Genomic DNA, 230,686 nt, shown 5'->3' with positions numbered 1-230,686 from the left:
CGCGCTCGGCAGCCCGGTCGGCCTCCGTCACCAGATCGTCGGGCGCCGACTTGGTATCTATCGCCCCCGGCCGCAGGTTACGGAAACGCGGCATGATCTCACGCCTTGCGGTGTCGCGCACCGCGTCGATCAAGCCATCAATGATGACTTGGGGAAGGAAAGCTTTCATGGTCGACGATCACCTGAACAGACGGATGGGCGTGTAATGATGCATGGTTTCGAAGTGGCAGAACTCGACTGGTCCGAGCTCGATCTCACCAAGCCGGTCACGGAATCGATTTGACAGTTCCATGCTGAAAGCCGTGATTTCGCTCGCAAGCGTTTCGGATACAAATTCGAGCTGATACGCATAGGAAATGTGGAAGACGTATTCGTCGAACCCCGCCTGCGGGATGCGGGCCGCATCGCGTATGGCCTTGCGAACCGACCGAAGCTTTTTTTCTTCGCCGTCGTCGGCCCCCGCGATGGTCAGGCTGCTACCCGCGAAAAGATCGATGAAACGGACACGAAACGACGATGGAAGCCTCAGATCGGCGGTGCGCTTAAGAAGCTCCGCACTGATGGTGTCTCGCGTCGCACCCGCAGACACGTCCTGCGGCCAGCCGTCTCCCTGCCTGCACGCCGCCGTGACTCCCTGCAATATCGTCATGTGGAAACTCGACGGTGGCAGGAAGGTGAAGAACCGATTGAACTCGCTGCGTTTGGCTGTTTCCTGCATCTCGCGAATTGCGGCAAATGCGTCAGACGCCGAATCGAGGTGGCAGATGAACGTGTTGCCGGGCCAAGTCTGGACCGTCCCATCCGACCAGAACTTGCCCGCAGTTCCCGGCAGGACGATTCCATTCGGTCGGGCGACGTTGTAGAGCATGCCGGTGAGATGGGCAACGGCGTCAGGTCGAAGTGATTGCATCAGGCGATTTCTCCAATCGGTTCATGATGGTGGAATGGCGTCGGCCTCAGTTCTCGAAGCGCCGACCTGTTTGACTGTCGAAGAGATGAAGATGCTGCGAAGGCAGTCTCAGGCGCAGTTCGGCTGCGGGTGCCACGGTGTTTGCCCCGAGCGACGTGGAAAACACCGCCTTCTGGCCAGACAGGAAGTTAACCGAGAAGACGGCATGCGACCCGAGATCCTCGTGATGACGAACGACGGCCGGTATGCCGTCATCGTCAGCGATTATCTTTTCCGGCCGTATGCCGACGACCACCTCGCCCTTGTGGCCATGTCGCGCGATCGCGGTTCCATCAAGCAACCGCAGCATCTGACCGTCGCCTGAGGCAGCGAACAGGTTCATTGCCGGCGATCCGATAAAGCCGGCGACGAACGTCGAGCAGGGCCGATTGTAAAGCTCATGCGGCGGCGCGAACTGCTCGATGCGACCGGCATTCAGCAGCATAACCCGGTCCGCGAGCGTCATCGCCTCGACTTGGTCATGGGTCACGAAGATGCTGGTCGCTCCGATCCGGCGATGCAATTGCGCCAGTTCCATGCGGGTGTCGTATCGCAGCTTCGCATCGAGGTTGGAAAGGGGCTCGTCGAACAGAAGCACCTTCGGCTCCCTGACAATGGCGCGGGCGATCGCGACGCGCTGCCTCTGGCCCCCGGAAAGTTCCGAGGGCCGTCGTTCGAGGAAGTCGCCGAGGTTGACCGTCCTCGCTGCGGCCTCGATGCGTTTTCGACGTTCGGGAACGGGCACGCCGGCCACCTTCAGCGCATAGCCGATGTTGTCCGCCACACTCATATGCGGATAGAGGGCATAGTTCTGAAACACCATGGCGCAACCGCGATCCTTCGGCTCCCTGTCCTGCACCTCTTGCCCATCGACCAGTATGCGGCCCCCGCTCAAGCGTTCGAGACCCGCGATCACGTTGAGCAGCGTCGATTTTCCGCACCCCGAGGAACCGAGGACCACGATGAACTCGCGCTCCGCGATCGAGGCTGACAGGTTGCGGATAACGTCCGTCGAGCCAAAGCGCTTGGAAAGTCCGTCGAGTACGATTGCATTCTTCGTCACGGTCATTTCTCCGAAAGATTCATGCCCCGGACGATTAGCCCTTGCAGCGCCGCGATCAGGACGACAGGCAGGAAAGATACGAAGAGCGCGCCTGCCATCAGCACAGGAACGTCCGGCGTCCTGTCGGGCTCGTAGGTCGAAAGCTTCGCCAGGCCGACGATTGCGGTCTGCGCGTCCGGGGTGGTAGCCGCGACAAGGGGCCAGAGATAGCTCGTCCAGGCGCCGATGAACCAGAACAGGAATGTCGCGACCAGTGGCGTACGCGAGAGCGGCAGCAGGATGTCTATCATAAAGCGGATCGGCCCGGCCCCGTCCATGGCGGCGGCGCGAGACAGATCCTTCGGCAAGGACAGGAAGAACTGCCGATAGACAAAGACGGAGGTACTCGCAGTTGCGATCGGCGCCGCAATCCCGACATAGCTGCCCAGCAGGTTCCACTCGATATAGGGCCGCGTGCCCGTCATGCGCTCGGCTACCCAGCCGAGCCCAGTCAGATCGAGAATCCAGTTCAGCGGCATCGCGATGTTAGAGACGATCTGGTAGGTGGTGATCACGATCAGCTCCAGCGGCAGCATCACCGTGGCGACGGTGAGCGCGAAGATCACCTTGTTCCACCGCGATTCGAAGAAAACCAGTGCAAAGGTCGCCGTGAAGGCGAACGAGCATTTGACGCCCGCCACGAGGATTGCGACGACGACAGAGTTCAGCAATTGCTGTGGTAGCCGGGTCTCGGTGACGATGTGGCCGAGGTTATTGATGAAGCTGCCGCCGATGGTGATGCTGATGCCACCATTGGCGATGAACTGCTCGAATGATTGCGTCGCCGTGACTATGGCGACGGCCACCGGTCCGAGGATGAACACGATCCCAAAGAGCAGAACGACTGTCGCCACACGGTTGATGCTTGATGTTCCATCGATCATGGCGCTACCGTTCGTATCTCACGCGCTTCTCAAGCCGGAACTGTAGAAGCACCATCGCGATCACGAAAATCATCAGGAGGACGGTCTGGGTCGCCGCGCCCGATAGGTCATAGGCCACGAACCCGTCTTTGTAGATCTTGTAGATCAGGAATGTGGTGGAGCCACCCGGACCGCCCTGCGTCATTGTGTCGATCAGCCCGAACACATCAACGAGCGTGCCGACGAATTCCAGCACGAAAGCGAGAAACAGCTGCGGCGTGATCAAGGGGATCTGGATGTCGAGAATGCGCCGCCATGGCCCGGCGCCATCGACCGCGGCCGCCTTGATTAGCGTGTCGGGCAGGGACTGCAGCCCGGCCAGAAGGATGATGAAATTAAACGGCAGTCCGTGCCAGACCTGCGCCACCACCAGCATCAGAAATGCCTGCGTTCCGTCCATTCGCGGGTTCCACACGCCTGGAAACAGAGTGCTCAGCGGCGCAAGAAGGCCGAGATGCGGATTGAAGATGAAGGTGAACACCACCCCGATCGATGCGCCGGCGATCGCCTTCGGCCAGAGGATGATGTTGCGCGCCGCGCCGCTGAGCCGCAGGTCTCGATCCGCCGCAAGCGCCAGTATCAGGGCAATGGCGACGCCGAAGCCGGCGGCCAGCAGCATGAAGATCCCCGAAAGGTGGAGCGCTGACCAGAATGTCGTGTCGCCGAGCAGTCGGGCGTAGTTGGCAAAGCCGATGAATTCCGATCCGCCTCCGAATGGCCGCTCGAGAAAGAACGACCAGAAGAAGGCGAGCCCGACCGGAACATAGAAGAAGAGGCCGATCAGGAAGATAATGGGGGACACAAGCAAGGCATAGTGCCACCCCGAGGTGTAATAGGTCTGTTTCATGGCAATTCGCTTGTTGAGACCTTCGGCAGCAAATGGCGAAGGGCTTTTCAGGGGAGCGTCACATTGCTGTAGGTCTTCTCAAAGCGACGCAGGAGCTCGTTGCCCCTGGCGACGGCAAGATCAAGAGCTTGCGACATCGACTGATCGCCGGCAAAGGCCTTTTGCGTTTCTTCCTGGAAGATCTCGCGGAACTGCATGTAGAAGCCGAGACGTATACCGCGGCTGTCGTCCGTGGATTCGGCGCTTAGCGACCGGACCCCCGCATCGACCGTGGCGAATTCGGTTTCCCTGGTCTTGTCGGATGATTGTAACAATTCGAGCGCGGACCGCGTTACCGGAAGATTGCCTGTGGCGCGGGTGAATTCGATCTGTTGATCGTCCCTGCGAATAAAGTCGAGGAACGCCCGGGCAGCTTCGATCCTGTCCTCGTCATGCCCCTTCATTAGCCAGATCGAGGCCCCGCCGATAAGCGTGTTGTAGCGTTTGTGTCCCTCGTACATCGGTGCTTGGGCAACCATGACCTTGTCGCCCAGCGCTTTGAAGGCATCGACATAGAGACCGCTGGACGCTTCCATAAGTGCGCACTCGCCGGAATTGAAGGCCGCTGTGTATTTGCCTGTCCGGGTATCCTGGTCTAGCTTGACGAGACCCTCCTGCCGCCATCTGAGCAGGTTTTCGAGGTGTTCGGCTATCAGACCTCTGTTGAACGTGTATTCGGCGTCGAGGCCGTCATATCCGTTGTGCCTGGATGCAATCGGCACGCTATGGCGCGCGGCGACCTGCTCCAAGACACGCCAGGGATGGCCGTCCGTCGTGATAGGGCATTCGACCCCGGCATCCTTAAGCTTGCGGGCAACGGCCGCAAGCTCCTCATAGGTCTCCGGTAGCTTGTCGATCCGAGCTTTTGCAAGAAGCTCGGCATTGCCGTAGAAGACCAGCGTCGTACCATTGTAGGGCTGGGAGTAGAGCTCCCCCTTGGAAGTCGCATAGAACGACCGGGCGCCAGCCAGGTAATCTTTCCAGTTCACTTCGGGCATGGCCTGCTCGACCGGCACGACCGCGTCCGACAGCATGAGATCGAGCGTGCCGGCGTCGAAGAACTGGATCAGCACCGGGTGCTTGCCAGATCTGTAGGCCGCGATTGCCTTCTGCATTGTAGGCTCGTAACCGCCCTGTCCGACGCAGGTAACGCTGTGCGCCTGCTGCGCGGCGTTGAAGGCGCCGCAGGCAGCCACGATGGCTTTTTCGGCGGTCCCGATGTTGCCATACCAGAACTCGATGTCGGCAGCAGAGGCTGCGCAGGGAGACACCAGCAAGGCCAGCATCGATATGGAGGCACGGAACGGCATTGTTATTCCCTCGCGTTACAATTTGACATTACGGGAATTATTACAACATCGTTGTGACATCTCCATGACGGTTAGATCGGATTTTGCAGGAAATTTTCGTGCGGTCGTTATAAAATGCGTTATATGGTCCTGCATTAAACAACCAGATTGTTGAAATCTCGATGATCCCGCAACGCCCTCTCAAGCCAATCATGCGGCGCTTCATGCGCCTCCACTCAGATGAGTCCATTGCCTCCGGCAACGAACGCCTGATCCTGCGTGAACTCTGGAAACAGCCTTTGATCTCCAGGGCCGAACTCGCCTCGCGCCTGCCCTACACACAGCAAGCGCTGCATAAGACGATCGATAATCTTTCCGCGCGCGGCATTGTCAGTCTAGGCCCGCCGAAGCCGGCGGCCGGCCGAGGGCAGCCCAGTCCCACCCTGTCGCTGAGCGAAGACTGGGCGTTTACGATCGGTATATCCGTCAATACGGACCAGATCGGCGTTACCGTCATGCGGCTTTCAGGCCGGCACGAAACAGCCGAGATAGACATCGTCGGCAAGACGCGCGACGCCTCGCTGGATCAGGTCTCGGCGCTTATTGAAAAGATGCTCCGGGAACACGGGCTCGATCGGGCCAATCTTCTGGGCGTGGGTTTTGCCATCGCCGGCTATCGTGTCGAGGGAACGGCATTCAACGCACCCATACCCCTGCAGGACTGGTCGCTGATCCAGCTCGAGCCGCTGCTGAGCAGCCGCCTGGATGCGCCTGTCTGGACGGAGAACGCTGCCAACACCGCAGCGATCTGCGAAGCCATGCTGGGCGTCGGGCGCCATGTGCCGGACTTCTGCTATCTGTCTTTCAACTATGGCTTCGGCGGCGCTTTGATCATCGCCGGCGAACTCGTCACAGGCTCGTTTGGAAATGCGGGCGAATTCAGCGGCATTTATGAGGAACACGAGGACAATCGCCGCCCCGCGCTGCAGAACCTAATCCGCCACCTGGCACAACACGGCATTCACCTGTCTTCCGTCGGACATCTGCGAAAGAGCTTCGATCCGTCCTGGGAAGGCGTTGCAGAATGGGTGGAGGATGTCCTTCCCGTCTACAACCGGATCATCAATGCGATTTGCTCTATTATTGATCCGCAAGCCATCGTTTTCGGCGGACAAATTCCGCCCAGGCTGGCGGAGATGTTCGTCACCGGGACAAAGATTGCGCACGTTCCCCGCTACGGGGTAAGCCGGCCGATCGCCAAGCTCATCGTCTCGGATCTTTCCGGCAATCCTTCGGCGATCGGCGCTGCTGCTCTGCCTTTCAAGGCGACTCTGCTTTAGAAGCAGGGGCGGGATAGGGCGCGCGCTTCAAATGGACAAAGTAACAATTGAACATCTGCACAATTACCCGAACATCCGAACTTTACACTTCCCTATATCCTGCAAAATCCAATTTCGCGCCAGCCCGATCCGGATACGAGCCTTGGCGTGTTGCGGCAATTTCGCGAGCCCGAGGTGGCGTCCAGTGAAGCGGAGACACGTCATCACCCATGTCACCTCTCTCGCAAAGGGGGCGCAGCTCCAGGCAACCGCACCAAGCCCTCATCCGGACCTCCCCGCTTCCTTGCGCTGCTTGCAAGGCAGCCAGAACTATAAGAAGGCGCCCCCCGCCCTGCCTGCCTGATGTTCCGTTCTTTCCTCCTCAACCGCATCCCCTTGTTCCCTAGTCTCTCTGCACTCTTTTCTCTCTCTCGATTATGGCGCACCCCGCTGAAGACGTTGATCCCCTTTCGGCTCTTTCCCATCAACCCGAGACTGTCCAACCCACCGGCTTCGGCGCGGCCTGGGCCAAGCAGTTGAGCTTCTGGCGGCAGCAACCTCAATTCCTCAAAGGGGTTTTCACCAGAAACTTCTTCCTCGAATGGTGGGAAGGAAGCAGTCTCAAGGAGGACATCTCCTCCTTCAACGATGACCACCTTTTTCAGGAAAGTGCTGAGGGACGTTTGGCCCTGACAAACAGTCTTGCTGCGGTTCGCAAGCCAACGGGCCGGAACGATCCATCTGTTGGAGAAGCTGATGGCAGGGTCATGCAGATCGTTGCCACCCTGCCCGAAGACATCAGGGACGCCTTGGACTGCCACGGCTCCAAGGCCGTCCACGAACTTCAAAGCTTCGAAAACGGCATCTCAATTCCCTTTCGCATCCTGGCATTTCTCATTCTCTTCACCTCTCTCGCCGCGCCCGTCATTCCCGGCGTCTTTCAGCAAGAATGGGTTTTTGTCGTCGGCGCCTTGACTGCGGTCCCTCGCTCGCTCTGCATGATAGTGCTCGCCGTAGTCTACGGCTCTGCCACGTGGGACCTCAACGTTCACGTCTGGAAGTTCAGGTTTCTTCAGAACCTGCCCCCTGGAATGGTTCTATGCCTGTTCTTCTCCGACGCGGTCCGCTCCCGGCGGCACGAGATCTGGCTACAATTTCTGCTGACGATGCTTTCCGCAACCATACTCTTCGGCGTGACAGGCGCGCCGCGCTACCTGAACCATCGCTCTCTCGCCCGCATCCTTGCGAAGTCGGTCGAGATCGATGATGCGCAAAAGGCTACCCTGCGCACTTACGGAGAGCGTATCAACCAAAACCTGGAGAACCTGCTGTTGCAGCGCGACGGGGTGAAATGCAGCGCGATGACAATGAGGAAATATGATCTGGTTGTCGAGCATCTCGGGTGCCTGCAACGGATTGTCGCACATTGCGCTCCCCCTCTCCCTGAACATGCTGCTCCGCAGGAGATGTACGCGCGAAGCAGCAAGCGTGTCTATCCGATCATCGTTTTCCTATTCATGCTTGCCCAGATTGGTTTCTTTCACAACCAGCTTGCGGTCATTATGGATCAGGTCAGCAAACTATCCTGGGTCATTTCCGAGCAGATGCGGGACGTTCGCAATGGCCTGATCTCGCCAAGGTCTCTAGCTTCGAAAACCTCCGTGCTCGTTATCGGTTCGATTCCGTCGTTTCTCGTCATGGGAATTTCCAATCTCGTGACGGAAGGACAGTTCCTCGAACCGATGGGAAACAGGGTTGCCGTGGGAGTGCCACTTGCGTTCATCAAGTCTGTGTTCTCGAACGACATCGTACCTGTGCTGGTCTGGCTTTACGAGGTGTCGGGCGCATCGCTGACGGTTTACATCATCTGGTTTCCATTTTTCTGGCTATGGTCGTGCGTGAAGCGATAGGTGTGCTATTCTTGATCTTCGTATGGATTGGTTGCGTGGGAATGGCTGAGCGCCTCTCAGGTTAGGGAGCGAGCTGAAGGTCTTGTGAGGATTGTGTTTGTCTTTTGCGAAAAAATCTCCACTCCATTGTACATTAGCGTGTTGTAGAAAAGGGGAGGCTCAAAACTTGAATAGATTTGGGTAGGCGAGAGCGCAGTTGGCGTGAGCCGAAAAAATCACTCGTCCCGAGGCATCCGTGACAGACAGTCGATTGGCCGTAGGATGAAGATGTATCTCCGCATATAGCCTGAGCGCCGCGGTGATGGTGCGGCGTGGAATGAGCCCGTGCTCCAATAGCCGTCAACCTAACGTGGCCAGTTGAAGCGCCAACCCTGCAGCCAAGGCCCCAACTATGCCGTGGCGCTCGTATCTGCAAGCCCTGTGTCATCCTTCGACACGTAAGCGCGCCGCCACCTGATGACGCAAGCCGATTTCGCAAGCGGCACAGCGCTTTGTTTTCAGGGTCAAACCGCATGCCCATCTTTTTCTGCTTCCCGACCCCTCCGTCCATTCCCTCCCTGATCGAGCCGTGCCGTCATCTATAAAACCCGCTTCCCTCGCGCCTGAACTCACCTTCTTCATCCTACCCTCTAGGATCAACAAAACATCTCTTTGTCCGGTCCAATGCACAAATGGCCCCGCCAGTCAAATCCACCGCCAAGGTTGACCCCATCAAGGGAAACGAAGGCCTGCTGAAGGCACTCCGTACCCAATCCGAACTCACGATCAACTTGAGGGATATTCATGTCCCGACGTTCCCCTTTCCATCTCCAGAGATCGAGGAGCGTTACAAGACATGGCGCGCGGTAAGATTGCCAGGCCAGATGTTCGTTTCAAGCTAACTGGCTACATAGGAGCTGGAAGCGAACCCGAACTGCATCCCAGTCTCAGAGAGCCGCTGGCGTCCCACCGACATCGAGTTGCAGGTCCCCAAGGGTTTAACGATCGCTGACATTTTTTCCGAACGCACCATCGGTGAGGGGCTGGACGCAATCACGGCTAAATCTCGGCCTCAATATGCAGCCCACCGCGGAGTTTACGAACCTGCCCTTCATCCCGAGAACACGACAGGAGCGTTCTTCATAGCCTTCCTGTTGAGCGCCCTGCTCGCCGAACCGGATGTCATGCAACTTTCCCGGCAGCATGGAGAGGCGACGACTTTTGTCCTCAGTCATGACGAGACCGCAGAGCGCACGATCGGACTGGCCAAGCGGTGGAGCGAGCTCACGCCGGAAGAGGTCATCGGTCGCCCGATCATCGTCAAGGAAATCGTAGATGGTGAATTCACCGACCGTTTTCACCTAACCGACGAATGGGTAGGCATGCGCTCCCCCCTCGGTATCCACGGAACTAACTGGTTTCACAGTTGCCCGACGTTTTCTGGATGATGGAAATGCTTCAGAATTCGTTCGCAGCCCTTCACAGACCAAAACTTCCAGCGTTCCTCCCAGACCTGAAAAATGATGATATCGCGCCATTCATCGCGCAGCTCAGCCATCGGCCTCACCTGTTGCCGCACACCATCGTGGAGTTTTACCCTTACACGATCCCAGACGCAGACGTTCTTTGGCGGAAAATTCAGGATGAGGATCCGTCCGACAACGTGAACGAGGTCAAGCTCCTACCTGTCGTGCGCGTCGGGCCGATCATCAAAAACGCTGCCAAGCGCGCCGAGAAGGAACGAGCCCCGCCAGTCACCAGAACCTATCACAACCTCGTCAAAAGCGGCATTGCCTGGGCAGACGGTTTCCTCGCTCATCCTTCTCTCACTACCTTCGCGCTTGGAATGCCCATCTACACAACCGGAATACGCTACGATCCCGCCAATGACACGGCGGTAGACGTGCAGGGGAAGCCGGTAGTGGACCCCGTCCTGCTGGGCGCCATGCGGGACGATGCCGCGACGATTGAAATCTTTCACGACCTCAGTCGTCGTAATCGGGGTATCGTGTTCAGAGGACTTATACGAGGGCCGGATGTCTGCGAGGGTGAAATATATTACAAGTTCAGGTTTGAGGGCAACGGTTTGGATCCATGGGGTAAACTCCGCGACCTGTGCAAGGATCAGGCCACCGTCGGCCAGCTTCAGCAAGAGGGCTTCGTGTTTCCCTTGGTCGTTGCGGACAGGTGCTGGGATGCGATCTCCTATGACGCTCACATCGACGAGAAGGGAAAGCCGACCTACAAAGTCATGACCCATGAATATCCCTTGAACGAGCTTCAGCCGCCCCATAAGGGGTAGTCGGGTGTGTTCATGGATTTGGCGGTAGACCTGCTGAGGAAGGCTGCATACGCGGGAGGAATTGAAACAGGGTTTTCTTTGTCGGGTTGCCTTTTTACCACATAAAAAACCGGTTACGGGTGGCGCCGTGACCGGACATGAAATCAATAGTCAGGGAACAGAAAATGGCCTGGTGCCCCAAAAAAATATAATACTTGCGGTTCCCGAAACATTGCTTTCCGTAAACATGTAATCCAGATAATCTGTCGTGAGGATGGTCACGGTATTTTAGAGTAGAACAAAGGATCATGGAAATTTCGGAGACGGTCTTAGGTACAATTGATAATCTAAATTCCTAAGCCTGTTGTTCAGGTTGTGCTTTGCCAAAGAGAAAAAAGAATAGTCCCCCGGCATCCTCCTCCGGGTAGCAAAGATCCTCGTCGTCGTCTCTGGTCACAGGCAGCCTCTGCCTGTCAGCGTCAGGTCGCGTTGTAGTGTTTGGCGGCCGATCTGCCCCATAAACAATGGTCGTGTTGTTGCCGTAAACCGCAATTTGGGCGTTCACTTGCTGCGCACGCGGATCCTGCTCGTCGGCTCTGGAAGGCGGCGGCGGATGACGAACCGTCAACCTTCGTGCGCATTGGCAGTATCCGAGGCCTCCGGCGGCGCAATAGGTGCATGTCGCCTCAGAAATTAGAGAACCTGCGGCAGGAAAACCCGTGTACATCGCATCGGGCCACTGATCGAGATAGTGATGATGACGAGTTTGTTGTCTAGCGTGCCATTCTCGATATGCTGCATGGTATGCGGACAGGGGCGGCCCGGTATAGCGAGGATGAAAGGGATTATTTTGATCGTCATTCTCCGTGAGGATGGAGGGCGTTGGCGACCTGGTCGGACTGTTGAGTTGGGATACAGTCTCTGCCGCATCCTCAGCGGAATTAACTTCAGTTGGAGAGTTTTCGATTGTGACAGGCGGATCACGCGGCCTGGAAGTATTGGCTTCGTAACGATCCACGGACATTGTGAAAGTTGATGAAACGATGCGATTTAGCTGGCAGAGATTTCGGCGAGACGAGGTGGAGGTATCCATTTAATAGTGGTGGCCGCCGATAAATCGCTCAGCTGACATAGCACGTCAGCTTACGGGCGCTAAGCTGTGCATCATGCGGCCTGGGAGTGAAACGTGTAGTCAAGCCAGGGGTTGCATGTCAGCTGCCGGATGATCTCGGGACATTTCCTCCGGCCTGAAGGACTGGCGGCGAATTCACACCCGATACGACCGCTGCGCTCATGCCTTCTTCTCAAGCATATGCATTGCAGCAATCGTCATCTTCTGGCTCTGACTTAACGAGTTCCGAACCTAAATTCAGCACCGATAAAGACGACTGTAGTTATCGAAAGCTTTTTCGGAAAGCCGTGTGCATGCACTCCCTCGAGCGAAGCGACGGGAAGGCGAAGCCGAAAAAGCTGGAAGATAACTACAGTCGTCTTTATCCTGCCATCGAAACGGATTTTCATGGCATCCGACGGCCAAGCCACTATTTGGGAGCAAGCCGCGGCAAGTGCTGTTGTTGTTTTTATGCCCGGGACCGAACGGCAATTGTCGCCCCAAGGGATCAGCATGTTCGCCTTGCATGATTATTTCCCCATGCTTGGCGCGTTCTTTCCAGAGCGCGACCGGCTTGGGAGGCTGGAGGGGCAATACGATCCCTTTGACGTGTCCATGACCCGGGAACCCGATTGTTCGGCCGGTAACGACGTGACAGCCACTTCGTGCCGTTGTAGGAGCACGACGTGAAGCGCGGGCGCCGACACGTGACATCAGGCGGCGACAAGTGAAGGTTACAACAGCCATGTCGTCGACGCAGCTGCGATATCAACATCACGCTGGCGACGGCGAGCGAGGCGGACAGGCTCGATGGGAGACGCTGATCCAGCGTTGCTCGCCTTCAGGCGCGGAGGGCCGCGGGTCGGCCCGATGCTGCCGGTGCCTACGCCTGATGAAGAAGATCTCCGCCGTATTGTCCTGGAGCGTAAGGTCTTGATGGAGGAGCGTATCCGGCAAGGCGCTGCTCCTTCTGGGGCATGAGATGCGTCTGCCCTGACGCAGGAGCTGGACACCTCGCGCGGCTTGGGCGTCGAGCGGGGAGGTGAAATGTTGCTCGGTTTGCCGAGGCTTTTCAGCGGAAGGCCGGGTGGCGCATAAAGGCCCTTTTCGTAGTCGATCTCGGCGGGCACCACGAGTTCGGTAGCGATCTCGTCGGGGATTGGGCGCAGTAAATGCCAGAGTTTGCTGTTTTCACCGCCCACTGAGCGAGAAGGAACTCCGGGATGTAGTGATGCTTTACCGGGGTAAATCCGTCGTCTAATAGCGAGATTTGCAAGCGCCTTTTGGGTGCAGAAGGCTGTTTGCCGAGAGCATGGTCGTCGACGCGGCCGACATGGGTTGCCGCATTATGGTGCTTCGCGGGACGGTCCTTCCAATGTATGTCTCGCACGCTCCGAGCAAACTCGTGGTGGAACGGTCTTAACGGAATGGACCAGCCTCGGTCACGGCAGGGACGCCTCTTCACGCCATAGGCGTTACGGAGCTCGAGAGTTAGATGGTGGCTGTCGCCCTGTTGAAGAGCTCACCGGAGCGCAGCATCGCATGCATGATGACGGCGAGTTTGCGGGCGACAGCGACCGCGGAGCGTTTGAAGCCAATCTTCTCGCGTAGTTTTATACCCCATCTACGCAGATCGCTGTCGGCCCGGCTGCGGGTCAGGATCACCACCGCCGCTTCGTAGAGAAGCGAACGCACATGAGTGTCACCGCGTCGGGAGATATGGCCGTCATAATCTACTTCGCCTGACTGATAGCGCCGCGTCGTCAGCCCCAGCCATGCGCCTACCGAGCGCGATCGCTTGAAGTTCGCGGGATCCTCGACGGCAGTTAGGTAGGCAGTAGCTGTGATCGCGCCAACGCCGGGGATCGACATCAGCAACTGACATTGCTGGTTTCTACGTGCTTCGGCGAGGAGCTGCTTCCCCAACCTAGCCACCTGGAGGCGCAGACTACGCCACGCTTCGACTAAGGGCAGGATTATCCTCGAAAGGCCGGCGTTGTCGGCCAGGAGGGAGCGAACATGCACCTCAGACTTGCCACCCATACTGCACGGAACGATAAGGCCGAACGTTTTCATCAATCCTCGAGCCGGTTCGCCAGATCCAGTGTCGTTCGCATGAGTTTCGTGCGAGCCGCGACCAATGTCCGAGAAAGCATGCTGTCGAAGGACTTTACTCGGACTTCGCGGAAGAAACCGACTCCGCTAGGTGCGCGAGCCCATCGGCGTCATTGGCATCGGTTTTGTTGGCGGCCATGTCGAGCGCCGCCTTGGCATGACGGGCACCGACGCAAATGGCCGGAGGAGGACGAGCCGTGGCAGATTATAGAGAAGCTTTTGTCGGAATCGATGTTGCCAAGCTGAAGAATGCAATTGCGATTGCTGAATCTGGCCGGAACGGAGAGATCCGTTATGTCGGCGAGGTTGAGGGATCGGATGCCAGCATGCGCCGCATTATCCAGCGTATAGCCGCAAAGTTTGATCACGTGCATTTCTGCTACGAGGCCAGCCCCACGGCTTACGGCCTCCACCGGCTCATCAAGTCGCTGGGCCATGACTGCATGGTTGTCGCTCCGTCGCTGATCCCGAGAAAGCCTGGTGACCGCGTCAAGACGACCGTCGAGATGCTCTTGTGCTCGAGCTGCTGCTGTTGAGACATTGCGGATTCACCGGCAACAAGTAAGCGCCTTCATGCTCAAGCATGGTCGCATATCCACGCAAGAAGGGCTGGACAATGCGATACCTGCGCTGGCTTCAGGAGCAGCAGTTCGATCATCCGGCACATCAGATAGCACTGCAGGAAATGGTCGAGGCGGTACGCGTCTCGAAAGAGCGCGTCGAACGATTGGAGAAGGTGATCGAGGAGTTCGTCCCGAACTGGTCTCTCGCCTCTGTTGTTCGAGCGCTCCAGACCCTGCGAGGTGTGGATCTGATTGTCGCCGTCACCTTCGCAGGGAAGTCGGTGACGTGACCCGATTTGAAAGCCCTCGCCAACTGATGGGGTATCTCGGTTTGGTTCCGGGTGAGCGATCCACGGGCGAGACGGTCAGACGGGGCGCAATCACCAAGGCTGATAACGGTCGAGTCCGGCACATGCTGGTCGAGAGCGCATGGACCTATAGGCATCCGCCGAGGGTCGGCACAAGGAAACTCTACCCCATGGAGCGGGGCTCCATCGAAAGTTCGAGAGATCGCATGGAAGGCTCAGAGTCGACTGACAGCTCGCTATCGCATGTTGGCTGGACGGGGGAAACTCGGGATTTTCGACATAGGCGTTCATCGCAGCCCAGCCTGCGGCCACATAAGGAAGGAGGCCGCCGAGTTCTTCTCCGACACGTAGCCGCACCGAGCCTGAGAGGTCCGTTCCGACATTGGCGGCGCCGAACGAATCCTCGTTCCATTCTCATAGTTGAGGTCTCCTTCGATGCCGACGATATAACCGCTGTCGACCTCGGCCTTCTTCACCTACTCATTAAGCGTATGCGCCGCGCAGCCGATCTTGGCGGCGATCGAGGAAACAGCAGCCCACGCGACGGCTACTCTGCTTCGTGTTCCGTCATCATTCGCACGGCACGGACTTCAGGGGGAGAATTTGTTCGACGTCTTGCTTCTCATAGACCCTCCTTCTCACGAGTTGGGTCTCCGGCAATCCCGGAGCGGTTCAGGTCCGCGTACGCGCAAGAGATGCAAAAGCCTCCGCAGCTTGGCGCGTCGTTCACACGCCGAGCCATTGAGGTCTGACATCTCCCGATAGACGAAGGTATTGCCTCTGATCTCTCCGAAGATCGTCGAGCGGTCCCGGTGTAGGGTGCGGGCGATCTCGGCCTGACTGATTCTCTTCTCATACATCCGCGCGATAACGCGCCGTTGGTACATACTCAACTGAATAGGTGCTAGAATTTGCGGGCGATGCCGATGTTGATGATGTCTTGTTCGAATTCGACGTCTACGCCGGCGAGATTGGCCGCTGAGTAATTGTTGTAGCGGTATTCCAGCCGGATAAATGTTGATTCCGTCGCTGCCCAGTCGATACCAGCGCCTACCGTCCAGCCGTTGGCGACGTCACTATCGTTGGGATTTTCGACATAGGCGTTCGTCGCAGCCCAGCCTGCGGCCACATAAGGAAGGAGGCCGCCGAGTTCTTCTCCGACACGCAGCCGCACTGAGCCTGAGAGGTCCGTTCCGACATTGGCGGCGCCGAACGAATCCTCGTTCCATTCATAGTTGAGGTCGCCTTCGATGCCGACGATAAAACCGCTGGAGTGCGTCCAGTTGTAGCCTACGAAGCCGCCCACCCGTCGACCATCGAAATCTCCGCATTCGCAGCCATTGATCGTCGCATGAGCCCAGCTGCCGCCGCCATGAAGGCCGATATAGGGTCCGGCCCAACGCAGCGTCGGCGTTTCTTCGATGAAAGGCGGAACGGAAGGAATGGCTGGCGGTCCGGGAAGGTCGGCGGCACCCGCCGCAGTGGCTGCCATTAGGACAAGCGTGGTGGTCGCATAAAACACAATATTCATTATTGCCTCTGCGAATATCGTTGATGTCAAGACGCCGACAATCACGCCAGATATGTTCAATTCGCAACCAAATATACATTTCAAATGAAACATGGATAAATATCATGTGGAAAATAGAATATTTACCTTATGCAAAATAATTATTTCGTTTGAAATTAAAATATATTTGAATTTCATAGAAGACACCCCATCCTAATGTTTTCAATTAAGTTGAAGGACTAGCGGTGGCAAACAACGATCAGGCAATCCCGGAAAAGAATAGCAAGTCTTCGCCACTGCAGCGCCTGCCGCGCGAACTCACGGCGGAAATCGCACTCTCTGTTGTCTCGGACGCCGCAAGAGAAGGCACCACCTGGCAAGCACAAGAAGCTCTCTTTGCTCTATCGCAGGTCAATAAATCCATGCTTGACGCAACTAGGGTCGGACGACTGAACTCTTTCAGGACGCATCTCAAGGGACATCGCGCCATATCCGATCGCGCGGTGGATAGGGCCTATCCCAACAAACAATTTTCCATGAAACATCCAGGACTTGCAGAAACAAGCGGCAAGCACTCGATTGTAGAACAACTCGACATCATGATGCCGGTTCTCGACGCCCGGTCGCCGAAGGAGCGGGCAGAGATACTCAGCAACATAATATCAATCCATACGCCGGCTATCCGAATGGCCGGCTATTCCAAAATTGCAGATCGGGACAAACTTTTCGACGAAAGACAATTACTTGTTATGGATGCGGATGCGGCATGCCAGTTCGGCCGGCCGGGAGATGGCGAGACAAGCACGAGCGATTTCGCAGCAATCGCTCTTGCTAAACGATGGCAAGACATGAGGTCGGAGGACAGAGCGTTTGCTCTGGGCGGTACAAACGTCAGCTCCGCTCTCGCACACTCTCTTTGCACTTCGATCTGCGATCACAACCCGTCTGCCGCTTCAAGCCGTGTCATTGCGGATCTGATGATAGATCATGCGGACGACATGGAGATCGACAATCAGGTAAAGATTATTCGCACGCTCTCCATAAACGCCGCATCGCTGATTGATGATCACAAATGGGTTACGGCCCAATTCGCAGCCATCATCCTTGAGGAAGATGTCACTCTGGATGTCCGGAAACAGGGCGCGCTTGCCTTGGCACGTCTCCACGAGAGCGCTCCTAAGGACATACAATCGGAGATCGAATCCATGCGAGGGCAAGCTTCCGAGCGTGGTCGGCTTGTGAACGAAGCCTTTAAAGAAATCGCCAACGAGAGAAAAACCGCCCCGCCATCGCACCAGATGGATGATATCACCCCGCCATCGCACCAGATGGATGATATCAAAAGCATTAAGGCAGCTTATTTCGACCGGCATACCGATTTCACCGAGGCTCAAAACGTACCGAACACCGAGGCTGATGCACCGAACAGCTATCTCGCCGCGATAAAAACGGCCAAGGTCACCCAATCGGCGGAGGAGATGATGCAGTCCTCCCGCGCGCACCTGCTCGGCCATAGTAGAGACCGAAGAACGGGACGTGGCGAGTGAAAACCAGCTCCGGACCTTTTGTTATTTCTTCAATGATTTAATCGTGTAAATACTCTAAAGGATTTTAAGCGTGCGGTTTTTTCGCAATTCAACTACGAGACTTCGAAAAAACACCGTCGAAATGGCCACCCAAGGGCTCATCTCATTGCACCGGCGTTTGGCTTCTACCCTAATATATCCGACGCGCAGATCCATCCCCTTTCATCCAGCATGACCGAGCAATATGGCAGCCTTCTGGATTATCACTACGACCGTCAGCTGAGTGCGACGATCGCTTCGCCCGAGGCGCGTAGGTCTGCCCGTCCCGGCTCGTCTAAACAGGTCACCGGACTGATACCAATCGGCATTGCTGCTGACTCTTGAGGGTTCACAAAGCGCGATGAATCTGAATCCATGGTGCAAACGGGAGGTTTGCCATGGGATCAGCACTTCGGCTTCGGACGGATTATGTTGGCGATGACCTGCGCAAGGCGGCGCGGCTGTCGAAGGATGCCGCCCAGACGCGGCGGCTTCTGGCTCTTGCGCGGATTTATGATGGCGCGACGCGCGGCGAGGCCGCCAGAGTCGGTGGCGTAAACCGTGCAGATCGTGCGGGACTGGGTCGAGCGCTTTAACGCGCAAGGCCCTGAGGGGCTTTTAAACGTGAAGGCTCCTGGCAAGCGTTCGAAACTCAACGACGATCAGCGCCAGGAGCTTGTCGTCTTGTGGAGACGGGGCCGATCCCGGCGATCCACGGCGTTGTGCGCTGGCGGTTGAAGGACCTTGCACGGTTGATATTCGAGGACTATCGGATATCGCTGGACGAAAGCACCGTGGGACGTGAGTTGAAGGCCATGGGCTTTGCCAAGCTGTCTGCCCGTCCGCGCCACTATGCCCAGAACGAATTGGCGGTGGAGGATTTAAAAAAGTTTCCCGGAAGAGATCAGCGCGATCAGCAAGACCCTCGCTCCAGGCACAGAATAGAGCTGTGGTGGCAAGATGAAGCCCGCATCGGGCAAAAGAACAAGATGACGCGGCGATGGGCACAACGGGGAACGCGTCCATCGGCCCCCCACGATCAGCGACCTTTGCCAAACACTCCAAATACCGCCGAGGCCTCGACGAGTAGAACTCGCCGAGAGCATCGATGTAGTCGGTATTGAGATCAGGGTTCGAAGCAGCCCGCTGCGAATAGCCCTTCCACGCAATGCAGAATTGCACCACCTCAGCCGGCGCGTGTGGAAGCAAGGCAGTGCTGTTACCAGGCCGAATAGAGGCAAAGCACTCTGCGAGAATTTTCAGTTCGGCAGCAGAGATTGCAGTCTTCTCCCGCGGGCGCACTGCTTCAACTGCTCCTGCAAAGGTCCTCTCCGACACCGTCATCCCCACCAGTAAAAGGAACACCGTTCTCAACTTGCACCGCATCCGCACACCTCACTGAAGCCGCGGGCAGTTTGCCAATAAAGAGTTTCCGAAGTGTGATGGTGCCACGGCATGCAGACCGTGGGCCTCGCCGGATGGGTACGGTTTGGTACCGGACGCCAGCATCGAAGTGTCGGTGGAACTGGCCAAGATGCGCTCGCCCCGCATACGCCTATTATTTCTTGTATTGCCGATTGGCGATGAGATCGTCGACTACGGCCGGATCGGCCAAGGTCGACGTATCGCCCAGCGCGCCGAAATCGTCCTCGGCGATCTTGCGCAGGATGCGGCGCATGATCTTGCCGGAGCGCGTCTTGGGCAGGCCCGGCGCGAACTGGATCTTGTCGGGCGAGGCGATCGGACCGATCTCGGTGCGGACATGCGATACAAGCGCCTTGCGCAACGCGTCGGAGCCCTCGACGCCACGCATCAGCGTCACATAGCAATAGATGCCCTGGCCCTTGATGTCGTGCGGATAGCCGACAACGGCCGCCTCCGAGACATCGGCGTGCGACACCAGCGCCGATTCGACCTCGGCGGTGCCGAGCCGGTGACCGGAGACGTTGAGCACGTCATCGACGCGGCCGGTGATCCAGTAATAGCCATCGGAATCGCGGCGGCAGCCGTCACCGGTGAAATACTTGCCCTTGTAGGTGGCGAAATAAGTCTGGACGAAGCGCTCGTGGTCGCCATAGACCGTGCGCATCTGGCCTGGCCATGAATCGGTGATGCAGAGATTGCCGTCCGTGGCGCCTTCGAGCACGTTGCCCTCGCCATCGACGAGTTCCGGCTTGACGCCGAAGAACGGCCGCGTCGCCGAGCCGGCCTTGAGGTCCGTCGCGCCCGGCAGCGGCGTGATCATGATACCGCCGGTCTCGGTCTGCCACCAGGTATCGACGATCGGGCAGCGGTCCTCGCCGACCACGTGATAATACCACTCCCAGGCCTCCGGATTGATCGGCTCGCCCACGGAGCCGAGGAGCCGGAGCGAGGATCGTGACGAGCGCTTGACGAAATCGTCGCCGGCACCCATCAGGGCGCGAATCGCCGTCGGCGCGGTGTAGAAAATGTTGACCTGGTGCTTGTCGATCACGTCCCAGAACCGGCCCTGGTCGGGATAGTTCGGCACGCCTTCGAACATCAGCGTCGTGGCGCGATTGGCGAGCGGCCCATAGACGATATAGCTGTGGCCGGTCACCCAGCCCACATCGGCCGTGCACCAATAGATATCTCCCTCGTGATAGTCGAAGACGTATTTATGCGTCATCGAGGCATAGACGAGGTAGCCGCCGGTCGTGTGCAGCACACCCTTCGGCTTGCCGGTTGAACCCGACGTGTAGAGAATGAAGAGCGGATCCTCCGCATTCATCGGCTCGGGCGCGCATTCGGCGCTCACCTTGGCGCATTCCTCATGGTACCAGGCATCGCGTCCCTGTGCCCATCCGGTCGGGTTGCCGGTGCGGCGCACGACCAGCACGTCCTTGACCATGACCAAGCCACGCGCGGCGATATCGATCGCCTTATCGACATTGTCCTTGAGCGGAACTGGCTTTCCGCCGCGCAGGCCCTCGTCGCAGGTGATCACGAATGTCGATTCGCAATCGACGATGCGGCCGCCAAGCGCGTCGGGCGAGAAGCCGCCAAACACAATCGAATGAATGGCGCCGATGCGGGCACAGGCCAGCATCGCATAGGCGGCTTCAGGCACCATCGGCATGTAGATGGTGACGCGATCGCCCTTCTTGACGTCGCGCGCCTTCAACACATTGGCGAGGCGGCAGACCTGCTCGTGCACCTCGCGATAGGTGATCTTCTTGCTGAGAGACGGATCGTCGCCTTCCCAGATGATTGCCACCTGGTCGCCATGCTCCGCAAGGTGCCGGTCGATGCAATTATAGGAGACATTGGTCTCGCCATCCTCGAACCATCTGATCGGGACATTGCCTTCGAAGGATGTGTTCTTTACCTTGGTGAAGGGCTTTGACCAATCGATCCGCTTGCCGTGCTCGGCCCAGAAGGCATCCGGGTTCTCGACGCTCTCCTTGTACCATTTCTGGTAGGTGGCGTTGTTGATGAGGGCTCGTCGCTTCGAGGGCTTGAGCACCGGGCGGGTCTTAACGGACATGGGAGACATTCTTGTTATTACCTTTATGAATTCGACCAAAGGTCACCTAGTTAGTTTATAGAAAATCTTAGGAAGCTGGATTGGTAGATGATCAACGCTTGACATCGTCGCCGTGCCGCGCTTCCCGAAGACACGGTCCGCGCAAGATCGGGCTGCACCGTCCAGCGCTACACAGAACGTATCGATGCCATGGCGATTGAGATGCTGGACGGCAACCCGCGCGTCTTCGACAAGATAGCGGTCATCATCCATATCTACGTCCGAGGGCTCTCCATCCGTTATCACCAGTAACAGCCGGCGATAGCTTTTCCGCTTGCGAAGATCCTCGCCGGCATGACGTATTGCGGCGCCGAGACGCGTCGACAACTTGCTTTCGAGGCCCGCCAAGCGCGATCTCGCGAGTTCGTCATAGGAGCGCTCGAAATCCTTGATCCGAAAGTATCGAATGTCGTCGCGCGTGTCCGAACAGAATGCTGCGACGGCGAAAGGATCGCCGACGACGGAAAGCGCCTTGGCCAGAAGGGCGGCGGACAGGCGTTGAACGTCAAGCACCGTCCCGGCTTGACCGCGCACAGGGTCGGCCGTAGACTGCGAGATATCGAGGAGAATGAGGACGGAAAGATCGCGGCCGCGACGTTCGTACCGCCCATGAACTCGAAATTTGCCGACATCGCCGATACGCCGCGAGATTGCGGCCTCGATGCAGGCATCGATATCCAGGAACTCCCCCTCGGCCTGTCGGCGAATCTTCTCGGCCCGACTGATCTTCGACGAGCGGAACAGCGTCGAAAGGCGCTCGGAAAGTTCACAACGCACCTCTTCAAACCGGCGGATCGGCTCAGTTCTGCCATAAGGAGCCGGATATTCTCGAACGGTGCACCATTGCGGCCTCTCTCTTCCCGTTACATAATCGTATTCGGAATAGCGCGCGGTCGTCGTCTCCGTATCGTCGGACGCGGTCAACGCAACATGGCTGACACGCTGGTCCGGATCGGGTTCGCTGTTTTGTTCATCGGGCTTGCCGTCGTCTCGCTTTTGTTGCTTGACGCCCACCCCTTCTACCATTTCCTCAAGGACGAGCTGCTCTTCTGGCGGCTGTTCGCTTAGGTCCCAAATTCCCAAGTTGTCGTCGCGATAGGCCGGCTGGACGACATAGGATCTGGAATCGAACTGTACCCGCATCTGACCAAGATCATTGCCGAGCAAACCGCCGATCCGACGGCTTAACGTCTGGTCGGTGAGATCGCTCTCGGCTGCATCCTCGAATAGTTTTTTCCCTTTCGTCACCCAGCCGTGCGGATCTTGATAATCCGGATAGATCAGCGCCCGTGAAAGCCGGCCGAGCAATGCCAGGGCTACCGGAGGGTCTTCGGGCTTCGCGACATGGAACGGCAGCCAGAGCCGACCCAATCCGGGCATCTCGCGCATGGCCAGACGTTCGACACGGGCATCCTCGACGAGTGAAATCACCGCAACCTGTAGCGGCTTCAACGAGCCCACGGGAAACTGCCGACGGGTAAATCGATGATGGGCACCGATATGCGCGAGGGCTGCTTGGTAGAGGCGATTGCTTTCCCCGGCGCTGGAACCCGAGAAAGCGGGCGGCACGCGTATGCCGCCGCCTCCGAAGCCGCATCGCCGGCGCATCGGTTCGGGCGCGTCGGGAGGCACCTCCCGAACCGGCGGCCGGATACCCCAGATCGCCGCCAGGTAATGCTTCATTTGTAGCTGGATGGTGTGGAACACTTCCACGCCAGATCCGCGCTGCAAATACTGCTGGGCCTCCGCGTCCTCAAGACTAAAAAAAGCGATCTGCCGTTCTGGATTACGTCGGGCGATGGCAATGCCCATGCGGACGAATGAACGGAAGCCCTCGATATCAAGAACGGCCAGCAGACAGCTACTCTTATCGAGCAGTCCCGCAACAGATTTCGGCGCGGACCTTGCCACGGCCTCGATCGTCGCCAGCCACTCTATCAGTGCTGCGCCGCCGCTCAGTTTCAGTTCTGCGGCCAGCGCCACGTCGGGGAGGAGCGCGGCCGTGCGCCTGTCGCAGCGGATTGCCACGTCGGAGACCGTGCGCCCAAGCTTCAATACCACTTCGCTGCCCGCGGCACGCGCGAGATCAGGGCCGATCCGACGATAGGCGGCCGCCACGGTTTCGCCATATCCCGCTTGATCGATACGCCGGTGGGCCGCTTTCCACCGCTCATCCCAATCGGATGGAAGCATGATCTCAGGTGCGTTCACCATTAGATGCAAGCCGAAATCGCTGCGGTCAGCGCAGCGCGCACGTCGGTATCGTCGGTGATCGGCAGCACGATGGCCATCTGGCAGGCGTCCTCGATGCTGATGCCCCTGCTCACCAGCATTGCCGCATGAACCAGCATGCGGGTGGACGCGCCCTCGTCGAGACCGTGGCCACGAAGATTTCTGGAACGCTGGCCGATCCGCACCAGCGTGTCCGCGACACGTCGGTCGACGCGTGCTTCGGTCGCGACGATCTCGGCTTCTATCGACGCTTCGGGATACGAAAAACCGATCGCCGCGAAGCGCTGCTTGGTGGATTCCTTGAGGTCCTTGAGAACACTCTGATAGCCCGGGTTATAGGAAATAACGACCCGGAAATCGGGGTGCGCTTTCAGCACCTCGTTCTTCTTCTCCAATGGAAGAATGCGCCGGTCATCCGTCAGCGAATGAATGACGACCGTAGTATCCTGCCGCGCCTCGACGATTTCATCGAGATAACAGATCGCACCGAGCCTAACGGCAAGGGTCAGCGGGCCGTCGTGCCACTGGGTGCCGTCGGCATCGAGCAGATATCTGCCGACGAGATCTGAGGCCGTCATATCCTCGTGGCACGAGACGGTGATCAGCGGCCGGCCGAGGCGTGATGCCATGTGCTCCACGAACCTTGTCTTGCCGCAACCGGTAGGCCCCTTCAGCATAATCGGGATACCGACTGCGTAGGCGGCCTCGAACAGCGCGATCTCTTGTCCGGAAGAGCGGTAGTAGGGCTCTTCGGTGATCATGAAATCTGCGACTGGATCAGCGGAGGGCGGGGATTTCGGCTTGGAAGTATCGGGCTGCATCATCTGTTGTCCATGGTCGAGCGATCTCGACCCGCGACGCGCCGCGGGTCGACGTACGGCATGTGTGCCATGGATCAGCGATGGACCGTCGCTGCGTTCGGAATACCGTCGATCGGGCATTCCTCGGTGCCGACCATCGGACGCGTCAGCGCTTCGACCATCTCGCGCGTTCCTTCTGGATCGTTCACCCACTGCGCATAGAAGTTGTACGGGCACGCCGCTTGTCCGCGATCGCCATCGCCGGAGTTGATCATTCCGGTATAGCCGCGATGCAGAAGCTTGAAGAGATGGTTCTGCGACTGGCCGTTGCGGCGCGCGTCTCTGATCGCCGATACGGAAAGCTGGGCATATTGGATGCCGTTTTCCTCCGTGCCGCATTCCCCAAGCGTGCGGCCGTCGAAGCCGATGATCGCAGAATGGCCGAAGTAGGAATAGACGCCGTCAAAGCCGGCAGCATTGGCAACCGCCACGTAGCAATTGTTCGCCCAAGCCATCGATTTTGAGATCTGCACCTGCTGTTCCTTGGCGGGGTACATGTAACCCTGGCAGCGGACGATCAGTTCGGCGCCCCGCATGGCGCAATCGCGCCATATTTCGGGATAATTGCCGTCATCGCAGATAATGAGACTGACTTTGAGGCCCTTCGGTCCTTCGGATACGTAGGTGCAATCACCTGGATACCAGCCCTCGATCGGCACCCAGGGCATGATTTTGCGATATTTCTGGACGATCTCGCCCTGATTGTTCATCAAGATCAACGTGTTGTAGGGCGCCTTGTTGGGATGGTCCTCGTGGCGTTCGCCGGTGAGCGAAAAGACGCCCCACACATTGGCCTTCCGGCAGGCATCCGCGAAGATTGCCGTCTCCTCGCCCGGAATTTGGGAGGCCGTTTCGTACATTTCCTTGGAATCATACATGATCCCGTGCGTCGAGTATTCTGGGAAAATGACCAGATCCATTCCCGGCAGACCAATCTTCATACCCTCGACCATCGAGGCGATGTTGCGCGCATTGGCAAGCACTTCGTCGCGCGTATGCAGACGCGGCATTTTGTAATTGACGACTGCGACGCCGACGGTGTCCTTGCTGCTGGTGATATCGCCGTGATGCATGATATTCCTCCTGTTTACAGTTCGTTTAGACAACGAGATGGTGGTGGATGACGTCGTCGGTCAGCTTGCCGATATCATCGGTTAGAGCGACGCTGCCGCGATTGAGTATTGCGAAGCGGCCCGATGCACGACGGGCGAACCTCAGGTTTTGCTCGACGAGCACGATAGTTAGCTGCTGCTTACGGTTCAGGTCGATTAGCACGTCTTCGATCTGCTCCACGACATTTGGCTGAATGCCTTCCGTGGGCTCGTCCAGAAGCAGGATTTTCGGCTCCGACAACAAGGCTCGGGCTATGGCGAGCTGCTGTTGCTGGCCGCCAGAAAGGTTGCCGCCTTTCCGGTTCAGGAATTCTTTTAGGATCGGGAACAGTTCGAGCACCCATTCTGCGATGCGGCCATTGTTCCCCTGGGTGGCGAACGTGCCGAGCAGAAGGTTTTCACGCACCGTGAAAGCCGGGAGAATTCCGCGTCCCTGGGGCACGTAGCCGAGCCCCGCGAGAGCACGCTCATAGGTCGGCAGCGTATTCAGTTCCACACCGTCGAGCCGGATGGATCCCGTCGTACGGCTCATGAGCCCGAGAACGGTTCGCAGTAGTGTTGTCTTGCCCACTCCGTTGCGCCCGAGAATACTTAGGAACTCTCCATTGCCGACCGACAGCGACACGGATTGCAACGCGCGGCTGCGGCCGTAGAAACCATCGACATTCTTGAGTTCAAGCATGGCCAATTCCTCCCGAGCCGAGATAAGCCTCTCGTACGTCCGAATCCTGCGAGATCTGTTCGATGGATCCTTCAGCCAGCAACCGGCCTTGATGCATGACGGAGATGGTCTCCGCGATGTCACGCACGAAGCCCATGTCGTGCTCGACCACGATGAGCGTGTGCCGGCCCTTCAGACGAATGAAGAGGTCTGCCGTCTTGTGGGTTTCCTGAGCCGTCATGCCCGCCGTCGGCTCGTCCATCAGAACCAGAGCGGGGTCTTGCGCAAGCACCAGCGCGATCTCCAGCCACTGGGTCTGACCGTGCGATAAATGTGCGGCAGGCGTATCGAGCGCATTCTGCAGGCTGACGAGTTCCGCCAGTTCCTCGCACCGCTCCATGTCATGCCCGGTGCCGAAGTGGAAAAGATTGGCGAGCACTCCAGGTTTTCGAGAGCTTCCGATTGCAAGATTTTCGCGCACCGACAGCTCGCGGAACACACTTGGTACCTGGAACTTTCGGCCGATCCCGGCTCGTGCAATCTGATATTCCTTCCGGCGCTGGATTGGCTCCCCGTTGAAAACGATGTCGCCGGAGGTGCTTTTGGTCTTGCCGCAGATAAGATCGAGTGTGGTTGTCTTGCCCGCGCCGTTCGGCCCGATCAAGCAGCGTAACTCACCCTGCCGAACCGTGAAATCCAGATCGGATACCGCCTTGAAGCCGCTGAAAGAAACACAGACTTGGGTCATTTCAAGTTGGTTGACGCTCATGACGCACGCTCCAGAGACGCCTTTATCTCTTGTTGGGATGTGATGGACCGGGAGCTGGCCTCCTTCGCAAAGAAGCGCGTTGCGAGCATTTCTGAGGCGCCGGCAAGCCCTTTCGGCATGACTAGAACGATAACGACGAACAGCCCGCCCATGATCAGTGTCCACGTATCAAGGAAGGCTTCCGACTCCGAGAGCGTGCCTTGCACCCCTGTGACCAGCAAGGCGCCCAGAACAGCCCCGAGTAGGCTTTGACGCCCGCCGACGGCGACCCAGATCACCACCGAAAGGCTAAGCGGAACGCTAAGGAAAGTGGGCGACGCGAACTCCATCACGACCGTGTAGAGCATTCCGGCAAGCCCAGCGATTGCTGCCGACACCATGAAAACGAAGGTCTTGTAGCGGGCAACGTCGTAGCCGAAGAACCGCACCCGATCCTCCTGATCCCGAATGGCCTGAAGGATGAGACCCGTTTTCGACCTAGTGATAGCCAAGGCTGCGAAAAGAGTCGCTGCCAGACAGATGGCCACCAGATAATAGGTTGAAGCCGAGTAGGCATCGAAGGTGATGCCGGCGATGTCGAACTGGGCGAGATCGGTGATGCCGTTGAAGCCCCCGGTATAGGCCTGCTGGTCGATGATCAGCAGATTGAGCACGACCATCGCGGCGAGCGTGATGATCGCTGCATACACTCCGGTGATGCGTCCGCCGAACATGAACCAGCCGAGGAAGCCGGCGAAGATGGCCGGCAGGAATATTCCGGCGAGCAAAGAAAACGTCATCGAGTGGAACGGCTGCCAGACGAAAGGCAGTTCGGTCACGTTGTTCCAGACCATGAAATCCGGTAGGCCGTCCGACCCCGTGTGAACGGGGATGGTTCGCAGTTTCAGCCCCATGGCCATGCAGTAGGACCCGATACCGAAGGTCGCCGCCTGGCCGAGATTCAGGATACCCGCATATCCCCAAGACAGGCTGAGCGAAATCGCCAGGATTGCGAAGACGAGATAACGCGAGAACTTGTTGAGAAGAAAGGCATCGTCCAGAAAGACGGGCACGATCAGGAGTGCCAAACAGACGATGGCGTAAATTATGATCTGTGTTGATATTTTGCCGAGCAAAGGTTTATTCCCTCTAGTCTGACTGGCCGTCACGAACGCATACGCGCGACGAACAGGCCTTGCGGACGGAAGCGGATGAGAATGACGATGGCGATCAGAACCACGGCCTTGGCGACCGTGTCGTTGCTGAAAAATGCCAGCAAGCCCGAGAGTTCACCAAGAATGGCTGAGCTCGCCATCGTGCCGAACAGGCTTTGCACGCCACCGAGCACGACAACCATGAAAGCATCGACGACGTAGGTCGTTCCCATCTCCGGTGAAACGCTCTTGAGCGGGGAGACCAGTGCTCCCGCCAGGCCGGCGACTCCTGCGCCATATGCGAAGGTCATACGATAGACGCGGCTGGAATTGACACCGAAACTCGAGGCTATGGCGCGGTTCTGCGTGATCGCCCTAAGCTTCAGACCGAATGTCGTCTTGCGATAGATATACCAAGTGGCGACGAAGAGCCCGAGCGCGATGAAAAGTACGAAAAGGCGGTAGGCCGATTCGGTCGCGCCAAGGATGTTGACGCTGCTAGAAAGCGATACGGGCATTTCGACGTAGCGCAGCTCGCCACCCGCCAGCAGCCGAACGACCTGTTGCGCCATCACGCCGATCCCCCATGTCGCAAGGATCGTATCGAGCGGGCGGTCATAGAGATGGCGAATGACGACGGCCTCGATGATCCAGCCGAACAGGCACAGGATGATGAAGATCGGTATTAGACTGACGATCAACCCCAGTCCCAACTGTGTCTGCAGCAGCCAGGCGCAATAGGCTCCAAGCATGACGAATTCGCCGTGAGCGAGATTGATGACCCCGGTTACGCCGTAAATGATGGCAAGCCCTAGCGCCACAAGCATCAAGATCGAAGAGATGCTGAGACCGGTTAGGAGCTGTGAGACGATAAGATCCATAGGAAAACCTCTTAGAAAAAAGAGGCGAGAGCTCTGACCTCTCGCCGAGCGGTCCTTGGGGAATTAGATCGTCTTGAGGCCTTCGGCCGTGCACTTCTGGTGGGGATATGCCTTGTAGGGATCGGGTTCGAGCGAGGCAGCCGACTGCCTGAGGATCTTGAACTGGCCGTCAGCCTGGCACTGACCTATTTTCGGCGTCAGCCAGCAATGCAGGTTTTCCGGCTCGACTTTGACGAGACCCTGCGGTGCCTGGACTTGCTCGCCTTTCACTGCCTCGCGGATCGTCTCCGGGTTGATGTCGCTGGCGGCGAGTTTCGCCACAGCCTGCTTGAACAGATGGACCTGGAAGTAAGCGGATTCGGACACGAAGTGCGTGACCTTATCGCCACCCCAACGCGATTTGTAGGCTTCGACGAACTTTTGGTTTTCCGGCGAATCCCAGACCATGAAATAGGGTGCGGAGGTAAAGTGGCCCGCTGCGGCGGCCCCGCCCATGGCGGCGACTTCATTTTCGGATGTCGTCAGGCTGGCCATTGGCATTGTTTCGGGATCAAGACCCGCGGCATGATACTGCCGATGCAGCGCGACCACGGAGTCTCCGACTACCGTTGAGAAGATGACATCCGGCTTTTCGGCCTTCAGCTTGTTGATGATCGAGGAGAACTCGGAATGGCCGAGCGGCACATATTCTTCCGCAACCACTTCCGCGCCAAGTTCGGCAAGGAGCTTTTTGCAGTAGTTGTTCTCTTCCTTCGGGTAGATGTAGTTTGAGCCGATAAGGTACCAGCGCTTGCCGAATTTTTCGACCAGCCAGGGAATGAATTCGTCCTGCTGCTGGTTCGGCACCGCGCCGGTGTAGATGACGTTTTTCGAGCACTCCCGGCCCTCATAAAGGGTCGGATACCAAAACAGGTGCTTTTGCTTCTCGAACACGGGCAGCACTGCCTTACGGCTTGCAGAAGTGTAGGAGCCGAAAACCGAAACGCACTTGTCGCTGAGCACCAGCTTGCGCGCCTTTTCAGCGAAGGTCGCCGGATCAGAAGCCGGGTCTTCGATCACCGGCACGATCTTCAGGCCATTGATGCCGCCTGCGGCATTGATCTCGTCAATGGCCATGATTGTCGCCTTGTTTAGCGACTCCTCGATGATAGCCGTCGTACCTGTAAGCGAGAAGAGTACGCCGACCTTGATCTCGCCGTCCGCTGCTCGCGCCAATCCGGAGTTCTTACTCCAGATATGAGGAAAGCCAGTTGCTGCGAACGCGCTGAGTGCGACGCCGCCTGTTAGAAATTGACGCCTATTGCTCTTCATTTTTTTATCCCTCTCCGGAAATGAAAAGGCCTCGGAGCGAGCTGCCTATGGCAGTCCGTTCCGAGGCCCTGTTGCCTTCATGTTTTCGCGGCTTCTTTGCCGCGCTCAAAGTCGTCACTGAGTAAAAGACGACAAAAAACCCCACATCCCGCGTCGGCGGAAATTGTGAGGTTACACTACCCTTATGTACGCGGCGTCGTTGCCACGATAAGCACCGCCACGTTAGCCCAGAAGTTCATGTGAGTCAATGATCGCATTCGCAACTGCCCCAATTGTGACGCGTCGCTCCATCGCTTGGTTTCTGAGATGATTGAAAGCCTCCTCTTCGCTTACACGCTTTACCTGCATCACTATCGACTTTGCGCGCTCGACCGTGCGGACTGTTCTGAGACTTTCATCCAGTTTCTCTATTCTCCCTCGCAAGCGCTGTTCGTAGAGAAAATGCTCACGCGCCATTGTGAGACTGCTGATCGTGGAGCGCGCCGTGGCCGGAAAGTGGATAAGGCCATGAGCAGCACAATTGTGTATGAGTTTGAGGTTGAGGGCGTCTCTACCCTTATCAACAAGTACAAGCGCTGTGGCGGGCTCTCCGGGAAGCCATGGAATGCGACGTGGAAGATCTTCTACAAGTGTACAGTACACGACATCAAAATTTTCCGGTATTTGCGCTGGTACAGGCCAGAAGTGTCGCACCGTATAGCGAAGTCGTTGCAACTCCCGCATAAGAAATGCGCCATCGGCGTCTAATTCTACAATCAACGCGATTTGAAGATCTGCGGCTACTCTATCGTGGCTGCGCGAATTAGTTGCTCCAGTCCGAGTTGCAGGTTGTTGAGGCCGTGTACGCCGTTCCTTCAGCACTTCCACGTTTGTCATCTTGTGTAACCCTGTCTTTAACAACACTTTAAGCTTGTGACGCTTGCCCGGCAGATCGCCCGTGGCCAATCAAAAAGGGGTCCGCCTTCACGGTCGATTTTGATTCGAGAAGGATGTCAAACTGGCCGTTTCTGTTAGCGCGCCCAATACGCGACCAAAGATCGGCATGTCCCCAAAAGGCGTTTATAGAAACATTACCTTGTGGCGCATCAAAATCTGAGCCCATAACCATGGACCGCAGCATAGGTGTTTCCAAGGAATTCGCCTGCTCCAAAGTTTGAGCAAAAACATTGACCTGAAAGTACGATGCCTCAAGACACATATTTGTTGGCGCGTGAGTGCCATACCTCTTTTGATATCGCACAACGAATGCCTCGTTCGAAGCATTGCCAATTCCCTGAAAGTACGGGGCCGCTGTCAGATGCCCTTCACCTACATCGTGGCCCATCGCAGAGATTTCGGCCTCGCAGGTTGTGAGGCTCGCGATCGGCATAACTTTGGGATCCAGCCCCATATCGGCATAAGCTTGATAAAGATATATAGTGCCGTCACCGACTACCGTGGAGAAGATTACGTCGGGTTTAAGTCGTTTGATTTCCTGCATGACTGGCGCGAACTCAAGTCGCGATGCCCCCAAACGAACATATCGCTCGCCTACAACGCTCCCACCCCTTTTAGCCACCATCTCCCGCATAATTCGATTTGATGAGCGCGGATAGATATAATCGGAACCGATAAAAAAGAAGCGTTTCCCGTAGAGTTTCATTAGAAAGCTGCAGAGTTGCGAGCTGTTCTGATTCGGAGTTGCACCGGAATAAATTACATTGGGCGAAAACTCGAACCCTTCGTACAACGTTGGATACCAGAGAAGGCCATTTAACCTTTCAACAACAGGCAAAACCGCCTTGCGACTTGACGATGTGTAACAGCCGAAGATGGTGCTGACGCCATCCTCTACCATCAGGCGCTTAGCTAGGTGCCCATAGGTGCGGGTATCTGACCCAGGATCGTAGATGATAGGCTCAATCGGGCGGCCATTAATTCCTCCACGCTCATTAATTTCGTCTATTGCAACGAGCGTACCGCGAAGCTGGGTTTCTTCGATCACTGACATAAAGCCTGTCCGAGAGAACAGCACGCCAACTCGCCAAGGCTCTGATGTTAGAGAGGATTTCGTCATCCAATTAATCCCGGTTTAGCTAATTCCCCAATGCAGCTTTGCGCTGTCTATTTTTCATCCGATGTGTAGTGAAACCACCTCAGAAACTGGTAGAAAATCAAAAAGCCCCCCTCGCCATCTATCTGAAGATGGAGCAGGGAGGCTTCTTCGCCTTCGAATTTGCATGGCGGCGCCATTGCCGCAAGGTATCACCCGAACCTAGAGATGAAGACATTCTTCGTCAATAGCGCGAGCGCAGTGCTCACGGCCCTGAACTCGGGTTAATGGAGATTTTGGAAAGCGTACGAGTCTGATTTGAGAGTGTCGATGATCTGGAGGCCGACGTGATTGAATCAGATCGCCTGCGGCTGCGGGTTTTGCTGGACCATTTTGGTCTGGTGGAGGATGAGCGGGAGCCATTGCGGGTGGCCCATCCTTTGCCGGAAGTGCTTCTGCTTGTGGTTTGCGGCACGATCCGCGCGTGTGACGATTTCGACGAGATCGTCGAATAGGGTGATGAGCATGCCAGTGTGGCGCGACGAGGCGATCTGCGGGCGCCCAAGGAGGACGCTATAGAGCAGCTCACTCAGCCGCCTGCCTTGTTCTGTCGGTTGGCGATCAGGTCATCAACAGCGGCCGGATCGGCGAGCATCGGCGTGTCGCCGAGTGATCCGAAGTCGTCCTCGGCGATCTTGCGCAGGATGCGGCGCACGATCTTGCCGGAGCAGGCCCGGTGAAAACTGGATCTTGTCCGGCGTTGCGATCGGCCGATTTCCTTGCGCACATGCTTGACGAGATCCTGGCGCAGCACATCGTTGCCCTCTTCAGCCGCCATCAGCGAGACATAGCAATAGATGCCCTGGCCCTTGAGGCTGTGCGGATAGCCGACAACGGCGGCTTCGGACACCAGATGGTGCGATACGAGCGCCGATTCGATTTCGGCGGTGCCGAGGCGATGGCCGGAAATGTTGAGTACGTCGTCGACGCGGCCAGTAATCCAGTAATAGCCGTCCTCGTCGCGTCGGCAGCCGTCACCGGTGAAATACTTGCCCTTGTAGGTCGAAAAATGGTTTCGACGAAGCGCCTGATCGCCATAGACCGTGCGCATCTGGCCCGGCCAGCTATCGGCGATGCAGAGATTACCGTCGGCCGCACCCTCCAGCACCTTCCCCTCATTATCGACCAGCTCCGGCTTGATGCCGAAGAACGGTCGCGTTGCAGACCCGGCTTCAGATCCGTTGCACCCGGTAGCGGCGTGATCAGGATGCCGCCGGTTTCCGTCTGCCACCAGGTATCGACGATCGGCGAGCGATCGTCGCCGGCGCCCATCAGGGCACGGAAGGCGGTGGGGGCGGTGTAGAAAATGTTGACCTTGTGCTTGTCGACCACCTCCCAGAAGCGGCCGGCATCTGGGAAGTCGGCACGCCCTCGAACATCAGCGTGATCGCGCGGTTCACGAGCGGCCCGTAGACGATGTAGGAATGGCCAGTGACCCAGCCGACATCGGCGGTGCACCAGTAGACGTCGCCGTCATGGTAGTCGAAGACATATTCATGCGTCATCGAGGCGTAGACGAGATATCCGCCCGTCGTGTGCAGCACGCCCTTCGGCTTGCCGGTCGAGCCTGAAGTATAGAGAATGAAGAGCGGATCTTCCGCTTTCATCTTCACCTGCGGGCACTCGGCTTTCACGGTTGCCGCTTCCTGGTGATACCAGAGGTCGCGACCCGGCGCCCAGCCGGTCTTGCCGCCGGTTCGGCGCACGACGAGGACCTTGCTGACCGTCACCTGTTGGCGGGCCGCGATGTGGATTGCGGTATCGGCGTTATCCTTTAGCGGGACCTGCTTGCCGCCGCGCACGCCCTCGTCGCTGGTGATGATGAACGTCGAACCACAGTCGACGATACGGCCGGCAAGCGCTTCCGGCGAGAAGCCGCCGAAGACGACAGAATGCACGGCGCCGATGCGGGCACAGGCGAGCATGGCATAGGCCGCTTCGGGGATCATCGGCATATAGATGGTGACACGGTCGCCCTTCTTGACCCCATGCTTCTTCAAGACGTTCGCCATGCGGCAGACACGTTGAATCCGCGACTAAATCAACAATATCGGCGCATTCTTGCCATCAATGTCGTAGCGGCATTTTTTGGAATGGCCAATCGAGCTTGGTCAATGTGCGAGGAAAACACCACCACTTACGATATAGGGATTGTCGCCTTCGAAGATGATGGCGACCTGATTGCGTGCGTCTTCAGATGACGGTCGATACAGTTGTAGGAGACGTTCGTCTGGCCGTCTTCGAACCACTTGATCGAGACCTTACCGGTAAAGGATGTGTTCTTGACCTTCGTATAGGGCTTGAACCAGTCAATCCGCTTGCCGTGCTTGCCCCAGAAACGCTCCGGGTTCTCGACGCTTTCGCGACACCAGTTCTGGTAGGTTTCGCTGTCGATCAGCGCTCGGTTTTTTGCGGATTTCAGGACTGGATAGGTCTTTGCGGACATGGAGGCCTCCTCGCCGCTCCGGAAGCGGCACTCGTTTGTTATCGGTTTCGCTCAGTGAGGTGCCCCACAGCAATTGCCCGCCAAGGCCCAGTGCTCGTCTCAACACTACGTCTGTTGGAACGCTTTCGCACGTACATACAAACAAACAAACATCTGAATTCACGCACGTGGCGGCGGTTCACGTGCCAGCAGTTTTTGGACGCCAATAGCGACGCGGTTAGGGTTCCACCTCTCTGCGGACAAACACATTTATGCACAAACATACGCTGCCTACATACATATATATCCTGCTAAAGAGGTTAGCGGCTCGGCAAATCCGCTCTAATCCCAAAAGGGAAAGGATGGATGCCAAGCCGCTATCATGAAAAATGGGGAAGGTTGGAAAGAGCAAAATTTCCTGGAAGGAAATGAAGAGAAAGGGGGGTGGGCGATGGCTCACCCCCATGAACGGACATCCACCGCAGGAGGGGGCAGTGCACGTTCTGCATGACGTCGCCAAGCCAATAGTGCGGTTTCATTTCGCGAAGGACCGGGGCTGATCCCAACAGGTGTGTGGGTCCATGACCAATTGGGTTCACCGAAATGCTGCTGCCTGGAGGGGCTGAGTACACCATTTCGTAAAGGAGGACACGGCCTGCTTGGCATGTGTCAGAATTATCGTGATCGTCCCGATGCCTGCCTTGCACTGCCCCTTTCAGCTCGGACTTCGGACATTGCAAGAGCCCGAAACTCCCAGCCCATCGTCTATAAAAGGAGCGCTGTCGCCCACTTCTTTTCCTTTCTTTCTCTTTCTCTTTCTCATCCTCATCACACTCGCACTTCGCAACATCACCTCACTTCCCAAACACACTTTTTGAAACTCAGTTTCCCCCAAGCACTTTTTCAACCTTCACCATGGCTACCGCCGATGATCAGTACTCTCAGGCCAGCGCCGACTTCCCTCTTATGCGCACCGACAAATGGACTGAAGCCTGCGGTGGTCCTGACGGCGCTCATGGAGCCTATCCCTTCGACACCCAGGTCCTCATCATCGGTGCCGGCTTCACTGGCGTGACTACTGGTGAGAAGGCTCTCAACTGCGGTGGCAATGTCACCATCCTTGAGGCCTCCTCCGAGGTCGGCGGTCGCCTCGCTTCCCAGACCCACGACAATGGCATGCCCACCCATCTCGCCGCCATGCGCTTCGGCAAAGGCATGAAGGAACTCCAGGACCTCGTCGCCCGGGACGGCTACACCCTGACCTCGACCCCGTTCATGAACACGGACGCGGTCCCCACCCTTCTCTACATTGACGGCCAGCTCCACTACATGGACGTCGAGAAGGACATCATCCCCGACATCATCAAGAAGCCTCGCGCCGCCTTTGCCGCCTACGACCAGGGTCCCCTCACTGTCAATGGCACCACCCTCGTGGCTCCGGCTGAACTTCGCACTCTGTTCCGTGAGAACGACAATCCTCTGGCTCTCCAGGCCCATCAGCAGCTGTGGGCCTATCAACAGGCCGGCCTCACCATTCACCAATGGTTCGTCAAGGTGTTCCACGAAAACAACACCCCGCCCGGTGGCATTCGCTTGACCAAGGACGAGTGTAATATCCTTAGCAAGCTCTACCCCACTGGCGACCACACCGTCTTCCACGACAACATCAGCGCTTTCGAGGATCAGAAGTGGAACACCAACGGCTCCACCGTGAACCAGGGCTACTTCTCGGTTCTGAAGGATGGCAAGCCGCTGCTCGGCGATGTGGGTGCCTATATCCGGGATCGCAGTGCCAAGTTGCAGGAGCGCGGCGTCCAGGTTCACTGCGGTCACACCGTGACCAAGATCGAGGAGATCGCTGCCAAGGACGGTCGTCGCCGCTACCGTGTTCGCGCTGGCACCAGCGAAGGCGAGAAGGTCTTCGAGGCGCACTATGTTTTCGCCACGCCCACTTTGCCCGCCATGGTCGACATGGGTCTGGCCGCCCCCGGACAGACGCTCATTCACCCCAAGGTCGCTGAGGCGCTCACCAAGGTCAGCACGACGCCTACCAGCAAGTACGAGTGGACGATCCCGGCAGACAGGGCTCAGAACTGGGTTGGCAAGGGGCTTGCGCGCAACATCCAGGGCAAGAGCCCGCTTTGCCCCTGCTACATCATGATCGAGGAGCAGCCTGACGGCTCCCAGAAGATCAAGGTGCACTTCTACGCCTGGAATACCGATGCCGAGCGTCTGGCTTCGATGGGTGGTGACGAGGTCGTGCGCAAGAACCTCATCAGGATGATGGCCAGCCTGCTTCGCGACTTCAAGGACCCTCTCGGCAACGACTATACCGGCTTCCACACGCTCCTGGTGTCCGACAGCAAGGTGTACTCCGCCGTTTGGCAGGACAAGAAGTACTTCGGAGGTGGATGGACCTTCCCCCAGGCCGGAGAGGAATATGCCGCCTACCTGATCCAGCGCAACCTTGAGCACGAGGAATACGGCGTCGGCTTGATCGGTTCAGCCGCCTCGGGTGCGGATGCCTGGATTTTGCGCGGCGTGCAGAATGCGAAGATGGCCATTGAGCGCTCCCTGCGCTTCACCGGCGGCAAGGTCAACCACCCCAACTTGGCCCCGATCGCGTTCATGGGTCCGCCCATCAAGTTCCCCATGGAGCTGATGAACATGAACTAAGCGGCTTTCGGACATGTCCCATGCCCGCGCCTCGCGACGGAATGGAAGGAGTGAGAGATAGTGGTTTTCTTCGAAACGCCCTGTGGCTTCTCGCTTATCGGGAAGCGTGTGGCGCACTCTTGTACCTAACTAGTGTGGCTCTAGCGCCTTGGCTGAAACCAGCCCCACATTAAATTGACTTGGTTCAGACCGATCCAGACGCTTTAAAATCAAGAAATTAGCAAAAAACTAGAAAATAAAAAATCGGCTCCGGCCGGCTGAGTATTTTTGCTCAGTCAACACATTTTCTGTCGCCCATTTTCTTGAGTGCAACCGAGAAGCATGCACACAACAATTTCCGAAACAAAAAAACCAGTTCTATTTCGGGGTATGTTACTGTAGAAGAGCTCCCGAACGGGGTCAGTGATCTGACGTCAGGGAGATGGGCTTTGCTTAAGAGCTAATCAAATAGACTGGCCGCCTTTATTCTGCATATCTCGCATAAGTGGCTGTCCTTTGCTTCGCCAGCGCATTTCATGCAATTTCCTCATTTCATGTAAAATTTTCAAAATTGTAATTAATCAATTCGAAACTCTCCTCTGATCGACTAATTTGGACACGCAACAGCTTATAAATCTTATTGAGAAACCATCCCCCCCGAGCAGGAGTGAACAGTCACCTTGATCCCCAGATCGGTACATCTTCTAATCACACTCAAGTCACACCGTATCTTTTGTGTGCCCGAATAATCCATATCAACTTTCATCTTCTCCATGATCTTCTTCTGCTGCGTCGTGAGATTATCAAGGGTGATTTCGAAAGCAATTGGCTTCCGGTCCTGCTCTCGCCCTATGACCTTCAATGCATCCACGAGCTTCTTCTGAGCGCCTTGCTCGTTGTCGTTGGTATCTTGGGCCGTCAAGTCGATGACCGGTGGCTTGATCCCGCTCTCGCCCCGCTTTCGTGGAGGAAGCGTAGACGCCGAGGATGGAGAATGAGTGGAGAAGGCTCCGAACTCCGGTTCCATGTCGGTAACGTGGTCGAAATCATGGACATAGCATGCCTTCTGGCCATGTGCGAGGCAGTAGTCACATTCATCTTGGCTCTCGGACCAGTCGTTTTCGGCGTCAGCGTATCTTTGCATGACGGGCAGTGGGGTGTGAGCGTGTAAAGTTGCGAATTTGATTGAAATGGTAGGTTGGCTATGATGTCAGGATGTTAAAAGTGAAGATGGATGGTGCTTGAAGGTGTTCGAAAGTCTTAGGAGCGTCAGGTAGATATTCTTGGATCGCTAAGAGGCAATTCCGGATGAGACGGCATCTTCAGGCAGATGCAGCTGATGTGCCAAGCCGACATACGTGTCATCTGCACTTGTGGTAGTTGCACCCGATCAACGCACCTATCAGAAAACGCCACGTTGCAGATTATCTTGGCATCAGGTCATGCGGCATTTTTTGCCATGGGACGTGTCAGCTCCAGAATGCCGATCCGGTCCTGCTGGAACTGCGTGCATATACGAGCTGTGATGGTTGCATGCCAAGTTCCCCACTTTTGTTCTTCACTAAGTCCTGCGCGAGAGCTTCACGTCTCCTGACACCAACCGTTTCCACTTCGTGAACCAAGCTCCTGATCCTCCATCAGTAAAATGAACATAGGGTTAGGGTTAGGGTTAGGGTTAGGGTTAGGAGATGTTTACATCGGTATATATCCTGCCAGCGAAATGCTCCCAGCGAAATGCTCAAGACCGATTACGATAGCGATGGTTTCGCCCTCGTAACCGGCAAGCCGGTTAATCCAGGAACGACAGGTCGATCGCCTCCGCCATGGCGCGGTAGCCGGCGTCGTTCGGGTGGATATGGTCGCCGCAGTCGTAGTCTGGTTTCAGCCGTGTCGGTCGGGCGGGATCGCGCATCAAGGCGTCGAAATCCATGGTGGCGTCGGCATCGGCGTCGTTGCGGATATAATGGTTGACCTGTTGGCGGATGCGCTCCTTGGCACTCGTGTAATAGCCGCCCTTCGGGAATTCCGGGTTCGTGCCCTCGAAGGGCAGGAGCGTGCAGAGCATCGTTTTCAGCCCCGAAAGCCGCGCGCGCGCAATCAGCTGCTGGTAGGCGGCGATCATCTCGCCGGCGCCGACGGCCTCGTTTCCGCCGGCAAGCACCGTGTTGGGCCAGACTATATCGTTGATGCCGATCAGGATGATGAGATGGCTGACCCCGGAGCCGAGCGCGCTTCCCGTCGCGCACCCTCCCAGGCGCGGCGGGAGCTTTCACATGAAGAGGCATGGAATGCACCATATTTCCCGCAATCACGCACGCATGTTCTACCAGCCCGTCGTCGGGTTCCTGGCGCTGGCCGCATTCGCGCTGCTCGGCTATGCGATCTGGCTCTGCCTGCACAATATTTCGCTGATGACCACGAAGGGTACGCAGTTCGTCGGCTTCCAGAATTTCGTGCGCCTCGCAACTGACTGGCGCGGTCTCCAGGCTCTTTGGCGCACGGTCCTGTTCGTCGTTCTCGCGACATCGTTCGAAGTCATTCTCGGCATCGCGATCGCGCTGTTTCTCGACCAAGAATTCCGAGGAAAGAAATTCGTCCGCGCCGTTATCCTCGTGCCGATGATCATGACGCCTGTCATCGCCGGCCTGACCTGGCGCTTCCTCTTCAATGCCCAGTCGGGCATGATCAACTACTGGCTGTCCACCATCGGCGTCGCGCCGGTCGACTGGCTCGGCAATCCGAACGTGGCGCTTTATGCCGTCCTCGTCGCCGACATCTGGCAGTGGACTCCCTTCGTCGTGCTGCTCGCCATGTCGACGCTCGAGACCATCCCGAAGGACCTGGTCGAGGCGGCGCGCATGGATGGCGCCAGCGAGGTGCGCATCATCTGGCACGTCATACTGCCGATGCTGCGCCGGACGCTCGCGGTCGCCGCGCTCATCCGTGCCATCGACAGCGTCAAGGCCTTCGACCTCTTCTACATCATGACCAAGGGCGGACCGGCGCTCTCCACCGAGACGCAGAACCTCTACGGCTACACTGTCGCCTTCACCAATTTCGACATTTCCTATGCGATGACGATCGCGCTCTTCCTCACCATCGTGACGAATATCGCGCTGATGCTGCTCAATCGTTTCGCCATGCCGAAGGGAGTGCGGTGATGTTGAAGAAGATCCTTTTCTACCTCATCCTCGCGCTGATCCTGTTCGTGACGCTGTTTCCGCTCTACTGGGTGGTCACGACCTCGCTGAAGACGCTGCGCGACGCCTTCGCCATGCCGCCGGTCTGGCTGTTTGCACCGACGCTGGAAAATTACGGCAAGGTGCTGACAAACCCCGCCTTCATTAAGGGCTTCGCCAATAGCATGATCATCTCTATCACGGCGAGCGTGCTGGCGATCGCGATCGCCGCCTTTGCGGCCTACGGGATCGTCCAGCAGGGGCCGGAACGCCGGCGCTCGCTTGAAGGCTTCGTCTTGTCGCTGCGCATCGCACCGGTGATCCTGTTCGTCATCCCGACCTACTATCTCTCGATGCGCCTGGGCTTGCTCAATTCCCATGGGCTACTGATCGCGATCTATGCGTTCATCAATATCCCCTTCGCCATCTCGCTGCTCGTCACCTTCTTCGAGGAGGTACCGAAGGAAATGCGCGAGGCGGGGCTGATGGATGGCGCAAGCGAGCTGCGGGTCTTCTGGCACATCGTCCTGCCGGTCGTGCGCGGCGGGCTGGTGGCGACCTTCATCCTGTGCGTGCTGTTCACCTGGAACGAGTTCTTCATCGCGCTCGTGCTCTCCGGCCGCAATACGCAGACGCTGCCCGTCACCATCACCTCCTTCCTCACTTTCCAAGGCATCGAGTGGGGCGCGCTGACGGCCGCCGCCACCCTCATCATGCTGCCGATGATCATCCTCGGCATGCTGGTCCAGGGCACGGTCGTGCGCGGCATGGCCGCCGGAAGCGTCAAGGGATAGCGAGTTTTCGGGGAAGCCTTCGGGCCCATGCGAGATGCCGCCCGGCGCGGCCCGCTGTCTCAGGTCACGGCACCCAGATGGCGGTCCTGCCGCTGGTGGCGGGGATCCACGAACGCACATTCTTACAAACCAAGTTTTGTACACACGCACGAACAGACACTTTTACGAACGCACTTTACAACGACCTATATCCTGCAAACCCTATTTCAGGCTAAACTCGATCCGGACAAAAACTCTCGGCGTCCAGAAAAGTCTTGGCGTATCACGATATTTTTCGGAGCCGCCGGTGGCGTCCAATCAAAAGCGCATGGGACTGCCGCTCTTTGCGAATACGAGCCTACCCCTCTTTCAGCCGCCCTTGGCGTCTCAGCATAAAGCGGGGCTTGGAGGCAATTGACGAATGATCGCGCGCAGGCATGGCCCAGACCGCCGATCCCAATTTCTCTTGTCGCAGAAACCTGCTCACGCGAAAGCCACGTCAGCAAGCTGGGCCACGTCATTGATATGAATTTGCGGACCATGTGCAACCCGCGCTTCAGCGCCCGGATTGGCATCGACAGTTGTCATGCCCTGATTGGTAGAGCGTGTAACACTTGCTTCCTCCCTCTCGGATATGACGGCATCCAGGCTCGCATCGTGGCCTGATTTTCGTAATCGTGACGCAAAACTGGATGGCCTGTTAGAAAACTGTGCCAGCGATGAAGGGAGTGGGCTAATTGCTATAAAGTGGTGCTCGCCGTGTATAAAATGGGTTCAAAAGCAGTTCAATCCGCGATCCATTACACCCTCATCCACTGGCAAATAAGAGTTTTCAGTCCAGCACATCTCATCGCATCACCCATCATGCCAGTCATCCCTATCAACGAAGGAAAATACAAGGCGGCGCTTGCGGAACTCGGCGTGGACGGCCTTTGGATCGAGACCATGCCACCTTCGCTCGCAAAAGCGTTCGCCGCAGCAACCTACCTTTTTCTCATGGCCGACTATCACAGGCCACTTCGAGAAGAAGACAAGCCACTGTACCGTCGTTCAAGGAGCTATTATCCCATCCAAAACGTCCCCAACTTCAGCATGGTATTTGTCGAGGCCTGTGACATTGTGGGGACGCCCCTAAACATCGTTGACGCAGACGCACCTCCCATTATCGGTTGCCATGAGATGCCAACGAACTGGTTTGAAGAGGGCAAACCGATCACCGGAAATAATCGCACAACGAAAGAAAAATGGGAGGAAGAGTGGAAGAACCGTGGCTTCACAAACGGTAGCACTGAACACTTGGTTGTTCTCCTGTGCTTCGAAGGTATCGATACCGCCTTGATCAACTCAGTCAAGGCTATGCAAGGAGTTGTGATCGTTGTGCAGGATGAGGCCGGAAAACCAAACGACCCCCTCATTGATCCGGGCAACTATGACCTGCTCGTAACCAGCGAGAGGCTGCCGGAGAACTTACTATCTTTGATGACATTGAGGTACTGGTATCACCAATGGTGGCCGGCATATGTCACAGACAACAAGGGAGCCATCACCGACTAACCGGTACAATGTACTAGGCAAAACGGCTATGGAGAGAGCCACGTTTGACAGGATTTATTTTTTTGGATTGTTCCAACGCCCGATCAACTCGGGACGTTGTTCTGTTATTGTTTTCACGAGCTGGATTTTGTTCATACCCTTCAACAGGGATTTTTGATTATTTGATTTCAAGAAAACCAACGTGCGTTTAGGATAGAATAAATACACGCGCTTCTATCACCTGTGTCATGTTGGCGAATTGCAGGAGCCAAATCTTCGCAGCCGCGATTGCGAAGAAATCCACTTATGCATAGTGCATAGTGTCCGCACGGGAGCCATCGTAGTGAGCGCGTTATTGTGACACTTCTGTGGTCGCACTAGGTACTCTCAGGGCACCAGTGATAAGATGATCATTCAAATATGGAACCGAAAACATTGAGACCCGTGTGTCCTTGGCAATCGCTGAATAACATCACTGTGTCCTGCGGTGGGTTCCCAATAGGGTTTTACTGGATAACTAACTTCTTCTTCTGTACTGAATTAAATACGCTCAACCATCTACCATAACGGAAGCGTTTAATACGCCTGAGACCTTTGAACCACGATTTCAAATGCTTCTATCCGAAAAGGCACGAGAATAGTCCCCCGGCATCCTCCTCCGGGTAGCAAAGATCCTCGTCGTCGTCTCTGGTCACAGGCAGCCTCTGCCTGTCAGCGTTAGGTCGCGTTGTAGTGTTTGGCGGCCGATCTGCCCCATAAACAATGGTCGTGTTGTTGCCGTAAACCGCAATTTGGGCGTTCACTTGCTGCGCACGCGGATCCTGCTCGTCGGCTCTGGAAGGCGGCGGCGGATGACGAACCGTCAACCTTCGTGCGAATTGGCAGTATCCGAGGCCTGCAGCCACGCAATAGGTGCATGGCGCCTCAGAAATTAGAGAACCTGCGGCAGGAAAACCCGTGTACATCGCATCGGGCCACTGATCGAGATAGTGATGATGACGAGTTTCTTGTCCAGCGTGCCATTCTCGATATGCTGCATGGGAGGCGGACAGGGGCGGCCCGGTATAGCGAGGATGAAAGGGATTATCTTGATCGTCATTCTCCGTGCGGATGGAGGGCGTTGGCGACCTGGTCGGACTGTTGAGTTGGGATACAGTCTCTGCCGCATCCTCAGCGGAATTAACTTCAGTTGGAGAGTTTTCGATTGTGACAGGCGGATCACGCGGCCTGGAAGTATTGGCTTCGTAACGATCCACGGACATTGTGAAAGTTGATGAAACGATGCGATGTACTGGCAAAGATTTCGGCGAGACGAGGCGGAGGTATCCATTTAATAGTGGTGGCCGCCGATAAATCGCTCAGCTGACATAGCACGTCAGCTTACGGGCGCTAAGCTGTGCATCATGCGGCCTGGGAGTGACCCGTGTAGTCAAGCCAGGGGTTGCATGTCAGCCGCGGCATGATCTCGGGACCATTCCTCCGGCCTGAAGGACTGGCGGCGAATTCACACCCGATACGACCGCTGCGCTCATGCCTTCTTCTCAAGCTTATGCATCGCAGCAATCGTTATCTTCTGGCTCTGACTTAACGAGTTCCGAACCTAATTCAGCACCGATAAAGACGACTGTAGTTATCGAAAGCTTTTTCGGAAAGCCGTGTGCCTGCACTCCCTCGAGCGAAGCGACGGGAAGGCGAAGCCGAAAAAGCTGGAAGATAACTACAGTCGTCTTTATCCTGCCATCGAAACGCCGAAGACCGGTTACGATAGCGATGGTTTCGCCCTCGTAACCGGCAAGCCGGTTAATCCAGGAACGACAGGTCGATCGCCTCCGCCATGGCGCGGTAGCCGGCGTCGTTCGGGTGGATATGGTCGCCGCAGTCGTAGTCTGGTTTCAGCCGTGTCGGTCGGGCGGGATCGCGCATCAAGGCGTCGAAATCCATGGTGGCGTCGGCATCGGCGTCGTTGCGGATATAATGGTTGACCTGTTGGCGGATGCGCTCCTTGGCACTCGTGTAATAGCCGCCCTTCGGGAATTCCGGGTTCGTGCCCTCGAAGGGCAGGAGCGTGCAGAGCATCGTTTTCAGCCCCGAAAGCCGCGCGCGCGCAATCAGCTGCTGGTAGGCGGCGATCATCTCGCCGGCGCCGACGGCCTCGTTTCCGCCGGCAAGCACCGTGTTGGGCCAGACTATATCGTTGATGCCGATCAGGATGATGAGATGGCTGACCCCAGCATAGCCGAGCACGTCGCGATCGAAGCGCCTGACCGCGCGGGAGCCGCGGCAGCTGTGCAGCAGCCGGTTGCCGCCGATGCCCTGGTTGATGACGGCGATCTCGCCGCCCCCGTCCAGTCCCGCAAGCCGCTCGGCGAAGACATCGGGCCAGCGCCGGTCCGTGTCGATCGTGGACCCGTAGCCGTCGATGATGGAATCACCGAAGCAGGCCACGGCCCGGGCATCGGCGCGCGCCTGAACGTGGATAGCCGACAGGAGGTAATGGCTGGTCGTCGTCTGCTGGACGATCATCTCGCCGGCCGCAGCGAAATCGCCGGGAACGGAGATGAAGGCCGTCTGCTGCGCCTCGAAATGGTGCGTCTCCACCGGCACGAGGCCTTCGCTGTAATAGCTGACGGCGAGCCGGGCGAAGGAGCGCACCTCCATGTCCACGGGATCGCTGATGACCGAGGCGCCGGGATGGATCACCGTGGCCCGGCTGCCGCCGAAGGTCAGCGGCCGGCTCGTCAGCGGCTGGATGCCGCCATGCTCCGCCGCGTGTGCAAGCGTCACCGCGTCGAGCCGGATCGGCGTCTTGCCATATTCGTTGGTCAGCCTTACGACGATCCCAGATCCGCCGATGCTCACGCGGGCCACTTCGCGCACCGTTTGCCCGTAGAAGCCGGAAAGCGGCGCATCGGGTCCCCAGGCGTTCATCGGAGCGGCACTCCACGATGCGATCCAGCGTGTATCCACGAATTATCCTCCCCAAAAGCCTCGAAAGCGCCTATGGGTAAGCTTGACCTTTCTCCCCGTCAATAAATAAAACAGTGTGAATTAAATATGCCCCCCTTCGACAGGAAGGCTGCCAGACATTGACCGGACATATCCCAGGAACAACCGTGCTTCGCGGCGTGCAGTTCACGGAAAGAAATCGCGCCGGCACGAATCACGTGGCGCTGCGCGCCGGTAACGAACGCCTCGTCCTGTCGCTCATCCGTACGCACGGCTCTTTGTCCAAGGCGCAGCTTGCGGAACTGTCGGGGCTCGCCGCCCAGACCGCCTCTGTCATTTCGCGCAGCCTGATCGACGCTGGCCTGCTTCTTGCCGGCACCCCGGTCAGGGGCAAGGTCGGCCAGCCCTATGTTCCGCTCAGCCTCAATCCCACCGGCGCATCGTTCCTCGGTGTTCATGTCGACAAGCACGAGATCCGCACGGCGCATGTCAATTTCATCGGCGAGGTCATGTCCGAAACTGTCCAGCAGGTGGACGACCCCGATCGCGAGCACGTCGCGAAATGCTTGCATGAAGCCGCAAGCCGTATCCGGGAGGAATGCGATCGCGATCAGCGCGCCCGCTTCCAGGCGATCGGCGTCTCCATCGCAAGCGGCAGCCTCAGCGGCGACAGATCAGCGGTGACGTGGGACGAAATAGAAACATGTTTTCAGGAAGTCGGACGCTCCCTGGACCTGCCAGTGAGCGTCTCCACGGATGCGCTTGCGGCCTGCAGCGCCGAGCTCATCTATGGCCTCGGACCGACCACGCCGGATTTCCTCTATGTGTTTCTCGCCGACACCGTCGGCGGCGGACTTGTGCAGGACAGGCGCATTCGCTTTTCCCGCGGCGATACCGGCCCGAACCTTGGCAAGCTGCTCGTCCCGAGCGGCAAGGCCCGACCGGCGTCCTTGAATAACTTGGCGCTTGGAAGCAGCGGCGACGCCAATTCGATCGGTCAGCTGGCCGAAGGCATCGCCTATGCCATCGCCAACTGCGCAGCGTTGATGCCCTGCCAGACGGTGATCGTGGATGGGCCCCTACCTGCACATACGCTGCGCCTGGTAATGGCCAAGCTGCGTTCAGCCATTGCCAAGCTGGACTTTCCTGGCGCCGCCGAGATTGTCGCACGCGAGGGATCGATGACCCGGAAATCCATTGCCATGGGCGCCGCCTGCCTGCCGCTGCTCGACCGGTACTATCCCGGCGAGTAGCGGTTCCGTCCGTTTCCCACCGCAGCGAGCGACGGAGAACGACGCTGCCTTGGCGATGATAAATTAATTCAGAGTGATTTACTTATTGACATTCCATTCCGAACCGGAACAAATAGCCGCGAGGATGGCCGGAGGAGAGTTGTTGTGAGCTTAGGGTGATCTGCCCGGCCAAAGCTCGGTCAAACGGAGGAGAAACAATGACAAGGACAGGCTCTGCATCAAGGAGCATTTGCATCGCCATGGCTGCGGCGTTCGCAACGGTCACCACCTGGGCGGATATCGCCGTCGGACAGGACAAGCCGTTTGCCGGCGCTCGGCTGTCGGTGCTCATGGTCGGTCACCCGACAACGGACGCCGTGCGCAAGGCGCTGCCCGATTTCACCGCGGCCACCGGCATCGATGTCGATCTCGAGGTCGTTCCCGAGGCCGATTCCGTGCCGAAGATGATGCTGGAATTCTCGGCCGGCTCCGGTCGCTACGATGTCGTTGAGGCAAGCTCGATCCACGTCAAGGGCTTCGTCGACGCCGATTACATCGTCCCGCTGGACGACCTCGCGACCAGATACGGCGAGTTCTACGACAAAGCCGACTTCGTTCCCGGCTACCTGACGCCCAATACAGTCGATGGCAAGCTCTACGGCCTGCCGCTGTTCGGCGAAAGCTCGTTCCTGATGTACCGCAAGGACTTGTTCGAGCAGTACGGCATTGCCGTTCCGAAGACGTTCGACGAGATTGAGGCCGCCGCGAAGACGGTCAAGGAGAAGTCGAACGGCCGGATCGTCGGCATCACCATGCGCGGCCAGCAGGGTATCCAGGGTGTCTATATCTGGGCGTCCTATCTCTGGGGCATGGGCGGCTCGTTCCTGACCGATGACGGAAAATCCGCGCTCGACACACCGGAAGCGGCGACCGCGCTGGACAAGTTCGCGCATGTTCTTCGCGAATACGGGCCCGTCGGCGTCGCCAACATGGGCTGGGAGGAAAACCGCCTCCTGTTCCAGCAGGGCAAGGCCGCGATGACGCTCGACGCGACCGTCAACGGCGCCTTCAACGAGGATCCCTCCGTCTCCACGGTCGTCGGCAAGGTCGGCTATGCGCCGGTTCCGGTGCAGACCGACAGTCCAAAGGGCGGCTCGTCCTCACTGGCAGTCTTCGGCCTCAATATCGCTTCCGCCTCGCAGCAGCAGGAGGCAGCCTGGCTCTTCATCTCATGGGCGACATCCAAGAAGCAGCAGATCAATTCCCTCGATACGGACCCGAATTCCGGCGTAACCTCGGTCGCCGCGATGAACAGCCCGGCTTTCGACAAGCGCTACGGCGCGTTCAAGAAAGCGATGCTCGCATCGCTCGCCGGGGGTAATCCGCAGTACATCCCGACGGTGCCCCGGGCCAACGAGATCGTGAACAATACCGGTATTGCCGTCTCCAAGGTGCTTGCAGGAACCGCATCGGCAGCCGATGCCCTCAAGGAAGCCAACGAGCTGAATAACGCCGCCCTGACGCGATAGGGGCGCGCGCTTCCCGTCGCGCACCCTCCCAGGCGCGGCGGGAGCTTTCACATGAAGAGGCATGGAATGCACCATATTTCCCGCAATCACGCACGCATGTTCTACCAGCCCGTCGTCGGGTTCCTGGCGCTGGCCGCATTCGCGCTGCTCGGCTATGCGATCTGGCTCTGCCTGCACAATATTTCGCTGATGACCACGAAGGGTACGCAGTTCGTCGGCTTCCAGAATTTCGTGCGCCTCGCAACTGACTGGCGCGGTCTCCAGGCTCTTTGGCGCACGGTCCTGTTCATCGTTCTCGCGACATCGTTCGAAGTCATTCTCGGCATCGCGATCGCGCTGTTTCTCGACCAAGAATTCCGAGGAAAGAAATTCGTCCGCGCCGTTATCCTCGTGCCGATGATCATGACGCCTGTCATCGCCGGCCTGACCTGGCGCTTCCTCTTCAATGCCCAGTCGGGCATGATCAACTACTGGCTGTCCACCATCGGCGTCGCGCCGGTCGACTGGCTCGGCAATCCGAACGTGGCGCTTTATGCCGTCCTCGTCGCCGACATCTGGCAGTGGACTCCCTTCGTCGTGCTGCTCGCCATGTCGACGCTCGAGACCATCCCGAAGGACCTGGTCGAGGCGGCGCGCATGGATGGCGCCAGCGAGGTGCGCATCATCTGGCACGTCATACTGCCGATGCTGCGCCGGACGCTCGCGGTCGCCGCGCTCATCCGTGCCATCGACAGCGTCAAGGCCTTCGACCTCTTCTACATCATGACCAAGGGCGGACCGGCGCTCTCCACCGAGACGCAGAACCTCTACGGCTACACTGTCGCCTTCACCAATTTCGACATTTCCTATGCGATGACGATCGCGCTCTTCCTCACCATCGTGACGAATATCGCGCTGATGCTGCTCAATCGTTTCGCCATGCCGAAGGGAGTGCGGTGATGTTGAAGAAGATCCTTTTCTACCTCATCCTCGCGCTGATCCTGTTCGTGACGCTGTTTCCGCTCTACTGGGTGGTCACGACCTCGCTGAAGACGCTGCGCGACGCCTTCGCCATGCCGCCGGTCTGGCTGTTTGCACCGACGCTGGAAAATTACGGCAAGGTGCTGACAAACCCCGCCTTCATTAAGGGCTTCGCCAATAGCATGATCATCTCTATCACGGCGAGCGTGCTGGCGATCGCGATCGCCGCCTTTGCGGCCTACGGGATCGTCCAGCAGGGGCCGGAACGCCGGCGCTCGCTTGAAGGCTTCGTCTTGTCGCTGCGCATCGCACCGGTGATCCTGTTCGTCATCCCGACCTACTATCTCTCGATGCGCCTGGGCTTGCTCAATTCCCATGGGCTACTGATCGCGATCTATGCGTTCATCAATATCCCCTTCGCCATCTCGCTGCTCGTCACCTTCTTCGAGGAGGTACCGAAGGAAATGCGCGAGGCGGGGCTGATGGATGGCGCAAGCGAGCTGCGGGTCTTCTGGCACATCGTCCTGCCGGTCGTGCGCGGCGGGCTGGTGGCGACCTTCATCCTGTGCGTGCTGTTCACCTGGAACGAGTTCTTCATCGCGCTCGTGCTCTCCGGCCGCAATACGCAGACGCTGCCCGTCACCATCACCTCCTTCCTCACTTTCCAAGGCATCGAGTGGGGCGCGCTGACGGCCGCCGCCACCCTCATCATGCTGCCGATGATCATCCTCGGCATGCTGGTCCAGGGCACGGTCGTGCGCGGCATGGCCGCCGGAAGCGTCAAGGGATAGCGAGTTTTCGGGGAAGCCTTCGGGCCCATGCGAGATGCCGCCCGGCGCGGCCCGCTGTCTCAGGTCACGGCACCCAGATGGCGGTCCTGCCGCTGGTGGCGGGGATCCACGAACGCACATTCTTACAAACCAAGTTTTGTACACACGCACGAACAGACACTTTTACGAACGCACTTTACAACGACCTATATCCTGCAAACCCTATTTCAGGCTAAACTCGATCCGGACAAAAACTCTCGGCGTCCAGAAAAGTCTTGGCGTATCACGATATTTTTCGGAGCCGCCGGTGGCGTCCAATCAAAAGCGCATGGGACTGCCGCTCTTTGCGAATACGAGCCTACCCCTCTTTCAGCCGCCCTTGGCGTCTCAGCATAAAGCGGGGCTTGGAGGCAATTGACGAATGATCGCGCGCAGGCATGGCCCAGACCGCCGATCCCAATTTCTCTTGTCGCAGAAACCTGCTCACGCGAAAGCCACGTCAGCAATCGAAAACACTTCATGACCAATCGAAGGCCGCCAGCCGCGCAGGACGAAAACGGTGACGCGTCAGCACGGACAGATTATCGCTTCCCATGCCCAAAAATCTCCGAAACCGGAGCGACAGCTTCGCATTGCAAAGGGCCGTAGAAGCATAAGTACCCAACCCTCCTCCCCTCTTCTTCCTCCCTCAACACACCAAGCTTTCTCGTTCACACAACTTTCAGGACCAGACAGTTTTCCGATATTCTTGACAGTTCAATTTGTTTCTACCGCAAGCATGGCCGACACGCGCCCGCTTCAGTCCGCCCAGTGCGTCGGCGAGATGATCCATGCGGGTGTCGATTTTTCAAAGCTCCGCGCCATGATCGAGAACATCGCGGCCGATCCCAAGGCCCTCATAACGTTCTGCGCCGAGCACGCTCCAGGTTCCGCTACGCTCGGCCTCATCGAAGCCAGCAATGTGGGGCTGAACCTCGCCGAGCGCTGTGGTAAGGCCATTGATGTCATGTTTGCTTCCGACAGGTACAAGGATATCACGGGTATCAAAATCGGGCTCAATCATACGCCCGCCATGGTCTTGACCGATACATTCAAGCAGCTATTGCTGAGTTCCCCGGTATTGACGCCCGCAGGTGTTGCTGCAGTTCGCGACAATGTCAAAGCCAAGGGCGGCTGTACCATTTCCGTCCTTTACCAGGCTCATCACCTGAAAGATGGATCTGTCGCCGGCTCCCATGTTGAAGTCATCGTTACACCTGACAACGAGGAGGATGGCCCCCCCTTAGCTTTGTCTCTTGTGCTCACCCTCCCCAACGACGAAAAATGGAAAAATGCCAGGGCGATCATCCAGCAACTCACGGGCTGCGACAACCTTGACCCTCCGGCTCCCGATAGCGATCTCTCGAAAGCCTTCTGCGGCCCGCCGGGAACCCGTGCACTCGGCCCGGACAATGTCATGCTGGTTCTGCCACGCGACAAATGGGCTGCCACCCTGGCGGAATACCTCGCGCGCAACAAGCTGGAAGCGGTGAACACCGAACCCGACTGCGAGATCGGTGTCCACACCCATCCTACGGAGGCCATTACGACGCACGAGGGCGATGTCTATGCCATGTCGGTCTTCAAGCAGCTTGAAACGCTTTCGAGAACGTCCATTGAAGGTGGAAATCTTCTCTCCTATGGCTCGCATCTGGGCATGCATTCGTGCGTTACCAATGCAGTCAGGTTGCTTGCCTGTGCACTGCCGGACAAGTTCAAGGCCCCTGAAAACCGCTTCGTTTCCGCCAAGAAATTGATCGACGTGCTCGTTGACAACGGCGACGGCTTCTACCTCGCCAAGAAGCGCAACGCGCGCATCAACGAGTATGATGACGCGGATGTGTTCGAGCAAGTCACCCCCAAGCTCGTTCGCGATCATATCACCAAAATCTGGGCGGATGAAAACCTGAACCGACAGCTTACCTCGGACTTGCCGAGCTGGGCGAACATGTACGATAACTTCACGACATCCCACCCCGACCCGGATGCTCGAGCCTTTTACGTACAGATCGCCTGGGCCGTTACCCACCACCTGGAGAACATGGCTGACGACCTGGAAACCGTGGAGGATATGATGGCTTCAGTTAGCATTCGGGACTTCGCGCCGCCTCTGAGCAGCCCCCGACAGGAAGCCCCGACCAAATCCTTCAAAATCGGCCGGCTTGCATCTCTACCGGATAGCGAAAAGCACGAGATCGCAGATTTGATCGACAATGCCCTGAGAGAGATGGAGAAGACGCCTCTGCTGACCGACGATGAAATACTCAAAGCCGGGGACGAGATTTTCCGCGCGTTGGATGAAGCTGTTACGCAGCAGGTCACTGAGACCTACGGAGAGGAAGCTGCCCGTGCCCTCGTTGCTCAGGCACAGCGATCGTCCCGGCAGTCGGGCGGCGAAGCTTTTGTCTCCAGGTTGGAAACGCTTGTGGAAATTGTTGAGCCAGGTTCGACGGAAAATCTTGATGACGTAGTCGAACCATCCCTCACCGGCTCACCTGAACAGCGAGCAGCCGCATACCGCGCCATGGGCATAGCTCTGCGCCTCTTTCCATCGCAGGCCAAGAAGATCAAGGCTCTGTGCTGGCTTTTGCTCAGCGATCCCCTCAGGATCGGATTGGGCCTCATGGTTTTCTGGCAGAGCATCCGCTACGCTCATTCGAACGATGGAGGCCGTACTGCCGATCTCGGACCTGAAATCGCCGGCGTGCTACTCTTCACCATGTGCATGCCCGCCCTTGATACGATCGTCGATCATCTGGCGATGACGTCTGGAGGACAACTTCAACGTGTCCGCCCGTTGCAATACCCATACCGATTTGCGCAACAGCTACCTCAGGCCGCCGTTGGAGGCCATATCATCGGCTACACAATGGGTTTGATCCCTGGCGTGTCATCTGACGCAAACGTGCCTACCAGACTATCATCGGAGCTGGCCCGCCTTGTTGTCGGTCTATGGAGCTCCGCAGCCCTGAGCTATTACACAGACAGGTATCTGTTCGGTCAGGAGTTCGACCATCTGGAGATGGAAGGCTCAGCCCGCAACACCGCATTGAAGGCCCTCAACCGCATGCGACAAGATCTTGGCACTGTGGAGCACTGGATGAGGGTGAGGATCCCTCTGGCAACGGCCCTGGGTCTTCACAGAGAAACGACACAATTTTGGTTCAGGGTCTATGATAGCAGCGACAGCGCCATCGTCCGCAACCTTGTCGGCGGCTCGCAGTTCGCGACTTTCTACGTCTCAGTCACTTTGTTCATGATGCTTGGCGGATTGCGCTACGACATCGAGGATCCAAGGGTGCTTCGGCTCGCTCCATGGCTGTTCAAGAACAAGATCCCCATCACAGATCCCGAGCATGAGGAGGCTTAGTTTTTTTATGTTCAAAGTCTTGTCTTGGCGGAGGAATTGCAACTGAGCTTTGTCTATCGTTTAGTTTTGCCGCATTCTCTAAAGAAGACCTGTGTTGAATGCACCGACTGGATCGAGACAGGGGATACAGGTGGCGGACGCGGAGGATTTCCTTTGTCGTTTTGATTTCGATCGCGCTCTTTAAACCGGTTACATCGCGCTGTAATCCATTGTTAGTTCGGGACAATCGTTTGCCCGCGTAGTCAACGAATAGACCTTGTTCCCGACGATATCCTTGCCTTTCCGTGACCAGTGAAAAGATGGCAGCCATTCCGGCCTCCACTGCCATGATAGCCTCCGCGTCAGGAAGGATCGCTCGGGATGGGCCTGAAGCATGCGTTTTCGGCAAACCGCCGGACGTCGTCGATCGATGCGGATCCTCAGCTGTGGTGTTCTGCACTTTATCTGACAGCCTGATCCACCATCCTGTTCTCATGACCGTCATGCCGCTCGTAACGCCCACAGCCCCTTATCCGGTGACCTTTCATAGGCCATAAGTGCTCGCCAAGACCAGCCAAGCCTCGTTTATGCAGGCGGGTGGATCAGCCACCGTTTCAGGCGGCGCGGCATTTCAGGCAGCAGCGCAAGAGGCCACGTCATCACGGACGCCGGCGACGGCCCGAAAGGTCTATATAAGCAGCCATTCATCCCTTACATTCCTCCCCTTTTTCCTCCCACACCTTTCCATAGCATTACCCCCCGAAATACCGGTTCACAATGTGCGGTAGGGGCTTCGCGGAGGACGGCAGCGTCTACCGTTCGCTGTTCTGTCTGCAGTGCGGGCCCTCAATTTTGGAAACCGACTTCAACGACAGCGACGCGGAGAGGGTCGTCCACGACATCGCGCTGCGTGCGCAGGAGCAAGCCCTTGGCCAGCTTTCGAAACTGAAACCTCCTCAGGAACACCTGCCGGCAGGAAAAAAGCGCAGACAGCACCGTTATATCTGCCGACGACGCATCACAAACACGGCAGCGTTCATTCGCAGAATAACAAAGGACGCGATCTGGGCCAAGGAGGCCAAAGTTGTGAAGCTTATCCGGTCGCCCGCTTGTCCTCCCCAGTTCGACTACCTTACCGACATGTATAACAACGGCCTGCGGACCCCTGGTTTCGATTTTATCCGGCTGCTGATGAGCCTGCCTGAAAACATTAGCGTTGATGACGGAGTGAGAGCATATCGGGAAGAGGGGTTACCTGAAGTAGATTGCGTTTAAGTTTGTGTTTCCAGTTAGCTGCAATGTCAACGAATAGACCCTGTTCTCGATATAAGCCAAGCCTTGCCGTGAACCAATATAGATGACTGTAGTCATCCATTCGCACAGGCTTCGCCAAGCCGAGCGAAGCGAGGTAAGCTTGGCGAAGTCAAGCAAATGGATGACTACAGTCATCTATATCCTGCCGTCGCCGTTGAATGGCCAGTGCCCAGCGCCTTCAGCATCGGATGCACGGAGACTGGCCACGGCTTGCTTTTTAAGTATGAGCGCGCTGGTAGCCGCCGGCCGCTCGATGACGTCAGGCCAGTCCCGCACCCCGCTGCGGGCAACGTCAGCAATCTGCGGGCAGCGCTTCAGGAAATCCCTGAGCTGACATCGATCCCCTTTCCGTTCGGGCGCAATTACCTGCCGGGATTTTCCTATCGCACTCCCTAGCGCTTAATCAGAAGTAAACTCCGTATTCGAATTCTGAATCCGAAACCCGAAATGAGAGACATCGGCGCTCACTTCTTCTCCCTAAAGTACGGATAGATGGGCCTCTCCAACTCACCCACAGGCACGAGCTAGCCGCGCCGCGAGCGCCTACAAAGCTCCACCCCCGTTGGGCTGCGATCGTCTTGGAAGTGTCGCGCAGATAGAGGGTGATCTCCATGCGCAGCGCCACGACGACGCGCGCTTCCTCCCGTATAGTATCGGCCGGGCGAAGATCTCGCCGACCGCCGCCCCAGCGGCGCGAGATAGAAGCCGAAGGCATATGCACCGTGCCGCAATCGTCGCGCAGGCAGAAGCGCTTGCCGTTCGGGCTGTCGCGTCTCAGGATCAGGCCGGCCTCCACCAACACCACCAGATAACGCCTGAGCGTTGTCGGCGACATACCGCGCGAGCGGACCGAAAGCTCGGCGTTGGAAAGACGAGATCGCCGCCCGCCCGTCGAGTTCCGGTTCCTATGGAAGCTCGCCAGCGCCTCCAGCGCGGTTATGGCGCGGTCGAAAGGCCGTAAGCGGCGCGCGAGTCGGTCAGCGCGCGCATCATCTGCCGCAAGCTACGGCTGACGCGTTCGATGGTGCGGCGTCGGGAAAATTATCGCGACTAGCAGGCTGTTGAAAAAGGCCCTGGCGCATAGGCTCTGGTCGTGGTTCACTCACTTATGGCGATTTGGAGCTGATGGATGCGCGGCGGCGATGTGAGGACAGGCGAACTCTTCGGCTATGTCGATCTAGAGGATCGTGTTCGAAAAGATCATCCTCTACGGGCCATCCGGCAGATCGTGAACGAAGCGCTCCACTGGAACGAGATTTTGCAGCGCTTTATTCACCGATCGGACGGCTGTCGATCGCGCCTGAAAAGCTTCTTCGTACCATGCTTTGCAAGCCTTCTATTCGATCCGTTCTGAACGACTTCTGACGGCTCGGACAATCCGCCATCGGATGGCGGCGGTCGCAACGCGGAGGCAGACTTCCATGGCGAAAAGCGTTCCAATGAGACCTATGCATCAACGACCGATCCGGATGCAAAGCTATATAGGAAGGGAAAAGACAAGGAGGCTAAGCTGTGCTTCATGGGCATGGGTTGATGGAAAACCTCCATGGTCTTCTGGTCAATGGTTATCTGACGGAGGCAACCGGATATGCCCGAAACGCATCGCAGCTCTTCACATGATCGAACCCTTCTGCGACCGGCCACAAGCGATCACCCTGGGTGCCGACAAGGCCTATGACACAAGGGACTTCGTCCAAGATTGCGGTCGATGAAGGTGACGCCCCATGTGGCGCAGAACATTAACGGTCGCCGCTCGGCCATTGACGGGCGGACGACGCCATTGCGGCTATCGGGTCAGCTTGCGCATCCGCAAGCGCATCGAGGAGGCATTTGGCTGGATCAAAACCGTCGCGGGGCAAGATAAGACGAAGTTCCGCGGGCGCGACCGCATCGGATGGGCTTTCACCTTCGCGGCCGCCGCCTACAATCTTGTGCGGCTGCCGAAGCTCATGACGGAGACAGGCTGATGGCAAGAGTTTCTCCCTTCGCCAAGGCCTTCGCCGGTCGTTGGCGCATCGTCGAGATGGACAACTGGGACAGCGAGGTCCTCGATCTCGTCGAAGAGGCACATCTGACATTCCAAGGCACGGCGGACGGCGAAATCGCCTTCGTCGCGCTCAAGGGCTTTCTCGATGTCCGCTACGGCGCACGTGACGGATCAGTCTGTGCGGAGTTCTCATGGGAGGGACACGACGAGAGCGACCCGGCCTGTGGCCGCGGATGGGCTGCTCTCGGCTCCGCCGGACGCCTTGTTGGGCACTTCTACGTCCACAACGGAGACGATTCAGGCTTCGTCTGCGAACGCGAATAACTTCTTCAACGGCCTGCTAGAGCAGATCCTGTTAAATCTGGGTAATATCCTGCGGCCCTGAAGTTTGCGCAATCTGCCGGCGTGAATCGGTTGATCAGGGCGCTGACCGCGTCGCATAAAGTATCGATCTTCCGCTCTGACCGGCGCCGTAACATGGCTTTCAATTTGGAGAATGCGTCGATGGGATTAGAATCCAGACTGTAGGCCGGCAGAAACATGAGCTTGGCGCCGGCGCGCTCTATGACATCGCGCACACCCGCAGTTTTCTGGGCGGGCAGATTATCCATGACGACAACGTCACGGATCTGAAGGGTCGGCAGCAACACCTGTTCAACATATGCCAGGAAGGCATTGCCGTTCATCGCTCCATTGTAAACAAACGGCGCGGTCATTCCCGTAAGGCGCAGCCCGCCGGTGAACGTTGGTGTTTCCAATGGCCGTGCGGCACGCCAGCTCGACACCGCTCGCTCGAATTGCACGTCCGCGCAGGCCTGCATCGAAGACCGCGGTCGATTCAGCATCGGCGAGGTCAGGACGCGCTCGCCGACAGCGAACGCATGAAGCCGACGATATGCGCCTGCGGCCCGTCGGCCGGCTCGAAGCGAGTGACTAGATAGCGTAGCAAATCGAAATTCAGCGTGCCGCCGGCATTGCGTACCACCAAGAGAAGATCCGCCGTCACGAACAGGAAACTGGTTCTTCGGGGCTATGTCCAGCATCTGCGAATGCACCGTGACGATCACCGACTTCGGAGCGCAGAGCGCCGACGGGGTGAGATAGCCAAGCTGCGGTGGGCAGGCGATCACCAGGATATCGTAATCGTCGACGACGGTGGAAGTGGATCGAGATCGATGGCGAGAATCCGGCGGCCGGACAAGGCCAAGTGCTGCGCAAGATGCACCGCGTAGGTTGTCTTGCCGGAGCCCTCGAAGCTGGCGACGGGAGATGACCGGCAGCCCGTTCCCCGCTTCCGGGTTGCGGCGCGGCAGCTAGCTGGGCTCGCCATACAAATTCGCAAAAGGAAATTACCGGCGGACGGGCGCCGGGAAAAGCGGCGGCGCGTAAAAAGAAAAGGCGCCAGCTTCACCGGCGCCCGTAAAGTATAGATCGTCGTGCCCATTATCCGCGACTGTCACGTTGACGCCCATCCTCCCGCCCAGGGAATCTATCCCTTGCAGCAGCGACGCCAGCTCCACTGAAAAGCGACGGAAGGCGTGCTGACTCTGGCGGCATGGTTGCAGCCGGCTCCGGCCGCATTCCTATTGTCTCCAACAAGTCGTTCATCGTTCTTTTGCCTTGTTGAGGTAAAAATGACGAGGGCTGTGAGTTCTGGATCGGCATCGTTCCACCAGTGGTCGATGTTCCTGAGCCCGTGACGCCGGACGCCTTAGACGCCTTATCTGTGATGGGAGCGGGCTTCTCCTGTGACAAGAGCCTTACGGGCGACTGCCCCGCCAAAGCCAGAAAGGTGCTGACATCCGGTTGTTCCATCTTCGGTTCGCCACGGCTTCTACCTTGTTCAGGTGCTTTCGGCAGAACTTTGGGCATCGATGGCAAGCTTTTTTCGCCTTCCTGTGAACGGCCGATTACGTCGAGCGCGGGAGGGTTGGGCAACGGCTTTTCCTCAAGCTGTCGCCGCTGCTGGTTTTCGCGCCACTTTTGCTGCTGTTCCTCGGTCAGCGCTCTTATTTCCACCCTCGGCTTGCCGAAACCCCGCCTCTCGATGCGCATATAACGACCACCACCAAGGATCTTGACCTTCCCGGGCAACTGGGATCCGCTGAAGATTCTCGGGCTGCCTTGCAAAGCCCCGCTGCCCTTGCCATCGAGCTTCTGGCGAGCAACTTCCACGCCCATGCTATCGAATTCGGACTGATATTTTTTTAGACGGCGGCCAAAATGTGGCTTGACGATTGTGGTCGCTGACTTACGGTCAGGCGACATGGTCGTCTGAATGTCGCTGCGGAGGCGATGTCCTGTGCTGGCAAGTTGCGTCATGGCGCCGGTCTCTTCATCGCGCTCGAATACATCCATCCTCTTTCCGCGCTGCACGACCAGTCGCCGCTTGCCATGCTCGTCGGCGTCGGAAAGCGTACGCGTTTCATATGGAGACCGGAACTCGGTTTGAATAAGCCGGCCTTTTGTGTCCCTTTGCCATACATCGAGATAGTGTAACCCGCGCTGCGTCGTTTTCTTGACGAGCTGTCCGCTTTCGTTGAACTCCCGGACAATAAGCCTATTGCCTCGCTGTTTGGTGAGGCGTGCGACATAGGACCTCGGCTTTTCCCCAGGTTCGGTCGGTGTTGTTAACTTGATACCCTTGTAGGTCCGTCCGTTGGGCCGTCTCTTTACACGAACCAGCATGTCCGGGTCGACTGCCGAACCATAGTGCTTCCGATTTCCCCAAAAGGTGCTAAAAAGCTCTTCCTTTCGCTCCTTTTCGGAAAGGCTGCGGAACATATTCATCTCCGCATCGTAGCTCTTCTGCTTTTTCTCCGAAGGTTGATAATGATCCAACACCTCCCGCTCCCGCAGCGTTTCCCGAAATGCGGCAATGGCAAGCCTAGCTTCATAACGGTTTGCCGCCTTCTTCCTAAAGTACGGCTTGATTGGCTTGTCGCGCATACCTGTTTTTTTCAGGGGCATGATGAGACCTTTTTGGTGTTCTTACGGTGCGGCTCGGGCGGCACGAAAAGGAACCGCATCGGGCTTTGCTGCAAATAACGAGCGGTTTTCAGGATATATCGTGGCCGCTATTGCGGCTGCCCGTGTCACGGCTGTCGTACACTCGTGGAGGGTTGGGCGTTGGCGCGGGTGTATTTTGTTGCAGTGGAAATGAATTCATCATGCCCGCCTGCTCAGGCGAAACGTCGGCGGCGTCCCCCATATCGATACTGCCGGCCGTCGAACCTCGTCTGTCGCGCGGACTGGGCGTTGCCTGCCGATTATTCTCTAAAGCTGCTTTGAAGCTCTCGATTCCCCTGCCAGCATTCCGGATGTGCCCCGGCATGGCGAGAGCGTGGAACGTCTCCGTCCGGGCAGGCGTTGCCCTGGTATGGTCACCGGTATAGAAAGCCCGAACGGCATCGAAGCCGGACTCGGGCATAGCCTCTTTGCCGCCATAAGAGGACATAACACGCTGTGATCCACCGATGCCGCCCTGTTTGCCAATAACGGTCAGGGTGATTGACGACAGAGGATAGGCTTTCATGCGTTCCTGCGGCGTCAGGTCCTTTGTCGCGTCGATCAGAGCCGGGTCGTCCAAGGGTACCATCGCCCCCGCGAACCAGGCACGCGCCGGCGGCTCGTGTCGATAGCGATCAAAACGCGCCGTGTTCTCTGCCTTCGTCAGCTGCAGCCGGTCTTTCTCACCCGCTTCCAGCGAGGCCCAGGAGCCGGTATACATGCCGTGGTTGCGTGCGATATCCTGCAGATAAGTCGGATATTGCGCATGAACCGTTTCGATAGGATCCCAGTTGTTGCCATGAACGTTACGGACATTGATCGGAATGTTCCTATAGGTCTCATCCGGTCCCGGTCCCGTTCGCAATTTTTCTGCTTCGAGAGAGCCTGGCATATGCTGAAGGACGAGGTCGGCGTCGAACTGTCGACCGTTTTTGAACGTGACGAGAACCTCCGGGATTCTGTCACTAACGGATTCGCTCGTTCGTCCCTTCAATCTTTTGTCTGCGACGCCCCATTCTTCTTTATGCAGATCAATAAACTCGCTGGAGTGGCTGACATTTGTGCTTGCGGTAACTGCAATACGCGGAACGCCGACGATATTCCCATCGTCGTCGCTCACCGCGTAAACTCGTTTGAGCGACTCGATGGTTACTCCATCGCCCTTTTTTCGCCAGAGATACACGACGCCATCGTCGTAGATTGCCTGAGCATCACCCTTAAAGGCGCCGGTCGCAATCTGGTTCTCATAAGCATGGCTCTGCAGGCGCTTGGTGCCATCGGGCATCAGCTGAAACTGTTCCTCCCCGCGCAATTGATAGCGATTTTTCTCCTTTCCGTCACTGTCCGAGAATTTCCCCTGCGCTACCCTCTTGGGCCATAAATCGACCGGAACGTTCTGCTCTCGGAGGATTTTCCTTGCCTCGTTGCTTGCATCCTTACCGCTCAGCTTAGCCGTACCGGCATCGTTCCAGATATGCTGGTCAAGCAGGGGCGCAGGAATCAGGTTGCCATGTTTATCCTGGAGCTCGATTTGCAGGTTCCGCGCCTGGTTCTTCGACACAGGGCCGAAGTCTTTCGGTCGCCGGCCGATATAGTCTTCTCCATCGACGGAGGGAATCGAGATGAAGACTTTCATGTGCCTTTCGTTGATCTGAACCGGCTGGTCATCCCTCCCAGTACCGCCTAGAGCCATCGATTTAAATCGCTCGCCAATTTCGTCTGTTGCATCCATTGAATAGAATCCTTTTAAATGTGTAAATCCATTATTTATTCATTATTTCTTGATATTGAGTTTTGACGAATTCCATCTCTTCTTGAGCAATATCATCGTAATCATAGTGATCTTCGAAATATTCTTCAGGGCTTACGGCTTCCTGTTTGTCGTCTTTTAAATCCCTAAGATTTTTAGTGATTGAAATTTTCTCTTTCATATTCAATTTATCTGTCCTTTTCTGTCAATTTGTTGTGGGATCCGGGTATTAATGCGTATTATATTTGGATCACCTTGCCAATATCAAGCATCGTACGCACCGCTGTTACAAATGAAGCTCTAATCTTAACAAGCGCTGCTGCTTGCGTTCGAAAGTCGCACACGCGAGGTCGCATGGACTCGTTTCAGCGCATCGGCGATAGCGCCGGCCAGGCGGCGCGAGTTGATCGGCCGTTTGAGAACGTGGTGGGCGCGCGATTTCGTAGAATCTGCCTCGATACTTGCCTTGCCTTCGCAAAGATAGAGAACCGGCAGATCACGGAAAAGTTGGGCCGTATTTCGGATCATCTCATCCTCGTCGCCGACCACGACGACGACGAGGTCCGGAACATCTCCGCTCGCCACAAGCTCCTGCATTTCGGCGACCGACGTGACGCCCAGAGGTTCATATCCGAGGGCAGCGAGCTTTTCCTCCCACATCTGCAGCGACTCGGCATCAGCGTCCACGATCGCCACCAGCTCGCCATTGCCTCGCGGGATCTCCGCAATCTTTTCCGGCACCTTCATCGGCACGACGACACTATCGACACGGGGGAAATACAATTCGAAACGCGTACCCCTGCCGACGATGCTGGCGACATGCATGGCGCCATGCAGCGACTGGACGGTGCCGAGGACGACGGAAAGGCCGAGCCCCGTGCCACCTTGGGCGCTCTTTGTCGTGAAAAACGGTTCGAAGATACGCTTCAGCTGGGCCGGCGCGATGCCCGGCCCGGTATCCGTTACACTGATGCGGACGTAGTGGCCGGGCTGCAGGTGGCCGTGGGACAGGGAATAGATTTCGCCGACGCCGATCTCATCGATCGCCAGCTTGATGCGGCCTTTCCCGGCAATTGCCTCGCTGGCATTCTTGCAGAGATTAACGATCACCTGCTGCAATTCGATCTCGCTGCCCGAGATGGCCAGACCCGCCGCGGGCAGAGCGGCTTCCAGTTTCACGGCGGGATTGACGCACATTTCGACGACCGGCAGCATCTCGCGCGCGGCGTGAACGGCGTCGAACGGCTGCGGCTGGTTGCGGCGCAGGCGACTGAAGGCCAGCATCTGATCGATCACCAGCTTGGCCCGCCGTCCCGATGTTATGATATGCTCGACATATAGCCGTGTCTGAAGGCCGGACTTCAGATTGTTGGCCGCCATCTCCGCATACCCCATAATTGCCATCAAAATATTGTTGAATTCGTGCGCGACCCCGCCGGCAAGCGTCCCCACGGCCTCCAGGCGCTGGGTTTCCTCAAGCCGACGGTCAAGCTCGTCGAGTTCGGCAAGCCGGTCGTGCTTCTCGATGGCGAGCGCCAGAAGGTCCGTTGTTATACGCAGAATCTGCGCGTCTGTCCTGGAGTTCCAGTTGGCCGGTTGACACTCCGCAACCAGCAAGATCGCACGCCGCGCGTGCAGGGTGACCATGGACGCGACGGCAAGCGGCCCCTGGCCGGAACGGCGCAACCTCGCAAGCCCCATTGCCGGCATGCTGCGCCGCCACATCACTAGATCGGCGGGCGTGGATGGATGCGTTCGGATATCGGCGATGAAGTCATCGAGAAGCGGATGTCGAACCTGTGAGATCGAATTGGCGCCGTAGACGCTATCAATGGACCAGGTGATCGGATCGAGACTGGCAAGGCACACCGCCCCGAACCCCAGAACTTCCGCCATGCGCATCAAGGCATCGTCCATCACCGCCGGAAATCGCTCCGGCTCGAGGGAGAGGCGGGTCATAGCGTCGTTCACCGTCTGCTCGACATGGAGGCGCCAGCGAAGATTGTCTGCGCTAATCTTGAGATGAATCGCGAGATAGATGGCATAGGCGCAGGAAGCGAGCGATATAAGCGCCAGCACCAGCCGGATGTCCGAGACCCAAGAATTGATCCTGCCGAACTGCGCGAGATATTCCCCGCGCAGCGCGTGAGTGCCGCCCAGTGCATTGGTAGCCTGCGTCCGCCCAACGATCTCATCGACGGTCGGCAGCAGCCTGAGAACGAGAAAGCCGTGGTCGAGCAGCGATTTCTTCAGGTCCTCGGCGCCGGGAGAGGGCACCGCGCGCAACGCCGTCAGCCTCTCGTGGATGACGAGCGCCAGACCTGTATCCTGGGAAATCTGGTACTGCCACATCTCCTGGCCGAGTTGCTGCATATCTGCCGACGGCGTGCGACCTGAAGTCTCCTCCCGCAGACGCATCTCCTTCAGCGCTTGAATGAAAATCCTCAGCGAATTCTGGATCAGCGCATTACTGGACTTGAATGTTTCCATCGTGGCTGCGTTTGTGTCGATCGCGTCGGCGACCGTGTCGAGCTTCCAGCGCAGGTCCGTCAAATTGCGCAGGGAGAACGATCTCGACAGCGAGTTTATATGCTGCAGCTCGTCGCGCATCTCGTTGATCGCGACACCGAGAGAATCATAGTTCTTCAAGAGCCCTGAGCGGGCCTGCAGCACATCGCGCTGCATCGCCGCGTACGCGATATCGATATTCCTGAGCGCGTCCAGAATGGCCCGATGGTTTTCCTCGTTCGGCCCCCGCCCAAGCGCCAGGATCATAGAGAGCAGGCCGGCGACCAGGAGAATGGCGATCCTCATCGGTCGCGACGTTTTGATCGTGGTTGAGGCACATTGGGCACGTTGCCGGTCAGGCTCTCCAGAAACGCCCTCAACGCGGCGATATCGCCCGGCGACAAGTAACGCCCAAGCTGCAGGAGACCCATCTGTGAGACCGCCTCGGTCAAATCCGGCGTGCGGCCGTCATGGAAATACGGCGCCGTTTTCGCGACGTTGCGCAGGCTCGGAACGCGAAAAGGCCTCCTTTCTTCATCCTGATCGGTAGCCACGTCCACCGGGCTCTCCCGAAAATCACGGTTGTTGTCGTTGAATATTCCCAACCTTTGAGACATGTTGCCTCCAATGTTCGAACCTTGGTGACAGGATGCGCAGCCGTAGTCCTTGAAGAGCCCGTAGCCCTCGATCTGCTGGGGCGTCAGGGCGGCCAAATCACCGCGCATGTACCGGTCGAATGGCGCACCCGGCGTACGCAGCGAAATCTCGTAGGCGCCAAGCGCATCAAGCACGGCTTCCCTCGTCGGCGGCGAACCATAAGCTTCCCGAAAAGCGTCCCCATAGCCTTTCGAGCCGTCCAGCTTTGATACCAAATCGTCCCATTGCGCGCCCATAAGGTTTGGATCAAGAAGGACCTTCTCGTTCTGCTCGACGAGGGACCTGAGCGAGCCGCGCCATCCAAACATGTGATTGTTGGCCACGTTGAAGATTGTCGGCACATTGAACAGGGGTTTGCCGTCCACCTTCCCAGTGGGCCGAGGCGTCCGCATCGTGCCACCAGCCGCCGGATCATGGCAGCTGGCGCATGACATTTGGTTGTCGGATGAGAGTATGGGGTCGAAGAACAGGCTCTGTCCAAGTGCCACTTTGCCCGCATCGAGACGATCGATTTCAGGCAACGGCGCAACGGGTTCGTTGCGATCAAAACCAAGCGAAGGTTCAGACAGAGCAAAACACAGTCCCATCGCCACAGCAAGGGAACGGCGGGACGGCTTCATTGTAGCCGCACCCGCGCCCCTTCGACATTGACATCGGCATCGAAAATATAACCGGCGCCGCGTTCCGTGCGAATGTATTTCGGGCTGGATACGCTCTGTTCCAGCTTGCGTCTCAACCGCAGGATCAACACATCGACGCTCCGATCATAGATCTCCTGGTCATAGATGCGCGTCGCCAGAAGCAGCTGCTCGCGCGAGAGGATCTGCCGCGGCGCGTTGAGGAATGCCATCAGCAGATTGAATTCGCCGGCCGTCAGCTTGATGTTTTCGCCGGACGGATCGGTCAGGCGACGATGCCGCGTGTTCACGCGCCAGCCGTCGAACGTGAAGATCTTGTTGGGTGCGGATCCCTTCCGCTCGGGCTTCTCGCGCATCGCGACCTTGACGCGAGCCAAAAACTCCGTAAGGCCGAAAGGCTTGGTGATGTAGTCGCTGGCACCGAGCTCGAAACCGATCACCTTGTCCGTTTCGTCAAGGCGATCGCCACTGATGATGATGATGGGGATATCCGATTTGCTGCTGAGGTTACGCACGATCTGCAGGCCGTCCTCCTGGCCAAGGTTCAGATCGACGATGACCAGATCGGCTTCTTCCGCCGACATCTGCCGCGTCAGCTGGCGGCTGTTTTCAACCGCTTTCGCTTGGAAAGCATTCTGCGAGAGATAGTCGACCAGCAAATTTCTCATCGAGCTGTCATCGTCAACAACAAGGATGTTCTTCATGGCTACTCCTTAAACATGCGCAGATTTGACTGCAGGGAGACAGCCGGGAGGTTATGGAGTGACCCGATGTGCGGCAACGTGCGCATGGCGCATGGCGCAATAACGTAAACGAATGGTCGCAACTCTCGCCAGGCGCTTCCGGCTGCCATTGCCAGCGCCGTTTGGGAGGTGATCGACGTGGCTGGTTCAACGGCGATGGCGCGGCCCGGGCAACCTAAACCGTGGACACGGCGCGATGAGATTTCAATTGTAAGAATGACGGCCTCGATCTTGCCGACTTTCCGCAGCCAAGCCAGTGGCAACTCCGACGAACGCCTGTGGTCACGCTCGCTAAAATACTGTTTTCACAACGATTTTTAAAACGCAGCTTCAGAGCGACCTCTTTGACGGCGCTTCCTTTGCGCGTCTCTATAATTACATCTGCAACCCAAGTAAAGTTGACAGAATATCGTTCTGGATGGCTTTTATCTAGTTACTGAAAATATTCATAGAACTTTATATTATGTATACATTGAAAGTATTTCAGGATTTATTTCATGTCCCGATTTTTTAGTAATGAAAATGCGCAAACATCATTTTTAAGCTGCGTATCAATTTTCGCATCTGCTTCCCTCATCTTTATTCAACCGGAGCCAGTGCGCGCGACGGTGTTCGAAGAACTCGCAAACGGTGAGGTCGTCAAAATGGATGACGGGGCATCCGCCGATGCCCCGTCATCATCAAATAGCAGGGCTGTTCAGCAGGAAGCCGCGCTCACGTCCACGCGCGCCCGGTCGGAGTGGTCCAGCTCCGTTCTTTTCGACACTAACCCAGCGACTTCACAGCGGCAGGATAAAGTCGGCCAATTCACGCGCCGACAGGCTTTCGCCGCAACCGCCCCGCGGCGCATGTCCATGAATTTCAACGCGCGCCAGCAGAATATGCGCCGGATGACCGTCGCGGTTGGCCTGAACTATTCGGGGGCGGGTAGCGTCAGACGCGCACAGATCGACAGGAAGCTGTTTGCGGCGCTGTTCACAGCGATGATTCACCGCGAAAGCAATTTCAATCCCAACGCCGTTTCGCCGGTTGGCGCCCAGGGATTGGGCCAGCTCATGCCGGGCACGGCGCGCGAACTGGGCGTCGAGAACGCTTTCTCCGCCAGTGAGAACCTAGATGGCGCCGCTCGCTATCTGACGTCCATGCTGGACAAGTTCGGCTCCGCCGAGCTTGCTCTTGCCGCCTACAATGCCGGCCCCGGCGCCGTACAGAAGTACGGCGGCGTCCCTCCATACCGGGAAACCCAGCAGTACATCGCCGACATTTTTCACGCCATCGGGCGCAAGCCAAGCTTTGCCGCCGATGCGCCATCGATGCCGGCAAGGAATATCGTGGCCACCCGAGCCAATGGTTCTCTGGAACTGGCCAGCTCCCGATAGCCTAACCTAGACCTGCCACCACCAAGAAGGAAACGGAAATGGCATCGATTCAAAAATACCTTCGCGAACTAGACTACGCAAAGCTGCTCTTCGCGGCCGTCATCTTCTCCATTGCCGCGGCGGAGCCGAGCTATGCACAAAACTTCTCCGGCATCCAAAGCTTCCTGACCAATATCGTCAATGCGATCACCGGACCCATCGGCATTGCGATTTCCTCCATCGCGGTGATGGCGGTCGGCTTCTCGTTCATGACGGGCCGAATGGACTGGACGTTCGCAGTCTCCATCATCCTCGGCATCGCCATCGTGTTCGGCGCCGCAACATTCACCTCCACTCTGACGACGCTTTAATCCTGTCATTCCATAATAGATCAGAAAGTCAAGAAAATGAGGACACCTCTTTTCATCGGCCTCACCCGAGAAGTCACCTTCGCCGGTCTTCCGGTCATGTATCTCATACTTTTGATGATGATCTCGATGCTGGGATTCATCCTGACCGGATCCCTCACCTATCTCATCGTTGCTTCCGGCGTCGGATACACGGCGCTGAGGACACTTGCAGCCTATGATCCCAAGCTCATCGGAGCCTATATCTGCGCCATGCAGCAGACGCGCATGAATCCCGGCATCCTGCGTGGTGAGGAGATGGTGTATCGTGCTTGAGGCGCCTGCGACACGCGCGACAAAAAGCGTCAGGGGCAAACGGCGGGATAACAGCGCGCTGCTCGTCGGCGGCTTGCCTTATCTCAGCATCATCGACGACAAGACGCTGCTGCTGCGCGACGGTGATCTGATGGCCTCATTCATCGTTGAGGGCATCAACGCAGACACGATCGACAACCGCCATACAATGGACCTGTCCAACACCGTGTCGCGCTTCATCGCGCAGCAGCGCGCCGACGTCGCCTACTATGTTCACCGCATCTCGGTTGAGACCCGCCCGAGCATGCCGCCGATCGCAACAGATCCGTTCAGCGCGGAAATCGACCGGCGCTGGCAGATCTATCTCCAGACGATCGGTCTTCGAAACCGCATCACCATGGTGACGCTTGTGGTCCGCCCTCCGCGCAAGATCAGCAAGTTCCTGTCGCTCGTTCGCGGCAAGGACGTCCACAGCCGTGAAGAACTTGCGCTGAGGGCTGCAAGGCTCGACCAGATGATCTCAGGCTTCATGGTAAGTCTGAGCGAGGCCAAGCCGACACGCCTGAAAATCTCTGATGGCAGTTGGCTCGGCCTTCTGAAGACACTCATTTCCGGAAGCGACGCGATTGTCGTTCCCGGGCGCAAATTCCTGCCGGTCGCGGATCTCCTCGCCTCCTCGAACGTCGGTTTCCAGGGTCGCGTATTCACATACGAGGGAACAGCCAGTGAAACCCGACGCTACGGCACGATCATTTCTGTCAAGGATTATCCAAGTGAAACATATCCGGGCATCTTCGATCGCCTGAACCTCCCCTACGATACGGTCATCAGCCAGAGCTTCACGCCGATTGACCCGATTGCCGCCCAAGGCAAGATCGCGCGCGTTCGCAAGCAGATGCGCGCCGCAGAGGATGCCGCAGTTTCGCTGATGGCACAGCTCGAGGAAGCCGAAGACGACGTAGCGTCCGGCCGAGTCACCTTCGGCGATCACCATTGCAGCATCGCCGTGTTTTGCCAAAGCATCGAGGAACTAGAGAACGCGATGAGCCAGGTCAACCGCGCAATGCAGGACGCGGGCGCCGCGATCGTGCGAGAGAATTTCGCGGCCCGCGCCGTCTTCTTCGCCCAGCACCCGGGCAATTTCGCCTATCGCACCCGTCCGGCGATGATCTCGTCGCAGAACTTTGCGCAGTTCTGCGCCATGCACGGCGTCTCTAAGGGAAACCCCGTCGAGAAAAGCCCGTGGGGCGATTCCGTGACGATCCTTCCGACGGCACGGGGCGAGACTTTCCGCTTCAACTTCCATCTCGCCGGCGGCCATGGCCAGAGAACGGTCGGCCATTCCCTCGTGCTTGGCCAGACGGGCTCCGGCAAGACGCTTGGTACGGCATTCCTGCTCAGCCAGGCGCAGCGCCTCAATGCACGCACCATCCTGTTCGACAAGGACAACGGCTTCGAGATGGCCGTGCGCGCCATGGGCGGCCACTATTCAGCGGTCCGGATGGGCGAGGACACGCACTTCAATCCGATGCGGGCCGAATCCGATGCGCGCGGGGTCGCTTGGCTGATCGACTGGCTTTCCGCGCTCGCGCAGAACGATGGCGCCAGGCTGACGCCGATCCAGCTGCAGGCGCTCAGCGATGCGGCCACGGCCAACGCCACGGCAGACCCACGCCTACAGAACTTCGAGGAATTCCGCAGCCAGCTGCGCGCCACCGATGACGACGGCGACCTTTACACGCGCCTCGGTCGCTGGGACGACACCGGCCAGTTCAGCTGGCTTTTCGGCGGAAAAAACAAGGACACGCTGGCCTTCAACAGCCACATCACCGCTTTCGATCTGTCCGAGATCTTCGACAACGACATCGTGCGCACTGCTTGGCTGAGCTACGTCTTCCGCCGCATCGAGCGGCTGGTCGAGGACGAACAACCGACGATCATCGTCCTCGACGAGGCGTGGAAGCTGCTGGACGATCCCTATTTCGAGTCCCGCCTCAAGGACTGGATGCTGACGATGCGAAAGAAGAATGTCGCGGTCATCCTGCTCACGCAGCGCGTCTCGCACATCAAGAATAGCCGTGCCGGCGACGCCATTCTCGAAAGCGCCGTCACCCGCCTCGTCTATCCGAGTTCCTTCAACACGGAAGCGGAGCTGGCGCCACTCAACCTTACGCCGTCCGAAAGCGCGTTCCTGCAGATCAGCAACGTCGACAACCACCTTGTTCTCTTAAAATCCGGCAGCGACAGCGTGGTGCTCGACTTCGACCTCGGGGCCCTGGGCAAGGGACTGGGCATTCTGGGCGGCGGCCGCGGCGAAAAGGCACCTGCCGGCTGGCGAGACCGACCCGATTTTCAGATGGAGATGCTGCAATGAACCTCAAGTGGATCGCGCTCGCGATGATGCTGACGGCCCTCGCCTCATGCCAGTCCGTGCCGGCCGAGCGAAACAACAACTGCGCCTGCCTGTGGCAAGAACCCGCATTCGTCAACGTACTGGAAGGAACCGCCGTATGACCCGCTTCTTGAAAATCGCCATGCTTTGCAGCGTAGCCTGCACGACTGCAGCCCTATGGACGGCTCGCCCCGCGAACGCCCAGAGCATTATCGATCCTCTGCTGGATCCGATCATCGGCGGAGTTCCGAACAAGCCGGACGAGGCGACGGAGTCCTACGACAAGGGTGCGATCACGCAGTTGATGAAGATCGTCGAGCTGACCAAGGTCCTGGGCGGAGGCATTACCCAGCTCGTCGAAACGGTCATGAAGCAGACGGTTGCTCTTGATAGTATTCGCGACGCTCACATCGGGCGACGGGATATTCCCCTCCACAACACCGAGGAGGACGTGTTGGCCCGTGAAGGCGGGACGGGTCTGCTGGAAATGGCGACAAGCGCGCTCGACGGCGCCGTCGATGCGCCTGAAGGCGTCAAGGCGGCGCTGACCGAGTTTAGGACAAACTACAAGCTCGATGACGTGTTCGAGTTAAAGGACGATAAAGCCGTGAGCCTCGGCTTTGCGGCACGCGCATCTGCCCACGGCGCGATCGCCGCTTCCACCGCCGAGGAAAGCTACAAGCGCGCTAACGAAAGCATGACGCGCATCAGCGGCTATCTCGAGACCCTCGAAAACAGCAACGACCTCAAGACCAGCGTCGATCTCAACACGCGCGTCATGATCGAAATGACGCAACAGCTGAATGAAAGCCTTCGCACACAAGCCGCGATCGCCTCGGTCGCCGGGACCTATTACATGATCCTCGGCGCCGAGGTAGGCGGCAAGGACGGTTGGTCTAACCTTGTCAATTTCAACAGGTGATCGTCATGGGCCTTATCGTAGACGTCATGACCCACATCGATGAGACGGTGATCGAGTACGCCGAAGATGTCTTCACGGCAGTCGCCGTCCCGATGCGAAGCCTGTTGCAGGCAATGGGCCTGGTCGGCCTGATTTTCATTGCCGCGAACACGCTTATACAATTCAGGCATATTAATTATTCAGAATACATGCAGTGGGCGCTCAGATTCACCTTGATATATACATTTGCTACGATATGGGCAAACTTCAAATTAATATATGACGCCCTTACAGGACTCCCAGATGATTATGTTGCAATAATACTAAGGTATTTTATTAGCGGAATAACAAGTCATAGGGCTGACATACTTGATCCAAGCCGCATAAGCGACATGTATACGGCGATGGATGAATTCACACATGCTCTGGTCTGGATTGCGTACGACTACATAAGAGACATTTCAATATTAGACATAGGAAAAACGATAAAGCACTTGCTGATTGGTGCGGCGATACTCGTGCTCGCAGCAATTTTCACTGCTCTTTCCGCGATACTGGTGGCATTCAGCAAAATCGGTTTTGCGGTGGCGGTCGGATTGGCCCCGCTCGCCATCGTTTTCCTCATGATGGATCAGACCAAAAGCTACTTCGAGACCTGGCTGCGGTTCGCCTGCGGCTTTCTTTGCATACCTCTGATAACCGGGATGTTGATGGCTCTCGTCTTATATATAGCAAGTGAAATGCTCACGCAGTCCAACGCGGGCAGCGAGAACAAGGCTGCTTACTTCTACTTCATTTTCATGATGGTCGCAGCGATCATCATGTTATCGCAGGTGCCGACGATGGCCGCCACCTTGGCAGGCGCTTCAGTTGCAACGGTCGGTGCGAGCCTGGCAAGTGGTCGTCAAGTCTACGAGGGCACTAAGGCAACACTGACGGGCAAATCCCGGCGTACGCGCCAACGCGATCGCGATCGTGACAACGGTCGTGGCATGCAGCAAAGCGCGCAGGAAAGAGCATCTCGCCGCCAGGCGGGGCCGTCCGATCCGTACGTTGGACATCGCAGCCCAGCGAAGAAGGGCGCAATGAATCCCCACAAGGCCGCCGCCGTCACCGACGGCGCGAAAAAACAAACTCAGTCCAACGACCCCTTGGCGAATACGCCCTTCTCAGCCATCCCGGCGACAAGTCCGGCCCCCGCCCAGGGCGGTGCGAGCCAACATGCCGACCCGTATGCTGGACATCGCAGCCCGGCGAAGGAGGGTGCAATGAATCCCCATAAGGCCGCCGCCGTCACCGACGGCGCGAAAATAGGAGTTAGGTCGGACGACGCCTTGGCAAAAACACCCTCTTCGGCCATCAAGGTGACAAATCTCGCGCCAGCAACAAATAGGCGAACCAGCGCCACCCCGGTCGACGACAGAGCGATAAGTGCCGCTTCGGCAGCAAAGTGGGTAATCCCGACTTCGGCGGTCAATGAACAGGCACGCTCCACGACAGAGCGCAAGGATGACGACGAATGAAGCCGCAATTTCTGGAAAGACTCTTTCCGCGGGTCCCAGTTGAAAGGCCTGCAGCCGAGACCGATGCTCACCACGCTTTCGAGGACGAACTTTTCTTCACCCTTCGGCAGCAACGTAACGACTGGGCAAAGGTCGCCGTAGGTTCGGCCTTCGCATGCCTGCTCGCCATAGGTTGCCTCGTCATGGTCCTGCCACTGAGGGAGACGGTCCCCTTCGTCGTCATGGTCGACAAGACGACAGGGGAGGCGGAAAAGCTCGCGCAGGTTCGCCCGGCGTCTCTGGACCAGCAGGACGCGGTGCGTCAGTCCGAGCTGGTGTCCTACGTTGTTGACCGGGAGACCTACGATCCGGCTGACAACCCCGTCCGTATCCCTGACGTCATGAGGCGCTCATCGGAAAACGCCGCTGAGACCCTCTCGCAGCTGTGGTCTTCGTCGTCACAACAATACCCGCCGACAATCTACGGCAACAACACGCGCGTTCGCGTCATCGTGAAGTCCATCTCGATCAATCCCGCAACCCAACGCGGCGCCAGCGATGTCGCCCGCGTACGGATCACCAAGTATCGCGAGGAAAAAGGCCGGCAAACCGCCGAGCGCAGCTTCGTCGTTACCGTCGGCTATCTCTTCCAGCCGAAGGAGGATGCGACGCTTGCGGACATCTGGAAAAATCCGCTCGGCTTCACGGTGACCTCCTACCGCATCGACGCGGAGACTTCCGGATAGAACTGATTGAAGGATGGCTTAGATGATTCGTAAAATTACTTTTTACTTTGTTTTCTGCATTTTTTCACTCCGGCCTTCGCCGGCAATATCCTCTCGGGAACCGGCGAACCGACGGTATCCTTTCTGGCCGTTTAGCCGAAGCCAGCTTCGGTTCCCGATTTGTACAAGCTGACGGTCCAGACCTCACGGTGGGACCGTGCCCTCGGCTTCCCGGTCGTTTCGGATCGCCTGGAGGCGTCCAGCAAACAATTGCGCACAAGGAACTTCTGAATGTTGAAAAGAACTATAACAATTCTCATGGCCTGCGTCGTCGTAGTTCCGGCCCTTGCCGCTGACGAGGTTTCGACGCCCGCGGCCGCTGCCTCTCGTTCGCCTGCCGCAGTCCCCGCCAAGACCACGCATGCCCCGGCCGCCGCCGCCGATCCACGGATCAGGACCTATGCCTATGACGACAAGAAAGTGTATCGGCTCGACCTTCACTTGAAGTCGGTCACTGCGTTGCAGTTCGCCAGCGGCGAGGAAGTCCAGTCGATCCTGATCGGCGACAGCTCCTCCTGGGAGGTGGTGAAGCTGAAGAGCGGCAATGTCGTCAGCATCAAGCCGATCATCCCGACCGCGACGACGAATATGACGATCTACACCGACAAGCGCGTCTACTCGTTCGACCTGCGCTCGCACGGAGCAGCCGCTTCTGGGAACGAGAGCGCGACGCTGTTCCGGACGGTGTTTACCTATCCCGACGAGAAGAAGCCGAAGCCTGTTCAGGCCGACCCGGACATCGCCCCAGTCAACACCGACTACCTGGTGTCGGGCGCGGCCAAATTTCGTCCCGGATGGGTTCAGGACAACGGCCGACAGACGACGTTCTTCCTGCCGCCGGGAGCACAGCGTCCGGCAATCTTCAAGGTCGGTGCCGACAAGAAGGAAGAGCTCGTCAATTCCCGTACACGCGGGAACCTGGTCATCGTCGACGGCACGAGCGATTTTTGGGTGATGCGTATCGGCGACCAGTTCGTCTGCATCGGCGCAAAGAGTGCCGTCAGGCAGAAACGCGGTTTCATGAGCCGCATGGAGATTGCCGATGCGCGATAACGAACAGAACGCAAAGTCCGATAATGTGATCAATTCCGAGCGGGAACAGCAGGTGGCTGTCAGGCGCGCACGCCAGCGCGGCAGCTCCAGGGCCGCGAACATGAAACTCATCGTGACCGGTGCTCTGCTACTCACTGGCGGCCTCCTTGTGGTCGCCATCGCCGGCCCATCCGCCGCCCTGCAAATCTTCGGCGTCACGCCGGTGGAGACGCAAAGGACGTCGCAGATCGACCTCAAGGTGGACAAGGAAGCGAACGAACCGGTGAAGCTCGATTTCGTTGTTCCGGCCGATCCAGTCATCGAGAAGCCGGAAGAGGACCCCAACCGTGCCCTGAACGAAAAACTAAGGGCGCTTCAGGAGCAGATCGCGCTCATGGAACGCAACCGCCAGCCTGGCGTCTCCAACGAGCAGATCAAGAAAATGCTGTCCGACTATAACGCCTCGGTCGCTCGGCAGCTGGAAACTCAGCGCAAGGAAATGGCGGAAGAGAACGCCCGTCTCAAGGCGGAAGCCGATCAGGCAAACGAATTGCGCAGGCGCGCGGAGGAGGTTGCGCGGCAGCAGGAGGAATCCCTGAAACAGATGAAGGACCTGGACCAGAAGCAGCGCGAATCCGATGCCGTCATCGTCGATGAAGGCGAAGATGACGTTCCGCTCGACGACGATCGTGAAACCGGCGATCTCAGCGAGGAGCTCGACAGAAATAAGCGCTTTCTGAAGGCCAATGCGGACAGTGTCGTCGAAACGTCCGTTTCGGAAGATCTGACCGAACCTTCGAGCATGGTTGTCCAGGGCACGATCATCTCGGCCGTCCTGGAAACCGCGATCGACACGAGCCTGCCCGGCAGTCTGCGCGCTCAGATAACGGAGCCGGTTTACTCGTTTGATGGTTCGCGGATCATGATGCCGGAAGGCACCATCCTGATCGGCGAGTTCAACAACGACGTGAAACTCGAGCAAAAGCGCGTGATGATCGCGTGGAACCGCGCCGTGACGCCGGAGGGCAAGTCGATCGCGCTCGGGTCGATCGGAACCGACCGGCTCGGCCGCTCCGGTACGCTCGGCAATGTCGATAACCGCTACTTCAAGAAATTCGGCGCAGCCGCCCTGATCAGCACGATCACCGCCGTCCCCACCCTGCTCGAGGCGAGCGGTGGTGATTCGGATTCCGAAAACGGTTCCGGCACGAACGTGACCATCAACCCGGGGGCCGAGGCAGCAGGCGAAATCGGCAATGGGATCGGAGGTCAGGCCAGCGAGGTGCTGGGCGAGTACCTGTCGCTGCCACCCATCATCCGCGTCCCTCAGGGCGAAGAAATTCGCATTTTCGTCAACCGGGATCTTTTGTTCACATGAGCCATCATCATCAGCACCATCACAACAACAACCATCATCATGACGAACACAAGAGCGGGGTGGGGGCCAGGCATCACGACCAGCCCCCCCGCCCGCGGGAGATTTCCTACGTCGAGCAATATCTGAGCCCGCTGAAGGATTACCTAACGAACGACAGGATCAACGAAGTCGTCATCAACCCAGACGGCTCGATCTTCGTTGAGACATCGGGCGCTTCCCATATGCACGAGATAGACGTGTCACTGTCCGCGCATGCGATCAAGCGCCTCGGCGCGCAGCTGGCCGGCGAGACGCGCAACACGCTCGGCGCGCTGAACCCGATCGTTTCCGGCCGGGTCAACGTCTGGGGCTCACCACAGCGGGTACAGGTCGTGGTGGAGCCCGCGGTCGAGCATGGCGTGTCGCTGTCGATCCGCAAGTACCTGACGCGGGCGCTCGACAGCCAGCAGATCAGCTTCGTCAGTGGCGGTCAGATCCGCATCGATGACGAGCGGCGCGAGCGCCACAGCAACATTCTTGCCCTGGCTGAAGCCGGAAACTTGCAGGAGCTCTTCCGCCGGGCGATTAACGAGAACTTCAACATCCTAATCGCCGGCGGCACCTCCTCCGGCAAGACCACCGTGGCACGGTCCCTGATCGAGATGATGGATGTCAACGAACGGCTGATCACCATCGAAGACGCACAGGAACTTTTTCCGCCACATCGAAACCAAGTTGGGCTGATCTCCGACCGCAAGGCGAACTCGCCACGTATGCCCTCAAAGCTTCTCGAAAGCTGCCTGCGCATGCGCCCGGACCGAATCATCCTCGGGGAAATCCGCGGCATCGAGGCCTACGACTTTTTGGAGGCGATCAACACAGGCCATCCCGGGGCAATCACGACCATCCATGCCGATAGCCCGGCGCTGGCCTTCGACCGACTGGCGCTGATGGTAATGCGCTCGGGTGTTAGGCTGTCGCATGGCGAAATCGTCTCCTACGCCAAACGAACGATCGACCTCGTCATCCAGGTCGGCCGCCGCAACGGCAAACGCGGCGTTCTGGAAATCTACCTGCCCTCGCAGGACGAGGATCATCCATAATGGCATCGGTACAGTAAAAAAGGTGAACCGCCATGGCTCGGGGAATCGACGGCCGGACAGGGCAGGAACTCGGCCTGAACGGCGAGTATGCCGACAGGCCCGCTTTCCAGATCGTCAACGACGCGCATCAATCGTTCCTTTTGCTGACAGGACGGCTGATCAGTCTCGAATACGGCTCGTTTGGAGAAGCCGTCAAGAACCATCCGGCTTGGCCTCAGATAAACGTGAAACGAACAGCTCTTGCGGAGAAACTCCTGACGCTCGGAGGCAACGCGGTCTACGCGGCCGCCCTATCGGAGGAAATCCGTCACTTGAATGAAGTCATCAGCAAACTTGCCGGGGAATGGAGAAATTGAACGAGATTTTCAAAAATTTTCAATCCAACGGTCCAATGGCATTGTCAAAGGACATGGCGATTTCGATCTACGAGAACAGGATTATCCCTGATCTCGGCGTCAAGGAGCAAACAGGACAAGCTTTGAAGCAACCAACCCACATCACGGTGGCCGGGGAGCCCGGCAGCGGTAAATCCACGGCAATCAAACAGGCCGAAATGGGATTGTCGGGACCAACGCAGAAATGCTGTGGTGATGACTTTGTTGCCTATGTCCCGGGTTACATCGAGCTTGCAGAAGTACTCCCCGATCAAGCACTGACTTGGGGCAGAGATGCAGATCCCGGTTTTGGACGCGAGCTGTTAAGTCGCGCTGCGCGCATGAGGGCGAATGTAATCTCGGAGCGGGCGGTGCCAGATTCAAGTGCAGCCTCCACTGACTACTGGAAAAAACAAGGCTATCGGACCGAATTGCATGTCATTGCGACGCCAAGCTACCAAAGCTGGACTGGTGTTGTGGCTCGGGCCGATGAGGCGCTGCGCAGAAATGGACATATCGGAACCAACGTTGTCATGTCTCGTGACATACACGCTGATTGCTATGGAGGTTGGGCTTACGCCGTTTTCGAAGCTGAACAGAAAAAGCAGTATGATCGCATCGTTATTACCCGACGGGACGGCATTATCATGTATGATAACGAACTCGTTCGGCAGCAAGACGGGAGTACACAGTGGAAAGAGGTCACACAAGGACTTGATACTCTTCTTCTCGAACGTCACCGAGAAATCGACGACACCGCCGCGAAGAAATCGATAGAATCGTGGAATAAATCCGCGACGAACAATCTTTTGAACAAGCACTTTGGATCCTACATCGACCTGAAGAGCGATCAACAAATGCACACCAGATACTTGGCGAACCCGGCCAGTCGCGTCGATATTTTTAACAAGGACAGAAAATATAGCAAAGACGTTCTGAATAGCTGGAAAAAGCGCATCGGTGGCGACCTGAATAGATACAGCGAGATCGCCAAGAGATTTGATTTGTCAAAGGAATTCGATGCGAAGCTTCGGCAATATCGTGACGCCACGTTTGGTATAGCCGATCAACGCCACGCTGGCACTGCAGGAATCGCATATCTTGGACAAGGTCCCCAAGCCGCAGCGACCGCCAAACGAAAACGCGATTTCGGTCAGTTGGCACAGGGAAGCATCGAAACGGGCCGAACGGGACCTTCGCTAAAAAGACTGAGACTACCGCCAGACGTTCGTAGTGGCATAGACCAACAGTCGGGTCCCGGTCAACGTCCAAACAACGATGCCACAATCACATATCCGGCGCAGAGCGTCATGCCAGCAGTCCCGCGGGCGGCACAGGGAAGTAAGCAAAGACCTGCGCTGAACGTTCGCAGTCGCGCCGAAGGCAATAATCGCTGATTTCTGTATCTTTGCGTCCATCTGGCGAATTGGCGAACACGTATGTCATGTCGAACAGCAGTGCGGGCGCCTCGGAAGTCTGGAAGTTGCCAGCCGTCACCTTTTACCGCCGCAAAGCCTCGGGCAGGCATGTCTGCTACCTGTCCCGGCTCGTGCGGTCTCTATCGCCCGTATGCGCGGCGACGAGATCTTGTTCGATATCCGAACGCGATCTCGGCGAGCGGGAAGGCGGGGAATAGGTTCTGGGCAGCAGAATATCGAGGCCGCGGTTCGCCGTTTCATCGGTCGGCGTCGGTGCGCGAGAGACGTCTTGTCGCAGCGGTTGTGTGCCTGTCGATGCAGCAGAGCGAGGAGACTGCGGCGCGCTTTCCGAACCGCTGACGGTAACTAGCTTTATCTCCTCTCTCGACGGCTTCCGTAATCTTACAATTTTCCTGCTATCAGCCTGCGCTTGCTCCTGCGAGGCTGGATCAAGATAAATCGGGATTTCGCCGAAGTAACCTTCTCCCGCGACCGCATCGGGCGTCTGCAGGCCGTCGATCGACGGGGACGTGCCCAGCGTCGAACCCGACAGGCTATCCGTTACGGGTGACAAAGTGGAGGACGAAGCACCCCATCGAGGCGAAACATCTCGATGTTCCGCAACCGACGACCTCCGTTTCAGAGGGTTTTCGTCTAGCCCGTCGAACATATCGTCGTGGGCAGTGGCAACATCCGACAACCCGGAATTGGTCGACCAGGCGGAAAACCGCGATGTCTCATTCCCAGCGGGTTGTTGAGCGGAAGCCGATTGACTGAAATCGCTGCTCCGGTCTGAACCGTGCGCCTCACGAAAACTTTCCACAATCGGTGAAACGCGCGACGGATCGTCCAACCCTCCGTGAAGCGGCCGCGGCAGATCGGACGCGTATGTCAGCGACGCCGGCGGGCTATTGATAGCGGCGGTCGGGAGCCTTGGAGGCGGTGTGCCATCGATCGGCCTGAGAAAGTCGGTGCGGCTGATCTCACCTTTTGGTGGTCCGATTTGATCAGGGGTAATCTCCTTCGCAGCAGGATGACGCTGACGAGGAGCAGTAGGCAGCGGCGGCAGAGGTCTGTCGCGTCCTGTTTCAGGCTTGTCCTTTCGATTGAAGACGTCCTTCACCTTCCTGAAAAAACGCCTCAAGCCATTTTGCTCTTCGGCCACCACAAAAGCTCCTCTCGCCGCTGTTCAAGCAGCTTGCCGACCTCTGCAGCGATCCAATTGCGGATATCTGAGCCATCAAGCCGCTTTTTCAAAGTTTCACCGTTATCGGCCGCTTTCGTCGTCAAGCTCGGCACGCTGCGCCAGCTCCTTTGCCTGTTCGAGCAACGATTGCCATTCTTCTTCCGTCACGCTCATCCGGTCAGACAGGAAGCAGCTACCTCGCGGAAGTTCGGGTGACCGCGTTTCAGCCGCCTGCGACGTCGCGGTCCGCGTCGATTTCCCATCGGTCATGACGTTTTCCTTTCGTCGATTTTCTGGATACTGACGGGCTCTTCCGCAGCCCGGGATCGGGGATGCGAGATCTCGACCTCGCCTCAACGGCAACGACTCGGTGGACGGAGATTCAGCCCGCGTGCCATTGCTGTCGCGTTCATCTGTTCTTGGAGCTCACCGCGGCTCGGGCGACTGCGTTCTTCGGATGACGCCGACGAGACGGGAGCGTTGGATTCTCTGGCAGGCGCGACGCCTCCATCATTTGCCTCCGTTGAAGGGTCTGCCATTCTCTGAACTCCTTCCCATACGCAGCTCCAGAAGCTGCGGTCGTCTGTTTCACCCAATAGTTATATGCGTCGCCAACCGGCGTTTAGCGTCCGGATTCTTCACTCCGCTTGCACAGAATACTACTTAACGATACCGAGGCGCGTAAAGTGTATTACAATTTCAGGTGTAATACGGTTGCCCTAAATGCGTCTCAGACCTCGTGAGAGATCGCAACTTCACGGGCCTGCAGGGAGATGATACGGTCGAGCAAAGCTTGCTGCGCGGCGAGAGCGCGAAGCTCTTCCTCGCTCGGGCCTGGGGGCTCCGGCTCGATGTAATGGGGCTCGGCGGGGGCAGGGCTGACTTGTTCCTCGCCATAGTTCCATCCTGCGCCACCGTCGCCCTCCCCTCCGGCCGGCGGGTCGTCCTGCGGCTGGCTTTGATACATCGGCAGATCGACCGCGGCCGGCATGCCGGACTGCACTGGCATTTTCGGCAATGGCAGAGGCTCCAAGGCGGGAGCCGGCTGCGAAGCGGGCTGCGGCGCGAACTGGCTGTGATCGATGGGAGCTGGCTCCGGCAGCGGTCCCTTCTGCGCCTCGAACAGCTTTTTTAGAATACGGTCGGAATAATACTTGACCTTGTGCAGCTTCACCGGCGGCTGACCCTTGATGAGGACGATCTCCGTAGCGTCATCGATGATGCGGACCTGCTCTGGTCGCAGCAGCTGCGCGCCCTGGTTCGAAATCGAAACATTGGTGTCAAACATGTTGCTCGTGCTGAAGGAAGTCGACCTCTCCTTGTAGGTATATTCACCGATCGATTTTGAAATATAGGTCGGCGTCTCGTCGTCGGCCGTCGCCATGAAGACCTGCAAGCCGGTGTTACTGAGAAAATTCTGCTTGCCGGATTCCTCGTAGGCGCCTGTCAGGGCCGACAGGCTTTGGATGATGAACATGAAGCGCCCCTTGTAACCGGCGATCGTGGTAATCGCAGTTTCGATCAGTTCCAGTTTGCCGAGATGCTTGAACTCGTCGAGCAGGAACAGGACCTCGAACGTTTCGTCCTTGCCTGGCATGGTGCGCTGCAGGATTGAGACGATCTGCTGGAAGAATAGTCGCACCAGCGGCGCGATGACCTCGAGATCGTTCGGGCTCACACACAGAAAGATCGACGTCGGATCGCGGCGCAAATCGTAGATCGAGAAATCCGAGGTGGTCGTCGCCGCCTTGATGAGCGGGTCGGCCCAAAGGTTGAGGCCGCCGTCGCCGAGGACCGAGGTGTAGGACGTAAGGATCTTGGTATCGTTGCCGGCCATGTTGTCGAAGATGCGCTGCGCCTCGACGGTCTTCGTCTCCTCGGCGAGCTGGGCAAACAGTTTGTACTTCTCGCCGGGCTGCGCGAACAGGTCGTAGACGGCGCCGATAGTCGGTGTGCCGCGCTCGATGCAGGCAAGGATACCCGCCACGAACAGATCACGCGCGCCATCGATGAAGCCTTCCGAGCCCTTGCCCTTGGCCTCGATCAAATTGTGGGCAAGGCGGCGGGTTTCGCTGAAGCGGCGATCCTCGGGCATATTGACGAGGTCGAGAACCGGGTTGTAGCTGTGCGTGCGCCCTTGCGGATCGAACGGAGAAAACTTGTAAACGCGGTCGCCGCGGGCAAGGCGAGAGCGCGAGGTCATCTCGAAGAGTTCGCCCTTCACATCAAGCGCCAGGATCGAACCGTCGAAAGTCAGCAAGGTTGGAATGACGACGCCGACGCCCTTGCCGGCGCGCGTCGGTGCGACCACCAGACTATGGGGCTGGTCGCCGTTGGTCAGATAGCGTCCGAAACCACGCGGTCCGGATGTTTTGCCGAATATCGGACCGTTGATGCGGCCATATTTCTTGATGTAGCCGCCCGGAACGAGCTCCCCGAACCGCGCCCAACGCGCCGTCCCGTGATGCTGACCATTCCGAAAGAGAAAGACCGCAAGCACCATCGGAACAAGGATAGCCGTGAAGCCGATGATCCATAGGCCGCGGATGAAAACCTGTGTAGGATAGCCCTTGTAGAGAGGCGTCTCCCACCAGTAAGCAAGCAGGTCGAAGTTCTCGATGACGGAAGCGTTGACGCCATTCTGGAAGCCGGCGTAGAGTGTTGCCAGGAACAAGCCGACAACGACGCCGAAGACCAGCCCGAAAAGAAGCGTCTGCAATTTTCCCTTCGTATCCATCTCTCAGATCCCTCTGTTATCATATCCCTTGGTTGCGGATCAACGCGTGCTGTCGTGATCGCGTTTTCGAGGGTTCTTGCGTTTCGTCGCATCATCGCCCGCGGTGCGCGCATCTCCCCCGCCGCCCTGGTTGCCCGACGCATTGGCCGGCGCCGGCGCCTGATTTGAAGCAGCGATCTCTTCCTGCCGCCGGCGGTGCTGGGCGCGGGTTACTGGCCCCTGTCGCTCTACATCCTCGATCGGCTCGCCCCCCTGCGGCGGGTTCACAGTAAAGGTGAACAGCAGCTGCTGTTGAGGTGGAAAGGCGCCTGTCGCGTTGGGGGGCCGAACGTTCGCCGCCTCCTGGGCAGCCTGGGCACGTGTCTTGACGACACGATCGATGTCGTCTCCCCGTCGGCGCGCCCGGGCCACCCTGCGCGCCTCCTCCCGCTCGGCATTCTCGCGGCGCGAGCGCTGGGCGCGGGTCTCGATGGCGCTGTGTGCCGCGAGCGTTGCGGGGTCCGTTTCAGCCTGACGCCGGCGCGCGCCACGAGCGGCGGCACGGGCGGTTTCGGCTTCGTTCCTGCGCCCGTCATCCACCTCCCTACGTCCGCCCCGTCCGCGGCGACGCTTTCGCCCATTGCCGTCGTTGTTGAGAACATCGGCCTCCCGCTGTCTCCGAGCATCGTCACGCTGACGCGCCTGCTGTTCGGCCACTTCACTGAGGATCGACTCGTTGAGCCGCGATTGTTCGGATTGTCCATGGCCTGGATTATCGACCCGCATGGCATCGCCGTGCGGCGGCGCTCCACTGGTGGCGGCCACAGGTACAGGTCCGGTTTGCGCCTGATCCGGCGGCCCGCCCGGCGCTGGCAAGACCGGTACGGAACCGATCGGGCGAATTGTGTCGCCCGGCGGCTGGCGCTCGGAGCCGCCGCCACTGCCCGATCCGCCTCCGGAGGTGGGCGCCTGCTGGGCGGCCCGCATCTGCTGCAACATGCGCTCCCTGGCCTCAATCGTCGCAGGACCGGGACCGCCCTCATCGGGGATACCGGCCTGCTGTTGCGCGAGATGATAGGCTCTCTGCAACTCCTGCGGAGATGTCGCGTCTTTCAATGTCGCCGCGTCGAATTGAGACTGGGCCGGCGCGTTGGACGCTTGCTGCCCCTGCGGTGCCATGCCGCCGCCCGTCGCCCCACCTGTCGTTTCTGCCTGCTTGCCGGCATTGATTGGTTCGCGTCGGCGGGCTCCCCTTGCCGCCTTGGAATTGGACCCGTTACCGCCCTTACCAGACGAGCTGTCGCTATCCGAGCTGTCGTCGCTGCTATCCGATCCGCTGTCATCGGAATCGTCGGGATTGAGGTAATTGGTGATTTCGTTCTCGGGCCAATGCTCGCGCAGAAGGATGTCTTCTCGCGCCCGGGCGTGCGTTTCCGCCTCCGTCAACGGACCTGCCTCCTCCGTTCCCGCCCATTCTGGCACCTGCGCCGTCGGATCGGCTGGCGGGAAGTAATTCCTGATATCCCTTTCCCGCGCACGTATGTAGGTCTGCGCGATCGACGTCGAGCGTCCCGGTAGACCACGGTTGGCGCGGGACGTGGCTTCAAGATCGATTCCATGATGACGGGCCACCGTGACGAGTTCTCTACGCATGAGGTCGTAGTTCATCAGCTCGTTGCCCGGGGCCACCCACAACAAAGGGTGCCCTCCCCGCGAACGGTCCTCGTCAAAGGCGCGGCGATTGACGATGACATGCAGATGCGGATGCTCACGGTCCGTGTGGAAAGCGGTGACGTAGTCAAACTCGAGGTGCTCGAGCGTTCCTGCCAGAGTGGTGCCGAACATCGAACGCGCCCATTCGCGACCGGCGCGACAGGCAGCGTCCTGATAGGCCTGCCTTCTGTTCTCCGGATCGTTTTCGACGTCATAGCCGGGCGGCGCGAAATCACGGAACCGGGGGAAGGACACCACGATGTGTGACGTCATGTCCTCGTCGCCATCGGAAACAAGCTGGCCGTCTATATAGTTGCCATGCTGGCCGGCCCATAGCCGCGCCCACTCTTCCAGCTCGCTGTAGGGCATGATCGCGTTGCCGTGGCGCGCGGAAAACTGAAGTCTTACGTGTCCACGGCGGGTCAGATATTTCCACTGCGAACAAATCCGCGAGACTGTGCGCGCGCCACCGCCACGCACCACATGAATGATCGCCTGGTGTGCCATGATATCACACCTTCCCGAAGGACCTGTCCGCTTCGGGCATCATGCTTTTCGCTGCGTCCGTGAGTTGAAGCCTGCCATCGAGGCGGCGACGCGCGACATTCAGCATCGACATCAGCGTCGCATCCAATCGCGCAAACTTGTAGCCGAAGGATGCGTGCAACGCCTCGAATTCCTTCATATCGACCTTGCCGCTCTTTGTGTAGGAATCGTTCAGGTCGGCGATCTTTCGGGAGATGTCACCGATCGTGCGGATCATTTCCTCAAGGCAATCCTGCGTACCGTCATTGACCTCGAGAAAGCCCCCGATCCTGCGGGCTGCGATACGCAGCGCCATGTTGTTGGTCAGGCCGAGCGTACTTGCCTGCTCGGAGAAAGCATCGAATTCCGCTTCCCGCAGTCGAACGCTGACTATCTTGTATCCGTGCAGATCCGACGGTTGCTTGCGTCCGCGGACAAGGGTGGTCGCCACCTCGTCGGGCAGCAGCATCGGTTCTTTGTATGACATCAGAGCATCCAATAAAATTTCGTGAAATCAGTCGATCAATAAAGTTTTCACCTCAATGGCAATGAAGGTGCAGGAAACATCTGCGTTGGGTCAACATCTAATTCAAGATCGCCAATCTTTCGAATTACAACTGAAACCAATTCCATCTCTATAGGCATGTTATCGCTATTGAATTGGCCTTATACGCTCTGTACGAATAAACAATATTACACGTTTACTTTTCTATTCTAGCGATCTGCAAAAATGCAGCGGGAAGGTTTTTGATGAAGCTGATCACGTGCTGCTCCTTCAAGGGAGGCGCCGGTAAGACCACCGCATTGATGGGGCTGTGCTCGGCCCTGGCGATGGAAGGCAAGACCATTGCTCTTTTCGAGGCCGACGAGAACCGCCCGCTGACGCGATGGAAGGAAAACGCGGTCACGCGCAATACCTGGGACAGCCGATGCGAGGTCTTTACCGCCGACGACCTTCCGCTGCTGGAAAAGGCCTATGACGAAGCCGAGGCGCGAAAATTCGACTATGCCCTCGCCGACACGCACGGTGGATCCAGCGAGCTCAACAACACGATTATCGCCAGCTCGAACTTTCTGCTTGTGCCGACAATGCTGACGCCGCTCGATGTCGACGAGGCGCTGGCCACCTACCGCTACATCATCGAGTTGCTGCTGAGTGAAAACCTGGTCATTCCAACGGCGATCCTGCAGCAACGCGTGCCGATCGGCCGGCTGACGACGTCGCAGCGCAAGGTGTCCGACATGCTGACCGCGCTGCCTTTGACCAAACAACCGATGTTTGAGCGCGACGCCTTTGCCGCGATGAAAGACCGGGGCATGCTGCATCTCAGCCTGCGCAACGCCCGCGTCGATCCCGGCATGCGGCTAATGCTGCGAAATCTCGATGCTGCCATGGAAGACCTGAGGCTTCTTTCCCGCTTCATGCACGAGGCACTGGGACAGTAGCATGGCGATCCGCAAGCCGGAGTTGACCGTGGCGGAGGCAAGACGCCTTGCCGCCATCCGAGCGACTGCCACTGAAAAAATGACAAAGTCCGGTGGAGACGGCGCTGCGGACAATTCCGTCACGTCGTTCGTAGTTCCGCCGCCTTCGACGAAGTTGAAGGCAGCCGCCGGCGACGAAGCAGCCCAGGCCCGCGAGCCGGTTGCGCCGCAGAGGCTGAGACAAGCAGAGAAGACCACGCCTGCGCCCGCCCCCGCAACGAGACGCAAGGAGGTAAAGAAAGTGCAGGTCTTCGTCTCGGCGCTCGTTCCAGCGCCGAAAACATCGTCCGTCTTCGACATCCTGATCAGGCAGTATTCGTCGCAGAAGGCGCTTCAGATGATACTGCGCAAGGCACTCGAGGACTACGAGGAAATGCTGAGCGATGGCACATTCCAGAAGCAACCGACGAACTATCAGAGCAGCGAAGCTGCAGACGCCCTCGTGCTGACGTCGCGCATGATGCCGACATCGTTGCTGACGATTGCGCGGGCGCATTTCGATCCCGTGGGCCTGGAGAGTCGACGGGCCTTCGGCTTCAAGCTGGCAACAGCCGCACTGGCAAGCTTTTTCGCACGGGAGCGGCGGTAGAGTCCCGTGCGGTCAAAGACGATCGGTCCAGGCGATAAAGCTGAAGATGCTGATGGACAACAAGCAAACATGCATGAGTTGGAGCCGAGACAGCTTCTTCGAAACTTCAAATGCCCTGCCGTCGAAGCACCGTGGATCTGGATGACGTTCTTTGCCAAGTCCACACCGATCATCGTATCCTTCGTTTTGCCGTCCTCTCCGCCTCGTAGAGCTTCTCAAGCGGATCACCCACCGCACTCAACCGGTCGTACCGCTCGATATTTGCTGAGGAGCTGTTTGACGCGGTATAATAGGCTGGGCGCAGAAAGATAAGAAATGCTTTCGTAGACCGACCACCTGCGGATCCGGGGGTGAGGTTCTGCCGGCGGCACCGAGCGGTAAAATGCTTCCAGTCAGCGGCATAGGCCTTGCGAGTATTGACGGAAATTGCCGCCCGCGACTTCACTGCTCACGCCGGTGTCTCCCACGGATTGATCACCGATGCGTCCGTGTCTTCGAAATCCTTGAAGTTGCCTGTGACCAGGATCAGGTCGTGGACGATCGCGATCGCGGCGATCAACCCGTCGATGTCACCACGCGGCCGGATCGTGGCGATGCGGCCCCATTCGACGGCGATGTGGTCGGTCACCGGCAGGATGCGGTCACCATGGTCGTGGCTAAGCTTGCGCAGCCATTCGGTGAGCTGAGCGGGCCTTCGGATCCAACTTCTGTTTCAGCGCAATGCCGCGCATGATTTCGCCGAGGGTCAGCGCGCTCAGATGGATGCTGAGCGGGTCGGCCGAACGCAGCCAGGCAAACCGCCTGTGGCGTGCCGTCGCGCGTCCGAAACGATTGGTGTCAACCAGATACATCAGAAGGCCATGCCGCGGCTCGTGGTCTTGGCGCGCGCCTCGACCGCATCGGCGAGTCGGCGAGCAGGCCCTTGTCGCTTTCAAGTACCTATTGCATCATACTGACGCGAAGGAGGTTTCCGTCTGGTATCGGGAAGATCATGTCCTTCTCGTAATCGGTGTCAGCCGCTCCGAGTTCGAGAGCGCTAAATCTGGACGGGGTACCTTTAGACTTGACGACGCCCCCCAATTGACGGAGCAGACGGTATTTTGCAATCCTTGGTACTGCTTCCGAATGGCCCAAAAGATCAAGGCTATCCTGCGCGAGACTCAAGTTGCAGATAATTCGGCATCTATGGACGATGACGAGTTGAACGTGCGGGCATTTCGATTGTGAACCGCCAATTTTCGGACGATTGGCAAAAGATCGACGTCTGGATTGATGTCTCCAGACAAGTGAACACGATCGCTGAATAACTCACCAACGAGGATTTGGCTTGTCGACTTGTGGAGAAATGTCGGCACGACAAGATAATTGCTACAATCGAGCCTTCGCAATGATCGTCGAGGCACATGCCAAATTGCCGATGGCGGCCGACCGCTTCAAGCGACGGCCAGTTCTTCCGCATCAGCGAAAAGGGGGAGGCAATGAAATCTGATCAAGGCGAAATATGGAAACGAGCCAGGCTTGAAAGCCTACAGCCATGTCTCGGACCAGTATGCGCCATTCTCCACACAAGTGATCCCGGCTACCGCAAGTGAAGCACCTTATATTTCCTATGGTCTCCTGATGAACGAGACTGGAAAATGTATACACGAGCAATATGCTGATACGGGCGGCTTTACGGATCACGTCTTTGCCGCCTGCTCGATCACTGGTTTTGCGTTTATCCCGCACATCAGGGATCTGCCGTCCAAACGGTTTTATGTTTTTGATCCGGGAAGTGCGCCAGCCAATCTGCGTCCATTGATCACCGACACGATAAAGGAACCTCTCATCGAGCGGAATTGGGCTGCCCGATATCGCGCGATCTGGAGACGATGATTTCCGATGCAGTCAAGAAACCATCTGTAAAGATTGATAGTCAGCGGATGCGCATGCTGGCCCCCGTCGTTCGTCGGTAAAGAGAATAACTACAACGATAGCCAACGGTTTTGGCTTGTTCCCGTTATATCTTCACGAGTGGAGAAGGCACATTGGTCGGAACGATGATTGCCAACGCTGCATGCGAAGGCACGGTGGAGTTTTCGCGAGCCAATCACCTAAGGTGAGGACCTCAAGCTAATCTCCGCGTGCGGCTGTCTGCGACCTGCCGGCCAGTTCAGCCCGCTTCTCGCTGGGCGAGGAGACCTCCTTCGTCCTTTCCGTCAGCAACGTCTCAGCCTGCCTGTAACTCATTGCATCCTCGAACTTCGCACCAATTTTCAGGGCCACATCCGAGATCGAGACAGGCAGCGGCGTCGATGACAGCTCTCGCACCATAAGCTTGTCGAAATCAGGCGCTTCCCCGTAACGCATCTCGACACTTTTGTTGAATTTGCACCAATCATATTTGAGAGACAGGTCCGACGCCGCCCTAGCGATTTTGTTGAGCGGGTTGGGTAATCGGTCAAGCTCATCTTCCGCCTTCGAAAGAATTTGATGCAGGTCCGATTCGGCGGCGCGCCGAACGGCAAGCTCCTGTCCATGCCTCTCGATATGACCACCCAAGTCTGCGTTGCCTATCGCATGATCTTTCAAAAGCAAGAAAGCCTTTGCAGACAAAAAGGCGCCGCTTCCTCCGCCTTTCAGGATGTTCACCGCGGCGTCGGCGATCGACTTGTGCTGCTGGGGATCGAACTGCGCAGCGTTGAGCGCGAACTGATGCAGCATCCTGCCTTTTTCCATACCATCGGGGGCCCGCAAGGCGGCACTCAGCAACGAGGCATTATACTCGCGACCGCTGAATTTCATTACCGCATAAATATCGTCCACATGATCGGCGAGATACTTCTTCGACCAGGTGGCCGGGTTGCCTTCGCCGTCCGAAGCCTCGTATTCTAGGAAACTACTTTTGTCATCGAGGCGACGTTTGACATGAGCGCTCTCGATGAACGTCTTCGTCAAGCTGACCGCGTGGAGGGTTGTTTCAATTTTCGCGAGGTACCGAGATTTGTCCACCACCTCGGAAAAGCCTTTCGACAACAAGCGATACTTCGTCAGGTTGCGCGTGCCATCCCCGAGATCTCCGAGCGCGGAATACGTCCCCATCAGTTCGAAGGTTTCGAGCGCTAGCGCGTTGATGCCAGCCCCGCTCAGCTTCTTCTCCGGTCGCGGAGCGATGTCCACAGCAGGACCATTTGCGGCACCATCGTCCATAACGGCGGCATCGGCGCTCGGCCTCGTCCTTTTCAGGCGATCCGTCTCCAGCCCCTTATACTCGACCGGCTCTCCGGCAAGGCGCAGCGATCGGCGTGGTTTACCAGGCCGGCTTTGCTCGACGCCTTCGTCAGAGCGCCTCCTCTTGCCTAAGTGAATCACGGATTTTTCCATATGAACACCTCGCTGACATCCGTTTATCGTTTCATCCTGACATAAAGCGAAGCGCTGATCGGCACTAAATCGGCTACGTTTGAAGGCAACCGCCAACGTTCTTGCGCTCCTGCGCTGCGGCCATCATCATCGACACAAGCGAAAACTCGCCACGGACGGCCTTACGCGTCAATGTCCTGAGATATCCGCCGGCCGAATTGATCTGGCCTGCCCGTTCGAGGATGCAGGCTATCACCGTCGCCGCGCGCTCCGGCCCCATGACCTCACAAGCTTCCTGATAGGCAGAGGGACTGACGCCCAGCATCGATCGGACCACGACGGCCGCCGCCATCAGTTCGCGCCAGTTGGAAACCTGGCCCCGCGGGCCATAGGCGACGATATCCGGGCAGTATCGCGTCACCATGCCGAGCGGTGGAACATTCGGCTCGTTCGCCACCGCTGGTGTTTCGGCAACCGGCATGTCGGGCAAGGCCGAACCGGTCTCCCCGTTGCCTGGCTTTCCTTCCAAAGCCCGTTCAAAATCATGAATGGATTCGGGTTTTTGATTCTGTATGTGGAAACGGCTTTCGTTGCCATTGGTGTCTGTTTTTTCTGTTTTCCAGTAATTTTCCAAGCGGTTGAGGATGTCCTGCTTCATGCGCGCGAATGCCTGCTCCGCCTCCGACAGAACCTTGGCACATCTGGCGCGGGACGCTGTTGCGATCAGAGCGCGGAAATCGGCCTCGATATCCGACCAGTCGATACCGGAAACTTCTTCCGACACCGCCGAGATCAGCTTGCGGACATCGCGCCGCAGCAGGGTGATGCGTTCGCGCAGGATACGCATCTGCCGGCGCTGCGCGACAACTGCCTGTGCCAGGACGGCAAACTCCGTGGCCCGGGCAAGGAGTGGCGCCAGGCTGAAGCCGTAGGCCGCCTCCAGCCGCCCGTCATCGCCCTTGCGAGCGTAGCGCTTGCCATTCGGACTATCGCGCCGATGGATGATCCCGGCCTTGACAAGCAAGTTGAGATTTTCGCGCAACGTCGTTCCCGCAATGCCGTTCGCACGCGCCGAAAGCTGTGCGTTGGACGGAAAGACGATCAGGTTTTGGTCCGCGGACAGCTCGATCGCCGGGTGAAAAGACAAAAGCGCGGTGAGAACGGCGATCGCGCGATCACGCAACCCGAGCTCCGCGCGCGCGTCGCAGAGATCGCGCAGCACCTTCCACTTATCGACTGGTTGGCGCGTAAGTGTGCTTCCTACCGCGATCTGTCCTTTCACCTGCGCAAGCGTCACCGCCCGCCGCCCGAAAGGCGTCGTCACATCTCCCGCTTCCATCTTTTCTCACCTTTCAAAAAGGCAAAAGAAATCGTTCACCCGGAGGCGTTCAAACCCTTGACTATGCTTGATGGAAGTGCGATTCTCATTTCCTGTTAGAGAATGAGATGAGGCTTCCATCGGTAAACGCTTGGGGGCCTTTTTTCTTTTGCGGATTAACGTCGTCTCAGCATCGAACAGTACCGTTGATGTGTTGCGGCAAGCCGGCTATCGAAAAAGATCCAGCGGGCTCGATGGCAGCGGCGCATCGCCGAGCGGGGCCGTTGCCTTCAGATCACATGGTTCCCTGCTTCCGAAAAGGCGTTTTTCGTAATGCTGTCCCCAGCCCTGCAGCGCGCGCAGGATGGGCTCGAGCGTCTGCCCGAAGGGCGACATCGAGTACTCGACACGCGCCGGCACCTGCGCATACAACTTGCGCACCACCAGACCGTCGCGCTCCAGATCGCGTAACTGGTTGGTCAACGTTCTCTGGGTGATTGCCGGTACGCGGCGTCGCAACTCGCTGAACCTGGCGGTTCCGTCCAGCAGATGGAAAAGGATGACGCCCTTCCACTTCCCCGCAAGCAGTCCGAGGGCCAGTTCGATCGGCGAGGCAGCTTCCCTTTCAGTGCGGCAATGTGGTTCTTCCAACATCTCGGTACCTTTCTTGTACTATGACGCGTTTTTGACTCCAGGCATCTTTCAGTACCGCGGACAGATTCACAAGCATGCAGGCAGCAATGCTTTCACCGAACGGCTACACCTGTAACAATCCAGTCGGGCCACAGTTTCCTTTTCATCTACGGCGGAGAAAAGCACTCGGACAAGGCAGGTGAGTAAGGTTTTTTCTTACCAATACTTCACTCATCCCGGCTCTATGATATCAGAGGCGATCATGCTGCGAACGCCGGCGTGGATACTGTTGCGATGCCATCTTTCATGCCAGATCATGGATATCTGATAGGGAGGCAACGCACCTTTTTTCGGAACGAACGTTGCTAGACCGTAGCGCGCGGCGAGAAACCTCGCAGACAAGTCGCGCGGCGGTATGGATATCCGGCACGGTCAGCGTCTCACAACCACGCGGGCGAAGCATTTCCAGTCCATCATAAGCTTCGCCGAAGCCGGTATTGTAGGTGCTGCGGATACGCAGCGAGAGAAAGCGTCCGAGATCGGCATAGGCGATCTTGCCGGTTATCGCCACATGCCCCTTGCGCGCCATGCAGACCGTTGCCACGGGCGGCAAGGCGTCACAGTAAAATCCGGGCGGCGTATCGTCGGTGATCCCGAGCGCCAAATCCACGCCGCCGTTTTCAAGCTGTGTGATGACGTTCGAAAGACCGATCATCGGCATGAAGACCGTGGTAGGCGACACTTCCCGGGCGTCTAGAGGTGTCCCACATTTCATCTTATTTGAAAAATCCCTATCTCAGCTATCATACGTTTAAACAGGAACTGCGAAATCGGTTATGGCGCGAGCACAACCTTGCCGGTGGCTTTTCCAATACAGGTCAAGATGTAGCCGTCATCGACGTCTCTTTGAGAAAGAACCGTCTGGTTGTCCATCTGCACCTCGCCCGAGACCTTTCGTATCTTACACGCGCCGCAAACGCCGGCACGGCAGGAATGGGTCAGGCTAACGCCTGCGGCATCCGCCGCCTCCAGGATCGTTTGTCCCGGCGCGATGCCGAACTTATCGGACGTACCCTCGATGGAGATCTCGGCCTTGGGCGCTGTTGCCGGCGCAATCAGCATGTGAGGAGTGGCGCGAGGCATCGTCAAGGCCTGTGAACTCGCAGGCGCCTTCGCTGCGGCATTCATTGCGGACGCCGTAGCATTGGGCGCTGTTGCCGGCGCAATCAGCGTGTGAGGAGTGGCGCGAGGTATCGTCAAGGCCTGTGAATTCGCAGGCGCCTTCGCTGCGGCATTCATTGCGGACGCCGCATTGGCAACAGCGCTTGACCGGGATGGCAAGAGCCCGCTGCCCGCCGCCTGTCGCGCCAGATCGACGGGGGCGGTCTCGGCGGGCTTACCCGGAACAGGACCAGCTTTCGGCGCCGGCGACGCGATCGCAGAAGCGGCTGGCAGGGCCTTGCGTGCAGCCGGCACTGGCGGAGCGGCCGGTAATCCGCCAAAGCTTTCATCGTGATATTTCTCCAAAGGTAATCCCATGTCGGCCAACAGGGACTTGGCAACCGCAATGTAGCCGGGTGGCCCGCAGACGAAGGCTTCCCGCTCCCTGAAGTCGGGTGCGTATGTCTTTACAAGCATCTCGTCGAGCTTGCCGATCGGCCCGTGCCACGGCCGTGCCGGCGATGCCGCCGCCGGGACTATCACCAATTTCAATTTGTCAGCCAGGCGAGTGCTCATATGCAGAAGCTCCTGGTGAAAAATGATGTCATCGGGCGTTCGCACATTGTTGATGAAAACGATATCGGCGTCGGACGCCGTGTCTGCCAGCCAGCGCAGCATGGACATGGTTGGAGTGATCCCGCTGCCTGCCGCCATGAAAAGCAGCTTACGCGAGGGATAATCGAAACAGGTAAACTTGCCCGCCGGACCGCTGATGGCGCATTCAAACCCCTCGACCATGTTGTCGAACAGCCAGTTAGACATCCAGCCCATCGGAACTTTCTTGACGGTGATCGACAGGGTGTAGGGTCGTGAAGGCGACGACGAGATCGTGTAGCTTCGCCGCAGGACTCCGTTCGGCAGGGAGATCTCGATGCCGACGAACTGCCCCGGCTTGTAATGAAACAACGTTGGAGGATCGGAAACGAAGCTGTAGGTTTTGGTATCGGCCGTTTCCCAGGTGACGGAAACGCAACGGACATTTGTCTTCCCCACCGACCAGACGCCTGTCTGCCCCGGGGACAACGCCGATGCCGGCCATACGCTGGCTGACAGCGCGGGAGAAGCGACCGACGCCGGAGGCGCCGGAGTGCGAGCCGTCGCCGGCGCGATCGGAGCTCCGGGACGCTGGTCAAGCATCTGGGCGATCTCTGGCCGGTAAGCCTTACCGAGGATCAACGTTAGTTCCTTGCGTGCCTGCGCCCGCAATTTCTGGTCGCCTTGGGCGACCTTGAAGCCAAAGGCACTATTTTCGAGCCGCTCCATGAACTTGCCCAGCGCCAGGCGGAGATTGCTGCCGCGCTCCGGGCCCAAGACCATCTCCGCCCGGTCGATGGCTTCGTTGATGGTCCGGCCATCGACCTTGAACACTTCGTCTTCATAGTCCCCCCAGAAGGATGAATACTTGTCCAGAAGTTCTATGAGCGCGTTGCGAAGATCCTTATTGTCGATCCAGCTGGTATCTCTGATCAAAACCTGGAACTTGCGCACTTCGAGCGCTGTGATGTTCTTTTCCACGTCCGACACATAAACAAACATGGAGAAAACGATTTTCGCAACCTCATGGTTAATATTTGGGACTTCTATTTTGCCCAATGTATTCATGACCTATAGTCCTCTATGATTCAAATTATAAACAGTATTTTGAAATACATTCCCAGAAAATACGATCAATGCTTGCGCGGCAATCGGTCATGTTGGTCCTGCGCTTTCCCGCTCATGCGGGCAAGTATGCTGGTCGTGTTCAAACCTTGCCTGGAAGCCGCTGCAATGATCTCCGGCGTCGGTGGCACCTGTAGGACTATCGCGAAGTCGCTTGTCACTTCTGGCACAAGCGGAGATTCCGGATCGGTAAGCTCCGCATTCACGAGGTCTCCCGTGCCGAATGCGATTTCCGGAACAAAATCCATGCGCCTGGGGTCAAAAAGCCTGATCTGCCCGCGTTGTATGAGGAAATGACAATACAGACCGGCTTTGGCCTCTAGTTTGCTGCTTTTGACGTGACGCTCGACATGAGATTGCAGAGCGATGCCGGCAAGATCCGCAAGCGGCAATTTGGCGAGATGCGCATTGCGCGTCAGCATCGCAAGACGCAGAACCGGATGAACGACGAGCGTATTGTCCGTACCGAAATTGTCTTCGCAATCAATCTCGATCTGAGGGGCTTCGTTGGTGGCACCACCAAATGTCACAATGCTCTTCTTTTTCAAAACAACGGACTCTTCGACAAGCTGCTTGCCGTTTATGTAGATCCTTCCCTCGTCGAGGCGAACCAAGCGAATCTCGCCATGCCGCAAGGTGATTGCGGCATGATAAGCCCATATGTCTGGATGAATGGGCGAAATGTCGTTGTCGAGCGACCGGCCGATCGTGATGCGACTTTTCGCCGACGTGAAAAGCTGGTCCCTTTGCCCGGCGACACGGATGGTTGCGTGCAGTGACATATTGTCCGCGGTCACATCCGATACGCCGGCCATTCCGGCCATGTATTCGAACGCGGCGACGAGCAGCGGATGCTCCCGGTTGGGTAGGCCATCAAGGATTTTCTCTGCTGCGTCCCGAGCGACTTTCTGATCGATGTAGCCGAAGACCATCAGGCCTATCGCCTTGATGACCGGATCTTTGAACTCCAGCATGTGCCGAAGGTTGCTGGCCGTATCGAGGCTTAAAAGAACGGCCTTTCGATGCGTCCAACGCTGCCCCGCGGATTGCGGCTTACCCGCCGGATCGGCTTTCGCTTCACCCGTGAGGATTGCGACGATCTTGGGGTCGAACGCCTCACGCCAGCGTTTACCAGGCTTGCCGGGAACGGACTGCCGCAAAACGAGGGCAAGCTCGTGACCACAAAGCGAGATTAGGTTTTCAGCATATTTGAGTTGGTCCGACTCGGCGCTGGAATTGCGCAGGATCGATAGTGCCTCGACCCTCATTTCCTGCTCATGCGCATCCATCGCATCATGCAGCAGATCAAGGAGCGTCGCTCCGAGAGGGTCGGAGATTATAGCCGATTCAATGCACAACCGCAGGGACTTCTGCCGGAGCAGGGACTCGAGGGTCTGGTCCAAGCTTCTAGAAACAACTGTGACCTGCGATGACAGGTCCTGGAGCGCACGCTCGTGGTCTTCGTCGTTTATCTGCAGGCTCTGACGCAGCACCTGCACCGTTGCCTGGAAGCTGGCGTCGGCGAAGACCTCCTGTAGGGAAGCTCCCTTTTCAAGCCGCGTCATCAGCGCACTGTTGAGAAGAATACGATAGTGACCCATCGATTCCTGCCGTTCCTCGTCGGTCATATAGGGGATGCCGGCCTCGGAAACATTTGAGCATCCGAGCTGTTCCAGTAGCGTTTCATGCTCTTCTTCGGAAATGTTCATCTGGGCGCGAAAATCTTGCAGAAGCTTCAGCGAACCAGCGCTTGCGGTTCTGCCGTTGACGACCGCTTCCTCAAGAATATTACGGTATGCGTCCAGCTTCTGCTGCTGCGAAAATCCGGGAAGAACTTTCGTCAAGAGGTAGACTTCCTCGGCCTTCAGGCTTTCAAGCTTGCGACCGTCGAGAAACTTGCTGACGTTCACCTTCATCTTCTTCAACTCGCCCAGAAGATTGGAAGCCATGCTTTCCTGCTGGTAGCGGGTCGGGCTCTGCTGCAGCGCCAGACGCAACCAGATCGTCGTGAGCGCAACGATCACCATATCGATGACGCGCCCGCTAAGATCCGGAAGCAAAAGGATGTTCGGGCGCCCGCCGAATAGATAGAAGGCGTTGATAGAAGCCCAAGCTGCGATGCAAAGGCAGTGATGGACGATCAATTTTTCAGAGATGTTTTCCTTCCTGCTGCAATAGCGCCGGTACAAAGCTTCCAGACCCCATCCAAGCAGAAGCGCCGTCCCGCAAAAGACGGCCAGAACAAGGGGTGCGGACACGAGCTTGGGGATGGGAACGGCCTGCCTGTTCAGGAAAAGGCCTGGTCCGAGAATTCTCTGCGCGGCGCCCTCCTCATGGGTCCAGATGCCCGAGAAATAGTAGTCCCAGTTTCCGGAATAGAGATAATAGAACCCGTAGAAGCCAAATATTAGTCCTAAGAACATGTAGTACACATTCCGGCGCTGAGGATCGAGAATTCCGTTCCAGTAAGATCTCTGAAGGTCGATGTCGCCGCAATTGGCGGTACATGCGACACAGGTGCTGACATCGCCTTTGGGGGTTGATTTGCGACACATGGATTGCGGAACCAAAGGGCGCGAGAAGTGCGGCGCGCTTTCCACGATGCCACCCGGCTCCGTGTATATCTTCTGGACGATGTTTGCCGGGCAGAAATAGTTGCACCACGTTTTGCCGCCCCAGAGTACGCCCGTCAGCATCGCCAGGCCGATGACCGTCAAAAGAGCGATGGCTAGCGCGGTTCGGTCTGTGTTGATGATAAGAAGACGCGCCGTGATGCCGGTAAACAGCATCCCGAACTGGATGTACCAGCTATTGCGCGCAATCCAGCCGTTGGGGGTGATCAACGGTATTTTGCGCGTTATGAGCCCGGTGCGGCGCTCGAGCTTGCTGCGAAATCGCCGTATGCCGAGATAGCCCGGGATCTGGGATGCGAGCGAAAGCGGGCATACCCTGCGCCAAGCCTCATGTCCAAAAACCATGAGAAATAGCGGAACGATCGGTACGAGCATTGTCCAAAAGACGCGCGTTCCCATGGCATAAGGCGTGGCGACCAGCTCCTCGTCCTGAATGTTGACGACATGATCGTCGACGCGAAACGGGCTGCCGAGTTTGTCGGGTTCTGTCAGGGTGATCGAGACAGGATCCCAGAACAGTGACGCAATCAATACAAGCCAGCCGGCAAGAAGCAAGCCGCGCACGCTGAGCATTTTCCGTTCCGAAACGCGTGAAAACATCCCGCTCCCCGTGATGCCTCTAAAGTCGCAGCTTGGCACCAGAAACCGCGCCGGAAAATCCCAGCATCCACGGCGTTCGCAGTTGAAACCAGGTCTGTTTTCAGAGCGCAACTTATTGTCCAAACTCCAGACTAATATTGATTCCGTCGTGGCAAACCGTCGTTTCGGCCATGGTGGAATAACAGTCACGCATGATTGCTTCCAACGCATGTCCTGCTTAACAATGCGGCGGGCATCAATATTACTTTCGATTGCAAAAACGATGAGGCGCGGCTCGTGACAAACAAAGACGAAGCAGAGTGCCCCGAAAAACGATTTCGTTTTGCCTTGCGCTCGGCCTGCGATTTTTGCAAACAGGGCATGCTTCGCTTGTTGTCCTCGCCCGACAAGGCCATCTTATGTCTCGCAGCAGGCATTGCCTTCACAGCGTTTGTCGCCGTGGCGAACGAGCTGTCGCCGCACGAGCCAATCACGCCGGTACCGCTCGAGACAAAGCTCGATCAGCACAAGGTCGCGCTAGGCGGAAAACTTTTCAATGACAGCAGGCTTTCGGCAGGAAACGGCCTCGCCTGTTCAAGCTGCCATCTGACACATCTTGGCATGGCTGACGGTTTGGCGCTGTCACGCGGCGTGCCGGGAAATCCAGGTGTACTGAACACGCCCACACTTTTTAATGTGGGCTTGAATTCTAAATATACATGGAGCGGCAGATTGTTATCCCTCGAACAGCAGGCCCATAGCGTTGTGGAAAGCAAAACCGCCATGGCCACACGATGGGAAGAGGTTCTCAACCGCCTGAAAAATGACTCAAGCCTTGTTGCGGAATTCGCCACGATCTACCCCGGAGGCATACAGCAGGACAGCGTTGTCGATGCTCTCGCGAACTTTCAGCGCTCACTGAATACGCCAAACGCCCCGTTTGATCGCTATCTACGAGGCGAAGCCGACGCGATCAGCCCGGAGGCGAAAGCTGGCTATAAGATGTTCAAGGATTTCGGCTGCATATCCTGCCACCAAGGCGTGAACATTGGCGGCAACATGCTGCAAATCTTCGGTATTTTCGGCAAGCCGACCTCGGCGGCACAGGGGGACTCTACTCCTGGTGCCGCTCCGGAATCCGGCATCTCTGACGACCGCCCCGTTTTCCGTGTTCCTTCGCTGAGAAACATCGCACATACCGCTCCTTACTTCCACGATGGTTCTGCTCAGACTTTGGAAGAGGCGATCGGCGTGATGGCCTCGCATCAGCTTGGCCGAACGTTGACGGCCGATGATACAGGCAAACTTGCAGAGTTCTTGAGAACGCTGACTGGAGAATATCAGGGCACGTCCCTTGACGACCGATGATTTCGGGAACAACCAAAGCAGCCAGCCAACAGGAAAGAAACAGATCTTGAAGACCTCCCCGATCAGAGACTTTGCTTCCTCCAAAGCTGCTTGGATCGCATGTCTCATCCTCATCCTTGTGCTGTCGGCGAGCCTTGGCGGCTTGATCTGGCTGTTGCGGACCCCAGACAACACGCTTCCCGCCTTCCGCAACGATTTCGAAACCATGCGTGGGCTAGAAGCGCAGTGGGACTCGGAAATCCTCTCGCTACAGCTCGGGGTAAGCCCTAATTACGACGCCGTCACCAATGCCGCGAACAAGCTGAAGCTCGGCCTTCGGGGGCTGCAGAACACAATAGCGGCGCAGCGAAGCCTCTCTCCGTTGGCCGCTGACTTCCAGGTCTATGTCAATACCGTGAACGAGAAGAGCAGGCTGTCCGAGCAGGTCAAGGCCAGCTACGCCATGCTCCGCAATTCCATGAGCGTTCTTCCGGATGCCATTGCGGATTCCTTCGCTGACCCCGATTCGTTGAAGATGGATGAGCCAACGAACAAGCGCATGGCGGACCTGGTGACTGAAGTCATTACCGGCCTGGTGAGCTTTTCCACGTCGCCGACACCACTGCTGCGCGAAACCGTGGCAACGCGTATCGAGGCTGCACGTAAAGCCAGTGGCAGCGTATCTCCGGACCTGCAGCGATCCCTGGAGCGATTTCTGTTGCAAGTCGAGGTGGCAACGAAGGAGAGGCAGCGCGGCAATGATTTGATCCTCTCACTGAGCTCGATTCCAACTGATACGGTAGCCGTTGAAGTGCAAAATCAAATCCAAATGGTCGAAGGAGAACAATCCAACCATTATACATTGCTGTGGTATGTATCTGGATTAGTATGTGTACTTTTAACTCTTTCAATCGTTTCACTTCTATTTGTTTTGAGGCAAAATTATATTAAGATTGACGAAGAAAACAAGGTGCTTCAACAGGTCAATCACGATGTGGAGGAAAGACTTTTACAGTCTGCAAAGCTGACGGCTCTGGGCCAAATGGTGGCGGGGATAACCCATGAGATCAATACACCGCTCGCATACGTAAAGGCAGTGTTCGAAGTGATCAAGGAACGGCTGACGTCAGATCCTGACCTTGCGGTCGCCCAGGTTGGCGAAGACGATGACGCCACGCGTGAGAAGCGTGAGGAAATGCAGCTTCTCCTGGAAGACGGCTTGCACGGGATCGAGGAAATAACGACGCTCGTCAAAACGATGAAGAACTTTAGCAGGCTGGACAAGGGCCATATCGAGAGCTTCTCGGTTGAGGAAGGGATAGAAAGCGCGCTAGTGATCGCACGGCCGCAGTTGAAGTATGTCGCCGACATTCGAAGAGAGTTTGATTCCGTGCCGCCTATGATGGGATCCCCGTCACAGCTCAGGCAAGTATTATTGAATCTGATCGTCAACGCCGCCGATGCGATGGGCGAGAGTGGGAAAAGAGGCACATTGACACTGCGGACACGCATCACGTCGTCCGACACCATTGAAATCGATGTCTGCGACGACGGTCCCGGAATGACGGAGGAACAGATCAGCAAGATATTCGATCCGTTCTACACGACCAAGGCCGTTGGCAAGGGAACGGGCATGGGATTGTCCATATGCTACCGGATCATCGAAAATCACGGCGGGACAATCACTGTGAATTCAAAACTTGGCAAGGGGGCAGTGTTTACCATAACGCTACCGCGACAGGACGAGAAATATTCGGATTTCATACCGCAAATGGAAGCAGACAGCTCAGATGAGAACATTTTGAAGCGTGCGTAAAAGAGTTTTTTCTTATCGATTTGGGGTGCCACGATCAATCTGAGGTTCAATAAAATGAGTGACAAACCCGTTCTGCTTTTCGTCGATGATGAAGAACGCATCGTGCGTCTCCTTAAGATGATCTTCCGCAGCGAATACGAGATCTACACGGCACTGAGCGCCCGCGAAGCTCTTGCCATTCTTGAAACAATTCCGGTCGATGTGATCGCCAGCGACCAGCGCATGCCGGAATGTACCGGTATTCAGTTGCTGTCACAGGTGCGCGAGCGGTGGCCGGAAACCATACGTATTCTTCTGACAGGTTATAGCGATCTTGTCGCGATCATCGGCGCCGTCAACGAGGGTGAAGTGTATCGCTTCATTAACAAGCCGTGGGACCAGACGGAACTTCGCGCAGTCATAGCCGATGCTGTCGAAACCGCCCGTAGCGCAAGGATGACGCGAAAGAACATCACGCCGATCTGGCAGGATGATAACGCAGAGCCGCAGTTCAGCATTGCGTCCCAGTTGCTTGCGATCGACGGCTGCGACAACGATCGTCAGGAAGTGGTCGAGATGTTCACGTATGATTACCGGGTACATGCCGCCTCCAGTGTCAAGGAAGCGATCAAATTCATCATCCAAGAGCAGATTGGGGTCATCGTTACCACGGCTGAGGTCGATGGGGTAGACATGACGGAAATGCTGTCGGAGGTCGCACGTATCGATCCGGCGATCACCGTCGTTGTAATGACATCTAAACCACAAAGCGACACCATCATCAAGCTCATTAACAGCGGCCGGATCTATCGCTTCGCCATCCAGCCGCTCAGCCCCAACCTCTTTCGACTGGCCGTAAACGCGGCGATGCGCGAACACCACCGCCGTCTTGCCGATCCCCGTGTCGTGCGCCTGCGCATGCAGCGCGAACTTAGCGGCGATTCCAGCAATAATATGGTGTATGACAGCTTCGTGGAAAGCCTTCGCCGCTTTACCGAGGTCAGTTGACACGGCAGCGCCGTCCTGAAGGGTCGTCCTTAGCGCAAAAGCGACCGGCTTGAGGAGTGCACGCGCCTCGGATGAGCCGACATCAACACTCGACCGGTCACGTATCCGACAAACGCCAGAGGCTCGCATCAGGAGGATAAGATAAACCTGATCCGTCCCGCGCCGTGGCCACAGATGATGAACGTCTGCGGATCATCCGCCACGCTCCCCTAGCAGGCTGTTGAAAAAGGCCCTGGCGTGAAGACTTTGGTCGTGATTCATTGGCTTTGTCGAGATTCGGAGTTGATTGATGCGCGGCGGCGATGTGAGAATGGGTCAACTCTTTCAGTTATGTCGATCTGGAGGATCGTGTTCGTCGTAATCATCCGCTGCGGGCAATCCGGCAGATTGTGAACGACGCGAGCCGGTTGTGGAGTAATCATCCGGTGAAGAGAAAGAGCTGCTTTTAAGCTAAACAATCAAACGGTGTCTTCCCTATGTGCAACGATGACAAGGAGCGTTCCATCTTGGCTTGATGACGGATGATCTCTTCGGCGAGCACAACCGCATAGAAATTATAAATTGGTAGAAATCCTGCTCGCCTAGGAACAACATCACCCAAGTTTCAAATGCAACCAAATATGCTCTAGTCAACCGGACAATTAGATGTAATTGGTGTTGGGCAGTACGTAAACACATTAACGATTTTTGATGGAATCGCTGATTCCGTTATGTCGAGTTTGTCGCAATAATGCGACTGTTCTTACAACTGCTTAATATGAAGGATCGATATTGAAGCTCAATTTATATTTACCGAAGCGGATAGTCGACGCGGGCCCGTTGCCGGTTCGTGTCCTTGACGCAGCCGTTTCAGCAAGACGGTATTACCCATGATTTCCACCAGCCCTCGGCCTCTCCCCGCAGCCGCGACCGCTGCAATCGCTTCCGGCGGCAACTTCGTAAAGACCGCACGAAAAGCACGAGAGTATAGCATTGAGGATCTGTCGGTCACATGCGGTTTGACGATCAAGGAAATCACTAGGATAGAAGGCGGCGACGATGCCGACCCTATCAAGCTGCGCCGCATTGCATCAGCGCTGCAACTCGGGGAAACCGTGCTTATAGATTCATAAGTGCGCGATCGTACAGCAATGCGCTCGTAACTCAATCGGATAGAGTTCCAGACTTGGTTTCTGGCCGTTGCAGGTTCGAACCCTGCCGGGCGCACCATCGCAACGCCCAACGCCGGGTGGACAAAATAGGACCATGCGTGACGCTGACAGATTTACCTATGCCACGCAGCCTCCAGACCAAGAATCCCTCGGCCAGCCCAGTCCTCAATTTTGCCAGAACCACGTCCAGGCGTTCTCGAATAGAGATGTGGCGCTCCACGGCTGCAACGTATCGACGTCATGCGTCGGCTGGTCTTCAACAAAGCAGCGGGGGGCGTTCAGTAATGAGTAAGCATTCGCCGAGGACCGCAGGGTCAGGTTTTTTTGCGCGATCGGCGCTTCCACTTTGCGGCTAGAGCCTCGACGTTTTTGCGGAGATTGGCGGCGTCGACGTCGCCAGGATCGTAGTGTGCGTCGCCCCACCATTCTACAAGTTCGTGGTGACGCTCATGGTTGGTGTCCGCAATTGCCTCGCGGAACTCTTCGTAGCCCCATGGGCCGCCGACATCCTCAGGTGGACATCGTCCGACAACCTCGAGAAGGAAGGGATCATCGAAGCCAGCGGTAGCCGGAAAGGTCTTTTCGATTTTCACGGTGTGCGTCCAGCCGTCGCCGAAGTCATAGAGATACTTGAATGATCTCGCGCCGATATCTTCGATAGCGGCAAGAAGAGTTTCCTTGCGAGCATCGATGGGGCCATCAAAGCCGCCATCAGGCACGCCGAACCCGATGTCACGGATCCTGAACTCATATAGATGGCAGTTGGTCCAGCCGAAGGCCTCCTGAAGAATCTCATGAAGCCGATCAAGCCGAATGCGGAATGGGACGACAACGCGCCGCATCACCAAGGGATCAACGTCATCGAGCGTGATCTTTAAGCGAACGAGAGGACCTGCCATCAGGCCGCCTGCCTCAGTGGCGATGTCGTGGTTTTCCGCCAATTCCAGGGGAGAAGCTCATCGATCCGGCTGGCTGGATGATCGGCGATGCGGGCGAGAACATCTGCAAGCCAGGCCTGTGGGTCAATGCGGTTCATTTTCGCGGTGACGATCAAGCTGTACATTGCCGCCGCCCTCTGGCCCCCTCGATCGGACCCGGCAAATAGCCAGGCCTTTCGTCCGAGCGCCATTGCCCGTTCATTCTGCCCATGTCGGTCAGGAATTGGAAGTTTATTATCGTTGGCATCCGTATTTTGGCCGCAAGGTCAACGTCCGGCGGGTAGAGCATCGAGCAACGGGCCAATTTCTCAAGGTGTTAGGTCCGTCAGGTGCCGTCGTTTCGATGGCTGCCTGGATGCTTGATCCGGTCGTTTGCGCCGGCATGACCTCGGGTGCGCCACAGGTCGATCTGCTGGCATTGTCCGAATTGAAGAGGCTGGTCACGGTCGTCGCTGCTCCGCCACACTCCAGACGCGATGATGGATTCGCACGGGAGAAAGTCGATGAAGCAGCACGCCGCGCCCGCGTTGAACTCGGGCAGACAGATGAACCTGATATTCGAACCCAGCCGGATAGACGGGATGAACGAAACGGAACGGATGAAAGTCGTTCTGACGCTTGCCCGGATTCTGATGCAGGCCGCTGGCATCAGCATAGAGGAGCTTGCCGATGACAAGCGCTGATCTCCCGGCGACCGTGCTTCAGCGCAAGGCGGTCGTATATGTACGCCAGTCCTCGCAATCCCAGGTCATGACCAATCTGGAAAGCCAGCGGCGCCAATATGATCTGGTCGACATCGCACGTAGCTACGGCTTTGTCGACATCGAGGTTATCGATGACGATCTCGGGCGATCGGCGAGTGGAACGGTAGCGCGGCCCGGCTTCGACCGTCTGGTCGCCTGGCTCTGCGCTGGCAAGGTCGGGGCTGTCCTGTGCTTCGATGCGTCGCGGCTCGCGCGCAACGGGCGCGACTGGCATCATTTGCTCGAACTGTGCGGACTTGTCGAAGCCCGTGTTATCGATCATGACGGGGTGTACAACGCTTGCCACCCCAACGATCGCCTACTCCTTGGCATGAAAGGCAGTATCAGCGAGTTCGAGTTGGGTGTGCTGCGGGCAAGGATGCTCGATGCCGCAAGGTCGAAGGCGCACCGCGGCGAACTGCGCTTGTCGGTTCCATTCGGCTATGTATGGCATCGCGAGGCAGGCCTGGGGCTTGATCCCGATATTCGTCTGCAAGAAGTGATCCGGCTTATCTACGCCCGCTTTCGCGAGCTCGGCAGCGCCCGTCAGGTGTTGTTGTCGATGCAGGCGGAGCAGATCCACTTCCCGCGGCCTGCCGACGAAGGCCGCATGACGAACTGCATCTGGCAGCCGATCCGCTACCGCAATGTGATCAGCGTTCTCAAAAATCCATTCTATGCAGGCGTTTATGTATATGGCAAAAGTGAGAAGCGCACCTCGATTGTTGAGGGGCGAGCGCGGCGGACCTACGGACATTACAAGCCGGCGGGCACTTGGGAGGTGATGATCAAGGATCATCACGAGGGTTACATCGGCTGGGATGAGTTTGAGCGCAATCAGAAGCAGTTGGCGCTCAACGCCTATGGTCGCCAGGATGGCGCAAAATCAGGCCGCGGGGGCAAGGCGCTCTTATCAAGCCTTCTGACGTGCGCCCGTTGCGGCCAACGTCTCAGTGTTTGCTATAGGGGCGGTCCGATCAGCCAGCCGGTCTACCGCTGTGATAGAGGTAACCTGGCTGGGCAGCCTCGTTGTATGACCTTCGGTGCTCCGAAGATCGACACGGCGGTGGCACGGGAGCTGTTGCGAGCGGTAGAACCCTTGGCGATCGAAGCTGCGATCGAGGCGGAGCGAATGCATCAGGAACGACAGGAAGATCGGCGCCAGATCCTCGACCTGGAACTTCAGCAGGCCCGCTACGAGGCTGGCCTTGCCGAACGGCGCTATGCTGCATGTGATCCCGACAACCGCCTGATTGCCGCTCAGTTGGAGAAGAACTGGGAGGCGGCATTGCGCCGCGTACGCGATCTGGAGATGCGCAAACCCGCGCACGACCCAACGACGATCGTCGTTGATCCCAATGCCTTTTCCAACCTCGCAGAGAACCTGTCGGCAGCCTGGAATGCTCCCGATGTAACCATGCGCGCACGCCAGCAGCTTCTCCGAACGTTGATCGCGGACATTATCGTCGATGTTGACGATGCTGTCCGTGACGTTGTCCTCACCATTCATTGGAAAGGTGGTCAGCATTCGGAGTTGCGTGTTCGTAAGCCACAGTCTGGCGAACACGGCAGCGCGACAGCCGAAGATGCACTGGAAGTCATACGCGGCATGGCTGGCCGCTGGTCAGACGAGCATATCGCCGCCACACTCAACCGAATGGGCTTTCCCACCGGCCAGGGAAAGACATGGACAGCCCATCGGGTCCGTTCTGTTCGTTACGTGCGTGGCATCGATGCCTACCGTTCAGCCGATAAAAATGGCGAATGGCTCACGCAAGCAGAGGTCGCCAAAGCGTTGGGCGTCTCAAGCTATCTGGTACGACGCCTTGTTTCCACAGGCGTTCTTCCTGCGGTCCAGGTTGTTCCGCGAGCGCCCTATCAAATCCGGGCCGCCGATTTGACGTCCGAGCCGGTCAAAGCGGCGATTGCCCGGAAAGGTCGCCCGTTGCGCGATGTGGACGCGGACACGCTTCCAATGTTTACATACACTTAACGAAGGGGTGCATAATGAAACACGTCTCGCCACACCGCGCAGCGATCGCTCCGCGCAATTGTTCGACAAGCAGATACGACCGTCGTCGAGGAAACGGGTGAAGGATTCCCAACGGTTCAGCATGTAGTCAAACGCCTTTGCCAAGTCATTGCCGCGCGACAACCTGGCGCGTTGTTCGCGTATCCATATTTCCATGTCGTCGATCTGCGGCTTTGATAACTGCTGGCGGATTGCCTTTCGTTCAACCGCAGTGCGGCCATTGATCTGGCGTTCGATTTCGAACAGCGCGTCGATCCGCTGCACCATGTTCAATGCGACTGGTGAGATTACGGCGGCACTTTTGCCTTGCGCCTTTCGGCGCGCATTGGTCTCCAGGTCAGCCTGCGCAAAAAACGGTCGTCGCGCGTGCGCCCAACACCCCGCTTCATAAATCGGACCCGGTCTTCGATCAGGAAGATAGAGCTGGCCATAGCCCGTATACGCATCCGCCTGAAGGATGCCGCTATAATTGGCCAGATGCGCCTGTGGATGTTCACCGGCCCGGTCACGGGAATAATAGAACATCGCCGACGGTGGCGCCGCTCCCCCAAACGGAGCATCGTCCCTGACATAGCTCCATATCCGACCGGTGACGGTCTTGCCGAGAGCGAGAACCGGCACGGTCGTGTCATCACCGTGGATCCGTTCAGACGCGAACGTATGGCTTTCAATCCGCCGCACCAGCGGGTCAAGGACCTGGCAGCACGCGCCAATCGCGTCTGCCGCTGTCGATAGACTGATTGGCACACCTTCCAGAGCGAAACGTTCGACCTGGCGATTGAGGGGAATGTGCTGGCCGAACTTGTCGCAGAGCATCATCGCCAAAAGGCTCGGACCAGCCCATCCTCTCGGGATGACATGGAAGGGTGCAGGTGCCTGACTGATCTTCTCGCAGTCACGGCAGGTGAACTTTTCCCGCACCGTCTGAATGACCTTCCAGCTACGCGGTACGCTCTCCATCGTTTCGGTGATGTCTTCGCCGAGCTTGCGAAGCCGTTCACCACCACAGCAGCTGCAGGCAACCGGACCAGGCACCACAACACGCTCACGCGGCAGATGTTCAGGGAAGGGCTTCTTGACAGGCCGCTTGCGCGTAAAGCCGGTGACCGCAATCGCCGCGGCTGCAGCAACGGCCATTTCGGCGGCAAGCTCATCTTCGGTCGCCGTCGCTTCGGCGTCCTCAAGCATCAGCTCCATCTGCGCAATCAGCCGCGCGGTCCGTTCCGACTTCTGACCGCGCAGTTCCCGTTGCAGCTTTTCGATGTAGACTTTCTGGCGAAGAATGATGGCCTGATCGTCGGCCTCCTTGGCCTTGGCAACAGCCAATTCGGCCAAAGCTGTAGCCCGTTCCGCCCGCGCTATCGCCAGCTCTGCTTCTAGGGCAGCAGCATGATCACGGTGATTTTCCGAGCCGGTTTCCATGCTCGATGTGAATCACAAAACCACTGATTTGCATAGCTTTTCTTGGTGTTTCAGGCGGCAAATCCCGCCCAAAATACACTATCCCGCGCTCGTCGGCCGCCATGTCTGCTGCGGGTTTCGCCAGTCAATTCCCTCAAGCAAATACGACATCTGGCCAGCCGTCAGCGCAATCGCTCCGCCCTCCGTCGCCGGCCAAATGAAACGGCCGCGCTCGAGCCGCTTTGCGTATAGAGATAGGCCAACTCCGTCATGCCAAATAGCCTTGATCAGCCGACCACTTTTCCCGCGGAAGACAAAAACGTCGCCCTTGAACGGATCACGACCGAGACCTTCCTGCACGATCAGAGCCAGGCCCTGCATCCCCTTGCGCATATCGCAATGGCCGCTCGCAATCCAAACACGCACGCTCGAACTGATCGGGATCATTTGAGCGCACGCATGACTGCCGCGGCAAGATCATAAGGTGCCGCGGAAGCAATCCTCACCTTCGTGCCGTTCGCAAAGTCCACAACGATGGTCGCCGCGCCACCATCGCTGCAGCCAGGGACGTCCAAGACAGTCGCCGGCACGAAAGCAGGTCCATCTTTCACCGACAGCGCTTGGCGGCGCCAGGTGTAGATCAGACCCGTCGAAACATCGTGAGCGCGACGAACAGCCCACGGCTTTCAGCGTTGACGGCATCGCAACAGCACCCTTTGTCAGAGCTTCTGCTTTGCCCGCTTCGGCATGAAGTAGGTGCGGATATTGACAAGTGCTTCGGCGACGTCCGCAGCATCCTGGCGGGTTGCTTTGTGTTTTGCGTCGCCGAGCTTGCGGATGGGCGCGATGATGTCGCCAGTGACGGCATGACCTCGAAGGACGGGCTGCCAAAGCCTCGGCGCGTATTGTGTTCCCAGCAGAAAGCAGAGGTCCCAATCGAATGGATCAAAGGTCTGGTCATCGATCCTGGTGAACCTGGGCCGGTGGTCTTTCGGCGTTTCGGCAAGGCTTGCGGAGATGCGGTTATACTCCGCAACGATCGTCTGCACGGCCCGATGTTCTGTTGTTTCCATCGGCAGGTTCAGGGCATCCGGGCCAGTCAGCTCCGGGATCCATTGACGCGGGTCGATGAACCTTGGGCCGATGATGAGGGCCGTAAGATAGCCATCGAGACCGCTCATTGACCAAATCGGCGATGCTGGACGACGTCCCCTGATAAACGCCTCGAACGCCTCATCATCAAGCTTCGGTCGTGCGGTCGTCATGCCCTGGCTGTTGTGCGTCATGCCGCCCGTCGCTCCTGCTCTGTCATCGCCTCGCGCTCAGCCTTCCAGTTCCACGGCAGGAGACTTTCCATCTCGCTGGCTTTCACTTTGCCCGCGACGATGCGTTCCAGCACATCGGCAAGCCAGACCTCGGGGTCCACACCATTCAGTTTACAGGTGTTGACGAGCGATGCCAGGACCGCGAAGGTCTTGCCACCCCGCTCGCTGCCCACAAACAACGAGTTCTTTCTCGTCAGGGCCACGGATTTCATCGAACGCTCGACCACGTTGGAGTCCACTTCGATCCGGCCATCCTCCAGGAAAGCTGCCAGTCCGCTCCAGTGGTTGAGCGTGTAGGTGACGGCCTTGCCAAGCGCCGATTTCGACGACACCTCGTCGCTCAATTCGGTGATCTGGGCCTTCAGTTCTCTCATGACAGGAGCTGCCTCGCGGCGCCTCACTACGAGCCGGGTATCGGCACTTTCGCCGCGCAGTCTCGCTTCGATGCGATAGATCTCGGCAATCCTGGCAAGGATCGACAGAGCCTCCGAGGAGCCGGTGAGCTTGACGACATCGACGAACTTGCGCCGGGCATGGGCAAGGCAGAAGGCCAGCCGCATGGGAGCGACATTGCTCTTCCCCCGGCGCTTGGCCATGGTTTTATAGGCTTGGTACCCATCAACTTGAAGCACGCCGGTAAACGACGACAATTGCCCCTCGACTTCGCGAGCGCCGCGGCTTTCGGCAAAGATATAGGCAACGGCCGGCGGCGCCGGACCATTCCACGGCCGGTCGTCGATTGCCTGGGCCCATAACTGGCACACCTTGGTTCGCTTGCGCCCCGGATCGAGCCGCGGAAGCGGCGTCTCGTCACAGAACACCCTCGGCTGGGAGCGGATGAAGGCGGTGAGCGCATCGTAGAGAAGTTCAAGCCACCAGGCGACCCGCGTGACCCAGGCGCCGAGGGTGCCGCGATCGATGATCACGCCGCAGGAGGCAAGCATCTGCGCTTGGCGATGGAGCGGCAGATGCCAGGCGAACTTCGAAACGGCGACATGAGCGGCAAAGGCGGTGGTCACCATGCCGCCATCCATCACGCGCGCCGGCGCGGGCGCTTGCACAATGACGCTCTCGCAGGCCCGGCATGCATAGCGCGGACGGATCGTCCGTTTGACCCGGACAACCGCGGGCACGATGTCGAGCGCCTCGCTGACATCCGTGCCGATGCAATGAAGCTCGAATGAGCAGCAGGGGCAGACTTTGCTCTCCGGTTCGATGATCTCGTCATAACGCGGAAGGTGTTTGGGCAAACGGCCGATATTGCGAGCTGGCGATCGCCGTGCCTGCGTCTTGTCCTCGGCGACGGGCGCGACATCGTCATTGGCAGCAACGGGAATGTCGCCGAGATCGCCAAGGTCGAGCATTGCCTGCGTCGGATCGATGATCGTCATCTTCTCCGATTTCGTCCCGAAGAGCTGGCGCTCAAGGAAGGCCACGCGCGCTTTGAGATCGGCATTCTCTTCATCGAGCGAGAGAATGATCCGGGTCAATTGCGCAGCATCCTGGGGCAAGGGATCGGGTCGAAGCGGCATGGCAGACCCTACCATATGAGCCTGAATCTTCAAGCAAAACCAATAGGATCAGCCTGCTTTCGTCGGCCTTTTTACCGGGTTTCGCTTGACCCGCGTCCAGTCAATTCCGGCCAGCAATAGCGAGAACTCTTGGCTACTCATCTGCATCGCGCCATCGCGGACCGGTGGCCAAACGAACTTCCCGCCTTCCAACCATTTCGTCGCCAGGATCATGCCTGATCCGTCCCAATAAATGCAGCGAAGTCGATCGCAACGCTTGGCGCGGAACACGAACACGTCGCCGCAGTAAGGATCGGCCGCAAGCGCTGACGCCACCAAGGCCACCAAGCCATTCATGCCGCGCCGGAAGTCGACAGGCTGCGTCGCCACCATGATCTTCACGCCATTTGGCGAAACTCCGATCACCGGCGCCCTCGCAACGCCGCTACTACCGCCTGCGCCAACTCGGGCGCCACTGCGCCGATAACGCTCAGCCGCGCCCCGGCAATCTCGATCTCAATCCGACCGGCGGCGACGTGGGCGACATCCGACGGCGATTCCTGGCGTGACGTTCGATCGCCAACCACCGTCACCGGCACGAACATCGCCTGCTGCGCGCAGGCCTTCGCGGTTCGTTGAGAGGTCAGCCCAGCGTCCCGACGCCAGACGTTCAGCAAGCCGCGATTGACGCCCCAGCGCCGGGCAACGGCCGAGATGTTCACGTCAGGTTCCGCGCTTTCCGCCAGGATCTGCGCCTTCTCCTCGTCAGTCCAATTCCGCCGCTGCCGCCGACCGGTGATCACCTCGATCCGACGATACTTTCCCTCATGCCTGGCTTCATGCATGCCTTCATCCATGACTTCAAGCATGGCATCAGCGCGATCTCCAACCATTCCATTCCGCTCCTATCGATGAAGGAGCTTATCTCGCGGGCTCTACCAACAAAGAAAAGGTGGGCTGTTCGTCGCGCTCACGAAACATCAAAGCGACGCGCCACCTCCGAGACATTTGCCCCCGGCGCAAATGCCGCCTCCAGAATTTCCAGCCGATCATCTGCCGACCAACGACGACGCCGTTCTTGACCCGTCAGCAAAATTGCCTGTGCCATCGTTCCTCAACGCGCTCTTAAGTCCACTCTCAAGAGCGCAAAATCACGATATCGCCAAAAACTCGCAAGGCGGTCCACGCCGGAGGGATACAGTAATGAGCATCTTCTGTGAGTTGCAGCTAGAAAGGTGGACCTCATCGTGTTGGGCTTACACCATGCGAGCTCGCAAGATGTATTCGTTGGTACAAAGGCAGAGCATATTGCTTGCAACAGCGTCGTTCCGGTTCTGGTGGTGAAAGACAAACTCGCGGGCTCCTACCATACCGTTGTGTCTGCCACCGAGTTCTCACCCTGTTCGGCGCGTGCGTTGCCCATGGGGCTTGAACTTGCAACTGACGCCGATTTTTTCCTACTGCATGTCTTTGAGACACCGTTTCCGGGTCGCATCAAATTGAACGCCGAGCAGTTGGCGGAATATGAGCGCCCCCTCGTCGAGGAATTCCAGCACGAAGCTCAGAAAGCCATGGACGCATTCTTAAAAGAACATGGGCATTGCGAGGCATCCGTAACCCCTAAACTGGAACGCAACGAGACCGAAAATGGCATTAGCAAGATTCTTCTCGAGCAGGATGCTCGATCTTCTCGTCCTTGGCATTCACTGGAAAAGTCGCATCGCTGCAAGCCTTATCGGTAGCTATGCTTTGGATTTTCTCAATGCTCCGCCTTGCGATGTACCGGTATCGCGGTAGAACCGTCAGAGCCTTGGACGTTTCTATTTGCCAGCGGCGCGCCACCGACAAGTAATCAGTATGAGGCCTTTCTTGCAGCGGCGACCAACGCTTGGCCGGCAGTAAACATCGGTGCTGATAGGGACCCAGAGGCAGATTTTCAGGCCGATTCCGTTATGGGCAAAAAACCACTCTGACGGACTAGCTCATATCTAACGGCAAAATGCGGAAGGGGTTCGCTCCTCGCGCACGAGGATCGTTCCGGTCCACGGGCCTTGGCAACGTGTCACCGTCGAGATTGCGGATTGCCTCAGAAAACGGCACTGGGTGTTTCCCGCATAGCAAGGTCATCACTGTGCGGCCCGGAAAGGAAAGGTGCTGCTGCCGTGCGGAAGAAGAGGAGACCGCGGGCTTCATGGCTGGCGCTTCAATGCTGGTCGGGTCTTGCGACGGTGCGATTTGCCGGCGCGTGGTCGGAGCGCCGTTCGCCGCGTCTTCGGCGGCAATCGGTTCGTCAACTGCTGCGCGGCCAGGGTGGCCGTCCCGGCGATGATCATGCCGGCGATGTTGATGAAAAGCTGGGTCAGTGCCGCCCAGGCTTCGGCCCAGGCGCTGACCGCGAGCGTCAGTCCGATCGTTCCGACGGCCGGCACGGTGGTGACCGAGATGAACACGCCAACCAGCGCGGAGGATTTTGAGGCGGTGAGCGAGAGCACGCCGGCACAGCCTGCGAGCAGTGCGATCACGAAAGACCACACGTCCGGCTTGATGATGAAATCCGTGGCAGCGCCGGTGGTGGCGGCAAACCGGTCAATGAGGCCGGTCTCATAGGCAACGGCCCAGACGACGCAGGCGATAGCCGTTGCGAGCGCGAAGCCGCTGAGCAAATTGGTCATTGCCGGTCGCAGCAGTGTCCAGCGACGTCGGACGATAGCCAGGCAGATAGCGGCTATCGGTGCGAATTCGGGGCCGACCACCATCGCGCCGATGATGAGGATCGGCTGGTCAAGATAACGCCCGACGCCGGCGATCAACGTAGCCAGCACGAGGAAGCTTAGGAACGACCAGGACAGCCTTGCGTCTTCCTCGGCCCGATCCTCGATCTCGTCCCAGATTACGGCGTCGGCGGGGTGGCCGTTCGCGGCCGCCTCGGCGGTCTCGGCCGCATTGGAGATAACCGTCACATGATCGAGCAGCGAGATCGATCCCGTCGCTTCGATCCCCAGCTCCCGCAGCATATCGACAATGCTATTCACATTTTCGCGGGCGACGTCAAACAGGAGCAGATCGCCGTGGCCGCCGAGCGCTACCCCGCGCATGATCGCCAGATTCGCAGTCGTCGGATCGGCCCTGATGGCCACGATTGCGTCATTACAAATTTGACGTGGGGCCAGGACGCGGACCTGAAGCATCGACAGTGCCCTTCGATGGACAACTCTTGAAGAGCCACCGAACCGAAAGGTTCGCTGCCCGGTGAAAATCGCTAGCCTGGCATTCACAGCGAATTAAAAAGTTGAAAAATCTCAGTATGTAACCACTAAATCAAGCGTCTAATTAGCATTCGGTATCGTTTGAAGTATCATAAGATTTTAAGGTGCGTATCATATATGTCGCATGCTGAAAATCGAACCCATTTGGAATCTCTTGGAATCAAGTTTCATTTGTAATTACTCAAAAGGTTCGCAGCAACCGGGCGCGATTCATTCGTCCGGATAATGATAATAAGAACGGGTGCGGCGTTCTCCTTCCAAGAGAAGATTGAAATTACTTGTGTAAAACATCCGAGTTGTAGTCGAAACCTCGCTGTAATACGGCCCGGATAGTGTTGAGGAGGGCGCCGCCGAGACCGTGCGTGTGGCGCTGCCTGGCTCGGAATTGCCGACAGGTTCGTTCACCCATGCGAAAGTGGGCGTCGTTCCCTGGTAATTTGAGACCAGCCGTCCTGCACGGCAGACCCGGTGAGGATCGCAGTGCTCTCGCAGGCCATTGGCTGGCCTCCCCTTCCTGAAAGCCTTTGTGCAAGGCGCTGTCCGTCCGCTCCAACAATCGGACGGACATTGCCTTCCGCGTCAATGTGTGTGGCCCACCGGGGATAGGATGTAGCGAACATCAGAGGGGCCGACCCACGCGTCGGCGACGGCCGTGAGCGGGAGCGTCGTGACGGGAGCGTCAAACCCTGCCTTGTTCGTTTCCGTCAGAAGCTCGCGGGCGCCGGCCAACAATTCCCGGATGGCGACGCTGCCGATGCCGCTGCCCATCAACTCGAGCCCCGAACCGCGGAAAGCATCGCCACGGAGCGAAATCTCGTCACCCGCAGCCGTGCCGAGCTGGACGTAACGCACCCTCGGTTCGCCCATTCTGGAACCGCGATTCTTCGTTGCGGCCGCGATCACCCGGCTGGCAGGCTCGCCCCAGATGAAGTCGAGCACGACATCGACACCGCGGTCGAACTCGGCGCGCAGCGCCCCGTCGGCGACGTCGTCGAGAGCAATTCGTGCTTCGACTTCGAGCCGGTCCAGCCGCTCGCGGCTGCGACCGACCGCGATAATCCTGCCCGCGCCGAAGTGCCGCGCGATCTGCACGGCCATCCCACCGGCAGCGCCGGTCGCGCCGTTGACGAGCACGGTAGAGCCGGGCTGGATCGGCGCTCGGCGCGTCAGGGCAACCCATGACGCCAGGCCGCCGGTCGCGACCGCCGCAGCGCGTACGTCGGAGATATCGCCAGGGATGGCGACGATCATTTCGTTCGAGACCAGCGCCAGTTCGCCCATCGAGCCGAAGGGGGCCTTGGGAAAAAGGAAATATACCCGCCGGCCATCGGGGTCGGTGCCGACGCCATCCACGCCAGGTACGAAGCCGGCCTGGGCGCCGCTCGTGTAATGCCTGCCCGACGCCAACGCCTTGACGATGGGGCTCAGCGGCGCAGCGTGAACCCGCACAATCGTTTCCCCTTCACCCGCGACAGGTTTCCGGAAATCGCCATAGGTGGGCGCATTGCCGAAATCTGTGACTACTGCAGCTTTCATCTGTTCTCTCCGTAAAGGCAATCGAACTGTCGATTTAGAGATGAAGATATCTGCGATCCGTGGTACGCGCTCTAGCTGGAAGTCTCAATTTTCTTCGCGATCGTGCCTTTCCCATGGACCCGCTTTCCGAAATTCTCTCGCTGCTGAAGCCGCGCAGCTACATCACCGCCGGTTTCGACGCCGGCGGCGACTGGTCGCTGCGACTCGACGATCTTGCCGGAAGGATCAAATGCTACGCCGTAATCCGCGGCAGTTGCTGGCTCATGCTCGATGACTCCGGCGAGCCAGTCCAAATCCTCGCCGGCGACTGCTTCGTGCTGCCAAGCGGACGCCCAGTGCGGATATCGAGCGACCCGGCGCTGGCCCCGACGCTCGCAAGCGAGGCCCTTGCGCCGGACCGGGATGGAGAGACTGTCACCTACAACGGCGGCGGAGACGTGCTTCTGGCCGGAAGCCGCTTCGAAGTTAGCGGTCGGCATGCCGACGTGCTGCTCCGGACGCTGCCGCCCGTCATCCACCTCAAGGCTGCCGGGGACCAGGAGGCGCTCCGCTGGTCGATCGAGTTGATGATGCGGGAACTCCGGGAAGTGAAGCCGGGCGCATCTCTCGTGGCGCAGCACCTTGCGCATATAATGCTGGCGCAGACGCTCCGCCTTTATCTGTCGCAGCAGTCCGGCGCGGAGATCGGCTGGTTCGCGGGCCTTGCCGACCCGCAGGTCGGTGCCGCCATCGGGGCAATCCATGCCGATCCGGGACATGGTTGGATGCTCGAAGAACTTGCGGCACATGCAGGAATGTCACGAACCGTTTTCGCACGACGTTTCCGAGAGAAGACGGGAGAGACGCCGGTCGCCTATCTCACGCGCTGGCGGATGATGCTGGCCGCCGAGCGACTGGTAACCGGCCGCGAAACGCTGGCGCGTATCGCGCGTGCTGTCGGCTACGAATCCGAGAACGCTTTCAACACGGCGTTTACGCGTGTCATGGGGCTATCGCCACGGCGCTACTCCAGAGCCGCCGAGGCGCATTCCCTTGTCGAACAGCCACCAAGCGGTGACCTCTAACGCCCTCATACCGATCCTGGTTTCGACCGCATGGGTAATCGGCCGGCGTGGTGAAGGTTCAATCTTGAAAATTGGTGTCAGTAGCGCAAGTTGCAACCTCGACCAGCCTATTGTCCACGAGCTCCAGGTCAGCAGACGGGGCCAAAGACCGTCGCCATCTCCCGCACTATGTCCATATACGAGCGAGATGCTTTTCATGGCAGGTGACCGCAAGATCCGCGTCGGCATCATCGGCGCGAGTACCAACTCCTTCGCGTGGGCATCCACCGCACACGTCCCTGGGCTCAAAGCGCTGCCTGAGTACGAGTTGGTTGCGGTTGCTTCACGCAGCCAGGAGAATGCCGACAAAGCGGCCGCGCCTGCACGGCATCCCGGACGCGCATGTTGATTACCGCGAGATGGTGGCCCGGCCCGATCTCGATATGATCTGCGTCGGTTCTGTCGCAAGCTTCTCAGCGAATTTTGCAACCTGATTGTTCATGGCATAGATTCTGGTTGAATATGAGCAGGCATGTTGAGTTTCCCCGATCATGATCGATTTCAAAGGCAGTCATTACCCGAAAGATTGATTTTATACGCGGTATTTTTCTACGTCAGGGCATGCGGTCTCCTATCGTGATCTGGAAGAGATTATGGCCGAGCGCGGCGTTGCTGTTGACCACGCGACGCTGAACAGATGGGTGGTGAAATATTCGCCCCTGATTGCCTGCCAGGCCCAGCGCCGCAAATCCGCAACCAGCAGCTCCTGGCGGATGGACGAGACCTATATCCAGGTCAAAGGCAAGTGGACCTATTTCTATCGCGCTGTCGACAAATTCGGCAAAACCCTTGATTTCATGCTGTCTGAGCACCGCGATGAGGCCGCGGCCAGGGCTTTCTTCGCCGGCACGATCAAGAGCAATGGCTGGCCCGAAAAGGTGGTCCTCGACAAGAGCGGCGCGAACCTGGCAGGATTGCAAAACATCAACCGGCTGCTGCTGTTGTATGGATGGTTCTGGCTGATCGAGATCCTGCAGGTCAAATATCTCAACAACATGATTGAGCAGGACCACCGGTTTATCAGGAAGCTGACCCGACCCATGAAAGGCTTCAAATCTTTTCAGTCTGCGTCAGCAACACTGGATGCTAGGGAGGTGGCTCACATGATCCGCAAGCGCCAATTTTCAACATATGGCCAATCGGCATTTCAGTAATTCGCCGCACTCGCGGCATAACTGTGTCCAGCGATAACCGTCTCTGCGGCCTTTCCAAAAACTTGCGACAGAACCCCTTTCCATCACGCAAGACCGTTATTGCCGCAGCCGACATGCTGAAGGCGCTGGGACACTCCGGTTTGACCGCTTCCACAAGTAAATGTTAAACGCCTTGTGCGATGTATACGATAGCCCTTGCAACCTGAGTGAGTATCTGTGGGCAGATTCATTTCTGAAACGACGTACTGGAAAATATCTGACACATTGAAACGGATAGACGCTAAGGTGCCGATGGCACCGACAAGCAGACCAACGATTAGTTCGAGAAAATGACCACGGCACAACACATCGTAGCTTTGCTGAAGAGCCACATAGACGGAGATGAAGGTCGCTTCCTTTCCGTGGCGACACAGCTTGCCGCGCACGAAGCCCGACAAGGTCATGGCAAGCTCGCACAGGAGCTCAAAGAGCTAATCGACGCCGCTCGTGGCAAAACGTCGACGGTCGCACGCATTGGCGCGGGCCCAGTGCCGATCGCACAGCCGAAAGGCGAGTTGACGAAATTGCTCGCCGCACGTTTCTCGGACACGAGGCTGGCAGACATGATCTTGTCCGACGAGCTTCGCGAGCGGCTTGGAAGAGTGATCGCTGAACAGCGGCACCAAGAGCGCCTGCAAGCCCATGGCCTGACACCTCGCCGCAAGTTGCTCCTTGTCGGCCCACCAGGGTCTGGCAAGACAATGACTGCGGCGGCGTTGGCGCATGAACTTAAGTTGCCGCTTTTTACAGTGCTTTATGATGGCCTCATTGGCAAACTCATGGGAGAGACAGCTTCGCGCTTGAGACTGGTATTCGATGCCGTCGCGGCGCAACGGGGCGTGTATTTCTTCGACGAATTCGATGCGATCGGATCGCAGCGGTCCGGGCCAAATGATGTCGGCGAGATTCGTCGTGTGCTGAATTCCTTTCTCCAGTTCATCGAGAACGACTATGGCCCGAGCGTAATCATCGCTGCCACGAACCATCCCGAACTTCTCGATAGGGCGATCTTCCGTCGCTTTGACGATGTCATCGCGTACGAACTACCGGACGAACGCATCACGCGTGGAATCCTGGAGACGCATCTGTCACGCTTTAAGCCGAAAAAGATGAATTGGTCGGCAATCCTCGATGCGGCCAAGGGGCTCAGTCAGGCGGAGATAGCACGAGCGGCTGACGAAGCGGCAAAGATCGCTATCTTGAGCGACAAGCCGACGGTCGAAACCTCTCTACTACTTGGTGCCCTGTTGGAACGTCACAACACGATGCGATAAGGCGACGAGCAGTATATGGCCCGACCGCCTCGCAATCGATCTCACTTTTTCTTGGACGGTGGCGGACAAGCAGAGCCTTATACCTCGCCGCGTACGGTCATTTCCGGTCTACCCCCTGCCCGTGCACGCGCGCAACACGCTGCAAAGCTTTCTCAATCGCTTGCAACCGCTATCGCCGGAGCGCAGCAGACTATGGCCGCGAGGGAACCGGCTATCTCGGAAGGCGACCGTGGTTTCTACTTGCAGTTTGAAATTCCCGCGGCTGAACGGGGTGCCGTCGATGCATTGGAAAACAGACCGGCTGGCATTGAACTGGTCGCCGTTCCTCAGGTTGCGGCTGGCGAGGAGAGTATCACCGCGACCGTCTTCGTGCCTGAGCGCTCACTCGAGTTCTATAGCAAAAAGATCGACGCCTACCGAAACGAGCAGACGAAGACGGGCCGGCCCAAAAACGAAGCCTTAATTGCGCGCGTTGAAGACGTTCGCCTGGCTGCCGTGCGATCACTGTTCACCGACGCTGCGGAGCTCTATCCTCAACCAAACGCAGCTGCATGGTGGGAGGTCTGGATCAGGGACGGAAGGATCGCATCGTTTCGAACAGTGGCTGGCCGTTTGAATATTCCTCTCAAGGATCACGCGATCCGCTTTCCTGAACGGGATGTCGTGCTCGCTCACGGCACAGAAGCCACGATCGCACGCGTCGTGTGCAATTCGGACGCTATCGCTGAACTTCGACTCGCCAAGGATACACCATCAATCTTTTTGAAGATGGGGGCACCTGAGCAAGTTGAGTGGGCAGAGGATCTCGTAGGACGTCTTGTCGCCCCGGACGCGCTCGCGCCGGCCATATGCCTGCTCGACAGCGGAGCGACACGGCAACACCCTTTGATCGCTCCCGCGTTGCCGGCCGACAGCCAGCATGCATACGACGACAATTGGGGTGTGGGCGATAGCCAGTTCTGGAACGGGCATGGCACTTCGATGTCTGGCGTGGCGCTTTATGGCGATCTCCAGCAGACGCTCGCGCGGCAAGGTGCCGTCGAATTACCCTATTGGCTTGAGACTGTAAAAATTCTCCCGCCAAACGGTGGCAATGATCCGCTGCTATATGGCGCGATTACAGAAACCAGCATGACCAAGGCCGAGGCAAACGCTCCCCTTCGCAAGCGGGTCTTTTGCATGGCGGTTACAAGCGAAATCGGCCTCGCACGCGGACGTCCTTCGTCGTGGTCGGCTGCTATCGATCAGTTGACCTACGGTGGGGGCGCTCTTTCACGTCTGATGGTCATCGCCGCCGGCAATCTGCGCGGTGACATCCACGCAGCAGAATATCCCGATCGAAATGATCTGGAGGAGGCGGAAAGCCCAGCCCAGGCTTGGAACGCGCTCGTTGTCGGAGCCTATACTGACAAGATCAATATCGTTGATCCGGCGTTCGGCGATTGGGCCGCGGTCGCTCCGGCCGGTGATCTATCACCAGCCAGCAGGACTTCGGGCACGTGGGATCGTCAATGGCCGGTCAGGCCGGATGTCGTCTTCGAAGGTGGAAACTTCGCGCACGACGGCATGAACCCGAGTTCTCACATCGACGATCTGCAGCTGCTGACGACGTATTACCGACCCAATATTCGTTTGTTCGATACATTTGGTGATACGAGCGCCGCCGCTGCGCTTGGCGCGAACCTTTGTGCGAACATCATCGCCGCTCGTCCGACTCTTTGGCCGGAAACGGTACGGGGGCTCGCCATTCATTCCGCCGAATGGACACCGGCAATGAAAGGCCATTTCGACGGCGCCGGCACGCAAGCCATGAAAATGGCAATGCTCCGACGCTACGGCTGGGGCGTGCCTGACATTTCCCGTGCGTTGAGAAGCGCTACGGACGACGCGACCCTTGTAGTCGAAGACGTTTTGCTGCCGTTCAAAAAGGAAGACTCGAGGATTAAGACCCGAAGCATGAACTTGCACGCTTTGCCATGGCCACGCGACGAGCTTCTCGATCTCGGCGCAGCTGACGTGGAGCTTAGGATCACGCTGTCGTATTTCATCGAACCCAATCCAGGCGAACGCGGGTGGACACGTCGACATCGTTATTCGTCACACTCTCTGCGATTTGCCGTCAAACGCTCTCTTGAAGATCTTCAACAGTTCCGGACGCGCATCAACAAAGCAGCGGAAGCAGAGGAAGAAGGTCAGATTGGCGCGGCGGCCGGCGGCGACAACTGGTTTCTCGGCATGATACGTGATCGAGGGTCTGTGCATTCCGACATCTGGCGGGGCAGCGCGGCGGCGCTCGCCGAACGTGATGCGATCGGCGTCTTCCCGGTCAGCGGCTGGTGGAAAGAAAAGCCAGGGCTTCAGCGTTGGGATCGAGCAGCACGCTATGCGCTCGTGGTATCCATCAGGGCGCCCGGCGCAGAGATCGACATTTACACTGCAATTGAGAACAAGCTGGAGATCGAGATTCCTGCAGCATGAGGCTGACCTGACCGAAAGCTGGTCAGGATTTCAAAGGAAGTGAGGCGAGCAAGCTGTATGCGCTACGGGTGCCGCCTCCGCGGATCCATCCGCCATTTGCTTTCTTGCTACATGCCCCCTATCAGCATACGGTAAAGATTGGCCTGCGTCGCGCCGGCCGGCATCGTATCGGCGGTGTAGGGCACGTTGATGTAGGCCGTACCATTCGCCTGCGGCGTCGCATGCACACCGCAGGCGCGAATGAGTGCAAATCCCATCCGGCCGAGGGCCATCAGCTCATCATAGCTTTCCCACTCGCCGCGTCGGTCCCAAAGGACGCGCATTTGCGAAACGAGGTCGGTGATCGCGTCCGCGCCCTTTAGCTCCGAAGCGATCTCAGGCAGTTCCTCGTCGGCCTAACATTTTCAACAAGATAGCCTGGCACTTAATTTGAGACTTGGCAGTATCGCGGTAGGGACGCCCATTACTGGGCGCCCCCGCTCAGATCCGAGCGAGCCCGATTCGAGCACTCGGCTCCTACCTTGGGTGGCTGACGGCGAAGCGCTCATTGGGTCACGGGTGAAGGATACGCGGCTTGGGGAGCCAGTCGTCGGTCAGTTTCGTCATGCGGGCCCAGGTGAAGCCGTCTCGTTGGCTGCGCCGCCGAAGCGTCCGCCGCCAGAGATCGGTCACATGGTGCCGGAACGCCGAGAGCGCCCGGCCATTCGTCGGCACCGCATAATAGCCGAAATAACCTGTCACGACCTGCCTCAGCCACTTCCCCTGTTCGGGGATCGGCCGATGCATCCGACGCCGCAGCTCCGCCTTGATGTCCTTGAGCTCCGCCCGCATGCGGTCGCTTCGGGTCTTCTGCCTAAGCTGGAAGCGCCCTTTGCGGATTTTCCGCAGATGAAGGTAAATCCCAGGAATGCGAAAGTCTCCGGTTTGCCGAGCCCGCGCTTCTTGCGATCGACCGCCGCAAAGCGACCAAACTCAATCAGGCGGGTCTTGTCCGGATGGAGCGACAGCGCGAACTCCTCAAGCCTTGCGCGCATCGCATCGAGGAAGTGACGAGCATCCCCCTCGCGCTCGAAACCAACGACCACATCATCGGCATAGCGCACGATGATCATGCCGCCGGTAGCCTCACGCTGTCGCCAGCGCTGGGCCCACAGGTCGAAGACGTAGTGCAGATAGATATGGCCAGAAGCGGCGAAACCACCGATCCTTGACCCGTTCCCCTGTCCTCCACAGTCATGATCCCGTCTTCGAAGATGCCCGCCTTGAGCCATTTGCGGATCAGGCGGATGATGCGCTTGTCGCCGATCCTGTGTTCGACGAAGCGAACCAGCCATTCCTGACTGACCGCCCCGAAGAAATTCTGAATGTCGGCGTCGACGATCCAGTTCACCTTCCGTCGGTCGATTGCGACGTACAAGGCATCCAATGCATCGTGCCGCCCTCTTCCGGGTCGGAACCCGTAGGAGAACCCACAGAAGTCGCCTTCATAGATGGCATTGAGCACCATGACCGTTGCACCCTGAACGATCTTATCTTCCAGAGCTGCAATCGCTAGCGGCCGCTGTTTCCCGTCCGCCTTCGGTATATACGTCCGGCGAGACGGTTGTGGTCGATACGTTCCCCGATGGACCCATTCGTGCAGGTCCTTGAGCCGAGGCTCAAGGACCGCCTCGTAGTCCTGCCATGTCATGCCATCCACCCCTGGAGCGGCCTTGCGCTTAAGCGTGTAGAACGCCGTCCGAAGTGTGTCGACATTGATCTGGTGGAAGAGCGCGGTGAACCGTTCCTTCTTCCTCAGCCTTGCGGCTTGCCGTACGCGGTCCAGCGCCTGGGACATGCGAGCCCGGCTCTGTGTCCGGTGCATGTGTTGCTGTTCCGCTTTCCCCTTGGTCCCCGGCCTTGGCTCCACCAACTCCGCCACCGGTCGCCCGGCTTTGTTCGTCGGCTTCCCAGCTACTATGCCGGTGTCAGACTTCTCTGGATCGTGCATCAACGGCTACGGCTCCTCGCCTTCCCGTTGCGGACCATCCACACCGTAGTCTTGGGGTGTTTGGTCAATCCAGAGATCTCCCGGTTCCCGTACAAGGAGCTTCCGCACATGCCAGGTCTCAGACCACGCCGGATCGGAACAAGCGCTCGCGAAAAATCGCGCTTGTCCGTTTCGCCATCCGCTAAAATAACGGATCGGCATCCGGGACGAAATCCCTTTCGTGGCTCAATGGCTGGCTATGCGCTCCCCTACCGACTCATCTATAAGGCACCGAGGCTTGCCGAAAACCGCAATCCTGCTCATTGCGGAGCATCTCAGGATCGTGTCCCAGTGGGTTCTGTAATCGCGTCTGTCACGCCGGACATCGGGATATTGCTGGTCAGGCTAGGCGCGCGGCAGTGTAGTGGCATTCACCAGTTTGCATCTGGGCACCCGCTTTTTTTGGACGATTTGACCTCTCGGCTTTCATCGTTCTGCCAGTGACACCAACTGCTTTTGCCTACTCTTGGTCGGTCAGCCACGCCAGAGCTTGCTTCCCCGCCGCAGTTACTGTGACGCTGCGGTCGGCGTCCCGCTGGATCCATGTCTTCGCCAGGAGGTGCCGGCAGAGCGCCGCTCCAAGGTGACCTCCTAAGTGAAACTGATGATGTTCGCTCCAGTCGGGGCAGGCGAAAGCTAGTCGCCTATGCGAATGGGTTTCTTCGTGTGTACCGTAGTCCAGTTCCAATCGATCGAATGCATCCCGCGCGTTAGGCCCGATGCGGACATCATCCCAAGGGAAGGCAGGTGCCGTCAACGCACCGTAGCCAATCAAACCTTGCATAATCTGGACGCCGATGCGGCCGGCCAGGTGATCGTAGCATGTCCTCGCCTGCCGAAGAGCATCCGGCGTATGCATTGTCGTCATCGTTCGGCTGCCGGTGGCGGCCCAGGAGAGCGAGGCAATCACCTCGGCGATTGTCGGCGAGGCGACGCGATAAATGACCATCCGGCCATTTTTCTCCGCCTCCACGAGGCCGTGCGCACGCAGTCGCCGAAGGTGGTTGGAAACATTTGATTGGGACGTTCCGGTCGCCTCGGTAAGCTGCGCGACCGAACACGGTCCCCAGGTGAGACACTGAAGCATCTGCAGTCTCAAAGGGTCGGCGAGCATCTTGGCGATGGCTGTCGCTACTTCTAATTCATTCGTCATTGACTTCTTCTACGTTTTAGCGTCATCTATCACCAACAAATGATATGTCAAGCTGGTCGGTGATTGCGTGCACTTGGCGAGGGGCCGAATGTTCAAAAATGCGAAGGTGGCGGCCGTCAATCTCGCTGTTGCCAATGCGATATTCGGCACGATCGGCCTCTTCGCGGTAGAAGCGGGCCTGCCGCCGTTTGCCACCGTATTTTGGCGCTGCGTTTTCGCGACCGTGTTCCTTCTGGTGTGGTGTGTCGGATTTGGCCATCTGGCACCGGCTAATCTCTCACCAAAGTTGCTGATATATGCTGCTATCGGAGGCATCGGCAATATCGGAAGTTCCGTGGCCCTGTTCGGTGCATACAAATTCTCCAGTATTGCGACTGCAACTATTATCTATCACGTGCAGCCTTTCTTTGTCGTCCTGATTGGCGCCGTGGCCTTGAGAGAAACCATAAAGGCGTCAGAGATCCTTTGGATCGTCCTTGCATTCGTCGGCTTGATCTTGTCCACCGGCCTGATCGGCACGACGGGGGGCGGCGATGGCTCATGGGTTCCCGGCGTCGGTCTTTCACTCGGAGCCGCGTTTTTATATGCCGTCGGCACGATCATTGGCAAAGAACTCGGCGCGCAGAGGCCTGAGGTCACAACACTGGTGCAGACGATCGTCGGTGCTCTTTTGCTGTCGCCTTTCGCGGACCTGGCCGCCTCGGTGCCCGTGCAGTCGTGGAAGTGGCTCATCTCTTTGGGGGTTCTGCACACCGGCATCGCCTATGTGTTGATTTTCTCAGCCTATCCGCGCCTTAGAACACCTGTTATCGGCGTTTTCGCGTTCATTTTTCCGTTGGTTGCAATCCTCGTCGATCTGCTGGTTTACGACAAGCCCATCGATTTGCTTCAGGCGGCGGGATTGCTTCTGATCATGCTTGGTACGTTGGGCGTTCAACTGGGTTGGGCGGGAAATTTTCGCCGCGAGCGCGCGGTCCAAGGTTCGTCCAATCCCAATTGAATGGTCGCAGAGTATCGCTCGTTCTTGTTGATCAACCCGCCACGAGACGGCAGCAGAGTAACCTTGAGGAGCTACTATGGATTCCAGTCGCCACTGCCCGGCAATGATGTTTCCATCCATGACCGATATCCGGTTCAAAGGCGTGCTAAACCCGGTTCCGATGGCCTTCAACAACGCCTCTTTTCGAGTCCACAAGGTAAAGAACGAAGGCATTCGGTTCTCGACGCCGCTTTCGATCAGCCACTGATGTTCGTCGCTACAGAAGTAGTCATAGACCATATCTTCAACATCTTCGATTACACGGTGTTTTTCGATGTCAATGCCGACGTCAGTGGGACTGATCGCGATGGCGATGAAATTGCCGGAGTGGGAAACGTTGAACCTTAGGTTCGAAACGGGATCGGAGAGAAGCGGCTTGCCGTATCGGCCCTTGGCAAAACCTAGCGACGCAGGCGCTATGCCGAGTTCCCGAGATAGCTCGGATCTCAGAATAAACTTTGACAAGATCGAGCGCGTGCGTTCGGCCCTGTCGAACATCGCGCCCGCCTCTTCCAGTTCGTCGGCGGGCAGATGGTCCAGGATGGCCTGCGGCAACGGCTCCCTGCCAAGGATATGCGGCGATGCGTCGTACAGTTTGTAGCGGCAGCTCTCATCTAAAACTTTTGCATCAAACAGGAGCATTCGAAACCCGAGCGATCATTCTACGACATGACTTTCGGACTGATCGGTGAGGTACACGCCCCGCGGTCGAGTGTACGAAACGTCTATTTCATCGAGAGAAAGCAACGTCATGCAAGATACCTACCACGGGAACGAAATCGCGATCATCGGAATGGCATGCCGGTTTCCCGACGCCGACACCGTAGACACATACTGGAAGAATTTGAAGCAGGGTCGCGAGAGCATTGTTCCAATCTCCCGCGAGCAGCTTCGCCGCCTCGGTGTGGCGGACAAGGTCATCGATGGCGGCGACTATGTTGGAGTTTCAGCCAATCTACCGAACTTTGACACCTTTGATGCCGGGTTCTTCAAGTTGACGCAGAAAGAGGCAGAGACGATCGATCCTCAACATCGTCTGTTTCTGGAGTGCGCTTGGGAAGCGCTCGAGACTGCGGGATGCGCACAAAGGCGAAGCGAGCTTCTGATCGGCGTTTACGGCGGTGTGGGACCAAGCACCTATTCGACGGATTTTCTGCAGAATCCATATCAGGTCCCCGGCACGAACCGTTTTCTCGACAGCGCCTCAGGCTTCCTTGTCATGCTAGGAAACGACAAGGATTATGTCAGCACAAGAACGTCCTACAAACTCGACCTGCGCGGACCAAGCCTGAACGTGCAGAGCGCGTGCTCGACCGGTCTGCTCTCGGTGCATCTGGCATGCCAGGGGCTGCAACTGGGAGAATGCGACGTTGCCCTTGCTGGCGCATCATCGATCCTCATTCCTCACGGCGTAGGCTACATCCATCAGGCAGGCGGTATCGTTTCTCGTGACGGCCATTGCCGGGCTTTTGACGGCGCTGCTGATGGAACGGTTTTTAGCAGCGGAACAGGAGTTGTTGCTCTCAAACGTCTGGACGACGCGTTGTCCGACAAAGATTTCATTCACGCTGTCATCAAAGGTTCTGCCACAAACAACGACGGCGCCGCTAAAGCGAGCTTTGGTGCGCCGAGCGTGCGGGGACAGGCTGACGTCATCAGACAAGCGCTTGCCAACGCCGGCGTTGAAGCAAACTCAATTGAGTTCATCGAAACCCACGGAACCGGAACGCCGCTGGGAGATCCGATCGAAGTGCGTGCCTTGTCTGAGGTATTTGCACTGTCGTCGAACGAGCAGGCCCGCTGTGCTCTCGGCTCGGTTAAGACGAACATCGGCCATTTGTCGGCCGCCGCGGGTATTGCGGGTCTCATCAAGGCGGTCCTGGCGTTGCAGCATCGGACGATTCCGCCAACATTGCACTTCCAAAGTTTAAATCCGGCAATTTCCTTTGACGGAACACCTTTCTACATAAACACCGCGCCGGAAGATTGGCCCGGGCAGGCGCCTCACAGGGCAGGCGTGACATCGCTCGGTGTTGGCGGCACGAATGTGCATGTCGTCCTGGAGGAAGCTCCTCGGCAGCGATCGGCCGACGAAGAGCGGAAGGGACAAAGGCCAGACGTCCTCGCGTTGTCGGCGGATTCCGAAAAGGCATTGAGCAACCTGCTGCTGAAATACCGCGACTATCTCCTTGGCCCGGTGGCACCAGAGCCATCAGACGTCTGCTACAGTGCAAACACAGGGCTTGCACATTTCCCCTACCGCTTCGCGGCAGTGTCGACGAGCGCGGCCGACCTTGCCGAGCAGCTTGACGTCGCGTCGAAGCGCACGTCTTCAGTCGCTCCCAGCCAAGACGGCAAGCTGGCATTTCTGTTTACCGGCCAAGGATCCCAATACCCAGGAATGGGCAAGATTCTCTACCAAACTGAACCGGTCTTTCGCCACTGGATCGATATCGCAAATCCACTAGTCACGGACGAATGCGGCGTCCCTCTCCTCGACCTATTGTTCTCTCCTCTAGTGAACGAAGAGCTGCTTGATCAAACGCGCTACACGCAGCCCGCCTTGCTGGCGTTTGAATATGCGCTCGCAAAGCTCTGGCTGGCGCGTGGGGTCAAGCCCGATGTCCTCATTGGACATAGCCTGGGCGAATTCACTGCCGCCTGCGTGTCCGGAATTCTCCCATTCGACCAAGCTCTGCGGCTTGTCGGGGCGCGTGGTCGGCTCATGCAGGACGCTCGTCCGGCCGGTGCGATGCTGGCTGTTGCCATGGGCCTCGACGAGGCGCGTCGATTGATCAGAGAATTCGGGTCAAGCCTTTCTATCGCCGCGAAGAACGCGCCGCTCAGCGTGGTTGTATCGGGCGAAAAACAGGAAATACTGGCCCTTCGTGAAGAGCTGGAAAGATGCGGCGTCAGTCATTCGATCGTCAACGCTTCGGTAGCGTCCCATTCTTCGCTGATGGAATCCATAGTCGGGGATTTCGCCCATCATGCGAAGTCTGTCGTTTTTTCATCACCGACGCTTCCAATCATCGCAAATGTAACGGGAAGCATTTCCTCGCAGGAGATGACCAGTCCCGACTATTGGTGCAAACAGCTGCTAAAACCTGTCCTTTTCGAACAAAGCGTCGAAACCGCGTTGCGACTGGGTGTAACGACATTCCTGGAAATTGGCCCCAAATCCGTCCTTTCAAATCTCGGTAAAATGTGCGCCAGCGATCGACCGGCAATCCAAAACACTGCCTGGATTACAGCATTGAGTGAGAACGTGGATGATTGCGAGCAGGATGCGCTTGCTTTGGCTCAACTCTTTGAAAGTGGCGCGGGGATTGATTGGGCGGCCATTTACGAGGACAGGAAGGGACGGCGTATTCCTCTTCCAAGCTATCCATTCCAAAGACGGCGATATTGGCCGGGCGTTGACGATAAGGTCGATGAGAGATGGTTTCATCGAACGCTTTGGCGTCCTGAAGAACAGGCGGATCGTTCAGCAGACAGCCCGCTGCCCCAGATCCTCCTCGTATGTGGCGCGGACACTGCAGCAACCGAACTGGTCAACCTGCTTGAGCGACAAATTACCGCCGAAGCGGCAAAGACAGTGCGTAGGGGCCGCCACAGGCCAATCGTGATGTATCTCAACGAAATCAATATCGCTGACATTCAGGCGCTGCTCCGCCACACGACGACCGGAAAAGACGCCCCGGAATGCCGACTGATTTACGTGGCCTTCGCGTCGTCACGGGAAGACGGTGAACCAGCGCCGCAGGCGGGACCAGATGCCACTCAAGGGATCTTTGATGCGGTACGCTTTGTGCGCGACGCGTCCGCCTTCGATGGCTCTATAGACCTCAAGGTCCAGATCTTGACGCGCAACGCAGTCAGCATCGATCACCAGGATCTTCCTGTCGTGCCCGCCCAGGCCGCCATTTGGTCTGTCGCGACGGTGTTCGGGCAGGAGCACCGCGACATATGGCACAGTGTGATCGACTTCGACGAATCCTCGACGGATCTTGTAGTCGCACGGCTTTTACGCGGTGATTTGGCCGACCAGACGGCACTTCGACGCCGAAGCAGCTTTGTTGCCCGACTTGAGGATGTGGAACTAGCAGAGTCGCGGTCGCTCGCTTTCAGGGATGATGCCACCTATCTCGTCACGGGCGGACTTGGCGGCGTCGGAAGATCGCTGGTGCGATGGCTTGCAGATTGCGGCGCTAAAAACATTCTGCTCATCGGCAGGTCGCTCGAAGACGAAACCAAGCGGAGCGAACTGAAAGCCCTTCGAGAACGCATTCCAAACCTTCGCTTCGAAAGGGCCGACGTAGCGTCCCGCGCGGATATGGCGCGGATTTTTTGCGATATTGAGGTATCGGGCTTCCCGTTAAAGGGCGTCTTTCACGCGGCTGGCGTCAATGAAAATGGCATGATTGCGGATGTTGCCCATGACGCCCTCGACAGAGCCTTGAGGCCAAAACTTCATGGGACGCTCGTGCTCGATGAACTCACGCGCTCGTGCGAGATGGATTTCTTCATCTGCTTTTCCTCTCTGTCATCCATGCTGGGGTTCAAGGGGCAGGCTGCTTATGTGGCCGCAAATGCCGCCATGGAAGCAATCGTGACGAAGCGCGTTTGCGAGGGGTTCCCGGCGCTTGCGATCTGCTGGGGGCCCTGGGCAGGTGACGGAATGTCGGCCTCTCTCGGTGCCCGACAGAAAGCGCGTCTTGCCGCCATGGGCATTCGGGAATTTTCCCCCGATGAAGGGGTAGAGAAACTTTCGCGCCTTTTCGGCCTCTCGGGAATCTACGGCGCTTTTCCAATCGTCTGGCAAAGCTATCTCGACCAGTTCAATCGACGAATTCCGCCACTATTTTCGGCAGTAACAAGCCCCAAACCGACAAGCGTTGTCGGCACTGGACGAACATCCAAACGCCCGTTCAAAGACGAAGCGGCCGCGCTTCCCATCGAGGAGCGGACGGATTTTGTCGTTTCGAGTATTTCCGCGATCGTCGCCAAGACCCTTAGTACATCCCCGAAATCGGTTCGGACAGACGAAGCGATCAATCGGCTGGGCTTCGATTCTCTCACCACCTTGGAATTGCGCGACGCCCTGAAGGCACTCGGCGTGGTCCTACCCCTTGGCCCGCTCTTTTCCGGCGCCTCGATCGCCGACATCTCCAAGATAATCCTCGATCAACTGGAAACCCAAACGGATGTGCGCCTTGCTCCGCCGTCTTCAGTTCTTCCTGCTCGACGCGAACCGTTGATCATTCCAAGACGGAGCGGAAACGCGAGCATGCAGCTTGTTTGCTTCGCGTATGCTGGCGGAGGTCCGGCCGTCTTCAATGGCTGGGCCGACCAACTTCCAGATGACATCGAAGTGGCTATCGTTCAATTGCCCGGAAGAGGCTCACGGCTGGCTGAGCGGCCGCATACGAGGATGCATGATCTCGTTGATGAGCTGACGCCCGTCTTGGCCGACTACCTCGACAGGCCATTTGCCTTCTTCGGTCATTGCATAGGCGGTATCCAGGCTTTCGAACTGGCCCATCGCCTGGAGCGCGAGTATCGATTGCATCCGCTTCATCTGTTCGTCGCCGGGTCGAGAGCTCCGCAGATCTACAATGAACGACAGGCGTCTATTGACGCTGTCCAATTCGGTGCGACGGCAGCTCGTTCCGGAGCTGCAACCGAAGAGGATTTCATTGACATGCTTAAGGATGTCAACTTCGCAAACAACAAGGCTCTCTTCAAGGATGCCGAATTGTTGTCTCTCATGCTCCCCGTCATCAAAGCCGACTACGAGCTTAACAACACCTACATCTATCAGCCAAAACACCCCCTTGCCACGCCCATCACGGCAATTGGCGGTCGGGCCGATCCTTACACGACCGGCGAACATATCCTGGCGTGGAGCGAGCAATCCATGTTGCCGTTAGACACCCATTTCTGCCCGGGCGACCACTATTTCATGGAAACCCATAGCTCCTTTCTGATCGAGACAGCTGCCCAAATTCTTCTGGGATATGCCTCTCAGGCAAGGCCACGTCACATCAGGATTGTTTCGTCCAACTGACTGTTTTTCAAATGGAGATTCCGATGTCGTTGAAACTGATGAATGCCACGATCAACGTTGCCGCACTTTCATTTGTGATGATGTTCTCGTTAAGCCCAGAACGCGTTTTGGGGCAGACACAATCAGCGCCGATCACGTTCTACGACGGGGGATGGGAGAACATCCAAATCAGCAACGCGATTGCCATTTACATGATCAAGCACGGCTTCGGGCGCCAAGCCGTGGACGTCGATTCCAATGTTCCGAAAATGCAAAACGCGATGAGAAGCGGAACGATGGACGTCAATCTGGAAATGTACAACAACCTCATGGCGGAATGGGTGAGCGCACAGGTTACAGACGGCAAGATTGTCGAGCTCGGCGAAACTTACGAGAGTGCCTCGCAGGGCTTTTATGTTCCCACCTATGTCATCAAAGGAGATGCCGCCCGAGGCATCAAGCCCCTCGCCCCCGATCTTAGCAGCGTTCAGGATCTTCGCAAATATCTTCAAGCATTTCGCGAACGCGATCCGGACAGGCAATCCAAATTCATCAATTGCATACCCGGCTGGGCTTGCAGGGAGATCAACCTGATCAAGCTTGCGACATACGGGCTGGATAATGATCTCAAATCCATCGAACCAAAAACAGAAAACGAGCTGAACGAAACCATTCTGAAGGAATACGAGGCGGGGCGTCCGTTCATAACCTATTATTGGGCTCCCAGTGCGCTGCCGACCATGATCGACCTGACGCTTCTGAAGGAACCTGCTTACGACCCAGCTTGCTGGGCTGCAATCGAAAAGCTGCTCACGCCGTTTCAGCCTGGCGTTCCGGCTGAACGAGCTTGCGCCTATGAGACTATTCCAATCCTGAAATATGCGACGAAGAAAATGGTCGGTGAAAACCCGGACGTCGTAGCCTTCCTGCGGGCCATGTTCATCGGTTCCAAGACGATGGGCGAGCTTGCGGCTTACATGCATAAGCAAAGGGCCACGCCTGAGGAGACCGCACTTTATTTTCTGAGAAATCATCAGACGACCTGGACGAAATGGGTCTCCGATCCCGTCCGATCGCGGGTTGCCGCGTCGCTCTCCCACTAATTCATCGCAACGCTCTCGCTGGAGAATGTAAGATGGCCGACTTAAACTTGCTGCGCAAAATTCAAGAATTCAGCTGGCGAACTCCTGATCACCCAGCGATAGAGTTTCACGGCGAAGTTACCACCTATGAAGACCTCGCCGCTCGCGTGGCTGCAATATCCAAGCATTTTCTCGCAGCCGGCATTTATGTCGGTTCGCGCGTCGGCATCCATCTTCGACGCTCTCCCGACATGGTTGCTGCGATTCTCGCAGCTCTAAATGTCGGGGCCGCGTTTGTCCCATTGCCCCTGGATTCGCCAAAAGCAAGAAACAGACTGGTTGCCGAATTGGCTGATCTCAATCTGTTGATCGTCGATGACGAACTTCATGGCAGCGATTTTCCCGCCCGCAACCGTATGTGGCTGAACGAAATTGGCTTTGCTGGCAATCCCATTCTGCCAGTCGCTGCTTTCGATGAGCAGGAGTTGGCTTACATCATATTCACGTCCGGATCGACCGGCCAGCCCAAGGGCGTGATGGTTAGGCGGTGCAATCTCGACTACTTCCTGGATGCGATCGACCGGGTCGTCGATTTTCGCAGATGGAACAGGATCCTGGCGGCCACAACGTTTGGGTTCGATATTTCTGTGCTTGAGCTGCTTCTTCCGCTGGCCAATGGCGGTACCTTGATTCTTGCCGATGATCATCAATCGAGAAGCAGCGATGCCCTGATCAAGCTCGTGGAAGGGCGAGAGCGATGCCTGATCCAGGCAACACCAACTATGTGGCGCATGATCGTTTCCTCGGGTTGGATTCCCGACTGCAATGTCGGTGCCCTTTGCGGAGGAGAAGTTCTCCCGACCCAATTGGCGCGAGAATTATTCGATCGTTCAAGGGCCGCATGGAACCTCTATGGCCCGACCGAGACGACCATTTGGTCGTTCTACCATTGCCTCTCGGAAGCAGATTTTGAAGATCCCGGAAAAGCGGTGCCAATTGGCTATCCTTTGCCAGGGACGAGCTACGCGATTGAGAAGGCCGATGGCGAACTCGGGGATGGTGAGCTGCGCATCGATGGCCCCGGTGTAAGTGGAGGTTATTTCCGACGCCCGGACCTGAATGAAGGGAAATTCACAAGTGCGTTGGAGAACGGGCCGTTTGACCGCTTCATGACGGGCGATCTGGTCGTCGAGCGCAATGATGGCTGTTTGATGTATGTCGGACGCAAAGATCGCCAGGTGAAGCTAAACGGGTTTCGTATCGAGCCTGGAGAAATCGAAAGAGCGCTCGATCGTCTGCCGTTCGTAGAACAATCGGCAGTCAAGCTCACTGAAACGAGGTCGAGTGAAAAGTGCCTGACCGCGTTCATTGTTGCTCCGCAGCTTGACGAGAGGGTCGAAAGCTGGGGCGCGGTCTGGGATGCGGCCTATGACCTCCATGGGCAAACAAGTATTGCCGAGGGAACGGGATATACATCGACCTTCACCGGAAAACCGATCGGCGAAACCCAAATCAAGGCGTGGGCGCAGGCAACCGCAGATCGCGTCTTAGGGTTTTCTCCCGGCAGTGTCCTCGATATCGGCTGCGGCGTGGGCTTACTTGGCGAGCGCCTCTTAAGGGAAGGCCTGGTCAAATATCAGGGCTGTGATCTGTCAAGTGCGGCTGTCGCAGCAGCCCAAAAGCGGCTGGCGCAGCAATTTGGACAATCCCCCCGCTGGCAATTGTCCTGCGTGCCGGCCAACGAAATTCGCAGCGCTGTGTCAGGGCCTTTTGACCTCGTCCTGCTGAATTCCGTAGTCCAGTACTTTCCAGACGAAGACTATCTGGCCGCCGTTTTGCAGCAGGCGATTGCGCTTTGCCGACATGGTGGAAAGATCGTCGTTGGCGACATTCCTGCCGCATCCATGAAGCCGGTTATGGCACGCATTGCCGCGGAGGCTGCCACAAATGACGGCAGTGCTGATGCAGATGTCGAACAGTGGATCAAGACCATCGGCCGTGGCGAGCTCTGGCTCGATCCGGCCGACTTCGCACGGATCACACAGAGCCAACGAAGAGTGGCTGCCACCGACTTGGATCTGCGACTTGGTGAAAGCGATGATGAAATGACGCGCTTTCGTTACGATGCAGTATTGCATCTAGATTCGGACGAACGGACCCCCTGCCACGTCGCGGCGGTTTACGACTTCGAGAAAGATGTGCCGAAGGCGGGCGATCTGTCGGAATGGCTGAAAACGGTTCCGGACGCATTCATCTTGCGACAGATCCCCAACCCACGAGTTCTTGGCAGAACGGTACAGAGACAGCATGACCCTATTGCCTCTGTCGGGCGCGATGAAGCTCAAGTTTTGCCCTTAACTTCGATGTCAGACCTTACCCTTGAGGATTTTCGCAGATGGGGAACAGCAAACCGGCGGGCAGTTCGCATCATGTGGAGTGAACCGATCACAAAGGGCAGTGTCGATCTCTGCGTAACACCGGTTGATAGTTTCTCGTCACTCTTCGAGCGGAGACATCTATCTCGGATCCTTGGTCATCAGATGCCTCAATCGGTGAGTTGGTCGATCAATCGGCAACGTGATTACAAAGTAAGAAAGCTATTGGCCGAAATTCTGCCGCACTACATGATCCCCTCACAGTTCGTCTATCTTTCAAAAATGCCTCTCACCTACAACGGAAAGGTAGACTACAAGGCGCTTCAAACAGTTGATCTCCCCCAGTTCTCACAGGAAAGGGAAATCGAGCTGCCAGATGGAAGCAACCGTGATCGCATCGCCGCCATGTGGTCAGCTCTTTTGAGCATAGATAAGCCACCGGTGGACCTCTCCTTCTTCCTCGCCGGCGGTTCATCCATCTTGACGGTCGAACTCGCAAGACGATTGTCTAGCGCGTATGGCGTGGAAGTGAACGTCGTTGACCTTTTTGTTCATACGACGATCATCGGTCAGGCGGAGCACGTGGAGAGGTTATTGAACAATCGCTCAGCGGAAAGAACTGAAAGAGCGAACAACAAGATCATCGATGCTGCGAGCCGTCGGCACAACGCTGCGCTGGCGAGAAGGTCAGCGAGAGTTTCGCTGCGGGAGTGAGGCGTGCCGAAACACGAAGACCGTTCCGGTGAACGCGTTCTTGCGCAACCCGCTCTTCACCAGTGACCGTGCCCGGTTGAAATATTCCATCTTGAAGTAGCTCTGGCCTATTGAGAGGACCAGGAAATGAAGCGCACCGTTTCACAGACGAACAGATCATCGGCCTATTGAAGGAGCACGAGGCAGGCACGCCGGCCTTTGAGCTTTGCCGCAAGCACGGCGTCAGCGACGCCAGCGTCTAAAGGTGGAAAGCCGAGTTCGGCGGCATGGACGTGTCCGAAGCCAAACGGCTGAAGACGCTGGAGGACGAGAATACCAGGCTGAAGTGGCTACGGGCGGATGCCATGCTCGACAATGCGACAATGCAACGCTTTCGCGCAACTGATGAGCCAACATAGGATGAACGAACGGCGGGCGTATAAAGCCATCGGCTTTTGCCGGATGACGATCCGTTATGAAATGAGACGCGACGATGATCATGGCCTTCGCGAGCGAATGAAGGTTTTGGCGCAAACGTCGCCGCTTTGGAGATCGACGCATTCATGTGCTGCAGGCGCGAGGGACACTTTGTAAACCACGAGAGGCTCTTCCGGCTCTATCGGGAGGAGAAGCTGACGGTGCGCGCGAGGCGGGCGTAAGCGAGCGACCGGCACCGAGCGGTGCTATTCTCGGATCTGACAGCTTAACTGGCGGTTGATGATAATTTTTAATTTTAACATATCTACAATTCTTCATTGCATAATAACGCAGATCAAGCTAAGAATGTAACACATCATCGCCAAATGATCCATGAACCCGGGTTTCTTGAGGAAGTCGTCGTGCAGAGGGGCTGGCTGTAAACTACCTCGGCTAACCATCTGACGTGAAACCATAAATACGCTGTACGGAAATTATTAGGAGCGCATCTCCGCCCGTTCGTCCACGATTTTTCTTCTATCTGGTCTCGGCAAGTCTCAACCGATTTTGGAGTGAGTCAATGACAGTTGCATTATGGAGTCAGCCAGTTGCGGACCCGGCCTATGCAGGCCCGGCTATCGGCGCTTATGCGCCTGCAGTCAAACCGGCGCCCGCCTTCGCGCAGACCGATCTGGTTGCATTGTCGCGCTATTTTTCTCTTCTGATGATGCGCAACATCACAAGCGATGGCTATGTCATCGAGGATCCGGCATCGTCCAGCAACTTTTCGGTCCCGGGCTGCGTCATCGCCGCACCCTCCTATCCAGCGAACACGCCGGGTGTCGACCAGGACTATGTTTTCAACTGGGTCCGCGATGGAGCTATTACGGCTATCGAGATCGCGCTCGCCGGCTTGCCGCTCGTTCCGGGCGGGGGTGTGCCGAGCCTGATCGACTACGTGAACTTCGCCGCGCTCTGTCAGGCGAATGCGAAGAATTCCGCGACCGTCACACTTGGCCATGCCTGCTTCACCATCACTGGTGAGGTTCGTCCGTGGTCGGAGCAGAATGACGGGCCGGCCATTCAGTCGATTGCGATCCTGACCTTGTTCGATCAGCTGGATGGTGCCACGCAGACAATCGCCAAACAATTGGTCGAGACTAACCTCGCCTATCTTCTCGAAGTTTATCAGAACAAGACCACAAATCTCTGGGAGGAATATGAGGGCTATTCCTTTTTCGCAAGAGCCGTACAGTTGCGCTTTTTCCGGGAAATTGCCAGAAACACGATTGGCATTCCGGTGCCTGCTGGGGTGGCCGATGCCATCTCTTGGCTGGAAATCCAGCTGGCTACCCACTGGAATGGGCAGCTCTATGTGAGCGTTCTGGATGCCGCAGCGCAAGCCGGTTACGACGCCAACATCGATATCGTCTCTTCGGTCTGCTATGGCGGGATCGAGCCGACCGATACCAAGCTTCTGGCAACGGCGGCCATCCTGCGGCGCCAGTGGGCCGATCCTTCGTCTTCGAACTATTACCCGATCAATGGCGCCGACGCGGCCAAAGGACTCGGTCCACTCTTCGGGCGCTATCCAGGCGACCATTACGATGGCGATGTGGCGGCTCCGGTGGTCGGCGGGCATCCCTGGGCTCTGTGCACCGCTAACTTCGCCGAGTTTCAATATCGGCTTGCCAATGCCATCGAGGCCAGCGGCGCCATCCCTCTCGATCAGTTTTCTGAACCCTTCTTCGCGGAACTGGGTCTTGGCGCATCCAGCAGCGCCGCCGACGCGTCGGTTGCCTTGCGGGCTTCGTCTGACCTCATGCTGCGCGCCATCGTCTATCACAGCGATCACTATGAACTGAGCGAACAGTTCGATGGAACCACTGGCTATGAGAAAAGCGTCCGGAACCTGACCTGGAGCTACGCCTCTTTCCTCTCTGCAGTCAGAGCCCGCTCCGGCGGCGCCCTGGCCGCCAAGGCCAAACCCCAAAAGTCGCGCGTCCCAAGATCATGACGATTTCAGGCCCGCCCGGCCTGAAATCTCGATTGAGCCTAAAGCGGCATGATCGGCAAAGCCTGATGCAGCTTTCCGGGAATGATGGAGGACCAAAGTGCTTTTTCCCCTCGAATCGGCGCTGACAGCCGACCCCAAGACCGTCGCAGCGTCTGGCGACTACGATATCGTAATCATCGGCGCTGGCATTTCCGGAGCAATCATTGCCAAGCAGGCTGCGGAAGCGGGCAAGCGTGTCCTGATACTTGAAGCCGGAACCGGTGCCAATCGCACTCTGGCAGGCTATGACGATCTGCTGACGACCTTCTATTCGGCAGCCTCCAAGGATAACCAGTCACCCTTTCCGCTGAATGCGAACGCGGCCATGCCCCGCAGCCCGCTTCGCAAGCTGCAGGCGGGGCAAACCGATAGCTCGACCTATATCGTTCAATCCGGCCCTTATGTCAGCGACACGACATATACCCGTATTTTCGGCGGCACGACCATGCACTGGGAGGCGAAAACGCCCCGCCTGCTTCGCTCGGATTTCAAGACGCGCACCATTTTCGGCCAAGGGCTGGACTGGCCACTGAGCTTTGAAGAAATCGAGGATGATTACCGCCTGGCCGAGCGGGAAATCGGCGTATCGGCGAATGTCGACGACCAGCAATATCTGGGGCAGACCTTCCCGGGCGACTATGTCTTTCCCATGCGCGGCTTGCCGTTGTCCTATCTGGACCAGCAGGTCAACAAGGGCATCGAAGGCACCAGTGTCGAACTACACGGCAAAACCTATCCCCTGAAGGTCAGGCCTTATCCGCAGGGGCGCAACAGCATACCGAACCCAGCCTATGATGGTGGAAAGGGTTACCGTCCAATCGGCGCAGTCGATACGCATCAGGTCGAAGAGGGCGGTCGCTGCCAGGGCAATACCAACTGCGTACCGCTCTGTCCTGTGCAAGCGCGCTACCACGCCGGAAAAACGCTTGCCAAGGCGTTCGCGGTAAACGGGAAAAGTAGCGAGCGGCTTGTCGAACTGCTGTCGCAGGCGGTCGCATCGAAGGTCAACATCGATCCGGATAGCGGTAAAGTCCGCACTATCGAGGTGAAGGTTTACAAGGACCCGGCCTCAGCGGCCCACGAGACCATCACCGTGAAGGGCAAGGTTTTCGTGCTTGGGGCAGGCGCCATCGAAACGGCTCGTCTCATGCTGGCCTCCGGCCTGCCCAGCACCAGCGGCCTTGTCGGACGCAATCTGATGGACCATGCCTATCTCTTGAACTGGGCGCTGATGCCGCAAATCTGCGGCACGATGCGCGGAACCAGCTCGACAGGCGGTATCGTAGATCTGCGCGACGGCCCTTTCCGGGAAAGGCAGGCCGCCTTCGCCATCGATATCCATAACGACGGCTGGGGCTGGGCCACGGGGGCGCCGACCTCCGACCTTCTCGAACTGGTGGATGATCGCAACCTTCACGGGGCGGATCTTCGACGCGGCGTGATCGACAGGGTTTCGCGGCAGTTGCTGCTGGCTTTCATGATCGAGGTCATGCCGGTCGAAAGCAACCGCATCACGGTGGATCCGCAATATACTGATCCCCTGGGCAATATGCGGCCCATCCTGTCCTTCACGGTTCCAGAATATACCATGAAGGGTGCCGCCTATGGTCGTCATTTTGCGCGCACTGTCTTTGCGCGTCTGGGCGCGCAGGATCATACTTATTACGACCCCAGCGATTTCGGCTATGTGGACTTTGAGAAGCAAGGCTACGCGATCCGCGGCGGCAATCATCTGGCCGGTACCCATATCATGGGAACGACGAAGACCAATTCCGTCGTGGATAAGAACCAGCGCAGCTGGGACCATGAAAACCTCTACCTCGTGGGCGGCGGCAGCATGCCGACGATCGGCACGGCCAATGTTACCCTGACGCTGGCCGCGATGTGCTTCCGAAGCAGCCGCGACATTCTGAAGTATCTCCATTGAACAAAGGCCGGACATCCGTTGCGCGCGGAACGAACCGATGGGCATGGCGCAAGCCACAGGCAGCCGGCCGTGCACCCAACTTACCTTCTTCCATGGAGCTTGAGCATGTATTCTTACAGCATTAGGACGCTCGATGAGCTGAAAGAATTTCTCTATCAGGCGATGCGCCTCGAACATGCGACGATTCCGCCGTATCTGACGGCGCTTTACTCGATCAAACCCGGCGTCAACCAGGATGCAACCCAGGTTCTGCGCGTGATCGTCGTGGAAGAAATGCTGCATCTGACCATCGCGGCCAATATTCTCAATGCCATCGGCGGCACGCCGGATCTTACCAGGCCGGACTTCGCGGTCGACTATCCCGCCTCCCTACCGGACGGTGAGACCGACTTCAAGGTCGGCATCCAGGCTTTTGGTCGTGAGGCGCTGGCGACTTTCCTGAAAATCGAGCGGCCGGCCCAGCGTCCCATACATCTCGTTGGTAAAGGCCTGATACACCGCAAGACCTCCCCGCATACCACCGCGCTTGGCAACGATCCAAGGCACGAGGACCTCCATTTTTACAGTATCGGCGAGTTCTACTCGACCATCGCAGAAGGCATCAAATACCTGGAAGCCGAAGCGCATCGGGTGGGCACAACCATTTTCACCGGCGACAGGTCGCGTCAGATCACCTCGGAATATTATTATTCCGGCGGCGGCGAGCTGTTTGGCGTGACCGATCTGAAAAGCGCCCTGGAAGCCATCGAGCTCATCATCGAACAGGGCGAAGGCGACGGTGGCGGTATCTACGACGATAACGAGCACGAACTGGCCCATTACTATCGTTTCGACGAGCTGGTCAAAGGCCGCTACTACCAGAAGGGCGACCAGCCCGGCCACCCTACTGGTCCGCAGTTGCAGGTCGATTGGGAAGGCGCCTATCCCATCAAAGCGAACCTGAAAGTGGTGGACATAGACATAAAGAAAGACCCGGAACTGCGTGAGGCGGCGACCGCCTTTAACACGCGCTATGGCGAATTTCTGCAGCTTTTGACGCGTGCCTATAACGGCCAGCCGACCCTGCTGTTGGAAGCGGTTCCGATCATGTTCGAATTCCGCAACATGATCCTCGAACTCATCCGCAATCCTCTGACGAACCATCCCGGTAAGAACGGCTGCCCCACCTATGAGATCCCCGGCAGCACCAAACAGGCGGCCGTCACCCAGCAGGCGGAGGTGAGAGCATGAGCAGCCGTTTCGAGGCGTTTCTCAACGTTTCCGTCGAATTGACGGCCTTCTCCCGCTTCGATCTTCTGGGAACGGGCCTGGCGGAACGCTATCTCGCCACGCTCGACAAGATGGTCGGCGGCGAGACCACCGATGCGCTGCTGGCCGCCTTCGTCGCCCTGCCGCCGCCGGAAGACGTGGCCCGTATCCAGGCGGTGCGCACGACCATTCTTGGCAATGAATTGCTGGGAGACGTGACCCGCGCGCTGATCAAGCTCTGGTATTCCGGGACTTGGTTCGAGCTGCCCTCCGCCTGGACGGAGCGCTTTGGCCGCAGGGCCGCGGGTGCCACCTTCGTCGTTTCTCCCGACGCCTATATCGAGGGTTTGCTCTGGAAGGCGATCGGAGCCCACCCCGCAGGCGCCAAGGGGCCTGGTTTCGGCTCCTGGGCCTTTCCGCCGAAAATTCCGGACCTTCCGGATCTCGATTCCAAAACCTGATGCCACTTCGATTTGACCTCAAAAGGACTGGATCATTGCCATGGTGACATATCTGCATCGACTGACGCCCGCCAAGGTCTGGCTGGGTGTCATCCCCACGCTCTGGTGGAATGACGATTTCATCAACATCGATATCGGTATCCCCTACGAGCAGGCTCTGAGTGAAATGGCGCTCGCCGGATATGTCGGATGTGGCGTCGGCCACAAATATCCGACGGACCCGAAAGTATTGCGACCGGCCCTCGAACTCAGGGGATTGCGGATTTCCGAGCCTTGGGTAAGCACCTACTTCACCATCAAGGCGATGAAGCGTCATACCCTGGACAATGTCGATGCTCAGCTCGATTTCCTCGAAGCCATGGAAGGTGACAGCAACGATCCGCGCAGGGCCGATCTGGTCGTCTCAGAGTTTGGCCGGGCCGTCAATCCGCTTCCGGTCGCCCTGTTTCCGAATTGTCCTGATTTCTCCGAGGACGAGTGGAAATACCTTATCGAAGGGTTGCATGAGGCGGGAGAGAAAGCCAGGGCACGCAACCGCCGGCTCTGCTATCACCCGCATCTGGGAACCGGGGTGATGAAGACGGAAGCGATCCACCGGCTCATGGACGAGACGGATCCCAGGCTGGTCAACATGCTTCTCGACACCGCACACCAGGCGGCTGCCGGTGTCGATCCGCTGGCGCTGGCAAGAAAATACGCCCACCGCATCAAGCATGTTCACCTGAAAGATATTCGCGCCGAGGTGGTTGGGGCGATTAAGGCCCGTGAATTGTCCTTCCAGCAAGGTATCGAGATGGGAATCTTTACCGTTCCGGGTGATGGCTCCATCGTGACCTTTCCGGAAATCCTCGATGCGTTGGCCGCGGCGGATTTCGCCGGTTGGATCTGCGTCGAAGCAGAGCAGGACCCGGCCAAGGCCAATCCGCTGCAATATGCGAAAATGGGCCGCGAATATCTACGCAAGCTGCTCGGATGGTAGCCCCGGCGAGAGGTTTGACCTCTTTTGGTTTGGATTCTGGATCTGATTCAGATCCGTCTGAGTACGACATAAAGTCTGATCACGTGCTTCGTGTGAGTTCCACGCAAATCACAGTTGACGTAATTCCCTGCTCGCCGTCTCGTTCCGTAAGATCGTTCGGAACGTTTTCGAAGAACAGATCGCAATCCTGGAAGGTGCGAATTCCTCGATAAACTAGAGATTGATCGATAACCACGCGTTATTGGATAACGATAGCCGGAGCGATGAAGATGTCAGAGGCATTCAAGCGAGATATATATTTCAGCTTCTTTATGTTTACAGCGGATTTGAGGCCGAACGACGCGGACTACACCCAGGTTCTCGTCAGACATCTGAAGGCTCTTACCGACATCGGCTACACTGGCTTCGATGTGCATATCGCCCCAGGACCTGCCCATGCCGGTCATCACGCTGAGGTCGAAAGCTATGTCCGCCTCAAGAAGGCGTTCGATAAGGCAGGCTTCCAGGATGTGAAGTTCACAACCAATGTGGGGACCACGCGAACCTACGATCCGACCTCGCCCTACGAGGAACAGCGCAAGCAGGCTCTGTCCTATCTCAAATCCCGTGTCGACATCACGTCGGTGCTGGGTGGGGAGAATACGATCATGTCAGGGCCGTTTCTCTACCCCTATGGTATCTTTCCGCTGACGGATGACGGTGAGGAGATCTGGAGCGACGCGCTTCAGGATTGGATAAAGCCACGATTCGCGGCGGCGGGCTCCATCTTCCAAGAGTTGGCGGAATATAGTGCCGATAAGAGAGTGAAGCTCGCCATTGAGCCCGTCAAGAATTGGGAAACGCCTGGGCCGACCATGGTCTCGGAAGCGCTGGATTTTCTCGAAATCGCCGACATTCCGGTCTGTGGCGTCACGGTCGATACAGCGCAGGTCGTGATGGAAAGCCAGGGGCCGGCAATCTTCAGGAAAAATGTCGCCCGTGCCGCACAGCAGAGCCGGCTGAATTACGTTCATATCTCAGCACCGGACCGGGGCGCTGTCAAAGACTGCTGGATTCCCTGGGATATTATGTTGGGCGAAATCGAGCCGGTTTATTCCGGCCCCTATCTCGTCGAAGTCTTTAACGCGATTCCACCCTTCGAGAGCTCGATGAGAATGACGCGCAGACGCTTCTGGCGGCCCGGTGAGGACGCGCCGGAGGCGGGCGTCGACAGCGCCTACGACGTTGCGCGCGCCGCCCTGAAGACATTGGAGGAAAAGATCGCTTCCCACGGTCGTCGATCTCATCCGTGATGGCGCTCAGCCGCGCATGTTGGAAACTAACCCCGGATGCTGGGGAGCCTTCATCTCCGAGAAGGCGCCTCAAAGGGCACCTCCATCCAGCACCTCCGGGGACGGCATGGTGGCCAATCCTGTCTGGCCGCCCTGCCCCGAGTAAACGTCAAACCTCAACAAACGACCTTTCAATCAGGGAGATACCTATGGTGGCGCAATTGCCGGATCCTATTAAAATCGTCAGGCGAGCAGGCGATGTCCGTATTCATACTTTCATTTCAGCTTTCACGGATGACAATATCGCCAATGCAACGCACATAATCGAAAGCAGGAACAAGCTTGTTCTTGTCGATGGGCAATTTCTCGTTCCCTATGCGCGGCAATTCAGGGAGTATGCCAACAGTATCGGCAAGGAGATCGACCGGATTTACCTGTCGCACAGGCATCCCGACCATTGGTTCGGCCTGGGAGCCGCATTCAGCGACATTCCGCTTTATGCATTGCCGAAAACGATAGAGTTCCTGCAGCAGCATGGGAAGGATTCCCTGAATGACCATTGGAAAATGGGCAACCTCGCTCCGAAGAGCCTGGTAATTCCCGAAAAAAAAGTCCGCGCCGGCGAGGAAATCATCGACGGAGTCAAATACGTATTTGATGAAGTCGTTGATACGGAGATCGATTTTCTTCTCACCATAGGTCTTCCGGACGTAGGCGTTTTTATTGCGCAAGACCTGATCTACAGCGGAACGCACCTTTATCTTACGAAAGACATGGAGCATTGGATTGGGATTTTGCAGGGTATGCTGCTGTCCGACTATGACCTGTTCCTTCCCGGTCACGGCTTTCCGGCTGACAAAAACGAGGTTGCCAAAAATATAGAGTATTTGTCCGTTGCCATGGAGGCCGCCGGCGACGGTCTCACCAATGATACTTTCAAGCGCTTCATGCTGGAAAGATTTCCCGAACGAAAATGCCCCGCAATATTCGACATATACATACCTCGCTTATTCGATGACGCGAGCGAATTTTAATATACGTCAATTGTCGTCAACAGGGGAGCCGTTGGAACATGGACGAGACATACACGGTTGGGCAATATCTGGTCGACAGACTTCGCGAACTGGGCCTGGGACACCTGTTTTCCATAGCGGGCGATTATTCGATCGAATGGGTGAACAGTTATGTCGAGAAAAGCGATATTCAGGTCATCGAAGAAGTGAATGAACTGAATGCCGGTTATGCGGCTGACGGCTATGCGAGACTGAAAGGAATTGGTGCGCTGTGCGTAACCTATTCCGCAGGCGCGCTTTGCGCAACAAATGCGATCGCCGGATCTTACGTCGAGAAAGTGCCGGTTGTTCTGATCAACGGTGCGCCAAGCATCAAGAAAACGCTCACATTCGAACAGACCGGCTACAGTTCGCATCATTTCATCAGCGGGCGGGAAACGGATCTTCAGGTGTTCGAATACATAACGGCCGCTGCCGTCCGCCTCGATAGCCCTCATCTTGCGCCAATGCTCATAGATTATGCGCTGACGCAGTGCATCACGGAAAGACGTCCGGTCTATATCGAGTTGCTGGAGGATATGGTGGACCTGGAATGCGCGCGCCCGTCGAATGCATTAAAAGCGGCGCCGGTCATATCCGACGAGGACAGTCTAAATCAGTCGATCGCGCAAATCAGCGAAAGATTGCACAACGCCACCAAACCCCTGATCTGGATCGGTGTCGAGGTCGACCGGTTCGGCCTTCACCATCAGGCGGAGCGGCTCATTCGAGACCTCAAAATTCCCTACGTGACCGAGCTCTTGAGCAAGGCCATCCTGTCGGAAGACGATGCACAATTTGCCGGGGTGTTTGATGGCAAATCGTCATCACCCTACGTCCAGTCTTTGGTCAAAGACTCCGACTTCGTATTGGCGCTGGGCGTCTGGTTGACTGATATCAATGATTTGGGCTGGCCTATCGATCTCGATAAAACCGCATTCGCCTCCTGGGATACAGTGAAATATGGCACGAGCTTCAACGCACAGGTTTCGCTGGCGGATCTCGTCAACGGCTTGATTGATAAAAGGTTGACGTGCAAAGCCCAACGTCTTCCAACGAAAACAGCCCGGCTAGCGCCGGTCGTGAATCCGGCAGGCGAAATTACATATCAGGGCTTCTACGATTTCATTCAGCACCAGATTGACGGAAATACTATCGTTGGTGCCGACGCGAGTTTGAATTATTTCGGGAGCCTGCTTCTTGAAGTGAGTGCTCGTCGCGGTTTCATCGTACAATCATCCTATTCGGCGATCGGTTATATCGGCCCGGCCGCGACAGGGGTTTCGCTGGCGAAGCAAGATAACCAGAGGCTGATGGTCTTTGCGGGGGATGGCGGGTTTCAGATGACCGCTCAATGCCTCTCGACACAAACCCGGTTCAATCTCAACCCGATCATCTTCGTGACAGACAACGGTATCTATGGCGTGGAGCAATGGCTTGCCGATGCATCGGTTTTTCATGGTAACAAGCCGTTCTACAATTCATGCATCCTGCACCGATGGAATTACAGCAAGTTGGCAGAGGTCTTTGGCTGCCAAGGCTGGAAGGTACACACCTATGGCGAACTGGAGGAAGCCATAAATGGCGCCAAAGAAAATCTGAACAGTCCGTCCATCATCCAGGTTGTCGTGCCTCAGCGGTCGATCCCCGATAATGCGAACTGGAAAGCAAACTAGAGTGGCCGATGCCGCAGAAATTCTGGGCCTTCAGTCCTTGCTGGACTAATATCCAACAGCGGCAGCGAGTAGCTTGGGTCGATGCTATCATCTCAAATGCCGTTTTCTTTTTACGCATTCCCTGATGTAATCATCGGATGGTTAAATCTCGGCCACCAAAACCGCTGCTCGCCACCGATATGCCGGTTTCGTTCAAGAGCCCGAAAGCCGCGAGATCCGGCTCAACCGAACCTTCCCCTCGATCCCATGCCCGCGCGCATCGAGCCATGTCTGGCACTTACAAAAGCGAAGCCGCCGAAGGGACCAGACTGGGTCTTCGAAATCAAATGGGACGGGTATCGTCTCGCGGTTCACATCGAACCCAGGCGCGTCCGGATCATCACGAGAGGTGGGCATGATTGGACGCATCGCTTTCCGGCGATAGCAGAAGCCGCAAAGCAGCTCGGCGTGGCAACTGCGATCCTCGACGGCGAGGCAGTCGTTCTCGACGAGCACGGGCGGCCGAATTTCGGATTGCTGCAGCAATCGCTTGGCGGGCGTGGCGGCAAACGCACGTCCGGCGAAGCACTCTTCATGGCTTTCGACCTGCTCTACTTCGATGGTCATGACCTGACCGAGATGGAATTGTCCGGAAGGCGTCATCTGCTCGAAGATCTGGTCGCCGGCAAGGAGGGCGACATTCGACTTTCCGAAGAGGTCGAGGCAGACGGCGATCAACTGCTTGCTGCTGCATGCGAGCACGACAGTTGGGACGTGGCGCATGATCTCGGCTCGCATCGATCCCGGGCTCCGGTGTCGTATAAAGGTTTTCTCGCCGGTCAGTCTTCTTCTTGGAAGATCTCTTCACGTTTCCTGCGTATGTTCGGAAGGAGCGTAAGCGCCAGAACCATCAGCGCGAGCATCATAAGAACAGCGCTGATCGGCCTAACGAAGAAGATCGTGGGATCCCCCCTATACATTGTCATGGCACGGCGAAGGTTTTCCTCCAGCATCGGCCCAAGAATGAACCCGAGCATCAGCGGCGCCGGTTCACATCCGATCTTGCCGAGCAGATATCCTGCGAGACCGAACAGCGATACGACGATAAGATCGTAGGAGTTTGAATGCACGCTGAATACGCCGATCGCACAAAAGACCATGACGGCAGGGAACAGTACGTTGTAGGGAATGGACAGTAACTTGACCCACATGCCAACCAGCGGCAGGTTGAGGACGACCAGCATAAGATTGCCGATCCACATCGAGGCGATAATGCCCCAGAAAAGTGTCGGTTGCTCGACGACCACATTCGGTCCAGGAACGATTCCTTGAATGAACATCGCCCCGATCAACATAGCAAGAACCGGATTTGCGGGAATGCCTAGCGTTAGCAAGGGAATGAAGGAGGTCTGTGCTCCAGCGTTGTTTGCCGATTCTGGACCGGCGACACCCGCGATGGCTCCCCTGCCGAAATCCCCCGGCTTGTTAGAGACGCGCTTTTCGATGGTATAGGATGCGAAAGCTGCAAGGATTGGTCCGCCTCCGGGAAGTATCCCGAGTACGGAACCGATGCCTGTGCCCCGAACTATTGGACCGACTATGGCGCGGAAGTCCTCCCGCGTCGGCATTAGGCTAGAAATGTGACGGGTCACCAAATCTCGGGACGTCGGATTCTCCAGATTTCGCAGGATCTCCGCTATGCCAAAGACACCGACTGCGACAGCCACCACCTCAAGTCCGTCAGCAAACCCATCTATGCCCAAGGTGAACCGGTATTCGCCGGTATAGAGATCGGTTCCGACCATGCTGAGCAAGAGACCGAGCAACAGCATGCCGAGCGCCTTCACGATAGACCCATGAGCCAAGGCGGTAGAAAAGACGAGGCCCAGGACCATCAGCGAAAAATACTCAGCGGGCCCGAACTCCAGTGCGATCGCTGTGAGGGGTTTGGCAAAGATGGCGACCAGAAGGGTTGCGAACGTCCCGGCCACGAACGAGCCGATTGCGGCAATAGCAAGCGCGACGCCGGCTCGTCCGTTGCGCGCCATCTGATAGCCGTCAATCGCCGTCACTGCTGCCGAGGACTCTCCGGGCATGTTGATGAGTATCGCGGTGGTCGATCCTCCATACTGTGCCCCGTAGTAGATGCCGGCCAGCATGATTAGCGACGATATGGGCTCGAGCTGGTAGGTGATCGGCAGCAGTATGGCAATCGTGGCCGTTGCTCCTATACCAGGTAGCACGCCGATCAGCGTGCCGATCATGACACCCGCCAGACAAAAGAGCAGATTGTAGAGCGTCGTTGCGGCCGCAAAGCCGGTCGCCAGATTGCTGAAGAGTTCCATCGATCAAAGCCTCGGCAGCCAGGAGCCAAAAAGTGCGTACGGCAGGCCCAAGACATAGCTAAACACCAGCGTCGAGAAGACCGTCAGCGCCACTGAGAGAAGAACTGCGGCGGGAAGTCGCATCGTGGTGGAGGCGAACGTGGCAAGGAACGCAGTAATGAAGAGCGCGGGAACGAAGCCCAACCCTCTTACGGTCAGTCCAAAAACAAGCGGCGCCGGCAAAATGAACAGCACCCCGCGCCACGCCAATGCCGAGGGGCGAGCGCTGGCGGAACCGAACGCGCTTCCCAACACCGCGATCCCGATCAAAATCAGGGCAATTGAGAGGAAAAGCGGGAAGTAGCCGGGACCCATGCCTACGGAGGTGCCTATGCCAAGTCCCACGGAACCGAACGTGAAAAGCAGTCCGACGATGACAAAAAATCCGCCGCACACAAAGTTGGAAAAGTCTGGACTCCGCGCCTTCAAAAGTTCTCTCCTTACCGATTTTAAGGATGATCAAGTCGTGCGTTTAGCCGCGCGACCAAGCAGCGCTTCGTCAGAGTGAAAGACCCATCTCTTCGATCACGGCTTTCCACACAGGGGCTTCCGAGCGAATGACATCGCCCATTTCGGCAGAGCCTATGAATTTCGGCTCCAGTTTCGTGGAGATCAGCTTCTGCTTCTCATCTTCGGTCATGGCGTCCAAGGCAAGCCATCCGTTCAGACGGTCGATGATGTCCCTGGGTGTTCCGCGCGGCGCGACCAAGCCCCACCACGGGCTACGCAGATTGAAGCCGGCCACACCGGCTTCCGCTACGGTTGGCACATCCGGTAGGCTCGCGATACGCTCCGGCCCGGCGACGGCGATTGGCCGCAGCGGACCATCGGGCCCGATCGAGCCAGCCACAAGCGGCACTCCCGCCGCGAGAAGGTCCAGCCGTCCGGCGATGAGATCGGTGACGCTTCCTGCACCACTCTTGTAGGGGATATGCACGAGCGAAATCCCCGCGGCTTTTGCGAATTGATGGCCCACGAGATGTGGCATCGTTCCCGCTCCAGACGAACCGTAGCTCATCGAACCCGGTTTCGCCTTAGCCATCGACACGAAATCAGCAAGGTTCTTCGCCGGATGATTCTTTGGTACAAGAAGCAGAAGCGGGAGCTCGGCCAGGATGCCCACGGGCTCGAAATCTTCGGCCTTGTAGCGAACATTCTTGTAGAGATGCGGGTTTACCAGGAGCAGCGCTTCCGTCGTCAGGGCAAGCGTGTATCCATCAGGAGCGGCATTGGCGACATCCTGATTGCCCTTCGAACCTCCGACGCCGACCACGTAATCGACGATGAAACTCTGCTTTGATCGCGCAGACAGACGCTCCGCGGCCGCCCGCGTAATTATGTCGGCCAAACCTCCGGGCGCCACAGGGACGATGATCGTCACCGGTCGGGAAGGGTATGCTTCCTGCGCAAAGCCAAGCCTTGGCGCGAGAACTCCAACGGCCGCGGAAACCAATATATGCCTACGGGTAATCATGATCTCTCCTCCCCACTGCTGCCTTCAGCGTCGCGGTTAGCCATAAAGATGACGTATCGGCCCACCACCCACGGCAAGGGCCGTTCTCCTCTGAGATGTACGGTATTCTAAGAAAACTTGTTTAGCAACAAAAATGTAGATTTTTCCGGCGTTTTGGCTGAAGCCACGAATTATGCATTTTTCTATTTTTAAAACATTTTATGTTGACTTATTATGAATGCCATAGAAATTATCGCACGTAACCCCGACAAACTATTGGAGCCGTCTATGGAGATGAATGGGTCGCAGCATATTCAGGCTGCGCAAGCCATAGTATGGAAAGCGTTGTTGGATCCCGCCGTCCTGAAGGACTGCGTGCCGGGATGCCAAGAACTGACTGGCACTACCGAAACAGGCTTCGAGGCGACTGTCGTCCAGCGCGTTGGCCCGGTCAAGGCGACCTTCAAGGGCACGGTGACGTTGGATCAACTCAATGAGCCGGTCGGCCTTGTGCTTCAAGGCGAAGGAAAGGGCGGCGCGGCGGGCTTCGCCAAGGGCAATGCCAGGGTGACGCTGACACCATCGGAAGAAGGTACCGTTTTGGTTTATCAGGTCGAGGCGCACATCGGTGGCAAGTTGGCCCAACTCGGAAGCCGCCTAATCGACGGGTTTGCGAAAAAGATGGCAGACGACTTTTTCCAGCGGTTCAAGACCGCTGTGGAAAACCGGCCTGTAGAAGCCTGACGTGGGAGGTATTGAAGTGCTGGAAATAAGTCTCGTGGTGAATGGTCAGATCGCGGCGGGCTATGCGGAAGGTCGAACGTTGCTTGTTCACTTTCTGAGAGAGACGCTTGGTCTTACCGGCACGCATGTGGGCTGTGATACCAGCCAATGTGGCTGTTGCGTCGTACATGTCGATGGGTGTGCAGTAAAAAGCTGCACCATGCTGGCGTTGGAAGCGGACGGGTCTGACGTCGTCACGATAGAAGGTGTCGCCCAGCCTGACGGAACGCTGTCGCCGGTCCAACGGGCGTTCGTGGATCACTATGCCTTGCAATGCGGTTTCTGTACGCCTGGAATGGTGATGAGCGCGACGGCACTACTCAAGGACAACCCCAAGCCCACTGTCGAAGAAATCCGGGTTTATCTGGAGGGCAACCTGTGTCGATGCACAGGGTATCGCAACATCGTAAGGGCTGTTCTGACAGCATCCGGGCAGGCACTCGGTGAGTTTGAATCCGAACATACATAGACAACTGGCGAGATTTGCTGTGCAGGATTTTGAATTCATCAAGGCCAAGACTATCGCTGAGGCCGTTTCAATAGCGGCCGCAGACGAGGATGCAAAATTTCTCGGCGGTGGGCAGACCTTCCTGCCGACGTTGAAACAGCGTTTGGCGGCACCATCCGTGCTGATAAGCCTGAACGCCGTTCAAGGCATGAAGGGTGTCACCATTGAAGGTGAGACGTTGACCATCGGAGGTGGCACGTCGCACGCTGTCGTCGCGAGGGAGGTCAACGAAGTATTTCCAGCGCTAGCGAAGCTGGCAGGCGGAATCGGCGATCCCGCCGTGCGTAACCGCGGCACGATTGGTGGCTCGCTCGCGAACAATGATCCTTCAGCGTGTTACCCGTCGGCGGTTCTGGCGTGCAATGCCACGATCATAACCGATCGCCGTGAGATCGCCGCGACAGATTACTTCCAGGGGATCTTTGCTACGGCTTTGGAGCATGACGAGATTATAGTGGCCGTGCGTTTTCAGGTGCCGAGATCGGCCAACTATCAGAAGTTCATCCAGCCCGCCTCCCGTTTTGCATTGGTTGGGGTTTTTGTGGCCCAATACTCTGATCGGGTTGGCGCCGCAGTCACCGGAGCATCGGGTGATGGCGTTTTTCGATGGCACGAAGCGGAATCACGCCTAGTGGACACGTTTGACCCGTCGGCGGTCGAGGAACTTTCTGTCTCACCCGATGAGATGATCGAGGACCTTTTCGGCACCAAGGACTATCGCGCTCACCTCATCTCGGTGCTGACGGCCCGGGCCGTCAGAGCAATAGTGTCAGTCTTGTAAAATGTCGTTATGCGACCCGAAAGGGCGAGGTTCTAGAAATGCATGGTAGGACGTGGAGACTATGAACATGGCTGGCAGATCCGGACATGCACAGGCGCCTCTCGATCTGGAGGGTGAGACCCTCGTGTCAGGCCGGGGCCAGTTCACGGACGACATCATCACCCAGGACGCTCTGGTGGGTGTGTTCGTAAGATCTTCCATCGCCCACGGCATCATTCGCGGCATCCATACAGAAGCTGCAAAGGCTGCGCCCGGCGTGGTCGGAGTATTCACCGGGGAGGATCTAGCCGCCGCCGGGTGCAACCCCATCACGTTCATGGTGCCTCTCTTCGAAATAGACGGCCAGACGGAAGTCCCTTACGTCAGAACGCCACGCCCGGCCATCGCCCGCGACAGGATCCGCCACATCGGTGAGTGCGTCGCGCTGATCGTGGCGGAAACAGCTGGCGCGGCGCAGGACGCTGCGGACCTCGTCGATCTTGATATCGAGGATTTGGAACCGTTCATGGTCCCCAAGGTAGCGACCGAGGCGCCGGATACGCCGATCTGGGATACAGCGCCAGCGAACCAAAGCTACACATGGCTTGCCGGAAACCAAGAGGCAGTCGATTCAGCTCTCTCACATGCCGCCCACACGGTGTCCGTCAGCCTACGGAACCAGCGGCTGGCGGGCAGCCCGCTGGAACCCCGCGCGGCGGTCGCAAGCTACGATCGTGAAACCGAACGCTATACGCTCTACGCCGGCAGCCAGGGGACGACGTTCCTGCGCAAGGGGCTAGCTGACGCGCTTGGCGTACCCCCGGAAAGCGTGCGCGTCGTGAGCAAGCATGTCGGAGGCGGGTTTGGTCTCAAAGTCTACGTTTATCCTGAATATGTCGCGGTTGCGGTGGCGAGCCGGGTTCTTGGCCGGACGATACGCTGGACGTCCACTCGATCCGAGGCATTGATGGCCGATCAGGGAGCGCGTGACAGTGCGCTCAAGATCACCGGCGCTTTCGACGATAACGGCCGCGTGACCGGAATTTCCTGCGACATCGTCTCCAACATCGGCGCCTATGCCATCGGCATCGGAACGCGCGTCCAGTCCTCCGTCATAGCGGAAAACATCGCCGGTCCCTATCTAACTCCCGAAATCGCGATCCGCAGCATCGGGGTTCACACCAATTCGGTTCCGACATCGCCTTACCGCGGTGCAGGACGTCCAGAAACCACCTACATGCTGGAACGTCTAATGGACAAGGCTGCCCGGACGATCGGGATCGATCCAATCGAGGTTCGTCGCCGCAATCTCATTCCACGCGACCGGATCCCCTACACGGGACCCATGAACCAGGTCTATGACAGCGGCGACTTCTCCGCCGTCTTAGAAGAAGCCGTCCGTCGTTCAGATTGGGAAGATTTTGAAAGGCGACGTGAAGCCGCCCGCAAAAATGGCGTTGTCCGCGGTATCGGCTGCTCGCTTTTCGCTGAAACCGCTGGCGCCAATTTCATGGAACCGCTCGACTTTCGCGTGACGGAGGACGACTTCGTGGAACTGCGTATCACAGGTGTGTCGACGGGCCAGCGGCATCTCTCGACCATAACGCACATCGTCAGCGAGCGTCTCGGCATCAGCCATGAGCATATCCGCTTCATCGCCGGAGATTCTGACCAGGTTCCAATGGGGTCGCCGGCGGTCGGCTCACGGGTCGGGCAGATGACCGGCTCCGCGGCTTTTCAGGCGGCGGACAGCGCGATTGCCCGCGGGCGCATGATGGTCGGCTCGATCACCGATGGCCGGTATAACGACATCGACTATGCCGACGGTTACTACACGATCGGCAGCACTGGTGAACGCATAGCATTTCTCGACGTTCCCAAGCGGGTTGCGGCGCTGAAAAGGCAAGGCAAGCAAATCGAAGAGACGCTGGATGCCGTCGAAGTCTTCAGGTCGCCAGGCTTTTCGTTCCCCAACGGCTGCCATATTTGCGAAGTCGAGATCGATCCCCAGACAGGCAAGCTCGCGATTGTTCAATATACCGCGGTCGATGACTGCGGCAACGTCATCAACCACGCCGTCGTCGAGGGTCAACTCGTCGGCGGCATTGCCCAAGGGCTTGGGCAGGCTTTGATGGAGGAAGTCGTCTATGACGAAACCGGGCAGCTTTTGACCGGCTCGTTCATGGACTACGCAATGCCGCGTGCCGAGGATATGCCCCGCTCCTTGACGATCATCGATCTGCCGGATCCGACGCCATCCAATCCCCTGGGAGCAAAAGGTGTCGGCGAGTCGGGAACGACCGGGTCGTTGGCTGCCATCGTCAGCGCCGTTGAAGACGCCTTGCGGCCGCTCGGCGTGACCGATGTGCAGATGCCCTTGACACCCTGCCGTCTCTGGCAAGCGATCCGCGCTGCGAAATCTTCAATGTAACTTCATTAGAAGTGCGCGGATCCGCATCCGGGTCCGCGCTGTTCGTGTCAGTGGATCACCGACCCGCCATCGACCGCCAGCGTCTGGCCGCTGATGAAGTCGCTCTCGGCAGACAACAGGAAGACAATCGCGCCATTGAGGTCTTCGGGCTGTTGGTCGCGTGCTATACAACGGGAAGCGACGGAAGGTGTACTATGCGCGGCGACCTCCTCGCCCCATTCGAGTACACCCTCACTTAGCGTAAACCCGGGCGCAACACAGTTGGCGCGTACGCCGTGGCGACCCGTTTCACGCGCGATGACCCGGGTAAGAGCCACGACGGCACCTTTCGAAGCAACATAATGCGCTTTGCCCGGCGTTCCTTTAAAAAACGTGCCGGAGGAGATATTGACGATCTTGCCGTAGCCTTGCTTACGCATGGTCGGCATGACCGCTTTGCAGCATTCGAAAACGCCACCGACGTTGATCCGCATGACCCGGTCGAATTCCTCGGTGTCGATTTCGTCGAACGGTTTGTTCTTGCCAAGCGTGGCGAAAAGAGCGGCGTTGTTGACCAGACCGTCGATGCGACCAAAGCGATCGAGCACGCCGTCTACGAATGTCCTCACTGAATTGGCGTCCGCCACGTCAGAGATGCTACCCCAGGCTTGCTCTCCGATCTCCGATACGATGTCGCTCGTATCGAGGATATCACATATCGCAACATTTGCTCCTTCTGCCGCCACTGCCCTCGCATATGATGCGCCTATGCCCCGGGCTCCCCCAGTCACGATGACCGTCCTACCATTCAATCTGCTCATCTACTCGTCCTCCACTGGTGATGCTTGATTTGAGTGACTCAGACAGAAGAAAGCTTGAGGAGCTTCCTGGCATTGCCTTCGAGGATTTTCTGTCTGTCCTGCGCTGCAAGATCGAGTTCGTTCAGCGCGTCGAACGTCTCGCGGACAGGTGCGAAAGGCGCATCGGTCGCGAACACGATCCGGTCGGTGCCAAAGAAGGTCAGACCGGTTGGCAAGCCGGCAGCGCCGCCGAACATCGCGGTGTCGGCGTAGAACATGCGGAAGTAGTCCATGTGCGGCTTTTTCAGCGAAGTCAGCACCGTGCTGTAATCTTCGTCAGGCGTCCTGTTGCCCAGAAACTTCATGCCTGGACCCAGGCGCCCTTCGTAAAAGGGCACCATCCCGCCGAGATGGTGGGTGATGATCTTGAGATCGGGATGCCGGTCGAAGATGCCGGAAAAGGCAAGGCGCGCCATTGCCACGGAAGTCTCGTAAGGCCAACCGAAGCACCACCACATTTCGTAGCGGGATTTCGCTTCCGATCTGTAATCCGACATGGCGGCGGTACGCGTGGGGTGCAGCCAGATTGGGAGATCGTAATCCGCCATCAGCCGGAAGATCGGCAGGAACTCCGGAAGATCCAGCGGCTTTCCTGCGATGTTGCTATAGATCTGGATGCCCTTGGCACCAAGCTGCTCAATAGCACGCCGAATTTCCGTCAATGCAGCGTCGATATCGAGCAGGGACACTGACGCGACGAAGGCGGGGAAACGATCGGCATGACGATCGACGATGAGGGCTAGATCGTCATTACCTATCCGGGCAAGATCTGCAGCTACGGTGGGTGATGCAACATCCTCCACGGCGGGGTTCGGCAGCGCGACGATCTGCTTGTAATCGTCCAGAACGTCCATCGCACGGAAACGGGCTTCGAGATCGAGTATGGCCGGCAGACCCTTCATCCTTCCGGCGATCGCACCGAGGCCCGCTCCTCGATCGCTGAGTTCTTGAAGGTACCTCTTCGGGAAGAAGTGGGTGAAAATATCGATTGTCACTGAGTGTCCTTTCCGAGCGCATTCTGCCGTTGGCGTGGACGCCATGTCAGGGGTATTGGAAACAGATTTCGGTTGAGTTTACAGCCCACGCGACCCGGACGCTGTTGAACATGCGAAACAATTCTCCTTCTCCTCCGCCCATGCGCACTCTAAAGCGCCAAACGCAGCACATCAACAGAAAAAACATTTTTTATTGAAATGAAGATTTTTTTAAGGTAGGTAGGCCTGACGCAGAGGAGGAGCAGATGAACGAAGTTTTCAACCCGCGGGTTTTTCAGCTTGGCTATGTTGCACTAGGTGTTCGTGATCTGCGGCGATCTGAAGCACACTACTGCGAAGTTATGGGGCTGACGGAGGCCGCACGGGATAAATCCTCAGTCTATCTTTCGGTTGGAGCAGAGCACCACAACCTGGTCCTGCGCGAGGCTGATGACAAAGCGTTTCTGCATCTCGGCTATCAATTGAAGCCCGAAACCGATATCGGCGGGTTCATCCGCGATCTCGAAGATTTCGGCTTGTCGGCGGAGAGAAAGACCGACAGCCAGCCTGGAATCCCGGAGCTTGTCGAAGTGGTGGCTCCAGGAGGCAACGTTTTCCAGTTTTATGCGGATATCGGGGTCGGGCCGGGCTTTCGCCGTATTGGCATTGCCCCAATGCGGCTTGGTCACGTCGCCGTTATTACGCCGGAAGCTGGAAAACTTCGCGCTTTTTACGAGGAGTTCCTGGGCTTCCACTATGCCGACGACATAGGTGGCGTTGCTACTTTCATGACATGCAATCGGGATCATCACGTCGTCAATCTCGTCGGCCTTCCGGAAGCGCGTGTTCATCACATAGCCTTTGAGCTTTCGGACAATGCGGATCATCCGAAAGCGTGCGACACGTTGGCCGCTGCAAACCTTTCCACGCTCTGGGGTCCAGCGCGCCACTATGCCGGCCACAATCTTGCGGGCTATCATTACGATCCCGATCGCGTGATGGTCGAGCTTTACACGCAGATGGACGTCTATCTGCCGGCGACCGGGACATTCGAACCGCGTCCGTGGCATCGTCAGAATCCGCTCCGGCCTCAAAGCTGGCGTCCTGAACAGATGACAAACTGGGAAACCAGTTTCGGTTTTGATCTGGTCAGGGCGTGACCTGATTCCTCGGCAATTGGCTAGGCAAGCGGTGATTGAAACTCGATCACCGGGCAAACTGCAAGTAATCTTATCCAAGGAGGCGCCCGCATGGTTCCGCGACACAGGAAAACGATCATCACCTGCGCTATCACGGGTGCTATCCATACACCCACAATGTCGGATGCCCTCCCCTATACCGCCGACGACATAGCGACACAGGCCATTGAGGCGGCAAAGGCCGGCGCCGCAATCCTGCATCTTCACGCTCGCCGGCCCCATGACGGCGGCGTTTCCATAGACACCGACCATTTCGCAGCCTTCCTCCCCCGCATCAAGCAAGCGACTGGGGCGGTCGTAAACATCTCCACGGGCGGCAGCCTGACGCATACCGTCGCCGAACGGCTCCGGCCGGCCCTGACCTTCTCACCTGAAATGTGCTCGCTCAACATGGGTTCGATAAACTTCTCCTTTCATCCCCTGACGGATCGTTATGAGACGTGGAAGTTTGACTGGGAGAAGGATTACGTCGCTGGCTCCGAGGGCAACATCTTCCGTAACACGTTCAGGGATATACGCGAGGCAGCAACCGCCCTGGAGCCGCACGCCATCAAGTTTGAGCATGAATGCTACGACGTCGGGCACCTCTACAACCTGAAATTTGGACTTGCTCAGGGATGGTTCAAGCCACCGATCTTCGTGCAGTTCGTGCTCGGCATTCTTGGTGGTATCGGCGCAGAGATCGACAACCTTATCTTCATGAAACGGACGGCCGACCGACTATTCGGTGACTCTTATGATTGGTCCGTGCTGGGGGCCGGCGCTGCCCAGATGCCGTTGGCCGCGGCGGCGGCACAGCTTGGCGGAAATGTGCGGGTCGGTCTTGAGGATTCGCTTCAAATCAGCCGCGGTCGATTGGCTTCATCCAATGCCGAGCAGGTTCGAAAGGTGCGGCGAATCCTTGAAGAGCTTGGACATGAGATCGCAACACCAGAGGAAGCGCGCGAAATGCTCGCACTCAAGGGGGCAGACCGCACCGCGTTCTAACGCCGCCCGCCCCCATTGTGGGGTACGGGCGATCCAGCTCTAACGCTTCTTGGGCGGGCTGTCAGTAGAAGGAATTGCTGACTTCAAAAGTATCTCTGTCGTCATACGCAGATGTTCAGCCATCAGGCGGCTGGCCGTCTCGCTGTCACGAGCGATCGCAGCGTTCGCGATTGCGTCATGCTCGGCTGAAATGTTGCGCCTTGTTCCCTCGTACGGTCCCGACAGCCGGCGATACCGTTCCGATTGTAGGTAAAGCTGCTCGCGCAGCCGCTGCCACCACGTGTTCGTGCAGGCGGAGGTCAGTTCGCGATGAAAGGCTTCGTGCAACCTGTGCCAGAGCTGGGTTTCCGGCGATCCCGGCGCATAGGGGCCCTGCTGAAGGGACCGAAGCTGATGCTGGAGGGAAAGCACTCTTCCCTCCCAGGCGATGTCTCCGTTTGCGATGGATTCGGCAAGGCAGCGGCACTCGATTTCGACCCGGACATCCGTGAGATCCTCGAGATCGCGGCGGGAAATTGGAGCAATCGCGAAGCCGCGTTGCGGTTCTGCTAGTACGAGCCCCTCGGCTGTAAGCCGCGAAAGAGCTTCTCGCACCGCGCCGGAGCTTGCGTCCAGCACTTTGCAAAGCTGCTCGATACGAAGCTTCTCTCCCGGCGGATACTTCGCATCTATAATTGCATCGCGGAGGTCCTCGTAGGTCCGTGCCGTATTGCTCTTGTGATTCGCATAGGTTTCCATTCTGCTAGATATGGCACCAAATCACAAAATAAGCAAATATATATATTTTTTGTTGCAATATGAAGTTTTTTACGAAATGGTCAGATTATTGAAAATCGGGAGGCCCAGATGCGTTTCGTGAGTTACTTGAAGGGAGGCCAGCAGGGATTGGCGGTAAAGACCGTTTCCGGCTGGTTTGGCCTGACTGCGGATGACCCCGCATGGCCGGGAGATCTCGACGAGATCGTACGAAACGGCCAGTACTCCGAAGCGGCGGAGACATTGTCGCACGGCATGCCGGTGAACTTGACTGATGTAACACACCTGCTTCCGTTTAGGCGCGCCGGCAAGGTCTTGTGCGTCGGGCTAAATTATGCCGACCATGTATCCGAAAGCAAAATGGAACCGCCGAGTTTTCCTACCGTCTTCGTCCGTTTCAATAGTAACTTGGTCCCACATGGTGCCGAGCTGATCCGTCCCAAGGTATCCGAAATGTTCGACTATGAGGGCGAATTGGTTGCCGTGATTGGCAAGGCAGGACGCGCCATACCGCTCCACACCGCCTTGGATCACATTGCCGGTTATACGATCTTCAACGACGGATCGATCCGCGATTTTCAATTGAGAACGAACCAGTGGACCATCGGCAAGAATTTCGACAACACTGGTGCAATGGGACCAGAATTCGTCACAGCGGACGAACTGCCTGCTGGTGCCACCGGCTTGCGACTGCAGACAAGGCTGAACGGAGAAGTTCTGCAGGATGCCAATACGGATCAGCTTATCTTTTCCATTGCCGACCTCGTGTCCAAGCTGAGTATCGGCATGACCCTTGAACCCGGAGACTTGATCGTCAGCGGGACCCCTTCTGGCGTCGGCTTCGCACGCGAACCGAAAATTCTCATGAAGCCCGGCGACATCTGCGAGGTTGAGATCGAAAAGATCGGCCTGCTTCGGAACGTCGTCTCCGCTGAAGCCTGAATATCGGAGCCTTCGATGGAGCACCTCCAAACGGAAGTCCTGATAGTCGGCGCCGGGCCATGCGGGCTAGCCCTGGCAACCGAGCTGGTTATGCGCGGGCGTAGGGTACATATAGTCGAAAAGAACGACAGGACCGGGGTTCAGCCTCGCGCGAAGACGACGAACGTCCGAACGATGAGCCACATGCGCCGATGGGGTTTGGCAAGGGAGGTCCGTGAACGCTCGCCGTTGTCCGCGGATTTCCCGCGCCGCACGCTCTTCCAGACATCGCTTTTTGCGAAACCGATCTTCAGTTTCGAGGACTCTTTCTGCGCAAGTCCGACACGCCGAAACGAGTTCCCCGAACATGCGGAATTCATCCCTCAGTATGTTATCGAGGGAATACTTGCCGAGCATGTGGCCGCTCACCCGTTCGCGACGCTTAAGTTCGGAAACGAGCTGATGGAATTCGCGCAGAACGATAACGGAGTCACGGCTACCGTACGGGACGCTTCTGGAGTGAGCCGCCAGATCGAGTCACGCTACATCGTCGGTGCGGACGGCGGACGAAGCTCGGTGCGGCGGCAACTGGGCATTCGAATGCAGGGCCGCAGCGATCTGGTGACATTTTCAACGCTTATACTTCGGTTGCCTGGCCTGATAAACGATCCGGCGCTGCCGCGGGCACTCTTTCACTGGATCGTCGATCCCGAGGCCACTTGCATTATCGGCCCGATGGATCACGGCGACTTGTGGTATTACGCCCGGGTTGCGGACAGGGAGACGCCGACCGCCGAACTGGTCGCGACAGTCGAACGAGCAATCGGTCGCCCCATTCCGCTCGAAGTCGCGATGCGGGACGACTGGGTGGTTCACAGCCTGATCGCGGAACGCTATCGTGAGCGGCATGCATTCCTCGCCGGCGATGCCTGTCATCTCCACTCGCCCTTCGGCGGCCACGGAATGAATCTAGGCATCGGCGATGCCGTCGATCTCGGTTGGAAGCTTGCCGCTGCTTTGGAAGGCTGGGGGGGCGAGGGTCTTCTCGAAAGCTATGAGGTCGAGAGGCGGCAGATGCACCTGCAGGTGGTCGAGAGCGCTACCAAAAACGTCTCCCATCTGTCGCATCGGTTCGCGGATACGCTTTTGCGACAGACCGGTCCGGAAGCCGATGCGGCTCGGGCGCGGGCGGCGGAAGAAATTGAACGGCTCAAGGCACCTGAATTCCGATCTCTCGGCCTCGTACTCGGCAATCGCTATGAGAACTCGCCGGCTTTGGCGCAAAACGAAGCAGCGTTGAAGCCGCTGGACGTTACGGTTTACACGCCAACCGCAGCCCCTGGACATCTGGCCCCACACGGTTGGCTCGACGACGAGACATCGCTGTACGATCTCTTTGGCAGTGGATTTACACTACTGGTTCTTTCGGGACATAGTTCGGGCATCGAAGAGTTCCTGACCGAGGCAAAGGCAGCTGCCCTCCCTCTGGACCATGTGAAACTCGACCGGCCGGAACTTCGGAACCTGTATGGGGCTGATCTCGTCCTTGTGCGGCCCGACCAGCATGTCGCGTGGCGCGGCAACAGTATTCCGCCGTCCGGGCTTCTAATCAGCATCATGCGCGGCGGTGCCGTAAACCAAAAGCCGTTGCAGCACAGCGCGTAAGACCACGTTTTCGATTGTTCAAGAACCTGTCGGCGTGATTAAGAAGCGCCGCAAAGGGAGGATGGTATGGCCAAAAAGTATCCTGTCGTAATCGACATGCATTCCCATATTCGGGTTCCGGAAGTGGTGGAGTTCATGAAGGACTATCCCATCACCGCAACCGGCCCCGGAACCGACGACTGGTATGTGGAGAATTCACGAAGCAATTCCAGTGCCAACATGATCCAGCTGGAGGAGAAACGGAAAGTCGTATCGACGCAGCCCGCGGTCCGCATCGATCAGATGGATGACCGTGGGGTGGACATCCAGATCATCAGCGTCAACTTTCCCAACACCTGCCTTTGGATGGAACCTGAAATCGGCCTGACCGCCGCAAGATTGGCCAACTCAGGTATCGCCGAGTTTTGTGCCCATAAACCTGACCGCCTTTTCGGCATGGCGGCCGTACCCCTTCAGGACCCCGATCTCGCGGCGGCCGAACTGGAACGCTGCGTCAAGGAACTGGGCTTCCGCGGCGCATGGATCAACTCTCATGTGCGGGCCAGGGACATCGGCGAAGCTCAGTTCCGGCCGTTCTGGAAGAAGGCCGAGGAGCTCGACGTTCCCGTCTTCGTCCATCCACTTAACGCTGTCGATTTCGACCGCATGAAGAAGTACTTCCTGTTCAACGCCATTGGAAACACGCATGAGGAGACCCTGGCGATGGCATCTCTGATCTACGAGGGGATTATGGATGACTTTCCAAAGCTCAAGGCCGGTATCTGCCATGGCGGCGGCTATCTTCCATACTATCCTGGCCGCGTCGATTACTGCTGGGAAACGAACCGCGGCGGCGCGCGCGATGCTGCGAAGGAAAAGCCGAGCAGCTATTTCAAGCGCTTTTATTACGACAGCAACACGTTCGACCTGGAGGCGCTGGGCGTTTTGATCAGGAACGCGGGCGTGTCTCAGGTCATGTATGGATCTGATTGGCCGGCTATACCGGAAAACTACTTCCAGCACATCGAAGCGCTGCCAGAGCTGTCCGACGAAGACCGGCAGCGTATCGTCTGGAAGAACGCCGCGGAGCTTTTCAAAATTCCAGTCTAAAGGGACATGATAAAGGCGCGGCGATCTGATCGCCGCGCCTTCGGTAAATACTCCGTTCGTTCAGCGCCCGAGCGCGTCGGCCTTCACGACGAGCTCCCATCCAACCTGTGAAAGTTCGAGACGGTCTCGCGCATGACCATCTGGATATAGGTTTCAGCCTCGTTCGCCGTGATGATGCGATCTGAAAGCATCCCGCTCAAGGCTAGACCGAGCGCCTGACGTCCGGTGCGGTCGATGATCCAGGCCTTCTCTTCCCATCCGTGCAGCGGATTGGCTTTCGGTGGTGTCCCGGACAACATACCGAACACACGGTCCGAGTATGCGTCGGTCCCATACATCAGTTTTTCCGGAAACCATTCCAACGCTTGGCGGATCTGATGCGCCAGGGAACGGGGATACTGGTAGATGTCGGCGCAGGAGAAGTCGTTGTAGACGTTCGTGAAGCCCATCAGCGCGACCGTTTCCCTCACGAATGGCCAGCCTCCATGAAGCATCATGAAACGCGTACCCTCGGCTTCGCGAAAAACCGACTCCATCAGCAGCGGATTGCTGCCGGATATACCGAACTGCCGGCGAACACCATAACCCGTATGCATCTGGACGCCGAGATCGAGCCTTCCCGCCTCGACGACCAGCGCACGGAAGACATAGTCCTGAACCACCTTGTGCTCCTGGGGTGGGAGGCTTCCGTCGCGGACGCCCCTGAGATATAGGGCAGAAACGTCGGACTTTTCATGCTTGCCGAAGGCAAGATCGCGATAATAGGGCGTGTTAAATTTTATACCCACGCCACCTGTATCCTTTATCTGCTTCAGTCCTTTATAGACCACGTCATCCATGTAGCCGTCGAGTGCAGGCGGAGCAGTTTCTAAACCCAGCGCCTTTCGTTTGCGTTCCATGGTCTCCGAGAGCAGCTTGGAGGGTCCACCGGGCATGGGTTCGCAGGCAAGCGGCCACAGCATCCACTCCACATGAGCGCACCATGGAAAGCGTGCGGTCGGCAAGGAGTTATGCATGTCGCTGTTGATGTTGACCATGCGATCGATGTTGATGCGGTCGAGGACCCAGGAATTATAGCTGGCACCCTTCTGTGCCATGTGGGCGGCCTTCCGCTCCATCAGGTCGGCGAGATGGGCTATGTCGAAATCGCGATATTCGTAGTCCCAAAGGGCAGCCCAGGCATCCAGATATTCCGGGTTATCTTGCCGCATGCGCTTCGGCAGCTCGTAATCGTATCGGTTGATGGGATGCTCCGGATCGCCGGGCGATTCCATTCCGAGCGGCAAAGGATGAGCATGATCGTCGATAGCTCCGATCGCCTCTATCGCCCGCCTCAGGCCAGTGTCCATACCTTCAAGATGCATAACTTTTCCTCCCGATGCACTCAGCGCGGCTCACCCAAATGTGGGCGAGCCTCAATCAAGTGCGACAATACGGGCACGAGCCGGATGCAACAAGATAAAATACATTTTATTAGATTATATTTTTTTATTTCTGACGGCCACTTTCTGAAGGGCGTTGCGGGACGTTTCAATAGGTGAACAAGCGTCACGAGTATTTTGGGCATCAGTGCCCCCACCGCCGGATGTCTCGGACGGGAGGAAGCCTCCATCGACATTGACCATGGTGGCGTCGGGCGACAAAGCGTAGCGATGCTGCGCCCTCAAATTGAGATCATCGGGAATCACTGTCGCGTGGCTCGGTAACGGGAAAATTTTTCAGCAGAGAACCCTCAAGCGGGCGCAAGCACCGCGGTATGGGGCGCCATCTCCCGGCGGACACGACTCCACTCACTCGATTATCAAGAGCTTGGTCAAACTCATGCAGGCGAGCCGTGCAGGAATGCACCATCACAGTGCAGTGCGCCGCACGGATTACCGTCATCGCCCCGTTCGATCTCGAGCAAAGCATCGAATGCCGACGCCGGAAATAAAGGCCAATTGCAAGCATTGGGATCTGACAGGCAGCTCGAGATCGGGCTGAGCCAGCGGCCGGAAACCTGGTTTCATGAAACCCGTTGCCAAGCTGCTCGACGACCGCCAGGCCAGATCTCGGAGCGGATGGTTGAAGCTCTCGGACTGGATCATCGCCCGACCTCCATCATCGAGCGGCCGGCAACCGTGGAGGAAGTCGCGAACATGTGGTCTATGTCGCCTTCCCCCTCGCCTCCGCCACGACCGGTGCGGCGCTGAGAGTCGACGGCGGCGTCGTGGACTCGCTCGTCCAGCGTCCCAAAGGCGCCCGCCTTTTATCTAGCTCCTGCGACCCCTGATTTCTTCGGCTGCGGCGCCTGCCGAATACGTCGCCGGCCAACGTTCCATCCGCGTGGGACGCCACCGGAAACTCTATTCCTGCAGCACCTGAAATTGAGGGAGAAGCTTATCATGAACAATATCATCTGGCTGGTTGACGCGATCGTCATCGTCCTCGCGGTGCTGGGTTTCTTCGGCCTGCGCTAAGGATGCGATTTGACCGACTACTTCATCACGCCAGAGAACGGTGGGGCCGATGTATTCGTACACGTGTCTGACGTCCAGGGCGGAGGTCTACTAAGACGAGTGCAAAGCGTGAGTTACGAATAGGTCAGGATCGGAAAGCGTAGGAATCGTTGCCGCAGGTTCTTTTGCTTAAAGATGCTGGAGTGCAGTCTGTCGCCAAAACGGATCGGCGACCGAAGGGTCCACACTCCCCCGGCCCCCGGCTCGCCAACGCTCTTGCGGAGATCGAGCACTGGCATACCGCGAAATTACGGAGCAGCGACAACTAGTCAATGTTGACTAAGGTCCTGGCCCTAGATTTGTGGACCAATTGCACTTGTCGCTCACGAGGCGAGAAAAGGCAGATCAGCTTGCTCCATCGTTTTGTGATGAAACGATCATAGCCCAACGGAGTACATTATGCACGCAGACTTCTTCCTTGCAAGGCTTTCGGCGCCCTCAGACGTCGGCCTGATACCGGGCGGCTTCCAGATCCTTTAGATGCGTCGCCTTCACCCGCTCCAGTTGGTGGTGGATCAGAAATTTCTTCCAGCCCAGGTGCACCATCGCGGCAGGTCCCCAGATACGCCGTGCACTTTTCGTCCGCTGAGCGGCCAATCACGCATTTGTAGGAATGGGCAATTTATTTGAAGGATTGCGTGTATTCGTCTAAGCGGGACAGGAATAGTCTCTCAAGCGAAAATAGCTGAAATCCCGAGAGTTGTTCATGTCGTATGCGATCTCCGTCAATGGCCAAGTTCACCACGTCGAAGATGACGGGGAGACTCCCCTCCTCTGGGTGCTTCGCGATACGTTGAAGCTGACCGGCACGAAGTATGGCTGCGGTGCTGCGCAATGCGGCGCATGCACGGTGCATGTTGATGGCGAGCCGATGCGTTCCTGCACCCTCTCGCTGGAGGTGGCTTCATCCGCGCGGATCACCACGATCGAGGCGGTAGAAGGCGCAGAGGTGAGAGCAATCCATGACGCCTGGGTTGCGCACGACGTCCCACAATGTGGCTTCTGTCAATCCGGGCAGGTGATGAGTGCGATCGCGTTGCTTCGCGCCATCGAGAAACCAACCGACCGCGATATCGATCTGGCCATGAGCGGCAACCTCTGTCGATGCGCGACATACAACCGTATCCGTGCGGCAATCCATGACGCGGCATCGAAACTCGGTATACCGACATGAGTTGGCATGCACCCGCCTTCGGGAACTGGCGTCGCCGACTTAAGGTTGGCGTCTTGTCTTTACTTGGGCTGATCGCGGTGGTGGGTGCGGGCGGCCTTGTCTACGCGCTATACCCCCGTACCATGCCGCAGACACAGACGCTCGCGGCCAAGCTGCAGCCTGTCGAGATCGAGCGCCTGCGCCTTGCGGCGGACTTCGATGCGATCGCCGATCCACGGGCGCGATCGGTCGCGCTGTTCGAGGAAGTGGGTCGCGTGATACAGCACCCGCGCTGCATGAACTGTCATCCGCGAACCGATCGGCCAACGCAGACAGATGGCATGCGCGCCCACACGCCTTGGGTCACGCGCGGCGTTGATGGTGGTGGCGCGTCGACGCTGCGCTGCAGCACCTGCCACCAGGCTGAGAATTTCGAGGCGTCCGGTGTGCCGGGCAATATCAATTGGAAGCTCGCTCCAATCGAGATGGCCTGGCAGGGCAAGACGCTCGGCGATATCTGCAGGCAACTTCTGGATCCCGCACGCTCGCACATGACGCGAGAAGAACTGCTCCACCACATGACAGAGGACGAACTGGTCGGCTGGGCATGGCATCCGGGCGCAAACCGCAGGCCTGTGCCCGGCACTCAGGCGGAGTTCGGAGCGCTGATCAAAGCCTGGCTGGAAACCGGTGCCGCCTGCCCGCCATGAGCCGGCCGCGCCAACCCCGATTAAGAGGATGCCCATGACCGATTTGCCCGAAAAGAAATCGCGCTTCCGGATGACGCGCCGCCGGTTGATCCTGGGTGGATCGCTGATCGGCGGCGCACTGGTCGTCGGCTACATCGCAACCAACCCGATGCAGGTCGCCGGCGCGATCCTGCAAGGCGGCGGTGATGATCCGCAGCCCAGCGCTTTCGGACCCTTCATCCGTATTACCGATGACGGCTGGGTAACAGTCGTCAACAAGCAGCAGGAACTGGGCCAGGGCATCCATGCCGGTCTCGCCGCGATCGTCGCCGAGGAGCTCGACGCGGATTGGGACAGAGTGCGCGTCGTCGATTCGCGCAGCAATTTTCGCGCCTACGGTCCACAGATGACAGGAGCGTCAAACGGCATTGCATCCAATTGGGACCTGATGCGCAATGCCGGTGCTGCGGCGCGCGCCATGTTCGTCGAGGCGGCCGCCATTCGCTGGAACGTTCCAATCGGCGCGATCACGGTGCGCGACGGGGTCGTATCCCACCCCGGCTCGAACCGCGCCGTAACCTTCGTCGAACTGCTCGCCGACGCATCTCGCCTGCAACCACAGCAGTCGCCCGTGCTGAAACGGCCAGCGGACTATCGGCTGATCGGCACCGACAAGGTGCGGCGCAAGGATAGCCTTTCGAAGAGCACGGGCGCCCAGGTCTACACGCAGGACATCCAGCGCCCGGACATGCTGGTCGCGATGGTCGCGCATAGCCCCCGCTTCGGCGGCACGCTGGCGCGGTTCGATGCATCCGACGCGCGCAAGGTCAAGGGCGTCGTCGATGTCTTCGCGATCGAAACCGGCGTTGCCGTGGTCGCCGAAACGACCTTTGCCGCATGGAAGGGTCGCGATGCGCTTCGCATCGAATGGGACGACAGCGAAGCCGAAACGCGCTCCACGCACGAACTCGTCCGCTACTATCACGATATCGCGGCAGGACGCAGCGATGTGGAACCGGCCGAGTTCGATTCCAAGGGCGACGATCCTGAGGTCCCGTTCGATGGTGATGTCGCGGATTTCGCCTTCGACTTTCCCTATCTCGCGCATGCGCCCATGGAGACACTCGACTGTGTCGCCCAGGTGAACGGCTGGGACGTCTCGATCACATCGGGCGCGCATCTGGCGACGGTTGACCAGGTCTATGCCGCGTTTGCCGCCCGCACCATTCCCGGCAAGGTCGACATCGAAGTGGTACCGGCCGGTGGGTCATTCGGCCGCCGCGGCGTTCTGAGCTCCGACTATCTCGTCGAATGTGTGCGGATCGCCAAGCGGACCAATGGCCGCCCCGTCAAGCTGATGTGGAGCCGCGAGGACGAGATAGAATCCGGCTATTTCCGGCCGATGTCGCATCACCGTGTATGGGTTCAATTGGGTCCGGACGGGTTTCCGACGCGCTGGCGCATCCACAGCGTCTGCCAATCGCTTCTTCCCGTTGGGCCGAACTCTCTGGCGACCGAAGGGCTCACCCACTCGCCCTATTTCTCGACCGCCTCGACCGTCGATGGCAAGATCTTCACCCCGACTTTTCCGGTCGTGGTCGGCTTATGGCGCTCGGTCGGTCATTCCTATACCGCCCTGATGATGGAGCATATCGTCGATCAACTGGCCCGGCGGGCCGGCCTCGACCCGGCAGCGTACCGACGTGTGTTCTACGAGAAGGTGGGGGATAGGCGACGGCTGGCAGTACTTGACGAGCTTTGCCTGAAGGCCGGGTGGGACACGCCAATTGAAACCGGCTGGGCACGGGGCCTCGCCATTCATGAAGCCTTCGGCACAATCGTTGGCCAAGTCGCCGAGGTGCGATTGGTCGACGGCCGGCCTATCGTCCGCCGCGTGGTTGCTGTCGTCGATTGCGGTATCGTTATCGCAAACGACCAGATCGCAGCGCAAATGGAGGGGAGCATCGGCTTCGGTCTGTCTGCTGCTCTCTATGGCGCGATCACGCTAAAGGACGGTATCGTTCAGGAAACCAATTTTGACCGCTACCTGGTTTTGCGTATGAACGAGATGCCGGTCGTCGAAACCCACATTATCGCCTCCACGAGCAGGCCGACCGGAATGGGCGAGCCGGGAGTGGCGCCAATTGCACCGGCGGTCGCAAACGCGATCCTGGAATTGACCGGGCAGCCAACGTCACGCCTGCCGTTCCTCGACGGAAACGCGCGCAGCAATACGGACGTGTCCGTGCAATCTTAGCGGCTAGCTGGTGCAGGCCTTTGGTCCGACGCAAGGCGCCCGCCCGCTGCCGCCACAGCAATCGTGTGCTGAATGCGACGGCTCCCGTGATCGGTATCCGGGCCGCTCATTGGACAGCGAGCTTGCGGCAACGGAACTCGTCTCCGGCTCGACCTTCCGCCAGCGCCCATATTGACGGGGCGAGCAGCCCATGACGCGTTTGAAGGCCGTGCTGAACGCGCTTTCCGATTCATAGCCGAGCGAAGCGGCAATCGTCGCCACGGCATCGCTTGAATTTTCCAGCCTGTCGCAGGCAAGCAGCATCCGCCATCGCGCCACGTACTGCATCGGCGGCTCGCCGACACGGTCTCCGCCGCCGGTGTCCAGATGCACACGTAGTGCCTGCACCAGCATCATATGGGCCAAATGCTGCGCCACAAGGGCGTTGCCAGGCTGCTCTTCTCGCAGCTCCTTCATCATTTGCTCGACAGACCAGCGCAGGGCTGCCTGCTCTGGCTGTTCGTGGATGTGCGCGATCGGCGGAAGCATGCCTAGCAGCATATCGGCCTGATTGCCTCTCACACCGAAGCGGCTTCCGACAAGAAACAATCCGCCGCCAATATTGAGCGTGACGACACCACCCCTACGCGCGGCCGGGAATATCTCCCCGGCCCCAACCGCGGCGCCATCGATGCTGCTGCCAAGCCGGAAGGGGCGACCAGTCGGCAGCACGAAGCAATCCCCGGCCACCAGGCGCACCGGGTCGGCAACACCGTCGACGGTGAGCCAGCAGTCACCGGACACGACCGCATAACATTTGATGAGCTTGTGCTGGTCGCCGAGCTGGACAGCCCAGTCGCCGCCAGCGTCGAAGGTTGGTGTCGTTCGGTTGACGATCACGTAGCCGGAGCCGCTGAAGGAATATCTCGACCAGTATGCGGCCGAGCATGGCCGCCTCTACGAGCCGGTGGAAACGACCGCGCTGATCCCGCACATGCCGGAAGCGTTCATCCGTATAAGACCTCCTTCGGCGACGTTGATCGCCGGGACGGGCTCGAGCCCGCCCCGGCGATCAACGCCACCGCAAACCTCGTCATCGTGCGCTTGTTCGACAATCGTCATAGCAACCAGACATCACGGCCATGAGACAGCCCCATAGAGTCTGGGTCATGCCGAAGTGCTGGCCCGCGAGACCGGCCAGCACGCAGCCGATCCCGTGAAGCTGACCGTCCCGATGGTCCAGCGGTTCATTGCGACCGACCGCGGCTTTGCGAAGGCACGCCGCCAATCTTCTTGATGGTAGTCGGAGTCGTCTTGTTCAAACGCTTGTTTTGGCTCACCAACCAAAGGGACAGCGGCCATTTCCTTCAGCCGTCCACCTGGTGTATTTCAAATTCCGATGCACTCTAGCTGCAAGCAACTCGACCTCAGCCACAGAGCTTGCATATCTTTTCCAGATCGGCTTCGCCTGCCGGATTATATACCATCAACTTGAGGTCCGGTCGGCCATCGATCGCAAAAGACGAGAACTCGAAGGTTATCTCGCCGACAACCGCATGGCGGATCGTCTTCGCCCCTTCGCCGGTCGTCTGCACGTCGTTTTCCGTCCACATCCGCGCGAAATCGCTGCTCTTCTCAGATATCTCGGCGACGATTTCCTCGGCACGGCTGTCCTCACCAGCACGAGCGGTTTCCGCCCGAAAAGTCGCGACTAAAAACCGGGCCACGGACTCCCAGTCGCTCTGCGCAGCACGCGTCGCCGGGTCGAGAAACATCCGCAGCAATATGTTTCGCTCGCCCGGAGGTAGCACTTCGTAGTCTGTGAGAGCGAGCTGCGCTGCGCGGTTCCAGCCGATGATGTCCCAGGTTGAGGTCGCGACCGTTGCCGGAATCAAAGGCATGGCGTCGAGGAACCGCTGCAGTCGCCAAGATATGCCATCACGCGCGGCGGCGCGGGCTTTCGGTGGACGGCCAATGCTGACAACGAACAGATGTTCTCGCTCCGCTTCGGTCATCATGAGCGCGTCGGCGAGGCTATCCAGTACACGCGGTGACGGCGCACCACCGCGCCCTTGTTCGAGCCAAGTGTACCATGTCGTGCTGATATGAGCCCGTTGAGCAACTTCCTCGCGCCGCAGGCCCGGTGTGCGACGACGGCCTCCAAAACCAAGCGCTGCGGGATCGAGCCGCTGCCGGCGGTCCTTCAAGAACAATCCGAGGCGATTTCCGTTATCGATGATATCCAGCCTGTCAGTCATTATACCCGTATAAATCCACGTCTTTAACAGGATAAATTTTGCCTGATATTCTCCTCTTGGACAAGAAGGAGATTGGCCATGAAAGTTTTTGTTACCGGCGCGACGGGATTTGTTGGCACAGCCGTTGTGAGGGAACTCCTCGCGCAGGGGCATCAGGTTCTGGGACTTGCCCGTTCCGACCGCAGCGCCGATACACTCGGAAAGATGGGTGCGGAGGTCCTTCGCGGTGATCTCGAAATGCCTGAAACGCTCCGGCAGGGTGCCCGGACGTCAGATGGCGTCATTCATACAGGCTTCGTGCACGACTTTTCCCGTTTCGCCGAAGCGTGCGCGGTCGATCGAACGGCGATCGAGACGCTCGGGACAGCTATCGAAAGCACGAAAAAGCCATTTATCGTCACAGCGGGCGTCGCCTTCTTGGATGCGGCGGGTCCTCTCACCGTCGAGGCCGATCCGGCCTTCCCCCCGTCAGGCACTTACCCCCGAGCGTCTGAGGCGGCGGCCATGGCGCTTTCCAATCGCGGCATCCCGGTGAACATCATGCGCCTGCCTCCATCCGTGCATGGCAAAGGCGACCATGGCTTTGTCCCAATGCTGATCGACATCGCACGACGGACGGGCCGATCTGCCTATATCGGAGACGGGCACAACGTTTGGCCGGCGGTGCATGTGGGCGATGCCGCTCGCGCCTATCGGTTCGCTGTCGAACGCGGCGCGAGCGCTGAGACGTATCATGCCGTGGCCGAACAGGGCATTCCGTTCCGGGAGATCGCGGAAGCGATTGCGAAAGGTCTCGGTACTCCGTGCGTGTCGCTATCCGTGGTGGAAGCGCAGGATCATTTCGACTGGTTCTTCGGCTTCGCCTCCATTGGCCAGCGAGCCTCAAGCGATTGGACACGAGCCCGCCTCCACTGGAACCCCACGGGCCCCGGACTTTTGGCCGACATCATAAACGCAGGGTACTTCGCTGCCACCGCCGGGCAGAGCACATAGCGAACATCAGATGAGCCCGACCAAGCTTCGCCTACGGCAGCTAGCGGCAGCGTAGTGACTGGCGCGTCGAGTCCAGCCTTGTTCGTCTCCATCAGAAGCTCGCGCGCGCCGGCCAACAACTCCCGGATGGCGACGCTACCGATGCCGCTGCCCATCAATTCCAGCCCCGAACCTCGGATAGCACCGCCACGGAGAGAGATATCGTCACCCGCAACCGTGCCGAGCTGGACGTAACGCACTCTCGGTTCGCCCGTTCCGGAACCGCGATTTTGCGTTGCGGCCGCGATGATCCGGGTGGCAGGCTCCCCCAAAGGAAATCGAGCACGCTATCGACGCCGCGGTCGAACTCCGCCCGCAGTGCCTCGTCGGATCGGCGTCGAGCGGTATGCGCCCTTCTACTTCGAGCCGGTCCAGCCGCTCGCGGCTGCGACCGACCGCTATGATCCGCGCGCCCCGATCTGCACGGCTATGCCGCCGGCAGCGCCAGTCGCCCCATTCACGAGCACGGTGGAGCCGGGCTGGATCGGTGCTCGGCGCGTCAGGGCTGCACCTTGCGCATATCATGCTGGCGCAGACGCTTCGCCTTTACCTGTCGCAGCAATCCGGCGTGGAGATCGGCTGGTTCGCGACCTTGGCCGACCCTCAGGGGGGCGCCGCCATCCGGGCAATCCACGCCGATCCGGGACATGGTTGTAGGCTTGAAGAACTTGCCGCACATGCAGGCGCACATGCAGGCATGTCACGAACCGTTTTTGCACGACGTTTCCGCGAAAAAACGGGAGAGACGCCGGTCGCATGCCTCACGCGCTGGCGAATGATGCTCGCTGCCGAACGGCTTGAGACTGGCAGCAAAACGCTGGCGCGTATTGCGCGCGCTATCGGCTACGAATCCGAGAACGCATTCAACACGGCTTTTACCCGTGTTATGGGGCTGTCGCCGCGGCGATATATTAGGGCCGTCGATGCACAATCCTTCTGAGCAGCCATTGGGCGGTGATCTCTGATTTCCTGGTGCTGAGGCGGGATTTCGACCGCTACGATGCAGCCCCAACGGGCGAGACGGCCGAGACGTGGGAGCACGCTCGACGCCGTTTCACACGAACGTCACGTTCGTCAGTTCCTGAGACGCGTCCCAGAGGCGCGCGGCCACTGAGCGATCGAGCGCCTGCTTGGGAGGCTTCTCCTCGGTCGGATAGCCACGCGTCCCGCCCAGCCTGTCAGGCCCGTAGTAGGCGCCGTCGCGCGCTGCCGAACCGGTCGCCGCGTAGAGCGTGGGCAGTGCGCCCTGCCACGGGGGTTGGAACAGGAACCACAGGAGGAGACGAAGCATCCCGGCTACACTCCACCACCCAGGTCCATTCGGGATCAGACCGGTACCCGAGATGCCTGGATGGGCCGCCAGGCTTTCGACGCCCCATCCGCCCGCCTTGCTGCGCCGGCTCAATTCGAACGCGAACATCACGCAGGCGAGCTTCGACTGACTGTAAACCAGCATCGGCTTGTAGCCGCGCTCGGCTTGCAGGTCGTCGAAATTGATCGCTCCACTCCGCGCCGCCACGCTGCCGACGGTCACGACACGTGGGTTCCGGCCTGCCTTCAGCAGCGGCAGCAAATGTGCGGTAAGGGCAAAATGGCCGAGATAGTTTGTGCCGAACTGCAGCTCGAATCCGTCGCTGGTCACGCGCCGCTCCGGCGGGGTCATGACGGCAGCATTGTTGATCAGAAGGTCGAGGCTGTCCTGCTCCCGCGCGAGTTGCTCGGCGAACGCCGCGATGGAAGCGAGGTTGGCAAGATCCACCTTGCCAAATCGCACTTGTGCGCCAGGAACAGCTTGCTTGATCGCGGAGACGGCTTGGGCGCCCTTCCGCGGGTTGCGCCCGGCGATCACGACACTTGCACCGGCTCGAGCCAGGGCCAGCGCATCCTCGTAGCCCAATCCTCCGGTGCCGGTTACGACCGCTGTACGACCGTATTGGGATGGAATGTTCTTGCTCGTCCATTTGGTCATATATGAGAATCCGCGCCTTTTCGAAAGTTCAGCGAGACTTCGAGTGACGATTGTCGCAACAGGCCCCCGCGTTCTTACCCTCCTCAATAGAAGGACTGGGACTCCAAACCGCCATGCCCGAACCGGCAAGACACATGCCTATTCCTACATTAATTCGGTGGGCGAGGAACCGAAGGAAGCGAATGCCGGTCCTGCCGCGCCTATGGTGGCGCGATCAAGGCCCGCGGGTGCACTACGGATATGTGAACGTTTGTCAGTTCCAACGAGGTCTCCCAGAGCCGAGCCGCGATGGCTGTGTCCAGCGCTTGGCCAGGAGGTTTCTCTTCGGTTGGATAGCCCCGGGTTCCGCCCAGCCTGTCGGGGCCGTAATAGGCGCCGTCCAGCGCTGCGGGTTCTGTCGCCGCAAAGAGTGTGGGCAAAGCGCCCTGCCATGCGGGCTGGTACAGGAACCACAGGTAGCGTCGCGCGAACCCCGGTACGCTCGACCAGCCCGGTCCGTTCGCAATAAGGTCAGTGCGTGAGATGCCGGGATGCGCTGCCAGGCTCTGCACGCCCCATCCTGCCGCTTGGCTGCGTCGGTTCAGTTCGAAGGCGAACATGATGCAGGCCAGCTTCGACTGGCAGTAAACCTGTATCGGCTTATAATCGCGCTCGGCTTGCAGGTCGTCGAGGTTAATCGATCCCCAACGCGCTGCAATGCTGCCTAGGGTAACGACGCGCGGCTTCTGCCCCCTCTTCAGGAGTGGCAGCAGATGCGCGGTGAGAGCGAAATGACCGAGATAGTTCGTGCCCAATTGTAGCTCGAAGCCGTCACTGGTCTCGCGACGCTCCGGCGTTCTCATGACGCCGGCGTTGTTGATCAAGAGCTCGAGACACTCTTGTTCCTGCGCGAGTTGTGCGGCGAATTCAGCAATCGAAGCGAGATTCGCAAGGTCCACCTTGCCGAACCGCACCTGTGCACCCGAGACGGCTTTTCTGATCGCCGCGACGGCTTCAGCGCCCTTCTGGGAATTGCGCCCGGCGATCACAACACTCGCGCCGGCGCGCGCCAGGGCCAGCGCGGTCTCGAAACCCAGCCCACCGGTGCCGGTGACGACCACCGAGCGGCCGCGTTGTGATGGAATGTTTCGGAATGTCCACTTTGACATCAATCATCCTGCCTTCTCTACCGCTCGGCGGAGCCTTCGAGTAATGATGGTCTCCACGCACTGCCTTTCTTCTTCATCGCCAGCATGCCCGCGGCGCGGCAAACCGCCATGCCGGAACCCGCAAAAGTCATGCCTGATCCTGCATTCGTGCGGCCCACGACGAACTATTGGAGGGCAAACAATCGCCCAGGTTCTGATGGGGCTCAGGTTCGCGCGAGGTCCGGCTCATCTGCCACGCCAGTATTGGTTGAAGGACGGCCTACAGCGACGCTTCCGTGATGCCGCTGATCATTCTCGGCCCCCAACTGCGAGCGGTGAAGCTCCAGGTCGCGAAGATAATGAAGGCGCTTGCAGCCAGGAGCACCGTTGCTGCTCCAAAGCTGGCAAGCGCGCCAAAATCCCGGCGGCGCGCCCGGATAAAGAGTTCGGCGACGATGAGATTGGGGACATAGAAAAAGAACATCATGATCGCGTCGAACAAGCCGGTAAAGCCGGGTCTAATTCCGACACCGCCGCTCAATAGGAACCAGGCGCCATATTCCATCCGGTACAGCCAGGAGCCGACCGTCAGCGCGAACAGCCTGACCGCCCAGGCGCGATGCTGATCGTAATTGCCGGCCCGGGCTCGGGCATAGGCCATGGCGGCGCAGAGCACCATCAATGCGCCGTAGATGCCGAAGCCCGTGTCCATTATCGGTCCGCCGACCGTGCCTCTTCGCAATATGAAGCCAAGCCCACCCAGCCCGGCCAAACCGGCCGAAATGACGTAGCTTCGGCCCAGCCAGCGATGGAGGGCGGGAACATTGCGGCGCACGCTTCCGATCAACTGGACAGGTCCGAGCAGCAGGAGCACGCCCCCAGCCATGAAGTGCACGCCGATGGCTGCCGTCGAAAGCAATGCGCCGCCATCGTACAAACCGGGAAGGGACTCGTTCCATCGCTCGCCGGCTCCGGCCAAGACCACGCCGCCGAAGAAAGCGATGATGTAAGTCGCGAAGATAGCGCCGCTGATCCAACTCGCGGCGACGAGAAGCCGAGCGCTCCAGCGCAATGCAGCACCATGAGAGCCTCCGCTCTGCCTGGCGAGTTGCCGAGCTATGGTCGGCGAACTGCCCGCTATGGTGATTGTGTTAGATGGCACACCCATTGCGCGCTCCTCTTCAAAGGCATGGCTGTCCCCCTGGTACCTTCGCCCCGTTTCATTGCGCGCGGCGAAGCACCATGGTCCGGCCGAATATGGCGGTGCCCATATAGGCGCGAAGCTCCAGTTTTCCGCTCACGAGCGTTGCTTGTGCGGAATGGGTCCGACCGGTCGCTCCGCTGTAGAAATTTCCGCCTTCCCAGCGATCGTCAGCTGGATCCCACTTGAGGTTGGTCACAAGGACGGCTCGTTCCAGCGAACGGCTTCTGAGCTTCGGATCCGGATTGAGGGTATCCTTCTTGAAGGTCTTGCCGTCAGCCTCCATTAAAAGCTTTCCGTGGAGAACCCGGGCCGCATAGCTTCCTCCGGCGTCAAACATCTCGAGTTTGAGGTTGCCGTCATCGGATTCCCAGACGCCGACAATCTGATCCGGCGAAGAGGTCTGTGCGAAAGCATCTCCTGCCGGAAGGCCTATCATTCCTGCGACGAGCGCTGCGGCCAGCATTGGGCCTGTTACCGATTTCAACATTCTATGTTCCTTTTGACGAGTAGTGGACGTCGAGTTGAGAGTCGTGCCGCCCTAAGTTCGATGGCTTCCCAATAATCCGGTGCCTTCTACAATTGCGCGGCCTTGGAACAGGCCCGGAAAATCGTCGAGCATTGCGCTGCGGAAATTACACGCCGGCTGCGGCGTGACGAATGCCCAGAATCTCAAATTTCCTGCCTGATCCTGCAGTTGAATAGGAAGACGCCTCACCCAGCTCGCGCGACAGTCCGCGAAGCGGCCAGGAATCGGCCTCCAGTCCGTCCGCCGATCCTGCCCCCTCTCCCGCCAGACAGTGATAAGGCGAAGCAGATCCTTCTTGACATTCGTTTGATTCCTTACATATTCGCTAGGTAGCTAGCAAGTTAGGAGTATGCATCAGTGGTTGGTGAGAAGAAAGAGACAGATCGCGACCTAATCGGGGCCTGGACGAAGCGATGCTACTTCGCCGGCCGGGCGGTCATGGACTCGCTCCTGCGTCCTCACGATCTCGGGTCCGTGCAGTGGTACGTGCTCTACCAGCTCGCAACTACCGGGCCGACCATGCAGCGTGACCTCGTGCGGTTGCTTGCGATCGAACGCGCCACAATGACCGGCATCGTCGCGACCCTCGTGCTCAAGGGTCTCGTCGAGCAAGAGCCGGACCGGGCTGATCAGCGCCAGAAGCTTCTGCGCATCACCGCCACCGGCGCGAAGCTGTGGGGCGAGCTGCCCGATCTCTCCTTCATCCGCTCGGTTGCTTTCGACGGCATCGACGATGCCGACATTGCGATCGCGGTCAAGGTTCTTCAGACCGCAACGGAGCGTCTCGAAAACCTGCTGCAGAAAGGAACAGCTTCATGACAGTCTTGGTGAGCGGTGCAACGGGGCTCGTCGGAGCCCGCCTTCTTCCGCGCCTTGTCGAGGCGAGGGTGAATTGCCGTGCCCTGATGCGCGGCGGTAAAGAGGCGCCCGCCGGCGTGAGCGCGGTGGAGGCGGACCTTCTCGATCCTGCTTCTCTCATGCGAGCGGTGGAGGGCATATCAGCGATCATCCATCTCGCCGCGGTTTTTCGAACGCCCGACACCGACCTGATCTGGAAGAGCAACCTCGAAGGCACGCGCAACCTCATCGCCGCGGCAAAGGCGTGCGCGCCCGAGGCGCGGTTCATCATGGCGAGCACGTCCAATGTCTATGACGCGGACAGCCCGCACCCTGGCCGCGAGGACGATGCGGCCAACCCGCAACAAGCCTATCCGGCCAGCAAGCTCGCCGCCGAGAACGCGCTACGTGAAAGCGGGCTAAACTGGGCGATCCAGCGGTTCGGCTTCGTTTATGGCGACAAGGACGGACATCTCGAAGAGTTGCCGCGATTGGTCACAAACTTCAAAATGCATCCTGCCCAGAGGATGAGCATGATACATCATCTCGACATCGCCACAGCCATGGGCCTGGCCCTGACCGGCACGCTGGATGGACGCATCGTCAATATCGCCGATGAGGCGCCGACCTCGATCTACGAGCTCGTCGCCCTGGTCGGCGGAACAATGCAACCGTCCTCAGCGCCGCTCGGCAATCCTTGGCGCCTGCACATGGATGTCTCGCTCGCTCGCAGTCTTGGTTTTCGGCCAATCATAAGGACCGTTTATCAGGCAATGCAGGAAAACCTGATGTGACGCCGCCCGTCGGCAGCTGACGGCCGGAGGCATATCCGCGCCACTCACAATGGCATTTCTTCGCAGCATATCAGGAAGGCCGCTCCGAACCGAGGCGGCAAGGAGCGACCTGCTGCAAACGGTGCCTAGGCTGTCCGCGCCTTGCGGCTGGCGTACTGGCTATACATGCGCTGGTGGTTCAGCGCGTCCTGCTTTGGGGCAACGCCGAACATCCGGGAGTATTCGCGGCTGAACTGCGAAGCGCTTTCGTAGCCGACCTTGTAGGCGGCTTCCTCGACGCTTGCAGCGTCCGCGACCATTAGGCGTCGCGACTCAAGGAGGCGCAACTGCTTCTGGAACTGAAGCGGTGTCACCGAGGTGAGCTGCTTGAAATGCTGATGAAACGATGACGGGCTCATGCGCGCCACCTCGGCCATTTGCTCCACCCGCAGCGCCTGCGCGAAATTGGCGCGCAGGAAATAAATGGCCTTCGCGATACGCATGAAGTTCGATTCCGGAAGTGCCAGACTGCAGAGCTCGGCACCGTGCGGGCTGGTGAGAAGCCAGTAGCAAATCTCACGCATGACGGATGGGTAAAGAATGGGTATCGCCTTCGGGCTCTCGGACATCCGGATCAGGCGCAGCACACATTCCGCCAGCGCCTCGTCGATCCTCCCGACGAACACGCACGGACCGGGCGCGGCAGGCGCAACCGGGGGCGTCTCCAGCTGCTCCAGCACCTCTCGTAGTATCGTCATGTCGAGATCGATCGTGATGCCGACATATGGCGCCTGCGGACTGGCGTCGACGACCCGCCCGCTGGCCGGCATCTCCATGCTGACGACCAGGCACTCCATTGCGCCGTAGCGAAGCGTCTCGTCGCCAAACAGGATTTCCTTCGCCCCTTGGGCCACCACGCAAAGCGACGGACGATAGATCTGCCGCATCGGCATCCGCTGCTGGTAGGAACGGATGATGTTGACGTTCTCGATCTGCGTCGGAAACAGGCCTTCACCGCCGCCCTGATTTTCGATGTATGCGGTGACTCCGTCAAGTAGCGATGACGACACGCGGACCTCCGGTTGGTTTCGAGGCCAGCGCAGCACTCGCCCTTCAACCGGCAACATGTCAGGCCTTGCAGGAATAAGCAAGTTTCTTGGGGTATTCGGCATTCTGGTCATTTGAGAGTTCCTCTAGCTTGGTGATGCCAGTCACAGCCAGGGAAGCATCAAGCATGACAGAAACGGCCGCTTCGTCAATAGATAAGCACGCTGATCTACCCACCATATCTACTGCGAGCGGCGATGAATACGTTGAGGGTCGGCGGGCCACAATGCTGCTTATTACGCTATTTTTAGTCAGCGCCATGTCCCAGATCGACCGGATATTACCCTTCGTCCTCGCCGAGTCGATAAAGGAAGACCTGGACCTGATGATCGGCTCCGGGCTCCTGGGGCCGGCCCCGCGCTCGGTCCTCTGATCGTCGGCATGATCAGCGGTGCGGCAACAATGGCCCAAGTTCCCAATGGCCTGGGGCTCGGTCTGCTGACAGTCCCGTTCGCAAGCATCCTGACTGGCATCGCCATGCTGATCGCAAATGCGCGCATTGCAGCTACCCTTCGCAACGCCGACCTCTCCTAACCATCCCAAATCCATCACTCGGGAAGATTCGTAATATGACAGATACACCGGGAGAGAACGGGACAATCAAAATCAAAGCATCAGGATTTTCGCGCCGTTCGTTTATTCGATACAGTGCGGTGGGAGCTGGTGTCGCGGCCGTGGGCGGCGGAATAGCCGTCAGGGCAAGCATGCCACCCTTGTCCCCCCGTCAACAAGGATTGCCGGGAATCCCCGATTGGACGGCAGCCGACATCCCTTCGCTGCAAGGGCGTTCGGCGCTCGTCACGGGCGGCAACGGTTACCCTGTGGACGACCGAAGTGGCTTAGGCTTTCATGACGCCCTTCAACTTGCACGCGCCGGGGCGGACGTAATCATTGCGTCGCGGAAGCAGGAACGGGGCGAAGAAGCCGTCCAACGCATTAGGGCCACCGCTCCCGGCGCTTCGATCCGTTTCGAGACGCTTGATCTTTCGGACCTCGCTTCGGTTGCCAGCTTTGCGGAAAAGATGCGCGCTTCCCGACGAAGCCTGGACATCCTCATCAACAATGCGGGTGTCATGGGGCGGAAAAACCGCGAAGTGAGCGCCAACGGGTTCGAGCGGGTTTTCGCTACGAACACGCTCGGTCATTTTGCCCTGACCGCCTGGCTGCTGCCGCTGCTGCGCGAAGGCAATTCCCCGCGCGTCGTCTGGGTTTCGAGCAGCCGCTCGTTCATGGGCGCAATCAACTTCGCCGACCTGCAACTGGTTCAGGACTACGACTATGGGGCGGCTTATGACAACAGCAAGCTCGCCATCCTCCTGGTTGCCTTTGAGATGCAGAGGCGCAGCGCGGCGGAAGGCTGGGGTATCTCGTCCATAGCTGCCCATCCCGGTATCGCCCGCACCAACCTGGTCCCGGACGGCCCCGGCTTGGACAGCCTGGAGGGGCGCAACCATAGATACATGCCTTTCCTGTTCCAGCCGCCCGCTCAAGGAGCTCTACCAACCCTATATGCGGCAACGTCGCCGCAGGCGGCGGCTAGCGGATACTACGGTCCAAACGGGTTTCTGGGGCTGGGCGGCTTACCCGGCTGGGCCGGGATTCCTGAAAAAGCCGACGACCCGCAAGTTGCGGCGAAGCTGTGGGCCACACTTGAGCAACTTGGCGACGTGACATTCGAGCGGATGGGCTGATGCACAAAAACCTCGCCTGCCTTTTAATTCATTAGGAGGTTGCCTGCCCCCGGCAAACTCCGGGCCACCGGATGTAAACCGTGAAACATGGTCGCGTTCGGTGGCCATTACGATCCCAACTATGGAAAATCCGATGCGTATGCTTCTGCCGATCCTGCTGGCCAGTGGAGTAGTTCTGCCGGCGTCCATCGCCTATGCGCAGGAAGCGCCTTCGGACGGATCACCCCATGGCATGTTCGCCATCGGCGCGAGGCTCGTGCCCGTAATGACCGCGCAGCGATGTTCGTGGCCTTCCTATCGTGTTTGGTGATGTCCGCTGACGACGGAATCGAGTCGCACTGGGCTTCGCGCTCCACCTCGTGCCGACGGTAAGGCTCGTCGCTGCGGCCTTCGCCGCCTTTTCGCGCGGGAGCACCCGTAGTGTCCCGACGGCTTCCGCGGCGGGTATTGCGGTCGTGAATGGCCTCTTCATTCCCAGCTCTGGATCGGGCGACGGGTCAATGCCTGCCGCAAGGTGGGGACCACGCTATGGAAGATCTGACGCCTCGCAGGTTCGCGCGCTCGCCCCAACGCCAGCGTATGACGGGAGACGGCGCCTTTTGAAATGAACGTCAGCTGCGTCTGGCAGAAAGCAAAATCCGTCAAGCTTTGGGTTTCCCGCGTCTTCATATGAAGGCAATCCAGCGGCCTGAGAACACCGCGCTAGTCCAAAGGGCAAGAGACAAACCGACCGCGGAATGTTTCCAGTCCATGCCTCACGAACCCGCACCCAGGCACAAAACCGGCAACCGCAACCAAGTGCTGCGCAATTGGTGGGGAGACGGGCAGTTGCAACGATGGTAACCTGATACCCGACGCGTAATCTGTCAGCGAGGTCGTAAAACAGGCGCACGGGAGAAAGCTCGACGTCGCGTTCTACGCCAATGTCCTCCGCACGGGTCCTGAGCGGCCCGAAATACTCCTCCGGCCTGCCGAGATCCATCGGGGGTAATTCTTTGATCTGCCCGTGACGCCATGATGCGCGGACACAATCCCCGTGAGCACAGTTCGCCGTTGATGCTAAAGCGCCCATGCTCCGCGCTCCATGCGCTATCATCCGTAATATCCTCGCAATCGTCCGGAAGCCCATGGATCCGTGCTGTCGCTGTTAACCGCCGAGCCATGTTTCTTTCGGCTTGAGATAGAAGATATCGACGCAGCGGTCCGACTGGAGGCCGACGATTGTTATCCTGCCGAGCGGCAGCTCGTCCCCTGACCAGCAACCTTCCGCTGAAGGCCGTATCGGGCTCCGCTCTCTATCATTCATCAGCCTCGATGGGCGATCCGAGTCCGCATTCAAATCAGTAAAATAACCGTACGGCCATGCCATCGGCGAGACCCCTTGACACCGTCAGGGTTCGGGCCTGCGGTCCTGTGTAGCTGGGTTGCAAGGATAGGAACGGCCCGAACAGGCGCGACGTGCAACAAGTCGGAAAGAGATTAAAGACACGTTCTATTCCCGTAAAGCAAACGGTCATGACGCTGATGCGATACGGGGCGTCATATGGACCGTTGAAGAGAAGTTGGGTGATTTTCACCGGATTGATTCCCTTCCGTTCGGTTCGGCTGCAACGGCGCTGCGAGTCAGACGCGCGGATTGACGATTTGCCCGATCAATGATCCAGCGGTTCTCCTCGAAAGGAGGGCTGTGTTGAAACCGGCCCCGCCAGTCGCCGAGCATTGCGCCCCGACGCTACGCGCCGACCGCACGATGACGAATGCCAAAAGGCGCAAATTTCTTGCCTGATCCTTCAGATCAGCCGGAAGTTATCTGGTTCGGTCGAACCTTGCGGCGGTAAGATGAAGAGTCAGGTATCGAAGGCAGGGAACCGGCCTTAAGCCAACGTTCTGGAACGCCCGTCCTTCAAATGGACGGTCAGACGGAACTGGCCGATTGACGTTCGTTTTGGTGCTTTGCATCGTCGCCAGGTAGCGAAACGAGAGGTACGGTCGAGGAGCGGAAAAGCGGCGACGCTTCGGCGGGCCGACGATATGAGCGACGTCGCGCTGTGCCGATGCACGGATGCGGCCTCCCATATCACCAGGCAGAGCATCGCGCTTCCTCTCCTGGTGTCGGGAGAGGATGCGGCGCAGCTGCCGCCTGCTCCGCCTCACCCTTTCTCCTGGTTCGGAACAGCTTGAGCACAATAACGAAGAAGACTGGCACTAAGATGATGGCAAAGAGCGTACCGCTCATCACTCCGCCGAGCACCCCCGTCCCGATCGCATTCTGCCCGCCAGACCCTGCACCACTGGCAACAACGAGCGGCAGGACGCCAAGACCGAAAGCGAGCGAGGTCATGATGATCGGCCTCAGGCGCTGGCGAGCGGCCTCTAGCGCCGCCTCGACCAGGCTTTGCCCGCGATCGAAGCCGTCCTTGGCAAATTCGACGATCAAGATGGCATTCTTCGCAGCGAGACCGACGGTGGTAAGCAAGCCGACCTGGAAATAAACATCGTTCGACAGCCCGCGGCCGAGCATAGCCGCGACCGCACCCAAGATCCCAAGCGGCACGATGAGCATCACAGCCGCCGGGATCGACCAGCTTTCGTAGAGCGCCGCCAGGCAAAGGAAGACAATCAGTAGCGATAGCGCATAGAGCGCAGGAGCCTGGGCTCCCGACAGCCGCTCCTCGTAGGAGATGCCGCTCCAGTCGAAGCCGAAGCCGGCCGGCAGCTGCGCGACAAGCCGCTCCATCTCGGCCATCGCCTGGCCGCTGGTGTACCCGGGTGCCGCAGCGCCGGCGATCTCCACCGAGGCAACGCCGTTGAACCGTTCGAGCCGCGGCGAACCGTAACTCCATTCGGCATGGCCAAAGGCGGAAAAAGACACCAATTGTCCGCTGGCGTTGCGAATGAACCAGCGGTCGAGGTCGCCCGGCAGCATGCGCGCCGAGGCGTCGCCCTGCATGTAGACTCGCTTCACGCGGCCCCGATCCATGAAGTCGTTCACGTACGTTGCCCCCCAGGCGGTGGAGAGCGTGCTGTTGATGTCGGATACCGAAAGGCCGAGGGCGCTGGCGCGTTCCCAATCGATCACCAGGCGGAACTGGGCTTCATCGTTCTGCCCGTTCGGTCGCACGCCCGCAAGCACAGGGCTTTGCGCCGCCAGGCCCAGAAGCTGGCCGCGAGCACCCATGAGGGCCTCGTGTCCGAGGCCGCCGCGATCGAGGAGCTGAAAGTTGAAACCCGTGGCATTGCCCAGCTCGGTGATTGCGGGTGGTGCGAAGGCGAAGACCATCGCATCGGGGTAGTTGGCAAAGCGGGCCATGATACGCCGCGTCAATGCCTGCACGCTGTTTTGAGCGCCGGGGCGGTCCGACCAATTGCGCAGGCTGAGGAATGCCATGCCGGCGCTCTGACCTCGGCCGGTGAAGCTGAACCCATTGATGGCGAACGTTGAAGCGACGACGCTGCTCTCCTCCTCGCGAATAAAGCGGGAAATTTCATCGAGCGTGCGTTGCGTGCGCGCTGTGGTCGCCCCGGGGGGCGAGACGACCTGAACGTACGCGGTCCCCTGATCCTCGTCAGGCAGGAAGGCGCTCGGCAAGCGCACGAACATTACCGCGAGTATGACCAACAGGGCCGCGAACATCATCATCATCCGCAGCGGCCGCCTGAGCGCGTGCCGGACGCCGCTTGCATAGCCACGAGTGGCCCAGTCGAAACCACGGTTGAACCAGCCGAAGAAGCCCCGCTGGCCCTGGCCTGGCTTGTGCGGCTTCAGAATTGTGGCGCAAAGCGCCGGGGTGAAGATGATCGCGACGAGCACCGAAAGGCCCATGGCGGTTGCGACGGTGATTGAGAACTGGCGATAGATGACGCCGGTGGAGCCGCCGAAGAAGGCCATGGGCAGGAACACCGCGGACAGCACGAGGCCTATACCGACGAGCGCCCCCGTGATTTGGTCCATGGACTTGCGGGTCGCCTCGAGCGGCGACAGATGCTCCTCGGCCATCACGCGCTCGACATTCTCGACCACCACGATGGCGTCATCGACCAGGAGGCCGATCGCCAGCACCATCCCGAACATCGTTAGCGTGTTGATGCTGAACCCTGCCACCTGCAGCACCGCAAAGGTGCCGAGCAGCACCACCGGGACCGCGATGGTTGGAATCAACGTCGCCCGGAAATTCTGCAGGAACAGGAACATCACCAGGAAGACGAGCACGACCGCCTCGATCAGCGTATAGATCACGCTCTCGATCGACAGGCGGACGAACGGCGTCGTATCCAGAGGGTAGACGGCTTCGAGACCGGCAGGAAAGGAGGGCCGTAGGCGCGCGATCGTCGCGCGCACTGCGGCTGCGGCGTCAAGGGCATTCGCACCGCTCGCCAGTCTGATGCCGATCCCAGCCGCCGGCTGTCCATTGAAATAGCTAAGGGTCGTATAGTTCTCGCTGCCGATCTCAACTCGTGCCACGTCGCGCAGCCGCACCTGAGAACCGTCGGGCTGTACACGCAGCAGGATGGCGCCGAACTCCTCAGGCGTTTGCAGATAGGACGGACCGACGACAGTCGCATTCATCTGTTGGTCCGGAACTGCCGGTTCCGCGCCGAGCTCGCCGCTGGCGACCTGTACGTTCTGGGCCCGGATCGCGGCCGACACATCGGACGGTGTCATGCTGAAGTTCACCAGCTTCGCAGGGTCGAGCCAGATGCGCATGGCGTACTGGGAACCGAACACCTGAAAGTCGCCGACGCCCGCGGTACGGCTCAACGGATCCTGCAGCGAGGAGACAATGAAATCCGAGATGTCGGTCCGGTCCATGCTTCCATCGGTCGACACCAGACCGACGACCAACAAGAAGTTGCCAGCTGACTTTGCGACGCGAATTCCCTGCTGCTGCACGATCTGCGGCAGGCGGGGCGTAGCCAGCGACAGCTTGTTCTGCACCTGAACCTGCGCAGTGTCCGGATCGGTGCCTTGCGCGAAGGTCAACGTGATGGTGGCGCTGCCATCCTTGCTGCTGTTGGCGGTGAAGTAGAGCAGGTTGTCGATGCCATTGAGCTGCTGCTCGATGACCTGAACCACCGTATCCTGCACCGTCACGGCGGAGGCGCCCGGATAGCTCACATTGATCGAGATCGCGGGCGGGGCGATTGCTGGATACTGGGAGACCGGCAGCGTACGCAACGACAAAACGCCGAACAACACGATCGCAATTGCGATCACCCAGGCGAAGACCGGGCGATCGATGAAAAAACGGGCCATGGAAGTCCACCTATCAGCCGCCGACGCGCGGGCGCGCGGCCTGGGTTGCGTTGTCGTTTCGCTCGTTGAGTGCCTGCATTGTCGTCTCGGTCGCTTTGACAGTGCCGCCCGGACGCACCCGCTGGACGCCTTCGACGATGACGCGTTCACCCTGCTGGATACCGTCGGTGACGAGCCAGTTGGTGCCTATGGCGCGCTCGGTCGTGAGGATACGTGCTTCCACCACGCCCTGCGCGTTCACGACAAAGGCCGAAGCCTCTCCGCGCGGGGTGCGCGTGACGGCCTGCTGGGGCACCAATAGAGCCCGGTCGGCAACCCCTTCCTCGACCCGGGCGCGGACGAACATGCCGGGCATCAGCGTCCCCTCGGGGTTGGGGAAGATGGCGCGTAACGTGATCGAGCCGGTGCCCCGGTCGACGACGACCTCGGAGAACTGCAGTTTGCCGGGACGAGGATATTCGGAGCCGTCCTCTAGAATCAGCCGGGCCGGCGCCTGGTCGGCTGTGTCGCGCCGTAACGCACCGCTCGCGATCGCCCGCTGCTGTTGCAGCAGGCGCGCGCTCGGCTGCGTCAGATCGACATAGATCGGATCCAGCCGAGTGATGGTGAGCAGCGCTGCGGTCTGGTTGGCGGTGACGAGCGCCCCGGCGGTCACCGAGGAGCGGCCGGTACGGCCGTCGATGGGTGATAGGACGCGTGTATAGGCCAAGTTGATCCGTGCGGCCTCGACCGAGGCCTCGGCCGAAAGCACATCCGCATTCGCCTGGCGCAGCGTCGCTTCCGCGGTTTCCAGATCCCGCTGACTCATAACCCTGGTGCCGGTGAGGATCCTGGCGCGGTTGGCATTGCTTTCGGCCAGGCTGACCGACGCTTCGGCACGAGCCAGAGCAGCCTCGGCGCTGTTGAGGCTCGCTTGATAGGGAGCAGGATCAATCTGATAGAGCTGGTGGCCCGCCTTAATCTCCTGACCTTCGGTGAACATCCGCTTCTGGATCAAGCCGCCGATCTGCGGCCGGATTTCGGCAGTCTGAAAAGCGGATGTGCGCCCTGGCATCTCGACAAAGATCGGCACCTCGTCGCGGCGAATGGCGACGACCGTGACGGCGGGCGGCGGTGGGACAACTGTCTGAGATTGCGCGTTCCGCGGATCGTCGCAAGCCGCAAGGGTCAGCAATCCTGCAAGGGTGACACAAGCGCGTATGCGCGCAATCATGCCGGTCATCAGGCCATTTTGTGTTGACTGCAATTCACGCATCAAGGGCTCCGTGGTCCACTGCGACCAGCAAACGAGTTCGACGAGTATGGTGCTACCTCCCGGATCTATTGTACGTTCCCTATCGAAAGGCGTGCCGGGTGCCCGCGCGACCGTTCCGTCAAGGCAGTTGCACGCACCTCATTGCACGCGGCGCAGTACGATGGCCTGATCGAGCAGGGGCGTACCTTCGGTTCTTTTTTTGGCGTGAGGCGGACGATCGAGGTCAGAGGTTCGTGCCACCCACGACGTCAAAGGCCCCGAGCGCTCCAGAGTACATCGGCAAGGCGCGCGATCTCCTTTCCAATCTACCTGCACCCGCTCATCGCGACGTGACGCTAACCGCTTGGCGCACGACTACGAATGCCAAAAAGCACAAATTCCGTGCCTAATCCTCCAGTTCAGCAGGGAAGATTGCTGGTTCAGTCAGTTCAAAGGGTCGTCCGTGAAGTGTAGCGAAGAGGTGTGCGCCCCGTTCATTTTTCTATCCGGCCGCGCTGGAAAAGCTTATATGACGAACGCCCGGCGGCGATACCGAAAGCATATCACCCCAGGATGGCATTTGCTTGCTCATATCAAGAAGGTCGCTCCAAGCAGGTGAACTGCAGAGAGCGCCCCTTGAACACGCGATCTACAAGCTACGCACTTTGCACCTTCCTGCTGGCGTACTTGCTGTACAGGCGCTGCTGGTTCATGACGTCCTGCTTTGGCGCAGCCCCAAACGTGCGAGAATATTCGCGGCTGAATTGCGAAGCACTTTCGTAGCCGACCTGGTAGGCAGCCTCCGCCACGTTTGCGGCCTCGGCAACCATCAGGCGTCGAGCCTCGAGAAGGCGCAGTTGTTTCTGGAACTGAAGCGGGGACATCGAGGTCAGCGCCTTGAAGTGCTGGTGGAAGGACGACGGGCTCATCCGAGCAATCTCTGCCAATTGTTCGATCCGCAGCGTCTGCGCGAAGTTCACGTGCAGCGTAGATATGGCTTTGGCCACGCGCTCGATATTCGATTCCGGAAGCGCCAGCTTGCAGAGTTCGGCGCCATGCGGTCCACTCAGCAACCAGTAGCAGATCTCGCGCATCACCGATGGATAAAGGATCGGGATTGCCTTCGGTGTCTTCGTCATCCGGATCAGACGCAGGAGGCAGTCTGCCAATGGTTCGTCCACCTTGCCCACAAAAACACAGGGTCCAGGATCAGAAGCTGGAACTGGCGGGGTATCCAGCTGCTCCAGAACCTCGCGCATCGTGGCGACGTCGAAATCGATGGTGACACCGACATAAGGCGCCTCAGGACTTGCCTCTACGATCCGACCCTTCGCCGGAAGCTCGACGCTCACGACCAGGCACTCCAACGCGCCGTAGTCCAGCCTGTCGTCTCCGAAGTGGATCTCCTTCGCGCCCTGAATCACGACACAGAGCGACGGCCGGTAAAGCGCCCGCATCGGCATCATCGCCTGGAAAGACCGGACGATGTTGAAGCCTTCTATTGGCGTTGGAAATAGGCCCTGCCCGCCACCCTGTTCTTCGATATAGGCGGTGACCGCCGCAAGAAGCGATGACGACACGCGAGCCTCCGGTTGGTTGTGAGGCCAGGTCAAAACACGGCCGTCTCGTGACAGTGTATTGCCATCTGTAGGAATAGGCAAGTTTCTTGATGGTTCAGGCATTCTGATCATCGGACACTCCATCTAGCTTGAAGGTGCCAGCCAAGCGAGGAGTGCAGTCAACATGACAGAAACAGCAGCGCCGTCAATATAGATGTTCAATGAGAGCAAACTTTACCGGTAGCAGTGTCTATCACTGCGAACGGAACGAATGCGGCTGAAATACACAGTGGTTTCGGCCCTGGGCTGCTGTTTGTCGCAGCAAACCAAGCGCATTGCTCTTTAGCTTCGGGGGCAGTCACGACTGAACCGGCCTCGGCCGTATCCGCGAGCTTTCGCAATTCTCGAAAAGGAGACCTTCCCGATGTCCGATACTGATAATTCCCGCCGAACCTTCATGGCGCTTGCAGCCGCCGCACCGGCCGCCCTTGCTCTCAGTGGAACGGCTTCGGCCCAAACCTCCGCAGCCAATCCTGGCACTGTCCCTGGCGCCGGCCGGGCTGCCGTCATCACCGGCTCGTCGCGTGGCATCGGCGCTGCCACTGCCCGCCGTCTGGCGCGCGACGGCTATGCCGTTACGGTGAACTACCTCACCAATCGCGACCTGGCCGATCAAGTCGTAGCCGACATCAAGGCGGCTGGCGGTCGTGCAATGGCGCGCCAGGCGGACGTTGCAGATCCGGCTGCTGTCAAGGCCTTGTTCAATGCCCATGACGAGGCTTATGGCGGCGTGGACGTGGTGGTCAACAATGCCGGGATCATGAATGTCGGTCCCTTTTCCCACATGACCGACGATGCTTTCAATCGAATGATCGCAACCAATATGACGGGTAGTTTCAATGTTTTACGCGAGGCGGCACGACGCACCCGTGACGGCGGCAGGATCGTCAGCCTGAGCTCGAGCATCATTCTCCAGAAGCCCGCATATACGGGTGCCTACGCAGCCACCAAGGCAGCGCAGGAAATTTACTCGAGCGTGCTCGCCAAAGAACTGGCGGGCCGCAATATCTCGGTCAACGCCGTGTCACCAGGCGCCGTCGATACCCAGTTGCTGCGCCAGCATGGCGAGGAAGCACTCCGAGGTATTCCTGAAGCGACACCTCTGCGGCGTCTGGGTCAACCGGAGGACATCGCAAACGTCATCGCGCTTCTCTGCTCCCAGGACGGCGCATGGATCGACGGGCAAAACGTCTTCGCGAACGGCGGCCTCGGTTGAGAATCACTGCTTGGGGCATGACCTTCGAGGGTAAGAGCGAAGGTGGGCAGTCCCCCAGCAGAAGGATGCGCAGGCTGCGCACCCCGCCAGGCACGACCAATCTGCCTCTAAACCTGGCTTCAGCTAGGACGAACTGAAATCGGATCACGGAAGCCGCCCCGCTCCCGGCGATCCGAGGGGTCGCCACTCTTCCCCCGATGCAATGGCGACCCTCAAGCCACCGAAGGCGAACCCTCACAAGCGGCGCCTTCGGTGGCCGCGGCTGGCAGCTCAGCAAAGCAAAGGACCCACAATGGCAAAGAATTGGACCACTGATAGTACCCCGTCCCAACGTGCTCGGGAGAGACATGTCGCGGCTCGGCTTCGGAACGTGCCTGAGACGCTGACGGGTCTAGGCCAACCGAAGGCGCTGTCAGCCATCATCCGTCTGGATGCGCCAGCCGTTAGCAGAGAGGTCTGACGCGTGGACCCGCTCGGAAGCCTCATCGACTGGATCGCGACATACGGAGTGGTCGGCCTGTTCGCGATCGGACTGGCGGAGCGCTTCATTCCCGCTCTGCCGTCCTACGGTGTCCTGGTCGCAATCGGCATTGCTGCTGTTGACGGCGCCTGGTCCGTCCCGGTCGCTACCATCGTTACGACGACCGGAAGCTTTTGCGGAGGGCTTGCCCTCTACCTGCTCGTTCGCGCATTGGGACAGAACAGGTCCGTCCGGCTGCTGTATCGGACAGGCAGGTTGCTGGGCCTGGCATCAGCACGCATCGACAAAACTCTCGCATCATTCCGGGAGCGGGAGCGCACCCTGATCTTCGCCTCCCAACTCATACCGACGGTGCGCCTGATCGCGCCCGTGGTCGCCGGACTCATTCATGCGGACTTCCGACGATTTGCCGGCGGGACCGTGCTAGGCATCACTCTATGGAATGGCCTGTTCATCGCGGCTGGCTACTTTGCCGTGCTGTTAGCTCCTGGAATGTCCGCATCGACTTTGGCGATCAAGATGCTTGTCCTCCTCATCGCAACCGAGGCGCTGCTCGCGCTGACATGGCGAGTTGCCGCTCGGTGCCGGTGGCGAGCAGCCCCAAGGGGGAGCCGCTCATGACAAGCAAAGCGGCCGACGCCTTCCACTTCTTTCGTGCCTGGCTCTCCGACCCCCTCCGTGTCGCCGCTGTCGTGCCGTCCGGACGCGCGTTGTCGGCTCTGATGGTATCGGAGGTCTCGCCGGAGATCGGCCCAGTCATCGAACTCGGCCCCGGGACGGGTGCGTTCACACGCGCTCTGATCGCGAAGGGTATAGCCGAAGAGAACCTGGCGCTCATCGAATTCGGATCGGATTTCGCCGCAAAGCTGAATTTCCACTTTCCATGCGCAACAACCCTCAGGATGGATGCGGCAAGACTGCACGACGTTGTTCTGTTCAACGGCATGCCGGCAGGGGCCGTCATAAGCGGCCTCCCGCTACTCTCGATGCCCCCTAGGAAAGTCCTTTCGATCCTGAATGGGGCATTCGCACACCTTCGCGCCGACGGCGCGTTTTATCAGTTCACCTATGGCCCGCGATGCCCGATCTCAAGGCCTCTGCTCGATCGTTTGGGCCTGAAGGCTAGCTTTATTGGGCATACGTTTGCAAACATTCCTCCGGCGGCCGTCTACCGGATTCGTCGGCGCAAGCCGCGACGCACGCCAGCGCAACACTTGCTCCAGTTGCCGGCGTCGACCAGCGGCCAGCAGCCCTGGCCATGGGACAGGCGGTCTAATGACCGATGTCAGCCATAAGATCACCGCAAGTCGCCCGCTGAGCGGGGCCGCTCCGCCGCGCGGGCCAACCGCTCGGCCAAGATGTTCCCATCCTCGGCGGCTTTCGGGCCGGCAGATCTCCGATCGGCCCAACCTGCGCGCCTACCTTCACCGCATCGGCGATAGACCGGCCTACAGGCGCGCCATGGCGAAGGGTGATAGCCGTCCCCGGTGTATGTGGGGTCGCCGCGGAACGTCGCCCCGGCATTGCACAGGATTGCCTGTAGTCGGCTGATCGAGCCGCTTTCGATCACTTGGATGTCTGACCGACCTCACTAAATTTAACCAGCGGCAACAGGAGCCATATGCGCGACACTCGCCCGATAAAAACTCGGTTGCGACCCCGATCAGGCTTGCGCTAATGAGCACGACCGACCAGAACATGGCAAACGCGAACATCAGGAATATGCCGGTGATCGGAATAGCCTGAAGCACGAAGACTACGGCCGTCGCCACAAGGCCGACGAGCGAGATTGGGATGCATCTGTTCCCCCGGCCCCGACTATAAAGTGTTGAAGTTCGTCTCGACGCCGATCAGCCTCTTGCCGTCTTTCGACCATGTGGCGTTCACGATCATGCTATACGGAATTGATCGAAACGCCCGCCGAACAATTCCCGTTGTTGGAAACTTCGGACCGTTCTTTCGGATCGAGTATCCGGCGGCAACGCGCTGTGTGCCATCCCTCTCAATATAAGGGTGAGCGCTACTGAAGTTGTCGAAGACGCGAAAGCCCTGAGCTTCGAACCAGTCGGTTGCGTAAGATAAATTCTCGTAGGAGCCCAGCAGCCTGAACATGCAGACGTCCGCTTCGTCCTCGTTGTCTATGCGATCCCAATCCATCTCCTTGAGGCGGTCAAGCGACAGCACATCCGTTTCGGCTCTCTTCAGACAGGAAGCCGGATCAGGAAAATCCATCATGGCAACCTTCTGTGAAGCGGTCAGTTTTCGTCTGTGCGTTACCTGGAAAGGTGGCGTTCCTGGACTAGGTTCCGAAACAAACGTAACCCAGAGCAGCTTTCCTCCGTAAAAGAGGTAGCCCGTCAGTTGATAGGCGAGATAGGCCACGACGGCATAGGCGACATAATTTGCGAGTCTCAAAGCGCCGCCATTACGCTCCCGCCTCCGCCAGTCTTGTAGCCGATCACCTGCTGATTTTCCGGCGAGTAGCCAATAGAAATAGCTGACTCCAGCGGCCGCGATCACCACGGCGGCAAGCCTTAACGGATAAGAAACGGGGAAACCAGTTGCCACCAGTCCTGCCAAGAGCCAGATGGCAAGATATTCGCGCCAACTTTTCATCGATTTCCATTCTGTCGCGGCCATGACGATCAGCAGTGGAACCGTCCCGTAGAAGAGGTAACCCGGCGCACGGAATACCGCTCCCCACCAGAGCGCACCAAGAAACATCATCCTGCCGCTGCCGTACGCATCGCCGACCTCCGGGTGATCCGGGAGAAAAAGATATGTCGGAACGGCGTTCAGGAATTCGAACAGTACCGCGAAAACGACGATGCATAGGATAGTGACGAGCGCGACCCTTAACAGCCGAACTAAGATTACCATTATTGATGTCCACGGAGATTGCTGCGTTTCGAGGATGCGTGAAAAAGAAGGCTTTGACCTATCAGCGGCCACTTCGGAAAAATCATAATGATTGCTGCCCGCACCACGGCCGTGGGGTTCTCGGACAGCGGTCTCCTCGACAAATGAACGGAACGGCGAGACCTTCGGCAATCAGGATTTGACCCACGTCCCGTCCTCCGACCTTCAAGACGCCGCAACTGCGTCCGTAATTACACGCGTCCGTTCCTTCGGTACCGGTTGGACAAGCACACGCCACCTTTGTGAGTTGCACGTTTGGCGAACTGACCAGCTCCTTCAGACGCTCTTTTGCGCGGTTGCCCAGTTCCCGTTCATACCTGCATTGAGGGCTGAAGGTCTCAGGTGTGTTGAAGCCAACGAGGCGCGTCCCAGCCTTCTCTCCCGCAACGTGGACGGTATCGCCGTCTGTCACCGCAAACGATGATCCGACCTGCTCCGCCACATGCGGCGACTTGCCAGCCGGACCAAGAAAAAATTGCGTCGGTCCGGTCTCGAACAGTGAGTAAAGAAGGCCGACCATTGCGATAAGTGCCACAATCACTGCATCTCGGACAAACTTTCTACTCCACCACCTGACCTGTCGCGACAGGAAGGAGGATTTGCGGTGTTGCGAGCGACGTGGGTATGGTGCCGAACGGAGTATCGCTATCGCTTCTTGGTGCTGCGTTCCATCGCGCCCGAGAATTTGATTCAGTTTCAGCAGTTGTTTGTCGCTCAACCGAGTCCCGCCACCGTATCTCTCCAGCCTGTGAAGTACGTCCAAGAGAAAGCTCCGCTGCCACGGACTAAGCGTCGCTTCGGCCAGTGCAGCGCGAATATTGGCTTTAAGGTGCTCCGTCTCGAAGAGCACGAGCGCCGCACCGCCTGACTTCGAAGCTGAATAGCGCTGCATCTAGCAAGACGGCTCGACGCGCCGGGTCGATTTTTTATAGTGAAGCCAGATCGCGGCAATGGAGCCAAGCATGGCGAAACAGTACCAGCCGAACATCAGGCCGAGCACCCACTGTTCCTCGCTATTACGAAGACCAAACCCAGTGGCGATCAAAACAACATGAGCAATAAGAAGGCCAACTGCAATGAAGAACACGGACACAACCCCTGTTAGCAAAATCGTTATACGCAAAACAACCGTCGCTTCCAACATGACGCTCCACTCAGATAGGAAGCTGGTAAATGCGCGGTTACGAAACGAGCGGAGCCGACAGTTCAAATGTTAGAGGAGCGACGCCGATGGCCTTCGTTCGTCAGTTTACAATCCCGTGGCAGCCGCCGACCGCCACGCATATAGCCTCCGAAGTATCGCGGAAGACGATTGACATCATCCCACCACCGGGATCATCGCGATTTCGGCTTTTGGCCGGTATGCCGCTTGAAAGTCCATTTCACGACGTAATCGCCGTTGCGCTTCATTTTGGTCTTCGTCTGCACCCGAAAAGCTCCGCCTAATGCCAGCTCGCGGCTTCGAAAGCCTGGCGAGCCTCGGCAAGTGCCTTGTGATAAGCGGTGTTGTCGCGCTTTGGGCTTTCGGCCACGGCCTTAAAAAGGGCAGTCAGTTCAGGTTTGTCCTCGTCCATCAGTTGATTTGCTTCCTTTCGGCCCACGCAATCTTCGCTTAGAAATGGCGCAGCGACAACAACCCAACTCGGGCGAGTCGCAGATAAACTTCGTATTCGAATACGATTGAAGACTTTGTGACGGTCGCGAACGAACCATTTCCACTAGCATATTGTTTGAGCGATAGGCCAGTCGGTGGGACGTCATCCAGCAACACCCCTTGATGTTTGCTGGCTGGTGGCAGAAAGATTGTTTCTTCCGGAACGCGCCACAAGCAGCCATCAGCTTTGATCTATTGCCACGATTCCGGTTCTGTATTGTGTTAGGGAAATCAAGCGCTCGCACCCGCCTAGTTCCTTCGAGGTGCACATGGCCCATTCTTGCACCTGCTGTTCAGACAGGGACAGGCTTGGGCTCCGCCCTGCGCCAATTGCTTGAGGTTCGCCTAGGAGACCACAGTTTGGCTCTGCTGCCGATCAAGTCCCAGCCGTCACTAACTCTTCCCATCAGCGAATCCGTGCTGGCTTCGCGCTCGCACCAGCACATGAACGGCTCTCGAGGCAAGGCATATCAGCACGCTTCCCAACATAAGGAATCTGAACTCACCACTTGTCGCGATGCTCGGCTCGATTCTCGAAAAGGTCGGTTACGCACAGGGTCCAACACTATACCATGTCCCAGGTTACGCCATTTGCGAAAGCTACCTTTTCGACGCCCCAGCCCAACATTGTGATTGTTTCGCCAGTGGATCCGATTGTAATGATTGCGTCATCTCCATCGTCGAAAAGCTCCACATCATCTTCTTCGAGATCAGCAAAGAAGAGGACGTCAAGCTCATCCAGAGAACCTAAGGTATCATTGATAGTGTCATTGCCATCTACCAAGGCTGTATACATACACGTCGGCGCCGGCGTCGCCGCCTAGCACATCGTCGCCAAGACCTCCGATGAGGTAGTCCTTTCCCGAAAGGCCGACAATCGTGTCGGCCGAATTGCTCCCGTTGAACCAACCTGTATTCGATGCATGACCCAGTTCAAGGGAGCTACCATTAGCAAACGACAGTTTCTCAATCGCGTAATTTTCTCCGGCACTGTTGTACTGGTTATCAAGCGTGATTGTTTCACCTGTGCCGTTTATGGTAATCAAGAGATTCTCGCCGGCACGGAAAAATGCGAGCTCAGAAAAATTTAGATTTGTAAATTGCAGAACATCAGTCGCGGTGCTTTCTGCCGCGTCAGTCAAAATATCGTCGCCATCACTTTTCGTATAATAGTACGTGTCACTTCCCTGCCCCCCGTTGACTGCATCGTTGCCTGAACCGCCATTTAGATGATCACTTCCCCCCGCGCCGTCCAGCGCGTCATCGCCCCCCGCCCCTAAGACGACGTCTTCACCAGAAGTGCCTTGGAGGCTGTCATTGCTGGCTCCGCCTTCAATGGCGCCTGAAAGCGCTGTCTCAACCCCGAATATCGCTGTGTAAAGCTCCTGCTCATAGACGATCAATACCCTGGTCAACTGAGCGAGATTAAAATCGTAGTATGTGTCATAGACGGCATTTAAGCCCACGGTGCCACTGGATGCACTGTAAATTTCCTTGCCACCTAGGAAATACCCCGTACTCTCTACTGCGAAACCAGAAAAATCGGTGTTGTGAAGTCCCCACCAATCTGCGCCTTCTAACGAGACGAGGATCTTGTCGAGCGACGTATAGTCGCGAATAATGTCGAATGTTCCCCGTACAGTGCTATCGAACACATAGTTGCTTACGTCGGGATCCCAACGTCCGACCCTTGACGCGCCAAGGACACTAGCTACGAGAAACGTGTCTCCGCCGCCACCGCCAGTCAAATAATCGGCAGAGCCGTCACTTTCCGACGCTGAGGATCCAAAGGCGCCGGATGCTGCACCATCTGCCAGTGCCGCTAATTCTCCTGTTCCTCCTACCAGGATATCGTCACCGTCATTGCCAAATAAAATGTCTGCGCCCTCGCGGCCGACGACAACATCCTTACCGTTGCCCCCGTAAAGAAAGTCATTGCCTGTCCCCGAGGCTATCGTATCATTCAGATCGAGCCCGACAAGCACGACAGCATCGTTTCTATCGCCGGTATCAATCGCCGTAAATTGATTCGAGTTATTCACCAGAACGAGCCCGACTGTCTTGCCATCGCTAAGGCTCTGACCTTGCTGCTTTCCGATTTGCTCGAGGTCGGAGTTGAAAACAAAACCCAAATAGGAGTTTCGATCCTGGATGCCCATTTCGGCGTGAATGGCGTTCACGAATTCGACGGTTTCACCCACGTAGTCCTGGCCGGGTGTGGTGTAGTTCGGTGGTGTCACATCGTCGTGGCTCAATATCGCATGGGCAAGTTCGTGAGCTAAAGCGGCAGCCACCGGATACTGAATAATGGTGCCTTTGCTCGAAACGAAACTGACGTCGGCCAATCCTGGCAAGTCGTAGTTAACGATTTGCGAACCAAGCTCGGCGCTGTTGCCACCCCCCTCGTTGTTTCGAAATACTAAATACCGCCCGGACGACACGGACAGCTCAAGCATGACTCTGCCTTCGAACGTTCCGTAGATACTTGTAAGAGCAGCTTCAACGTGAGCGCGACGAACAGCCCACGGCTTTCAGCGTTGACGGCATCGCAACAGCACCCTTTGTCAGAGCTTCTGCTTTGCCCGCTTCGGCATGAAGTAGGTTCGGATATTGACAAGTGCTTCGGCGACGTCCGCAGCATCCTGGCGGGTTGCTTTGTGTTTTGCGTCGCCGAGCTTGCGGATGGGCGCGATGATGTCGCCAGTGACGGCATGACCTCGAAGGACGGGCTGCCAAAGCCTCGGCGCGTATTGTGTTCCCAGCAGAAAGCAGAGGTCCCAATCGAATGGATCAAAGGTCTGGTCATCGATCCTGGTGAACCTGGGCCGGTGGTCTTTCGGCGTTTCGGCAAGGCTTGCGGAGATGCGGTTATACTCCGCAACGATCGTCTGCACGGCCCGATGTTCTGTTGTTTCCATCGGCAGGTTCAGGGCATCCGGGCCAGTCAGCTCCGGGATCCATTGACGCGGGTCGATGAACCTTGGGCCGATGATGAGGGCCGTAAGATAGCCATCGAGACCGCTCATTGACCAAATCGGCGATGCTGGACGACGTCCCCTGATAAACGCCTCGAACGCCTCATCATCAAGCTTCGGTCGTGCGGTCGTCATGCCCTGGCTGTTGTGCGTCATGCCGCCCGTCGCTCCTGCTCTGTCATCGCCTCGCGCTCAGCCTTCCAGTTCCACGGCAGGAGACTTTCCATCTCGCTGGCTTTCACTTTGCCCGCGACGATGCGTTCCAGCACATCGGCAAGCCAGACCTCGGGGTCCACACCATTCAGTTTACAGGTGTTGACGAGCGATGCCAGGACCGCGAAGGTCTTGCCACCCCGCTCGCTGCCCACAAACAACGAGTTCTTTCTCGTCAGGGCCACGGATTTCATCGAACGCTCGACCACGTTGGAGTCCACTTCGATCCGGCCATCCTCCAGGAAAGCTGCCAGTCCGCTCCAGTGGTTGAGCGTGTAGGTGACGGCCTTGCCAAGCGCCGATTTCGACGACACCTCGTCGCTCAATTCGGTGATCTGGGCCTTCAGTTCTCTCATGACAGGAGCTGCCTCGCGGCGCCTCACTACGAGCCGGGTATCGGCACTTTCGCCGCGCAGTCTCGCTTCGATGCGATAGATCTCGGCAATCCTGGCAAGGATCGACAGAGCCTCCGAGGAGCCGGTGAGCTTGACGACATCGACGAACTTGCGCCGGGCATGGGCAAGGCAGAAGGCCAGCCGCATGGGAGCGACATTGCTCTTCCCCCGGCGCTTGGCCATGGTTTTATAGGCTTGGTACCCATCAACTTGAAGCACGCCGGTAAACGACGACAATTGCCCCTCGACTTCGCGAGCGCCGCGGCTTTCGGCAAAGATATAGGCAACGGCCGGCGGCGCCGGACCATTCCACGGCCGGTCGTCGATTGCCTGGGCCCATAACTGGCACACCTTGGTTCGCTTGCGCCCCGGATCGAGCCGCGGAAGCGGCGTCTCGTCACAGAACACCCTCGGCTGGGAGCGGATGAAGGCGGTGAGCGCATCGTAGAGAAGTTCAAGCCACCAGGCGACCCGCGTGACCCAGGCGCCGAGGGTGCCGCGATCGATGATCACGCCGCAGGAGGCAAGCATCTGCGCTTGGCGATGGAGCGGCAGATGCCAGGCGAACTTCGAAACGGCGACATGAGCGGCAAAGGCGGTGGTCACCATGCCGCCATCCATCACGCGCGCCGGCGCGGGCGCTTGCACAATGACGCTCTCGCAGGCCCGGCATGCATAGCGCGGACGGATCGTCCGTTTGACCCGGACAACCGCGGGCACGATGTCGAGCGCCTCGCTGACATCCGTGCCGATGCAATGAAGCTCGAATGAGCAGCAGGGGCAGACTTTGCTCTCCGGTTCGATGATCTCGTCATAACGCGGAAGGTGTTTGGGCAAACGGCCGATATTGCGAGCTGGCGATCGCCGTGCCTGCGTCTTGTCCTCGGCGACGGGCGCGACATCGTCATTGGCAGCAACGGGAATGTCGCCGAGATCGCCAAGGTCGAGCATTGCCTGCGTCGGATCGATGATCGTCATCTTCTCCGATTTCGTCCCGAAGAGCTGGCGCTCAAGGAAGGCCACGCGCGCTTTGAGATCGGCATTCTCTTCATCGAGCGAGAGAATGATCCGGGTCAATTGCGCAGCATCCTGGGGCAAGGGATCGGGTCGAAGCGGCATGGCAGACCCTACCATATGAGCCTGAATCTTCAAGCAAAACCAATAGGATCAGCCTGCTTTCGTCGGCCTTTTTACCGGGTTTCGCTTGACCCGCGTCCAGTCAATTCCGGCCAGCAATAGCGAGAACTCTTGGCTACTCATCTGCATCGCGCCATCGCGGACCGGTGGCCAAACGAACTTCCCGCCTTCCAACCATTTCGTCGCCAGGATCATGCCTGATCCGTCCCAATAAATGCAGCGAAGTCGATCGCAACGCTTGGCGCGGAACACGAACACGTCGCCGCAGTAAGGATCGGCCGCAAGCGCTGACGCCACCAAGGCCACCAAGCCATTCATGCCGCGCCGGAAGTCGACAGGCTGCGTCGCCACCATGATCTTCACGCCATTTGGCGAAACTCCGATCACCGGCGCCCTCGCAACGCCGCTACTACCGCCTGCGCCAACTCGGGCGCCACTGCGCCGATAACGCTCAGCCGCGCCCCGGCAATCTCGATCTCAATCCGACCGGCGGCGACGTGGGCGACATCCGACGGCGATTCCTGGCGTGACGTTCGATCGCCAACCACCGTCACCGGCACGAACATCGCCTGCTGCGCGCAGGCCTTCGCGGTTCGTTGAGAGGTCAGCCCAGCGTCCCGACGCCAGACGTTCAGCAAGCCGCGATTGACGCCCCAGCGCCGGGCAACGGCCGAGATGTTCACGTCAGGTTCCGCGCTTTCCGCCAGGATCTGCGCCTTCTCCTCGTCAGTCCAATTCCGCCGCTGCCGCCGACCGGTGATCACCTCGATCCGACGATACTTTCCCTCATGCCTGGCTTCATGCATGCCTTCATCCATGACTTCAAGCATGGCATCAGCGCGATCTCCAACCATTCCATTCCGCTCCTATCGATGAAGGAGCTTATCTCGCGGGCTCTACCAACAAAGAAAAGGTGGGCTGTTCGTCGCGCTCACGCTTCAATCGTGGCGATGTCGCCGGGATTGGGACTATCGTAGATCACATTGTCTAGAACATCTTGAAGGCTCATCGATTAGCACCCGATTTTTGCGTGGACCGTTGGGAGATCATTTCGAGTATCGTAGTGAAGAGGACCGTCTCGCTTGCCTTTATCTGGCCATACCTTAGGCGAGCTAGAATTTTGTTGAACTTTCCTAGTGTATAAATGCAGGAATCATCGTTGAACGAACGCGATCTTTTTATACGATCGAGACAAGTAAGGAACTCTTCCTCGACCAGATTATTATTGATCAATGTATTTACGAAATACTCTGGCTTCTTATGCACATTTATGGGAGCAACGTTTGCATTTGCGGGCGAAGGCACACAAGTTCCAAGAAAAATGGAAATGTACATCGCGGACATAATAATGGAACTCTCAAGAGAGAACTTTATGGCGCCGAAAACCGTATCTTCTGACATCGCTACGTTTCTACCTTGATTCAAAAGCACTCACATTCTTGCGCCCGATTTTCTCCAAACTAAGAATGTCTCTCATGGTACCATGAATTCCAACAAAAATCGTTTAGGTTGTAGGCCTATTACTAGCCATGGACCACGTGTGGTGCAACCCTAAAGCGAAGGAGGCGGAGCTGGTGTCTGTACATACTTTCCGGAATGTTGCCAGTTATGCGCTCTGTATCGGGATGTGACGATCGTCGTAACCTGGAATTTGCGAAGCAATCCGCTGATCAGGCCATGGCGACCCAACCAAAAGGCCTCGTCGCTCGGACGAAGGAAGATGAAGTCTCGCGGAGACATCTCAAAGCCTCTATCACTTCAAGCTCGACCCGCCGAAGGGCGCATCGTAGGGGCTTATGCGAGACGCAAAATTGCGCTTGAAAGTGAAACCGGCGACGATCCGCATACATTGCCGGCCGCCCTGTGTACACAGACGAAAAATTTGCCTGAAGCGTAACCCCGTGCTCGACGTCAATCGTGACAGGGACGAGAGCTGGAGCGACGTCGAGAGGATTTCCTTCGGTTGAATTCGATGCACGGCATCGATTTTTCGGTCGAGGGACACCGTGGGAAACGATACAAATCACAGTAACGGCCGGCGATATCCATCGGGATGAAGGCCGATATGGTCGCATTTCATGACGATGACGCCAAGGCGGCAATCGTTACATTGCTGCTCGACTGGAAGCATCTCAGGCACGAAAGACCGACATATATGGTGTAATCGCGGGCACGAGGTCCCTCTGGATCCAATCATGAACTTGGAAGGTGGCTGCTCCCGATATGATGAGATACGGGCTCTCGCCTGGACGCCGGGCCCAGCATCAATGGAGAACAGCCACGACAGAGTATATCGTAAGCGCTATCCCAATCGCACCTTGACCAGGATGCTTTATGCCGTTTCGAAGACTGCCGCCATGACGGGGACGGCAGCTTCGCGCCAGGACATCGGAGCTTCAGCCAAGTTGCATCCACATCTGAAAAAATCTACTGAAAGAAATGCTTCAAGGTATTTTGTTCGGTATAGTTATGACGACCATTCTGGACCCCATCGGGGTGGATGAGGTTCGGCTTAGAGCGGAACGAGCGGCGGATGCTGATGTACTCTCCAGCTTGCAAATGAATGGGGATTGCTCTTCCGTGGTTCGGTCAATCGACCTCCGCTTCATTGGCTCTAAATCAGCGATATCGGAACTCTCGGAAGCGGCTGCTGAACTTGGCTTCACCGTAATCCAGTCCGTGCGAATGCCTGACGGCAAAGTTGCTATCGACCTATCGCTGCGATCGGACGCCCGATCTTCTTCAATTGACAGCCTTACTTTGACCGCGCTGAAAATCGAAAAGCGTTTCAACCTGCGGTACGATGGATGGGGGACAGTCGCCACGAAGTGCTGACTTACTGCTGCTTCGGGCCGGAATCGGACAGGGTCAGTGGGCAGCGATGCGCTAGAAGCGGACATGGGCACGACATCTGAAGTAGGCATCCTAGTGGGGAGTTAGCGTGGCGTTTTTGCCCCTGACTTCCATTATCTCTTCTGCGGTCACGCGACCCATCAACGGCGCAAGAATGACGCCTGGATGACCGACTGCGAGGTAGAGATTCTCGACTTCGGACAGAAATCCCATACGCGGTAAGCCGTCGACAAAAACCGGACGCTCTCCGATTTCCGCACTCTTCAGTGTGACTTGGGCAGGCAAATCCAGTTCGTCCTTCATTACGGCAAGCAGCGTCTCACCGATCAGCTTAGGGAGATTCTCGTCTCCATTTGCCACGTAAGATTTCGCAACAAGCAAAGTGCCGTCGGTGGCCTGTCTGATTTCCAACCGAGGGCCCCGCAAGATATGGCTTATGATAGGGCGATTACATCCGTAGCGGAGAAGCAAGGCCGGAGATGTCGTCAGGCCGGTTTGAATGCCAAGTCCGTCAGTCAGCTCTTGGATACCAGGACCGGCTGACATAACGACGATGTCGGCTGGGATTGTCTCATGCCCAACTTTTAATCCAGAGACCTTGCCGTTTGCGGTTTCGATGGCGTAGGCGGTCGCGCCGAAGAGAGTGGAGCCGCCAGCAGCAACTGCGGCAGCTACCAGGTCTATAGCAAGCTGCCCTGGGTCGAGAGCCAGATCATCTGGCGAAAAGGCGGCGAGGTCTGGTGCTCGGCGAATACGGGGCTCTAATTCCTGTAATGTCTTTCGCGACAATAGTTCGACACGTTCCCCGGCGTGTCGATGAAGCTCGGCGAACGTCTCTGTTTCCTCTGCCGTACTTTTCCACAAAAGGGCACCAGAACGTGCGCAGGCAAAGGCGGTTGGTAGGACAACTTGCAAGGCCCGGTATTCGGCAACTGCCTCGCGCCAAAGGGCATAGCTCTGGTCGCCGGGGGTTCCATTGATGACATTGATCCAACCGAAAGCCCGTCCCGTTACGCCGGAACCAGCCGTATGCCCTTTGTCCAAGAGCAAGACGTCCGCACCCTGAATGGCCAGATTATATGTGATCGCCGAACCGATGATCCCTGCACCGACAACTACGATGCGCGGCCGATGCTGTGCCAAGCGGAGAGCCTCATTCAATAGAAACCATGGGCGGAGGGCTAAGCCGCGTAGATGACAACGGTGTGAAGCGAATAGCGGTTATTCAGACTATGATGGGTGAGGCAAGCTCATTCTTGCTCAAAGTCACCAGTTCGGTTTCCATTGTCCGCAAAGGGCGGCCGATTGCAGACGAACCCTGCGGCTTCGAGCCATTTGCGGTCATCGATTGTTGATGATGAAACTTAAAGAGTTTGCATATCCACGAGCATCGTCTATCGCACGGTGCGTGTGCTCGACAGAGCCCAGCCATTTTCTCCGGCAGTCAGATTACGGTTATTGCGTAGTTAAAGCATATCAGTAGGCCACAAGTTCTCGTGACCGCAATGGACGACACAGGCTTCTCGGCCGGAACGCAATCTGGGTTCTTGCAAGAGCCGATTGGTCGTGGCAATACGTCCTGTCATGTATGAGCGACCAGCGTGAAGGAGCCCGGGATCGTTGGGTCCGTCCAGTCTGGATGTTCGTCGAGCCTCGCTATAGTAAACCCGACCCTGATGGCGGCCGTCAAAATGTCGCCCAACGGCGGTCGCAAGGCAAGACACCGAGCCGCCAAACCAAACGGGATCGTCTTGTCGGGTCGATCCAAACCGATGGCCGGCTGAAATGGCAGGCCTCCACCGGCTACGGCAAGCGGGTTTTGATTGAAACGGCGATGGGCAGATATAAGGGCATCATCGGGCGGGGTTTGCGGGCCGGCCCGGTCATTCTCCGCTCAACAGATGGAGGCTGCCATCGGCGTCGCCATCCTTAACCGAATGCTCACCCGTGCACGCCCGAAATCCGTGCGCTGCAAGGCAACGACGCCGACAACAACATGATCAACGTAATCAAAGACTGAATTGCGCCCGCATAACTATCCGTGCACCAGGCCTCGCCAAAGCGCTCAGTCCCTCCGTTAACTCCGTATGCTGGGTATACACTCATGTCCTTGAACCACGGCATGAGGTGAGCGATTTCAACTCGGTCTGGCTTATGGAGGACTGGTCCGAAAACAAAAAAAGCCTGCCGCGGGGGGAGGTGCGGCAGGCTTTTCCAGAAACCGAACAGCGACTGGGAGGAGGAGTGTCGCTGTTCCCACAGACGACCCTGGGAGGAGGAGTGGGGCCGTTTGAAACCCGAAGCGTCGCGGGAGGAGGTGCATCGCTTCGATGGATTGGATCATACACCGGCCGTCGCTGTTTCCTATAGTTTATGCTGCACTGCAGCTATGCAAGAAATGCAGATCGGAAAGGCTCGCGATGGAGCAAGGGCCAAATGGACCCCGCAGACGAGGAGCCCGCGCAAAAACGCCCGCGTCATCAGCGGGCGTCGAGCAGTCTTGAGACGATAAATCCGTGCGGTTAGCGCGCGATCGATGCGCGGGCAACGCTGCGGATGTCGGCGCGGTCGATACCGAGGTCTTGCAGTTCGCGGGCTGACATGCGGCCAAGTTCGTTAACGGTCTGACGGAACTTGCGCCAATTGTTGAAAGAGCGTGCAACGTTCATGATAATCCCCTTTCCTGAGGGCTTCTGACGTCAGCAGCCTTGCTTGGCTCCGGCGCCGTTTCGATGATTGGAATATAGACACTTCAATCGGTTTAAAACAGTGACAATACCTCGCGTCACCCATGCATGTGGCGCATGTCTTCTACGGTTTCTGTATGAGATGACTATTTTCTGAGCTGAGCATCGTTATCGAACACAGGCGCGCGGTTCGGCATCCTGGTGCGTAGCTGTCCTCAGGTAATTCGACTTGTCCTCATCGCACGGCCGGATGCTGGCGACCGTCCGTCGCGGGCAGAGCAGAGTTCGAGCGCGACCTCATCAGCGACCCCAACTTGTGCATGACGGGGCTCGGAACGAAGGGGGATTGCGGCTTGCCGAGGTCGGATCGGAGGCAACCGCCGCGGCTTGATAGCCCTCCGCCACCTTCGGATCGCGCCAGGAGGCCTTGTCCTCAATGGGAATCGAACGGTCCCAGGAGGGCAGCAGGGAGGCTGCCGTGTATAACCGGTAGGGGCCAAAACGCTCAATGTTGAACTGGTCAGGATTGTTCGGGTCCGACATATCCGAGCCAGAACCTGTGTGACTTGTCGCCGCCGATGTCGGCGACATCAAAGCTGGTCCCCAGCACCCCCGCTCCCGTTCGCCAACCGACTGAGACGGTGAAACAGCTTCCCATCCCCCGGCAGATCCGCCGATCGAGGCACTCAGCTCTCATGCGGGCAGCCTATCGGGTGGTGCAAGGCGCCGGCGTTGGTCGAGCCTGGCCGCCCCGCTAGAATTTATAAACGACCGACAGCAGAGCTGACGGCTGAACATCGTCCTGAACGATTGGACTGTCTTGTGCGTCGCCGGTCAGGAAACCGACGCCTGCCTGACCGCGGATCAGCCAGTTCTCGCTTGCCATGTAGGTAACCGATGCTTCGATATCGACTCGTTTCAGGCCTGCACTAGCATCATATTCCCGCAAGCCCGATCGAATCGACTGTGCCGATGTCACGCCGAAATAGCTTTCCATGTGATTGTCGTCGGCGAACGTGGCGGAAGCGCCTGCCGACAGGATGAAGCGGTCATATTGATGCGACACCGTCGTTCCGAATTTGCCGAGGAGGCCATCGCTGCCACCAACTGTCCTGTCGACGGATGCGTAAAATTCCATCGCCCCCAGTGCGTAGGAAAGCCGTGCTCCCATTACGCCTCCTGCTTCGATATCACCGAGACCTCTCAGGTGGGAGGAATCATCTTCATCCCGGCCCAGTTCGTAGCCGCCCGTCAAGGCCAGCGTGAAGCCGTTCGTCTCCAACAGGTCGACCGTCAATCCGGTTGTGTCGATGCTCATACGATCGCCAATTTGCGCCGAGATCATCGGAATGGGCGAAACCTCGAATTCGTCGGAACCTTCGAATTTCGGCGCATAAAGTGCGCCGACGCCAACGACAACATTCCAGTCCGACAATCTCTGGCGCATTCCACCGAACCGATCCTCGTCGAAATCATCGGCGGCAACAGAGGCCGGCCCCTCGTCTTCAAACGAGTCGGCAGCACGTACCTCGACGGGTAGCGAAGCGATCATCGATACGCTCGCAGCGAAAACGAATGAGCGTGATCGGACGAAGACGAATTTTTTCAATGCCATTGGCGGAACTCCTTGGATATGGTCGAGAGCTTCACTCTCCGTGCGAGACCGATATTGGGTGCGGTCGCGTGCGGTCGCGCCTCAAGGCGCCCGCGTGGTCCCAAGGGCGGTCGCCTATCGGAGGTTTGTGCTGTGGGGAAATGCAGCGGGCACAGCCACGGCGGTTTTTTCGGACAGCGAGAACGTCGCGCGCCTTGCGCGTTTGGCCTCGGCGGCGATCGGTTCGGAGTGCGATGGCGGCCGGCTGAAAGTGCATTCGGTAAGAGCGCGGCGAACGCTCTATCTTTGCCTAGTTCGCGAGGATATATGCGGCAACCAGCCTCGGAATACGCCTATTGACGGCTCGGTCGTTTCTGTCATCGTAAGCATCGAGCATTCACCTCGCTTTGATCGGCACCATCAAACTAGAGGGAGTGTCCATTGAGCAGAATGCCCAAATCCGCAATAAACTTGCCTATTACTGCAACTGGCAATGCACTGACGACAGAAGGCCGCGTGCTGGGCTGGCCTCGCAACCAACCGGAGGGTCGCGTGTCGTCGTCGCTTCTTGATGCGCGACGTGCTGGAACAAGCTGGATACGCCGCCCGTTCCCGCTGGTCCTGGTACCTGCGTGTTCGTTGGCCAAGTCGATGAGCCTTTGGCGGATTGTATCCTGCGCCTAATCCGGATGTCCGATACACCAAACGATCCCGATCCTCTACCCCTCAGTCATGCGCGAGATTTGCTACTGGCTTCTGAGCCGCCCCGCATGGAGGCGAGCTCTACAATCTAACCTTGCCGGAATCGAACACCGAGCGGGTTGCGAAAGCCATCTATTTCTTGCGTGATAATTTGCGCAAGTTCTGCGTGTGGAACAATTGGCAGAAGTGGCGCCAATAAGCCCATTGTCTTTCCATGTAGCCAACCTGGTAGGCCGCCTCCGCCACGTTTGCAGCCTCTGCCACCATCAAACGTCGCGCCTCAAGAAGGCGCAGTTGTTTCTGAAACTGAAGCGGCGTCATGGAGATCAGCGCCTTGGGTTGGCCGCATCGTCCTCGCGGCCAGGGTGCGGGCTGTCCGCGTCATAGACATTGGAGGTGCTTGCCATGATGAACCGCGCCTCGGGCGCGCACGCCTTTGCCGCGGCGATGAGGTTGCGCGTGCCTTCGAGGTTGCTCTTCCAGATCAGGTCGGTGTCGGGCGTTCGAAAAACCGCGGCGAGATGGATGATCGCTGATACGCCCTCCACCGCTCGCATGAGAGAAGCAGGATCGAGAAGGTCCGCCCCCCACCGCGCTCACGCCGGCGGGCGCCTGTTTCCCGCCGCGCACGAGGTCATGACTTGAGCGTTTCCGTTCATCAATCAACGACGCGCACCCCGATTTCGCTAGCTAACCTAGCAATTATGGCTCAGTTCCGAAGATTCCTCGTCAGCCGCAGGAATGTAAGATCAGGCAAGTTTTTTGCGGGTTCGGGCATGGAGGTTTGCCGCGCCGCGGGCATCCTAGCGATGTAGGTGAAAGCGGGTGCGTCGAGACAAACATCGCTCCAAGTCTCGCTGAACTGCAGGGAAGGCAAGGATCATCAATGACGAAGTGGACGACGAAGAACATTCCATCGCAAACGGGCAGCTCGGCGGTCGTCACCGGAACGGGCGGGCTGGGTTTCGAGGACGCTCTGGCCCTGGCGCGCGCTGGCGCGAGCGTCGTGATCGCCGGGCGCAATGCCCAGAGGGGCTCTGATGCCGTGGCCGCGATCAGACAAGCTGTCCCCGGCGCGCAAGTGCGGTTCGGCAAGGTGGACCTTGCGAACCTCGCCTCGATCGCCGGGTTCGCCGCGCAGCTCGCGCAGGAGCAGGACAGCCTCGAACTTCTGATCAACAATGCCGGCGTCATGACTCCACGGGAGCGCCGCCAGACCAGCGACGGTTTCGAGCTGCAGCTCGGCACGAACTATCTCGGCCATTTCGCCCTCACTGCGCATCTGCTGCCGCTCTTGAAGAGGGGAATGAATCCGTGTGTCGTGACCGTCGGCAGCATTGCGGCGCGTAGCGGAGCGATCGACTTCGACGACCTGCAAGCCGAGCGCTACAAGCCTATGCAGGTCTACAGCCAGTCGAAGCTCGCCTGCATCATGTTCGCCTTCGAGCTGAGCCGGCGCAGCAAGGCCGCCGGATGGGGCGTCGAAAGCCTGGCGGCGCATCCCGGCGTCACGCGCACCGATCTGATTCCAAACGGCGCGGGCCGGTCAAGCATAAACGGGATGGTGCGTCGTTTCCTGCCGTACCTGTTCCAGCCCGCGTGGCAAGGCGCCTTGCCCACGCTCTTTGCGGCAACCGACCCGAAGGCACGGAACGGTGCCTACTACGGACCTGATAGCTTTGGCGGGACGCGCGGCTATCCGACCGAGGAGAAGCCTCCCAAGCAGGCGCTGGATACCGCCGTCGCGGCCCGCCTCTGGGAGACCTCCCTGGAACTGACAGGCGTGACGTTCAAGTAAGCCCTCACAAAAGGGGCAAGCCCGCCTTCGACGTCTCACCCATTGGCTGCGTCAGTGGATGCGATGGCTGCTGCCCCGCAGGATTGGGCAAATCATCATTCGACCCGGCGAAGTCGCGGCATCACATCGCGCTGTTGCAGCCGAACCGAACGGAAAGGGAGTTCAATCCGGTGACTGTCAACCAATCTCTTTCGGATGGTCGGTCTGGTGCGGCGTATGGCGTCAGGGTCATGACCGTTTCCTTTACGGGAATGGAACGTGTCAACGATCAGTTTCCAACCTGTTGCGTGGGGTGTCCGCCCGCGTCTTTTCTTTCCTTGCAATCCAACAACAAAGGACCGCAGGCGCAAGCCTTGAGCGTGTCTTGGAGACTTGCTGATGGCATGGTCGTACGGCTACTTTACTGAACTCAATTACACCCACGGATATTATCCGGAAATGAATCCGGCCATGTTGCGCCTAGCCTGCCTATGCAACGCTGTTGAGCCGCAACTGCCCGACGCGCCATCCTATCTGGAGCTCGGCTTTGGGCAGGGAGTTACGATCAATATGCTTGCCGCTGCTTCTTCCGGCTCGTACTGGGGCGCGGACTTCAATCCAGCGCAAACGGTGGAGGCTCGCAAACTCGCCGATGCCTCCCGCGCGGACATTCGTCTGTTCGACGACTCCTTCGAGGAATTTGCCAGCCGGAAGGATCTCCCCGACTTCGATGTCATAGCGCTTCACGGCATCTGGAGCTGGATATCGGAAAAAAACCGCAAGATCATAACAGACATCATCCGGCGGAAACTTCGTCCCGGCGGGATTGCCTATATAAGCTATAATTGCCTGCCCGGCTGGGCTCCTGTCATACCGATCCGCCAACTAATGTCGCTCTACCAGGATTATGGCGGCGGGAAGATGTCGAGACCGATCGAGATGATCGAAGGCGCGGTACAGTTTGCAGGAGAGATCGCAAAGGCCGGCTCGTTCTATTTTCGGGACAACCCTTTCGCCAGACATCACCTAGATCAACTGACAAAACAGGGACGTAACTATCTCGCTCATGAGTACATGAACGCGGATTGGCATCTCGAGCATTTTTCCGACATGGTCCGCAGTCTGGATGACGCCAAGCTTACATATGTCGGATCTGCACGCCTGCTCGATGGTATCGATGCGTTCCAGCTCAACGAAGAGGGCATTAAGTTCGTTTCGCAGATCGGCCATCCGATCATGCGCGAGACAGTCCGCGACTATCTGGTGAACCGACGCTTCCGCACCGACATCTTCGTCAAGGGCCCCCAAATGCTTCCAGGTCGGGAACATCGCGATGCCTGGCACGCGCTGACCTTCGTGCTGACGACGCCGTCGATCGACATTCCTAAAAAAATCTCGTGCGGCAGGGGAGAAGTGGAGCTGCCTGCCGAGAAATACGACCTGATCCTCGAGGTCCTATCCGACGACGACTACAGGCCAAAACGTGTCAAAGAACTCCTGAAACACGACAAGCTGCGAAAGCTCAAGCCTCAGGATGTCGTTGATTACCTGACCATCCTGACGGGGGCTGGTTTCGCGGCCCCGGCCCAGATCCCCTCGGAGAAGGTCAAGGAGCAATGCAGGGCGCTGAACCGGCACATTCTGCAACGGGCTCTTGTCAGCATGGATCTGCATCACATGGTATCGCCGGTGACCGGAGGGGGGATCGGGCTCACGCACATGACGCAGCTATTCGTCTTGGCCTCGAGCGAGGGTAAAGCCAGTGCCGCGGCCTTGGTTAGCTACGTGTGGGATTTCCTGGATAGCCTTGACGAACGCCTTGTGAGAGACGGCAAAAAGATTGAATCCAAGGATGAGAACCTGAAGGAAATCAGGGCTTCGGCAAACAAGTTCCGAAAGTTCGGGCGACCGTTGCTGGAAGCCTTGCAGATCATCGAAAGTCCCAGTGCTGGGGATTCGTCGATGGCGGCCGCAGAATGATGGAGTGCGGCAATGATGATCCCAGCGACGCGAAACATCCTCTTCACCGACATCCTGACATAAAAGCGATGGCGAACTTTAACCGTTTCAGATCGCAAATGGTGTATTATTCTTTTTTGTGTCCTGAGGACGAGAAGGTAACCCTTATTTCCGAGAAGCTCGGACGTTTCCTCCAGGAGGACGACAGCCGACCGGTCGTTATACTTCATCCCCTTCTGGTCGTGCCGGAAGAGGGTCTCACTCGCTGTTCGGAGTTTTTGCCGATGGCTGTCTCGTTGATGGCTCGACATGGAGCGGAGATAATGTACCTCAGCGATCACTTACCAGCACTCGTGGCGGAAGGCGGATTGCCTTGGGATGCGGTAGCTCTGGTACGATATCCGACCCGACAAGCCTTTGCCAAGATGATCGAAGATCCGGAATACTACTTTTAGGCGGTTTTGACGGTGTGTTTGTTAGATCGACGCCGACGCGCGAGGGACGAGGACCAAGGTCTTGGTCGCTCTCGCAGTGGCTTCTCAATGAAGATCCATCCTGTCCGCCAGCCGAAAGAAATATGCCCCAGTCGCTCTAAAGAATCCCACAAGGTTGCCCCGTACAGCGTTCGAAGGGCGCCCTGCGCGGCAGGCTCAAACATGAATGGAAGCCACCTGGACCTCCACCCCCTCCCGACTGCCGAGACCAGGATCATCCGGGATGAGGTTCGTTCGCCCGACGGCGATCACCCGATGCCCGACAGCTATCAGTACCCGCCCGCAACTAAATCCTCGCCGCGGCCGCTCGCCTGTCCGCCGCTACCAAATCATGCTGCGTGTCGTTATCGAGCGCAGGCCCGGCGCGAGCGGCACCGTGACGGTGTCTGCGAGATCGCTGAAGATCTACCGCGCGCGCCCATCGCCCGTGAGCGCCGAAAGACGGGTGAATACGGGCGGACTTGTCCATCGGACAAGGCACAATCGGCGGCCGGCTAATGGATGTCGGCTTTCGACATTTAAGGCGCGTTGATGGTGTTGCGCGCGCCTGGGCGTTCCGGCTCTTCTCACTGACAATCGGCTCCTGGCTCTACTGGATGGAATACGGGCTCTGGTTCCTACTTTTTCCCGCGCCTCTTTAAGCGCATGAATTGTAGGGTTGGGCAAGTTTTTTGCGAGTTTGGGCATGGAACATCGCCCCGCCCCAGGCATCCTTGCGATGTATGTAAACGGGAGTGCGGCAGGCAAGGAGCGCCCAAATGACAAAACGGAGAAGGATATTGGAGGCGCCGATGTTTCTCTTCGGAACGATCAGCTCCGCGATCCTCTTCACGCTTGCCATTCATCGACTGAGCGGCTCGTTTCAAGCGGCGCTTGTTTATGGTGTGTTTTATCTCGTGATCACGCAACTCGGTTACGGCGTCTACGTCTTATATCTCATCTGGCACGAAAGTCGGCGCTTGTCTCAGCTTCGGGGCAACTAGAAAGACAGTTCCAGTCCATCAAAGCGTTCCGAGAGCCAATGACAAAGTCTGGTCATACGCGGATGCTGGGCTCCGGTTGGCTTTTGTCGGCGACAACGATATTGGCGATTTTGCTGATCCAGATCGGCGGCGTCGGCTACATCGCCTGCAATCACGGCGCGGAGCCGCCGAAGTCAGGGCCGAAAGAACCGGGAGATGACGTGAGGTGCCGTCCTGTTGCAACCATAGTCGGTTGATCGTCACCCCGGATTTGAACTCATGCGATTTCTCCACAACGGCGAACTTGCCGTTCGATAGCCCGTTATCAGACAGCGGCTTCAGCGACGTTAACCTTACACCCCTTCCGACCAATTCTCACGGAGAAACTGCGAAACTTACCCTGATCAACGATCTGTCACGATACGATATCTTTCCCTTGCCGATTGGTCGTCTTCTGCCTTCCAACCTCGCGGGACAGCGCCCTAATAATGCGGACACGCAGCACTTGATTGGTGCTTGTAAAATCCGGCTCCGGTCATCCTCGAGCTTGGCGGGCAGAATCCGACCATCGTCGATGCCACCGCAAATCTCGATATTGCCGCCGACGAAAGCTAGTGACGGATCAAAAGATCTCTGAGGCAGACGGGAGCGCTTGAACACCTGGCCGGCTGAAGAAAACCGCCGTCGATGGCCGTCTTCGACGAACTCGGCTGCCGTCCGATGTGTTAATCGCCGACCGGCTCATTGCAATGACGTTGCGCGGCTGGATAGTCGCCCGGATAGGCGACTACTCTACGCAGGAGCCCGCACGGCCGCCCTTTGCCTATATCTGCCACTTGTATTTCCTACAATTCCGCTGCCGAAGCGCTGGCATTAGGATCCGCTTCTCCGATCTGAAGAGTCAGGTTCGAAACACAGATTGAAATGGCGGCAAACCGAAGCATCCCCCCGATAGTCGATCACCGTAGACTGTCATTGTCCCTGAGGACGCTACAGGCAGCGAAGCACCGCGAGGACCTTCACCCTGCACTGGATGAACTTTGCGTGCGATACGGCCTATCGCACATGACATTCCTCGTGGTTTGCAGCGGGGGCAGGTCGGGCTTGTATCCTTACTACTGCACGACCTATCCAGGTAGGTGGACTGAAATATACGTCGACAAGCAGTATTTCGATATAGATCCGGTGATTAACGTTCTTCGCTTGGGTTTCATGCCAGTGGATTGGTCCTCTCTCAATCAGCCGCCAGCACAGGTCTCCCGTGTATTTGAAGAAGCGCGTTCCTACGACATCGGTCCCCATGGCTTGTCAATCCCTATCCGAGGTCCGAAAGGCGAACGCTGTCTGTTTTCCGTGACCTCGAACCTACCCAAGCGCGATTGGTCGCGGCTACGCGCTTCGAGCATTCACGAGCTGCAGATCCTTTCCCACTATCTTCATGAGACGATGCTTTCTGCCAGCGGCCTTCGAGAGGTCAACCGTTATCGGAATCTCTCCAGGCGCGAAAGCCAGTGCCTTCAGTTGCTTGCGAGAGGTCGGATTTCCAAGCAGATAGCAGCGGATCTGGGCATCTCAGAAAACTCCGTGAAGTTGTACCTGCGTTCGGCAAGACTCAAACTCGGTTCTGTTACAAGTTATCACGCCGTTGCCAAGGCAAGCTTCCTCGAGTTGATCAAAATCTAACCGTGATCGATCGCATTCGTGGGCCTGTGTCTCTGTTTCGACTTTCCTGGAAAGATCAACCTGCCGAAATCGGTAGATTGGCTGCCCCCTCGCCTGGGTCCACAGATGGCATTCCAGAAGCTCACGAACGGCGGATGCTGGCGGCAACTGAAACATCTCGATGAACGCTGAGATGAAGCGCGCCACCCGCCGGCTACGATGGGAGGTGGCTATGGTGGATCGCCTAACGATTGAACACTGGCGAAATGCTCCTAGGCTTACATCATTCGCAGAGTTCTTCGAACGGACCGCAAGCGGACACGGTGCAGCACCGGACCTTGCCGAACCGCAACTCGACATGAGCCTGCTCGACTTCGATCTCGAAGGCGCAGTTTTCGCGGATACGCATCAGCGGCTTTGGGGCCATTTTGACCGTCATTACTTTGCCAGCATTCCCTACAGGCTCGAAGAGGAATGCCGCTTGGGTGCTGCGATACTTTCCTTCGGCCTGAGGATCTGGGCACGCAGCGCCACCCCTACGGCAATATACACACTGGGCACGGGCACTGGTTGCCTTGCGCGCACCCTCGCCACACTTGGCAATGGTCGCATCGAGGCGCTCTGCTGCAGTCCAACGGCAGCCAATCGGGCATCGTTCTTGGCAAACAGGGGAAGCGAGCACGCGCACTTCTTTCACGGGCCGTTCTTTGAGTTGGATGACGACCGATACGCGACCGACGAGGATCTTCTCCCGTTTCGGGGCGGATTTGACGTGCTGTTGGAGGACACGACGTTTCAGATGTACGACCGTGATCGGCTAAAGCAGCTGGAATTCGTCGTTCCTCGCATACGGCCTGGCGGTCTCCTCGTGCAGGTGCAGAAGCTCGCTCACGAAGACCGCGACATCTATGAGGAACGCGAGCGGCAGAAGGACGAACTTTTTAAGTCTCGTTTCTTCTCGACAGGTCACATCTCCAAGAAAAGGGATGAAGTCCTGAACACGATGACGGATCTTCAAGTCGATCTGGCGACCACTGTAGCCGCTCTTAGGGCGTTTTTCCGATACTCCGTGCTGACCTGGAACAGCGGGAACTTCTACACTATCGTGTCATCGAACTCCCGGGCTTCCGTGTTGGAACTGATTTCGCTGATGGTGAAGCCGGCTATTCCACCCGGCTATTGCTACGAACGTTTGCCAGCCGCGATCGTCGATACCGAGATAGAGGCGTTGGCTCCTGATCTGACGTGGCGCAGCGCGAACACCATGATGCTGCTCGCGCCGAAGCTTGGCATCATGAAATGACGGCAACCCCAAACGCCGGCGAGCATTGCAGCGCGGCCGACGTGCGACGCGCGTTGTCTGCCTTGATGCCGCATCTTACCTCCTTCTGGGATCGTCCCCTTCGAGACTACGCGTCGGTTGCCCACGACGTCGAGAAATTCCGTTCCGAGTGTCACCTGCGTCGTCATGCGATGGAGCTGCTCCGCGGCTGCATCGAACGGGCGGCGCGGAGGTCCGGTTACGACCTTGAGGAAGCTCGAAGCGCCGGCCTTCAGTTGATGGCGTCGCCGGTGCTACAGACTGGTCCCCACTGCCTGCTGCTGATCGAACCGGATGCGTTCTACACGCATCTGTTCAGCCTGTTGGGCCTGAACGCCCATGGCCGCGAATGGTACATCACGTATCACGCCTCGACCGTCAGTTTCTCGGAGAAGTCAAAGAAGGGTCCCGGCTGGCTCTGGCTCCAAGACGAACCCCTCAACGTCTTCGGCTTACCCCGGAGCCGGATGGATGCATTCAGCATCTGCGGTTTGAATGGTCCCTATCGCTTCGCTTTCTCGAATGCCAAAGGCGATCCGGCTCCAAATGAGCCTGCTGCCCATCTCCTCGCCGAACTGCCGTCGGATGAATTTACTTCTGCGGCCGACGCAATCAGGGCAGCCAACCAAACCCTCTGGCGCGGCAAGCTCCCCTCCCCCATCAAGCTGCTGCAGCTCGATGATTTCGACATCGCAGACCTGGTCGCCGACCATCTCGACGACGCGGGATCCTGGATGTCAGCTGGCCTTATCGGAGACGGAAGGGTTGCCGAGAGCATCCTGGCCGCCATGGATCGCCTGAACATTGGACCCTGGCGGGGTTGGGTACGCAGAACGACCGATTTCTTCTGGCGCATGGAAAAGGGTAGGATTGTTCCGCTCCGCCTCCACGAAAACGCCCTCAGGGCGGCGGCCCCGTCCGGATTCGAAGTGAAGTTCCGGCCGGACAGCATCGCAGCGGCGCTTCGGCAACGAGCGATCGTGCCCAGCCTCTATACAGTGTTCCTGGTGACTTCCATCCTGCCCGGCGTGAGGGCACTTGGGGGATGTCGCCAGACCATCTACTACCCTCTCATGCGCTACCTTACTGCGGTCGGCCTTGAGCAATCGGGTAATTTCGACCTCTTGACTGAACTGCGTGGGGACGAGCGACCCGGGCTTTGGGGCCATCGTGTCTTGAAGCCTGCTGGCGGCTATCCATTCCAGGAGATCGATCTTTTCGGAGCGGCCGCGACACCCCTTTCAAAATACGCGGAGATGCCTTTGGTGCAGTCGAGCGGTGATCTCGCAAGTTTCACCGGGGATCCCAACTGGGCGGACCTGTCGGAGTACATCGCCAGAGGGGCCATCACCTCGGGGTCGGTCGAGTGGCAGTGGCCGGGTTCGTAATCGAGGATGGATGCTGGGCGGCTTGGCTGCTGGAGCGTCTTCGTGCCATTCGATCAGATGCCGAGGGTGGCAAGATGGCGTTTTCAGCCCGATGTAGCAACTTTGGCGGAGGGCGATGTGTCGATTGAAGAAGGGCCGGTAATCAGGCGCCTGTCAGTCGAGGACGTAGACGTGTTTCGCCACATACGTCTGGAGGCGCTTTCACACGAACCGCTTTCGTTTGCGAGTGTATTTGACGATTGGGTCCATCTCTCCGACCGCGAATGGCGCCAACATCTGGACCAGCCAGTCTTTGTCGCGTTCCTGAGTGGGCAGCCCGTCGGCATGATGGGGCTCAGGTTTCAGCGTGCGAGGAAAATGGTGCATCGCGCGACGCTTGTCAGCGTCTATGTCCGGAAAGGCGAAAGAGGGACCGGGATTGCGGCAAACCTCTTGCATGACGTTACAGAGCATGCACGAAACCACGGAGTTCTGCAGCTGGAGCTTTCGGTGAATGCAGAGAATTCGGCAGCGATACGCTTCTATCAACGCTGCGGTTTCGTAGAGGTTGGCCGCATTCCAAACGGCTTCCTGGGTCTTGGTATGGAGAATGAAGAGTTGATTATGGTCCTGCGCTTGAAGAAATAGCCATTTCCTCATTTGGCGGCGCTGGGACGACGTTTACCCCGAGAAAGAATGAGCGTGCAAGACGCCGGCCGGCCCAACGGCTAGAGCCCGTTCGAGCGCGGCACCGGGACTGACTAGTCATGATCTGTTCCTGCTGCACCGTTGATCCCGTTCGGCATGGCTTTTGCTTGTTGGTTTCTACATGACCAACAACCTTGAGGGATTTCCATGCAAGAACGCTCTTTGATTCGTAGCGAAGGCAACACGCTGTTTCCCCTGGTGCTTTCCATCGTAGCTGCGGCGGCGACCGGCGTGCTGTGGGCCTATGCGAACCCGATCCAGCTTGTGCCGGGCGTCATCCAATGGCGCATATTCGCCTTCCTTCCGCCCCTTGTAGGCATTCTGCTTGGCTGGCGGAGCGGATTTATCTGCGGTTATCTTGGAACCGTGGTGTGGTCGCTGTTGGCAGGAACCTTCATTCCCGCTCACTCTCTCATTGTCGATGGGATCATGGTCGGGCTCACGGGACTCATTCCTGGCCTTTTGTTCGACCCCTCGAAGACGGCAGTTGATCGGAAGGCGTTGATGAAAATTGCGGCAACGTGCTTGATCGTGGGCCTGCTCATGGTGCTGGCGGTTTCGGCAAGCCTGGCATATCTCGGCATATTCCCCTTCTGGTGGGCTGTCGGATATCTTGGCCTCTCTGATATCGTGCCGATGCTCGTTGGAACGCCGTTACTTGTCATTCCGGCACTCAAAATACTCAAGAGCGCCCATCCCTCCGGTTTCACTCGCTTCTAGTTTGAACGCTGCCGACGTGTTGACCGTTGAGAATTTGACCGTAGGCTTCGGCGGATCGCGTCCAGTGATCGCCGAAGTCAATTTCGAAATTGCTGCGAGCAAGCGAGCCTTGATCTGCGGGGCCGCCGGCAGCGGCAAATCAACATTGCTCAACGCGGTTGCGGGCTTAATTCCGCGACTTATTCCTGTGCCTCTGTTTTCTGGAGAGATCACGATCAAGGGAACCGCGACATCAGATCTAACCAGAGACCAACTGTTCACATCCTTGAGCATGGTGATCCAGAATGTTGACGATCAGCTTTGGGATTTGAACGTCGAGGATCTGATAGCATTTCCGCTGGAGAACCGCGGGGTAGATCAGTTCACCGTTCGAAAACGCCTCGCCGAGGTCATTACGCAAACGCAGATAGAACACTTGCGTGGGCGTCGTGTTCTTACTCTCTCAGGTGGCGAGCGGAGACTGGTGGCAATCGCCGCCGCGTTGTCCTCCGCCCCGGATATTCTTGTTCTCGATGAACCGACGACCGGTCTCGACCCCGCCGCCAGAACAAGACTGGTTCAGCTGCTGCAGAACGCGAAGGTCTCAGCGCTGCTCGTGGCTGACCAGGACCCTGCATCGCTGGAAGGTGCCTACGAGACAATTGGACTATTGAACGGTGGAACGCTCGGCGACCTTGCGCCCGCTGAAAAGGTCTTGCCCTTGGAGGCGCTCTGGTTGAATGCCGGAGTGCTTCCGCCGGCCCGCCGGCGGCGGGACCGAATGCTCCCATTGCCAGGTGACCAATTGTTAGAAGTGTCCAGTCTGAGGACGCGCCTTTCCCGACCAGATGGTCGGCCGGTGCTCAATAACGTTGGTTTCGAAATTAGGTCTGCCGAAACTCTCGCGCTTATCGGGCGCAACGGAGCGGGCAAGACGACACTTTTCCAAGCGATACTCGGACTGGCCAGGATTGAGGGTGGTCGTATCGCGATCAGGGGCGAGAACGCAGATCGGTGGAGCCCCGCGCGCCGTGCCCGCTCGGTGGCGCATCTGCCTCAGAACATGCGCCGCATTCTTTTCAACATGACAGCGCTTGAAGAAGCAGTCTTTGCGATAACCGCTTCGACCGCAACCACGAAGGATCATCAGGTTTTGGCAAAAGCCGATGCGGTGCTGGAAAAGTATGGGTTGGGCGCCTTGGCGAAAACCAACCCCTTTGCCCTATCCGCGCGGCAGCAGGCGCTGCTCGGTCTGGCCTGCGCAGACGCGGCTGGCGCTCCGGTGGCGATTTTGGACGAACCCTTGCTGGCAAGGGATCTGGATGGACGCAGGATGCTCGATTTATTTTTGGAGACCATGCGGGAGGCCGGCCGCGCCGTGATGTTGATCTCGCATGATCTTGAGCTTGTAGCCGATGTCGCGGGCCGGGCGATGATACTGGATGAAGGCAAGATTTCCTTCGATGGGCCAGCTACCGACGTCTGGCGCAGTCCCGCGTTTCGTGCGCTGGGGTGGCGTCCGCCTTACAATCAGCCAACCGGAGAAGCGGCATGAGTAGGCTCCACGACCTGAATTTCTTCGTAAAGCTTGCTGCGGCGTTCGTTGTGATGACGATAGCCTGGCTTTGGCCGGCCTGGCGGTTCGCAGTGCCACTGGCACTATTCAGCGTCTGCTTTCTTTGTCTCTCGCGCATTCCGGGATTGCGGGGCTATCTCAAGGGGGCAGCCTTGCTGACGCTGCTGGTCATCGCCAGCTGGATCCTGAACCTCCTGCTTCAGGGAATGCCGATTGCAGAAGCGCTGCCGATCGCGGCCGGAATGGCAGCCCGTTTGGTGACAACCACTGCTGCATTCTATTTTGTGATGGAGACAAGCTCGCCCGGCTCGATTCTTGCGGCGGCAAGCGCCGCTCGCCTTCCGCCACTCGCAACCCTGGTGTTGTCTTTGACATTTGGAATAATCCCCATGCTACGTGAGGATTTCGAACGCATAGCGGACGCTCAGCGCGCGCGGGGCATGGAAATCGATGACGTCTCTTTCATCACGAAGCTGCGGTTTGCTCTTGCGCGCGGCGTCCCGCTTCTTGTCCAAGCGATCCGAATGGCGCACGCGATCTCCGTCTCGCTTTCCATCTACGGCTTCGATCTGCGCAGGAAACGAACGACCTGGCGTCATGTAGGCTTGATGGTGGAATCCCAACTGAACATAAAGGACAAAGCGAATGATCTCTGACGATCGCAAGAACATGGGCGTCGCCGCCTCCTGGAAGGTCGATGTGGCAGGATTCGACGTTGATCTGCCGCTTGTCGCCATCAAGCCCGATTTCGCGATTTCCCTTATGATGGTCATCGACCTGGGCGTGAGATTCGGCGAGCACGTCGGTAAGGAACTCGCAAAAAAGCTGTTGCCGCTCAACCCGGAAATGGTCGTCGGCGCTGCGACGCTGGGGATACCGGTTGCCATTGAAGTTACCCGGGCGCTCGGCCTCGACCGCTATGTAATCCTTCAAAAATCTCCCAAGATTCACCTCGGCGACGCGCTTGTAGAAAAGATTTCATCGATCACGTCCAAAGGAGAGCAGACGCTTCTCCTCGACCGGGCGGCCATTCCTCTTCTCTCGGGCACGCGCGTTGTCGTCGTCGACGATGTCGTGGCTTCCGGGTCGAGCCTCAAAGGTTCCATTGAACTGGTGCGCAGCGCTGGGGCTGACGTGGTCGGCGTTGGAGTGATCCTTACGGAAGCACGCGATTGGCAGGAGAAACTGGGCGAGGATGCGAGCCTCGTCCACAGCCTGGCTCACATTCCGCAGTTTTCGACGAACGAAGTCGGTGATTGGATTCCCCTGCCAAACACCTTTTTATAGTGCCGGAAGGGGCGAAAGCACGTAACCAGTCGAATTTTCTACAGGCGTCCACGCGATGCCCGGTTTCACGCCTACTACTACTGGGGACGGTCTCCCAAACGAAGCCCAGGCCACAAGGCGTTAGGCCCAGTGAAAGTCGGCAACTCCGCGCGCACTGCACGATAGCAACCGGATACGATGGGACCACCCGTCAACCCGGTCATGCAAGCAAATCTCGTTCGTCGACATGGCTTTCCTGAGGAAGAGCGGATCGCCTCTCAGACGTCCGCCCTCGCGATCAAATGAAAAGACGCAATGACAGGAGTGCCTGCTGTGCGCGAGAATGACATTGCCGGTGCGAACCACACGATTGTCCTTTCGATCCGATCTGCCTCCTCGTTTCCAAATCTACAAGGAAACGGACCGGTTTCGAAATGCCAAAAAGACCGAAAAGACCGCATTCTTACAATTAACTGCCATGCGACACCGGAATCGGATCGGCATGTTGCGCCGGAAACGGCCAGGTGCTTCCGGCTTGATGGGAGCCGAACCCGTGCGCCTCTCGATTATTTTGAGCGACGAAACGAACGGCGGGCATCCTCGGCCCACCATAAAACTATTTTCAAATTGCTGAACTGCCACCTCAAGAGCACCACTTTTGCACGGCAAGGGCGATCGCCTTGGTGCAGTCGATCAGGTCGCGCGCGGAGACGCGTTCGTTCGGCTGATGTGCCTGCGCCGGATCGCCGGGACCGAAATTTACCGTTGGCGTGTTGCCGAGGCCAGTCGGCAGCCCGATATCGCTATGGGCGCCGAAGCCGGAGAGCTTCGGTGACAGGTTGGCCGTTTCCACCGCCTGCTGGAAGATCGATACGAACGGACTGTCCGCCGCGATCTCGGCGCAATCGGCATCGAGTATCCATTCCACGCGGGCCGGATGCTCACGTAGATAGGGATCGGCCTGGCAGACGTTGCGGACGTGTTCCTCGATCTCGCGCTTTACATGACCACCGAGAGCGAACTCGTCCTTTTCGCTCGGCAGGTATTGCACATCGATGATGATCTCGGCGCGGCCAGCCATCGAGGAGGGGTGTTCGCCGGCGCTCATCTGGGTGACGATAATCTGGTTCGGCAGGTCCATCAGCGGATGGTTCTTTTTCGGGTCGAACATCCAGCGGCGGTTGAGGATGTCGATACCGTCGAGCATCTGGCGGCAGAGCTGCACCGCATCGACCGGGCCGCTCGTATACCAGGAATTCGGCGTCAGCTCGGCGTGACCGCCGATCCCGTCGATGATGATCTTGCCCCAGAGGATACCGTGGCAGAGTGGCGCGATGCGGTTGGCGGTCGGTTCGGTCATGATGCCGGCATCGGCCTTGAACCCGCGATCGACCATAGCAAGCGAGCCCATGCCGCCGATTTCCTCATCCACCACGGTGGTGAAGACGACATCGCCCTTCAGCGCGACGCCCATTTCCTTCAGGATCTCAACCGCCATCAACATGCAAGCGACGCCGCCCTTCATGTCGACGGTGCCGCGGCCATGCAGGAAGCCATCCTTCAGCACCGGCACGAACGGGTCGGTCGTCCAGTGCTCGGCAGCACCCGGCGGCACGACATCGATATGACCGGTGAGCATGATCGAGCGGCCGTCGCCGGTGCCCTTCAGGGTGCCGCCGAGATTGGGGCGGCCTTCGAAGGTGCGACCCTTGTTGGCGCCCGGGCGACCTTGATATTTGGCATAGAGCGCCGGACCGTCCGGATCCCAGAGGTCGGTCGTGAAGCCGAGAGCTTCCAGCCGCTTCTGCAGGTAGAGTTGGCAGTCACGCTCGCCGGGACCGGCTTCCTTGGGGTTCGACTTGACGATCGACGGAAAGGCAACGAGGTCGCTCAGCGTCTGGACGATCCGTTCTTGTGCCGCCTCAACGCGTTCGGCAATCTGTTCTTCTATGGATGACATGCTTAACTCCAGCGTTTTGAAAGACGTTCGATGAGCAGGACGGCGATGAGCAGAGCGCCGACGATGCCGACCTGCCAGACGGTGTTGACATTGAGCTGCAGGAGCCCGGTCTTCAGCGTGACGAGCAGGATCACGGCGGCGATGACCCCACCCACTCCACCTACGCCGCCGGTGATGGCGACGCTGCCGAGCATCACTGCCGTCAGCGATTCGAGCTCAAGGTTCTGCCCGATATTAGGCCTGGCGCTGCCGAGCCAGGCGAGAGACACCAGCCCCGCCAATCCGGCGAGCGTGCCGCTCAGGCCGTAGACGAGAAGCCGAGCGCGATCGACGGGAATGCCGACGAGGCGCGCTGACCGCTCGTTGAAGCCCATGGCAAACAGCCAGCGGCCCCAGGCACTGTAGAGAAGCAGCACAGCGGCCATGACGAAGACAGGCACGACCAGCGTCACGAATGGCAGCGGCAGCGAGAGGATCATTCCCCTGCCCCAGGGAAGCAGCCATGTCGGCACGCCCGATTGTGCCGCGCCGCCGGTCAGGGCAAGGGCCAGCCCGGAATAGACGAACTGCGTGCCGAGCGTTGCGATCAGCGGCAGGATCGTGAGCCGGGTGACAAGCAGGCCGTTGAAGAGGCCGAGCAACAAGCCGGCGACGACACAGGCGACCGGCAGCAGTACTGGCGGCATGCCGGCCTTGACAGCGAGCATGGCCAGCATAACCGAAAGCGACACGGTGCCGCCGACCGAAAGATCGATGCCGGCGCCACCAGCCAGAATGACGAGGCATTGACCGAGCGAGACAAGTGCCAGGATGGTCGAGAACTGCAGGACCGTTGTCACCGTCGAGGGGCTGAACATCGTTGGCCTCAGAGCTGCGAAAAGGAGGATGACGGCAATCCAAAGCACGGCGAGCAGGATAAGGATGCGGCTGGAACCCGACCATTTCAGAAGGTTTTTCATCGCTGCATCCACCTTGCCTTGAATTCACCCATGCGCGAGGCCGGCAGCTCGAGCGCGAGCACGCTGATCAACAGTGCGCCGGTCACGACCGGCTGCCAAAGCGACGGCACCCCCATCAACAGCAGGCCGTTCTGCAGGATGCGCAGCAGGATGACGCCGAACGCTGTGCCGAGAAGGCTGCAGCGTCCGCCCATGATGCTGGTTCCACCAAGCACGACGGCGGCGATCGCATCGAGCGCCAGCGTGCTGCCGATTGCCATTTCGACGTTTCGGTAATTCGCTACATAGAAACTCGCGGCAAGTCCGGTCAGTGCGCCGCTGATAACGAAGGTGGCGATGCGGACCTTGATTACCGGCACACCGGAGAGGCGCGCTTTCTCTTCGGCATTGCCGATCGAAAGCAGATGCGGTCCGTAAGGCGTGCGGCGAAGCGCGAGCCAGACGAGGAGATAGGCAAGCCCGATGACGAACACCGAAAGCGGAATGCCCAGAAAGGTGCTGGACAGGAGTTGGGTCAGGCCGACCGGTAGTCCCGAAAGCCATTGCCCGCCAAGAAGTGTGAAGACACCCATGCGATAGACGCCGAGAAGGCCGAGCGTGCCGACGATGGCCGGCACCCGACCAAGGACAACGACGAGCGCCGTCACGAAACCGAGAGCCGCGCCCGTCACCGGGCCTACCAATAGGGCAATCGCCGGCGCCACCGACGCCAGCAGGGCATGGGCGACGACGATGGCGGCAAGGCCCATGAGGATGCCGATCGAAACGTCGATACTGCCCATCGCCAGCAGCAGGGTCATGCCGAGACCCGCCAGCATCAGCTCTGTGCTGTTGCGGACGATTGTCCCGGCATTGCCTGTCGTCGCGAAAAAGGGTGACGCGACAGAAAAGACGATCGAGGCGAGAATGACCGCGCCAAGCAGCGCCCATTCACGTCCGCCAATGGCGAGAAGACGTGGACTTGACTGTCGCATCACAGACTTTACCCGGCCTTAGAAGTCGAACTTGTCGACATTGTCGGCGGTAAAGACGGCCGGAGGACCGAGCAGTAGGATGCCACTGTCGGCATTGTAGGTGACCGGCGAGGTAAAGCCTGGCACCGAGTTTTCAGCCGCGAATGGCTTGCCGTCGATCAGCTGCTTGCCCGCCCAGACCGTCAGGTAGCCGAGCTGTGCCGGATCCCAGAGGACCGAGAAGCCGAAGGAGCCGCTCTTGATGTAGGAACGCGCGGTGTTCGGGCTGCAATAACCGGTGCCGACGACCGTGCCGATCTTGCCGGCCGTCTCGATGGCCTGGGCGACACCCGGGCATGTCGAGGAAGCAACCGCGATGATACCCTTGATATCGGGATTGGCGGTCATCAGGTCGCCAGCGATCTGCGCTGCGCGCTGGGCCGTGCCGCCGGCATATTGCGGCTCGAGAAGCGTCATCTTCGGATACTTCTCCTTCGCCTGCTTCTGCATGAAGCCGATCCACGCATTGAGGTTGGAGGCCGTCGCCTCGCCCGAGACGATACCGATCTTGGCATCTTCGCCGACGCGCATGACCAGTTCGTCGATAATCTTAGTGCCGAGGCCTTCGTCTGTCGCCTGGGCGACGTAGACGGCGCGGCCGCTGTCCGGAGCGTCGCTGTCGCTGGTAAAGAGCTTCACGCCCTTGGCCTTGGCAGCCTCGACCACCGGGGCGATCGCGGAAGCATCGAGCACGCTTACGGAGACGGCGTTGACGCCTTGGTCGATCAGATTCTGGACGATCTGCAGCTGGTCGACCGGGTTGGTATCAACCGGGCCGGAATAGATGAAGTCGACGCCGAGTTCTTCGGCCGCGCGCTTGCCGCCGGCCTCCATGGCGTTGAAGTAGGGAATGCCGATCAGCTGCGGCACAAAGGCGACCTTCGGCTTGTCCTGCGCAAAGGCAGCGGTGCCGACGGCGAGTGTCAATGCTGATACGGCGAGAACTGTCTTGAATTTCGTAAACATAGGGAACCTCTCTGGAGCAAGTGACGCGCTTTATTGATTGTTTTGTTCAAGCGCCCGCACGTCGGGATGGGCGCCTGTGATGAGGGAAACAATCTCTTCGGGATTGGTCTCTTCCTTCCGCCGCTCGGCGACCTTTCGGCCGCGGCGGAAGACGACCATCCGGTCGGCGACCTCGAAGACATCAGCAATGTTGTGGCTGATCAGCACGACCGCGCAGCCGCGTTCAGCCAGCCGGCGGGTGAGCTGCAGCACCTTTCGCGTTTCGGCGACGGCAAGTGCGGCCGTCGGTTCGTCCATGATGACGAGCCTGGCATTAAGATTGAGCGCCCGGCAGATCGCGACCGCCTGGCGCTGGCCGCCCGAAAGACTGCCGACAGGCGCTTCCGGGTCGGAAATATGGGCGTCCAGTTCGTGCAGCAGGCCATCCACCTTATCCCGCATCGCCTTGCGGCGCAGGAAGGGGATGCCGAGCACCGAACGCTTGAGCTCACGCCCAAGAAACACGTTCTCCGAGATCGACAGGTTCTCCGACAGGGCAAGTTCCTGGAAGATCGTCGCGATGCCAGAGCTGGCCGCATCCTTGGGCGAGGAGAACTGGACGGACTGGCCCTCGACCAGCAGTTCGCCGTCGCTCTGGGGATGCGCGCCGGCGAGGATCTTGATGAAGGTAGACTTGCCGGCACCGTTGTCGCCGAGCAAAGCCAGAACTTCACCGCCGTTGATCTGGAGATCGACATCCTT

178 protein-coding genes, 1 tRNA gene and 30 pseudogenes (2 of these 209 only partly in view) are annotated in these 230,686 nt (G+C 58.1%); 108 read left to right on the top strand and 101 right to left on the bottom strand.

Annotated elements, in window-relative coordinates:
* The 6 genes in view from AM571_RS22060 to AM571_RS22035 are tightly spaced (at most 46 nt apart) and all read right to left on the bottom strand, a layout consistent with a single transcriptional unit that may run on beyond the window.
* Nucleotides 1-169, bottom strand: partial view of an inositol monophosphatase family protein gene (locus tag AM571_RS22060; RefSeq protein ID WP_074063615.1) — the beginning only. 692 nt of this gene lie to the left of the window's left edge; the window shows 169 of its 861 coding nt (coding positions 1-169); it begins with the start codon at nt 167-169; the stop codon falls past the left edge of the window.
* Between the two features lie 9 nt (nt 170-178).
* Complete coding sequence (locus tag AM571_RS22055; RefSeq protein ID WP_074063614.1) at nt 179-910, bottom strand: DUF1868 domain-containing protein; 732 nt, start codon at nt 908-910, stop codon at nt 179-181.
* A gap of 46 nt (nt 911-956) precedes the next feature.
* Entirely contained in the window at nt 957-2,018 is a 1,062-nt protein-coding gene (locus AM571_RS22050; protein ID WP_074063613.1) for an ABC transporter ATP-binding protein, read from the bottom strand.
* Nucleotides 2,015-2,935: a carbohydrate ABC transporter permease gene (locus tag AM571_RS22045; RefSeq protein WP_074063612.1), complete on the bottom strand. Its 921-nt coding sequence runs from the start codon at nt 2,933-2,935 to the stop codon at nt 2,015-2,017. Before AM571_RS22045 ends, AM571_RS22050 begins: the two co-directional genes overlap by 4 nt.
* 4 nt (nt 2,936-2,939) lie before the next feature.
* Nucleotides 2,940-3,827 carry a carbohydrate ABC transporter permease gene (locus AM571_RS22040; RefSeq protein ID WP_420493388.1) on the bottom strand — a complete coding sequence of 296 codons (888 nt, stop codon included), beginning with the start codon at nt 3,825-3,827 and terminating at the stop codon, nt 2,940-2,942.
* 41 nt (nt 3,828-3,868) lie between these two features.
* Nucleotides 3,869-5,170 carry an extracellular solute-binding protein gene (locus AM571_RS22035; protein ID WP_074063610.1) on the bottom strand — a complete coding sequence of 434 codons (1,302 nt, stop codon included), beginning with the start codon at nt 5,168-5,170 and terminating at the stop codon, nt 3,869-3,871.
* Nucleotides 5,171-5,331: 161 nt separating this feature from the next.
* Here AM571_RS22035 and AM571_RS22030 point away from each other — a divergent pair, with 161 nt between their 5' ends.
* The 3 genes from AM571_RS22030 (at nt 5,332) to AM571_RS22015 (ending at nt 9,805) form a co-directional block, all read left to right on the top strand.
* Nucleotides 5,332-6,489: an ROK family transcriptional regulator gene (locus AM571_RS22030; RefSeq protein ID WP_237358580.1), complete on the top strand. Its 1,158-nt coding sequence runs from the start codon at nt 5,332-5,334 to the stop codon at nt 6,487-6,489.
* Between the two features lie 416 nt (nt 6,490-6,905).
* Complete coding sequence (locus tag AM571_RS22025) at nt 6,906-8,378, top strand: hypothetical protein (protein ID WP_074063608.1); 1,473 nt, start codon at nt 6,906-6,908, stop codon at nt 8,376-8,378.
* A gap of 959 nt (nt 8,379-9,337) precedes the next feature.
* A complete protein-coding gene (locus AM571_RS22015; RefSeq protein WP_074063606.1) occupies nt 9,338-9,805 on the top strand; it encodes a hypothetical protein in 468 nt (155 codons plus the stop codon).
* Here the strand turns inward: AM571_RS22015 and AM571_RS36470 are convergent.
* Nucleotides 9,778-9,915: a hypothetical protein gene (locus AM571_RS36470; RefSeq protein ID WP_155774516.1), complete on the bottom strand. Its 138-nt coding sequence runs from the start codon at nt 9,913-9,915 to the stop codon at nt 9,778-9,780. The two genes, AM571_RS22015 and AM571_RS36470, sit on opposite strands and share 28 nt — an antisense overlap.
* A 27-nt stretch (nt 9,916-9,942) precedes the next feature.
* Here AM571_RS36470 and AM571_RS22010 point away from each other — a divergent pair, with 27 nt between their 5' ends.
* Together AM571_RS22010 and AM571_RS36465 are read left to right on the top strand one after the other, a co-directional pair.
* Entirely contained in the window at nt 9,943-10,659 is a 717-nt protein-coding gene (locus tag AM571_RS22010) for a hypothetical protein (protein ID WP_155774515.1), read from the top strand.
* A 1,226-nt stretch (nt 10,660-11,885) separates the two neighbouring features.
* A pseudogene (locus AM571_RS36465) lies at nt 11,886-11,984 on the top strand (IS5/IS1182 family transposase); the annotation flags it as partial.
* A gap of 1,256 nt (nt 11,985-13,240) precedes the next feature.
* Here the strand turns inward: AM571_RS36465 and AM571_RS22000 are convergent.
* Nucleotides 13,241-14,048 (bottom strand): annotated as a pseudogene (locus AM571_RS22000) (IS110 family transposase); the annotation flags it as partial.
* Between AM571_RS22000 and AM571_RS21995 the strand changes: the two are divergent.
* Nucleotides 14,041-15,086, top strand: a pseudogene (locus AM571_RS21995) (IS110 family transposase). The pseudogenes AM571_RS22000 and AM571_RS21995 overlap by 8 nt on opposite strands.
* A gap of 128 nt (nt 15,087-15,214) precedes the next feature.
* Here the strand turns inward: AM571_RS21995 and AM571_RS36460 are convergent.
* From AM571_RS36460 to AM571_RS21985, 3 genes and pseudogenes are all read right to left on the bottom strand, one after another.
* Nucleotides 15,215-15,361 (bottom strand): annotated as a pseudogene (locus AM571_RS36460) (IS3 family transposase); the annotation flags it as partial.
* A 12-nt stretch (nt 15,362-15,373) separates the two neighbouring features.
* A complete protein-coding gene (locus tag AM571_RS21990; protein WP_074063603.1) occupies nt 15,374-15,622 on the bottom strand; it encodes a helix-turn-helix domain-containing protein in 249 nt (82 codons plus the stop codon).
* 17 nt (nt 15,623-15,639) lie between these two features.
* Nucleotides 15,640-16,266 (bottom strand): outer membrane protein, encoded by a 627-nt coding sequence (locus AM571_RS21985; protein ID WP_074063705.1) that lies wholly within the window; start codon nt 16,264-16,266, stop codon nt 15,640-15,642.
* 224 nt (nt 16,267-16,490) lie between these two features.
* On the opposite strand from AM571_RS21985, the gene AM571_RS21980 reads away from it, so the two are divergent.
* The 4 genes from AM571_RS21980 to AM571_RS38440 all read left to right on the top strand — a co-directional run bounded on the left by AM571_RS21980 (nt 16,491) and on the right by AM571_RS38440 (nt 18,934).
* The gene (locus AM571_RS21980) at nt 16,491-17,792 is read left to right on the top strand and encodes a hypothetical protein (RefSeq protein WP_074063602.1); all 1,302 of its coding nucleotides are present in this window, start codon (nt 16,491-16,493) and stop codon (nt 17,790-17,792) included.
* 416 nt (nt 17,793-18,208) lie between these two features.
* Nucleotides 18,209-18,406, top strand: a complete 198-nt coding sequence (locus AM571_RS21975) for a hypothetical protein (protein WP_074063601.1) — start codon at nt 18,209-18,211, stop codon at nt 18,404-18,406.
* Entirely contained in the window at nt 18,372-18,548 is a 177-nt protein-coding gene (locus AM571_RS38445) for a helix-turn-helix domain-containing protein (protein ID WP_081377185.1), read from the top strand. The genes AM571_RS21975 and AM571_RS38445 overlap by 35 nt, the downstream gene beginning before the upstream one ends.
* A complete protein-coding gene (locus AM571_RS38440) occupies nt 18,497-18,934 on the top strand; it encodes a winged helix-turn-helix domain-containing protein (RefSeq protein WP_081377184.1) in 438 nt (145 codons plus the stop codon). Before AM571_RS38445 ends, AM571_RS38440 begins: the two co-directional genes overlap by 52 nt.
* A 434-nt stretch (nt 18,935-19,368) precedes the next feature.
* On the opposite strand, the gene acs is transcribed toward AM571_RS38440, so the two are convergent.
* From acs to AM571_RS21915, 11 genes are all read right to left on the bottom strand, one after another.
* Nucleotides 19,369-21,318 (bottom strand): acetate--CoA ligase, encoded by a 1,950-nt coding sequence (gene acs / locus AM571_RS21965; RefSeq protein ID WP_074063600.1) that lies wholly within the window; start codon nt 21,316-21,318, stop codon nt 19,369-19,371.
* Between the two features lie 42 nt (nt 21,319-21,360).
* The gene (locus tag AM571_RS21960; RefSeq protein ID WP_074063599.1) at nt 21,361-23,571 is read right to left on the bottom strand and encodes a nitric oxide reductase activation protein NorD; all 2,211 of its coding nucleotides are present in this window, start codon (nt 23,569-23,571) and stop codon (nt 21,361-21,363) included.
* A complete protein-coding gene (locus AM571_RS21955) occupies nt 23,571-24,410 on the bottom strand; it encodes a CbbQ/NirQ/NorQ/GpvN family protein (RefSeq protein ID WP_074063704.1) in 840 nt (279 codons plus the stop codon). Before AM571_RS21955 ends, AM571_RS21960 begins: the two co-directional genes overlap by 1 nt.
* Before the next feature lie 74 nt (nt 24,411-24,484).
* A complete protein-coding gene (locus AM571_RS21950; RefSeq protein ID WP_074063598.1) occupies nt 24,485-25,522 on the bottom strand; it encodes an aliphatic amidase in 1,038 nt (345 codons plus the stop codon).
* A gap of 25 nt (nt 25,523-25,547) precedes the next feature.
* Nucleotides 25,548-26,243 carry an urea ABC transporter ATP-binding subunit UrtE gene (gene urtE, locus AM571_RS21945; protein ID WP_074063597.1) on the bottom strand — a complete coding sequence of 232 codons (696 nt, stop codon included), beginning with the start codon at nt 26,241-26,243 and terminating at the stop codon, nt 25,548-25,550.
* Nucleotides 26,236-26,991 (bottom strand): urea ABC transporter ATP-binding protein UrtD, encoded by a 756-nt coding sequence (gene urtD, locus AM571_RS21940; protein ID WP_074063596.1) that lies wholly within the window; start codon nt 26,989-26,991, stop codon nt 26,236-26,238. Before urtD ends, urtE begins: the two co-directional genes overlap by 8 nt.
* On the bottom strand, nt 26,988-28,106 hold the full coding sequence (gene urtC, locus AM571_RS21935) for an urea ABC transporter permease subunit UrtC (protein ID WP_074063595.1): 1,119 nt from the start codon (nt 28,104-28,106) through the stop codon (nt 26,988-26,990). Before urtC ends, urtD begins: the two co-directional genes overlap by 4 nt.
* A 29-nt stretch (nt 28,107-28,135) precedes the next feature.
* On the bottom strand, nt 28,136-29,005 hold the full coding sequence (gene urtB / locus AM571_RS21930) for an urea ABC transporter permease subunit UrtB (protein WP_074063594.1): 870 nt from the start codon (nt 29,003-29,005) through the stop codon (nt 28,136-28,138).
* A gap of 63 nt (nt 29,006-29,068) precedes the next feature.
* Nucleotides 29,069-30,316, bottom strand: coding sequence for a transporter substrate-binding domain-containing protein (locus AM571_RS21925; RefSeq protein WP_074063593.1), 1,248 nt, complete (start codon nt 30,314-30,316; stop codon nt 29,069-29,071).
* A 222-nt stretch (nt 30,317-30,538) separates the two neighbouring features.
* Nucleotides 30,539-31,261, bottom strand: a complete 723-nt coding sequence (locus AM571_RS21920) for an ANTAR domain-containing response regulator (protein ID WP_155774514.1) — start codon at nt 31,259-31,261, stop codon at nt 30,539-30,541.
* Complete coding sequence (locus AM571_RS21915) at nt 31,221-32,372, bottom strand: transporter substrate-binding domain-containing protein (RefSeq protein WP_074063592.1); 1,152 nt, start codon at nt 32,370-32,372, stop codon at nt 31,221-31,223. The genes AM571_RS21920 and AM571_RS21915 overlap by 41 nt, the downstream gene beginning before the upstream one ends.
* A 323-nt stretch (nt 32,373-32,695) precedes the next feature.
* Between AM571_RS21915 and AM571_RS36455 the strand changes: the two are divergent.
* Nucleotides 32,696-32,854, top strand: a pseudogene (locus AM571_RS36455) (ISAs1 family transposase); the annotation flags it as partial.
* An 83-nt stretch (nt 32,855-32,937) separates the two neighbouring features.
* Here AM571_RS36455 and AM571_RS21905 read toward each other — a convergent pair.
* Nucleotides 32,938-34,854 (bottom strand): annotated as a pseudogene (locus tag AM571_RS21905) (acetate--CoA ligase).
* 894 nt (nt 34,855-35,748) lie between these two features.
* Here AM571_RS21905 and AM571_RS21900 point away from each other — a divergent pair.
* Nucleotides 35,749-37,509 (top strand): FAD-dependent oxidoreductase, encoded by a 1,761-nt coding sequence (locus tag AM571_RS21900; RefSeq protein WP_074063591.1) that lies wholly within the window; start codon nt 35,749-35,751, stop codon nt 37,507-37,509.
* Nucleotides 37,510-38,125: 616 nt separating this feature from the next.
* Here AM571_RS21900 and AM571_RS21895 read toward each other — a convergent pair.
* Together AM571_RS21895 and AM571_RS21890 are read right to left on the bottom strand one after the other, a co-directional pair.
* Nucleotides 38,126-38,515, bottom strand: coding sequence for a hypothetical protein (locus AM571_RS21895; protein WP_155774513.1), 390 nt, complete (start codon nt 38,513-38,515; stop codon nt 38,126-38,128).
* A gap of 762 nt (nt 38,516-39,277) precedes the next feature.
* Nucleotides 39,278-39,688 (bottom strand): SGNH/GDSL hydrolase family protein, encoded by a 411-nt coding sequence (locus AM571_RS21890; RefSeq protein WP_335727730.1) that lies wholly within the window; start codon nt 39,686-39,688, stop codon nt 39,278-39,280.
* Nucleotides 39,689-39,761: 73 nt separating this feature from the next.
* Between AM571_RS21890 and AM571_RS21885 the strand changes: the two genes are divergently transcribed.
* The 4 genes and pseudogenes from AM571_RS21885 to AM571_RS36445 all read left to right on the top strand — a co-directional run.
* Nucleotides 39,762-40,649: a carbohydrate ABC transporter permease gene (locus AM571_RS21885; RefSeq protein WP_237358579.1), complete on the top strand. Its 888-nt coding sequence runs from the start codon at nt 39,762-39,764 to the stop codon at nt 40,647-40,649.
* The gene (locus AM571_RS21880) at nt 40,649-41,461 is read left to right on the top strand and encodes a carbohydrate ABC transporter permease (RefSeq protein ID WP_074063583.1); all 813 of its coding nucleotides are present in this window, start codon (nt 40,649-40,651) and stop codon (nt 41,459-41,461) included. Before AM571_RS21885 ends, AM571_RS21880 begins: the two co-directional genes overlap by 1 nt.
* Nucleotides 41,462-42,199: 738 nt before the next feature.
* Nucleotides 42,200-42,994: a hypothetical protein gene (locus AM571_RS21875; RefSeq protein WP_155774512.1), complete on the top strand. Its 795-nt coding sequence runs from the start codon at nt 42,200-42,202 to the stop codon at nt 42,992-42,994.
* A 1,463-nt stretch (nt 42,995-44,457) separates the two neighbouring features.
* Nucleotides 44,458-44,556, top strand: a pseudogene (locus AM571_RS36445) (IS5/IS1182 family transposase); the annotation flags it as partial.
* A 217-nt stretch (nt 44,557-44,773) separates the two neighbouring features.
* On the opposite strand, the gene AM571_RS21865 reads toward AM571_RS36445, so the two are convergent.
* Nucleotides 44,774-45,940 carry an SGNH/GDSL hydrolase family protein gene (locus tag AM571_RS21865; RefSeq protein WP_155774510.1) on the bottom strand — a complete coding sequence of 389 codons (1,167 nt, stop codon included), beginning with the start codon at nt 45,938-45,940 and terminating at the stop codon, nt 44,774-44,776.
* A gap of 119 nt (nt 45,941-46,059) precedes the next feature.
* Between AM571_RS21865 and AM571_RS21860 the strand changes: the two genes are divergently transcribed.
* The 7 genes from AM571_RS21860 to AM571_RS21830 all read left to right on the top strand — a co-directional run bounded on the left by AM571_RS21860 (nt 46,060) and on the right by AM571_RS21830 (nt 55,508).
* A complete protein-coding gene (locus tag AM571_RS21860) occupies nt 46,060-47,172 on the top strand; it encodes an ROK family transcriptional regulator (protein WP_155774509.1) in 1,113 nt (370 codons plus the stop codon).
* Between the two features lie 197 nt (nt 47,173-47,369).
* Nucleotides 47,370-48,680 (top strand): ABC transporter substrate-binding protein, encoded by a 1,311-nt coding sequence (locus AM571_RS21855; RefSeq protein WP_081377181.1) that lies wholly within the window; start codon nt 47,370-47,372, stop codon nt 48,678-48,680.
* 51 nt (nt 48,681-48,731) lie between these two features.
* Entirely contained in the window at nt 48,732-49,619 is an 888-nt protein-coding gene (locus AM571_RS21850) for a carbohydrate ABC transporter permease (protein ID WP_237358578.1), read from the top strand.
* Entirely contained in the window at nt 49,619-50,431 is an 813-nt protein-coding gene (locus AM571_RS21845) for a carbohydrate ABC transporter permease (RefSeq protein ID WP_074063583.1), read from the top strand. The genes AM571_RS21850 and AM571_RS21845 overlap by 1 nt, the downstream gene beginning before the upstream one ends.
* Before the next feature lie 538 nt (nt 50,432-50,969).
* Nucleotides 50,970-53,819, top strand: a complete 2,850-nt coding sequence (locus AM571_RS21840; RefSeq protein WP_155774508.1) for a hypothetical protein — start codon at nt 50,970-50,972, stop codon at nt 53,817-53,819.
* 831 nt (nt 53,820-54,650) lie between these two features.
* Nucleotides 54,651-55,073, top strand: coding sequence for a hypothetical protein (locus tag AM571_RS21835; protein WP_155774507.1), 423 nt, complete (start codon nt 54,651-54,653; stop codon nt 55,071-55,073).
* A gap of 156 nt (nt 55,074-55,229) precedes the next feature.
* Nucleotides 55,230-55,508: a hypothetical protein gene (locus AM571_RS21830; RefSeq protein WP_074063580.1), complete on the top strand. Its 279-nt coding sequence runs from the start codon at nt 55,230-55,232 to the stop codon at nt 55,506-55,508.
* A gap of 7 nt (nt 55,509-55,515) precedes the next feature.
* Here AM571_RS21830 and AM571_RS38435 read toward each other — a convergent pair.
* Nucleotides 55,516-56,076: pseudogene (locus tag AM571_RS38435) on the bottom strand (helix-turn-helix domain-containing protein); the annotation flags it as partial.
* A gap of 165 nt (nt 56,077-56,241) precedes the next feature.
* Between AM571_RS38435 and AM571_RS35775 the strand changes: the two are divergent.
* Together AM571_RS35775 and AM571_RS21810 are read left to right on the top strand one after the other, a co-directional pair.
* A pseudogene (locus AM571_RS35775) lies at nt 56,242-57,079 on the top strand (transposase).
* Nucleotides 57,079-57,423, top strand: a complete 345-nt coding sequence (locus AM571_RS21810; protein WP_074063578.1) for a hypothetical protein — start codon at nt 57,079-57,081, stop codon at nt 57,421-57,423. Before AM571_RS35775 ends, AM571_RS21810 begins: the two are co-directional and overlap by 1 nt.
* A gap of 5 nt (nt 57,424-57,428) precedes the next feature.
* On the opposite strand, the pseudogene AM571_RS37035 reads toward AM571_RS21810, so the two are convergent.
* The 8 genes and pseudogenes from AM571_RS37035 to AM571_RS21770 all read right to left on the bottom strand — a co-directional run.
* A pseudogene (locus AM571_RS37035) lies at nt 57,429-57,918 on the bottom strand (transposase); the annotation flags it as partial.
* Between the two features lie 43 nt (nt 57,919-57,961).
* A pseudogene (locus AM571_RS35770) lies at nt 57,962-58,348 on the bottom strand (AAA family ATPase); the annotation flags it as partial.
* 194 nt (nt 58,349-58,542) lie between these two features.
* Complete coding sequence (locus AM571_RS21790; protein ID WP_155774506.1) at nt 58,543-60,069, bottom strand: hypothetical protein; 1,527 nt, start codon at nt 60,067-60,069, stop codon at nt 58,543-58,545.
* Between the two features lie 88 nt (nt 60,070-60,157).
* Entirely contained in the window at nt 60,158-61,840 is a 1,683-nt protein-coding gene (locus AM571_RS21785) for a hypothetical protein (protein WP_155774505.1), read from the bottom strand.
* A 31-nt stretch (nt 61,841-61,871) separates the two neighbouring features.
* The gene (locus tag AM571_RS36440; RefSeq protein WP_155774504.1) at nt 61,872-62,045 is read right to left on the bottom strand and encodes a hypothetical protein; all 174 of its coding nucleotides are present in this window, start codon (nt 62,043-62,045) and stop codon (nt 61,872-61,874) included.
* 119 nt (nt 62,046-62,164) lie between these two features.
* A complete protein-coding gene (locus tag AM571_RS21780; protein ID WP_074063574.1) occupies nt 62,165-64,672 on the bottom strand; it encodes a DAHL domain-containing protein in 2,508 nt (835 codons plus the stop codon).
* Nucleotides 64,669-65,643 (bottom strand): cytochrome-c peroxidase, encoded by a 975-nt coding sequence (locus tag AM571_RS21775; protein WP_074063573.1) that lies wholly within the window; start codon nt 65,641-65,643, stop codon nt 64,669-64,671. The genes AM571_RS21780 and AM571_RS21775 overlap by 4 nt, the downstream gene beginning before the upstream one ends.
* Nucleotides 65,640-66,365, bottom strand: a complete 726-nt coding sequence (locus AM571_RS21770; protein ID WP_074063572.1) for a response regulator — start codon at nt 66,363-66,365, stop codon at nt 65,640-65,642. Before AM571_RS21770 ends, AM571_RS21775 begins: the two co-directional genes overlap by 4 nt.
* Before the next feature lie 536 nt (nt 66,366-66,901).
* On the opposite strand from AM571_RS21770, the gene AM571_RS37530 reads away from it, so the two are divergent.
* From AM571_RS37530 to AM571_RS21710, 13 genes are all read left to right on the top strand, one after another.
* Nucleotides 66,902-67,783, top strand: coding sequence for a lytic transglycosylase domain-containing protein (locus AM571_RS37530; protein ID WP_237358577.1), 882 nt, complete (start codon nt 66,902-66,904; stop codon nt 67,781-67,783).
* 38 nt (nt 67,784-67,821) lie between these two features.
* Nucleotides 67,822-68,133 (top strand): TrbC/VirB2 family protein, encoded by a 312-nt coding sequence (locus AM571_RS21760; RefSeq protein ID WP_074063571.1) that lies wholly within the window; start codon nt 67,822-67,824, stop codon nt 68,131-68,133.
* A 36-nt stretch (nt 68,134-68,169) separates the two neighbouring features.
* Nucleotides 68,170-68,445: a VirB3 family type IV secretion system protein gene (locus tag AM571_RS21755; RefSeq protein ID WP_074063570.1), complete on the top strand. Its 276-nt coding sequence runs from the start codon at nt 68,170-68,172 to the stop codon at nt 68,443-68,445.
* Nucleotides 68,438-70,798 carry a DUF87 domain-containing protein gene (locus tag AM571_RS21750; RefSeq protein WP_237358576.1) on the top strand — a complete coding sequence of 787 codons (2,361 nt, stop codon included), beginning with the start codon at nt 68,438-68,440 and terminating at the stop codon, nt 70,796-70,798. Before AM571_RS21755 ends, AM571_RS21750 begins: the two co-directional genes overlap by 8 nt.
* Nucleotides 70,795-70,938: a hypothetical protein gene (locus AM571_RS37030; protein WP_196776344.1), complete on the top strand. Its 144-nt coding sequence runs from the start codon at nt 70,795-70,797 to the stop codon at nt 70,936-70,938. The genes AM571_RS21750 and AM571_RS37030 overlap by 4 nt, the downstream gene beginning before the upstream one ends.
* Nucleotides 70,935-71,738 (top strand): type IV secretion system protein, encoded by an 804-nt coding sequence (locus tag AM571_RS21745; RefSeq protein ID WP_074063569.1) that lies wholly within the window; start codon nt 70,935-70,937, stop codon nt 71,736-71,738. Before AM571_RS37030 ends, AM571_RS21745 begins: the two co-directional genes overlap by 4 nt.
* A 5-nt stretch (nt 71,739-71,743) precedes the next feature.
* Complete coding sequence (locus AM571_RS21740) at nt 71,744-73,240, top strand: type IV secretion system protein (RefSeq protein WP_155774503.1); 1,497 nt, start codon at nt 71,744-71,746, stop codon at nt 73,238-73,240.
* On the top strand, nt 73,237-73,965 hold the full coding sequence (locus AM571_RS21735; protein ID WP_074063567.1) for a virB8 family protein: 729 nt from the start codon (nt 73,237-73,239) through the stop codon (nt 73,963-73,965). Before AM571_RS21740 ends, AM571_RS21735 begins: the two co-directional genes overlap by 4 nt.
* A 270-nt stretch (nt 73,966-74,235) precedes the next feature.
* On the top strand, nt 74,236-75,057 hold the full coding sequence (locus AM571_RS21730; protein ID WP_237358575.1) for a TrbG/VirB9 family P-type conjugative transfer protein: 822 nt from the start codon (nt 74,236-74,238) through the stop codon (nt 75,055-75,057).
* Nucleotides 75,047-76,414 (top strand): TrbI/VirB10 family protein, encoded by a 1,368-nt coding sequence (locus tag AM571_RS21725; protein WP_237358574.1) that lies wholly within the window; start codon nt 75,047-75,049, stop codon nt 76,412-76,414. Before AM571_RS21730 ends, AM571_RS21725 begins: the two co-directional genes overlap by 11 nt.
* The gene (virB11, locus tag AM571_RS21720; RefSeq protein WP_081377178.1) at nt 76,411-77,496 is read left to right on the top strand and encodes a P-type DNA transfer ATPase VirB11; all 1,086 of its coding nucleotides are present in this window, start codon (nt 76,411-76,413) and stop codon (nt 77,494-77,496) included. The genes AM571_RS21725 and virB11 overlap by 4 nt, the downstream gene beginning before the upstream one ends.
* Nucleotides 77,497-77,528: 32 nt before the next feature.
* Nucleotides 77,529-77,852, top strand: coding sequence for a hypothetical protein (locus tag AM571_RS21715; protein ID WP_074063565.1), 324 nt, complete (start codon nt 77,529-77,531; stop codon nt 77,850-77,852).
* Entirely contained in the window at nt 77,849-79,267 is a 1,419-nt protein-coding gene (locus AM571_RS21710) for a zeta toxin family protein (protein WP_196776343.1), read from the top strand. Before AM571_RS21715 ends, AM571_RS21710 begins: the two co-directional genes overlap by 4 nt.
* Nucleotides 79,268-79,403: 136 nt before the next feature.
* Here AM571_RS21710 and AM571_RS36435 read toward each other — a convergent pair whose 3' ends face one another.
* The 5 genes from AM571_RS36435 to AM571_RS21685 form a co-directional block, all read right to left on the bottom strand.
* Nucleotides 79,404-80,453: a hypothetical protein gene (locus AM571_RS36435; RefSeq protein ID WP_155774502.1), complete on the bottom strand. Its 1,050-nt coding sequence runs from the start codon at nt 80,451-80,453 to the stop codon at nt 79,404-79,406.
* A 102-nt stretch (nt 80,454-80,555) separates the two neighbouring features.
* A complete protein-coding gene (locus tag AM571_RS21700; RefSeq protein WP_074063562.1) occupies nt 80,556-80,744 on the bottom strand; it encodes a hypothetical protein in 189 nt (62 codons plus the stop codon).
* Nucleotides 80,745-81,204: 460 nt separating this feature from the next.
* The gene (gene virD4, locus AM571_RS21695) at nt 81,205-83,211 is read right to left on the bottom strand and encodes a type IV secretion system ATPase VirD4 (RefSeq protein ID WP_074063561.1); all 2,007 of its coding nucleotides are present in this window, start codon (nt 83,209-83,211) and stop codon (nt 81,205-81,207) included.
* Between the two features lie 39 nt (nt 83,212-83,250).
* Nucleotides 83,251-85,410 carry a relaxase/mobilization nuclease domain-containing protein gene (locus AM571_RS21690; RefSeq protein ID WP_074063560.1) on the bottom strand — a complete coding sequence of 720 codons (2,160 nt, stop codon included), beginning with the start codon at nt 85,408-85,410 and terminating at the stop codon, nt 83,251-83,253.
* Between the two features lie 4 nt (nt 85,411-85,414).
* The gene (locus AM571_RS21685) at nt 85,415-85,915 is read right to left on the bottom strand and encodes a DNA mobilization endonuclease VirD1/MobC family subunit (RefSeq protein ID WP_155774501.1); all 501 of its coding nucleotides are present in this window, start codon (nt 85,913-85,915) and stop codon (nt 85,415-85,417) included.
* A gap of 263 nt (nt 85,916-86,178) precedes the next feature.
* On the opposite strand from AM571_RS21685, the gene AM571_RS21680 reads away from it, so the two are divergent.
* Nucleotides 86,179-86,874: a conjugal transfer ATPase VirC1 gene (locus tag AM571_RS21680; RefSeq protein WP_074063559.1), complete on the top strand. Its 696-nt coding sequence runs from the start codon at nt 86,179-86,181 to the stop codon at nt 86,872-86,874.
* A 1-nt stretch (nt 86,875) separates the two neighbouring features.
* Nucleotides 86,876-87,502, top strand: a complete 627-nt coding sequence (locus AM571_RS21675; protein WP_074063558.1) for a VirC2 family conjugal transfer protein — start codon at nt 86,876-86,878, stop codon at nt 87,500-87,502.
* Nucleotides 87,503-87,826: 324 nt separating this feature from the next.
* On the opposite strand, the pseudogene AM571_RS38430 reads toward AM571_RS21675, so the two are convergent.
* Together AM571_RS38430 and AM571_RS21670 are read right to left on the bottom strand one after the other, a co-directional pair.
* Nucleotides 87,827-87,935 (bottom strand): annotated as a pseudogene (locus tag AM571_RS38430) (integrase); the annotation flags it as partial.
* 15 nt (nt 87,936-87,950) lie between these two features.
* Nucleotides 87,951-88,353: pseudogene (locus tag AM571_RS21670) on the bottom strand (type II toxin-antitoxin system VapC family toxin).
* A gap of 524 nt (nt 88,354-88,877) precedes the next feature.
* Here AM571_RS21670 and AM571_RS21660 point away from each other — a divergent pair.
* A pseudogene (locus tag AM571_RS21660) lies at nt 88,878-89,365 on the top strand (Tn3 family transposase); the annotation flags it as partial.
* A 249-nt stretch (nt 89,366-89,614) separates the two neighbouring features.
* On the opposite strand, the gene AM571_RS21655 reads toward AM571_RS21660, so the two are convergent.
* From AM571_RS21655 to AM571_RS21630, 6 genes are all read right to left on the bottom strand, one after another.
* Nucleotides 89,615-90,961, bottom strand: a complete 1,347-nt coding sequence (locus AM571_RS21655) for a hypothetical protein (protein ID WP_155774500.1) — start codon at nt 90,959-90,961, stop codon at nt 89,615-89,617.
* Entirely contained in the window at nt 90,939-92,183 is a 1,245-nt protein-coding gene (repC, locus tag AM571_RS21650; RefSeq protein ID WP_074063554.1) for a plasmid replication protein RepC, read from the bottom strand. Before repC ends, AM571_RS21655 begins: the two co-directional genes overlap by 23 nt.
* Before the next feature lie 207 nt (nt 92,184-92,390).
* Complete coding sequence (locus tag AM571_RS21645; protein WP_074063553.1) at nt 92,391-92,816, bottom strand: winged helix-turn-helix transcriptional regulator; 426 nt, start codon at nt 92,814-92,816, stop codon at nt 92,391-92,393.
* A 283-nt stretch (nt 92,817-93,099) separates the two neighbouring features.
* Nucleotides 93,100-93,537, bottom strand: a complete 438-nt coding sequence (locus tag AM571_RS21640; protein ID WP_155774499.1) for a hypothetical protein — start codon at nt 93,535-93,537, stop codon at nt 93,100-93,102.
* Between the two features lie 92 nt (nt 93,538-93,629).
* Complete coding sequence (locus tag AM571_RS21635; RefSeq protein WP_196776342.1) at nt 93,630-95,531, bottom strand: hybrid-cluster NAD(P)-dependent oxidoreductase; 1,902 nt, start codon at nt 95,529-95,531, stop codon at nt 93,630-93,632.
* Between the two features lie 152 nt (nt 95,532-95,683).
* On the bottom strand, nt 95,684-98,881 hold the full coding sequence (locus tag AM571_RS21630; protein WP_196776341.1) for an FHA domain-containing protein: 3,198 nt from the start codon (nt 98,879-98,881) through the stop codon (nt 95,684-95,686).
* Nucleotides 98,882-99,103: 222 nt separating this feature from the next.
* On the opposite strand from AM571_RS21630, the gene AM571_RS21625 reads away from it, so the two are divergent.
* From AM571_RS21625 to AM571_RS21605, 6 genes and pseudogenes are all read left to right on the top strand, one after another.
* The gene (locus tag AM571_RS21625; protein WP_155774498.1) at nt 99,104-100,255 is read left to right on the top strand and encodes a cytochrome-c peroxidase; all 1,152 of its coding nucleotides are present in this window, start codon (nt 99,104-99,106) and stop codon (nt 100,253-100,255) included.
* Nucleotides 100,242-102,050 (top strand): ATP-binding protein, encoded by a 1,809-nt coding sequence (locus AM571_RS21620; RefSeq protein ID WP_074063549.1) that lies wholly within the window; start codon nt 100,242-100,244, stop codon nt 102,048-102,050. Before AM571_RS21625 ends, AM571_RS21620 begins: the two co-directional genes overlap by 14 nt.
* 54 nt (nt 102,051-102,104) lie before the next feature.
* Nucleotides 102,105-103,037, top strand: coding sequence for a response regulator (locus AM571_RS21615; protein ID WP_074063548.1), 933 nt, complete (start codon nt 102,105-102,107; stop codon nt 103,035-103,037).
* 289 nt (nt 103,038-103,326) lie between these two features.
* Nucleotides 103,327-103,438: pseudogene (locus tag AM571_RS37525) on the top strand (IS5/IS1182 family transposase); the annotation flags it as partial.
* A gap of 468 nt (nt 103,439-103,906) precedes the next feature.
* Nucleotides 103,907-104,149 carry a helix-turn-helix domain-containing protein gene (locus AM571_RS37520; RefSeq protein ID WP_081377174.1) on the top strand — a complete coding sequence of 81 codons (243 nt, stop codon included), beginning with the start codon at nt 103,907-103,909 and terminating at the stop codon, nt 104,147-104,149.
* A gap of 20 nt (nt 104,150-104,169) precedes the next feature.
* Nucleotides 104,170-104,246: transfer RNA gene (locus AM571_RS21605), tRNA-Pro, on the top strand.
* A gap of 256 nt (nt 104,247-104,502) precedes the next feature.
* Here AM571_RS21605 and AM571_RS21600 read toward each other — a convergent pair.
* Nucleotides 104,503-105,087: a plasmid pRiA4b ORF-3 family protein gene (locus AM571_RS21600; protein ID WP_074063547.1), complete on the bottom strand. Its 585-nt coding sequence runs from the start codon at nt 105,085-105,087 to the stop codon at nt 104,503-104,505.
* Nucleotides 105,087-105,323 (bottom strand): annotated as a pseudogene (locus AM571_RS21595) (transposase domain-containing protein); the annotation flags it as partial. The pseudogene AM571_RS21595 and the gene AM571_RS21600, both read right to left, overlap by 1 nt.
* 306 nt (nt 105,324-105,629) lie before the next feature.
* Between AM571_RS21595 and AM571_RS21590 the strand changes: the two are divergent.
* Both AM571_RS21590 and AM571_RS38425 read left to right on the top strand, forming a co-directional pair.
* On the top strand, nt 105,630-105,809 hold the full coding sequence (locus tag AM571_RS21590) for a hypothetical protein (RefSeq protein ID WP_051679588.1): 180 nt from the start codon (nt 105,630-105,632) through the stop codon (nt 105,807-105,809).
* Nucleotides 105,796-107,862 carry a recombinase family protein gene (locus AM571_RS38425; RefSeq protein WP_113514720.1) on the top strand — a complete coding sequence of 689 codons (2,067 nt, stop codon included), beginning with the start codon at nt 105,796-105,798 and terminating at the stop codon, nt 107,860-107,862. The genes AM571_RS21590 and AM571_RS38425 overlap by 14 nt, the downstream gene beginning before the upstream one ends.
* A gap of 27 nt (nt 107,863-107,889) precedes the next feature.
* Here AM571_RS38425 and tnpC (AM571_RS21580) read toward each other — a convergent pair.
* The 7 genes and pseudogenes from tnpC (AM571_RS21580) to AM571_RS21550 form a co-directional block, all read right to left on the bottom strand.
* Nucleotides 107,890-109,323, bottom strand: a pseudogene (gene tnpC, locus AM571_RS21580) (IS66 family transposase); the annotation flags it as partial.
* Nucleotides 109,324-109,401: 78 nt separating this feature from the next.
* On the bottom strand, nt 109,402-109,749 hold the full coding sequence (tnpB, locus tag AM571_RS21575) for an IS66 family insertion sequence element accessory protein TnpB (protein ID WP_057210537.1): 348 nt from the start codon (nt 109,747-109,749) through the stop codon (nt 109,402-109,404).
* A 272-nt stretch (nt 109,750-110,021) separates the two neighbouring features.
* Nucleotides 110,022-110,588, bottom strand: a complete 567-nt coding sequence (locus tag AM571_RS21570) for a UPF0149 family protein (protein ID WP_064697834.1) — start codon at nt 110,586-110,588, stop codon at nt 110,022-110,024.
* Complete coding sequence (gene tnpC, locus AM571_RS21565) at nt 110,585-112,159, bottom strand: IS66 family transposase (RefSeq protein ID WP_074061610.1); 1,575 nt, start codon at nt 112,157-112,159, stop codon at nt 110,585-110,587. Before tnpC (AM571_RS21565) ends, AM571_RS21570 begins: the two co-directional genes overlap by 4 nt.
* A 48-nt stretch (nt 112,160-112,207) precedes the next feature.
* A complete protein-coding gene (gene tnpB, locus AM571_RS21560; protein ID WP_064697832.1) occupies nt 112,208-112,564 on the bottom strand; it encodes an IS66 family insertion sequence element accessory protein TnpB in 357 nt (118 codons plus the stop codon).
* Complete coding sequence (tnpA, locus tag AM571_RS21555; protein ID WP_074061609.1) at nt 112,561-113,031, bottom strand: IS66-like element accessory protein TnpA; 471 nt, start codon at nt 113,029-113,031, stop codon at nt 112,561-112,563. Before tnpA (AM571_RS21555) ends, tnpB (AM571_RS21560) begins: the two co-directional genes overlap by 4 nt.
* A gap of 77 nt (nt 113,032-113,108) precedes the next feature.
* On the bottom strand, nt 113,109-113,246 hold the full coding sequence (locus AM571_RS21550) for a transposase (protein WP_081377173.1): 138 nt from the start codon (nt 113,244-113,246) through the stop codon (nt 113,109-113,111).
* Nucleotides 113,247-113,373: 127 nt separating this feature from the next.
* Between AM571_RS21550 and AM571_RS21545 the strand changes: the two genes are divergently transcribed.
* A complete protein-coding gene (locus AM571_RS21545) occupies nt 113,374-113,880 on the top strand; it encodes a universal stress protein (protein ID WP_074063545.1) in 507 nt (168 codons plus the stop codon).
* A gap of 447 nt (nt 113,881-114,327) precedes the next feature.
* Here the strand turns inward: AM571_RS21545 and AM571_RS21540 are convergent, their stop codons facing one another.
* Together AM571_RS21540 and AM571_RS21535 are read right to left on the bottom strand one after the other, a co-directional pair.
* Nucleotides 114,328-115,275 carry a DUF389 domain-containing protein gene (locus tag AM571_RS21540; RefSeq protein ID WP_237358573.1) on the bottom strand — a complete coding sequence of 316 codons (948 nt, stop codon included), beginning with the start codon at nt 115,273-115,275 and terminating at the stop codon, nt 114,328-114,330.
* 708 nt (nt 115,276-115,983) lie between these two features.
* Complete coding sequence (locus AM571_RS21535) at nt 115,984-116,940, bottom strand: quinone oxidoreductase family protein (protein ID WP_074063543.1); 957 nt, start codon at nt 116,938-116,940, stop codon at nt 115,984-115,986.
* Between the two features lie 113 nt (nt 116,941-117,053).
* Between AM571_RS21535 and AM571_RS21530 the strand changes: the two genes are divergently transcribed.
* The 4 genes and pseudogenes from AM571_RS21530 (at nt 117,054) to AM571_RS21510 (ending at nt 122,988) form a co-directional block, all read left to right on the top strand.
* A complete protein-coding gene (locus tag AM571_RS21530) occupies nt 117,054-118,004 on the top strand; it encodes an AraC family transcriptional regulator (RefSeq protein ID WP_074063542.1) in 951 nt (316 codons plus the stop codon).
* 530 nt (nt 118,005-118,534) lie between these two features.
* A pseudogene (locus AM571_RS21520) lies at nt 118,535-119,197 on the top strand (IS6 family transposase).
* Between the two features lie 329 nt (nt 119,198-119,526).
* Entirely contained in the window at nt 119,527-120,510 is a 984-nt protein-coding gene (locus AM571_RS21515; RefSeq protein ID WP_074063540.1) for an AAA family ATPase, read from the top strand.
* A 15-nt stretch (nt 120,511-120,525) separates the two neighbouring features.
* Nucleotides 120,526-122,988 carry a S8 family peptidase gene (locus AM571_RS21510; RefSeq protein WP_074063539.1) on the top strand — a complete coding sequence of 821 codons (2,463 nt, stop codon included), beginning with the start codon at nt 120,526-120,528 and terminating at the stop codon, nt 122,986-122,988.
* A gap of 107 nt (nt 122,989-123,095) precedes the next feature.
* On the opposite strand, the gene AM571_RS21505 is transcribed toward AM571_RS21510, so the two are convergent.
* The 3 genes and pseudogenes from AM571_RS21505 to AM571_RS21495 all read right to left on the bottom strand — a co-directional run bounded on the left by AM571_RS21505 (nt 123,096) and on the right by AM571_RS21495 (nt 126,170).
* Entirely contained in the window at nt 123,096-123,311 is a 216-nt protein-coding gene (locus AM571_RS21505) for a hypothetical protein (protein WP_074063538.1), read from the bottom strand.
* A gap of 229 nt (nt 123,312-123,540) precedes the next feature.
* A pseudogene (gene ltrA, locus AM571_RS21500) lies at nt 123,541-124,978 on the bottom strand (group II intron reverse transcriptase/maturase).
* A 499-nt stretch (nt 124,979-125,477) separates the two neighbouring features.
* Nucleotides 125,478-126,170 (bottom strand): ArsR/SmtB family transcription factor, encoded by a 693-nt coding sequence (locus tag AM571_RS21495; RefSeq protein ID WP_074063537.1) that lies wholly within the window; start codon nt 126,168-126,170, stop codon nt 125,478-125,480.
* Nucleotides 126,171-126,258: 88 nt separating this feature from the next.
* Here AM571_RS21495 and AM571_RS21490 point away from each other — a divergent pair, with 88 nt between their 5' ends.
* Nucleotides 126,259-127,170 carry a DMT family transporter gene (locus tag AM571_RS21490; protein WP_074063536.1) on the top strand — a complete coding sequence of 304 codons (912 nt, stop codon included), beginning with the start codon at nt 126,259-126,261 and terminating at the stop codon, nt 127,168-127,170.
* Between the two features lie 156 nt (nt 127,171-127,326).
* Here AM571_RS21490 and AM571_RS38420 read toward each other — a convergent pair.
* Nucleotides 127,327-127,707, bottom strand: a pseudogene (locus tag AM571_RS38420) (4'-phosphopantetheinyl transferase family protein); the annotation flags it as partial.
* Nucleotides 127,708-127,960: 253 nt separating this feature from the next.
* Here AM571_RS38420 and AM571_RS21480 point away from each other — a divergent pair.
* From AM571_RS21480 to AM571_RS21415, 13 genes and pseudogenes are all read left to right on the top strand, one after another.
* Nucleotides 127,961-133,279, top strand: a complete 5,319-nt coding sequence (locus tag AM571_RS21480; RefSeq protein WP_074063534.1) for a type I polyketide synthase — start codon at nt 127,961-127,963, stop codon at nt 133,277-133,279.
* A gap of 23 nt (nt 133,280-133,302) precedes the next feature.
* Nucleotides 133,303-134,361 (top strand): glycine betaine ABC transporter substrate-binding protein, encoded by a 1,059-nt coding sequence (locus tag AM571_RS21475; protein WP_074063533.1) that lies wholly within the window; start codon nt 133,303-133,305, stop codon nt 134,359-134,361.
* A 32-nt stretch (nt 134,362-134,393) separates the two neighbouring features.
* The gene (locus AM571_RS21470) at nt 134,394-137,429 is read left to right on the top strand and encodes an AMP-binding protein (RefSeq protein WP_074063532.1); all 3,036 of its coding nucleotides are present in this window, start codon (nt 134,394-134,396) and stop codon (nt 137,427-137,429) included.
* Nucleotides 137,430-137,539: 110 nt separating this feature from the next.
* Nucleotides 137,540-138,083: pseudogene (locus AM571_RS35760) on the top strand (transposase); the annotation flags it as partial.
* Between the two features lie 322 nt (nt 138,084-138,405).
* Nucleotides 138,406-139,842, top strand: a complete 1,437-nt coding sequence (locus tag AM571_RS21455) for a glycoside hydrolase family 15 protein (protein ID WP_074063531.1) — start codon at nt 138,406-138,408, stop codon at nt 139,840-139,842.
* A gap of 97 nt (nt 139,843-139,939) precedes the next feature.
* Nucleotides 139,940-141,808, top strand: a complete 1,869-nt coding sequence (locus AM571_RS21450) for an FAD-dependent oxidoreductase (RefSeq protein ID WP_074063530.1) — start codon at nt 139,940-139,942, stop codon at nt 141,806-141,808.
* Nucleotides 141,809-141,913: 105 nt separating this feature from the next.
* Nucleotides 141,914-143,038: a ferritin-like domain-containing protein gene (locus AM571_RS21445; RefSeq protein ID WP_074063529.1), complete on the top strand. Its 1,125-nt coding sequence runs from the start codon at nt 141,914-141,916 to the stop codon at nt 143,036-143,038.
* Nucleotides 143,035-143,517 carry a hypothetical protein gene (locus AM571_RS21440; protein ID WP_074063528.1) on the top strand — a complete coding sequence of 161 codons (483 nt, stop codon included), beginning with the start codon at nt 143,035-143,037 and terminating at the stop codon, nt 143,515-143,517. Before AM571_RS21445 ends, AM571_RS21440 begins: the two co-directional genes overlap by 4 nt.
* A 40-nt stretch (nt 143,518-143,557) precedes the next feature.
* Nucleotides 143,558-144,496 carry a myo-inosose-2 dehydratase gene (gene iolE, locus AM571_RS21435; RefSeq protein ID WP_074063527.1) on the top strand — a complete coding sequence of 313 codons (939 nt, stop codon included), beginning with the start codon at nt 143,558-143,560 and terminating at the stop codon, nt 144,494-144,496.
* 263 nt (nt 144,497-144,759) lie between these two features.
* Nucleotides 144,760-145,788: a TIM barrel protein gene (locus AM571_RS21430; protein ID WP_196776354.1), complete on the top strand. Its 1,029-nt coding sequence runs from the start codon at nt 144,760-144,762 to the stop codon at nt 145,786-145,788.
* A gap of 188 nt (nt 145,789-145,976) precedes the next feature.
* Nucleotides 145,977-146,801: an MBL fold metallo-hydrolase gene (locus AM571_RS21425; RefSeq protein ID WP_074063526.1), complete on the top strand. Its 825-nt coding sequence runs from the start codon at nt 145,977-145,979 to the stop codon at nt 146,799-146,801.
* A 38-nt stretch (nt 146,802-146,839) separates the two neighbouring features.
* Nucleotides 146,840-148,495: an alpha-keto acid decarboxylase family protein gene (locus AM571_RS21420; RefSeq protein ID WP_074063525.1), complete on the top strand. Its 1,656-nt coding sequence runs from the start codon at nt 146,840-146,842 to the stop codon at nt 148,493-148,495.
* A gap of 137 nt (nt 148,496-148,632) precedes the next feature.
* Nucleotides 148,633-149,236, top strand: a pseudogene (locus AM571_RS21415) (ATP-dependent DNA ligase); the annotation flags it as partial.
* 77 nt (nt 149,237-149,313) lie between these two features.
* Here AM571_RS21415 and AM571_RS21410 read toward each other — a convergent pair.
* The 3 genes from AM571_RS21410 to AM571_RS21400 form a co-directional block, all read right to left on the bottom strand.
* Nucleotides 149,314-150,819 carry a tripartite tricarboxylate transporter permease gene (locus AM571_RS21410; RefSeq protein WP_074063524.1) on the bottom strand — a complete coding sequence of 502 codons (1,506 nt, stop codon included), beginning with the start codon at nt 150,817-150,819 and terminating at the stop codon, nt 149,314-149,316.
* 3 nt (nt 150,820-150,822) lie between these two features.
* Nucleotides 150,823-151,287, bottom strand: a complete 465-nt coding sequence (locus tag AM571_RS21405; RefSeq protein ID WP_074063523.1) for a tripartite tricarboxylate transporter TctB family protein — start codon at nt 151,285-151,287, stop codon at nt 150,823-150,825.
* Between the two features lie 70 nt (nt 151,288-151,357).
* Nucleotides 151,358-152,332: a Bug family tripartite tricarboxylate transporter substrate binding protein gene (locus tag AM571_RS21400; protein ID WP_074063522.1), complete on the bottom strand. Its 975-nt coding sequence runs from the start codon at nt 152,330-152,332 to the stop codon at nt 151,358-151,360.
* A gap of 267 nt (nt 152,333-152,599) precedes the next feature.
* Here AM571_RS21400 and AM571_RS21395 point away from each other — a divergent pair, with 267 nt between their 5' ends.
* From AM571_RS21395 to AM571_RS21380, 4 genes are all read left to right on the top strand, one after another.
* Nucleotides 152,600-153,055, top strand: a complete 456-nt coding sequence (locus AM571_RS21395; protein ID WP_074063521.1) for an SRPBCC family protein — start codon at nt 152,600-152,602, stop codon at nt 153,053-153,055.
* A 1-nt stretch (nt 153,056) separates the two neighbouring features.
* Complete coding sequence (locus AM571_RS21390) at nt 153,057-153,563, top strand: (2Fe-2S)-binding protein (protein WP_420493386.1); 507 nt, start codon at nt 153,057-153,059, stop codon at nt 153,561-153,563.
* A 19-nt stretch (nt 153,564-153,582) separates the two neighbouring features.
* Nucleotides 153,583-154,383, top strand: coding sequence for an FAD binding domain-containing protein (locus tag AM571_RS21385; protein WP_074063520.1), 801 nt, complete (start codon nt 153,583-153,585; stop codon nt 154,381-154,383).
* Nucleotides 154,384-154,450: 67 nt separating this feature from the next.
* Nucleotides 154,451-156,793 carry a xanthine dehydrogenase family protein molybdopterin-binding subunit gene (locus AM571_RS21380; protein ID WP_074063519.1) on the top strand — a complete coding sequence of 781 codons (2,343 nt, stop codon included), beginning with the start codon at nt 154,451-154,453 and terminating at the stop codon, nt 156,791-156,793.
* Nucleotides 156,794-156,840: 47 nt separating this feature from the next.
* Here AM571_RS21380 and AM571_RS21375 read toward each other — a convergent pair whose 3' ends face one another.
* Together AM571_RS21375 and AM571_RS21370 are read right to left on the bottom strand one after the other, a co-directional pair.
* Complete coding sequence (locus tag AM571_RS21375; protein WP_074063518.1) at nt 156,841-157,593, bottom strand: SDR family NAD(P)-dependent oxidoreductase; 753 nt, start codon at nt 157,591-157,593, stop codon at nt 156,841-156,843.
* Nucleotides 157,594-157,631: 38 nt separating this feature from the next.
* Entirely contained in the window at nt 157,632-158,627 is a 996-nt protein-coding gene (locus AM571_RS21370; RefSeq protein WP_237358594.1) for an amidohydrolase family protein, read from the bottom strand.
* 245 nt (nt 158,628-158,872) lie between these two features.
* On the opposite strand from AM571_RS21370, the gene AM571_RS21365 reads away from it, so the two are divergent.
* Together AM571_RS21365 and AM571_RS21360 are read left to right on the top strand one after the other, a co-directional pair.
* Entirely contained in the window at nt 158,873-159,766 is an 894-nt protein-coding gene (locus AM571_RS21365) for a VOC family protein (RefSeq protein ID WP_074063516.1), read from the top strand.
* A gap of 90 nt (nt 159,767-159,856) precedes the next feature.
* A complete protein-coding gene (locus AM571_RS21360) occupies nt 159,857-160,792 on the top strand; it encodes a 3-keto-5-aminohexanoate cleavage protein (protein WP_074063515.1) in 936 nt (311 codons plus the stop codon).
* Between the two features lie 39 nt (nt 160,793-160,831).
* Here AM571_RS21360 and AM571_RS21355 read toward each other — a convergent pair whose 3' ends face one another.
* A complete protein-coding gene (locus tag AM571_RS21355) occupies nt 160,832-161,530 on the bottom strand; it encodes a GntR family transcriptional regulator (protein ID WP_074063514.1) in 699 nt (232 codons plus the stop codon).
* 108 nt (nt 161,531-161,638) lie between these two features.
* Between AM571_RS21355 and AM571_RS21350 the strand changes: the two genes are divergently transcribed.
* From AM571_RS21350 to AM571_RS21340, 3 genes are all read left to right on the top strand, one after another.
* A complete protein-coding gene (locus AM571_RS21350; RefSeq protein ID WP_074063513.1) occupies nt 161,639-162,490 on the top strand; it encodes a fumarylacetoacetate hydrolase family protein in 852 nt (283 codons plus the stop codon).
* Nucleotides 162,491-162,505: 15 nt separating this feature from the next.
* Nucleotides 162,506-164,134 carry an FAD-dependent monooxygenase gene (locus AM571_RS21345; RefSeq protein WP_074063512.1) on the top strand — a complete coding sequence of 543 codons (1,629 nt, stop codon included), beginning with the start codon at nt 162,506-162,508 and terminating at the stop codon, nt 164,132-164,134.
* A 66-nt stretch (nt 164,135-164,200) separates the two neighbouring features.
* Nucleotides 164,201-165,223: an amidohydrolase family protein gene (locus AM571_RS21340; RefSeq protein WP_074063511.1), complete on the top strand. Its 1,023-nt coding sequence runs from the start codon at nt 164,201-164,203 to the stop codon at nt 165,221-165,223.
* Between the two features lie 83 nt (nt 165,224-165,306).
* Here the strand turns inward: AM571_RS21340 and AM571_RS21335 are convergent, their stop codons facing one another.
* Nucleotides 165,307-166,587: an amidohydrolase family protein gene (locus tag AM571_RS21335; RefSeq protein ID WP_074063510.1), complete on the bottom strand. Its 1,281-nt coding sequence runs from the start codon at nt 166,585-166,587 to the stop codon at nt 165,307-165,309.
* A gap of 723 nt (nt 166,588-167,310) precedes the next feature.
* On the opposite strand from AM571_RS21335, the pseudogene AM571_RS21330 reads away from it, so the two are divergent.
* A pseudogene (locus AM571_RS21330) lies at nt 167,311-167,495 on the top strand (hypothetical protein); the annotation flags it as partial.
* Nucleotides 167,496-167,568: 73 nt separating this feature from the next.
* Here AM571_RS21330 and AM571_RS37020 read toward each other — a convergent pair.
* Nucleotides 167,569-167,745 (bottom strand): hypothetical protein, encoded by a 177-nt coding sequence (locus AM571_RS37020; RefSeq protein WP_196776361.1) that lies wholly within the window; start codon nt 167,743-167,745, stop codon nt 167,569-167,571.
* On the opposite strand from AM571_RS37020, the pseudogene AM571_RS21325 reads away from it, so the two are divergent.
* The 4 genes and pseudogenes from AM571_RS21325 to AM571_RS21310 all read left to right on the top strand — a co-directional run bounded on the left by AM571_RS21325 (nt 167,692) and on the right by AM571_RS21310 (nt 171,820).
* A pseudogene (locus AM571_RS21325) lies at nt 167,692-167,825 on the top strand (cold-shock protein). The gene AM571_RS37020 and the pseudogene AM571_RS21325 sit on opposite strands and share 54 nt — an antisense overlap.
* Nucleotides 167,826-168,427: 602 nt before the next feature.
* Nucleotides 168,428-168,895, top strand: coding sequence for a (2Fe-2S)-binding protein (locus AM571_RS21320; RefSeq protein WP_074063509.1), 468 nt, complete (start codon nt 168,428-168,430; stop codon nt 168,893-168,895).
* Nucleotides 168,892-169,584 (top strand): Isoquinoline 1-oxidoreductase subunit, encoded by a 693-nt coding sequence (locus AM571_RS21315; protein ID WP_074063508.1) that lies wholly within the window; start codon nt 168,892-168,894, stop codon nt 169,582-169,584. The genes AM571_RS21320 and AM571_RS21315 overlap by 4 nt, the downstream gene beginning before the upstream one ends.
* 34 nt (nt 169,585-169,618) lie before the next feature.
* Nucleotides 169,619-171,820, top strand: a complete 2,202-nt coding sequence (locus AM571_RS21310; RefSeq protein WP_074063691.1) for a xanthine dehydrogenase family protein molybdopterin-binding subunit — start codon at nt 169,619-169,621, stop codon at nt 171,818-171,820.
* A 3-nt stretch (nt 171,821-171,823) separates the two neighbouring features.
* Here AM571_RS21310 and AM571_RS21305 read toward each other — a convergent pair whose 3' ends face one another.
* Nucleotides 171,824-172,699, bottom strand: a complete 876-nt coding sequence (locus tag AM571_RS21305; RefSeq protein ID WP_237358593.1) for an AraC family transcriptional regulator — start codon at nt 172,697-172,699, stop codon at nt 171,824-171,826.
* 268 nt (nt 172,700-172,967) lie between these two features.
* Here AM571_RS21305 and AM571_RS21300 point away from each other — a divergent pair.
* Nucleotides 172,968-173,096, top strand: a pseudogene (locus AM571_RS21300) (DUF2274 domain-containing protein); the annotation flags it as partial.
* A 130-nt stretch (nt 173,097-173,226) separates the two neighbouring features.
* Here the strand turns inward: AM571_RS21300 and AM571_RS21295 are convergent.
* Nucleotides 173,227-174,057 carry a helix-turn-helix transcriptional regulator gene (locus tag AM571_RS21295; RefSeq protein ID WP_074063507.1) on the bottom strand — a complete coding sequence of 277 codons (831 nt, stop codon included), beginning with the start codon at nt 174,055-174,057 and terminating at the stop codon, nt 173,227-173,229.
* Between the two features lie 78 nt (nt 174,058-174,135).
* Between AM571_RS21295 and AM571_RS21290 the strand changes: the two genes are divergently transcribed.
* Together AM571_RS21290 and AM571_RS21285 are read left to right on the top strand one after the other, a co-directional pair.
* Nucleotides 174,136-175,050: an SDR family oxidoreductase gene (locus AM571_RS21290; protein WP_074063506.1), complete on the top strand. Its 915-nt coding sequence runs from the start codon at nt 174,136-174,138 to the stop codon at nt 175,048-175,050.
* Nucleotides 175,051-175,597: 547 nt separating this feature from the next.
* Nucleotides 175,598-176,029 (top strand): annotated as a pseudogene (locus AM571_RS21285) (helix-turn-helix transcriptional regulator); the annotation flags it as partial.
* A gap of 114 nt (nt 176,030-176,143) precedes the next feature.
* On the opposite strand, the gene AM571_RS21280 reads toward AM571_RS21285, so the two are convergent.
* The 4 genes from AM571_RS21280 to AM571_RS21265 all read right to left on the bottom strand — a co-directional run bounded on the left by AM571_RS21280 (nt 176,144) and on the right by AM571_RS21265 (nt 179,876).
* The gene (locus AM571_RS21280) at nt 176,144-177,058 is read right to left on the bottom strand and encodes an SDR family oxidoreductase (protein ID WP_155774497.1); all 915 of its coding nucleotides are present in this window, start codon (nt 177,056-177,058) and stop codon (nt 176,144-176,146) included.
* Between the two features lie 200 nt (nt 177,059-177,258).
* On the bottom strand, nt 177,259-178,206 hold the full coding sequence (locus AM571_RS21275; protein WP_074063503.1) for an SDR family oxidoreductase: 948 nt from the start codon (nt 178,204-178,206) through the stop codon (nt 177,259-177,261).
* Between the two features lie 259 nt (nt 178,207-178,465).
* On the bottom strand, nt 178,466-179,353 hold the full coding sequence (locus AM571_RS21270) for a DUF2306 domain-containing protein (RefSeq protein WP_081377167.1): 888 nt from the start codon (nt 179,351-179,353) through the stop codon (nt 178,466-178,468).
* Nucleotides 179,354-179,405: 52 nt separating this feature from the next.
* The gene (locus AM571_RS21265; RefSeq protein ID WP_074063501.1) at nt 179,406-179,876 is read right to left on the bottom strand and encodes a DUF2147 domain-containing protein; all 471 of its coding nucleotides are present in this window, start codon (nt 179,874-179,876) and stop codon (nt 179,406-179,408) included.
* 396 nt (nt 179,877-180,272) lie between these two features.
* Between AM571_RS21265 and AM571_RS21260 the strand changes: the two genes are divergently transcribed.
* Nucleotides 180,273-180,734: a MarR family winged helix-turn-helix transcriptional regulator gene (locus AM571_RS21260; protein WP_074063500.1), complete on the top strand. Its 462-nt coding sequence runs from the start codon at nt 180,273-180,275 to the stop codon at nt 180,732-180,734.
* A complete protein-coding gene (locus tag AM571_RS21255; RefSeq protein ID WP_074063499.1) occupies nt 180,731-181,546 on the top strand; it encodes an NAD-dependent epimerase/dehydratase family protein in 816 nt (271 codons plus the stop codon). Before AM571_RS21260 ends, AM571_RS21255 begins: the two co-directional genes overlap by 4 nt.
* Nucleotides 181,547-181,671: 125 nt before the next feature.
* On the opposite strand, the gene AM571_RS21250 is transcribed toward AM571_RS21255, so the two are convergent.
* Nucleotides 181,672-182,595, bottom strand: coding sequence for an AraC family transcriptional regulator (locus tag AM571_RS21250; protein ID WP_196776358.1), 924 nt, complete (start codon nt 182,593-182,595; stop codon nt 181,672-181,674).
* Between the two features lie 164 nt (nt 182,596-182,759).
* On the opposite strand from AM571_RS21250, the gene AM571_RS37015 reads away from it, so the two are divergent.
* Genes AM571_RS37015 through AM571_RS21240 form a run of 3 tightly spaced genes read left to right on the top strand, consistent with a single transcriptional unit; the run spans nt 182,760 to nt 184,323 of the window.
* The gene (locus AM571_RS37015) at nt 182,760-183,005 is read left to right on the top strand and encodes a hypothetical protein (protein ID WP_074063497.1); all 246 of its coding nucleotides are present in this window, start codon (nt 182,760-182,762) and stop codon (nt 183,003-183,005) included.
* Between the two features lie 29 nt (nt 183,006-183,034).
* Nucleotides 183,035-183,166 carry a hypothetical protein gene (locus tag AM571_RS38030; protein WP_257788700.1) on the top strand — a complete coding sequence of 44 codons (132 nt, stop codon included), beginning with the start codon at nt 183,035-183,037 and terminating at the stop codon, nt 183,164-183,166.
* A gap of 35 nt (nt 183,167-183,201) precedes the next feature.
* Nucleotides 183,202-184,323, top strand: coding sequence for an SDR family oxidoreductase (locus tag AM571_RS21240; RefSeq protein WP_074063496.1), 1,122 nt, complete (start codon nt 183,202-183,204; stop codon nt 184,321-184,323).
* A gap of 2,077 nt (nt 184,324-186,400) precedes the next feature.
* Here the strand turns inward: AM571_RS21240 and AM571_RS21230 are convergent.
* The 3 genes from AM571_RS21230 to AM571_RS21220 form a co-directional block, all read right to left on the bottom strand.
* Entirely contained in the window at nt 186,401-189,577 is a 3,177-nt protein-coding gene (locus tag AM571_RS21230; RefSeq protein ID WP_074063495.1) for an efflux RND transporter permease subunit, read from the bottom strand.
* Nucleotides 189,578-189,590: 13 nt separating this feature from the next.
* Nucleotides 189,591-190,832 carry an efflux RND transporter periplasmic adaptor subunit gene (locus AM571_RS21225; protein WP_074063494.1) on the bottom strand — a complete coding sequence of 414 codons (1,242 nt, stop codon included), beginning with the start codon at nt 190,830-190,832 and terminating at the stop codon, nt 189,591-189,593.
* Between the two features lie 635 nt (nt 190,833-191,467).
* On the bottom strand, nt 191,468-192,391 hold the full coding sequence (locus AM571_RS21220) for an AraC family transcriptional regulator (RefSeq protein WP_196776352.1): 924 nt from the start codon (nt 192,389-192,391) through the stop codon (nt 191,468-191,470).
* A gap of 403 nt (nt 192,392-192,794) precedes the next feature.
* Between AM571_RS21220 and AM571_RS21215 the strand changes: the two genes are divergently transcribed.
* The 3 genes from AM571_RS21215 to AM571_RS21205 all read left to right on the top strand — a co-directional run bounded on the left by AM571_RS21215 (nt 192,795) and on the right by AM571_RS21205 (nt 195,422).
* Nucleotides 192,795-193,646, top strand: a complete 852-nt coding sequence (locus AM571_RS21215) for an SDR family oxidoreductase (protein ID WP_074063493.1) — start codon at nt 192,795-192,797, stop codon at nt 193,644-193,646.
* A 463-nt stretch (nt 193,647-194,109) separates the two neighbouring features.
* Nucleotides 194,110-194,748, top strand: coding sequence for a DedA family protein (locus tag AM571_RS21210; protein WP_074063492.1), 639 nt, complete (start codon nt 194,110-194,112; stop codon nt 194,746-194,748).
* Nucleotides 194,745-195,422, top strand: a complete 678-nt coding sequence (locus AM571_RS21205; protein ID WP_074063491.1) for a class I SAM-dependent methyltransferase — start codon at nt 194,745-194,747, stop codon at nt 195,420-195,422. Before AM571_RS21210 ends, AM571_RS21205 begins: the two co-directional genes overlap by 4 nt.
* A 523-nt stretch (nt 195,423-195,945) precedes the next feature.
* On the opposite strand, the gene AM571_RS21195 is transcribed toward AM571_RS21205, so the two are convergent.
* From AM571_RS21195 to tnpA (AM571_RS21150), 10 genes are all read right to left on the bottom strand, one after another.
* Nucleotides 195,946-197,178, bottom strand: coding sequence for a hypothetical protein (locus AM571_RS21195; protein WP_237358592.1), 1,233 nt, complete (start codon nt 197,176-197,178; stop codon nt 195,946-195,948).
* Nucleotides 197,090-197,566 carry a thermonuclease family protein gene (locus AM571_RS37515; protein ID WP_237358596.1) on the bottom strand — a complete coding sequence of 159 codons (477 nt, stop codon included), beginning with the start codon at nt 197,564-197,566 and terminating at the stop codon, nt 197,090-197,092. The genes AM571_RS21195 and AM571_RS37515 overlap by 89 nt, the downstream gene beginning before the upstream one ends.
* A gap of 372 nt (nt 197,567-197,938) precedes the next feature.
* The gene (locus AM571_RS21185; protein ID WP_237358591.1) at nt 197,939-198,187 is read right to left on the bottom strand and encodes a hypothetical protein; all 249 of its coding nucleotides are present in this window, start codon (nt 198,185-198,187) and stop codon (nt 197,939-197,941) included.
* A gap of 301 nt (nt 198,188-198,488) precedes the next feature.
* A complete protein-coding gene (locus AM571_RS38025; protein WP_257788699.1) occupies nt 198,489-198,620 on the bottom strand; it encodes a hypothetical protein in 132 nt (43 codons plus the stop codon).
* A 645-nt stretch (nt 198,621-199,265) separates the two neighbouring features.
* Nucleotides 199,266-199,496 (bottom strand): calcium-binding protein, encoded by a 231-nt coding sequence (locus AM571_RS36420; protein ID WP_155774496.1) that lies wholly within the window; start codon nt 199,494-199,496, stop codon nt 199,266-199,268.
* Nucleotides 199,468-201,156 (bottom strand): calcium-binding protein, encoded by a 1,689-nt coding sequence (locus AM571_RS21170; RefSeq protein WP_074063487.1) that lies wholly within the window; start codon nt 201,154-201,156, stop codon nt 199,468-199,470. The genes AM571_RS36420 and AM571_RS21170 overlap by 29 nt, the downstream gene beginning before the upstream one ends.
* 108 nt (nt 201,157-201,264) lie before the next feature.
* Nucleotides 201,265-201,831 carry a UPF0149 family protein gene (locus AM571_RS21165; protein WP_064697834.1) on the bottom strand — a complete coding sequence of 189 codons (567 nt, stop codon included), beginning with the start codon at nt 201,829-201,831 and terminating at the stop codon, nt 201,265-201,267.
* Nucleotides 201,828-203,402, bottom strand: a complete 1,575-nt coding sequence (gene tnpC, locus AM571_RS21160; protein WP_074061610.1) for an IS66 family transposase — start codon at nt 203,400-203,402, stop codon at nt 201,828-201,830. The genes AM571_RS21165 and tnpC (AM571_RS21160) overlap by 4 nt, the downstream gene beginning before the upstream one ends.
* A gap of 48 nt (nt 203,403-203,450) precedes the next feature.
* On the bottom strand, nt 203,451-203,807 hold the full coding sequence (gene tnpB, locus AM571_RS21155; protein WP_064697832.1) for an IS66 family insertion sequence element accessory protein TnpB: 357 nt from the start codon (nt 203,805-203,807) through the stop codon (nt 203,451-203,453).
* A complete protein-coding gene (gene tnpA / locus AM571_RS21150; RefSeq protein WP_074061609.1) occupies nt 203,804-204,274 on the bottom strand; it encodes an IS66-like element accessory protein TnpA in 471 nt (156 codons plus the stop codon). Before tnpA (AM571_RS21150) ends, tnpB (AM571_RS21155) begins: the two co-directional genes overlap by 4 nt.
* A 1,615-nt stretch (nt 204,275-205,889) precedes the next feature.
* Here tnpA (AM571_RS21150) and AM571_RS21140 point away from each other — a divergent pair.
* Nucleotides 205,890-206,255, top strand: coding sequence for a ribonuclease E inhibitor RraB (locus tag AM571_RS21140; RefSeq protein ID WP_237358590.1), 366 nt, complete (start codon nt 205,890-205,892; stop codon nt 206,253-206,255).
* Nucleotides 206,256-206,345: 90 nt separating this feature from the next.
* Here AM571_RS21140 and AM571_RS21135 read toward each other — a convergent pair whose 3' ends face one another.
* Nucleotides 206,346-207,416, bottom strand: a complete 1,071-nt coding sequence (locus AM571_RS21135; protein ID WP_074063484.1) for an NAD(P)/FAD-dependent oxidoreductase — start codon at nt 207,414-207,416, stop codon at nt 206,346-206,348.
* A 616-nt stretch (nt 207,417-208,032) separates the two neighbouring features.
* On the opposite strand from AM571_RS21135, the pseudogene AM571_RS36415 reads away from it, so the two are divergent.
* Nucleotides 208,033-208,273 (top strand): annotated as a pseudogene (locus AM571_RS36415) (IS5/IS1182 family transposase); the annotation flags it as partial.
* 522 nt (nt 208,274-208,795) lie between these two features.
* Here the strand turns inward: AM571_RS36415 and AM571_RS21120 are convergent.
* Nucleotides 208,796-208,942 carry a DUF1127 domain-containing protein gene (locus tag AM571_RS21120; RefSeq protein WP_074063481.1) on the bottom strand — a complete coding sequence of 49 codons (147 nt, stop codon included), beginning with the start codon at nt 208,940-208,942 and terminating at the stop codon, nt 208,796-208,798.
* Between the two features lie 772 nt (nt 208,943-209,714).
* The gene (locus AM571_RS21110) at nt 209,715-210,575 is read right to left on the bottom strand and encodes a MipA/OmpV family protein (protein WP_074063480.1); all 861 of its coding nucleotides are present in this window, start codon (nt 210,573-210,575) and stop codon (nt 209,715-209,717) included.
* Nucleotides 210,576-211,125: 550 nt separating this feature from the next.
* Between AM571_RS21110 and AM571_RS37510 the strand changes: the two are divergent.
* Nucleotides 211,126-211,472, top strand: a pseudogene (locus tag AM571_RS37510) (AraC family transcriptional regulator); the annotation flags it as partial.
* Here AM571_RS37510 and AM571_RS36410 read toward each other — a convergent pair.
* Both AM571_RS36410 and AM571_RS21100 read right to left on the bottom strand, forming a co-directional pair.
* Nucleotides 211,466-211,592, bottom strand: a pseudogene (locus tag AM571_RS36410) (AraC family transcriptional regulator); the annotation flags it as partial. The pseudogenes AM571_RS37510 and AM571_RS36410 overlap by 7 nt on opposite strands.
* Nucleotides 211,586-211,922, bottom strand: a pseudogene (locus AM571_RS21100) (NAD-dependent epimerase/dehydratase family protein); the annotation flags it as partial. The pseudogenes AM571_RS21100 and AM571_RS36410, both read right to left, overlap by 7 nt.
* Nucleotides 211,923-212,142: 220 nt before the next feature.
* On the opposite strand from AM571_RS21100, the gene AM571_RS21095 reads away from it, so the two are divergent.
* From AM571_RS21095 to AM571_RS21035, 12 genes are all read left to right on the top strand, one after another.
* Nucleotides 212,143-213,054: an SDR family oxidoreductase gene (locus AM571_RS21095; protein WP_074063479.1), complete on the top strand. Its 912-nt coding sequence runs from the start codon at nt 212,143-212,145 to the stop codon at nt 213,052-213,054.
* 378 nt (nt 213,055-213,432) lie between these two features.
* On the top strand, nt 213,433-215,013 hold the full coding sequence (locus tag AM571_RS21090; RefSeq protein ID WP_074063478.1) for a class I SAM-dependent methyltransferase: 1,581 nt from the start codon (nt 213,433-213,435) through the stop codon (nt 215,011-215,013).
* Nucleotides 215,010-215,447, top strand: coding sequence for a hypothetical protein (locus AM571_RS37005; RefSeq protein WP_196776360.1), 438 nt, complete (start codon nt 215,010-215,012; stop codon nt 215,445-215,447). Before AM571_RS21090 ends, AM571_RS37005 begins: the two co-directional genes overlap by 4 nt.
* Before the next feature lie 797 nt (nt 215,448-216,244).
* The gene (locus tag AM571_RS21080) at nt 216,245-216,469 is read left to right on the top strand and encodes a hypothetical protein (RefSeq protein ID WP_074063477.1); all 225 of its coding nucleotides are present in this window, start codon (nt 216,245-216,247) and stop codon (nt 216,467-216,469) included.
* Between the two features lie 930 nt (nt 216,470-217,399).
* The gene (locus AM571_RS21070) at nt 217,400-218,131 is read left to right on the top strand and encodes a helix-turn-helix transcriptional regulator (RefSeq protein WP_074063688.1); all 732 of its coding nucleotides are present in this window, start codon (nt 217,400-217,402) and stop codon (nt 218,129-218,131) included.
* Between the two features lie 211 nt (nt 218,132-218,342).
* A complete protein-coding gene (locus AM571_RS21065; RefSeq protein ID WP_074063475.1) occupies nt 218,343-219,413 on the top strand; it encodes a class I SAM-dependent methyltransferase in 1,071 nt (356 codons plus the stop codon).
* Nucleotides 219,410-220,819, top strand: a complete 1,410-nt coding sequence (locus AM571_RS21060) for a hypothetical protein (RefSeq protein WP_155774495.1) — start codon at nt 219,410-219,412, stop codon at nt 220,817-220,819. The genes AM571_RS21065 and AM571_RS21060 overlap by 4 nt, the downstream gene beginning before the upstream one ends.
* A gap of 57 nt (nt 220,820-220,876) precedes the next feature.
* On the top strand, nt 220,877-221,446 hold the full coding sequence (locus tag AM571_RS21055; RefSeq protein WP_074063686.1) for a GNAT family N-acetyltransferase: 570 nt from the start codon (nt 220,877-220,879) through the stop codon (nt 221,444-221,446).
* 207 nt (nt 221,447-221,653) lie between these two features.
* A complete protein-coding gene (locus AM571_RS21050) occupies nt 221,654-222,226 on the top strand; it encodes an aminotriazole resistance protein (protein ID WP_074063474.1) in 573 nt (190 codons plus the stop codon).
* Between the two features lie 64 nt (nt 222,227-222,290).
* Nucleotides 222,291-223,760 carry an ABC transporter ATP-binding protein gene (locus tag AM571_RS21045; protein WP_237358588.1) on the top strand — a complete coding sequence of 490 codons (1,470 nt, stop codon included), beginning with the start codon at nt 222,291-222,293 and terminating at the stop codon, nt 223,758-223,760.
* Nucleotides 223,757-224,437, top strand: coding sequence for an energy-coupling factor transporter transmembrane component T family protein (locus AM571_RS21040; protein WP_074063473.1), 681 nt, complete (start codon nt 223,757-223,759; stop codon nt 224,435-224,437). The genes AM571_RS21045 and AM571_RS21040 overlap by 4 nt, the downstream gene beginning before the upstream one ends.
* Entirely contained in the window at nt 224,430-225,068 is a 639-nt protein-coding gene (locus tag AM571_RS21035; RefSeq protein ID WP_420493387.1) for a phosphoribosyltransferase family protein, read from the top strand. Before AM571_RS21040 ends, AM571_RS21035 begins: the two co-directional genes overlap by 8 nt.
* A 622-nt stretch (nt 225,069-225,690) precedes the next feature.
* On the opposite strand, the gene AM571_RS21030 is transcribed toward AM571_RS21035, so the two are convergent.
* The 5 genes in view from AM571_RS21030 to AM571_RS21010 are tightly spaced (at most 30 nt apart) and all read right to left on the bottom strand, a layout consistent with a single transcriptional unit that may run on beyond the window.
* Entirely contained in the window at nt 225,691-227,007 is a 1,317-nt protein-coding gene (locus AM571_RS21030; RefSeq protein WP_074063472.1) for a M20 family metallopeptidase, read from the bottom strand.
* A gap of 2 nt (nt 227,008-227,009) precedes the next feature.
* A complete protein-coding gene (locus tag AM571_RS21025) occupies nt 227,010-227,966 on the bottom strand; it encodes an ABC transporter permease (protein WP_074063471.1) in 957 nt (318 codons plus the stop codon).
* Complete coding sequence (locus tag AM571_RS21020; protein WP_074063470.1) at nt 227,963-228,940, bottom strand: ABC transporter permease; 978 nt, start codon at nt 228,938-228,940, stop codon at nt 227,963-227,965. Before AM571_RS21020 ends, AM571_RS21025 begins: the two co-directional genes overlap by 4 nt.
* An 18-nt stretch (nt 228,941-228,958) precedes the next feature.
* Nucleotides 228,959-229,945 (bottom strand): autoinducer 2 ABC transporter substrate-binding protein, encoded by a 987-nt coding sequence (locus AM571_RS21015; RefSeq protein WP_074063469.1) that lies wholly within the window; start codon nt 229,943-229,945, stop codon nt 228,959-228,961.
* Between the two features lie 30 nt (nt 229,946-229,975).
* Nucleotides 229,976-230,686 carry the 3' portion of an ATP-binding cassette domain-containing protein gene (locus AM571_RS21010; RefSeq protein WP_074063683.1) on the bottom strand. The gene runs 63 nt beyond the window's last position, so only the last 711 of its 774 coding nucleotides appear in the window; the start codon falls outside the window, past its right edge; the stop codon is at nt 229,976-229,978.

The sequence above is a fragment of the Rhizobium etli 8C-3 genome (assembly GCF_001908375.1).
GTDB lineage: Bacteria > Pseudomonadota > Alphaproteobacteria > Rhizobiales > Rhizobiaceae > Rhizobium > Rhizobium etli_B.
Note: the sequence above shows the minus strand (reverse complement) of the source record. Positions and strands in the feature narration are given on the sequence as shown.

Bases quoted from the DNA above. Each gene is read 5' to 3' on its own strand.
- AM571_RS21020 (WP_074063470.1), bottom strand. From the start codon at position 228,940: ATGCGACAGTCAAGTCCACGTCTTCTCGCCATTGGCGGACGTGAATGG.
- AM571_RS36470 (WP_155774516.1), bottom strand. From the start codon at position 9,915: ATGGCTGAGCTGCGCGATGAATGGCGCGATATCATCATTTTTCAGGTC.
- AM571_RS21275 (WP_074063503.1), bottom strand. From the start codon at position 178,206: ATGTCAAAGTGGACATTCCGAAACATTCCATCACAACGCGGCCGCTCG.
- AM571_RS38425 (WP_113514720.1), top strand. From the start codon at position 105,796: ATGACAAGCGCTGATCTCCCGGCGACCGTGCTTCAGCGCAAGGCGGTC.
- AM571_RS21770 (WP_074063572.1), bottom strand. From the start codon at position 66,365: ATGAAGAACATCCTTGTTGTTGACGATGACAGCTCGATGAGAAATTTG.
- AM571_RS21050 (WP_074063474.1), top strand. From the start codon at position 221,654: ATGCAAGAACGCTCTTTGATTCGTAGCGAAGGCAACACGCTGTTTCCC.
- AM571_RS21475 (WP_074063533.1), top strand. From the start codon at position 133,303: ATGTCGTTGAAACTGATGAATGCCACGATCAACGTTGCCGCACTTTCA.
- virD4 (WP_074063561.1), bottom strand. From the start codon at position 83,211: ATGGATACGAAGGGAAAATTGCAGACGCTTCTTTTCGGGCTGGTCTTC.
- AM571_RS21725 (WP_237358574.1), top strand. From the start codon at position 75,047: ATGCGCGATAACGAACAGAACGCAAAGTCCGATAATGTGATCAATTCC.
- AM571_RS22050 (WP_074063613.1), bottom strand. From the start codon at position 2,018: ATGACCGTGACGAAGAATGCAATCGTACTCGACGGACTTTCCAAGCGC.
- AM571_RS21700 (WP_074063562.1), bottom strand. From the start codon at position 80,744: ATGACCGATGGGAAATCGACGCGGACCGCGACGTCGCAGGCGGCTGAA.
- AM571_RS21410 (WP_074063524.1), bottom strand. From the start codon at position 150,819: ATGGAACTCTTCAGCAATCTGGCGACCGGCTTTGCGGCCGCAACGACG.
- tnpC (WP_074061610.1), bottom strand. From the start codon at position 112,159: ATGCCGCTTCGACCCGATCCCTTGCCCCAGGATGCTGCGCAATTGACC.
- AM571_RS21760 (WP_074063571.1), top strand. From the start codon at position 67,822: ATGGCATCGATTCAAAAATACCTTCGCGAACTAGACTACGCAAAGCTG.
- AM571_RS38030 (WP_257788700.1), top strand. From the start codon at position 183,035: ATGGCCCAAGTTCCCAATGGCCTGGGGCTCGGTCTGCTGACAGTCCCG.
- AM571_RS21430 (WP_196776354.1), top strand. From the start codon at position 144,760: ATGAAGATGTCAGAGGCATTCAAGCGAGATATATATTTCAGCTTCTTT.
- AM571_RS21790 (WP_155774506.1), bottom strand. From the start codon at position 60,069: ATGCCCCTGAAAAAAACAGGTATGCGCGACAAGCCAATCAAGCCGTAC.
- AM571_RS21470 (WP_074063532.1), top strand. From the start codon at position 134,394: ATGGCCGACTTAAACTTGCTGCGCAAAATTCAAGAATTCAGCTGGCGA.
- AM571_RS21735 (WP_074063567.1), top strand. From the start codon at position 73,237: ATGAAGCCGCAATTTCTGGAAAGACTCTTTCCGCGGGTCCCAGTTGAA.
- AM571_RS22030 (WP_237358580.1), top strand. From the start codon at position 5,332: ATGATCCCGCAACGCCCTCTCAAGCCAATCATGCGGCGCTTCATGCGC.
- AM571_RS37015 (WP_074063497.1), top strand. From the start codon at position 182,760: ATGACAGAAACGGCCGCTTCGTCAATAGATAAGCACGCTGATCTACCC.
- AM571_RS21055 (WP_074063686.1), top strand. From the start codon at position 220,877: ATGCCGAGGGTGGCAAGATGGCGTTTTCAGCCCGATGTAGCAACTTTG.
- AM571_RS21455 (WP_074063531.1), top strand. From the start codon at position 138,406: ATGACAGTTGCATTATGGAGTCAGCCAGTTGCGGACCCGGCCTATGCA.
- virB11 (WP_081377178.1), top strand. From the start codon at position 76,411: ATGAGCCATCATCATCAGCACCATCACAACAACAACCATCATCATGAC.
- AM571_RS21505 (WP_074063538.1), bottom strand. From the start codon at position 123,311: ATGCGCGTCCTTTGGGACCGACGCGGCGAGTGGGAAAGCTATGATGAG.
- AM571_RS21425 (WP_074063526.1), top strand. From the start codon at position 145,977: ATGGTGGCGCAATTGCCGGATCCTATTAAAATCGTCAGGCGAGCAGGC.
- AM571_RS21600 (WP_074063547.1), bottom strand. From the start codon at position 105,087: ATGGCAGGTCCTCTCGTTCGCTTAAAGATCACGCTCGATGACGTTGAT.
- AM571_RS21740 (WP_155774503.1), top strand. From the start codon at position 71,744: ATGGGCCTTATCGTAGACGTCATGACCCACATCGATGAGACGGTGATC.
- AM571_RS22025 (WP_074063608.1), top strand. From the start codon at position 6,906: ATGGCGCACCCCGCTGAAGACGTTGATCCCCTTTCGGCTCTTTCCCAT.
- AM571_RS21090 (WP_074063478.1), top strand. From the start codon at position 213,433: ATGGCATGGTCGTACGGCTACTTTACTGAACTCAATTACACCCACGGA.
- AM571_RS38025 (WP_257788699.1), bottom strand. From the start codon at position 198,620: ATGGACGAGGACAAACCTGAACTGACTGCCCTTTTTAAGGCCGTGGCC.
- AM571_RS21400 (WP_074063522.1), bottom strand. From the start codon at position 152,332: ATGATTACCCGTAGGCATATATTGGTTTCCGCGGCCGTTGGAGTTCTC.
- AM571_RS21960 (WP_074063599.1), bottom strand. From the start codon at position 23,571: ATGGTGAACGCACCTGAGATCATGCTTCCATCCGATTGGGATGAGCGG.
- AM571_RS21550 (WP_081377173.1), bottom strand. From the start codon at position 113,246: ATGGCACAGGCAATTTTGCTGACGGGTCAAGAACGGCGTCGTCGTTGG.
- tnpA (WP_074061609.1), bottom strand. From the start codon at position 204,274: ATGGTTGGAGATCGCGCTGATGCCATGCTTGAAGTCATGGATGAAGGC.
- AM571_RS21985 (WP_074063705.1), bottom strand. From the start codon at position 16,266: ATGAATATTGTGTTTTATGCGACCACCACGCTTGTCCTAATGGCAGCC.
- AM571_RS21685 (WP_155774501.1), bottom strand. From the start codon at position 85,915: ATGTCATACAAAGAACCGATGCTGCTGCCCGACGAGGTGGCGACCACC.
- AM571_RS21380 (WP_074063519.1), top strand. From the start codon at position 154,451: ATGGCTGGCAGATCCGGACATGCACAGGCGCCTCTCGATCTGGAGGGT.
- AM571_RS21885 (WP_237358579.1), top strand. From the start codon at position 39,762: ATGAAGAGGCATGGAATGCACCATATTTCCCGCAATCACGCACGCATG.
- AM571_RS21895 (WP_155774513.1), bottom strand. From the start codon at position 38,515: ATGGAACCGGAGTTCGGAGCCTTCTCCACTCATTCTCCATCCTCGGCG.
- urtD (WP_074063596.1), bottom strand. From the start codon at position 26,991: ATGAGCGTCAACCAACTTGAAATGACCCAAGTCTGTGTTTCTTTCAGC.
- AM571_RS21215 (WP_074063493.1), top strand. From the start codon at position 192,795: ATGTCCGATACTGATAATTCCCGCCGAACCTTCATGGCGCTTGCAGCC.
- repC (WP_074063554.1), bottom strand. From the start codon at position 92,183: ATGGAAGCGGGAGATGTGACGACGCCTTTCGGGCGGCGGGCGGTGACG.
- AM571_RS21140 (WP_237358590.1), top strand. From the start codon at position 205,890: ATGACGACCATTCTGGACCCCATCGGGGTGGATGAGGTTCGGCTTAGA.
- AM571_RS21440 (WP_074063528.1), top strand. From the start codon at position 143,035: ATGAGCAGCCGTTTCGAGGCGTTTCTCAACGTTTCCGTCGAATTGACG.
- AM571_RS21205 (WP_074063491.1), top strand. From the start codon at position 194,745: ATGACAAGCAAAGCGGCCGACGCCTTCCACTTCTTTCGTGCCTGGCTC.
- AM571_RS21880 (WP_074063583.1), top strand. From the start codon at position 40,649: ATGTTGAAGAAGATCCTTTTCTACCTCATCCTCGCGCTGATCCTGTTC.
- AM571_RS21030 (WP_074063472.1), bottom strand. From the start codon at position 227,007: ATGTCATCCATAGAAGAACAGATTGCCGAACGCGTTGAGGCGGCACAA.
- AM571_RS21845 (WP_074063583.1), top strand. From the start codon at position 49,619: ATGTTGAAGAAGATCCTTTTCTACCTCATCCTCGCGCTGATCCTGTTC.
- AM571_RS21630 (WP_196776341.1), bottom strand. From the start codon at position 98,881: ATGCTCAGCGTGCGCGGCTTGCTTCTTGCCGGCTGGCTTGTATTGATT.
- AM571_RS21775 (WP_074063573.1), bottom strand. From the start codon at position 65,643: ATGAAGCCGTCCCGCCGTTCCCTTGCTGTGGCGATGGGACTGTGTTTT.
- AM571_RS37005 (WP_196776360.1), top strand. From the start codon at position 215,010: ATGATGGAGTGCGGCAATGATGATCCCAGCGACGCGAAACATCCTCTT.
- AM571_RS21295 (WP_074063507.1), bottom strand. From the start codon at position 174,057: ATGACTGACAGGCTGGATATCATCGATAACGGAAATCGCCTCGGATTG.
- AM571_RS21480 (WP_074063534.1), top strand. From the start codon at position 127,961: ATGCAAGATACCTACCACGGGAACGAAATCGCGATCATCGGAATGGCA.
- urtB (WP_074063594.1), bottom strand. From the start codon at position 29,005: ATGGATCTTATCGTCTCACAGCTCCTAACCGGTCTCAGCATCTCTTCG.
- AM571_RS21495 (WP_074063537.1), bottom strand. From the start codon at position 126,170: ATGACGAATGAATTAGAAGTAGCGACAGCCATCGCCAAGATGCTCGCC.
- AM571_RS21365 (WP_074063516.1), top strand. From the start codon at position 158,873: ATGAACGAAGTTTTCAACCCGCGGGTTTTTCAGCTTGGCTATGTTGCA.
- AM571_RS21340 (WP_074063511.1), top strand. From the start codon at position 164,201: ATGGCCAAAAAGTATCCTGTCGTAATCGACATGCATTCCCATATTCGG.
- AM571_RS21915 (WP_074063592.1), bottom strand. From the start codon at position 32,372: ATGACGAAATCCTCTCTAACATCAGAGCCTTGGCGAGTTGGCGTGCTG.
- AM571_RS21780 (WP_074063574.1), bottom strand. From the start codon at position 64,672: ATGAGGATCGCCATTCTCCTGGTCGCCGGCCTGCTCTCTATGATCCTG.
- AM571_RS21310 (WP_074063691.1), top strand. From the start codon at position 169,619: ATGACCGATTTGCCCGAAAAGAAATCGCGCTTCCGGATGACGCGCCGC.
- tnpB (WP_057210537.1), bottom strand. From the start codon at position 109,749: ATGATCCCGATCAGTTCGAGCGTGCGTGTTTGGATTGCGAGCGGCCAT.
- AM571_RS37030 (WP_196776344.1), top strand. From the start codon at position 70,795: ATGAACCTCAAGTGGATCGCGCTCGCGATGATGCTGACGGCCCTCGCC.
- acs (WP_074063600.1), bottom strand. From the start codon at position 21,318: ATGTCCGTTAAGACCCGCCCGGTGCTCAAGCCCTCGAAGCGACGAGCC.
- AM571_RS21715 (WP_074063565.1), top strand. From the start codon at position 77,529: ATGGCTCGGGGAATCGACGGCCGGACAGGGCAGGAACTCGGCCTGAAC.
- iolE (WP_074063527.1), top strand. From the start codon at position 143,558: ATGGTGACATATCTGCATCGACTGACGCCCGCCAAGGTCTGGCTGGGT.
- AM571_RS21445 (WP_074063529.1), top strand. From the start codon at position 141,914: ATGTATTCTTACAGCATTAGGACGCTCGATGAGCTGAAAGAATTTCTC.
- AM571_RS21855 (WP_081377181.1), top strand. From the start codon at position 47,370: ATGACAAGGACAGGCTCTGCATCAAGGAGCATTTGCATCGCCATGGCT.
- AM571_RS21360 (WP_074063515.1), top strand. From the start codon at position 159,857: ATGGTTCCGCGACACAGGAAAACGATCATCACCTGCGCTATCACGGGT.
- AM571_RS21165 (WP_064697834.1), bottom strand. From the start codon at position 201,831: ATGACGCACAACAGCCAGGGCATGACGACCGCACGACCGAAGCTTGAT.
- urtE (WP_074063597.1), bottom strand. From the start codon at position 26,243: ATGCTTGAACTCAAGAATGTCGATGGTTTCTACGGCCGCAGCCGCGCG.
- AM571_RS21590 (WP_051679588.1), top strand. From the start codon at position 105,630: ATGAAGCAGCACGCCGCGCCCGCGTTGAACTCGGGCAGACAGATGAAC.
- AM571_RS21375 (WP_074063518.1), bottom strand. From the start codon at position 157,593: ATGAGCAGATTGAATGGTAGGACGGTCATCGTGACTGGGGGAGCCCGG.
- AM571_RS21990 (WP_074063603.1), bottom strand. From the start codon at position 15,622: ATGTACCAACGGCGCGTTATCGCGCGGATGTATGAGAAGAGAATCAGT.
- AM571_RS21065 (WP_074063475.1), top strand. From the start codon at position 218,343: ATGGTGGATCGCCTAACGATTGAACACTGGCGAAATGCTCCTAGGCTT.
- AM571_RS21530 (WP_074063542.1), top strand. From the start codon at position 117,054: ATGGACCCGCTTTCCGAAATTCTCTCGCTGCTGAAGCCGCGCAGCTAC.
- AM571_RS21040 (WP_074063473.1), top strand. From the start codon at position 223,757: ATGAGTAGGCTCCACGACCTGAATTTCTTCGTAAAGCTTGCTGCGGCG.
- AM571_RS21170 (WP_074063487.1), bottom strand. From the start codon at position 201,156: ATGCTTGAGCTGTCCGTGTCGTCCGGGCGGTATTTAGTATTTCGAAAC.
- AM571_RS21395 (WP_074063521.1), top strand. From the start codon at position 152,600: ATGGAGATGAATGGGTCGCAGCATATTCAGGCTGCGCAAGCCATAGTA.
- AM571_RS21755 (WP_074063570.1), top strand. From the start codon at position 68,170: ATGAGGACACCTCTTTTCATCGGCCTCACCCGAGAAGTCACCTTCGCC.
- AM571_RS37515 (WP_237358596.1), bottom strand. From the start codon at position 197,566: ATGGTCGGCCTTCTTTACTCACTGTTCGAGACCGGACCGACGCAATTT.
- AM571_RS21225 (WP_074063494.1), bottom strand. From the start codon at position 190,832: ATGCGTGAATTGCAGTCAACACAAAATGGCCTGATGACCGGCATGATT.
- AM571_RS22045 (WP_074063612.1), bottom strand. From the start codon at position 2,935: ATGATCGATGGAACATCAAGCATCAACCGTGTGGCGACAGTCGTTCTG.
- tnpC (WP_074061610.1), bottom strand. From the start codon at position 203,402: ATGCCGCTTCGACCCGATCCCTTGCCCCAGGATGCTGCGCAATTGACC.
- AM571_RS21510 (WP_074063539.1), top strand. From the start codon at position 120,526: ATGGCCCGACCGCCTCGCAATCGATCTCACTTTTTCTTGGACGGTGGC.
- AM571_RS21570 (WP_064697834.1), bottom strand. From the start codon at position 110,588: ATGACGCACAACAGCCAGGGCATGACGACCGCACGACCGAAGCTTGAT.
- AM571_RS21900 (WP_074063591.1), top strand. From the start codon at position 35,749: ATGGCTACCGCCGATGATCAGTACTCTCAGGCCAGCGCCGACTTCCCT.
- AM571_RS21690 (WP_074063560.1), bottom strand. From the start codon at position 85,410: ATGGCACACCAGGCGATCATTCATGTGGTGCGTGGCGGTGGCGCGCGC.
- AM571_RS21975 (WP_074063601.1), top strand. From the start codon at position 18,209: ATGGGATCAGCACTTCGGCTTCGGACGGATTATGTTGGCGATGACCTG.
- AM571_RS36420 (WP_155774496.1), bottom strand. From the start codon at position 199,496: ATGTATACAGCCTTGGTAGATGGCAATGACACTATCAATGATACCTTA.
- AM571_RS21060 (WP_155774495.1), top strand. From the start codon at position 219,410: ATGACGGCAACCCCAAACGCCGGCGAGCATTGCAGCGCGGCCGACGTG.
- tnpA (WP_074061609.1), bottom strand. From the start codon at position 113,031: ATGGTTGGAGATCGCGCTGATGCCATGCTTGAAGTCATGGATGAAGGC.
- AM571_RS21785 (WP_155774505.1), bottom strand. From the start codon at position 61,840: ATGGATGCAACAGACGAAATTGGCGAGCGATTTAAATCGATGGCTCTA.
- AM571_RS22055 (WP_074063614.1), bottom strand. From the start codon at position 910: ATGCAATCACTTCGACCTGACGCCGTTGCCCATCTCACCGGCATGCTC.
- AM571_RS21270 (WP_081377167.1), bottom strand. From the start codon at position 179,353: ATGGGTGTGCCATCTAACACAATCACCATAGCGGGCAGTTCGCCGACC.
- AM571_RS21810 (WP_074063578.1), top strand. From the start codon at position 57,079: ATGGCAAGAGTTTCTCCCTTCGCCAAGGCCTTCGCCGGTCGTTGGCGC.
- AM571_RS21490 (WP_074063536.1), top strand. From the start codon at position 126,259: ATGTTCAAAAATGCGAAGGTGGCGGCCGTCAATCTCGCTGTTGCCAAT.
- AM571_RS21680 (WP_074063559.1), top strand. From the start codon at position 86,179: ATGAAGCTGATCACGTGCTGCTCCTTCAAGGGAGGCGCCGGTAAGACC.
- AM571_RS21080 (WP_074063477.1), top strand. From the start codon at position 216,245: ATGACAAAACGGAGAAGGATATTGGAGGCGCCGATGTTTCTCTTCGGA.
- AM571_RS21240 (WP_074063496.1), top strand. From the start codon at position 183,202: ATGACAGATACACCGGGAGAGAACGGGACAATCAAAATCAAAGCATCA.
- AM571_RS21850 (WP_237358578.1), top strand. From the start codon at position 48,732: ATGAAGAGGCATGGAATGCACCATATTTCCCGCAATCACGCACGCATG.
- AM571_RS21950 (WP_074063598.1), bottom strand. From the start codon at position 25,522: ATGCATCACGGCGATATCACCAGCAGCAAGGACACCGTCGGCGTCGCA.
- AM571_RS21335 (WP_074063510.1), bottom strand. From the start codon at position 166,587: ATGCATCTTGAAGGTATGGACACTGGCCTGAGGCGGGCGATAGAGGCG.
- AM571_RS37530 (WP_237358577.1), top strand. From the start codon at position 66,902: ATGTCCCGATTTTTTAGTAATGAAAATGCGCAAACATCATTTTTAAGC.
- AM571_RS21320 (WP_074063509.1), top strand. From the start codon at position 168,428: ATGTCGTATGCGATCTCCGTCAATGGCCAAGTTCACCACGTCGAAGAT.
- AM571_RS21730 (WP_237358575.1), top strand. From the start codon at position 74,236: ATGTTGAAAAGAACTATAACAATTCTCATGGCCTGCGTCGTCGTAGTT.
- AM571_RS22035 (WP_074063610.1), bottom strand. From the start codon at position 5,170: ATGCCGTTCCGTGCCTCCATATCGATGCTGGCCTTGCTGGTGTCTCCC.
- AM571_RS21095 (WP_074063479.1), top strand. From the start codon at position 212,143: ATGACGAAGTGGACGACGAAGAACATTCCATCGCAAACGGGCAGCTCG.
- AM571_RS21315 (WP_074063508.1), top strand. From the start codon at position 168,892: ATGAGTTGGCATGCACCCGCCTTCGGGAACTGGCGTCGCCGACTTAAG.
- AM571_RS21110 (WP_074063480.1), bottom strand. From the start codon at position 210,575: ATGGCATTGAAAAAATTCGTCTTCGTCCGATCACGCTCATTCGTTTTC.
- AM571_RS21120 (WP_074063481.1), bottom strand. From the start codon at position 208,942: ATGAACGTTGCACGCTCTTTCAACAATTGGCGCAAGTTCCGTCAGACC.
- AM571_RS21230 (WP_074063495.1), bottom strand. From the start codon at position 189,577: ATGGCCCGTTTTTTCATCGATCGCCCGGTCTTCGCCTGGGTGATCGCA.
- AM571_RS21615 (WP_074063548.1), top strand. From the start codon at position 102,105: ATGAGTGACAAACCCGTTCTGCTTTTCGTCGATGATGAAGAACGCATC.
- AM571_RS21535 (WP_074063543.1), bottom strand. From the start codon at position 116,940: ATGAAAGCTGCAGTAGTCACAGATTTCGGCAATGCGCCCACCTATGGC.
- AM571_RS21280 (WP_155774497.1), bottom strand. From the start codon at position 177,058: ATGACCAAATGGACGAGCAAGAACATTCCATCCCAATACGGTCGTACA.
- AM571_RS37520 (WP_081377174.1), top strand. From the start codon at position 103,907: ATGATTTCCACCAGCCCTCGGCCTCTCCCCGCAGCCGCGACCGCTGCA.
- AM571_RS21265 (WP_074063501.1), bottom strand. From the start codon at position 179,876: ATGTTGAAATCGGTAACAGGCCCAATGCTGGCCGCAGCGCTCGTCGCA.
- AM571_RS21515 (WP_074063540.1), top strand. From the start codon at position 119,527: ATGACCACGGCACAACACATCGTAGCTTTGCTGAAGAGCCACATAGAC.
- AM571_RS21830 (WP_074063580.1), top strand. From the start codon at position 55,230: ATGGATGACTACAGTCATCTATATCCTGCCGTCGCCGTTGAATGGCCA.
- AM571_RS21925 (WP_074063593.1), bottom strand. From the start codon at position 30,316: ATGAAGAGCAATAGGCGTCAATTTCTAACAGGCGGCGTCGCACTCAGC.
- AM571_RS21350 (WP_074063513.1), top strand. From the start codon at position 161,639: ATGCGTTTCGTGAGTTACTTGAAGGGAGGCCAGCAGGGATTGGCGGTA.
- AM571_RS21015 (WP_074063469.1), bottom strand. From the start codon at position 229,945: ATGTTTACGAAATTCAAGACAGTTCTCGCCGTATCAGCATTGACACTC.
- AM571_RS21255 (WP_074063499.1), top strand. From the start codon at position 180,731: ATGACAGTCTTGGTGAGCGGTGCAACGGGGCTCGTCGGAGCCCGCCTT.
- AM571_RS21645 (WP_074063553.1), bottom strand. From the start codon at position 92,816: ATGTTGGAAGAACCACATTGCCGCACTGAAAGGGAAGCTGCCTCGCCG.
- AM571_RS21420 (WP_074063525.1), top strand. From the start codon at position 146,840: ATGGACGAGACATACACGGTTGGGCAATATCTGGTCGACAGACTTCGC.
- AM571_RS21745 (WP_074063569.1), top strand. From the start codon at position 70,935: ATGACCCGCTTCTTGAAAATCGCCATGCTTTGCAGCGTAGCCTGCACG.
- AM571_RS21675 (WP_074063558.1), top strand. From the start codon at position 86,876: ATGGCGATCCGCAAGCCGGAGTTGACCGTGGCGGAGGCAAGACGCCTT.
- AM571_RS21345 (WP_074063512.1), top strand. From the start codon at position 162,506: ATGGAGCACCTCCAAACGGAAGTCCTGATAGTCGGCGCCGGGCCATGC.
- AM571_RS21355 (WP_074063514.1), bottom strand. From the start codon at position 161,530: ATGGAAACCTATGCGAATCACAAGAGCAATACGGCACGGACCTACGAG.
- AM571_RS21025 (WP_074063471.1), bottom strand. From the start codon at position 227,966: ATGAAAAACCTTCTGAAATGGTCGGGTTCCAGCCGCATCCTTATCCTG.
- AM571_RS21955 (WP_074063704.1), bottom strand. From the start codon at position 24,410: ATGCAGCCCGATACTTCCAAGCCGAAATCCCCGCCCTCCGCTGATCCA.
- AM571_RS21290 (WP_074063506.1), top strand. From the start codon at position 174,136: ATGAAAGTTTTTGTTACCGGCGCGACGGGATTTGTTGGCACAGCCGTT.